At 58.7% G+C, this 230686-nt stretch carries 221 protein-coding genes, 5 tRNA genes and 1 other RNA gene (2 of these 227 only partly in view); 120 read left to right on the top strand and 107 right to left on the bottom strand.

Going from position 1 to position 230686, the window contains the following annotated elements:
* The 18 genes from H567_RS26895 to gmd all read right to left on the bottom strand — a co-directional run.
* Positions 1–567, bottom strand: the 5' portion of a protein-coding gene (locus tag H567_RS26895; protein WP_028320436.1) for a glycosyltransferase family 2 protein. Its footprint begins 237 nt before the window's first position; 567 of the gene's 804 nt are visible here — the first part of the coding sequence; its start codon is at positions 565–567; the stop codon falls past the left edge of the window.
* A gap of 16 nt (positions 568–583) precedes the next feature.
* The gene (locus H567_RS0104175) at positions 584–1723 is read right to left on the bottom strand and encodes a CgeB family protein (protein WP_208598320.1); all 1140 of its coding nucleotides are present in this window, start codon (positions 1721–1723) and stop codon (positions 584–586) included.
* A 119-nt stretch (positions 1724–1842) separates the two neighbouring features.
* Complete coding sequence (locus H567_RS23065) at positions 1843–2595, bottom strand: DUF268 domain-containing protein (protein ID WP_084516861.1); 753 nt, start codon at positions 2593–2595, stop codon at positions 1843–1845.
* A gap of 34 nt (positions 2596–2629) precedes the next feature.
* The gene (locus H567_RS0104185) at positions 2630–3970 is read right to left on the bottom strand and encodes a lipopolysaccharide biosynthesis protein (RefSeq protein ID WP_028320439.1); all 1341 of its coding nucleotides are present in this window, start codon (positions 3968–3970) and stop codon (positions 2630–2632) included.
* A 34-nt stretch (positions 3971–4004) separates the two neighbouring features.
* Positions 4005–4994 (bottom strand): glycosyltransferase family 2 protein, encoded by a 990-nt coding sequence (locus H567_RS23070; RefSeq protein WP_161626560.1) that lies wholly within the window; start codon positions 4992–4994, stop codon positions 4005–4007.
* Positions 4987–5889 carry a glycosyltransferase gene (locus tag H567_RS0104195; RefSeq protein ID WP_028320440.1) on the bottom strand — a complete coding sequence of 301 codons (903 nt, stop codon included), beginning with the start codon at positions 5887–5889 and terminating at the stop codon, positions 4987–4989. Before H567_RS0104195 ends, H567_RS23070 begins: the two co-directional genes overlap by 8 nt.
* Positions 5890–5915: 26 nt before the next feature.
* A complete protein-coding gene (locus tag H567_RS23075; protein ID WP_084516865.1) occupies positions 5916–7220 on the bottom strand; it encodes a glycosyltransferase WbsX family protein in 1305 nt (434 codons plus the stop codon).
* A gap of 30 nt (positions 7221–7250) precedes the next feature.
* Positions 7251–8795: an alginate O-acetyltransferase AlgX-related protein gene (locus H567_RS26900; RefSeq protein ID WP_161626561.1), complete on the bottom strand. Its 1545-nt coding sequence runs from the start codon at positions 8793–8795 to the stop codon at positions 7251–7253.
* A 276-nt stretch (positions 8796–9071) separates the two neighbouring features.
* A complete protein-coding gene (locus tag H567_RS0104210) occupies positions 9072–10526 on the bottom strand; it encodes an MBOAT family O-acyltransferase (protein ID WP_028320441.1) in 1455 nt (484 codons plus the stop codon).
* A gap of 12 nt (positions 10527–10538) precedes the next feature.
* The gene (locus tag H567_RS0104215; RefSeq protein ID WP_028320442.1) at positions 10539–11462 is read right to left on the bottom strand and encodes a class I SAM-dependent methyltransferase; all 924 of its coding nucleotides are present in this window, start codon (positions 11460–11462) and stop codon (positions 10539–10541) included.
* Between the two features lie 38 nt (positions 11463–11500).
* Positions 11501–13957, bottom strand: a complete 2457-nt coding sequence (locus tag H567_RS0104220) for a rhamnosyltransferase WsaF family glycosyltransferase (protein WP_028320443.1) — start codon at positions 13955–13957, stop codon at positions 11501–11503.
* Positions 13958–14030: 73 nt separating this feature from the next.
* Complete coding sequence (locus tag H567_RS26905) at positions 14031–15503, bottom strand: glycosyltransferase (protein ID WP_051184476.1); 1473 nt, start codon at positions 15501–15503, stop codon at positions 14031–14033.
* A gap of 58 nt (positions 15504–15561) precedes the next feature.
* Positions 15562–17502: a sulfotransferase gene (locus tag H567_RS26910; protein ID WP_028320444.1), complete on the bottom strand. Its 1941-nt coding sequence runs from the start codon at positions 17500–17502 to the stop codon at positions 15562–15564.
* A gap of 388 nt (positions 17503–17890) precedes the next feature.
* On the bottom strand, positions 17891–19717 hold the full coding sequence (locus tag H567_RS0104235) for a PglD-related sugar-binding protein (protein ID WP_028320445.1): 1827 nt from the start codon (positions 19715–19717) through the stop codon (positions 17891–17893).
* A 39-nt stretch (positions 19718–19756) separates the two neighbouring features.
* Entirely contained in the window at positions 19757–20833 is a 1077-nt protein-coding gene (lptG, locus tag H567_RS0104240) for an LPS export ABC transporter permease LptG (RefSeq protein WP_028320446.1), read from the bottom strand.
* Between the two features lie 3 nt (positions 20834–20836).
* Positions 20837–21988 carry an LPS export ABC transporter permease LptF gene (lptF, locus tag H567_RS0104245; RefSeq protein WP_028320447.1) on the bottom strand — a complete coding sequence of 384 codons (1152 nt, stop codon included), beginning with the start codon at positions 21986–21988 and terminating at the stop codon, positions 20837–20839.
* A 206-nt stretch (positions 21989–22194) separates the two neighbouring features.
* On the bottom strand, positions 22195–24375 hold the full coding sequence (locus H567_RS0104250) for a glycosyltransferase (protein WP_084516869.1): 2181 nt from the start codon (positions 24373–24375) through the stop codon (positions 22195–22197).
* 344 nt (positions 24376–24719) lie between these two features.
* Positions 24720–25808 (bottom strand): GDP-mannose 4,6-dehydratase, encoded by a 1089-nt coding sequence (gene gmd / locus H567_RS0104255; RefSeq protein ID WP_028320449.1) that lies wholly within the window; start codon positions 25806–25808, stop codon positions 24720–24722.
* Between the two features lie 442 nt (positions 25809–26250).
* Between gmd and H567_RS0104260 the strand changes: the two genes are divergently transcribed.
* The 4 genes from H567_RS0104260 to H567_RS28385 all read left to right on the top strand — a co-directional run bounded on the left by H567_RS0104260 (position 26251) and on the right by H567_RS28385 (position 32461).
* On the top strand, positions 26251–27186 hold the full coding sequence (locus H567_RS0104260; RefSeq protein ID WP_028320450.1) for a glycosyltransferase family 2 protein: 936 nt from the start codon (positions 26251–26253) through the stop codon (positions 27184–27186).
* Between the two features lie 172 nt (positions 27187–27358).
* The gene (locus H567_RS27725) at positions 27359–27988 is read left to right on the top strand and encodes a class I SAM-dependent methyltransferase (RefSeq protein WP_084516870.1); all 630 of its coding nucleotides are present in this window, start codon (positions 27359–27361) and stop codon (positions 27986–27988) included.
* A complete protein-coding gene (locus H567_RS0104270) occupies positions 27985–28896 on the top strand; it encodes a lysylphosphatidylglycerol synthase domain-containing protein (protein WP_028320452.1) in 912 nt (303 codons plus the stop codon). Before H567_RS27725 ends, H567_RS0104270 begins: the two co-directional genes overlap by 4 nt.
* 1366 nt (positions 28897–30262) lie before the next feature.
* Positions 30263–32461 (top strand): hypothetical protein, encoded by a 2199-nt coding sequence (locus tag H567_RS28385; RefSeq protein ID WP_153306048.1) that lies wholly within the window; start codon positions 30263–30265, stop codon positions 32459–32461.
* 144 nt (positions 32462–32605) lie between these two features.
* Here H567_RS28385 and H567_RS0104285 read toward each other — a convergent pair whose 3' ends face one another.
* From H567_RS0104285 to H567_RS0104350, 13 genes are all read right to left on the bottom strand, one after another.
* Positions 32606–33307 carry a glycosyltransferase family 2 protein gene (locus H567_RS0104285; RefSeq protein ID WP_028320454.1) on the bottom strand — a complete coding sequence of 234 codons (702 nt, stop codon included), beginning with the start codon at positions 33305–33307 and terminating at the stop codon, positions 32606–32608.
* Between the two features lie 177 nt (positions 33308–33484).
* Positions 33485–34006: a hypothetical protein gene (locus H567_RS0104290; RefSeq protein WP_028320455.1), complete on the bottom strand. Its 522-nt coding sequence runs from the start codon at positions 34004–34006 to the stop codon at positions 33485–33487.
* A gap of 78 nt (positions 34007–34084) precedes the next feature.
* On the bottom strand, positions 34085–35053 hold the full coding sequence (locus H567_RS0104295) for a GDP-mannose 4,6-dehydratase (protein ID WP_028320456.1): 969 nt from the start codon (positions 35051–35053) through the stop codon (positions 34085–34087).
* Between the two features lies 1 nt (position 35054).
* Positions 35055–38315 (bottom strand): glycosyltransferase, encoded by a 3261-nt coding sequence (locus tag H567_RS26915; RefSeq protein WP_051184477.1) that lies wholly within the window; start codon positions 38313–38315, stop codon positions 35055–35057.
* A gap of 272 nt (positions 38316–38587) precedes the next feature.
* Positions 38588–41131 carry a glycosyltransferase gene (locus tag H567_RS23105; RefSeq protein WP_051184478.1) on the bottom strand — a complete coding sequence of 848 codons (2544 nt, stop codon included), beginning with the start codon at positions 41129–41131 and terminating at the stop codon, positions 38588–38590.
* A 198-nt stretch (positions 41132–41329) separates the two neighbouring features.
* Complete coding sequence (locus tag H567_RS0104315) at positions 41330–42511, bottom strand: glycosyltransferase family 2 protein (RefSeq protein WP_028320457.1); 1182 nt, start codon at positions 42509–42511, stop codon at positions 41330–41332.
* A 16-nt stretch (positions 42512–42527) separates the two neighbouring features.
* On the bottom strand, positions 42528–43463 hold the full coding sequence (locus H567_RS23110; protein ID WP_035253433.1) for a sulfotransferase family protein: 936 nt from the start codon (positions 43461–43463) through the stop codon (positions 42528–42530).
* 55 nt (positions 43464–43518) lie between these two features.
* Positions 43519–44877, bottom strand: coding sequence for an ABC transporter ATP-binding protein (locus H567_RS0104325; protein WP_028320458.1), 1359 nt, complete (start codon positions 44875–44877; stop codon positions 43519–43521).
* Positions 44878–44899: 22 nt separating this feature from the next.
* Positions 44900–45703, bottom strand: coding sequence for an ABC transporter permease (locus H567_RS0104330; protein ID WP_028320459.1), 804 nt, complete (start codon positions 45701–45703; stop codon positions 44900–44902).
* 19 nt (positions 45704–45722) lie between these two features.
* Positions 45723–47924, bottom strand: a complete 2202-nt coding sequence (locus tag H567_RS0104335; RefSeq protein WP_161626563.1) for a glycosyltransferase — start codon at positions 47922–47924, stop codon at positions 45723–45725.
* A 358-nt stretch (positions 47925–48282) separates the two neighbouring features.
* Positions 48283–50967: a glycosyltransferase gene (locus H567_RS0104340; RefSeq protein WP_028320461.1), complete on the bottom strand. Its 2685-nt coding sequence runs from the start codon at positions 50965–50967 to the stop codon at positions 48283–48285.
* The gene (locus tag H567_RS26920; RefSeq protein WP_051184479.1) at positions 50967–54386 is read right to left on the bottom strand and encodes a glycosyltransferase; all 3420 of its coding nucleotides are present in this window, start codon (positions 54384–54386) and stop codon (positions 50967–50969) included. The genes H567_RS0104340 and H567_RS26920 overlap by 1 nt, the downstream gene beginning before the upstream one ends.
* A 216-nt stretch (positions 54387–54602) precedes the next feature.
* Positions 54603–56219 carry a hypothetical protein gene (locus H567_RS0104350; RefSeq protein ID WP_153306050.1) on the bottom strand — a complete coding sequence of 539 codons (1617 nt, stop codon included), beginning with the start codon at positions 56217–56219 and terminating at the stop codon, positions 54603–54605.
* A 334-nt stretch (positions 56220–56553) separates the two neighbouring features.
* Between H567_RS0104350 and H567_RS0104355 the strand changes: the two genes are divergently transcribed.
* The 4 genes from H567_RS0104355 to H567_RS0104370 are packed head-to-tail and all read left to right on the top strand — an operon-like array spanning position 56554 to position 61894.
* Positions 56554–57585 carry a dTDP-glucose 4,6-dehydratase gene (locus H567_RS0104355; RefSeq protein ID WP_028320463.1) on the top strand — a complete coding sequence of 344 codons (1032 nt, stop codon included), beginning with the start codon at positions 56554–56556 and terminating at the stop codon, positions 57583–57585.
* Between the two features lie 36 nt (positions 57586–57621).
* A complete protein-coding gene (locus tag H567_RS0104360; RefSeq protein WP_028320464.1) occupies positions 57622–59019 on the top strand; it encodes a B12-binding domain-containing radical SAM protein in 1398 nt (465 codons plus the stop codon).
* Complete coding sequence (locus tag H567_RS0104365; RefSeq protein WP_028320465.1) at positions 59016–60767, top strand: hypothetical protein; 1752 nt, start codon at positions 59016–59018, stop codon at positions 60765–60767. The genes H567_RS0104360 and H567_RS0104365 overlap by 4 nt, the downstream gene beginning before the upstream one ends.
* Positions 60764–61894, top strand: a complete 1131-nt coding sequence (locus H567_RS0104370; protein ID WP_028320466.1) for a DegT/DnrJ/EryC1/StrS family aminotransferase — start codon at positions 60764–60766, stop codon at positions 61892–61894. Before H567_RS0104365 ends, H567_RS0104370 begins: the two co-directional genes overlap by 4 nt.
* Positions 61895–62113: 219 nt before the next feature.
* On the opposite strand, the gene H567_RS0104375 is transcribed toward H567_RS0104370, so the two are convergent.
* The gene (locus H567_RS0104375; protein ID WP_051184480.1) at positions 62114–63049 is read right to left on the bottom strand and encodes a glycosyltransferase; all 936 of its coding nucleotides are present in this window, start codon (positions 63047–63049) and stop codon (positions 62114–62116) included.
* 541 nt (positions 63050–63590) lie between these two features.
* Between H567_RS0104375 and H567_RS26925 the strand changes: the two genes are divergently transcribed.
* The 6 genes from H567_RS26925 (at position 63591) to H567_RS0104415 (ending at position 71434) form a co-directional block, all read left to right on the top strand.
* Positions 63591–64451 carry a class I SAM-dependent methyltransferase gene (locus H567_RS26925; RefSeq protein ID WP_051184481.1) on the top strand — a complete coding sequence of 287 codons (861 nt, stop codon included), beginning with the start codon at positions 63591–63593 and terminating at the stop codon, positions 64449–64451.
* Between the two features lie 149 nt (positions 64452–64600).
* The gene (locus H567_RS0104390; RefSeq protein ID WP_028320469.1) at positions 64601–66370 is read left to right on the top strand and encodes an asparagine synthetase B family protein; all 1770 of its coding nucleotides are present in this window, start codon (positions 64601–64603) and stop codon (positions 66368–66370) included.
* Entirely contained in the window at positions 66361–67086 is a 726-nt protein-coding gene (locus H567_RS23125; RefSeq protein ID WP_051184482.1) for a WbqC family protein, read from the top strand. Before H567_RS0104390 ends, H567_RS23125 begins: the two co-directional genes overlap by 10 nt.
* A 355-nt stretch (positions 67087–67441) precedes the next feature.
* Positions 67442–69421, top strand: a complete 1980-nt coding sequence (locus tag H567_RS0104400; RefSeq protein ID WP_028320470.1) for a hypothetical protein — start codon at positions 67442–67444, stop codon at positions 69419–69421.
* Between the two features lie 190 nt (positions 69422–69611).
* A complete protein-coding gene (locus H567_RS0104410) occupies positions 69612–70148 on the top strand; it encodes a hypothetical protein (RefSeq protein ID WP_028320471.1) in 537 nt (178 codons plus the stop codon).
* Between the two features lie 209 nt (positions 70149–70357).
* Positions 70358–71434 (top strand): radical SAM protein, encoded by a 1077-nt coding sequence (locus tag H567_RS0104415; RefSeq protein WP_084516885.1) that lies wholly within the window; start codon positions 70358–70360, stop codon positions 71432–71434.
* 19 nt (positions 71435–71453) lie between these two features.
* On the opposite strand, the gene H567_RS26930 is transcribed toward H567_RS0104415, so the two are convergent.
* The 13 genes from H567_RS26930 to nusG all read right to left on the bottom strand — a co-directional run bounded on the left by H567_RS26930 (position 71454) and on the right by nusG (position 85033).
* Complete coding sequence (locus tag H567_RS26930; protein ID WP_028320473.1) at positions 71454–73727, bottom strand: secretin GspD/PilQ domain-containing protein; 2274 nt, start codon at positions 73725–73727, stop codon at positions 71454–71456.
* The gene (locus H567_RS0104425) at positions 73727–74632 is read right to left on the bottom strand and encodes a hypothetical protein (protein WP_028320474.1); all 906 of its coding nucleotides are present in this window, start codon (positions 74630–74632) and stop codon (positions 73727–73729) included. Before H567_RS0104425 ends, H567_RS26930 begins: the two co-directional genes overlap by 1 nt.
* 213 nt (positions 74633–74845) lie before the next feature.
* Positions 74846–75406 (bottom strand): type II secretion system protein GspM, encoded by a 561-nt coding sequence (gspM, locus tag H567_RS0104430; RefSeq protein WP_028320475.1) that lies wholly within the window; start codon positions 75404–75406, stop codon positions 74846–74848.
* Positions 75407–75413: 7 nt separating this feature from the next.
* Positions 75414–76787, bottom strand: coding sequence for a PilN domain-containing protein (locus tag H567_RS0104435; RefSeq protein WP_028320476.1), 1374 nt, complete (start codon positions 76785–76787; stop codon positions 75414–75416).
* 15 nt (positions 76788–76802) lie between these two features.
* A complete protein-coding gene (locus H567_RS26935; RefSeq protein ID WP_153306051.1) occupies positions 76803–77840 on the bottom strand; it encodes a type II secretion system minor pseudopilin in 1038 nt (345 codons plus the stop codon).
* Entirely contained in the window at positions 77833–78483 is a 651-nt protein-coding gene (locus tag H567_RS0104445) for a PulJ/GspJ family protein (protein ID WP_028320477.1), read from the bottom strand. Before H567_RS0104445 ends, H567_RS26935 begins: the two co-directional genes overlap by 8 nt.
* Before the next feature lie 4 nt (positions 78484–78487).
* Positions 78488–78910, bottom strand: a complete 423-nt coding sequence (locus tag H567_RS0104450) for a type IV pilus modification PilV family protein (protein ID WP_161626564.1) — start codon at positions 78908–78910, stop codon at positions 78488–78490.
* Positions 78911–79064: 154 nt separating this feature from the next.
* On the bottom strand, positions 79065–79604 hold the full coding sequence (locus H567_RS26940) for a GspH/FimT family pseudopilin (RefSeq protein WP_161626569.1): 540 nt from the start codon (positions 79602–79604) through the stop codon (positions 79065–79067).
* A 214-nt stretch (positions 79605–79818) separates the two neighbouring features.
* A complete protein-coding gene (gene gspG, locus H567_RS0104460) occupies positions 79819–80250 on the bottom strand; it encodes a type II secretion system major pseudopilin GspG (protein WP_028320480.1) in 432 nt (143 codons plus the stop codon).
* 84 nt (positions 80251–80334) lie between these two features.
* Entirely contained in the window at positions 80335–81564 is a 1230-nt protein-coding gene (gspF, locus tag H567_RS0104465) for a type II secretion system inner membrane protein GspF (RefSeq protein ID WP_028320481.1), read from the bottom strand.
* A gap of 1 nt (position 81565) precedes the next feature.
* Complete coding sequence (gene gspE, locus H567_RS0104470; protein WP_028320482.1) at positions 81566–83080, bottom strand: type II secretion system ATPase GspE; 1515 nt, start codon at positions 83078–83080, stop codon at positions 81566–81568.
* Positions 83081–83517: 437 nt separating this feature from the next.
* Positions 83518–84477: a GDP-mannose 4,6-dehydratase gene (locus tag H567_RS0104475; RefSeq protein WP_028320483.1), complete on the bottom strand. Its 960-nt coding sequence runs from the start codon at positions 84475–84477 to the stop codon at positions 83518–83520.
* Between the two features lie 28 nt (positions 84478–84505).
* Complete coding sequence (nusG, locus tag H567_RS0104480) at positions 84506–85033, bottom strand: transcription termination/antitermination protein NusG (RefSeq protein WP_028320484.1); 528 nt, start codon at positions 85031–85033, stop codon at positions 84506–84508.
* A gap of 299 nt (positions 85034–85332) precedes the next feature.
* Between nusG and H567_RS0104485 the strand changes: the two genes are divergently transcribed.
* The gene (locus H567_RS0104485) at positions 85333–85536 is read left to right on the top strand and encodes a DUF6485 family protein (protein WP_028320485.1); all 204 of its coding nucleotides are present in this window, start codon (positions 85333–85335) and stop codon (positions 85534–85536) included.
* A gap of 47 nt (positions 85537–85583) precedes the next feature.
* On the opposite strand, the gene H567_RS0104490 is transcribed toward H567_RS0104485, so the two are convergent.
* The 6 genes from H567_RS0104490 to pyrG all read right to left on the bottom strand — a co-directional run bounded on the left by H567_RS0104490 (position 85584) and on the right by pyrG (position 89715).
* Positions 85584–85660, bottom strand: a tRNA-Pro gene (locus H567_RS0104490).
* 44 nt (positions 85661–85704) lie between these two features.
* Complete coding sequence (locus H567_RS29780) at positions 85705–85827, bottom strand: hypothetical protein (RefSeq protein WP_279614967.1); 123 nt, start codon at positions 85825–85827, stop codon at positions 85705–85707.
* A 93-nt stretch (positions 85828–85920) separates the two neighbouring features.
* Positions 85921–86598: an NUDIX hydrolase gene (locus tag H567_RS23145; RefSeq protein WP_084516891.1), complete on the bottom strand. Its 678-nt coding sequence runs from the start codon at positions 86596–86598 to the stop codon at positions 85921–85923.
* A complete protein-coding gene (locus H567_RS0104505) occupies positions 86595–87362 on the bottom strand; it encodes an orotate phosphoribosyltransferase (protein ID WP_161626565.1) in 768 nt (255 codons plus the stop codon). Before H567_RS0104505 ends, H567_RS23145 begins: the two co-directional genes overlap by 4 nt.
* Before the next feature lie 102 nt (positions 87363–87464).
* Positions 87465–87992 (bottom strand): hypothetical protein, encoded by a 528-nt coding sequence (locus tag H567_RS0104510; protein ID WP_028320487.1) that lies wholly within the window; start codon positions 87990–87992, stop codon positions 87465–87467.
* Positions 87993–88122: 130 nt separating this feature from the next.
* Positions 88123–89715, bottom strand: coding sequence for a glutamine hydrolyzing CTP synthase (gene pyrG, locus H567_RS0104515; protein WP_028320488.1), 1593 nt, complete (start codon positions 89713–89715; stop codon positions 88123–88125).
* 166 nt (positions 89716–89881) lie between these two features.
* On the opposite strand from pyrG, the gene H567_RS0104520 reads away from it, so the two are divergent.
* Positions 89882–90256: a hypothetical protein gene (locus tag H567_RS0104520; protein WP_153306052.1), complete on the top strand. Its 375-nt coding sequence runs from the start codon at positions 89882–89884 to the stop codon at positions 90254–90256.
* A 38-nt stretch (positions 90257–90294) separates the two neighbouring features.
* Positions 90295–91614 (top strand): ribosome biogenesis GTPase Der, encoded by a 1320-nt coding sequence (der, locus tag H567_RS0104525; RefSeq protein ID WP_028320490.1) that lies wholly within the window; start codon positions 90295–90297, stop codon positions 91612–91614.
* Positions 91615–91630: 16 nt separating this feature from the next.
* Here the strand turns inward: der and H567_RS0104530 are convergent, their stop codons facing one another.
* Together H567_RS0104530 and H567_RS0104535 are read right to left on the bottom strand one after the other, a co-directional pair.
* Positions 91631–91882: an anti-sigma factor family protein gene (locus tag H567_RS0104530; protein ID WP_028320491.1), complete on the bottom strand. Its 252-nt coding sequence runs from the start codon at positions 91880–91882 to the stop codon at positions 91631–91633.
* Positions 91879–92487, bottom strand: a complete 609-nt coding sequence (locus H567_RS0104535) for an RNA polymerase sigma factor (protein ID WP_028320492.1) — start codon at positions 92485–92487, stop codon at positions 91879–91881. Before H567_RS0104535 ends, H567_RS0104530 begins: the two co-directional genes overlap by 4 nt.
* Positions 92488–92732: 245 nt before the next feature.
* Here H567_RS0104535 and H567_RS23150 point away from each other — a divergent pair, with 245 nt between their 5' ends.
* The 3 genes from H567_RS23150 (at position 92733) to H567_RS29140 (ending at position 94826) form a co-directional block, all read left to right on the top strand.
* A complete protein-coding gene (locus H567_RS23150; protein ID WP_051184485.1) occupies positions 92733–93527 on the top strand; it encodes a class I SAM-dependent methyltransferase in 795 nt (264 codons plus the stop codon).
* Positions 93505–94518, top strand: a complete 1014-nt coding sequence (amrS, locus tag H567_RS0104545; RefSeq protein ID WP_028320493.1) for an AmmeMemoRadiSam system radical SAM enzyme — start codon at positions 93505–93507, stop codon at positions 94516–94518. Before H567_RS23150 ends, amrS begins: the two co-directional genes overlap by 23 nt.
* Positions 94519–94664: 146 nt before the next feature.
* On the top strand, positions 94665–94826 hold the full coding sequence (locus H567_RS29140; RefSeq protein WP_167330929.1) for a hypothetical protein: 162 nt from the start codon (positions 94665–94667) through the stop codon (positions 94824–94826).
* On the opposite strand, the gene truA is transcribed toward H567_RS29140, so the two are convergent.
* The 3 genes from truA to rplM all read right to left on the bottom strand — a co-directional run bounded on the left by truA (position 94820) and on the right by rplM (position 96496).
* Positions 94820–95563 carry a tRNA pseudouridine(38-40) synthase TruA gene (truA, locus tag H567_RS0104555; protein ID WP_035253488.1) on the bottom strand — a complete coding sequence of 248 codons (744 nt, stop codon included), beginning with the start codon at positions 95561–95563 and terminating at the stop codon, positions 94820–94822. The two genes, H567_RS29140 and truA, sit on opposite strands and share 7 nt — an antisense overlap.
* A gap of 111 nt (positions 95564–95674) precedes the next feature.
* A complete protein-coding gene (gene rpsI, locus H567_RS0104560; protein WP_028320495.1) occupies positions 95675–96067 on the bottom strand; it encodes a 30S ribosomal protein S9 in 393 nt (130 codons plus the stop codon).
* On the bottom strand, positions 96068–96496 hold the full coding sequence (rplM, locus tag H567_RS0104565) for a 50S ribosomal protein L13 (protein WP_028320496.1): 429 nt from the start codon (positions 96494–96496) through the stop codon (positions 96068–96070). It abuts the gene before it with no gap.
* A gap of 128 nt (positions 96497–96624) precedes the next feature.
* Here rplM and H567_RS0104570 point away from each other — a divergent pair.
* Both H567_RS0104570 and H567_RS0104575 read left to right on the top strand, forming a co-directional pair.
* Positions 96625–96701, top strand: a tRNA-Arg gene (locus H567_RS0104570).
* Between the two features lie 15 nt (positions 96702–96716).
* Positions 96717–96792, top strand: a tRNA-Lys gene (locus tag H567_RS0104575).
* Between the two features lie 136 nt (positions 96793–96928).
* On the opposite strand, the gene H567_RS0104580 is transcribed toward H567_RS0104575, so the two are convergent.
* Positions 96929–97348 (bottom strand): acyl-CoA thioesterase, encoded by a 420-nt coding sequence (locus H567_RS0104580; RefSeq protein ID WP_028320497.1) that lies wholly within the window; start codon positions 97346–97348, stop codon positions 96929–96931.
* 287 nt (positions 97349–97635) lie between these two features.
* On the opposite strand from H567_RS0104580, the gene tsaA reads away from it, so the two are divergent.
* A complete protein-coding gene (tsaA, locus tag H567_RS0104585) occupies positions 97636–98199 on the top strand; it encodes a tRNA (N6-threonylcarbamoyladenosine(37)-N6)-methyltransferase TrmO (RefSeq protein WP_028320498.1) in 564 nt (187 codons plus the stop codon).
* Positions 98200–98207: 8 nt separating this feature from the next.
* Here the strand turns inward: tsaA and H567_RS0104590 are convergent, their stop codons facing one another.
* The 3 genes from H567_RS0104590 to H567_RS0104605 form a co-directional block, all read right to left on the bottom strand.
* Positions 98208–98576, bottom strand: a complete 369-nt coding sequence (locus H567_RS0104590) for a hypothetical protein (protein WP_028320499.1) — start codon at positions 98574–98576, stop codon at positions 98208–98210.
* Between the two features lie 156 nt (positions 98577–98732).
* Entirely contained in the window at positions 98733–100049 is a 1317-nt protein-coding gene (locus H567_RS23155; protein WP_035253442.1) for a mechanosensitive ion channel family protein, read from the bottom strand.
* 142 nt (positions 100050–100191) lie between these two features.
* Complete coding sequence (locus H567_RS0104605) at positions 100192–100461, bottom strand: MoaD/ThiS family protein (RefSeq protein WP_028320500.1); 270 nt, start codon at positions 100459–100461, stop codon at positions 100192–100194.
* Between the two features lie 270 nt (positions 100462–100731).
* On the opposite strand from H567_RS0104605, the gene H567_RS0104610 reads away from it, so the two are divergent.
* A complete protein-coding gene (locus H567_RS0104610; RefSeq protein ID WP_051184488.1) occupies positions 100732–102351 on the top strand; it encodes a peptide chain release factor 3 in 1620 nt (539 codons plus the stop codon).
* Positions 102352–102365: 14 nt separating this feature from the next.
* On the opposite strand, the gene thiS is transcribed toward H567_RS0104610, so the two are convergent.
* The gene (gene thiS, locus H567_RS0104615; protein ID WP_028320502.1) at positions 102366–102566 is read right to left on the bottom strand and encodes a sulfur carrier protein ThiS; all 201 of its coding nucleotides are present in this window, start codon (positions 102564–102566) and stop codon (positions 102366–102368) included.
* A 397-nt stretch (positions 102567–102963) separates the two neighbouring features.
* Entirely contained in the window at positions 102964–103719 is a 756-nt protein-coding gene (locus H567_RS0104620) for a HesA/MoeB/ThiF family protein (protein ID WP_028320503.1), read from the bottom strand.
* 48 nt (positions 103720–103767) lie between these two features.
* Here H567_RS0104620 and H567_RS0104625 point away from each other — a divergent pair, with 48 nt between their 5' ends.
* Positions 103768–104055 (top strand): hypothetical protein, encoded by a 288-nt coding sequence (locus H567_RS0104625; protein WP_051184489.1) that lies wholly within the window; start codon positions 103768–103770, stop codon positions 104053–104055.
* Positions 104056–104247: 192 nt separating this feature from the next.
* Positions 104248–104862 carry a DUF3786 domain-containing protein gene (locus H567_RS0104630; protein WP_028320505.1) on the top strand — a complete coding sequence of 205 codons (615 nt, stop codon included), beginning with the start codon at positions 104248–104250 and terminating at the stop codon, positions 104860–104862.
* A 245-nt stretch (positions 104863–105107) separates the two neighbouring features.
* Here the strand turns inward: H567_RS0104630 and H567_RS0104635 are convergent.
* From H567_RS0104635 to kdsA, 13 genes are all read right to left on the bottom strand, one after another.
* Positions 105108–105194: transfer RNA gene (locus H567_RS0104635), tRNA-Leu, on the bottom strand.
* A 6-nt stretch (positions 105195–105200) separates the two neighbouring features.
* Positions 105201–105545 (bottom strand): preprotein translocase subunit SecG, encoded by a 345-nt coding sequence (gene secG, locus H567_RS0104640; protein WP_028320506.1) that lies wholly within the window; start codon positions 105543–105545, stop codon positions 105201–105203.
* Between the two features lie 172 nt (positions 105546–105717).
* Positions 105718–106491, bottom strand: a complete 774-nt coding sequence (tpiA, locus tag H567_RS0104645; protein ID WP_028320507.1) for a triose-phosphate isomerase — start codon at positions 106489–106491, stop codon at positions 105718–105720.
* 192 nt (positions 106492–106683) lie between these two features.
* Positions 106684–107682 (bottom strand): type I glyceraldehyde-3-phosphate dehydrogenase, encoded by a 999-nt coding sequence (gene gap / locus H567_RS0104650; RefSeq protein WP_028320508.1) that lies wholly within the window; start codon positions 107680–107682, stop codon positions 106684–106686.
* A 101-nt stretch (positions 107683–107783) separates the two neighbouring features.
* Positions 107784–108260 carry a ribosomal protein S18-alanine N-acetyltransferase gene (gene rimI / locus H567_RS23160; RefSeq protein WP_051184490.1) on the bottom strand — a complete coding sequence of 159 codons (477 nt, stop codon included), beginning with the start codon at positions 108258–108260 and terminating at the stop codon, positions 107784–107786.
* Positions 108257–108658 (bottom strand): PTS sugar transporter subunit IIA, encoded by a 402-nt coding sequence (locus H567_RS0104660; RefSeq protein WP_028320509.1) that lies wholly within the window; start codon positions 108656–108658, stop codon positions 108257–108259. The genes rimI and H567_RS0104660 overlap by 4 nt, the downstream gene beginning before the upstream one ends.
* Before the next feature lie 36 nt (positions 108659–108694).
* Positions 108695–109159, bottom strand: a complete 465-nt coding sequence (locus H567_RS0104665) for a PTS sugar transporter subunit IIA (protein ID WP_028320510.1) — start codon at positions 109157–109159, stop codon at positions 108695–108697.
* A gap of 20 nt (positions 109160–109179) precedes the next feature.
* Entirely contained in the window at positions 109180–109710 is a 531-nt protein-coding gene (hpf, locus tag H567_RS0104670; protein ID WP_028320511.1) for a ribosome hibernation-promoting factor, HPF/YfiA family, read from the bottom strand.
* A gap of 67 nt (positions 109711–109777) precedes the next feature.
* Positions 109778–111220, bottom strand: a complete 1443-nt coding sequence (gene rpoN, locus H567_RS0104675; RefSeq protein ID WP_028320512.1) for an RNA polymerase factor sigma-54 — start codon at positions 111218–111220, stop codon at positions 109778–109780.
* Positions 111221–111304: 84 nt separating this feature from the next.
* Positions 111305–111907, bottom strand: a complete 603-nt coding sequence (gene lptA / locus H567_RS0104680; RefSeq protein WP_153306053.1) for a lipopolysaccharide transport periplasmic protein LptA — start codon at positions 111905–111907, stop codon at positions 111305–111307.
* A 55-nt stretch (positions 111908–111962) separates the two neighbouring features.
* Entirely contained in the window at positions 111963–112487 is a 525-nt protein-coding gene (gene lptC, locus H567_RS0104685; RefSeq protein WP_028320514.1) for an LPS export ABC transporter periplasmic protein LptC, read from the bottom strand.
* 75 nt (positions 112488–112562) lie between these two features.
* A complete protein-coding gene (locus tag H567_RS0104690) occupies positions 112563–113090 on the bottom strand; it encodes a KdsC family phosphatase (RefSeq protein ID WP_035253443.1) in 528 nt (175 codons plus the stop codon).
* Positions 113091–113232: 142 nt separating this feature from the next.
* Positions 113233–114066, bottom strand: coding sequence for a 3-deoxy-8-phosphooctulonate synthase (gene kdsA / locus H567_RS0104695; protein WP_035253445.1), 834 nt, complete (start codon positions 114064–114066; stop codon positions 113233–113235).
* Positions 114067–114233: 167 nt separating this feature from the next.
* Between kdsA and H567_RS0104700 the strand changes: the two genes are divergently transcribed.
* Positions 114234–114310: transfer RNA gene (locus H567_RS0104700), tRNA-Arg, on the top strand.
* A 21-nt stretch (positions 114311–114331) separates the two neighbouring features.
* Here the strand turns inward: H567_RS0104700 and H567_RS0104705 are convergent.
* The 7 genes from H567_RS0104705 to H567_RS0104735 all read right to left on the bottom strand — a co-directional run bounded on the left by H567_RS0104705 (position 114332) and on the right by H567_RS0104735 (position 122261).
* Positions 114332–114886: a hypothetical protein gene (locus H567_RS0104705; protein WP_028320517.1), complete on the bottom strand. Its 555-nt coding sequence runs from the start codon at positions 114884–114886 to the stop codon at positions 114332–114334.
* Positions 114887–115101: 215 nt separating this feature from the next.
* Positions 115102–115533, bottom strand: coding sequence for a peptidoglycan-binding protein LysM (gene lysM, locus H567_RS0104710; RefSeq protein ID WP_028320518.1), 432 nt, complete (start codon positions 115531–115533; stop codon positions 115102–115104).
* 131 nt (positions 115534–115664) lie between these two features.
* Positions 115665–116426, bottom strand: coding sequence for a tellurite resistance TerB family protein (locus H567_RS0104715; protein WP_244155425.1), 762 nt, complete (start codon positions 116424–116426; stop codon positions 115665–115667).
* Between the two features lie 254 nt (positions 116427–116680).
* The gene (locus H567_RS0104720) at positions 116681–118093 is read right to left on the bottom strand and encodes a hypothetical protein (RefSeq protein WP_028320520.1); all 1413 of its coding nucleotides are present in this window, start codon (positions 118091–118093) and stop codon (positions 116681–116683) included.
* A 10-nt stretch (positions 118094–118103) separates the two neighbouring features.
* Positions 118104–119015 (bottom strand): DUF6384 family protein, encoded by a 912-nt coding sequence (locus tag H567_RS0104725; protein WP_028320521.1) that lies wholly within the window; start codon positions 119013–119015, stop codon positions 118104–118106.
* Entirely contained in the window at positions 119008–120186 is a 1179-nt protein-coding gene (locus H567_RS0104730) for a hypothetical protein (RefSeq protein WP_028320522.1), read from the bottom strand. The genes H567_RS0104725 and H567_RS0104730 overlap by 8 nt, the downstream gene beginning before the upstream one ends.
* Before the next feature lie 368 nt (positions 120187–120554).
* Positions 120555–122261, bottom strand: a complete 1707-nt coding sequence (locus tag H567_RS0104735) for an FAD-dependent oxidoreductase (protein ID WP_028320523.1) — start codon at positions 122259–122261, stop codon at positions 120555–120557.
* 663 nt (positions 122262–122924) lie between these two features.
* Between H567_RS0104735 and H567_RS0104740 the strand changes: the two genes are divergently transcribed.
* From H567_RS0104740 to H567_RS23170, 10 genes are all read left to right on the top strand, one after another.
* Positions 122925–123758: a formylglycine-generating enzyme family protein gene (locus tag H567_RS0104740; protein ID WP_161626566.1), complete on the top strand. Its 834-nt coding sequence runs from the start codon at positions 122925–122927 to the stop codon at positions 123756–123758.
* 116 nt (positions 123759–123874) lie between these two features.
* Positions 123875–125311: a 23S rRNA (uracil(1939)-C(5))-methyltransferase RlmD gene (gene rlmD, locus H567_RS23165; RefSeq protein ID WP_051184492.1), complete on the top strand. Its 1437-nt coding sequence runs from the start codon at positions 123875–123877 to the stop codon at positions 125309–125311.
* 222 nt (positions 125312–125533) lie between these two features.
* The gene (locus tag H567_RS28390; protein ID WP_153306054.1) at positions 125534–125686 is read left to right on the top strand and encodes a hypothetical protein; all 153 of its coding nucleotides are present in this window, start codon (positions 125534–125536) and stop codon (positions 125684–125686) included.
* 334 nt (positions 125687–126020) lie between these two features.
* Positions 126021–126206, top strand: a complete 186-nt coding sequence (gene rpsU, locus H567_RS0104755; protein WP_028320526.1) for a 30S ribosomal protein S21 — start codon at positions 126021–126023, stop codon at positions 126204–126206.
* 291 nt (positions 126207–126497) lie between these two features.
* Positions 126498–127097 (top strand): menaquinone reductase multiheme cytochrome c subunit QrcA, encoded by a 600-nt coding sequence (gene qrcA, locus H567_RS0104760; RefSeq protein WP_244155420.1) that lies wholly within the window; start codon positions 126498–126500, stop codon positions 127095–127097.
* Between the two features lie 13 nt (positions 127098–127110).
* On the top strand, positions 127111–129537 hold the full coding sequence (locus H567_RS0104765) for a molybdopterin-containing oxidoreductase family protein (protein WP_028320528.1): 2427 nt from the start codon (positions 127111–127113) through the stop codon (positions 129535–129537).
* Positions 129538–129587: 50 nt separating this feature from the next.
* Positions 129588–130340, top strand: a complete 753-nt coding sequence (gene qrcC / locus H567_RS0104770) for a menaquinone reductase iron-sulfur cluster-binding subunit QrcC (RefSeq protein WP_051184493.1) — start codon at positions 129588–129590, stop codon at positions 130338–130340.
* A 41-nt stretch (positions 130341–130381) separates the two neighbouring features.
* Entirely contained in the window at positions 130382–131620 is a 1239-nt protein-coding gene (qrcD, locus tag H567_RS0104775; RefSeq protein ID WP_028320530.1) for a menaquinone reductase integral membrane subunit QrcD, read from the top strand.
* Between the two features lie 27 nt (positions 131621–131647).
* On the top strand, positions 131648–131812 hold the full coding sequence (locus H567_RS29145; protein WP_167330930.1) for a hypothetical protein: 165 nt from the start codon (positions 131648–131650) through the stop codon (positions 131810–131812).
* A 250-nt stretch (positions 131813–132062) separates the two neighbouring features.
* On the top strand, positions 132063–132719 hold the full coding sequence (locus H567_RS23170) for an HAD family hydrolase (protein WP_051184494.1): 657 nt from the start codon (positions 132063–132065) through the stop codon (positions 132717–132719).
* A 40-nt stretch (positions 132720–132759) separates the two neighbouring features.
* Here the strand turns inward: H567_RS23170 and H567_RS0104790 are convergent, their stop codons facing one another.
* The 6 genes from H567_RS0104790 to pilM all read right to left on the bottom strand — a co-directional run bounded on the left by H567_RS0104790 (position 132760) and on the right by pilM (position 139086).
* Positions 132760–134304, bottom strand: a complete 1545-nt coding sequence (locus tag H567_RS0104790; RefSeq protein ID WP_028320531.1) for a secretin GspD/PilQ domain-containing protein — start codon at positions 134302–134304, stop codon at positions 132760–132762.
* Positions 134301–135677, bottom strand: coding sequence for a tetratricopeptide repeat protein (locus H567_RS0104795; protein ID WP_153306055.1), 1377 nt, complete (start codon positions 135675–135677; stop codon positions 134301–134303). The genes H567_RS0104790 and H567_RS0104795 overlap by 4 nt, the downstream gene beginning before the upstream one ends.
* A gap of 132 nt (positions 135678–135809) precedes the next feature.
* A complete protein-coding gene (locus H567_RS0104800) occupies positions 135810–136256 on the bottom strand; it encodes a hypothetical protein (RefSeq protein ID WP_153306056.1) in 447 nt (148 codons plus the stop codon).
* A gap of 163 nt (positions 136257–136419) precedes the next feature.
* Positions 136420–136983 carry a type IV pilus inner membrane component PilO gene (locus tag H567_RS0104805; protein ID WP_028320534.1) on the bottom strand — a complete coding sequence of 188 codons (564 nt, stop codon included), beginning with the start codon at positions 136981–136983 and terminating at the stop codon, positions 136420–136422.
* A 415-nt stretch (positions 136984–137398) separates the two neighbouring features.
* The gene (locus H567_RS0104810) at positions 137399–138004 is read right to left on the bottom strand and encodes a PilN domain-containing protein (protein ID WP_028320535.1); all 606 of its coding nucleotides are present in this window, start codon (positions 138002–138004) and stop codon (positions 137399–137401) included.
* Positions 138001–139086, bottom strand: a complete 1086-nt coding sequence (gene pilM, locus H567_RS0104815) for a type IV pilus biogenesis protein PilM (protein ID WP_028320536.1) — start codon at positions 139084–139086, stop codon at positions 138001–138003. Before pilM ends, H567_RS0104810 begins: the two co-directional genes overlap by 4 nt.
* Positions 139087–139704: 618 nt before the next feature.
* Between pilM and lepB the strand changes: the two genes are divergently transcribed.
* Positions 139705–140322: a signal peptidase I gene (lepB, locus tag H567_RS0104825; protein WP_028320538.1), complete on the top strand. Its 618-nt coding sequence runs from the start codon at positions 139705–139707 to the stop codon at positions 140320–140322.
* 142 nt (positions 140323–140464) lie between these two features.
* Here lepB and H567_RS23175 read toward each other — a convergent pair whose 3' ends face one another.
* Positions 140465–140950: an NUDIX hydrolase gene (locus tag H567_RS23175; protein WP_051184496.1), complete on the bottom strand. Its 486-nt coding sequence runs from the start codon at positions 140948–140950 to the stop codon at positions 140465–140467.
* A 163-nt stretch (positions 140951–141113) separates the two neighbouring features.
* Between H567_RS23175 and recN the strand changes: the two genes are divergently transcribed.
* Complete coding sequence (recN, locus tag H567_RS0104835) at positions 141114–142808, top strand: DNA repair protein RecN (RefSeq protein ID WP_028320540.1); 1695 nt, start codon at positions 141114–141116, stop codon at positions 142806–142808.
* 107 nt (positions 142809–142915) lie between these two features.
* Here the strand turns inward: recN and H567_RS0104840 are convergent, their stop codons facing one another.
* The 5 genes from H567_RS0104840 to H567_RS28970 all read right to left on the bottom strand — a co-directional run bounded on the left by H567_RS0104840 (position 142916) and on the right by H567_RS28970 (position 146130).
* Positions 142916–143797 carry a hypothetical protein gene (locus H567_RS0104840; protein ID WP_153306057.1) on the bottom strand — a complete coding sequence of 294 codons (882 nt, stop codon included), beginning with the start codon at positions 143795–143797 and terminating at the stop codon, positions 142916–142918.
* Positions 143798–143912: 115 nt separating this feature from the next.
* Positions 143913–144257, bottom strand: coding sequence for an acylphosphatase (locus H567_RS0104845; protein WP_244155421.1), 345 nt, complete (start codon positions 144255–144257; stop codon positions 143913–143915).
* Positions 144254–145084, bottom strand: coding sequence for a hypothetical protein (locus H567_RS0104850; RefSeq protein ID WP_028320543.1), 831 nt, complete (start codon positions 145082–145084; stop codon positions 144254–144256). Before H567_RS0104850 ends, H567_RS0104845 begins: the two co-directional genes overlap by 4 nt.
* A complete protein-coding gene (locus H567_RS26945; protein ID WP_051184497.1) occupies positions 145041–145865 on the bottom strand; it encodes a nucleoside phosphorylase in 825 nt (274 codons plus the stop codon). Before H567_RS26945 ends, H567_RS0104850 begins: the two co-directional genes overlap by 44 nt.
* Positions 145866–145929: 64 nt before the next feature.
* A complete protein-coding gene (locus H567_RS28970; RefSeq protein ID WP_028320544.1) occupies positions 145930–146130 on the bottom strand; it encodes a hypothetical protein in 201 nt (66 codons plus the stop codon).
* A 78-nt stretch (positions 146131–146208) separates the two neighbouring features.
* Here H567_RS28970 and ffh point away from each other — a divergent pair, with 78 nt between their 5' ends.
* The 14 genes from ffh to ssrA all read left to right on the top strand — a co-directional run bounded on the left by ffh (position 146209) and on the right by ssrA (position 155801).
* Positions 146209–147534, top strand: coding sequence for a signal recognition particle protein (gene ffh, locus H567_RS0104865; protein ID WP_028320545.1), 1326 nt, complete (start codon positions 146209–146211; stop codon positions 147532–147534).
* Between the two features lie 222 nt (positions 147535–147756).
* A complete protein-coding gene (rpsP, locus tag H567_RS0104870) occupies positions 147757–148020 on the top strand; it encodes a 30S ribosomal protein S16 (RefSeq protein WP_028320546.1) in 264 nt (87 codons plus the stop codon).
* A gap of 44 nt (positions 148021–148064) precedes the next feature.
* The gene (locus H567_RS0104875; protein WP_028320547.1) at positions 148065–148295 is read left to right on the top strand and encodes a KH domain-containing protein; all 231 of its coding nucleotides are present in this window, start codon (positions 148065–148067) and stop codon (positions 148293–148295) included.
* Entirely contained in the window at positions 148288–148833 is a 546-nt protein-coding gene (gene rimM, locus H567_RS0104880) for a ribosome maturation factor RimM (RefSeq protein ID WP_208598321.1), read from the top strand. Before H567_RS0104875 ends, rimM begins: the two co-directional genes overlap by 8 nt.
* Positions 148823–149587 carry a tRNA (guanosine(37)-N1)-methyltransferase TrmD gene (trmD, locus tag H567_RS23185; protein WP_084516904.1) on the top strand — a complete coding sequence of 255 codons (765 nt, stop codon included), beginning with the start codon at positions 148823–148825 and terminating at the stop codon, positions 149585–149587. The genes rimM and trmD overlap by 11 nt, the downstream gene beginning before the upstream one ends.
* Positions 149584–150186: an RNA methyltransferase gene (locus H567_RS23190; RefSeq protein WP_051184499.1), complete on the top strand. Its 603-nt coding sequence runs from the start codon at positions 149584–149586 to the stop codon at positions 150184–150186. Before trmD ends, H567_RS23190 begins: the two co-directional genes overlap by 4 nt.
* A gap of 44 nt (positions 150187–150230) precedes the next feature.
* Entirely contained in the window at positions 150231–150575 is a 345-nt protein-coding gene (gene rplS, locus H567_RS0104895) for a 50S ribosomal protein L19 (protein ID WP_028320549.1), read from the top strand.
* 55 nt (positions 150576–150630) lie between these two features.
* The gene (gene rnhB, locus H567_RS0104900) at positions 150631–151251 is read left to right on the top strand and encodes a ribonuclease HII (protein ID WP_028320550.1); all 621 of its coding nucleotides are present in this window, start codon (positions 150631–150633) and stop codon (positions 151249–151251) included.
* Positions 151248–151616, top strand: coding sequence for a YraN family protein (locus H567_RS0104905; RefSeq protein WP_051184513.1), 369 nt, complete (start codon positions 151248–151250; stop codon positions 151614–151616). The genes rnhB and H567_RS0104905 overlap by 4 nt, the downstream gene beginning before the upstream one ends.
* 338 nt (positions 151617–151954) lie before the next feature.
* Positions 151955–152902: a 16S rRNA (cytidine(1402)-2'-O)-methyltransferase gene (rsmI, locus tag H567_RS23195; RefSeq protein ID WP_051184500.1), complete on the top strand. Its 948-nt coding sequence runs from the start codon at positions 151955–151957 to the stop codon at positions 152900–152902.
* Complete coding sequence (locus H567_RS0104920) at positions 152895–153140, top strand: HPr family phosphocarrier protein (RefSeq protein WP_244155426.1); 246 nt, start codon at positions 152895–152897, stop codon at positions 153138–153140. Before rsmI ends, H567_RS0104920 begins: the two co-directional genes overlap by 8 nt.
* Complete coding sequence (gene ptsP / locus H567_RS0104925) at positions 153137–154921, top strand: phosphoenolpyruvate--protein phosphotransferase (RefSeq protein WP_028320554.1); 1785 nt, start codon at positions 153137–153139, stop codon at positions 154919–154921. The genes H567_RS0104920 and ptsP overlap by 4 nt, the downstream gene beginning before the upstream one ends.
* Entirely contained in the window at positions 154914–155402 is a 489-nt protein-coding gene (gene smpB / locus H567_RS0104930) for an SsrA-binding protein SmpB (RefSeq protein ID WP_051184501.1), read from the top strand. Before ptsP ends, smpB begins: the two co-directional genes overlap by 8 nt.
* A gap of 48 nt (positions 155403–155450) precedes the next feature.
* Positions 155451–155801, top strand: a transfer-messenger RNA (tmRNA) gene (ssrA, locus tag H567_RS27730).
* Between the two features lie 418 nt (positions 155802–156219).
* Here the strand turns inward: ssrA and H567_RS0104940 are convergent.
* Genes H567_RS0104940 through H567_RS0104955 form a run of 4 tightly spaced genes read right to left on the bottom strand, consistent with a single transcriptional unit; the run spans position 156220 to position 159019 of the window.
* Entirely contained in the window at positions 156220–156642 is a 423-nt protein-coding gene (locus H567_RS0104940) for a hypothetical protein (RefSeq protein WP_028320556.1), read from the bottom strand.
* Positions 156639–158225, bottom strand: a complete 1587-nt coding sequence (locus H567_RS0104945) for a recombinase family protein (RefSeq protein ID WP_028320557.1) — start codon at positions 158223–158225, stop codon at positions 156639–156641. Before H567_RS0104945 ends, H567_RS0104940 begins: the two co-directional genes overlap by 4 nt.
* The gene (locus tag H567_RS0104950) at positions 158218–158742 is read right to left on the bottom strand and encodes a DUF2924 domain-containing protein (protein ID WP_028320558.1); all 525 of its coding nucleotides are present in this window, start codon (positions 158740–158742) and stop codon (positions 158218–158220) included. Before H567_RS0104950 ends, H567_RS0104945 begins: the two co-directional genes overlap by 8 nt.
* 34 nt (positions 158743–158776) lie before the next feature.
* Entirely contained in the window at positions 158777–159019 is a 243-nt protein-coding gene (locus H567_RS0104955) for a hypothetical protein (protein ID WP_028320559.1), read from the bottom strand.
* A gap of 296 nt (positions 159020–159315) precedes the next feature.
* On the opposite strand from H567_RS0104955, the gene H567_RS0104960 reads away from it, so the two are divergent.
* The 16 genes from H567_RS0104960 (at position 159316) to H567_RS0105035 (ending at position 175648) form a co-directional block, all read left to right on the top strand.
* Positions 159316–159549 (top strand): LexA family protein, encoded by a 234-nt coding sequence (locus H567_RS0104960; RefSeq protein WP_009379056.1) that lies wholly within the window; start codon positions 159316–159318, stop codon positions 159547–159549.
* A gap of 33 nt (positions 159550–159582) precedes the next feature.
* Positions 159583–160371: a hypothetical protein gene (locus H567_RS0104965; RefSeq protein WP_013514522.1), complete on the top strand. Its 789-nt coding sequence runs from the start codon at positions 159583–159585 to the stop codon at positions 160369–160371.
* Complete coding sequence (locus H567_RS0104970) at positions 160361–162463, top strand: 7-cyano-7-deazaguanine synthase (RefSeq protein WP_028320560.1); 2103 nt, start codon at positions 160361–160363, stop codon at positions 162461–162463. The genes H567_RS0104965 and H567_RS0104970 overlap by 11 nt, the downstream gene beginning before the upstream one ends.
* Before the next feature lie 173 nt (positions 162464–162636).
* Complete coding sequence (locus H567_RS0104975; RefSeq protein ID WP_028320561.1) at positions 162637–162963, top strand: hypothetical protein; 327 nt, start codon at positions 162637–162639, stop codon at positions 162961–162963.
* Positions 162964–163158: 195 nt separating this feature from the next.
* A complete protein-coding gene (locus tag H567_RS0104980) occupies positions 163159–163743 on the top strand; it encodes a sigma-70 family RNA polymerase sigma factor (RefSeq protein WP_028320562.1) in 585 nt (194 codons plus the stop codon).
* Between the two features lie 104 nt (positions 163744–163847).
* Positions 163848–164186, top strand: a complete 339-nt coding sequence (locus H567_RS0104985; RefSeq protein WP_028320563.1) for a hypothetical protein — start codon at positions 163848–163850, stop codon at positions 164184–164186.
* Positions 164183–165199: a PD-(D/E)XK nuclease family protein gene (locus H567_RS0104990; protein ID WP_028320564.1), complete on the top strand. Its 1017-nt coding sequence runs from the start codon at positions 164183–164185 to the stop codon at positions 165197–165199. Before H567_RS0104985 ends, H567_RS0104990 begins: the two co-directional genes overlap by 4 nt.
* 26 nt (positions 165200–165225) lie before the next feature.
* On the top strand, positions 165226–165996 hold the full coding sequence (locus H567_RS0104995; RefSeq protein WP_022661692.1) for an ATP-binding protein: 771 nt from the start codon (positions 165226–165228) through the stop codon (positions 165994–165996).
* Positions 165997–166008: 12 nt separating this feature from the next.
* Positions 166009–166482 (top strand): DUF669 domain-containing protein, encoded by a 474-nt coding sequence (locus tag H567_RS0105000; RefSeq protein ID WP_011367844.1) that lies wholly within the window; start codon positions 166009–166011, stop codon positions 166480–166482.
* Positions 166482–166964, top strand: coding sequence for an ERCC4 domain-containing protein (locus H567_RS0105005; RefSeq protein WP_013258639.1), 483 nt, complete (start codon positions 166482–166484; stop codon positions 166962–166964). Before H567_RS0105000 ends, H567_RS0105005 begins: the two co-directional genes overlap by 1 nt.
* Positions 166916–169144, top strand: a complete 2229-nt coding sequence (gene recD2, locus H567_RS0105010) for an SF1B family DNA helicase RecD2 (RefSeq protein ID WP_028320565.1) — start codon at positions 166916–166918, stop codon at positions 169142–169144. The genes H567_RS0105005 and recD2 overlap by 49 nt, the downstream gene beginning before the upstream one ends.
* Positions 169141–172452 carry a CHC2 zinc finger domain-containing protein gene (locus H567_RS0105015; protein ID WP_028320566.1) on the top strand — a complete coding sequence of 1104 codons (3312 nt, stop codon included), beginning with the start codon at positions 169141–169143 and terminating at the stop codon, positions 172450–172452. The genes recD2 and H567_RS0105015 overlap by 4 nt, the downstream gene beginning before the upstream one ends.
* Positions 172453–172666: 214 nt before the next feature.
* Positions 172667–173500: a class I SAM-dependent methyltransferase gene (locus tag H567_RS0105020; protein ID WP_028320567.1), complete on the top strand. Its 834-nt coding sequence runs from the start codon at positions 172667–172669 to the stop codon at positions 173498–173500.
* Between the two features lie 503 nt (positions 173501–174003).
* On the top strand, positions 174004–174774 hold the full coding sequence (locus H567_RS0105025) for a hypothetical protein (protein ID WP_028320568.1): 771 nt from the start codon (positions 174004–174006) through the stop codon (positions 174772–174774).
* Between the two features lie 3 nt (positions 174775–174777).
* Positions 174778–175017 (top strand): hypothetical protein, encoded by a 240-nt coding sequence (locus H567_RS23200; RefSeq protein WP_051184503.1) that lies wholly within the window; start codon positions 174778–174780, stop codon positions 175015–175017.
* A gap of 130 nt (positions 175018–175147) precedes the next feature.
* On the top strand, positions 175148–175648 hold the full coding sequence (locus H567_RS0105035) for a hypothetical protein (RefSeq protein WP_013219077.1): 501 nt from the start codon (positions 175148–175150) through the stop codon (positions 175646–175648).
* A gap of 513 nt (positions 175649–176161) precedes the next feature.
* On the opposite strand, the gene H567_RS0105040 is transcribed toward H567_RS0105035, so the two are convergent.
* From H567_RS0105040 to H567_RS0105050, 3 genes are read right to left on the bottom strand one after another with little or no spacing between them, the layout of a single operon-like run.
* Entirely contained in the window at positions 176162–177076 is a 915-nt protein-coding gene (locus H567_RS0105040; protein ID WP_028320569.1) for a tyrosine-type recombinase/integrase, read from the bottom strand.
* Positions 177057–177431 carry a hypothetical protein gene (locus H567_RS0105045; protein WP_028320570.1) on the bottom strand — a complete coding sequence of 125 codons (375 nt, stop codon included), beginning with the start codon at positions 177429–177431 and terminating at the stop codon, positions 177057–177059. Before H567_RS0105045 ends, H567_RS0105040 begins: the two co-directional genes overlap by 20 nt.
* Positions 177432–177464: 33 nt before the next feature.
* On the bottom strand, positions 177465–177659 hold the full coding sequence (locus tag H567_RS0105050) for a hypothetical protein (RefSeq protein WP_011366959.1): 195 nt from the start codon (positions 177657–177659) through the stop codon (positions 177465–177467).
* Between the two features lie 140 nt (positions 177660–177799).
* Here H567_RS0105050 and H567_RS0105055 point away from each other — a divergent pair, with 140 nt between their 5' ends.
* From H567_RS0105055 to H567_RS0105120, 14 genes are all read left to right on the top strand, one after another.
* Positions 177800–178072, top strand: a complete 273-nt coding sequence (locus H567_RS0105055; protein WP_028320571.1) for a hypothetical protein — start codon at positions 177800–177802, stop codon at positions 178070–178072.
* Positions 178069–178347, top strand: a complete 279-nt coding sequence (locus tag H567_RS0105060) for a hypothetical protein (protein ID WP_028320572.1) — start codon at positions 178069–178071, stop codon at positions 178345–178347. The genes H567_RS0105055 and H567_RS0105060 overlap by 4 nt, the downstream gene beginning before the upstream one ends.
* Positions 178348–178397: 50 nt before the next feature.
* Entirely contained in the window at positions 178398–179870 is a 1473-nt protein-coding gene (locus H567_RS0105065) for a terminase large subunit domain-containing protein (protein ID WP_208598325.1), read from the top strand.
* Between the two features lie 114 nt (positions 179871–179984).
* Positions 179985–181493, top strand: a complete 1509-nt coding sequence (locus H567_RS0105070; RefSeq protein ID WP_028320574.1) for a phage portal protein family protein — start codon at positions 179985–179987, stop codon at positions 181491–181493.
* Positions 181493–186082 (top strand): minor capsid protein, encoded by a 4590-nt coding sequence (locus tag H567_RS0105075; RefSeq protein WP_028320575.1) that lies wholly within the window; start codon positions 181493–181495, stop codon positions 186080–186082. Before H567_RS0105070 ends, H567_RS0105075 begins: the two co-directional genes overlap by 1 nt.
* Entirely contained in the window at positions 186079–186591 is a 513-nt protein-coding gene (locus H567_RS0105080) for a hypothetical protein (protein WP_028320576.1), read from the top strand. The genes H567_RS0105075 and H567_RS0105080 overlap by 4 nt, the downstream gene beginning before the upstream one ends.
* On the top strand, positions 186588–186941 hold the full coding sequence (locus tag H567_RS0105085; protein ID WP_028320577.1) for a hypothetical protein: 354 nt from the start codon (positions 186588–186590) through the stop codon (positions 186939–186941). Before H567_RS0105080 ends, H567_RS0105085 begins: the two co-directional genes overlap by 4 nt.
* 102 nt (positions 186942–187043) lie before the next feature.
* A complete protein-coding gene (locus H567_RS0105090; RefSeq protein ID WP_028320578.1) occupies positions 187044–189440 on the top strand; it encodes a DNA adenine methylase in 2397 nt (798 codons plus the stop codon).
* Positions 189441–189452: 12 nt separating this feature from the next.
* A complete protein-coding gene (locus H567_RS0105095; RefSeq protein WP_027182227.1) occupies positions 189453–189815 on the top strand; it encodes a hypothetical protein in 363 nt (120 codons plus the stop codon).
* An 18-nt stretch (positions 189816–189833) separates the two neighbouring features.
* Positions 189834–190697, top strand: a complete 864-nt coding sequence (locus H567_RS0105100) for an HK97-fold major capsid protein (RefSeq protein ID WP_022992997.1) — start codon at positions 189834–189836, stop codon at positions 190695–190697.
* An 18-nt stretch (positions 190698–190715) separates the two neighbouring features.
* On the top strand, positions 190716–191075 hold the full coding sequence (locus H567_RS0105105; RefSeq protein WP_011366970.1) for a hypothetical protein: 360 nt from the start codon (positions 190716–190718) through the stop codon (positions 191073–191075).
* Positions 191062–191526, top strand: coding sequence for a hypothetical protein (locus H567_RS0105110; RefSeq protein ID WP_028320579.1), 465 nt, complete (start codon positions 191062–191064; stop codon positions 191524–191526). The genes H567_RS0105105 and H567_RS0105110 overlap by 14 nt, the downstream gene beginning before the upstream one ends.
* On the top strand, positions 191513–191872 hold the full coding sequence (locus H567_RS0105115; protein ID WP_028320580.1) for a hypothetical protein: 360 nt from the start codon (positions 191513–191515) through the stop codon (positions 191870–191872). Before H567_RS0105110 ends, H567_RS0105115 begins: the two co-directional genes overlap by 14 nt.
* The gene (locus H567_RS0105120) at positions 191862–192347 is read left to right on the top strand and encodes a phage virion morphogenesis protein (RefSeq protein ID WP_028320581.1); all 486 of its coding nucleotides are present in this window, start codon (positions 191862–191864) and stop codon (positions 192345–192347) included. Before H567_RS0105115 ends, H567_RS0105120 begins: the two co-directional genes overlap by 11 nt.
* On the opposite strand, the gene H567_RS0105125 is transcribed toward H567_RS0105120, so the two are convergent.
* Genes H567_RS0105125 through H567_RS0105150 form a run of 6 tightly spaced genes read right to left on the bottom strand, consistent with a single transcriptional unit; the run spans position 192317 to position 197980 of the window.
* Positions 192317–193834 carry an efflux transporter outer membrane subunit gene (locus H567_RS0105125; RefSeq protein ID WP_028320582.1) on the bottom strand — a complete coding sequence of 506 codons (1518 nt, stop codon included), beginning with the start codon at positions 193832–193834 and terminating at the stop codon, positions 192317–192319. The genes H567_RS0105120 and H567_RS0105125 overlap by 31 nt on opposite strands.
* Positions 193824–194285, bottom strand: a complete 462-nt coding sequence (locus H567_RS0105130; protein WP_028320583.1) for a cytochrome c — start codon at positions 194283–194285, stop codon at positions 193824–193826. Before H567_RS0105130 ends, H567_RS0105125 begins: the two co-directional genes overlap by 11 nt.
* Positions 194286–194309: 24 nt before the next feature.
* Entirely contained in the window at positions 194310–195020 is a 711-nt protein-coding gene (locus H567_RS0105135; RefSeq protein WP_005997848.1) for an ABC transporter ATP-binding protein, read from the bottom strand.
* A 1-nt stretch (position 195021) separates the two neighbouring features.
* Positions 195022–196227 carry an ABC transporter permease gene (locus H567_RS0105140; protein WP_013258619.1) on the bottom strand — a complete coding sequence of 402 codons (1206 nt, stop codon included), beginning with the start codon at positions 196225–196227 and terminating at the stop codon, positions 195022–195024.
* Entirely contained in the window at positions 196224–197375 is a 1152-nt protein-coding gene (locus tag H567_RS0105145) for an efflux RND transporter periplasmic adaptor subunit (RefSeq protein WP_028320584.1), read from the bottom strand. The genes H567_RS0105140 and H567_RS0105145 overlap by 4 nt, the downstream gene beginning before the upstream one ends.
* Positions 197372–197980, bottom strand: coding sequence for a TetR/AcrR family transcriptional regulator (locus H567_RS0105150; protein WP_028320585.1), 609 nt, complete (start codon positions 197978–197980; stop codon positions 197372–197374). Before H567_RS0105150 ends, H567_RS0105145 begins: the two co-directional genes overlap by 4 nt.
* Positions 197981–198165: 185 nt before the next feature.
* Between H567_RS0105150 and H567_RS0105155 the strand changes: the two genes are divergently transcribed.
* The 37 genes from H567_RS0105155 to H567_RS0105325 all read left to right on the top strand — a co-directional run.
* Complete coding sequence (locus H567_RS0105155; RefSeq protein ID WP_028320586.1) at positions 198166–198714, top strand: hypothetical protein; 549 nt, start codon at positions 198166–198168, stop codon at positions 198712–198714.
* Between the two features lie 12 nt (positions 198715–198726).
* Entirely contained in the window at positions 198727–198984 is a 258-nt protein-coding gene (locus tag H567_RS0105160) for a hypothetical protein (protein WP_028320587.1), read from the top strand.
* A gap of 2 nt (positions 198985–198986) precedes the next feature.
* Complete coding sequence (locus tag H567_RS0105165) at positions 198987–200516, top strand: phage tail sheath C-terminal domain-containing protein (protein WP_028320588.1); 1530 nt, start codon at positions 198987–198989, stop codon at positions 200514–200516.
* A 30-nt stretch (positions 200517–200546) separates the two neighbouring features.
* Positions 200547–200993 carry a phage tail protein gene (locus H567_RS0105170; protein WP_225940361.1) on the top strand — a complete coding sequence of 149 codons (447 nt, stop codon included), beginning with the start codon at positions 200547–200549 and terminating at the stop codon, positions 200991–200993.
* A 15-nt stretch (positions 200994–201008) separates the two neighbouring features.
* On the top strand, positions 201009–201686 hold the full coding sequence (locus tag H567_RS0105175; RefSeq protein WP_028320589.1) for a T4 family baseplate hub assembly chaperone: 678 nt from the start codon (positions 201009–201011) through the stop codon (positions 201684–201686).
* Between the two features lie 143 nt (positions 201687–201829).
* Positions 201830–203431 carry a phage tail tape measure protein gene (locus tag H567_RS29260; RefSeq protein ID WP_208598326.1) on the top strand — a complete coding sequence of 534 codons (1602 nt, stop codon included), beginning with the start codon at positions 201830–201832 and terminating at the stop codon, positions 203429–203431.
* A gap of 24 nt (positions 203432–203455) precedes the next feature.
* A complete protein-coding gene (locus tag H567_RS29265) occupies positions 203456–205465 on the top strand; it encodes a hypothetical protein (protein ID WP_208598327.1) in 2010 nt (669 codons plus the stop codon).
* 8 nt (positions 205466–205473) lie between these two features.
* Complete coding sequence (locus H567_RS0105185; RefSeq protein WP_028320590.1) at positions 205474–205785, top strand: DUF7768 domain-containing protein; 312 nt, start codon at positions 205474–205476, stop codon at positions 205783–205785.
* Between the two features lie 3 nt (positions 205786–205788).
* On the top strand, positions 205789–206259 hold the full coding sequence (locus H567_RS0105190; RefSeq protein WP_011366981.1) for a CIS tube protein: 471 nt from the start codon (positions 205789–205791) through the stop codon (positions 206257–206259).
* Positions 206256–206546, top strand: coding sequence for a LysM peptidoglycan-binding domain-containing protein (locus H567_RS0105195; RefSeq protein WP_028320591.1), 291 nt, complete (start codon positions 206256–206258; stop codon positions 206544–206546). Before H567_RS0105190 ends, H567_RS0105195 begins: the two co-directional genes overlap by 4 nt.
* Positions 206547–206612: 66 nt before the next feature.
* A complete protein-coding gene (locus H567_RS0105200) occupies positions 206613–207896 on the top strand; it encodes a phage late control D family protein (protein ID WP_028320592.1) in 1284 nt (427 codons plus the stop codon).
* Positions 207889–208263: a YcbK family protein gene (locus H567_RS0105205; protein WP_028320593.1), complete on the top strand. Its 375-nt coding sequence runs from the start codon at positions 207889–207891 to the stop codon at positions 208261–208263. Before H567_RS0105200 ends, H567_RS0105205 begins: the two co-directional genes overlap by 8 nt.
* On the top strand, positions 208260–208679 hold the full coding sequence (locus tag H567_RS0105210) for a DUF1353 domain-containing protein (RefSeq protein WP_028320594.1): 420 nt from the start codon (positions 208260–208262) through the stop codon (positions 208677–208679). The genes H567_RS0105205 and H567_RS0105210 overlap by 4 nt, the downstream gene beginning before the upstream one ends.
* Positions 208672–209721, top strand: coding sequence for a phage baseplate assembly protein V (locus tag H567_RS0105215; protein WP_028320595.1), 1050 nt, complete (start codon positions 208672–208674; stop codon positions 209719–209721). The genes H567_RS0105210 and H567_RS0105215 overlap by 8 nt, the downstream gene beginning before the upstream one ends.
* Before the next feature lie 12 nt (positions 209722–209733).
* Positions 209734–210108 carry a hypothetical protein gene (locus H567_RS0105220; protein ID WP_011366987.1) on the top strand — a complete coding sequence of 125 codons (375 nt, stop codon included), beginning with the start codon at positions 209734–209736 and terminating at the stop codon, positions 210106–210108.
* Positions 210105–210368: a PAAR domain-containing protein gene (locus H567_RS0105225; RefSeq protein ID WP_028320596.1), complete on the top strand. Its 264-nt coding sequence runs from the start codon at positions 210105–210107 to the stop codon at positions 210366–210368. The genes H567_RS0105220 and H567_RS0105225 overlap by 4 nt, the downstream gene beginning before the upstream one ends.
* A gap of 10 nt (positions 210369–210378) precedes the next feature.
* A complete protein-coding gene (locus H567_RS0105230; protein ID WP_020886740.1) occupies positions 210379–210687 on the top strand; it encodes a hypothetical protein in 309 nt (102 codons plus the stop codon).
* Positions 210684–211694, top strand: coding sequence for a YfaP family protein (locus H567_RS29525; protein ID WP_028320597.1), 1011 nt, complete (start codon positions 210684–210686; stop codon positions 211692–211694). Before H567_RS0105230 ends, H567_RS29525 begins: the two co-directional genes overlap by 4 nt.
* A 12-nt stretch (positions 211695–211706) precedes the next feature.
* Positions 211707–212597: a hypothetical protein gene (locus H567_RS0105240; RefSeq protein ID WP_028320598.1), complete on the top strand. Its 891-nt coding sequence runs from the start codon at positions 211707–211709 to the stop codon at positions 212595–212597.
* Entirely contained in the window at positions 212597–213514 is a 918-nt protein-coding gene (locus H567_RS0105245) for a GPW/gp25 family protein (protein WP_028320599.1), read from the top strand. Before H567_RS0105240 ends, H567_RS0105245 begins: the two co-directional genes overlap by 1 nt.
* Before the next feature lie 99 nt (positions 213515–213613).
* The gene (locus H567_RS0105250) at positions 213614–215023 is read left to right on the top strand and encodes a baseplate J/gp47 family protein (RefSeq protein ID WP_028320600.1); all 1410 of its coding nucleotides are present in this window, start codon (positions 213614–213616) and stop codon (positions 215021–215023) included.
* On the top strand, positions 215023–216597 hold the full coding sequence (locus H567_RS0105255; RefSeq protein WP_028320601.1) for a phage tail protein: 1575 nt from the start codon (positions 215023–215025) through the stop codon (positions 216595–216597). The genes H567_RS0105250 and H567_RS0105255 overlap by 1 nt, the downstream gene beginning before the upstream one ends.
* Before the next feature lie 10 nt (positions 216598–216607).
* Positions 216608–217201 carry a hypothetical protein gene (locus H567_RS0105260; RefSeq protein ID WP_028320602.1) on the top strand — a complete coding sequence of 198 codons (594 nt, stop codon included), beginning with the start codon at positions 216608–216610 and terminating at the stop codon, positions 217199–217201.
* A 10-nt stretch (positions 217202–217211) separates the two neighbouring features.
* Positions 217212–218201: a hypothetical protein gene (locus H567_RS0105265; RefSeq protein ID WP_028320603.1), complete on the top strand. Its 990-nt coding sequence runs from the start codon at positions 217212–217214 to the stop codon at positions 218199–218201.
* A 4-nt stretch (positions 218202–218205) separates the two neighbouring features.
* Positions 218206–218337, top strand: coding sequence for a hypothetical protein (locus tag H567_RS29785; protein ID WP_279614968.1), 132 nt, complete (start codon positions 218206–218208; stop codon positions 218335–218337).
* Entirely contained in the window at positions 218324–218785 is a 462-nt protein-coding gene (locus H567_RS0105270) for a hypothetical protein (RefSeq protein WP_028320604.1), read from the top strand. The genes H567_RS29785 and H567_RS0105270 overlap by 14 nt, the downstream gene beginning before the upstream one ends.
* 12 nt (positions 218786–218797) lie before the next feature.
* The gene (locus tag H567_RS0105275; RefSeq protein ID WP_011367791.1) at positions 218798–219331 is read left to right on the top strand and encodes a BW3TFN family phage tail fiber component; all 534 of its coding nucleotides are present in this window, start codon (positions 218798–218800) and stop codon (positions 219329–219331) included.
* Between the two features lie 15 nt (positions 219332–219346).
* Positions 219347–222895, top strand: coding sequence for a DUF4815 domain-containing protein (locus tag H567_RS0105280; RefSeq protein ID WP_028320605.1), 3549 nt, complete (start codon positions 219347–219349; stop codon positions 222893–222895).
* Positions 222896–222907: 12 nt separating this feature from the next.
* Entirely contained in the window at positions 222908–223165 is a 258-nt protein-coding gene (locus H567_RS0105285) for a hypothetical protein (RefSeq protein WP_028320606.1), read from the top strand.
* Between the two features lie 249 nt (positions 223166–223414).
* A complete protein-coding gene (locus tag H567_RS0105290; protein WP_028320607.1) occupies positions 223415–224377 on the top strand; it encodes an amidoligase family protein in 963 nt (320 codons plus the stop codon).
* An 11-nt stretch (positions 224378–224388) separates the two neighbouring features.
* A complete protein-coding gene (locus H567_RS0105295) occupies positions 224389–224910 on the top strand; it encodes a DUF5049 domain-containing protein (protein WP_028320608.1) in 522 nt (173 codons plus the stop codon).
* Complete coding sequence (locus H567_RS0105300) at positions 224895–225692, top strand: glucosamine 6-phosphate synthetase (protein ID WP_028320609.1); 798 nt, start codon at positions 224895–224897, stop codon at positions 225690–225692. Before H567_RS0105295 ends, H567_RS0105300 begins: the two co-directional genes overlap by 16 nt.
* On the top strand, positions 225689–226213 hold the full coding sequence (locus tag H567_RS0105305; protein ID WP_028320610.1) for a gamma-glutamylcyclotransferase family protein: 525 nt from the start codon (positions 225689–225691) through the stop codon (positions 226211–226213). The genes H567_RS0105300 and H567_RS0105305 overlap by 4 nt, the downstream gene beginning before the upstream one ends.
* 160 nt (positions 226214–226373) lie before the next feature.
* On the top strand, positions 226374–226589 hold the full coding sequence (locus H567_RS0105310; protein ID WP_028320611.1) for a helix-turn-helix domain-containing protein: 216 nt from the start codon (positions 226374–226376) through the stop codon (positions 226587–226589).
* A gap of 9 nt (positions 226590–226598) precedes the next feature.
* Entirely contained in the window at positions 226599–228731 is a 2133-nt protein-coding gene (locus H567_RS0105315) for a type I restriction-modification system subunit M (protein WP_028320612.1), read from the top strand.
* Positions 228731–230152 (top strand): restriction endonuclease subunit S domain-containing protein, encoded by a 1422-nt coding sequence (locus tag H567_RS0105320; RefSeq protein WP_035253455.1) that lies wholly within the window; start codon positions 228731–228733, stop codon positions 230150–230152. Before H567_RS0105315 ends, H567_RS0105320 begins: the two co-directional genes overlap by 1 nt.
* Positions 230139–230686 carry the 5' portion of a PDDEXK nuclease domain-containing protein gene (locus H567_RS0105325; RefSeq protein WP_028320614.1) on the top strand. It continues 496 nt past the right edge of the window, so the window shows 548 of its 1044 coding nt (coding positions 1–548); it begins with the start codon at positions 230139–230141; its stop codon lies off the right edge, out of view. The genes H567_RS0105320 and H567_RS0105325 overlap by 14 nt, the downstream gene beginning before the upstream one ends.

Here is a 230686-nt window from a genome sequence, read left to right on the forward strand (position 1 = left end):
CCAAAGCAAATAGTCCTCGCCCTTACGCATCCGAGGATCGAAGCGATGCGGAATCCCTCGGAGCACCATGGCCGACCGCATGTGAATACGGTTCGACAGAAGCATCTTCAAAGGACGAAGCCGAAAAGACATCCATTTCCCGGGCAGCGGCTCTTCAGAAGCGGCATCGCTGATGCCGGTCCGAACCCTGACAGTACGGTGCCCCGTGACGGCGACCGAAGGCCGGGCGGCCATCCACTCATATTGAATCTCGAGTTTGCGGGCATGCCAGGCATCATCGGCATCCAGAAAGGCGACATATCTTCCGCCGGCGGCATCCCAGCCGACATTGCGTGCTACCGACTGGCCCTGATTCGATGCCAGATGAAGGACGCGCAGCATGCCAGTCATTCCGGGGGCTGCAGCCAACCGGTCGAGGACCGTTCCCGTGCCGTCCGTGCTCCCGTCGTCGACCAGAATGATCTCGGCCGGGGGCGCACTCTGCCTGAGAACCGACTCGACAGCCCGCACAATGGTGCCACCGCAGTTATAACAGGGAATGACCACCGATACCGGCAAGCGCTTCACAAACCTGCCCCCCTCCTCAAACCGTTGGGAACATCTTTCCAGGCCAACCGGAAGCCGTATAGGTTTTCTTCTTCATAAACCGCCAACTGAATTCATATACGATCCTTCTGGCCGCCCTGATCCCCCGCTTCGGTCCCCAGATCATCCTGCAAGTGCTTTCTAATAAACGCGCAAACCACATGTGATACGCGTTGGCAGAGTACGCCGCAACAGCCTGTCCAAAATCCCGTTCCGCCATGACCGGAAGCACTGAATTCTCACCTTTTTCCGCGGCCTCGAGGGCATGGGCGAGAACCTCTTCCAAGCGCCTTTCGTAGGTATGATCCAGCCTGGTCCGCTGGAACCCGGCCTCCGCTACAGCATCTCGTTCCTTGGGGTGTTGAAGGTAATGGCGGATCTTTGCAACGAGATCTTTCGTATCTCTAAAAACGACCGCCTCCCGCCCGGGTTGGTAGAACCTTTCCAAACCGGGTGCCAGTTCGGTCAAGAGGAATCCGCCGGCGCCCGGGATCTCGAAGGTCCTGGCCTTGATCTGTTTCCCGCCTTTCGAATTACAGAAATTCAGGCTTATCAAGGACTTGTTTATGATACGGGGAATATCCCGGGCCGCCACCGGCCCCCGCGGCCATCCGTAGCCGAAACACTGAATGTCGATCCCTGCGCCGCGCAGCTTCGCTACGACCTTGGGCCGATTCCCATGGGCTGTACCGACAAACGAGACGCCATAAAGGCACTTGCCGGCCTCCACCGGCGCCTGCAGGCATCCGCTGTCGGCAGCCCACTGGGTCAGCACGACATTCCGGATCCCATCTGCATGGTATCGGGGAACCATATTCGGGTAGGTCGTCGTCATCACATCGTAGGCCTTCCCTACAAAGCGGGAAACCTCTCGATATTTCCATGAATCGTCTGTCGTCCAACAGACCGTAACAACCTTTCCCTTGCCTCGAACGCGGTAGAGCGTCTCGTTCCAGATCTCATAATGGAGCGGAATTGCGAGCAATATGTCGGGTTGCACTGCATCGACCGCATCGAGAAGTGCTAGGTTCAAGGCCCTGAAGTCTTGATAAGCTCCCCTGTCCCACAACTCGAAATGCGTCACATCGTGACCGAGGTTTCTGAGCACCCGAGTGAAAGCCGTATATTCCGTCCCCAAACCTCGGGAAGCATCTCCATATTGATACTTCCCGCATGCCAATAAAACGTGCATTACAGAACCTCAGAAACCTGCCGAAAGCATCATCCAGGCCTTTCAAGCGCAGAGAATCGAGCGCTTCAGACACGCCTGAAATCAAACATCCCCAAAGCGTATGACATATCCGCCGCCTGCGCCAGTGAGGCGTTCTCGACATAAGTCCCATCATCTCGAACTAAGGAAAATTCGCGCAACTGCAGCCCTTTCATTGCCGTCACAATATCCTCTGCTGCAAAAACGATGTTGGCATTGAAATAAACAGCAGGCTTTCCAACAGGAACAGTCATCAAAAACCTTCCACCCGAAATGACGACACGCTCCAATTCGCGCATTGCATTCCAGCATGCATCGACATCCAGGCAGTCACCATAGCGGCCCAGTCCTACATGCTCAATAACATGAAGACAGCTTAAGGATTCAACGCTTCCGGACTTGAATGGAAGATGGCCGATATCCCCTCTGATCCCTTTATAAGACGAAAGCATGACAGAAGGAGGTCTGTACTCAAGATGTACGACAGGCAATATTCCACATAGCTGCGTTATAAATGTAACACTGGATGAAATATCCAAATGCATTTTCGGTAATCTTTCAGAAACTATGCGCTTCGTTGCCCAATATGCCTGATAAGCGTAGTGAGGATCAAAACGACTTTTATTTGTTCTCTCATAGAATATGGGCGATAGACGCAATGGATAAAAGGCATGGTACCTTTTCCTGTATTTAAAATAATCACCCATAAACCGGAATATCTCAAATACACAGTAAGGTAAATTGCGTGGATCTGCTGTTTCTTTGACGTTTGTCAGAATATTTCTTAATAAAATCTTCATCTATATTAATTTACCGCACAGTTTCCTTGAAAAATCAACCCTTTTTCACAAAAGACAGCGTATGCTTCGTCAAATAAAAAGCGATCGACAAGCACCATAGGCTATAAACAAATCCCGATGCAACAAGGGCCAAAACGATACCGAATGGACCAAATATACTTGGCAGGATAAGACACAATGATACTGCTATAATTGATGTTGTAATCTTTGGAAGGATATAAACCCTTGGACGGTTTGCGAGCATGCCATAACCCGTAAGTGTTTGACCAAAATAATAAAGAGTCCATGCGGCTGTCAAGTAAGGCAACATCCAGGAAAGGCCTGCGTATGAACTGTTGCTTATAAGCACTACAACATATTCATGAAAAATACAGTAAATAAGGATTAAACAGAATGCAAAAAGGATATAAATCGATTCCATGATAAAAAGCAGCCGATTCGCGTTTCTCATGCCATTCGGGGAAACCAGCGACCCCGCCCGCTCATATGCGATCGGCGAAAACAGCATCCCCAAAAAACCCGAGATCAAGATCAATGGATACACGGACAACTGACTCACGACGGAAAAAGCCCCGACAACCTCTTCGCCGAAATAACCTTGAAGCGCCCAACGATCGCAGGATTCGTTGATCCAGCCGAACACCCCCCAGATGAAAAACGGCAAAGCATAGGAAATAATATCTTTCCCGAGACCTCGTCCTTTCGAGGAAGCACTTCCGGTGCCCGCCGTTTCGACAACCCCGATCCGCTTTCGATAGATCTTCTCGATCACCAGCAGCATAACGCCTGTTGCGATCAGATATCCAAACAACACCCAGCTTGCTTCAGGATAAAACAGAAGGACCAATCCCATCCCTGCGAGCGGCTTGAAAAAAGCGGCGGCCGTCAGTGCCAGCGCAACCGTCTTTCTGTCTCTGGCCGCCATCAGCACGGCCAGCCTTGTCCCGGTCCAACCGGTGCACACTCCCGCCATCAACGCCAGAATCGCGGGCACCCCCCATTTCACACCAAAAACAAGGCACACAACGCCGCACGCGGGCACGCCGATGGCGAGGATGCAGGAAGTCAAGAGCACATTATATTTATGGCAGTGAACCAGAAACACATCCTGGATACCCTGATCCCTGGAAACGGACCAGAAACGCATCACCCCCTGTGCCAAAGGGCCGAATACCTGCGCCGAAACGGCCAAAATCAGTGTATTGGCGAGCATCAGGCGACCGAACTCCGCTGGACCAAGGAAAGCGGTCAAAATCTTGACGGTGAAAATCGCCCCAGCCGCCATCCCGGCCTGTCCAAAAAGGACCCAGCCGGTCTCCGCCCCAATACTGAGGATGCGGGAAAGGGAAGGAAAAGACGTGTCGTTTGCCGCCACCGGAAGACCGCCTAAGATTTCCAGACCGGGGTTTTCATAACGCGCCCATGCGTCGTTTCAGCCTCGGGAGAAAGGTTTCTTCGTCGAAGAGTCCCCAAAGATCGCCATTTGCGATGCCTGTTCTCCGGTGAATCTCTTTGCGCGCCCTGAATGCCCTGCCCATGCCTTTGAGCGCGGCCTTCTTGGACCGTAAAAAGACCCCGCCCCGTCCCCGCATCAGGTAAAATCCCAGGCAGCCGATCCCATAAGCCAAATGCCGGCCGAATGTCCGCGCCAGAAGAACGGAGGGCATGTTGCGGACCCAGACCCACTCGAGATTACGGTGCCCGTAATAGACGGATGTCGGAGAATCGTGGACGATGCTGCTGCTCATCTTGTGGGCAACCACGGCGCCAGGCACGAACAGGCACCGCCAGCCCCTCAGTTGAGCCCTGAAGCTCAAATCCACATCCTCGTAAAGCAGGAAGAAATGCTCCGGGAACAACCCGATTTCACGCAGCATATCGGTTCGGTAAAGCGCCGCCCCGGCGCAGGCGCCAAAGATCCACGCCTCCCTGTTGAAATCCGACGCCGGGCGGCCGCGGCCGCGGATGACGCCGGCCCCCGCCTTCGAATATCCGGCGCCGGCGCAGTCTATCACCGTCGGGTTCCAATAGGAGACCATCTTCGACGCCGCAGACCCGGCCTCCGGGTTCCGCTCGAGGGCCGCCACCAGGTTTTCGAGCCAGTTGGGGGTAGGCACCGCGTCGTTGTTCAAAAGCGCCACATAAGGCGTTTTCGCTTGAGCCATGGCGAGATTATTGGCCTTGCAGAAGCCGGTATTTTCGGAGAGCGCGATAAGCCTCACCCACGGACACCGGGTCTCCAGAAACGGAACCGATCCATCCGTCGACCCGTTGTCCACCACCACCGTCTCGAATTCACGGAACGTCTGCTGTCTCAGTCCATCCAGGCATTCCGGCAAAAGCGTCCTGCCGTTCCAGTTGACAATAATGACCGCCACCCGGCTAGGAGAGCTAACCATGAACCGCTCCATGGAGCGAGCGCCTGCATAGGGCCCACAAGGATCGCAGCCGCGGGAATCGCCCCCAATAGGGTTGGTACCCCCTCTCCCGCACAAATTCCTCGAAATATCCAGGCCATCGCCGGGGGCTTGGCGCATCGGCATTCGAAAGCCGACCGCCCCGGACGTTTCCGAAGTACTTCCGCAGGGTCCCGGTGGTCTCCGCCTTTGCGCGATGGGCGAGTTTTCGGAAGGTGTTCCCTCCATGAAGCCTGTAATAATACATTGGCGTGTCGATATAGAGCGGCTCGGTCAAGCAGAGCGCCCGCAGCAGAAAATCCCAGTCATGGCAGTAAAGATACGGTCTGAAGCCGTGAAGGGTCGCATAGATTTCCTTCGCCGCAAAAATATTCCCGGATGAAATGGCCACGTTCGAATCGAGCAGAGCGAATCCGACCGAGGGATACCGGGCCATCTCAGCCTGTTTGCGATAAAAATATGCGGCGGTCTCGTTCGACGCATCCACTTCTGCCCCGTTTTCATCGATGCAGCGAATGCCCGAAAAGGCCAGTTTCGCACCCGATTTCTCCAACCGCTCGACGAAATAAGCGACCCTCTCCGGCGCGAACAGATCATCGCTGTTCAGGATATTGATATACTTGCCGCCGGCGAGCTTCAGTCCACGGTTGATCGCCGCCGCCGCACCGCGATTGCGTTGCCTGACAACGCGCAAGCCGCGACGGATTCGCCCAGCGGCCCTCTCGATGGCGGCTAAACTTCCGTCGCTGGAACCGTCATCGACCAAGATGATTTCGAGATTTTCATAGGTTTGGTCTTCTACCGAAAGGAGGGCGGCTTCTATGAACCGAGCGTGGTTATAGGAGGGAATGACAATCGATACTTTCGGGTAAAACATCGCCGCACATCAGGAGATTCTATAGATCAGGTCCATCGCCGCAGCACCTGCTTAAAGAGGCTGTGCCATCCATCCGCTCCGCCATTCCCCCGCATCCGCTTCAGCCGCATGATCCATCTCTCACTGAGCGTCGGAGGCGAGGCGGCAAAAGAAATCATCCGATAATCCACCAGAAAGATCTTTTCCGGCTGGGAAGCCAAAAACCGCGTCACTTCAGAAGCAGACGGGTCATTCATACCATCATCCCACTCAATAGGCAAACGAAGACCGCAACACGCGCCTGTCAGCACCGCATTCCGCTTGGCCCGTTCGGTGGCGGCCAGGAATTGGTGTCCATAACGCATATCGGGTTCGAGATGGCACCCTTCACCCCACTCGTTCCAGGCATTGATAAAGACCAGTTGCAGGTCCCCATCAAACCTCGAACGGGTTCTGGCGATGGCCGACGCCAGCCAGAACTCGTATTTTTCGGGGGAAATATTGACAAAGCAATTGCTGCCGTTCTGACGCCGGGCTGTGTTGTCCCACGCAGGCATCACCGCCCTGAACAGGCAATAATCCGGGTCCTTCGACCGGATGCTGTTCAGAATCACCTCACGATAGTCATAAATGCTGCCTTCGTAGCGGCGGTTGACGACCCGCAGCCAAGGATTCATCCTGCGGCTGAAAACGCCGTGGGGCGGAAATTCGAGCGCCGAATCGAATCCATACGGCCTGGGATCGGTGATGCCGAAACTCTGCGCCGCGCACAGATGAACCCCCGGAAATCCTCGCCGATGGCACTCCTCGCGCCAGATCTCGGCGGTTGCCTTGGGGTCCGGCAACAAGTTGACGCGATAGACGACCAGCAACGGCCGGCCGTCTATACAGATGTAGCGCCGGTCCTCGAACGCGGGAAAGAGGCTCTGTATGAAGGCCCTGTCATCGTAAGCCGAATGGGTTTGCGCAATCAGGATCTCCTGCTCGTCACCGTCCCACCGGCGGGTCCAGTTCTCGTTCGCCCAGCACAGACAAAAGGGCATATCCGGCCGGCCGGTTCTCAAGACCTCCTCGAACGGCCGCTCCAGAAGACGCCTGCCGTTGAACCAGTAATGATGATAGCAGAACCCGTCGATCCCGTAGGCACGGGCGAGTTCGGCCTGCACTTCACGGGTCTCCGGAACCCTCAAGTCATAAAACCCCAAATCGGAAGGGATGTGCGGCTGGTAATGCCCGACGAAATTGGGCCTGGCCTTCGCGACATTGCGCCAATCCGTAAATCCTTTGCCCCACCAGAGATCGTTTTCCGGCACAGGGTGAAACTGGGGGAGATAAAAGGCGATGACTCTCATAATCGACCGGGATGCTCCATAGTCTTCTGTTCACATTCGATGGCTGTCGGAGCGGGTGCGCCAATCGAATCCATGCAACGTATAGGTTCCGGGAACCGCGCCGGGATCCAGACGCACACCCGCGGCGCATGCAGCCCTGGGGATCTCGATGTACATTTCGTTCAGGCCCCTCCGGACCGGCCTCCTGATGCTCTGCTCTTCACAGTGGTAAGGCCTGCCAGCCGTGTGGTAAAAGACCTGGAAGACCGTATCGGCCGGCGCCGTGAGGATGATGCGCATAATCGAGGAGCGGCCTTCATCCAGACTCGCAGGCGGCAGCCACAGCTGCGGATCACCGCCCCGGGAGACCACATCGAGGCCTTCCGGCCGGCCGGCGATCAGGACGTCTCCGAAGGTCCTGAGCCCGGGCAGGACTCCACCCTCGTATTTCAACACGGGCCAATCCGACAGCGAAAACCGCTCGGAGAGAAGGGCCTCCACATCCAGATCCGGCGTTGCCAGTACTTCCATGAAGGACCGTTCGACGACTTCTTCAAAAATGACATCCGGCTTTGCCACCGCGATATACTTTTCGACGAGGCTGCGGTCGAAGTGCGTCCAAACGAAATCGATCTGGGCGAAATGCTCCGCCAAGAAATCCTCCAGGGAAACCAGGAAGGAGTCGCGAAAGGCCACGGCGCGCAGGCGGGACCGTTCGCAGCCCCTCGCAAAACCTGCCGATTCTCCGGGCACGATCGGTATGGACCGCCGGGCCGCCTCCAAGTCGACGGCCTCCGTTTTCTTCACGGCACAAGGCTTTTGAGGCCTCAAAAAAGGATAGGCCTCCCCGAATAGACCCCGAAGATCCAGCATCTGCGCCAGATCGCCGCCCGGCACATCAGCCGAGGTTTCGATCAGCCGGCTCCGCTCGAGCGGCTCCGCCTCGGGAAACCATTGATTAAATACGCGCATGATCTCCGTGTAGGCCCAGTACGCGCCCCTCGGGTTCCAGTGCGTGTCCGACAAAAGGTACAGCCGCTCATCCCCCTTTTTCGACCGGAGGATCTGCCGCAGGTCGAGCACCTGAAAATCGGACTCCCGGCCCATGTACGCCAGAAACTGGTCAAAGCGGGTCCGGCCTCTCTGCCGCCCAAGAAAGTCCGGAAGGAATTCCGGGTAGATCGAGTGCTTGCTCGGAGCGACGACAAAGAGATACCGGATGCCTTGATCAGCAAGCCAGTCGCGGCGGTTTTCAAGGACCAGCCTGGCCTTCGTCAACTCCTCCGGTGTCAGGGAGATGAGCCCTCGATGGTCCTCGATGCTGCGACAGCCTGTGTAGAAAAGCCACCCGTCCCTGCCGAGGACAACCTGTTCCTCCGGCGACCTCCGCAGCCATCTGACCTGCAGATAATTGAAGGCCTGGATGCACTCCCGCCGGAATCCAAAATGATCGTTCAGATAGGCCTCGAACCGGGCCGGGAATGACAGCACCGATCGAGTCGTCAACTCGAGGCGGGGGAGCTCCGCCAACGTGCGCTTCTCGCTGTCTGAAAGGGCCGCCTTCGGTGTCAGCGCAGTCCGTATCAGAGGCGTCAAAAGGACCGCCAGGAAACAAATTATCCGCAGCGTCGCGAAAACTCTCCCCCGCCGCCCCCGGCCGCCCGCACCATGATTCACGATCCCTGAATCCAAAAACACCTGTAAGCGTCATGCGCGGCGATGCTACGCCGCCGGAAAAAGCTGTGAAAGCGCTCGACACCCTTCCGCTTCAATGAAATGGTCGAACGTCCGTTTTCAGCACACATTGCGAATCGAAAAAATCCGCCGTTCAAAAGAGCGCGGGGACGAAAGCCGGGGAACTCTTCTGCTGCCCTAAAACCGAAAATAAATAAAGGGGTTGTAAGACCCAGCCGCGAGATAGAGGATCGAACCCGCGAGCAGCAGCACGAAGGCCGCGTTTTCCAAAACCGCGGCAGCGCAACGGGGCATCACCCCGGCCACTCCCCCCGCGTTCTCACCAAGCCTCTGCATCCAACCACGGACTGCAGGAAATACAGGCGTGGCAAATACAGCCCCGCAGAGCACCACTCCCCATGCCTGCCGATCCAGGTAGGCCTCCAGGGGATAGCGGAGTGCATCCCCGGCCGTCAGGCCCATCATCGCCTCGAGATAGCCCAGCGCTCCGGACAGCGTCTCGGCCCTGAAAAACACCCAGCCGCTCATAACGACCGCCAAAACATACCCATGTCGGATCGGCCGCCAGCAGCGCTCGAGCACGGAGCCGAAACCCAGGCGCTCCAACACCAGGAATGTCCCGTGAAAGAGCCCCCACACCACGAAATTCCAGCTCGCGCCGTGCCAGAGGCCCACCAGGAAAAAGACCGTCGCCAGATTCGCATAGGTGCGGAGAGGCCCTTTCCGGCTGCCTCCAAGAGGAATGTAGAGATAATCACGAAACCAGGTCGAAAGCGAGATGTGCCAACGTCTCCAGAACCCCCTCATGGATCGGGAGACATAGGGGTAGTTGAAGTTTTCGAGAAAACGGAAGCCGAACATCCGCCCGAGTCCGATCGCCATATCGCTGTATCCGGAAAAATCGAAGTAGATCTGGATCGTGTAACAAACGATCCCGAGCCACGCCACCGGCGCGGTCAAATCTCCGGTGGAAACAGCGAAGATAGGGTCCGCTATGGCACCCGCATTGTTGGCAATCAACACCTTTTTGCCCAGACCGAATACGAAGCGCTCCACTCCAGCGGCGAAATCAGCGAGACGCACGCGCCTTGACACGATCTGCCTGGCCAGATCGTGATAGCGGACGATCGGTCCGGCAATCAACTGAGGAAACAACGCAATATACAAGCCGATGTTCATGGGATTGCGTTGAGCCGGCGCAGCCCCACGGTAGACATCGATGATGTAGGACATGGACTGAAAGGTGAAAAAGGAGATGCCGAGGGGCAGATGGCCGGGATCTATACCAGCCGCCGTCCGCCCGAGGATGGGGGACATGAGGAAGGAGAGGTTCTCGGCCAGGAACGCGCTGTACTTGAAAAAGACCAAAATCGCCAGATCGGCGGCGATGCCGATCCCCAGAATGAGACGCGCCCAACGACCGCCGCGGAAAGCGGCGATCAGGACTCCGACGGCGTAGTTGGCGGCGATGGATGCCAGCATGACGGCGACATAGAACACCTCGCCCCACGCATAGAAAACCAGGCTCGCCAACAGAAGCCAGGCATTCTGCCCTCTTCTTCCCAGCAGGAAATAGATGCCGAGCGTAACCGGCAGGAAGCAGAAGAGGAATATGATGGAACTGAATACCATAAGGACGGCGCTCTACTTCATCGTTTTTCCTGCAAGGCAAAAGACATAATCGCTGGGAAGGACCTTTTCTCCGATCAGAATCCTCTCCAGCAGAATCAGCCCCTCGATGAGGCCCGCTCCGGCTTCATTGCGGTCGAAATTGAAGGCGATGTCGCTCAACAAGGGATGGAGGATCGTCCCGCCTGTCTCGGCAACCTCGATCAGGTCGAGATGCTTGGCTGCAAAATGCATGATCTCATCCGATCTGATCGATTCAGAAGGATCATGGGCCTTGATCGCCTCGATATCATATCGTTCGAGATGATGCTTGATGCGGCCGTCAGCCGTTTTTTTATAGGGTTCCGGCAAAATGCGCAGAATCTCGTTCACGATGCGCAGCTGCCTGTCCGTAAATTGGAGGCGGCGCGGACCGATGTATTCCCGCATCATGAAAAGGCCCCCGGAACGCAGACCTTTGTTGATCTGATCAAACAGGTGATCGAGCCGTTCGACATGGTGAACCGTTCCGACGGCCCAGATGAAATCATAGACGTCCGGTTCGATCTCGATGGCATTCAGGTTCCGGCAAAGATAGTCAATGCCCTCGATCCCCCTCGAGCGCGCAATCCCCTGCTGCCTTTCAAGCAGACCCTCCGCAATGTCCACCACTTCGATCCGCTCGAAAAGCCCCCGTTCGAACAGGATCATTTCGCAGGCCGGATCCCCTTCATTGCAGCCTATGGACAGGCCCCGCAACCCCGTATTCCCGGTGCGGGCCTCCAATTCTCGGAGCGTCCAATCAAAATACCCGGTTTCGGCATCTCCGGTCATCATCTCGTTCTGGTAGCGCTGAACCGCCGGCAGGAGTTCCCAATAAAGCACCCGATCATCCCGCCGGTATTGTTCCTGCGAATGGTCCCAGAGCTCGGCCACCCTGTCCCGCTCATCGATATCCATGACAGTCCTTCGTCCCGCGCACCCGGGCACATCCCCCGTCAGAAACCCATTCCGTTCAGATAGCCGGTCTCGCCGCCCCAGCCGGTAACCTTAACGATGATCCCTTCGCGCAGGGAGATCCCCTGGCTGTTCAGCACGGGCGGCCGCCCCTCGAACTCCCAGCCCGACATGACGAATTCATCCCTTTGGAAGTAATCCCTGACATCTGTCCGGGCATAACCCAGGGCCGCCTCGCCCACCTCACTCCCATCGCAATAGATCATGACCTGCTTGACAGGCGCACCTGTCTGACGGTCAGCCGCCCAGCCCCGCATATAAAAGGTTTGATCATCGGTAATCGTGATCGTGTCGATACTCCCGACCGGCCTGAAGGTGGGGACAAGCGTGCTCAGCGTGGGGATATAACGTTTCGAAAGGACATAGATGTCCTGTTGTTCGCACAACTCCTCCGCCATGCAGGTAAGATTGGTCATACCCAGCCGGGAAGCGAGACGCTCGAACCAGTCCTTCCGCACATAAGTGCTGCCATACTCCTCCTTCGAAAGGCTTCGGCTTTCACTGAAGGGGATAAAGGTAAAACCGTCCTCCGCGAGCGGCACTCCTGGCGGAACGGCCTTCTCGCTGTGGGTCGAAAGGATCAGGACACCCTCATCCTCGAGCAGACCGTACAGCCGGATCAGCCATTCTTCGAACCGGGCGGCGGGCAGATGGGAAAAGAGCGAACCGACGTAAACAATCTCGAACCTCTCTGGAAACCGAACCTCTGAAGGCTCTGTCTTCGAAAAAAAACCGTTCACCCCGAAAAAGCGCTCCTGAAATCTGACGGCATTCTGATAGATATCGCTCACCCAGATTTTTTGAGGATCCATCACCTGAACCAGAAACCGCGAGACCCGGCCATAGCCGCAAGCGAAATCAAGGAAGCTTCCGACATCCTCAAACCTCCGTTGGGACGCCGTCACAATCTTCTGAATGGTTTCAAACGACATAAGACCCGATTTGAAATACCACCACAGCGCCTCATCCTCCCCCACATGGCCGAGGCTGTCGAGGTACATCTCATCCTCGCGGCTGACCCGGTAAACGAAGGCATCCGGATGTCTTGCAATCAGCTTGACAAGCGAGCGAACGACGGCTGGAGGCTCGAGGTCCGGATCACCCGCCGAAGCCGCGGACGACTTCTGCCTCGCCGCCCCCACCGGGGGCTCCCATCCGATGAAAGCTTTCATCTTCTCCAGAAATGCCCCATCGAACGACACATCCCAATCCTGAGGCCACTTCACGCGTGATCCCCGGATGCGCCCGTCCCAATCCTCCACGCCTGCGGCCGCTTCGATAAGCGCATCACGAATGCCCTCAACCGTGGGGTCGGCCGGGATGAGATTCGTAGAAATGCCTTGCAGCACATCGACCGTTTTGTTCTCAAAGGTATTGGTCACCACCCGAATCCCGGCAGCGGCCATCTCGAGGGGAACAAGGCTCGGGTGCGGGCTCAGCATCAGGCTCAAGCCGACGTCGAAATGCGGCAGGAGATCACGGTACTCGTTCAGACTCATCTTCGGCAGAAGATTGAGGCGGGTCCCCGCCTCGTCGATCAGGATACAGTTGGGAGAGGACTGAAGCGATCCGATGCCGAAAAACTCCCACTTTCCCTGAAAGGCACCCTCGGCGATCGCCCCGGAAAGTGCGAGCATGCCGAGTTCGAAGCAGTTTCTCGCCGCATGGGTCTCAGGCCTTGCATAGAATACCAGACGCCTCACGGGCCGTTCCCTGAGCATCTCCTCGCTGACATCGAACCGGAGGATCGCGTTCTCGAAGGCGACGGAGTTCTTCTCACCTTCCTCAGGCGATTCCCGGAACAGCCCGATCCGATTGCTGCGATGATAATCCATCAGGATCTTCGTCGAAAAAATACCATAGTGGGGGAGGTCATAGCTCATCCGGGACAGGACATGGAGGGAGCCCAGTTCATAAAAGATCGGTTCGTACTCCTGGCTCAGATAGATGAAGCGATCACCCGCCAGGGCACGCATGGTCAAATGAGCGATATGGGCACTCCAGCAGCTCGTCGCCACGATGGCATCCTGCGGATGGCATGGAATCGGATCTTTTCTGTCCGGCGCATACACCACTTCGACGCAATCGAAGAAGTCTTCGAGCCCTTCATAGTCCCGGATCTTCCTGCACCATTCCATGGGCTCGAAATAGCATTCCTCGGTCACGATGATCCTTACCGGATACCCGGTGAGGGCCAGGCGCTTCGCCAGACTGAAGACACTGATATACCCGCCGAAAAAATACTTGAAGTCGATGATGCCGATGAGCACGTTTACACGAGGGACAAAAGAATCGCGTACATCCAGATTCAGAGGACTGATCTTACGGCGGATGAACCGCACAGCCGGATGCTCTTCGGCTGCACGGTCCTCCATCACATTCAATAGGAGATCCTCTACCTGAACTTGCTTCTGCTCATCCGCTTTCCCATTTTCCATTCCCATCACCTTCCAAAAAAACCTGAATCGTGCCCATCCGAAACGGAGCAGACATCAAAGCAGTGCGCCCAGGCTAACCGGAAACAGGACCAGTCGGGATGAACCATCTGCGAACCCTGTAGTAGTATTTGAGTAATTTGACGGACAGGACACTCTTCAACAAAATGCCATCCAAATGCATCGTAATCGGACCGCGCCGCATCAACCGATTTCGGACAACCTGATAAACGAGATACCAACAGGACGATTCCGTCGAGATAAAACCATCGAGAATGCGTTTATTTTTATTATCTATATCAACACATCGCTCTTTTATAATAATGCTAAAAATGATTCTTCTTATGAAGTTATTATAATATTGAGATTGATAATAGAAAAAAACCCCCTTCAAAGCTGCAGGCAGCGCACACAAGGTCTGCTTGATGGACTTTATCTTATCAATCAGTGAGATACGAACGTACGGTGATTTTTTACCCGTTTTCACATAATGACCTATGACGTTTTCACCATGCTGGAAATAATCATAAAGCGGTTCGTCCACATAACGTATGCAGCCACAGCTCAAAGCGACACAGGCGATAAAATGGTCGTGATAGATATCGTCGATCTTTTCAGGAAAGGGCAGCAGGCAAGGGATCAGATCCCGCCGGAACATCGATGCCGCCCCCGTCACTGTATTGGCCAGAAGCAGCAAATCGAGCCGGGAAAAATTGTTTTTTCTCGTCGTCCAATAGGTGTCCGAAATCAGATTACCCCGGCCGTCGACGATATTCATATCGGAATATACAAGGGTCGTCGAATCGTCGAATTCATCCAGCAGCCTCTCGATCTTGGATTCGTGCCACCGGTCGTCCTGATCCGCAAGGGCGACATAAGCGGCCTCCTGCGGGACCCGCGTCAAAATCCGCTCGAAATTATGGTAATAACCAAGATTCCATTCATTGGAAAAAAGGAGGAACCTCGGATCATCGCCGATGCAGTCTGCTATCGAGGAAAGACATTCCGGACTGGAGCAATCGTCGTTCACGATACACACCCAGTTCCGGTAGGTCTGTCTTTTAATGGACTCGATCTGCCGCCTCAAAAAGCCGACCGGCGGGTTGTAGGTCGCCATACAGATGGCCACCAGGGGCTCGGCGGCATCTGCCCGCACCGCTACAGGCTCCATTGTCAAGTCCGGCTCGAGGCGAACCTGCCCCCCATCCACCTCGCAGACCGTTCCATCCGCCAGCACTGCGCTCAGCTTCAGCCCAGCGGTTCTCCGGGCGACCTCCGCCTGCAGGGGTATCATCACCCAAAACCCGCTGTTCAGGCTGTGCCCCCGCATGTCGGCAATGCCGAATTGCGCACGGAAGACATCCAACCTGGCTAGACCGAAGTTCCTGACCGGATGCGCCGCGCCGTCGAAGATCACCGTCAGACTGCGGATGTGTTCCTCCGTGTGATAGCACCAGCCCTGGACATAGAGCACATTGCCCTTGCCGACATGCAGGGGTTTCGAAAGGTCCGTATAAACATTAAAGAGGAATTCCCGTCCAAGCGGCATACTCAACCCTGCGCATCACCTCTGTCCGCCCCGATTAAGACGGTATCTTCCGGGAACCTCAGGAAAGGAAAAACCCCTTGATTTTTCCATAGAAGCGAACCGCCTTCCACGACTGGGAGTCGAAAATATTCCGCAGTGTTTCGGCGTGCTCAGTCAAAAGGGTTTCGAGTTCGGTTATTTTTCGGCTTTTCTCATCGACATCCGCTTCCATGAGGCGGATCAATCGATTCAGATTTTCTATTTGCGTTTCAAAAGACCGTTCTTTTACCCTGGACTCGGCGATTTCCCGTCCCGCAGACACTAACCTGTCGTTATCATCAAAGTGTTGTGTCTCTTTTTCCTGAATCACATTTTCAAGGTTTCTAATAACCTCTATCTTTACGCGGATTTCCTTTTCGATGTTCCTACAGTACTGATCTTTTATCCTCAAAACCGTTTCCTGATTTCTTGTTCTTTCGGATAATGCAAAAATCGCTTTATTCTGCTTGACCAGCAACTGGGTTTTCAAGGAAATCGCCTGTTCTGCTTCTTTTATTTCATTTTCTCTCTCCAGAACGCTGTTTTCGAGTTCTGAAACACGCAGAAAATGATTTTTTGATTCCTCCATGAGACTTTTGATAACTTGTTCCTTATTTTCTATTTGCTTAATTAAATTATCGATTTCAACCTTCAAGTTTTCTTCGTTCTTATATGAATCGTTCAGGGCGGCGGTCTTATCCCGAATCTCGGCATCTTTCTTCAAGATCAGATCCCGGGATTCTTTCTCAAACGCGTTAAACCGAGCTTCCTTTTCCTTCAAGACCTCCCGCGATTCGGACAATTGCCTGTCTCTATCCGCAAAAATATCTTCATATTCCTTTTTGATTCGCGCCAACTGCTGCTCATTTTCACTCAAAATGCGGTTGTGCCTCGAGGCCAGTTCTTCCAATTCGATCTGCTTTCGCGACAACGCATCATTGGCCGCAATAACCTGCCGCTCCTTATCCTCCAGGAGTTTCCCGTTTAATTTTTTGATGTCATCTGTAAACATATCTTTCTGAGAGATTATCTCCTCAAGGGCAGAAACCTTGGAAACGGATCCCGCCAAGGCGCGCTCATTCTCTGCCAGGGCCGTCATCATCTCACCCAGCCGTCGCTCAGTGCGCAGTAGCGCGTTTTCTTCACCCATCTGCCGCACAAAGTCAACGAGTGCGGACAATCGGCCCGTTTTCACATCATCCTCGCCGGCATCCCCCGCTGCATAGCCGTCTCTGCAGACGGCCCGCGTCATCAGATAGATGATCTTGACCCTCGCAGGCAGGTCATCCTCTTCGAAAAACTCCTGCAGTCCAACCTGCTGGTGATGCAAATCCGAACGGATGGTCTTCTCGACCCATTTGGCATCCTCCGGCCACGCGAGACGGCAGAACTCGACTATCCGCCTGGCAGCGGAGGTTGGGATCTTGAAGAATTCATCGAAATAGACGATGCAACGCGGCGCGCCTTCCGTGCCACGGAGGGCCGCCGTGACATAATGCTCCCACAGCCATGCACCGCGCTGCACCGGAATATCATCGCGTTGAAGCAGGGATCTCCCCACTTCCAGGGGGTCGCGCATGCAGACGACAAACCGCAGACCTGGAATGAGACGGCGCCAAAAAGGCACAAGGATCGTCGTCCTGGGATCCTTGAAACCCCACAATGCATTCACCGGGAAGGAGGCGATGAGGGCTCGCGCCTCTTCAGCCAGAGAAGCCAGAGCCGGATCCGCATACCACCGCCCTTCGAGAGGCGGCGGTGCATGCCAGGAACCACCGAAATGAGCCAGGATCCGTTCGTTGATATTCACGAAATCCTCATGCTCGAAAAAGCCCATCCGGTTCGTTTCATGCGGCGGCAACAGCCTGTCTTCGGGGCCGAGGAACAGGCCGCACGCATGCAGCAACCCTGCGATCATCGAGGTGCCGCTGCGATGCATCCCAATGACGGCAATCACACCATTTTCCAAAGGGTCTTTCAAATTCCCGCCTCTCCTTGTCACCACCGGCAGACGATCCGATCTCCATATCAGAAAGGAGAGCAGACCGCTTGACGTCCCGAAGGCAAGCCACCGGCCATGAACTCACGTATCGCCGACGCGGCGAAGCCGGGCCCACCGGGACCAAGCGACACCCCGCACGCAAAAAACAGGATCTAATTGTTCAGGAGAATAGGATTGTGTTGAATCTTGGGACGAATCAGAAACGGGACCTCACCGGGTCATTTTCCCCTGCCGAAGCCTGCTCTCGAGATTGGCCTCAAACCCGTTGCCGATAGCGGGAATATAGCGAAATATAAAGCATATGTCAAGGAAGCACACGGTTCCGGCATGCAAATAAAGACATCGAGGGCCTCTGAAGAATCGGCATTCAATCTATGATCAACTTCATCTGCCGTATATTGACATTTGATTTCAACCTTTCACAAGTATCGCCGATTGCTTTCCGTTTCTCCGAATCGATGTCTTTAAAAGCAATGATCATTTCTTTAATATTATGTTTCGCTAAAATAGACTCAAAATCTTCTATGGTTCCAATTACTTTATACCCTTTGATACGTTTGCCTTTCAAAACTTTATTATCATCGATGAATCCAACGATCGACAGATTCATTTCGGAATTGGATTCAATCTCTTTTATAACCATCTGTCCACCGACACCCGCACCATATATTAAAACAGGATCACCGTTCTTTTTGCTTTTCTTTACCACTTCATCCAAAATACGGGATGATAGCCGTGAAAGAGAAATCATAATAAATATTATAACCCAATAGATCACAAAAACAGCTCGTGAAACACTTTCGAATCGATAGACAAACAATAGGAAAAGCATGGTCGCGACGCATCCGAGCGTAATTGCTTTAATAAGAACGATCAGATCGCTAAGCCCCACAGTCTCCCAGACGGATTGATATACACCGAACAGAAAAAAGGATGCTACCTGGGCAGACAGGAGGATCGGAAGCGACTTCAGAAAAATATCGAAATTCGCCCCGACTTGCCCTTCGAAACGCAACAGATAGGCGCTGTAATAAGCGATGGTAATCATCCCCGCATCCAGCAGCACTGCCAGGATACCCTTACGGTAGGTAAAATTCACCAATATCGGAGTGAGCCTCGTTGATTCGACGTCCGCCAGGATCGACCGCTCGGGATATACCTTGACCTTCCCAAGGTAGATCCAAAAAAATACGACCAGAAGCAGGTACAAACCGATCAGCAGGATCCCCGGCCCCAACCCCACATAGTGGATGGCCAGGGCAAGCCCTCCGGAAACCGCGGCGAATGCGTAAAGCACCAGCACGGCTTTCCGCTCGCTCAGACCGATAGCCACCATGCGGTGGGAGGAATGATCCTTTCCCCCCTGGGAGATCCTGCGGTGGAACAGCTTCCGCATCAGGCTCACAAAGGCCGTATCCAGGATCGGCACGAACAGGATCATCACCGGCACGCCGATCACGGACACCAAATGAACAAATCCGTGTTCCGCAGCCCTCGCCGAACCGCCTGAAACCGTCAAACATGCCAGCAGGAAGCCGATATAGAGGCTCCCGGCATCGCCCATAAAGATCTTGGCGGGATTGAAGTTGTAGATCAGGAAACCGAGGACGGCGCCGGCGTAACAAAGGCTCAGAAGCAGCGTCTGCTCCCTCAGGACAAAAGGCTGCGCCAGAAAGAGCCAAAGAGCCAGAAACGCCGCCCCCAGAAAGGCAATGCCGGCGGCCAGGCCATCCATGTTGTCGAGGAGGTTGAATGCATTCGTAATCCCTACCACCCAGAGAATCGTCAGAAAGAGGTTCAGCGTGTCGAATTGCGTCCAGCCCAGTCGAAATCCGAAGTAAACCAGCGCGGAGGTGATGATCAACTGTCCGGCCAGTTTGTGCTGCGGGGCCATTGCTCGAAGGTCGTCAGCGAGCCCAAGCCCGAACATGGCCGCCCCGCAAATCACCACCGGCAGAATCGGCGCCCCGAATTCCCGCCACCCAAGCTGGCAGACCATCATCGACCATGCGCCATTCAAGGCCACAAAAATCGCACATCCCCCGAGGAGCGCCGTCTTCCGGCGATGCCAGCGATTCTCCCGTGGAATCGCCACGTATCCATGCCTGACGGCGAACCATCTGACGAGCGGAGTCAGGAAAACGGCCAAACCAAACGCAAGACCGAGCGACAGGGGATACTCGAGCGATATCATGCCTTCCCTGATAAACGCTATCACTCTATGAAACCTCGATCATGTGCGAACCCTCATAAGCACATAGCACCCACCGAAGCCGAAGCCGATATTGGCCGACCAGACGGCAAGCCACGGTGGCAGCAGACCGGTCAGACCGAGCGATCGCATGACGCCGAGGGCGACGATGTAGATAAAACAGACCCCTATCCCCACCGAAACGGCAGCGGGCGCCCCGCCTTTGGGAAGACTGAGTGCAATCGGGATCCCCCACAGGATCATCAGGAAATTGATAAAAGGAAAGGCAACCTTGAGATAAAGATTGACCAGGTACTCGTTGGCGTCATAACCATCCGCTTCGATCTGCTCGGCAAATCGTTTGAGCTGACCATAGGTCATTTCCTCCGGCTCTTTCACTGGAACCAGAAACGCTTCAGGCAACTGTTCTATGGGCATATTGATTGCTTTGAAACGAACCATATCGTAAGATCCGTTTTCATTTCTTGTCAGTTCTATGCCCTTCAGGCCAACCCATTCGCCATTTTTCCACATGGCCTTTTCAGCATGAATTTCCTTGGTAATCACAAACGATTCATCAAATATATACAATATGGGTTGATCCATTTCGTTTTTTTTGCCATCAAATCGATGGATATAACATATCCTGTCTGTCCCACGATGCCACACATGATTTCTGTAAAGTGAACGCTCACTATCAACTCTTTTCACAACAGTATTCCATATCGCTTCGCTTTTACTGCTTGTAATAGGTATCACCGTTTCGGAGAAAGCCAAAACGCAGCAGGATAGGATCAAGGCGGCTATCAGAAGAGGAAAACTGCTTTGAAAAACACTTATTCCACTGGCCTTCAAAGCAGTCATTTCATTATTCTTTCTCAAAATAGAAAACAAAATGACTACGGAAATAAGCGTTGCAGCCGGCGTCATCTGTACAGCGAGAAACGGTAGCTTATACAGGAAATACTTCACAACATCTGAAAATCCTGCATGCACCTCAAGAAAATTATCGATTTTTCCGATGAAATCAATGATCAAAAAAATACTTGTGAAACCGATCAGGCACAAGCAAAAGATGTAAGCGAACTCTTTAATGATATATCGCTGTAGGATGCTCATCGATTATTTCTTTTGAAGATCCCTGAAAAAACGATGCAGATTCAGGTGCAAATGCTTCTCTCTTGACACTCTTCTAAAAAGATAAATAAAGGATGCGAGAAGAAAGGTATTGGGGATCCAGACGGCAAACATCGGCGGCACGGTCGCGCTTTCCGAAAGGCTCCGGACACCGGCAAGACATAAATAGTAAACCATGAAAACCACCAGACCCACTCCGATGCCCATAGATCTTCCTCTGCTCTGAAGTTGCGCGCCCAAAGGAAAACCGACCAATCCCATAAGAAACACAGCTATAGGCACTGTAATTTTTTCCATCAATTCAACGACCATCTCGTTGTGCCTTACACCCTCTTTGGTTTCCTCGATCTGCATTGCCAACTCTTGAACCGAAAGCTCTTTGGGTGCTTTTTCTCTCATCCTCCACGCCCTTATCATGTCCTGCAATCCGACACTCAGGTCATACGCCTCGAACTTGATCGTCCTTGCAGTGCTCATGTCTTTTTCGACAACCAGGATGGACCCTTTAGAAAAATGGATCATGACCATCTGCTTCTCGCGAAGATAGCTGATTTTTCCCTCATTGGCCACAATGGTGTTGATGGACCTCGGATCTCTGCGATCGACGACGAAGACCTCCTCCATCACCCCTGTAGCCCTGGAAAACCGGTTCACGTAAAAGGTGACGTTTGGAAAAGGCTCTGAAAAGACGTTCGATCTGATCGCCGTAGCCGCCTTCGTCTGAGCCAACTCGAAAAGGGTGTCTTTGAAAGAGCTGTTCCCCCAGGGGACAGCGAACACCGTTATCAACAGGGTGGCAAGCATCCCGGCCGAACAGAGAAAAAGCACGGGCGGCAACATCTGCTTCAGGCCGATCCCAGAAGCCCGCATGGCAATGATTTCACTGTCGGAAGACAGCCTCAGAAACGCGACGATCGTGGACATGAGGGCAGCCGCCGGCATCGAGAACGTCAGGATATCCGGCAGCAGGTAGGCGATCATCCAGAGGACCAGGCTGAGTTTCACCCCCTGCCCGACGATCAGATCCGTTATGGGGAGAAGTTCGGTCGCAATGATGATGAATACCGCCACGACCAGGCTGGAAAAAAAGGGCGGCCACATTTCGTTGGCCAGATAGCGGTCGAGTATCTTGTTCATGCACCTTTGCCGATTTGGAGGATTGACTGTGCATCAACTCGAGTGCCGCCGCTGCACCCGTTCTCGATCTGCATCCCTTAGGCGGAAAATCCCCGTCATCACCGAACGCCTCGCCCCTCTCGAAAGAGCCCCGGCGCCGAGGCGGAACGCCTCCTGCGGTTCGAGAACACGGAACCCGAATCCCTTTCAGAAACCAGCCGGCGGCATCAATGGGACGGACGCTCCACCAGGCCCTGATAAAGCTCTTCCATATCGCGCAAGAGCCTTTCCTCTGAAAACCGGCGTATTACAAAGGATCTGGCCGCGCGGGCGAATGCTTCCCGCGTATGGTCCTCATTGTGAAGCAAATACGTCAAGCCGTTGCTGAAACCCCTCGAGTCCCCTTTCGCACACAGAACCCCCCGCTCACACAAGGTAAATCCGCGGTTTGGGATGCTCCTGACAGGCTTTCCCAGCAAATCGACGACACCGCCGGCATCCGTGGCGATGACAGGGACCGATGCAGCCATGGCTTCGATCATGGAAACCGGGGTGCCCTCATTATCCGAGGTCAGCGCCAGAACGTCAAGATCGGCATAGACCTCGGTCAAGTCCCTGAGCCATCCCGTAAAACGGACATAGGGGGTGATTCCCAGTTCTCTGCAATAGGTTTCGAGACCGATGCGCATCTCGCCATCGCCGATGACAGCGAATCTCAGATGATCCATCCCTTTTTCTTTGATGCAGCGATTGGCCGCCTCCAGAAACAGGCGGTGATTCTTGATCGGCACCAAGCGTCCAATGATGCCGACAAGGGCTGTGTCCTCTGAAAATCCGAGGCCGCGCTTGAACCGGCCTTTCCGTTCGCCGCTCCGGAGAAATGGCGTCAGGTCGAAACCGAGGGGGACGCTCTTGATCTTTTCAGCGGACGCTATGCGGAACTTATACGCCAGATCCTTCTTCTGTGAGGGGCTGATCGCTATGATGACATCCGTTCGCAGAGCGAGCAACCGCTCGATCCAGACATACAAACCGGAAAGCACCCTGCTGAAGTACCCTTCGAAAACATGGCCGTGGAAGGTATGAACCATCCGGATTTTTCTCCGGCTGAATAGGTTGTAAAAAATCGCTGCGAGTCGCGCCGTGGTCCCTGCCTTGGCGGTGTGGGTGTCGACGATGTGCGGTTTTCTCAGGTGCAGGACCTTCAGCACGCTGCGGAAAGCAAGAATGTCCATGAGAGGGCTGATTTCGCGCTGCAGTTCAGGAATGAAAACCACCTTTTCGGGCAAATCCACAAAAAGGTACCCCATGTCCCCTTCTTGACGCGATATCTTCCCGGTGATCAGCGTTGTCGCAAAACGTGCCCGATCGAGGTCGCGGGTCAACAGGTGGACATGGATCGCCGGGCCGCCGATATTCAGACGCGCGATAAACCGCACGATTCGGATCTTTCCATCCTGCAGCCCGCCACCCCGTTTCGATCCCCATGCGTTTCCTTTTCTCCTGAGAAGCCGCCCTCCTCTGCTCAACGCCTGAAAAGTGCAGACAAACAGACATCGTATGATGATGCCGATAAACACGAGCGGTTTGAAGAATGCCTGCGAAGGGCTCAAGTACTTCGCAAAGAGTTTGTAGCTGCTTTGATGAAAGGCGAGCACCGAACCGAAAACATTCCTTTCGCTGCTCCCCCCCACAAAATGGGTGATGGAGGCCGATGGCAGATAAACGACCCTCCACCCGTTCGCCCACATCCGCCTGCACCAGTCGGTATCCTCCCAGTACATAAAAAAACGCTCATCGAGATACCCGACTGTCTTGAAGGCCGACCGTCTCACGACCATGCAGGCACCGGAGACCCAGTCCACCTCCATGGGCGTTTGACCGTCGCAATCCATCGTCCGAACATTTTCGCGTGTAATCCGATTGTTGGGAAAAAGCCTTGAAAAAACGGAGCGGCGCCCGAAAAACGCCGTCAACGGGGTAGGAAAACCGCGTGCCGAGCCCTGAACGGATCCATCATGATCGAGGATCCTCGGGCCCAGGATCCCAATGTCGGGATGCCTCTCCATATAATGCAGCATCGTTTCAAAAAAACCCGGATGCACAACCGTATCCGGGTTCAAAACCAGGACGTAGGGCGCCGTGCACAAGGCCAACCCTTTGTTGACCCCCTTCGCAAACCCGATGTTTCTTCTGTTTTTTTCAATGCTGGCTGCCGGAAATTTCTCGGCGATTCGATCGATGTCATCGTCTTCGCTGTTGTCTTCCACAAATACCTTGCATCTCAGATCTCCACTTACCGTCTGGATAGAATCCAGGCACTGACTCAGGAGATCGGTGCTCTTGTAGTTGACGATCACCACATCAACGGCAGCCTTCTCTAAGGTATCAGGGGAAGATAAACTCATGTTTCATCAAGCATCCGCTTCTTCTGGTTCAGTCAACGTTCTCAGCAAAATCTCTCACATATGAAACCCACAGCATCATCCCGCAGCCGCAAAACCGTTATGGGGGAACCATGCCACGCGGCAAGCCTGCTCCATAAAGCATGAACTCCACGACCCCAAGGCCTCCGGGAAAGGCCTGTACTCTCCGGAACGACCAGGCCCCCAATCCACACAGGATGATTTTCAGCCGGTATAGAGGAGATCAGGCGCTTGTGTGGCGGCGACCTCCGGGTCGCAGCCACACAGGGAAAAACGCAGATTGACGTCGGGATTGGCAAAAAAGACCATTTCCTGATGGAGACGGCTTATTCGAAACGATTGTAGGTTCGGAATCCTGCGCTTCCGCACAGTTGATCCCTCTGGGCCTCCTTGAGATCTTCCCGCACCATGACCTTCACAAGTTCGTCAAAGGGCATCCTGGGCGCCCACCCCAGTTCTTCGCGCGCCTTGGCTGCATTGCCGAGCAGCGTATCGACTTCGGTAGGCCTGAAATAACGGGCATCGATCCTCACCCGGACCTTGCCGGTCGCTTTTTCGATGCCGACCTCGTCTATACCGCTTCCTTCCCACACCAGATCCATGCCGACCTCTCGGAAGGCGCACTCGACGAACTCCCTCACCGAGTGGTTTTCACCCGTCGCGATCACGTAGTCATCCGGCTTTTCCTGCTGCAGGATCAGCCACATGGCCCGGACGTAGTCGCCCGCGTAGCCCCAATCCCTCCGGGCATCGAGATTGCCCAGGTAAAACTGCTCCTGGAGCCCGAGCTTGATCCGCGCCACCGCACGGGTGATCTTCCGCGTCACGAAGGTTTCGCCCCGCACAGGAGACTCGTGATTGAAAAGGATGCCGTTGCAGGCGAACATGCCATAGGCCTCCCTGTAGTTCACGGTAATCCAGTACGCGTAAAGCTTCGCCACGGCATAAGGGCTGCGGGGATAGAAAGGTGTCTTTTCGCTTTGAGGAGTCTCCTGCACCTTGCCATACAGCTCGCTGGTGGACGCCTGATAGAAGCGCGTTTTCTCACACAGATCGAGGATTCGGATGGCCTCCAGCAGCCTCAGCGTCCCGAGCGCGTCCCCGTTGGCCGTATACTCGGGGGTCTCGAATGAAACCTGGACATGGCTCTGGGCCGCAAGGTTGTATATCTCGTCGGGCTGAACCTCCTGGATGATGCGGATGAGGTTCGTCGCATCCGTCAGATCGCCGTGATGCATAAAAAAGCGGACCCCCTCTTCATGCAGGTCACGGTAAAGATGGTCTATCCTGCGCGTGTTGAAAGAAGACGAACGTCTTTTCAATCCATGGACCGTATACCCCTTCTGCAGCAGAAACTCCGCCAGGTACATCCCATCCTGTCCGGTAATCCCTGTGATCATCGCTGTTTTCATCATCCCTCGCCCACCTGGTCAACATGCAATTTCCACCAAAAAACAAGGCTCAACCTCACGGCAAGCCACAAAGCGATCCTTTCGCGACATTCGCCCTATTTATAGGGGGAAAATCTCGGCTTGGCAACGACTAAGATCCATCTTGCAGGCATTTCGCCGGAGAGAAGCACCGGTCCCGCAATGCGACGGGCCCGCGCAATCCCCTCTCGGAAACAGCTTCCCATGCCCCCTCGGCGGAAGCTGTTGCGAAAACCTGGGAAACGTGCTAGAAAGCGCTATTTTGAAGCAGTGAAGTCTCAACCGCCCGTGAACCGTGCCCGGGCATGTGTCGCGTTTTCCTCTCACCGGTGCCCTTTAAATGCGCCGGCATTCCGTTTTCGAAACCTGCATCCGAAGGCTGAGTCAGCCTGTGGGTGCCTTTGGCTGGGTGCCCCGAAACCTTCCCATGATGATTTCATTTGTCATCCCCGTTTTCAACGAGGAAAAGAGCCTCCGTGAACTATACACCCGTATCTCTGAACATATTTCGGAAACGGGCCATGAGTGGGAAATTGTTTTCATAGACGACGGCAGCAACGACCGCTCTTTTTCGATTATCCAATCCCTTTGCGAAGAGAATCCAAGGGTCAAAGGGATTAAATTCCGGCGCAATTTCGGCAAATCCACCGCTCTGCACGAAGGCTTCAGGATTGCGGGGGGTGAAGTGGTCTTCACGATGGATGCCGACCTGCAGGACGATCCGAAAGAGATCCCGCGATTTCTGGTCAAGCTCGACGAAGGCTATGACCTCGTCTCAGGATGGAAGGAACAACGCAAGGACCCGGTTCTATCCAAAAACCTGCCGTCCAAACTGTTTAATTTCATGATCTCGAAATTTTCGGGTCTTGCCCTCCACGATTACAATTGCGGGTTCAAGGCATACCGCTCCGTCCTGGTGAAGCGGCTTACACTCTACGGTGATTTGCACCGGTATATCCCGGCCATCGCTCACGCCATGGGCTTCAGAGTGGCCGAAATCCCCGTAGAACATCACGCACGGCCCTACGGCCGCTCGAAGTACGGCCTCGAGCGTTTTTTTCACGGCCTCTTCGATTTCATCACCATCGTATTTCTGACCCGTTTTCTGAGCCGCCCCATGCATTTCTTCGGTGCCCTTGGTCTAACACTTTTCATGTCAGGCATGTTTATCTGCCTCTATCTGACGCTCCTTTGGGCAGCCGGAGAACCCATAGGCGGAAGGCCTCTTTTGAACCTTGGCGTTCTGTTGCTTATTCTTGGCGTGCAAAGCATCTCCATCGGCTTGATTGGTGAAATGATCACGTTCGGCCATCAATCGCACTCTTCATCAGACGTAGTAGAACGTATTCTCAATGCTTCCTAGGGCGTATCTGCGATTCTCGCAATACCTCTCTCCTTATATATGCTTTTACAACAGATTTATATATTGATACCCTGTAGTTCCAAATTGATATCTTTTCCCGGCGGACAAATTCGATCAGAAAGCATACTCAGTATGTAATCAGAGGTAATCCAATCCATCTCCAATCAGGACAATGAACGTAAAACGAAATAATCTGCAAAAATATACCAATAAAAATCCTATTCAAAAGTTTCTTTTGGACAGGTTTTTTGATCGAATTACCTTTGAACTATCGCTTATTTCGTTCGATCGCGTTTTGGAATTCGGTTGCGGGGAGGGATATTTCCTTGCTGAAATGCGCAAACGATCCGCGTATTTTCAGCCCCAATCCTTTCTGGGCGTGGATATACGCAAAGAAGCCATAACCTACGCCTCCGAACTCAATCCGGGATATAGGTTCCTGCACCGCAATATCCTTGTTCATCCCCTAACAAGTTTTCGTCCCGATTTAGTCATTGCTTCTGAGGTCCTGGAACACATTCCGTCACCTGCCTTCTGTCTTACGCAGCTGAAACAACTTGAGAGCCGCTATTTCCTTCTCACCGTACCCTGGGAACCATGGTTTCGCCTGCTCAATTTCTTACGCGGCAGAGACGTTTCGAGGTTGGGCAACCACCCAGAACATGTCAACACATGGACACATAAAGGATTTATCCGTTTCATCAGCAGGCATCTCAAGATTCTTCACGCAACTACAAGCTTTCCGTTCACGATTGTCATCGCATCGCAAAATTACCCTGTATCCCGTCCTTCGCATACATGAACAAAAAACTCCTCAATCTCTTAGGTTATATCGCCACCGTTGCCCTCTTATCCTGGATCCTCTATCGCTTTCATGATCAAACAGACTGGTCTCTTGTCCTCAAACTATTCCAGCATCCATTTCTAACGTCCGTCCATTTTCTGCTCCTTTTGGGAACATTTGCCTTTTTTGTCCTTGGATGGCATTTCCTCCTCACCACGCGACGGCTGCAATGCACCTTTTGGAAAGCCGCAGCCATATGGCTCATCCCCAACCTGGGCAAATACATCCCCGGCAGAGTGTTTCTCCCGATGGCCCGAACTGAACTCCTCTTTCGAAATGGAGTCACCAGAGGGCATGCGCTCGCTTATTTCATGCTTGAGCAGTCTTTCACCGTCATGGGGGCCTTGCCCTTTGCCCTCATGCCAGCCGTCTTCTTCCTCAAGCGGGAAAGTCCGGTCGTCCTTCTCTTATGCGTATCGGCGACTCTCCTCTTCCTCTTTCTGGCGGCCCGTCCCAATTTAATCATTTACTCACTAAACATGGCGCTACGCCTTCTCAAGCGTCCTCCTCTGGACCCGGACTTTGCTCGAATCCCTACCCTACGCCTCACCCTCCTGTATTCCCTTGGTTGGTTCAGCTACGGCCTCTCAGGCCTCGTCCTCGCCTCCAGCCTCGAATTGCAATTCGACACCTCGGCCTTTGCACTTCCCTGCGCCCTCATCGCAGCCTGGCTCATAGGCTTCCTTTCCATCTTTACCCCAGGAGGCTTGGGTATCCGTGAAACCGCCACGGTCGCCCTCCTCGCCCCCTTCTTACCCGGACCCGAGGCCCTCATCCTGGCTTTGGTCCTACGCTTTTCATGGACACTCATGGAGGTCTTAGGAGTAGCCTTGGGGATTCTTCTTTACCGCAAAATCCACACATGAAACCCTTTCCAGACTCCATAATTTTCCATCCCCGCGCCCGCCTTCTTTCCTTTTACGTTTTGTTTAGCCTCAAGGGATCTCCCCTTTTACTAACAACATGCTCCGAAGAATTCCTTTCAGTGATCTTGAGACAAATATAATATTTTATTGGCAACTTCCGCATCTATCATCCAATTCCTACATTTATATATAAAAATATGCCTCTCTTTGCTTACGATTTTCTTAACAGTCCCCATCAAATCCCTCTTCCTCCTCATCTACCCTTAAAAACCAAACAGTATAAACAGAAACAAATCAAATCTTGATTTAAACATAAAATTAATGCAAACGTACCCATCCAAACGCCACCGACACCATAAATGATTTAACTCACCATTCGCTTACTTTCCACAACATACAAACTCGCAGCGAGTCATCCAATAGACTTATTATCATAAAACCTAAAAATAAAAAAACTTATCGATTAAATCGCATAAATCAATATCGCAATACCAACCTTTCAAAAACATAAATTAGCAATTAGCTAATAGGTGTCTCTCTTATAAGACATTCTATTAGAAGTAAGCATCCCCAGCAGAAACTCCCTGCACGCAATTTTATGCAGCGAAAATTGCCGCATTCCTGATACCTCTAATCATTTTTCTACTTACACATAGATATTTCGAAAATATTTAAAAAACAAATATAAACTACTTTTCACTTCTCAAACTTTATGTTATATTCTACACATTTTCAATACCAACACGACAAGGCACATATGCTAAACAGTATGTAGTTATGCATTCAATATATATAATTGCATGAAATATTCCATTTTGTTCAACAAACTAATTTTCCCGCTGGTGAGACAATGTATCTACTTAGCCTACATTATGCTATTGCAATATACATTTTATGGTATTTTATGGGAATTGGCCTGTCCATATCACTACAAAAAAAATTCCCACATATACATCACTTTCCTTTTATTTTCTCACCCGTACTCGGTGCAGCATTAATTATAATAGTTACAGAAAATCTTTCCTACTTTGGGATAGGGTGCAAGGTTTCATCTTGGGCATGCCTAGCACTCTCAATCGCAATTTTCATATATGTAATTTTATTCAAGAATTATAAGTTGACTTTCTCTCTGTCGAAACATAAAGCCGTAATATTCCTACTTGCAACAACCTTCACACTAGTAATATTTCATAACATTCTCTTCCTAGGGGCTGGAGACTTCGTATACCCCCATAGCGTTGACAACTTCTACCATGTCTCTAACGCGTCCTATGCTGCTGACTTAACGACATACCAAGAAAATCAAAATGCATTCATTAACGGCTACCATAACGCAATAAATGTTTACAAATACTATGGAACACGAATGGGTTTAGAATTTCTTCTTGCCTTTAATTCCACTCTTCTTTTTTCAGATCCTTTTTATGTGTTTCATGGAACAGCATTCGCAATTTATTTTATCATATTTTTGATCGCTATGACTATTCCAATCTCAATGGGTTCAACCGCTCCAATAACAACTATCATTAAAGGAATTCTATTAAGTACTGCAGCATGTTACACGTCGGTATTTCTTGGTGGATACTATCCTAATAGCGCGGGGCTTCTCTTCGCAATACCAATGATTTATTTAGTTTGCAATTTCCATCATCAGTTTAATTATGTGATACTTTTTGCCAGCAGTTCATTGTTTACATTGATAGTCAGTTGCTATCCCGAATATTTACCACTAATTTCTTACATTATCGTCAGTTATATAATAATAATTTTTTTCAAATTGTCACTTTATAAACAATGCTATTTTAAAAATATTATTTTTATACTTACTACAGTCGTTATAGCTGTAGCAATAGACTTACCTGCATACGGCCGCCTTTTTAAGGTATTTTACAATAGGCTTGGCATACTTAGCGGAAGCATCTCTCATGGTGGCGATGTGGTCATTGGCAAAAATGTCTTTGCTGATCTTGCCACTTTACTTACTGGATGGAACCTTACTAATCCCATTTTGATTTATTCTCTACTCTTTGTTTTCATCCTTTTACTATATATTAATGCGAAATTTGCTGCAAGCGATCACGATTACCATTACGGAATATTGATGCTTGTGTCTGTCATCTGCTTCACATTTTTAAGTATGCAATATTTTCGTTACATAGGATATTCTTATGGAATTAAGAAGACATTACTTCTGTCATGTCCTTTTATATTTATGTTTTTTCCAATTTCTCTAAATTTTTCACATAAATTCAATTTATTTTTTCAATTTATCAACATCGTCTTGGCTGTTATTTTGATTATCAATAATGGGTTTTTCATACGCAGACAAAACCAGAAGATTTTTAATACCACAACTATTAATGATATCGCTCTTTCAGGCGACATTGGCGGACTATCTGAAGTTCTGGAGGGAAATGCGACTACCCCTAAGAGGACCATTGGGGCTTGTATTCCATTTGATATTCCAGCTATGTGGGCTTCATATTGGCTCTCACGCGAGAAAATAAACATTGAACATTTAGTTATGCCTCGCTATTTTAAGCTCTGGGGTGTGCACTCAGCAGACAATTTACGCGAATACAATATCGTTCCTAGATATGGATGCGATATTATTAATCATTGCACATCCGGATCCGTTGTCTGGGGCAACGAAAATTATAAACTTATTAAATCAGCACCTTTTCTCGTGACACTTGGAAATGGTTGGTCTTGGCTACACCTCGAGAGAAAAGACACACCATATCGGTGGACTGAAAACGAATTCAGCATAATAGTAGCGTCCACTGTTCATGATAAAATTCAATTAAAATTTGACTGTCTTGTTCCAATTCGTGGAACTCTAACTGCCACTTTTTGTGGCAAAAAAATTTATGAAAAATCATTTGCTAATGAATCAAAAGAATCGATTAGCATATCCGATTTTAATTTGACTCCTGGCGTTCATGAAATTGCATTTTCTTACAAATCCCTTTCTGGCAGCAAAAATGGCCGTCCCAAATATAGAAGCGGAATATGTGTTCAAACGGTCAATTACTTCGGACGTACTAAGAGATGTGATTTTTCTGAAGCCCTACCGCCAAATTCGCTGCGGGTGATGCCCATTCAATCCAAGAAAATTAATGATATTGTTATAAATTATAATCAACTTGCTGAGAAATGCTATTTTGATGACAGTATTCTTGTGAAGAATGGCTCTTCATACGTTACTTTAGCTGATGGCTGGTATAAAACTGAAATATTAGATACTAACGATGTTGTACGTTGGATGAAGCCTAAGGGAAATTTAATTGTTGAAGCTTTTCAAGATGTCGATTTAGTTTTCGAAATTTCTATTCTATATGGAGTGAAGGGCAAACTTAATCTTTTTATTGGAGAACAATTTGTCGAGCAGAAAGACCTTGATGGTACGAATCAGAAAATCGTGTTTAATCCTATACCATTTAAAGAAGGGCGTCACAAAATCAGTTTTATAATTCATGATAAAGGCGTAATGCCATATGTTACCGATAATAGATCTCTGAGTATTCTCGTTACAGAGATTGCAGTTAGTGAGATATTGCCTTAGAAATGATTATTTTTTAAAGACTTATACCACTACAGATCAATAGCATTGAGCCTATTGTATGTATTGGCTTGGAGGTTCAGTCGAACATTGCGATGAATGAGGAAAACGGTTTTTTAATCGCATATGAATCTCGGCGGTTTGAGCCTATTGCCAGAGATTGTACTTCAGGATGCAGTAGACCGTGCGCACCCCGTCGCGCCAATTGATCTTCTTGCCTTCCCGGTAGCTGCGCCCGGAGTAGGATATTCCCACCTCGTAAATCCGCAACCCCTCGCGCTTCCATTTTCTGGACAGTTTGGCCGTAATCTCCGGTTCGAAGCCGAAGCGGTCCTCCTCGATGCGGATGCCCTGAATCACTTCCCTGCGAAAAACCTTGTAGCAGGTCTCCATGTCGGTCAGAGCCATACCCGTAAACATGTTCGAAAGGAGGGTCAGGAGACCATTGCCCAGGCGATGCCAGAAATGGACCACCCTGTGGGGGCCGTCCGAGAGAAAGCGGGAGCCATAGACCACATCGGCGCGTTGATCCAGAATGGGTTGAAGCAGTCTCGGGTATTCCTGCGGGTCGTACTCCAGATCGGCATCTTGAATGATGATCACATCTCCGGTCGCGGCGGCGATGCCGGTCCGGATAGCCGCTCCTTTGCCTGAATTTCGGTCATGATAGATGACCTTGTCGACCCGCGCTGCAATGCCGCGCTGGAGCTTTTCGCGCGTCCCGTCGGTCGAAAAATCATCCACGACGATCACTTCTTTGTCGTGAACGGGTGAATGATCGACAGCGCTGAGGATCTCTTCAATGGTGGAGGACTCGTTGTAGCAGGGAACGATAATGGACACCTTCATCATGCCGCCCCTTTTCGTCGGAGTGCCGCCTTCATTTGCCCCCAAGGCGGCAAAAGGATGCATACGGCCGCCGCGAAAAGCGTCCGCCTCTGACTTTTATACGGATAGAATAGGCCCGGGATACTTAAAAATAGGCCATCCGGAAAGGAGGTTCCGGATGGCCGACTTTGCCGTTGGTTATTCGATCATCATCGGGATATCCAGACCTTCAGCACCCTTGGCGGAAAACCAGGCCACCGCCTCCTGCAGCATCGAGACGTGAAGCACATGCACACCTCTCGCATCGGGGGCCTTGATCTCGAGCGCGAGTTCCGCCGATTCGCCAGGCCTCAGATCCTCCGTCAAGAGAGCGTACCCTTCCTCGGGGAGCTGCTTCCCTTGGGCTGACACCCAATAAGCGCCCAGACGGATGCGGTTTCCGACATCCTCCGGCGAGACGCCCTTTGCGGGCCAAACCTGCTCTGAAGCATTTTTTACGCGGACGATCAGGGGGACAACCGCCCCCGCGGCCGCCTTTTTGGGGGCCTCCCCGACCACGGCAAGCTCCTGCGCGAAGGTTGTCATGACATGGGGAAGCACCGCTGCCGGAGCAGTTTGCCGGGTTTTCGATGCGGGCTCCTCTTTCCCATCGCTGCAGCCCGTCATGGAAGCACCGATCGACAGCAAGAAAACGACAAAAATGACACTGGCACGGGACATGGTTACTCCTAGCGAACAACGTGGTACAATCCGTTGAAAACATTTTTCGCCGATTCGAATGAACCTTTTCTTGGTCATCTATTCTTCTTCCGAGGCCTCTCGTTCAAGATCCGCCTCAACCATCATGCGGATCAACTCCTCAAAGGACACCTCTCTTTCCCAGGCCAACTCCCTGCGGGCCTTCGATGGGTCAGCCAAGAGGGGCCGCGTTTCGAGCGGCCGGTAAATGCTCTGATCCGAGCGCACATGTCTGCGCCAATCCAGTCCGACCGCCTCAAAGGCGATTTCGAGCACATCGGTGATGCTCTTGAGCGTGCCGGATCCGATGACATAGTCCGCCGGGCTCTCGGCCTGAAGCATCAACCACATGGCCCTGACCGTGTCTCCGGCGTAGCTCCAGTCCCTTCGGGCATGAATATTGCCCAGTACGAGATCTTTGCACCTTCCGCGTGAAATGCAGGCTGCGGCCTGGGTGATCTTGCGGGTCACAAACCGGGGGTCTCTGCGCGGCGACTCGTGGTTGTAAAGGATGCCCGTGCAGGCGAACAACCCGAAGTGTTCGCGGTAGTTGCGTACGAGGTGCGCGGCGAACACCTTCGCAGAGGCATAGGGGTTGTCGGGGCGGAACGGCGTCTTCTCGTTCTGAGGGGAGCCGAAAGGATCATGGCCGAACATTTCACTGCTTCCAGCCTGGAAAAACCGGGCCGTGGGCAGATTGGTCCGGATCAGCTCCAGGATCTGCCCTGGAGCGGCGCCATTCACACGGCCGACAAGGCCGGGCTGTTCCCAGGAAAGCGGAATGAAGCTGATCCCGGCCAGGTTGTAGATCTCCGCCGGCCGCACCTCCTCCAGGACGCGCGCCATGAAGACTTCGTCGGAGATGTCCCCCTGCATCAACACCACGTCATCGCGCAGCGATTCGAGGGCCGTCTGCGTCAAATCCTGAGGCAGAAGCACCCCCCAAATATCGTACTCCTTCTCTCTCAGGAGGCGGGTCAGATAATACCCGTCCTGTCCACCTATCCCCAGGATGAGTGCTCGTTTCAATTCAAATCCGCCTCGTCCCGCCAGACGCTTCCACCAGACGAGGCATAGCGGCAAGCGCATCGAGCCACCCATCCAAACGGGGCAGCACGGCCTCCCAGGCGTAGCGTTTCTCCACCCATTGCCTCGCGTTTCGTGCCATGGCGAGGGCGATCTCGTGGTTACGAATCAACTTCACGATGGCCTCAGCCAAGTCCTCGTCACTCTCCCTGATCAGCAGATGGACCCCGTTCTCCACCTCCAGCGCCTCGGCGGCGATGGGGGAGCAGACGAGGGGCATCCCCGCGCTCATGGCCTCGAGCACCTTGTACTTCGTGCCGGACCCTGAAAGAAGAGGAACGCATCCGACCGCCGCGGCCGTCAAATAAGGGCGCACATCCTCCACCCTGCCCGTGACCAGAACCCGCCTCCCGTCGCCGGCTTCCATCAGATCCGGGCCGGGTGACTGCCCCACGACCCAAAGGCGGGCTTCCGGAAGTTCCTTCCAAACAAGGGGCATGATCCGCCTGATCAACCGCCAGGCGGCCTCTCGATTGGGCGGATAGGTGAAACTGCCGGTGTAGACGATCTCAGGGTGTTCCAGCAAAGCCGTTCGTTCATGATACCGGAAATAGGAAGGGTCCACCCCGTTGTCCACCACAAGGACCCGCTCTTCGGGGAATTCATACTCTTCGATGAAGATCTTTTTGTCAAGGTCGCTCACCGCAATGATGCCGTCATACAGGCCCAGGTTCTCCTGCTCGAAGCGCTTCGCGCGCTGCGCCTCCCAAGCGGCGGCCAAGCGCCTGATCCCCCGCTGGGATTCTGCCAGCCGGCGCATTCGGACGCCCTCTACATCATAGGAACCCATAATAAGTCTGGTCTTCAAAGGCTTCACATCGAGGGCCATCGCCACAGGGTTGCTCTGAGGGCTCACGAAAAGGAAATCAGGCTGGTTTTCGGAGAGGGCGGCCTGCAGCACAGGGGCGATCTGCGTATGGACCCGCGGAAAGCGCTCATGGACATCGTAGTGGTAGCGCATAGCACAGACGGGAATCTGCCTGCCCCGGAGAAAGCTGGCTGTGGAGCCCCAAAGGGTGCGCTGATCTTCAACCGCATGGCTCCCGACGAACAACCGCTCCACAAAAGGCTCCAAAGCAGGCGTACGCCCGTCATCGCCTCCTTCGTAGAGAGCGAAAAACGCGACCGTGCTGAAGCCCAACAGGTGCCTCAGAATGTGGAAGTCCCTTATTTCACCGCCGGAGTGACCCGGGTAGCGCGGAAACTGAAATGAGCAGAAAAAGGATCGGTATCGCATGGCGCCCCGTTCAGGCAGGGGCCAGGCGTCGTCGCTGCGCCCTGGCAGCGAAAGCTCCATTGCGCCGGGGCAGGGCGGCGCAACACTGCACCCCGAACCCGCGCCGCTGCCAGTGCCCGTTGCCCCCGACCCATTCAGCGCCTGCGGCTTCGGCCTCAGGAAACGCCATTTCTCAGGGTTCCCGATGTGCATACTGATCGAGAGCCCCGCCCAAAACTTCACCCAGGAGTATCTGAAACCCTGGGGCAACCCAGCGTACTTGCGCTGCATGAAATGAGCCAGGAAGTCCTGAAGGGTGGCACGGTACTCAGGCGTTCCGATGGACGGCCACCATGGGCGGCTGAACCGGTACAGCTCGATCTCGAAATTCCCCCAGTCACTGGTCTTCGCCTTTGAATGGATGCGATAGAAGGCCAGGACCTTTTCGATCTTCCGGATCTTCGCAACCTGCATAAAACGCCAAAAAAGCTCGAAGTCGAAAATGAAATGATAGCTCTCGTCCAGCGATCCGCAACGCTCCAACAGATGCCGTCGAAAGAACACCGTCGGCTGAGGGACGGCGTGAACATACTTCCAGTAGGCGGGAACCAGTTCACGCGGCTGCATCCGGCCGTAGTACACCCCCGTCTTCTGGTGCCCGTGATCGGCAAGAAAGATCTGATCGTGTTCGTCGATATAGAGCGCATTCGCGTAGATCAGGTCTAGTTCCGGATCCTCCGCGAAGGCCTTTCCAACCTCCCACAAGGCCCCGGCAGACAGGCAATCGTCTGAATTCAGCCAGCCGACAATCTCTCCGGTGACGTGGGCGAACCCCTTGTTGATAGCCTGGGCAGGCCCGGCGTCCGGCTCCGATACCCAGTGGGAAAGGCGGTCTTCATAGGACCGGATGATCTCCTGGCTCCCATCGGTTGAATCGCCGTCGATGACGATCATTTCCAGCTGGGGATACCCTTGCCCGCAGAGGCTGTCGAGGGTACGACCCAGGAATTCCGCCTGATTGTAGGAAGGTGTCACGACGCTGATGGCAGGCAGACGGTCTTCGGACAATCCGACGGGAGAAGATGGGACGCCGGCCCCTGGGAAAGGAAGGTAGCAGATGTCCCCTGGGTCTCCCTTTTCAGGAAAGCCGTCCCGGTTGCCGTAACAGGCTGCAAAATGGTCGCCGATGGCCCCCATCATCTCGAAGCATCGGGGGCGAAGGCGCTCGAGGCAGGCATCGTTCCCTGCATCGAGCAGGGTCTCGAGGAAATAGAACAGGGCGCCCGGCGTCACGTCCTTTCGGCTGTGCACCCGGGCGAGATCGAGGATCTCGATCGCACGCCGCATCTTTCCGCTGGCCGTCTTGGTCTCGCCGTATTCCCGGCTGACCGAGAGGAATTCGTTGATCGCAACAGCCGGGCGATCGCGGGCGATCCTGACGATGATATCCCAATCCATACAATACTGGAGGCTCTCGTCGAGCCCACCGGCCTCCTCCCAGGCCCTGCGCAGGAAGAAAGTAGACGGCTGCAGGATGTAATCGAGGCCCTCGATGAGCGCCTGCCGATTCAGGGCCACGTGGCGGGGACAGAAAGGGGTGTAACGGTCTTCGCTCTGGCTGTAGCGCAAGCCGTTCCCGACATACAAACCGTAGCCCGGATGTTTCAGGTATACGCGCGCTACCGTCCACAACGCATCCATCCAGTAGCAGTCATCCGAATTCAACCAGGCGATCAGCTCCCCGCTGCAGTATCGGGCACCGATGTTTATCGCCTCTGTTTGGCCGTTATCCGGCTCGCTTCGCCAAAAGGTCAATCGGGGCGCGAAGCGCTGAATGATTTCCACGCTGTCATCGGAAGACCCCCCGTCCATGACCACGACCTCCAATGCGGGATAGCCCTGGTTGAAAATGCTTTCCAGGGTTTGCCCGAGAAACCGCCCTTGATTGAACGAGGGGACCACGATGCTGATTTTAGGCAGGTTGAACATTTTCGTCCTTAACCGTCGGCACAATTTTCTCCACAAGCCCAACCAGGTTCGTGCATGAGCCCCGGCTCGACTCGTGCTCATCCGGAAATGATGATCTGTTCACACCCCTCGGGTGCTCAGTCCCATCCATGCGGGGCGGGCCCCGGTTTTTCCAGTGTCAAGGCGCTCAAGCGTTTGCGCGAAGGCGGCCTTGTAGGTCGCCGCACAAGCAAACGGGCAAATTGACGCCGAGACCGGCAACAAAGACCCTTTCCGGATGGAAATCAACGCGATCACGGCAATAACCTGAGTGCACGCAGGATCCTGACAAGGCGGCGGCCCAACACCTTCTTCTGCGCCTCCAGCTTCGCACTCATCAGCTCCCGTTCCCGTTCAGCCAGTCGAATCCTGGCCTCCATTTCAACGACGCGGTTTTCGCACTTCGCGAGGCTTTCCTGCAACCTCTGTTTGTCAGTCTCTTCCCTCAATGACGATTTTTCGCTCAAGCTGATCCTTTCCTCTTCCCGGCTCAGCGCTTCCCGGCACTGCTGCAGATCCTTCTCCAATCCTTTCAACTTCTTACCGAGAGAGGCAATCAGCCGGTCCTTGGCTGTGATCCGCGCAGCACTGTCAGGATCCTTTTTCGCCAGCTCTTTCGTCAAACGATCGATTTGCTCGATGCACCCTCTCCGGTCCTTCTCCAAATGCGTAATCTCGGCCTGGAAAATCTCTTCCGCCTTCGTCTTTCCATCGAGCGCGGCCTCCACTTTCTCCAGCCTATCGTAGAGCGCACTGATCTGCCGCAGTTGAGCGGCGCATTTCTCTTCCAGATCCTTCACCCTTTTCCCTGTCAGGGTAAGCTGTCTGCCGCGTTCGATTCGATCCGCGTCCAGCCGTCTCACCTCGGCCAGAAGCTGCTCTTCCGTTTCATTCTTCTCCCTCAGCGCCTGATTCAGCTGGACCGTGTACCCGTCCAGACGGTGGATCTGTTCGAGCCGCTTCGCGTTATCTTCCTCGAGACCCGCCAGTTTCTCCAGCAATCTTTCAATCTGCCCGCCCCGTTCGAGCCGGTCCGCATCGAGCCGCCTCACCTCGGCCACGAGCCGCCCTTCCGTCTCATTTTTATCCTTCAGGGCCTGATTCAACTGGACCGTCTGTTCGTCCAGGCGGCGGATCTGCTGAAGACGCTCCCCGCTCTCCTTTTCGACCTCTGCCAGCTTTTGCCGCAGACTCTCGATCTGTCCGCCCCGAGCTATCCGATCCTTTTGGAGGCGATCCATCTCGGAGAAGAGATTATTCATCTCGGTCTGCTTTCGGGCCAAGTCTTCGGTTAGTGAAAAGATCTGATGCAAACGCGCTTCGGACTCGGCCTTCAGAGCGTCGTTCTCCTCCTCGAGAAATCGCGTCATACGCTCTGAGCTTTCCAGCCTCAAAGGGACGCGCAGCCTCTCGACATCCCCGCCGAAGTCCACGTTCCAAACCGCATCCCCCTGCAGCGGACCGCCCCCAGTTGCGCCAGGCGCCGCCGGCGCGCCTTTTGTCTCACGCTTCCGCCTGGTGCGATCCCTCAGAACAGACTCGTAGAGCTTCAGGTATCTTCCTGCCTGGTGACGCAGGGAGAAATGGTCAACGATGCCGCGTCTGGCATTTCGGCCCAGGCAGGCCCTCTTCTCCTCGTCCGACAGCGTCTCGATCACAGCGATCGCCATCCCGTTGATATCCCCCGGAGCGACCAGGAAGCCGTTTTCCCCGCTCCGAATGACATCCGGCATGCCGCCGACGGCAAACGCGACCACCGGTGTGCCGCAGCTCATGGCCTCGAGCATCGTGTTCGGCAGATTGTCTTCGAGGGAGGACTGCACAAAGACATCGGCGGCTACATAAGCGTTGCGGACCGCCTCCTGCGAAGACAAATACCCGAGCGACATCACTCTCAAACCGGCCTGTTCCCACTCGGCGGGGGGATACCCGAAGCACAGGAGGCAGATACGGTCCTCCTCGATCCACGCCTCGAAAGACGGATCCCTGCGGCAATTCGACAGCACGCGCACCAGTTCGGCAAACCCCTTCCGCTTTTCGGTGCCGTATTCGGCCCCGAAAAGGATCGTGCGGGTATCCGGGTCCAACCCGAGCCGCTCCTTGGCCTTCGGCCGATAGGAAGGCTTGAAAACGTTCGTTTCGAGGCCGTTAGGGATGACCTCGATCCGGCGCCCTCTGAACAAAAGGCTCCGCCGCGCGCACTCGGCCATCCAGCGGCTGGGGGTCGCAATCGTCAGATCAGCCCCCTCGAACAATCCCTGCTTGTCCTTCAGCACGGCGGCGGGCAATCCCAGGGGGTCATCCTGCAGTTGGGGACAATCTCGGCAACCCTCTTCGTAACCCCTGCAGCCGGCGCTGTAATGGCAGCCGCCGCTGAAGGCCTCCTGATCGTGAAGGGTCCACACGACCGGTTTCCCGGAACGGAAAAGCCGGCACAAGGTGACAGGCGACAAAAAATCGGTGACCCAATGCAGATTCACGATATCCGCCCCCTGGATCTCCGGGAGCGCGCCGATATCGACCCCTGGGAAGGGGAAGGAGAAGAGCGTATTGCTGACGGACGTTCTGGATCTTCGGATATAGTGCTCCTGCACGGCCTCGATCAGCCGGAAATCCTTTTCAAGGCGCGGGGGTCTTTCTCCGGGGTCGGCGCAATGAATAGTCCCTTCCCGGGAATGCTTCCAGCGGACCAGCATGCGGCTTTCCACACGGATCCCCAGCAACCCCAGATGCAGCCGATAGGCCGCTCTCGCCGCCCCCCCCATCTGATCGTATGTATTGATATGGGAAACCTTCACCGCATTCCTACGCCTCTGTCTGAATCTCCCCCTGCAAAACCGCCCCGCGCCGTCAATCGCCCGCCCCGCAGGCATCAACGCGATGCGCACCCTGTCTCTCTATGTGCGACTCATCTTTCAGAGGGAACAAACCTGTTACCCGCATCCGCAGAAAGAATTTCTCGAAGGAAAGCGCCCTTCCGTCATCCTCAGACGGCCTCATATCCCTGAAAGGTAAGGCCTGGTAAACCGCTGCAGATCCGTCTTCAACACCCCTCGTGCCGCCTGGGCCGCATACGTGTCCCCATACCATTTTCCAAGGACGCCGGCCGCCAGCTTTTGCAGGGCATCCCAAGCCTCCGCTTCCCTCAGCGGCGGCAGCGATTCCCGCATGGACCGCCAGTGATAGTCCACCTCAGCCAACGCTTTACCCAAAATCTCCCCTCTTGAAAAGCCGCTCCCGCCCCTCAGCCTCCGCAACCCCCGGAGCAGAAACCTCCGGCAGGTGTTCCGAAAGGAAAACCGGGCATAGAGATAGGGAAACAGGCCGCCGCTTTCGAGGTGTTTCCCCTGCGACCGGAAATCCCCGCCCATCAACCCCTTCACCCGGGATTCGACGCCATGGGACACATCGATCAAATCGCTCACCGACAACCCTGAGAAATCGTTGCGCAACTTTCCCAGAATCCTCCCGCAGAACACGCTGTCCACCACATGCCGTCTGAAGACATAGTCCGCCGGCCGGTCGTGCGAATGCCTCACCACAACATCGGGGTCATAACAGATCCGCTCGCCTGCAAAGAGGATTTCCTTCGCCCAGGCCATATCCTCGGCATAGGGAACCTCCGGGAACGGGTGGAGCAGAAGGAGTTTTTTCCGGTAGAGCGCGCAGACGTTGTCAAGCCTGGTCACCCGGTAGGCCTCGTCGAAGGTCATCTCCGCGTAGGCGTCGGGGGAGGCGAGAGACTGAAGCCGCCGATCCGGCCCGAGAAAGCGGTTCAATCCCTCCGTGGTCCAGCGGGCATAGGGCCCCGCCGAGGCGTGGGCGATCTGCCGCCCATACACTGCCGCAGCCCCTGTTTCCCGCAAGACGCTGCGCAGATGATTGAGCCACAGGTTCCCCACCGGGATGGCATCCTGGACCATAAAGACAACGTCTTCATAGATCGTGTGCTTCAGAGCCAAGTTGCGCGTCCTCGCATGGTGAAAGGACCGGTTCGGTATACGGATGACCCGCGCCCCAGCCCGCTCCGCAGCTGCCGGCGTTCCATCCGTGGATCCCGAGTCGACCACCAGGAGATCTACAGGCCCCTCGAAGTCCTGAGCCCTTATTCCCAGCAGGCTTTCCTCGAAGATCCGCCCCCCGTTCAGGATGGGTATCACGATGCTGATGCCCTGCATGTCCAATGGCCCTGGATCAAGTCTCTTCCCGGAAGCGGACCGGATCCGCCTGCTCTCCATCCTCATGAAACGCCCGCTCGACCCCGCGCCGGAGATGCACCCGGATCCCGGGGGTAATAAACGCATCCCTCACGGCGGTGAAATCCGCCCTCAGATCGTCGAGCCGATCCAGGTCTGAATCCGTCAGCCCTCCCTCCCCGGCCGCCTTCTGAAGCAAGCGATAGCACTCGACCAGCCGGCTCCCGGGATAATCCTGCCCGGCATCGCCCTCGTCCACGCTGTGGTGTCGCATGCCGGGATCGATGAACGCCTCGATCCGCTCGCTCACCTCCTCGTAAGAGCAAGGCCAGTCGATCCGCAGGGCGCTCGTGAGATCTTCGATGGCTGCAGGCGTATCCCTCAGCAGGCTGTCGAACAGCATAAAATGCCTTTGGGCATGCCGGCTGTAAAACTCGGCGTACAGCATATGCTGCAGGCAAAGCAGCTGCGCCTGCCGCTCTCCGACGCCCTCCCGCCTGCACAAGGATCGCACCGCTTCGAACGGGTTCCTCAAAGGGAGGGCAACCACCAGCCGATCCGCCCTCTCTTCGAGGGGCCTGCGCCAGAAGGGGTAAAGGACGCACATCCGTGGATCCTTGATGCCAAAGACGCCCTCCCCGGTGAACTCTTCATCGAGAATACGCTCCGCCTCCCTCTTGATCCCGTTCAACGCGGCGTCCTCCCACCATCCGTCCTGCAGCAGGAAGGCGTCGGCCCAGGTGGCACCGAAGGCATGGAAGATCTTTTCGTTCAGGGCACAGATCCGGTAGTTCTCGAAATAGCCTTTGGGATTGCCCTCTGTCGGGGCCATCATGATCTTCCCCAGTTCAAGGCCGAGATGATGAAGGATACCCATCAGCGCCGATGTCCCGCTCCGATGCATACCCAGCACCACAATGCACGCTCCAGCCATGTGCCCCGTTTCCTTTCCCGATACGACCGATCCAGATGCAAGCGGCTCCGGCCGGTCATCCCTTTGCCGTCTCAAAACACAGATCCGGCTCGATGCAGAAGTCAACGATCCCCGTGGTCAACATCCCCTCCTCCTGCTGCACCCTGATCATCTCGACGTCGACTATCCGATGCAGAAAGACCTCGTCTCCTCCCAACACAGCCGTGACACCGGCATTCATGAAATAGACGCCCGGGTGAAGAAGACACCGGAACCGCATCTTCACAAGCACCACTTTGCCGGCCTCCACACAGGGGCAGGCGTCGAAAAGCGTCGAAGAAGCGGCACCCCCCAGTTCGAGGCCGCTCACGGTCTTGATCATCGAACCGAACCGCACATTGAATGCATCCGCATGAAAGGTCACCCGGTAGGTATAGACATATTCCTGTCTGGGCGCCAGTACATTGACGCGTTCGCCGTCCAGGGTGGTGATGTGCACATCGGCGATCTCCGCGCCCCTGGATTCATAGTAAAGGGTGCTTTTCGGAATCAGATTCGGGTCGTAAAAGGCCTTCATCCCGTCCGAATCACCTGCCGCTGCTCCGCCGGTTCGTTCCGGAGGAACGGCCTTCGAGAAGACGCCTTCGGCTCCGATCCTGATTTCGTTTCTCACCGCTTCCACCCTGTCGGGCGGCGCAAAGATGAGTTTGTGATACTTCGAAACCACGTGCTTGGGCGTCCCCTCGAGAATGAGTTCGCCCTGGTCGAGCAAAAGCGCCCGGTTGCATATTTCCACCACGGTCTGGGCCGAGTGGGACACGAAAACAATCGTCTTCCCGGCCTTCCTGAACTCCTGCAAGCGCGCGTGGCACTTCCTCTGAAAGATCTCGTCCCCCACCGACAGGGCTTCGTCGACGATCAAGATCTGAGGGTCCACGTTGATCGCGACGGAGAAGGCCAGGCGGATGAACATACCGCTCGAATAGGTTCGCACAGGCTGGTCGAGGAAGTCACCGATATCGGCGAACGCGGCGATGTCATCCAATCGCCGCGTCATCTCGTCACTGCGCAGCCCCAGGATAGCGCCATTCAGATAGACGTTCTGCCGCCCCGTGAAATCCGGGTTGAAACCGGCGCCAAGTTCGAGCAGCGCCGACACCCGGCCCGATACGGACACAACCCCGCTCGATGGCTCGAGGATCCCGCAGATGAGTTGGAGCAGCGTCGATTTACCGCTGCCGTTGCGGCCGACGATCCCGACGGTTTCACCGGCGTAGACGGTGAAAGAGACATCGCGCAGGGCGTCGAACGGTCGATGATACCGTTTGCGTCGAGGGTGAAAGACCTCCTTTACACGGTCGAGGGGGCTGTTGTAAAGCCTGTAGGTCTTGGTCAACCCCCTGACGTCGATCACCGGTTGCTTATCCTTGTTCATCGGTCGCAGCCCCGCATTGCTTCTAAAGGACATCGGCAAAATGGGGTTTCAGCCGTTTGAACACCAGCGCTCCGAAGACGAAGAGCGATCCGGCAACAGCCCAAAAATAAAGCGTTTCATAAGGCCGCTCCCAAAAAGGGACAAAATAGATAAAGGAGTCACGATAGCCCTGAACGATATAGAACATCGGATTCAGTTCAAGATATATATGGATCTCGGGGGGCATCATTTCCAAATTCCAGAAGATCGGTGTCGCCCAGAAACCCACCTGGATGAAAACATTGACCACATGGGATATGTCTCGGATAAAGACATTCAGAGAGGCGCCGATCCACCCGATGCCAAGCGCCAGCGTCGTCATGGCGAAAAGGTAGTACAGAAACTGCAGGTAATAAAGATTGACAGGCATCCGATGAAACAGAATCAGGAGGATCAGCACACTGAGGAAAATGGAATGGGTAATCAGGGATGCCACCACCTTGACGATGGGGAGGATCTGCGAGTGCAGGAGGGTCTTCTTGATCAGGTTGGCATTGGATACAACGACCCCGACCGAGCCATTCACCATGTCGGCAAACACGAACCACGCGGCCATGCCGCATGTCAGCCATACGACGAACGGGACATTTTCAGCCGGCTGGACCCTGAAACCCAAACTGAAAATCACCCAAAAAACCACGACGAGGATCACAGGATTGACGAAGGTCCAGATAAAACCCAGCAAGGATCCCATATACTGCCGCGCGATCTCACGCTTCGCCATCGACCAGATCATGTTCCGCTGAAGGACTAACAGCCGGATGAAATAGTAAAAACTCTTAAACATGTATCCCTGTAACCAGAGGTTATCGACAAAAGGCCTTTTTACGGCCGGGCACCGAATCAGTGCCTCCCTCTAAATGATCTCCGTCGGCAGGATGCCCCATTTCTTCAAGAATACTGCCCTCCGTTGCACACCTCCCGTTCAACTCCCGTTCGAGTTCCTTCACACGGGCATTCAACACGGTGATCTGCTCCAACCGGGCCTCGCTCTCCTCTGCCACCGACGTCAGGCGATCCCGAAGAAGAGCGATCTGATCCCCCCGTGCTATCCGGTCCGCCTCCAGACGCCCGACCTCATCGAGAAGACTGCCCTCCGTTTCGCACTTCCCGTTCAACTCCCGTTCGAGTTCCTTCACACGGGCATTCAACACGGTGATCTGCTCCAACCGGGCCTCGCTCTCCTCTGCCACCGACGTCAGGCGATCCCGAAGAAGCGCGATCTGATCCCCCCGTGCTATCCGGTCCGCCTCCAGACGGGACAATTGCAGCGCCAGAGAATCGAGCTCGGCCTGCTTGCTACGGAAGGTTTCCTCCAAACCCCATATCTGCTCTTTCGAGAAGCCCATCTGGGTCGGTCTGAGATAGGACTCGATGCCGTGTCCCTCGATAGGCAGCCGCTCCGACTCCCGATCAATCTTACACGCCTGCTGATCGTGATCCGAAGGGTGGAACAGATTCCACCGAATCTGGTTAAGCTCCAAACCCAGCCTCTCGATCTCTGAATCTTTGCATCTGATTTCCTCCCTCAGAGATCTGTTCTGATTCGAAAGGATCGAGCGCTGCTGATCGACTGCGGCAAACCGTTGCGCCAACTCCTCGACAAGTTCGATCCTTATGGACCGATCGGATGAAAGATGCGACACCTTTTCTTCGAGAAGCATTAATTTTTTACGCAGATCCGCTTTCTCAGATTCCGCAGTCGACGCTGCCTTCAGAAGTCCGGGGCATGTCTTTCTGAGGGACCAAGAAAGCAGGTCGTCATAGATTCGAGCCGTAAACGGGCCCATCTGCCCGGACGCTGTCTCAGCCTCGCAGCGGGGGCTGTGCCACAAGGTCTCCAAAACTCCGGAGTCTCTTGGCCCCATAACCGCCGAGCCTGTCCTCGTTGCGCGATTCTCCATCAAACTGCCGTAAAGCGCCAAATACTGCCCGACCATCCGCTCAGAGCCGCATTTCACCTCCACCGCCGCGCGGGCCGCATTCCCGGCCTCCCGGATCTTGACGCGGTCCGCCGCCAACCTTGAAAGCGCATTGGCCATTTGCGAAAAATCCCCCGGTTCGACCAGCCAGCCTTCCTCGCCGGACTCCAAGAGATCCCGCGTATCCGATCGATCCAGGGTCATGACAGGTACGGCGCAACACATGGCCTCCAAAAGGCCGGCAGGCAAACCCGAAGTCAGGACCGGCGCGAAATAGAGGTCGACGGACTCATACAACGCGTTCCAGGCATCCGTCGATTCGGGATATGGCACACGGATGAACGGCAGCCCCGTTTCGCCTTCGGATCGGTTCCCAATCCCCGGCGCAATGAATTGGAGGGTCCCGTCCTGCACCAGCTTTCGAATCTCCGTAGCATCCAGAAGCGAGCGGAACGCATCCCAGGCCCCCCTCGCATCGCGGCCCTCGGCCCGCATGCACGGACCAGCTATGAACACCTTCAGAATACCTTTCCAGGCCCTGCCATTTCCTCTCGCTTCTCTTTGCGTCGGCACCTTGAATGCAGACGCATCGATCCCTTTTCGTATCAACCGGATCTGCCTGCCGCGAAAGACCTTGCTTTTTTCTGCACACTCAAGGATCCAGACATCCGCTGCGACGGCAGTGAAAGAGCTCGCTCGATACAATGCTGTTTTGTCCTCGAGCAAAACCGACGGCAGGCCATAGGGATCGTCAATCAGCTGCGGACAGCCGACGCAGCCATCACAATATTTCTCGCAGCGGCCCGCGTAATGGCAGCCCCCGGTCATCGGCTCCTGCCCATACAGGGTCCATACGACCGGCCTGCCCGAAGCAAACACCCGCTGAAGCCCCACGGGAGACAGGAACCCCGCGACATCATGAACGTGGATCAGGTCTGCGCCTCGGATCCACTCGGAGGAGGAGACATCCCATCCGGGATAGGGGAACCTGAAAGGGTCTGAACGGAAAGTGGTCCGATTCTGGTCTATGTAGGCCCTCTGGACAATCGAACCGAAGCTGGCAGCATTCCCTTCCGGTGATTTCACCCTGATGACGGTTTCATCATCCTCATTTTTATTGAGAACAATGCAGCGAGACATATGCCCGGAACGCAGCAAAGACCGGTGAAGTTCCAGAAGCTGCCGGTTGTCGTTCGAAACCGGATCATGTGTGGATATGTGCGCTATAAACATCACTTTTTGCTTTCGCCCGTGGCCATGGATCAGCATGGGCAAGATTTCCCAGCCCACCGCAGGCAACTTTGCCTAATCTTCGACCAACATCGAAATGGGACAGACGAGTAAAAGAGGGCTTCCCCTGCCGGAATGCAGGGTCTCCTTCACGGTCCCGCCTGCCCCCTCCTACCCCTGCATAAATCCCTGCATCCCGAGATTTAGCAGCCTGTCACGGCATGGAGCATATTTCCGCAAGAGGGACCGCTTCGCACGCGATCATCAGCAGCCAGAGATCAGGGGTCTCGATGGCTGCATCTTCCAAAGTCAGCTTCAACGTCAAGCGATTCACCCCCTCATGGAGCGATGCCCTCAAGAGCACCAGGCAATCACGTTCATGCCCGGTATACGGAACCACGAAGGGTGTAACTTCACAATCCTCATGAACAAGAACCCCGTGCACATTCTGATGAAAGCTGCGGCAGCGGAAACCAAGCAGATATTCTTCGGCCTTCGGACAATCGATGCTCAGGCATGCCTCCGGGTTGATGATCCAGCGGATTCCAGCAGGTAGGCTCAAGTGCGGATAAGCCACCTCTTTGGCCCTGAATCCGGACAGGAACGTCATCCCGGTCGCGAGCTTGGTACAGTTCGGCGTAACGATTATAGATTGGTCTGTTTCTCTACAATCATATGCCTCGTTTCGCAAACCCCATTTTCGGGTCGCAAAGTTGAACCGGATGACTTTGCCTGCATAGCCAAAGACCTCCATCGCATCCAGCGAACGTACCACCCGCTGGTGGCGTTCCCATTCCGCATCGCGCACCTCCCTGTCGACGATCCTTTCAACCTCCTCATAGTAGTCGTCCAAGAATTCGGAGAGCTGCCCTCGCCGCCTTCGGTGCGAGGCAAAGTGGAAATCAGCCACCACGTATTCGGCATATTCGGCAAACCGCCTCCATAAATCGAAATCTCCAGCAAGCCGCAGATCAGGCCTCAAACCGCCGACCCTCTGCCATAGGGCCGCCCGCCAGAAAGTCCCTTCCTGCATGACGAACCCCAGACGCCGGCCGTCAAAGATACCTGCTCTCAAGGACCTTCTCGGATAAGGGGTAAGCTCGAAAACGCCAGTCATTGCGCCTTCCTGATCGATGAGCGCCGCACGGCCCCCTACCCAATCCACACTCTTGAACGTTCCCAACAGGTGTCCCGCCGCTGCAAACGCTCCCTGCAGCAGCCGGTCATCCGCATTGAGCCAGGTCATGTAATCCGTTTCCTCGAGACCGATATGCTCAAAGCCGCGATTCACGGCATCGTACATGCCTTTGTCTGCGCCGGTTGCAAAACTGAATTCAATGCCCTTGCAAAAAAGCGGCAGGGATCCACCACTGAGGCGTTTCTCCCATTGCTCGATTTTCTCCAGGGTTCCGTCGCTCGAGCCTCCGTCCTGGATATGGTATCGTATCCGAAAAGGACCAGCCTGCGTCAGAATGCCGGCGATGGCTTCATCGATAAACGCCTCCGCGTTCAGACAGGGCGTTACGATGCAGAACCGGGGAACTCTGTCCACGGAAATCTCGGGTGTCAGATCCTTGCCGTGTTCAGAGAGGGCCGGAGGACTTCTGATTCCACGCTCGGACTCGGCCTTTTCGACCCGATCAGGAAGAGAGACCTGGTTCAGGATATACTCGTTCCAACGCAGCCCCTGTCCCAGCAGGCTGAAGCGATCCTTTGCCAGCTTGCGGCCTGCCTCGCCATACTCACGGCATGTGTCGGGACACGACATAAAAAAACGCAACGCATCCACCAGAGATGCAACGCCGACCTCTTCCACCAAGCGCGCGTTCAGCCCGTGCCGCGCGATTTCGGGGACGCCGCCGACGGCAAATGCCGCGACAGGCACTCCGCAGGCCGCGGCCTCCATGATCGTCTGACCAAATGCCTCTTCCGTGGAGGTCGCCATGAAAAGATCCGCAGCACCGTAGAGAAGCGGCATTTTGCAATGCTCGTCCACAAACCCCACCGTGTGGGCACGCTCGAACCGCGTGGAGTTGTCGCCGAAGAGCAGGAAACAGGCCTCATTTTGAAGGATCGCCAACACTTCATCGAAAAAGCGGCCCCCTTTGCGGTGATCCTGCACGTTTACGGCGCCGCCCAGAATGACGAAGGCGTCCAAGGGGATGCCGAGCAATCGCCGGCACAGATCGCGGGGCATGGGTTTGAAGACATCCGTGTCGAGGCCGAGATAAACCACCTCTGCGTTGATGGAATCCCCCAGGGCAGACCGGGCGAAGCCCAGGGTCCACAGGCTGTTGGTCGCAAGCGGGATCCCTGAAGTCCCGCTGAAGATCGTCCGGCGGAGCCTCCACGCCTCGGCAATATCTCCGGCATGCAGGGGCGGGTAACTATCACAGGTCAAACAGCTTTCATCGCAGCCGGTCAGATACAGACGGCACTCGCCGGGATAGGCGCACCGGCCGGTGAAAAGATAGCAGTCATGGGCGTAGGCGACCGTCAAGACGTCGAGATCCCTCAACCCCAGGAAGATCTCCAGAGGCCATCCAGCGGCATGCAGATTACCGACGATCACCACGTCAGGCGCCTCGGCTGCGATCTCAACGGTCAGTGCCTCGACGATCGCCCCTGCGCTCCGGCCGCACTCCAGATGCAGGTGCTTTCTGGAATGCAGCCCTTGCCAGGCCTCGGAGGCACCCGCCAGGATCATCTCCAAAGGCTCTTTTTCGCCGGCATCCCAGCACAGCGCCTTGACCTCGTGCCCCATCATCAGAAACGACTTGATTTGGCGCAACTCCGCCAACCCGGCCCCATAGCGGAAACCGATGTCATTCAGGAAAAGAACCTTCAGGGCCGCTCCGCTCTCGAGCTTCCCCCGAATACGCTCCCGGGCATTCGTCATCAACCCCGTTCCCCGCGATGCTTCCGGCTCACTTGCTGCAGCTCCGCCAAAAAGGGTAGATCCCCATGGGTCTTCTGCTCCCCGTGCACCCTGAAAAGCGCCAGAACATCGGGGACATGTACGATTCCGGCCCCTGCAAGGGCCATCCTCACCCAGAGGTCATAATCCATGCTGTAATACAGGGACCCGTCGATCTCTCCGCCGCTCCTGCGCCAGATCTCTTGAGTCCAGAAGACTTCGGGCTGAAAGAAAAAACCCCCCTTTTGCCAGGAGCCGTCAATGTCCAGGAGCCGATCCAACGGCAAAGGAACCACCTCCCCTACAGGCATCGCATTATGATGCCTATGGAAAGGCTTCTTTTCGAAGCCGTGCACCAGTTCGCATCCGCCGGCCACCATATCCGGCCCGTACTGGTCGAAGGCCATCGCCACACGAACCAGGGTCCAGGGCAGATAGCGATCATCGCTGTTCAGCCAGGCAAGAATCTCGCCTGTCGCCTGTCTGAACCCCTTGTTCAAGGCGTCGGACTGCCCTTTGTCTTTTTCACTGACGCAAAAGGCGAACCTGTGCCGATAGCGCTCCAAAATGGAGGAGGTGCCGTCCGTCGAACCTCCATCTATCAGGATATATTCCAGATTCGGATACCCCTGCATCAAGACAGAGCGGATGGTCTCCTCCAGAAAGATCCCCTGATTGAGCGTCACCGTCACAACGGAAATCTTTGGCCAAGGATTCCCCGAAGGCATCTTTTGAGGCAGTTCGAACACCGGGGTCCGCCGCGGCCACTCCTCCGACGAATAGACCAATTTATCATTGGCGGCCGGATCCAGCCAGGCAGCGGGGGGGCCTTCGAGAATCCTCACACCATGGAACGTACGCGCTTTCATGGGTTCTGCCAAAACGGGATCTTCGCCCGCCGGCGCGCCGCCCGTCTGAACGATGAGACTGTCCCGCCCCAATCGTCCTTTTATAAGGCGCACGTCTCGACGGGCCGCCTCATTGTCCCACACAAGGCCGTCATAGCGTGCCAAGGCGTCAGCCGCCTCCAGACCGAGCCACTCTGCCAGAGGCTCCTCCTGGACCTCGAATCGAAAAGCCTTTTCCCTTTCCTTCACCCAACTCGGAACCCCCAGGACCATCACCTCCGCCCCGGCCCCGGCCATGATGCAGGCCGCCTGGAGATTCCGCCGGGTGGCATTGACGACCAATACCCTTTTCAGACGAACGGCCAATTCGAAAAGAAACGCCATGGCACGGTCGTCGAAATCCCCCCCGAGCGTCCTCGCGAAGCTGAGCGCCTCGATGACAGGTGCGTCTATAGAAGCCGCCGCAACGCCGCTCTCGGCAGGTTCGGCAAAGTCGAATGTCTTCAGCAAGCGCAGACTGGCGAGATAGAGTTCATCGAGCAAGCGAAAATAGTGGTTGAACGTGTCCTCCCCCTCGCATAGATCCATCCGGAAATTCTCATCCATCAGAAATTCATGCAGTTCGGCAAAGGGTTTGTGCGATGCAAGAAACCTTCTTACCGGGAGGCTCGTCCCGGATTTTAAATCTGGGGATTTTCTAACTATATCATCCATCTCTTTGATCATCGAATGATTCGACCTTATGTGATCAGCCCATCGACGCTTGTTCTCATCGGCTTCAGTCTCAAACGAAGAAATTTTCATTCTAAGGGATTCATTTTCATCCTGCAGGCATCCCGTTCTAGAATAGATTACATCCAGTTCATCACGCAATTCGACAGCGGTTTGCTCATAGTGGACAAGCGCGTCGAGATGCCCGTCGCGCTGCGCCAGAACAGCATCAAGGGATTTCCTCAGATCCTCGATTGCCCCTTCGAGCGCTCCGATTAGATTTGCTGTCTCGTCGCTGTCCTTTTCGATATCACTCCTCAGCCGCTTCAGTTCTCCAATCCTTGCCGGAGGGAATTTGCCGGCCTCGACAAACCGGTCAGCTTCAGCCGCCATGCCAGGAGCGTTCTTTTCTCCGGAAAGCAGGGTTTCCTTCAACAATTCCATCAGAATGCCGGCATAAACCGAAGCGAATCGGGGGCCTGTCTCACGCAGAAAGACCGGCTCTCCCGGCCCCGTGGCGAAGGACTTCCTCCCCTGCGCGTCCTGCCTGCCGCGGCCATTTTTGACGGAGAGTTCCTCGAAGAGAGCGAGGTAGGCGGCCGCCTGATGCCCCAGAGCGAATCGCTCGAGCGCAACCCGGCGGCAACGTTCTCCCATGGCCAACCGCTTTGCCGAGTCCCCGGCAAGATCCAGGATCGCCCGCGTCAAGGCCTCCAGATCCCCCGCAGCCGCCAGCCTCCCGGTCTTACCATCCTCGATCATTTCGGGGACGCCGCCCACCTCGAACGCCGCCACCGGGGTGCCGCAGGCCATGGCCTCCATAACCGTATTCGGGAGGTTGTCTTCGAGACTCGACAAGACGAACACGTCCGCCGCGCCATAGGCATCCCGAATCCATTCCAAGTCGGAGAGGCGGCCCAGTCCGCTCACCGGCAAACCGATCCGCCCTTGAACTTCCTCGGAGCCGCTCCCGAATGCCAACACCCGGGTCTTTCCCTTTCGCGCGCGATCCGCAAACGTAAGATCCTCCAGGCACGCATTGAGGCAGGTGCAGAGCGAAGCGATATTCTTCCGCTTTTCCATTAAGTTGTCTGCGGAAAAAAGAACGACGAAGGCATCCGGTTCGATGCCGAGCCGTTTTCTCACCTCCTCACGGTTGCCGGGTTTGAACTCTTCCGTGTCGATCCCGTTTGGAATGACCTCGATGCGGAGCCCCTTGAACAGGGCGCTCGCGGACGCGCACCCGGCCATCCAGAGGCTGGGTGTGACAATCACCGGTTGGGCTCCCCTCCACAGCTCCGCCTTGTCCTTCAATACCATAGCCGGCAGGTCGAAAGGACCCGGCTCGATCTGGGGGCACCCCGAGCACTCCAGGCGATACCCCTCACAGCCGGCGGAGTAGTGGCATCCGCCGCTGAACGGATGCTGATCGTGCAAAGTCCAGACCACGGGTTTTCCCAGCGAAAAGAGCCTTTGCAGACTGACAGGCGACAAAAATCGGGCAACCCAGTGCAGGTTGATCACCTCCGCACCTCTCAACTCGGGCAGCCCCGAAATGTCCCACCCTGGATAGGGGAGCGAGAAATAGGTATTGCTGATGCCAGTGCGCCTCTTGTCAAGGTAGCTTTCCAGGGTGCCTTCCACCCAAAAGGGCTCTCGAAGGTCGGCAGGAGATTCCATCCCTTCGAAAAGCGGAATGACCGATGCATCGTCATGAAAATCGCTTTGGCGCACGATCATGAGACTCTCGGCCCCTGCGGCGGCCAGCCCCTTGTGCAGCCTGCGAGCGGCTATAGCAGCGCCGCCCAGCCTGTCATAGGTGTTGATCAGGACGGTTCGCAATACCCTTAAACCTTTCCTATTCTCACGAAAAAAGCTCTTTTTTCCAATGGCTTTACCCACGGGAAAACGGAATTCTTCGACCCTATAGGTACAGATCTACCAGGCGCAGCCTGCAAAGAAGGCAGAGCCCGGCACGAAGGGTTGGGGCGCAGACCTCTGTATAAGGCCCTCAAAAACTGCACTCCCTTTTCTCATGCACTTGTTTCTGGAACCCTACTATAGACCCCCGGCCAAAGGCAATGGTACCCTTTTCATGAGCATCCAGCCGAAGACCCCCCCCTTCCCCTGACTCACCGCGGTAAAATGGTTCTCGATATATTCCCATAACAAAGGATGCGTGTCCCTGAAGGAGAGCCCGTCGGCGCGCAGAACCACCTCCTCTCCCATGAACACCCATCCAACCTTCTTCTCCTCGAGCGCAGCGATCTTTTCCAGCTGTCTTTCTTCCGAATCAGGAAAGAGAAAGTAGAGTTCCCAGAGCGGAGACGTCTTTTCGAGAATCGGGTAGAACCCCGGCCAGTACGGCACCACAAGGATTCGATCCTCCCGGTCGAGATGACGGGCGACCGCATCCTTGACCCCGTCGATCGTGAGCGCCTCCGCACCGTACACCACCAGTGCATCCCCCCCGATCTCCGTTTTCACCAACGCTCCGGGCGGAGCGGAGAACCTCTTGTAAGCGGGGTTCGCAAGGCCCGCGGAAAAGCAGGAGGCGCAGACCAACCCGGCTCCGGCCGCGAAGGCCGCAACCCCATGCCAGGCCCTCCCTCCTCGAGCCAGCCACCGGACGGCAAACACCGCCAGCAGCAAGAATGCCGGGATTCCCTGCGCCAGATGGGGAAGATCCGCGCGCCCGAAGACATGGTGCAGGTAGGGCAGACCCACCACGGCACAGGCAACCGCTAAATCAGGGAGCGTCCGCGGGCGCTTCCTGATCGCGCCGACCGCGGCGCCGATCAGGACCGCTGCATAAGAAAGAGGCAGCAGCACGAAGAAAAGGCCCGTGCAAAGCTCGTGCAAGAACCGGATTCCGTCCATTCCCGGGCCGCCGGCCCTCCACGGCCAGGGCACCTCCAGATAAAGATTGGCTCCGCCAGAGGCAATGAACTCAAACCGTCTCAGGCAGCCTTCCAGAAAACCGTCCACGCCGACAAGCATGCCGGCGAGGGGCAGCAAACCCGTCAGGACCCCCGCCGTGAAGGCGCCGAACCGATGAAGCACCGCACGGAATTCAGCCCCGATCCCTGCCAGAAACATCACCGTCAGGTAGCTCAGCCCAATGTAGGCGCCGTGGTTCTGACCAAAAAAGGCCGCTAGGCCGGCAAAGCACCCGCCCCAGAAAAAGCGGGCACCGGAGGGCCGCTCCAGCAGAAGGCACGCACCGTAAACAGCCATGAGCACGATGCTTTGTTCAAAGGTCTTGTACCAGGGGATCATCCAGATCATGATCAGGCAGGCGGCGCCCGCCTGGGCCAGACGGCTCGAAAGCATCGGCTTCAAGACCAGCATCCCGCACGACAAGCCCAGCCACTGAAAAACGCCTGCGGCCCAGCGGAGCCCCATCGGGCCGTCGCCGAAAAGGCCGGTGAGTGCGGCGCAGAAATAGTACCGGCCCGGATCGTAGGAGAGAAAATCCTTTATGGGAACCTCCCCCGCGCCCGTCCGCCAAACCCCGTACCATAAAGAGCCCTCATCGAGCAGATTGAAAAACAGGTCGTGCTGCGCCCAAACGAAACACGCCACGATGACCGCGGAGATTCCGCACAGGACCAGGCCCTCGCGGACCGTCCGCGTAGCATCCTTTACAGGGGAACGCCCCAAATCAAACCCCACCGGCTGCACACGGCCTCCTGCCTGATCCCCAGGCAAACGCATTCATCCATACCCTGAAAACCCCCTGCCCGGCTCCTACGTATCGGACCTCTCAAATCCCCCAATCCAGCGACCATTTTTAAACCTTGCCCCGCAGTCTCCGGTGTTGTTATAGTTTTTGGCGTGTTCGAGCAATCCCCTATCCATGCTCAACCGGGGATCCTTGTCGGGCACCCGCAGGCCTGAAACGATTTTTTTCGGCGCCGCACACACCAGGGACAAAGCGAGGCCTATCCCTGCCCTTACAAACCCTTTTCGGACGGGAGCGCCATCCCGGCCGTTATTGGACCGAACATTGAGACTCAGGATACTTGTGACCGGCGGGGCTGGTTTCATCGGCACCAATTTTGTTTACTACCTGATGAAACGGTACCCTCAATACCGCATCCTCGTTCTCGACGCCCTGACCTACGCTGGCAACCTGGAGAATTTCTCGAGCGAAATCAAGGAAAATCCGAACTTCAGATTCATCCGGGGCGATGTCTGCGACGCGGCGCTCGTCCTCGATCTGGTCAGGGAGGTCGACTGCGTCGTGCATTTCGCGGCCGAAACGCACGTCGCACGCTCCATCTTCGACGACCGAAAGTTCTTCAAGACCGACGTCCTGGGCACCCAGTCGGTCGCCAACGCGGTCCTGCGCAACAAGGATCATATCCGGCGCTTCATCCATGTGTCCACATCGGAGGTTTACGGCACCGCCCTGTATCAGCCCATGGATGAAGACCATCCCCTGAACCCGATGACGCCTTACGCCGCCGCGAAGGCCGGCGCCGATCGCTTGGTTTACAGCTACTGGCGGACCTACGATCTCCCGATCGTCATCGTCAGGCCTTTCAATCAGTACGGCCCCTATCAGCATCTCGAAAAGGTCATTCCCCGGTTCATCAGCAGCGCGCTGCTGGGCGAACCCCTCACCATCCACGGAGACGGGACGGCCAAGAGGGACTGGCTTTTCGTCCAAGAGACCTGCGAACGGCTGGATCTCGTGCTCCATGCCGATGACGCGGATGTCATAGGGGAGGTCTTCAACCTCGGTTCCGGGTTCGACCTGGACATCCTGGGCATCGCCCGGATGATCCTGAAGCTCCTCGGGCTTTCGGAAAACCTGATCACCTTCACGCCCGACCGACCCGGGCAGGTCCAGCACCACATCTCCAGCACCGCCAAGGCCGAAGCCGTCTTGAAGGTTCGCCCCTGCGCCCGTTTCCAGGAGGGACTCGAGAAGACCATCGAGTGGTACGCCGCCAACCGCAGGTGGTGGGAAAGAATGCTGAGCATGCGGCGCGTCGAAATCGTCGACAAGGACGGGACCGTTCAATTTTATTGACACGAGGCATCCTTCCGTGATGAATGACCCTCCGTTATGAAGATCCTATTCGTCATACCCATTTCAGACGAGCGATTCAACAGCACGCCCGACATCGGCCAGGGGTACCTCGCCGCCCTGGCCCGGCAATCGGGGCACAGCGTCGCCTATCTGGATTGTCTGGTGGAGCCATGCTCCTATCTGGATTTCAGGCGCCGCCTCGAGGCATTCCGCCCCGACATCGTCGGCATCAAGGTCTTCAGCTGCGATGTCCCGAGTGCCGCAGAGATGCTGCGCATCGTCCAGGAGACCCTGCCCGGGGCGGTGACCGTGATCGGCGGTCCACACCCCTCCTGCGAGTCCCCGGAAAACCTTTTCGAGCAGTTCCCCGGCCTCGATTATGCCTTCGCCGGAGAGGCGGAGCCCGGGTTCCAGGCCTTTCTGAGCCAGCTGGAGCAAACAGGGCGGGCCGGACCCGGCATTCCGGGGCTCCTCTATCGCGCAGATGATCGGATCACGGCCAACCACAGGGCCTTTGCGGACGATCTCGATGCGCTGCCCATGCCCGCCTGGGAGATCCTGAGGCCGGACCGTTACCGTTGCGGCTACTCCTTCATGACCACGAAGCTCCCGGCGGCCCCCATGGCCGTCACGCGCGGATGCCCTTTCCACTGCACCTTCTGCGGCTCCCACCTCATCACCGGAAGGCGCGTGCGCCGAAGGAACGTCGATCACGTCATCGATGAAATCCGCTATCTTCAGAAGCGCTTCCATGTCCGCACCATCGACATCGTCGACGAGAATTTCGCGCTCGATGCCTCTTTTGTCGGCCGGTTCTGCGAATCATTGCTCAGCCACGGCATCCGTATCGACTGGGACTGCCCCTATGGCATCCGCATAGAAAGGCTCAGCCCGGACCTTGTCCGCCTCATGGAGCGCTCCGGCTGCTTCGGCTTTTCCATCGGCATCGAAAGCGGCTCCCAGCGGATCCTCGACTCCGTCAAAAAACAGCTGAGCCTCGAAACGGTTCGTGAAAAGGTCCACATGATCAAAGCCGTGAGCGGCATCACGCTCCAGGGATATTTCATGCTGGGCTTTCCCAGCGAGACCCGGGCCGACATCGAGGCGACCATCCGCCTGGCCTGCAGCCTTCCGCTCGATTTCGTCGTCTTCTCGCCTCTGCGGGTGACCGAAGGGACGGAGATCTACCAGGAGATCACGGAACGATTCAAGGCGCCGCCGGATCTCTACTACCAGGGATTCGGGCGCCGTCATTGCCTGAAAGGCTATGCCGACCCGTCCGAAAGGGAGATGGCCGGACTTTATCGAAAGGCCTATCTGAAGTTTTACGGCCGCACGCGCGTCGCCCTGAACGTTCTGAGACGCGTCAGGACACCGGCCCAGCTGAAAACGATCTTCAACGGGATCCTGCGATCCATCGCCGTGAAGCGATGACGACCTCCAAAACATCGGAAACCCATGGCCGACGGGAGGACACCCCTGTCGAAAAGCGCGGAAATCCCCGGGCAAACGACCTCGGATTTCTCGCCCTCCTGGCCTTCCTCTGCCTTGCCCTCAGCTGGGCGCCCTACCTCTACGGCTATGCCACGGCACCGCGCGATGCCTGCTTCACGGGGCTTGTCGGCAGAGATGTTCCGGGCGCCTATATGTATCTCATGTGGGAACGGCAAGCCCTGGACGGGGCGCACCTCTTCGAAAACCGTCTGACGCCCGAACAGCACGCGCCTTTTTACTTCAATCCCGAGTGGTGGCTCCTCGGCAAGGCGCTCAGGCTGTCGTCGCTCTCCCTGACCGCCGGCTTTCACGTGGAAAGGACCGTGACGGTCATCCTCCTCGTTTTCGGCCTGTACTATCTCGCCGCGCGCTTTTTCACAGACCCCCGGGAGCGCCGCTGGGCGCTCATCGTCATGCTTTTCGCCACCGGGCTCGGCTGGGTCCCCTATGCACTCGACCACTCGGGCCTTTCCGTCCCGGACTTGAGGCTCTGGGACATACAGGGGATCAACCTCTTCGGATACCTGATCAACAAACCCCATTTCGTGCGCGCGATCCTGGGGACCTGCATCGCCATGGCCTTTCTCCTCCGGGGGGAACAAACCGGGCGGCGCCGCTTTTTTCTGTTCTCAGGCCTCACGGCCTCGCTCACCGCGGCCGTCCGACCCTACGACCTTCCGCTGCTCCTGATGGTCTACGCCTTCTTTCCCGCGCTTCTCTCCCTTCAGGAAAGAACCGTTTCCCCGCGCCGGGCGGGGCATTATCTGACCGCCCTGGCCGGAACCCTTCCGGCCGTCGCCTACTACCTCTATCTCCGATACGGAACGATCATGGACCGGGTCTGGAAAGGGGTCGAACTCGAACCGCTGTCGCCGCTCGAACTGGTGCTCTGGCTGGGGATCCCCTTTCTGACAGGATGTTTCTGCTTCGGAGGGTTCAGGCATCTGCACCGGAACACGCGGGAGGTGATCCTCCTCTCCCTCTGGGGGGCCGCCCTGCTCGTCCTGATCTACGCCTACCCTCTCATCCCCTGGGGGATGGAAAGCGCAGGGACTTTCTATGTCCTCTCCGCCCTCGCCTGCTGCGTCTGCGTGTTTCGACACGCAACACCGGCGCTGCAGGCGCGTTTGGCCCGTTGGAGGAAAGGCGGGTTCACCGCGCGCGGGCTCATGATCGGGGTCCTGCTCCTGTCCCTGCCCAGCAATATCATCCTGTATGCCAATCTCTTCGAAGACCTGTCGCGGCACGCGCGGCCCTATTACCTGCCGCGCGCGCTGATGGAAGGCTTCGATTGGCTCGACCGTCATTCCCAACCGTCGGACATCGTCCTGGCGGCGGCAGAAAACGGCGGCTGCCTGCCGGTTTACGGAGGGGTCAAGGCATTCACCGGCCACTACCATTTCACGATCGATTTTTCCGGAAAAAACGCCCTCGTCAAACGGTTCTTCGATGAGCGCGAGCACGACGAATTCCGCCGGGATCTCCTCGAACGCCACGCCGTCCGTTATGTCCTCTACAGTGACACGGAAAAACACCTGGGCGGTTTCGACCCGGGCAGGGCCGATTATCTTCAGGCCGTTTACCGCAACGAGCAGCTCACCCTGTACGAGGTCTCCGAAGACATCCGCGTTCGGGGCGGTGAAGCAGGCGTGCGGCCCGGCAACCACCCCCTGGAGGATTGTTCATGAAGGTGGAATTCTACCGGCACTCCCTCGGGGAAGAAGAAGAACGATCCCTGATCAACGCGCTGCGGGGCGTTTTTCTCACCTCGGGGCCCGTCACCCGCGACTTCGAAAAGGCCTTCGGGGAATACCTCGATTGCCGGCACGTCGTCGGCACCTACAGCTGCACGACGGCGCTGTTCCTGTGCCTCAAGGCGCTCGGCATCGGCGCCGGGGACGAGGTCATCACGACGCCCATGACCTTCATCGCCACGGCCAACGCCATCCTGGAGGCCGGTGCACACCCGGTTTTCGTGGACGTCGAGCGCTCGACCGGCAACCTGGACGTTCAGCAGCTCTCCGGGGCGGTCACCGAGCGGACGAAGGCCATTGTCCCGGTGCACCTCTACGGGCACATGTGCGACATGCGCCGGCTTTCGGACGTGGCACGCGCCCGGGGTCTTCATCTCATCGAAGATGCGGCCCACTGCGTCGAAGGGTCGCGGGACGGCGTCCGGCCCGGGCAGTTGAGCGATGCGGCCTGTTTCAGCTTCTATGCGACCAAGAACATGACCGCGGGGGAGGGAGGGGCCGTCGCAACCAACCAGCCCGAGCTGGCCGAAAGGCTTTTCATCCTGCGGTCCCACGGCATGGACAAGGCTGCGGCCGATCGGTACTCAGGCGCCTACCGGCACTGGGACATGCCCCTTCTGGGATACAAAGGCAACATGTTCGACCTCCAGGCGGCGCTGCTCCTGCCGCAGATCGGCAAACTCGCGCAGAAGCTGCAGGAAAGGGACCGCATCCGGCGGCGCTACGACGAGGCCTTTTCGCACCACCCCCTGCTCGGCCTGCCGCAAACCCTCGAGGGCGCCACACACGCGCGGCACCTGTACACGGTTTGGGCGCCGGCCGGAAAAAGGGACGCCTTCCTGGCAGGGCTCAACCGGGAAGGCATCGGTGTGGCGGTGAACTACCGCCCCGTCCATCTCATGCAATATTACCGCGGGCAGCTCGGCTTCAGACCCGGCATGTACCCGGTCGCGGAGGAAATCGGGGAGCGCACGGTCTCTCTTCCGTTCTATCCCGGCTTGAAGGACGAAGAGGTCGAAGCGGTGATCGCGGCGGTCGAAAAAACACTTTCGGCCCTTTGACGGCGCACCCCTGCCCCCCCTCGGCCATCCGCGCAACAAAATGGTCTCGATCCGGTGCCGGGCCTTGCACGGGAAAAGCCCCCGCCTGCAGTCCGCGAAGGCTGCCGCGCCGGATCCGGCGGCAGCACGGAAATTTCTTCGGTCTTCTGCACCCGCGGCGCCTTCACGTCCACCGCGGCTGCCGCCCGGGACAGCCCCCTTGCCGCTTCTCCGCTCGAGTCAATCGAAGATGCGCTCCACCCGGTAAATCGGCTTTGATTCGACCTTCTGGTAGACGCGTACGACAAAGTCTCCGAGCACACCCAGCACCAGGAACTCGATGCCGGCAATCAGAAGCAGGAGTGCGACGAGTCCTGCACCGACGGGGCTGACCCCTTCAGACCCGAAGGCCAGAGAGGCCACCAGGCAGACAAACCCCAAAACCAGGCTCACGAAGGTCAGGAGGCAGCCGGCGATCGCCACCCGCTGGAAGACACGCCGTGAGAAATTGGTCAGAAAATCGAAGAAGAGATCGATCAGGTCCAGCATCGTGTAGCGCGAGGCTCCCCTCACGCGGGGATAATGGGCGACCGGCATCTCGGCGATCCTCGGAGCTAGACGGGTGGCCAGCGGCTTCAAGTAGCGTTGCATGTCGCCGTATTCGCGCATTTGAACAGCGATTTCCGACCGCAGGGCATTCAGCGGACAGCCGTAGTCCTTCAGCTTCTTTTTGGTGACGATATTGAGCAGGCGGGTAAACAGATAGGAGGGCAGTTGACGGAGCCAGACGGAATCCGTTCTAAAGCCCCGGATGCCGCTCACGAAGTCATATCCTTCTTCGATCTTCTCGACGAGTTTCAGGATGTCCGCCGGCTCGTTCTGCAGGTCCGCATCGAAGGTCACCAGAATCCGTCCGGACGCGGCCGCGAACCCGGCGATCGTCGCCGGGTGCTGGCCGAAATTGCGGGCGAGCTTGACGATCTTGATGGGTATGCCGCCGGTGGACGATGCCTTGAAGGTCTTCAAGATCTCCAGGCTCCGGTCCCGGCTCCCGTCATCCACAAACACCATCTCGCACTGGTACCGCGTCCCGCTGAGGACGGCCGTCATCCGATCCAGAAGGTGGGGTAGGCTTTCCTCTTCATTCAACACCGGGATCACCACTGAAATATCCATAAGGCTGTTCTCCCTTGATATCGAGCCTGGGCGGCCGGCCGCGGCATGCCCTCTGTCACCCCACCCGGGCGGTCTGCCTGGCTGCTTCATCGCCGGGGACTTTCGGCTCATGCGCCCTCACGGCCTGAAGCCCCGGGACCAGGACCGCCGAACCGCCCTCGATCGTTCCAGACACGCCGCTACGCCTGCTTGTAGCAAAATGCCCCTCCACCCGCCAGGGAAAAATGCCCGATGGAGGGCAAACCGGGCATAACGGCGCATGCGCAAGGCGGGGGCGTTGAACCTGCCGCGCAGGAGATCCTTTTCTTTTCGCTGAGCTCCGCTGACAGGATCCCCACCCGATACCATTTGTATTCGTGGATCTTCAATGCTATGGTTCAGTCGAACCGCTCCTGGCCGGGTCGGCATGGCCTCTGCGCGGAAAACTCCCTGTGCCCCGCAGGCCTGTCCGGAAAACAGGAACGACCCTCTCGCAGACCTCCAGTTCGACGCGCCGGTTGCCGGCAAGGATCGAAGGAATCCCGGATCACCATCGAGGATCATGGAAAAGACCCGCCGCCCCGTTCAACCGAAAAAGCCGTTTCTCCACCGGAAGGCTCTCACAGCCTCCGAGCGGGGCAAAGGATCTTCCTTCCTCTCCCTGCCGGATTGGGACCGCGTGGCCGCGGCGATCGGCGAGAGCCTCGGTAAACCCGACTTCGATTATTTCCGGAACGACAAGCTCGATTGTTACGATACCTTTTATTTCGCCGACAGGGTCCCTGCCCCCATGGTCCTCGATGTGGGCTGCGGCCCCGGGCACTTCATGCTCTTCGCCGCCCGGAACGGAGCCAAGGTGACAGGCCTGGACGCCTCGGCCGGCATGCTCCGGCTCACCCGTCAGCGCCTCGAGTCAGCCGGTTTCGACGGGCTCCTGCTTCAGACGGATCTCGATACGAGACTCCCTTTCCAAGAAGCGACCTTCGACCTGGTGGTCTGCGAGTCGGTGCTGAACCACATCAGGCGCCCGGCGGACGTTCTCGAAGAGATCTTCCGCGTCTTGAAAAAGGACGGCACGTTCGTGCTGGACGTCTCCAACGCCTGGGGCCTTCCCTGGCGCACGGCCATCCGGCTGGCGCAGTGGACGGGCAGCTACCCCGAAGGCCGCATCCATTGGTTGACCCCGCGCCGCGCCGAGCGGCTGGTCGAGAACGCCGGTTTCAGGGTCCACGAAACCCGCGGCCTGCACCTGATCCCCCCGCCGCGCTTCACCTCGATCGGTTTCCGCTCGAGGCCGCTCCTGCCGCCCGCCGCAGGACTACGCCTGGAGCGCCTTTTCTACCGCCTGAACCAGACGCTCGAGCGGACGGCCCCCTTCAAACACGTCTGCTTCAAATACCTGATCAAATCACGGAAACCCTGAGCGCCTAACGGTCTTCCGTATCGTGGATAGAAGCCCCGGGGTACCCCTGTCGCTCGACCGACCCTTGAGCGCAGGAAACCGCTTGCGGTTTTCGACTCCGGACATTAGACTTTTCGGATCATTTAAGAACGGGAGGAAAAACAGCATCTGTGGATCAAATCTGCGGCCTGATCGACCGAACCGGCCGGGGACCGGACGGCCGGGTCCTCGAGGCGCTGAAACGCCCCATCGCGGAGAACCGCCCCTCACAGGATTTTTTCGGCGGCCGCTGGGGGATATCCCTTGTCGAACGTCGGCCCAACCGCGCGCAGCCGCTTGATCCAGGGGAATGCTTTTCGGAGCAGGGCCCACTCGCCTGTGTTTTTTTCGGCGACCTCCACAATTCCCGGAATCTCTGCAGTGCCGTGGGCGCTGCACACACGGCCCCTTCCCCGGCCCAAGCGGTCCTCGAGGCCTATCGCCGATTCGGCCCGAGCGCCTGCGCGCTCTTGGAAGGGGCCTTTGTCCTGCTTCTCGAAGACCGCACCCAGGGCCTTTGCATGTTGGCACGCGACAAACTGGGGGCTTTCCCGCTCTACGTCCATTCCTCGGACAACCGGCTCCTGTTTGCGTCCGGCCTCGGACCACTGGTCGATTCGGGCCTCATCGCGTTAGCGCCTGACACCCGGTCCCTGGCCGACTACCTCACCTTCCAGTTCCCGCTGGAGCACCGGACCTTCTTCTCCGGGATCCGGGCCTTGCCCCCTGGAACCCTCTGCATAATTGAAAACGGCGTGCTGCGCCTCGAGGAGGCCTGGAACTTCGAATGGCAGCCCTTGGACGAACCCGCCGAGCGGTATCGAGACCGCCTGCGCCAGGCCCTCCAAGACGCGGTGACCGCCGCCGACACCCTGCCGCATCCGGTCTCCCACCTGAGCGGCGGGCTCGACAGCAGCCTCCTCGCGCTTCTTCTCTCGAAGCGCCACCCCGCGCTCGAGACCTTTTCAGGCGTCTACCCGTACGGTCCGGCCTACGACGAAAGCCTTTTCGCCTCCAAGGTCGCCGAGCACTGCAGCCTCCGGCACACGGAGGTGCACCCCGGCCCGGAAGACGTCATCCGGCTCCTGCCGGACATGGTCGCACAACTCCATGAACCGGTGAGCGACGTCGCTTTTTCCCGCTACGCCGTCGCAAAGGCCATCCGGGACCATGCACCGGAGGCCTGCACCGCCTTCTGCGGCCAGGGCGCCGACGAACTGTTCGGCGGCTACACCTTCTATCAGGACTTCATGGATCAGCGCTTCCCGGGCGGCCTTCCGGAGCAGGCCTATCAGCGCCGGCGCCTCTTTTCCCCCGAGCAGATCCGCGGCATCCTGCAGCCCGAAGCCTACGGAGGGCTTTTCGGGGCCTACGACCCTTTAGCCGTCTACGGGCTGTCCTTCGGCCGCACCGGCCCGATCCTCGACCGAGCCGCCATGGCCGACATCAGGGGCTTCCTCCCCTACTGGCTCCAGATCGAGAGCCGGATCGACGCCGCCGTCGATCTTCAGCCCCGATTCCCTTTCCTGCACCATGACGTGCGGGACCTCGCGGCACGCATCCCCGCCCACCAGAAGATCCGCGACGGCGCCGGCAAATGGATCCTGCGCCAGGCCTTCCACGAAGACCTCCCGAAGGACGTCCTGGACCATGTCAAGATCGGTTTTCGAACACCCTCGGGGATCTGGTTCAAAGACGCGCTCTTCGACTTCGCCTCCGAAGCCCTTTTGGCGGCACATTCCGGCCTTTCCAGCTTCCCCGATCTTTTCGCGCCCGCCGCCGTCAAAGACATGCTGGAGGCCAACCGCCAGGGGCGGGCAAACCTCGGGTGGCAGATCTGGACCATGCTGCTCTTCACGCTCTGGCTGGATCGGTATTTCGGGGGCAAGCCGTGCGCGTAGCCATCCTCCAACCCGGGTATCTGCCGTGGATGGGCTACTTCGACCAAATGAACCAGGTCGATGTCTTCGTGCACGCCACGGATCTCCAGTACACTCGTCAGGACTGGCGCAGCCGGAACCGCATCAAGACCCGCACCGGCTGGCAGTGGCTCACGGTCCCCGTGCACTCCAAAGGAAATTTCTTCGCCCCCATCCACAGCATCCGGGTCAACAATTCCACCCCCTGGGCCCGCAAGCACTTGAACCTCATCCGTGAACATTACCGGACCGCTCCCTTTTTCGACCTGTACTTTCCCCTCTTCGAGGAAGCGCTCAATCGTGAATGGGAGTACCTTCTCGATCTCGACCTTTATTTTATCCATCTCTTTAAAGACATCCTCCACATTACCACGCGCTGCATCGACATCCGCGACCTGCAGCTCCCTCAACCGCTCGACCGCGTCCAGCGAATCATCCAAACCTGCCTTTATCTTCATGCAACGCTTTACCTTTCAGGAGACGCGGCCAGAAATTATCTCGATGAATCCTTTTTCGCCCCCCACGGAATCGTCCTGCAATTTCACGACATGTCCCACCCCGTCTACCCTCAACTCCACGGACCCTTCATCTCCTACCTCTCCCTGATAGACCTTCTCTTCAACTGCGGCCCGGCGAGCGCCTCCTATCTCTCCTCGGCCGCCGGCCAATCACCCGTACTCACCAAACAATCCCTATAAGACGGCCATTTCGCCGCCTAGGCCACGCGCCTCTACGCATCGCGTCCCAACTCTACGTCACACCGACCTTTCTCCTGCTCAGACCAGCTAAAAACCTCTTGACAAAAAACCTTCTCCTGAATTATGCTTTCACGAGTCTTTTTACGTTCTATAGATAGTGGTTTTTGACGCGCCGGGCGCAAAAATGCTTGACATCTATGCGCTCCGTGCGATAATTCCCCAAAATGCCCATCAGCTGTAGTTATTTCAAACCTAGACGCAGAAGGGAGGTGATGAAGCCAACGGTTCTGAAAGGAAGACCCGCTTGTCCGCTTATTGTTTTTCGTTCGTTGAAATCTTCTAAGGAGGTAAAGAGATGAAAAAGGTTATTTTCAGTTTCCTCGTGTTGCTGTTAGGCATCGGCCTCGCGGCTGGGAACGTCACCGCGACATCGTACGATCCCAGCAACCAGGGTGGCTGGACCCTCAATGATGGTCCGCAGACCATGATTCCCCCGGTGACGCCCATGCTTTGGAACCACGGCAACTTGGGTGACGCCCTCTACGGCGAGATCTACCGCGCCGTCAGCAGCGATGAAGCACCGGCTTACAACTTCGTGACGTATTTCAGCGTCCAGAACACTTCCGACTACTGGGTGGCCGCCCACATCAGGCTCCGCGCGGGACGTTACAGCATAGAAGTCTACGACTTCCCCATCCTGCTGTCCCCCCGGGATGTCTTCTGGATGCAGTTCGAAGCTGTGGAGACCCCGTCAGGTGCTTTTGGGATCAAACTCTTCAGCAATGACGCAAACACGCTTGGCCACAGCGGCCTGCCTTCTCCTTGGAGTGCGGACCTCAAGACCATCCTGATCGACCAGTTCACCTATCTGATCGACTCGATGGGCTGGGACGAAGATGACATTCTGATGGAGACCACGCAGGGTCACATCGAAGTGTTCGGCCTTTTCGCGTTCAAGTGGCCCAGCAGCAATCTTCCCCCGGGTCAGAGTTTCAAGACTATCATGCCCAAATTCTACGCTAAAACTGCAGGCCTTGCCGCCCAAAACTGCACCGATTTTTACAACGAGAAGGGCGTACAGGTCGAGCCCACGGTATCCATTTTGGAGGATTACGGGTTTATCACCGCAGTCGACGTCGGCAACTACCTGACGGGGCAGGTCCACGTCGGTGATTTCGCCACGGGCCACTACATGGGATACACCATGCGTGCCATCCAGAACTTCCGCGCCGCCTGCGGTACGCTGGACATTAAGGAACCCGGCAATAATGATGAGTGCGGTCTAGTAGAGACTCGCTGCGACATCCTTGATGCCCACTTTCCTTACCATCGGGATGACATTCTCCGCGGCTGGCTCTCGCCCCCGGGCGTAATCGTTTACAACGCCTATGGCAACGACTACCCCTACACGGAACCCGACTGGGCCACCAGCTGGGGGCCGACATGGAATGACGGCGACGACTATGTCAACAAGGGACATATGCCCCGTTGCGAAAAGGATCTCAACCCCATTTTCGAAGACGAACGGCGGCTTCTCGCCAGCCAGTCCTGGAGCCTTGACGAAGTGGACGATGCCATTGTCAAGCAGCAGGTCTGGGGCCCCTTCTTCAACGGTGGTTTTTCTGGACAAACCTACACGCTGGCCGCTGTGAGCTTCCCGACCAAGTACCTCCACTTTTTCTTCAACGCCCAGAGCGGCCTCAAGGATTGGCTTGGGAACGGCCTCGTCGGTCCGGACCTTGATACCACCAATGCCTGGCCCATTTCTTCCAATCAGGCGAAGAATGTGCGGGCCTACATGGATGTAAAGTTCTTCCAGGATTTCCGTCCGGTCGATATCGGCTTCGGCCTCTGGGACCTCAAGGAAGTCCCCTGTAACGTTGGCCAATCTCCGTACCCCATCATCTCGCTGCCCTGGGAAGTCACCCTGGTTCCTATCGGTCGTGCCTCCCAGATCGCGCTTGCTGAATTCTGTTTCCTCATTCACGCTCCGACGACTCTAGGCAACTGCCTTGCCGCCGATCCGGCGTTGTTCCCGGCTGGCCAGTTCACCATGCAGGGTTTCGAGATCTCCGGTGGCGATCCCAGGAACCAGAATTACTGCCATGCTGGCGGACCCTTCTCCCAGTACTTCCCGATGAGGCAAGGAGTAGAACTGGGCTCTATGCTGAGCACCTTGTATAACTTGCCCGTCGGCGCGCTTGCGGATATCATCCCCGCCTCCGTCCAGTTGATGGATTTCGAGTTCACGGGTGGTCCGCACTCGCGTATGTTTGAGCCCGCTTGGAACAACCCGCGGATCAACTACTGGTTCGAATGTGAGAACGGCGATTAAGGGCGTGTCTGTTGCCTGCCTTGGTTAAGGATGTCCCGGGCAGGCAGTGGAAAATGTAGCTGAGAACCTTTATTGGGCGGCAAACCTTCCTTTGGAAGTCTTTGCCGCCCTCTTCTTTTCTTCGATTTTCCGCGAACCCAGCGGCGCGATCGCCTCGTAGCCGCGTTCTCATCAGAAAGGCCGGTTTTTCATGATCCAGATTTTGCCCGCCCATCCTGTAGCTATCTACCGCGTTTTCATTCTGTTCCTCTGTCTGCCTTTGGCACTTGCGCTCGCTTCCTGCAAAGAGTCCGCCAAACCAACTGTCTCGCTGTCCCCGCAGGAGGCGGTCGCCAGCCGCGCCCTCGAATACTGGGCGCACAGGATTAATGGCGACATGGAGAAAGCCTACGCCATGGAGGATCCCGAATCATTGAAAGGCCTGAAGCTCGGCAAGTACATCCAGAGTGTCGGAAGTTCAGTCCATTGGAAAAGTGCGGATGTCTCCCATGTGAAGCTTTTGGAGGATCAAAAAAGCGCCATTGCCTACATGAAAATCCGCTACGTCTATTCGTTCGCCAAGGAGGATCCAGATTCTTCCGAGCTTGAAAGCACGCTTGCGGAAAGGTGGCTATTGCGGGAAAATCAATGGCTACACCAATATCGCTTTCCGTTTGGCATTCAACCCGATAATGGCCCTGAAAAGCCCCCTGGTAAACAGTCTGAAGCCCCTCAGGACAACAACTAGGCGTTAGAGCCCCGCGGCGGCGCCCCCCTGCTTTGGGGGGGGGCTGGAAGGGGATTTTCCTGGCTTCTTCACGAAGCCCTAAACTGTTCTGATAGTCACTCCCGGCGACGCCTGACCTGACCGCCTTGTTTTGGCAACCGCCGCCATTCAGAACCGTCGCTCTTCACCCTTGCCCGCCCTTCGGCCCCGGCTGTCGGCACTCTTCTAGAATGGACTATTCCGGAATATACCAGCTGCTATCCAGGTTCTCCGGTGCTCTTTGCCGTAGCCTGCCAGGAAACTTTGCGCCTGCGCCTTTACAGATCTATGTCGAACTGACCTATCGCTGCAACCTCGCCTGCAGCTTTTGCCAATTTCGGGAAGTCTCCGCTCAATCCCCTGGAGCCAAGCTGGAACTCACTTCCAAAGAATTCGAGCGGGTGCTCAGCAACCTTACCAGAGGTGCTATCGTCTCGTTTTCCGGCGGTGAACCGACCCTCAAACCCGGCTTCCTCGATCTGCTTACAGCCGTTTCCAAGAGAAACCGCACACACATTTTCACCAACGGCACTGGCATCGATCGCGTGACCGCAAGGCGTTTCGTGGATCTTGGCGCCCCTACGCCAATCCACAACGGGCTGGTTTTGGTGGGAATATCATTCGAGGGACTGGAAAAGACCCACAACAGCATCGTCCAGCGTTCCTGGGCCTTCGACCGGACGCTGTCGGGGATTCAGACTCTGTTGGAGGAACGTAGGCGGCGCGGGAAGCGCTTCCCCCTGGTCGAGATCAAGGCCGTGCTCACCCGTGAGAACCTGGGTGAGATCGAGAAGCTGTTTCAACTTGCCAAAGACCTCGGGGCGGACCTCTTCAACCCGATGGCCATGAACATGATGCCCCACCTCGGGCGCATCGGGGGGTTCAGCCCCTCACCCTGGGACCCCCCCCCGCCGGTCGAGCCTCTGCCGCGAGCGGAGCTGCAGACAACCCTCGAATCCATCTTTCGGCAGGCCGGGCCGATCCAGGTCCGAACCACCCCCCAGGGGATCGGGCCGAAGGACTTCGCCGATTACTACAACGGCGCCTTTCGCCTGCAGGATTACACCTGTTCCTTCCCGTGGCACGGCATGACCCTGACGGCGCACGGCGACATCTACATCTGTCCTTATCTCAAGGTGGGAAATATTCAGGAAGACAACTGGAAGGAGGCGCGCAACCACCAAAGCGCCAGGGCTTTCAGAAAGGCTCTCGGCAGCCGGGGGGTCTTCCCCGGCTGCCTCGGCTGCTGTTCGCTGGTGCGTCGCTGAACGCGGCGGGCCTCGGCGCTCAATGCTGAAAGCGCTCGGTCACATGCCGGACCTTGTCCTTGAACTCCGTGGTCACGATGTCCACATCTTCGTCATTGACGATGACGCGGGGGGTGATGAGGATGATGAGTTCGGTCTTCTCGAGGCTCTCCGAGCCTGTCCCCGTCAGGTAGCGGAGCACCGGCGCGTTGATCAGGCAGGGCACCCCTCCGAAGGATGAACTCTCCTTGTCCTTGATCAACCCTCCTATAACGAGGGTTTGGCCGTCCCTCACCGTCAGGGTCGTGTTGACCGTCCGCTTGAAGAAGGATGGATATTTCTGGCCGGCCACCTGCACGTCCTCACTCTGGTCGCTCACCTCCTGGCTGATCTCCATCGTCACCAGGCCTCGCTCGTTGATGTGCGGCGTCACGGTCAGGATGACACCGGTGTCCCGGTACTGGATGCTCGTTTCGGTCACGGGATCCGTGCTGGAGCTGTAACGGTAGGAGGCACTCGCCACCGGGATTTCACGGGAGACGTCCATGCGCGCCTCCTTGTTGTCCGACGCGAGCACGTGCGGACTGGAAAGGACGTTGACCTTGTTTTTGGATGCCAGGGCATTCAACTCGGCGTACCACTTCTCCGTCACTCCCAGCGAGTATTTCAGGCCTGAAGCGCCGAGCGTGGCGGCGAACGAGGTCGGTTTGCCGATGACCGCGCTCCCGAACGACCACTCCACCCCGAGCTGGTCGCTCTTGTCGAGGGTGATCTCGGCGATCGTCGCCTCGATCAGCACCTGACGCGGCAGGATATCCAGTTTTTTCAGGATCTCCGCGATGACCCGGTAGTCCGACGGCACCGCGTCGATGATCAGGGCGTTGCGGATCTCGTCGGCCGTGATGGTCACATCGTCCTTCAGGGTGCCTCCGTTGCTTTTCTCTCCCTTGCTCAACGTGGCGCTCGTGGTTCCTTTGGCGGTGGTCGAGGTCGTACTCCCCGTCTCTCTCGTGCTGCCGAGCGAACTGGTGCGCTCGTCTTCGTCGCGGTCGCGCATGGAGCTTTCGCCGAACGGGTTCCGCGAGTAGGAGCTGCCGGTCGTCTTCTTGCTCGTCCCGGCTGACTGGCCGCCGACGCTCCCCCCTTCGCCGCTGAAGACGTTCTGGAGGATCTCCGCCAGGTTGGAGGACTCGCCGTTCTTTACATAGTAGACATAGATCTTGTGGACGACCTCCTCGGATGCGACATCCAGCTCCGCAATGAAGCTATCGATCCGAGGGAAGACATCCGGTGTGGAGCTCACGACCATCAGGAGATTGAGGCTCGAGATGGCGATGAACTTCATCGGCAGATTTTCACGCGCCCCGTAGGCTGTAAAGATATCCTCCAGGATGCCGCCCATGTCCTCCGGCACCATGTGCTTCAGGGGATAGATACGATAGTGGACATTGTCGAAGATGTTGACGTCGAAGACATCCACCAGCCGAAGGATCTTGTTGATGTTGAGGCTCTTGTCCACGACGACGAGGGTGTTGCTCCCGGGGTGGGACAGGATCACCCCGTTGGCCGATACAAAGGGCGTCAAGAGCTTCGTCATCTCGTCCGGCGATATGAACTGCAGCGGGATGAGCTGGATGATGATGCGCTCTCCAGCTGCACCGATCTCCCCTTCCCGTCCGAAACGGGATACCACCGGCAGGCGCGAGGCGTCCTTCAATGGAATGATCTTGTAAAAGTCCCCTTCCTTCACCGCCGCGAGGCCGTTGATGTCCAGGATCTGATTGAAGATGGGGAACAGATCCGCCTTGCTGAGCCCTTTGGCCGTATGGATGGTGACCTTTCCGCGCACCTCCGGGCCGACGATGTAGCTGATGTCGAGCAGATCGCCGACCGTCTTGATCACCTCATAGATGTCGGCATCATCAAAATTGAAGACCACCTCGCTGCCGTCGCCTTTCTTTACAGGTGCAGCCGGCTCAAAGATGGTCCCTTCCTCCAGCCGTTTCGTCTTCGCGGCGGCAGACGAGCCCCCGCCGCCCCTGACGGTGCGGGACAGAGTGTCGGGGCCTTCCGGTACTACCGCCCCATCGATCTCCGCCACGGATGTGGAATAACTCCTGCGGGATCGCGCTTCGGTCGCCTCCGCGCCGGACGCTTCAAGCGAGGTGGCGGGAGGCGTCTTTTCGGCCATGTCCGCCTCTCCGCCACGTTCCGTAACCTTCCCTAACGGGGGAACGGCGCAGCCCCCGGCAAAAAGAAGGAGTGACAGGGCCAAAGCAACGATGGTGGTTGCAAACAGCAGCCTTTTTTTCATTAATTAACCCTCAAAAGTTTCTCTCTTATGTTGGCAGGAAGTTTTCGCACGGGTGCGTCCGGCGGGCTTTCAACCGCCCCGGGCGGGGCCGCCGGCTCAGGTGCGCTCGGAGGCGAGGGACTCGCGCCTTGGGCGGGGGCCGCTCCCGGGGCCGCCTCGCTTCCAGGCGGGGTACGCGGGGCGGGCAGGGGCGGGGCCGCCGGCTCAGGAGGAGAAGCGGCCTGCGCCGGTTCGCCGGGCTTCACCTCGACGACGATCGGCTTGCTCTCCGTTGCCTTCACTTTCTCGCGCTCTTTTGGGTTTCGGGTATCATAGAGAAAGACCTCATAACGACCCTCCGACGCGTCGGTCAGGACAACACGGTCCGCCAGGATCTCAGACAGCACAAACATGTCTACACTCTCGCCGACCTTCACCCAGCTCCGTTCCAATTGCTGCGCCCCGCGCCGCGCCCGCTTGTAGCGCAGCATCCGGAGTTGCTGCGGATCGAGGCCCGCCTCATCGAGCACAGCCGGGTGCTGGAGCAGGGCGGCCCTGTAGTCGTCCACAATTACCACCCCGTAAAGGCTGATCTCTTTCAGGACATCCTCGGCACTTCGCTGCATGCGGGGGTCAACCCGCGCCTCGGGCTCCTTTTTCTCCTCCGGCTCCTCTTCCTTCGGCTCGGCCCGATCGGCCGCAAACAGGTTCTTCACGGCCACAAGCTCGTATTCCGCTTCGGAAGGAACCTCTTTCTGAAAGGCCTTCGGCAGGGGGGCCGCCGGTTGACCGGAAGAAGATTCCCCTTCACTCACCTCGACAACCTCCTGGCGGTCGCTCACCCAAACCGCATATGTCTTGATCCCCAGGAAGATCAAGGCGAGCATCAGGAGCAGATTGACTATCCATATCCTTTTCAGCATCATGCAAGGCCACTCTCAGTGGGTCCCAAAGAGTTCACCCCAAAAACCGCAACGGCAGGCTGACCTGAAAACCTGCGCTGAATCTACAGGGTCCGAAACCAGCGATTACGACTTGTGCAAAGGCCTTCATCCTGCCCGAAAAGCCGTGCTCACCCGGAAGGCAACGTGCGGATCGACACCCAGATTGGCAAAAAACACCCCTTCCGGATTGAGAATTCATGAACTTTTCCTCATCAGGCCGACAACGGTCACATCTCCCTGAATTTGCTCCACTCTACCCCGCCGGACCACGTTAATCCGCACTTTTTGCACTGTCAAGTATTTCGGCGAGCTTTCGATTTGATACAGGATCTCCTTCAACTGCCGGATGCCGCAGTTCACCGTGAACTCGACCGGAACACTCATGTAAGGCAGGCCTTCGACCGGTTCGGCCTTGAGGACCCTGACCGTTTTGGTCTGCACTTTGCTGCGGTCAGCAATGCCGTTCAGGATACTCTGGATATCGGCGGCCGCAAGAGACGGCGTCGCACCCTTCAGAAGCCCCGCCTCCATCCGCCCGAGCATCTTTCGCAGGCTGTCGATGCGGGCATTCACGTCCTCCCCGGACTCCACCACCTTCCGGTGCTTCCTCAAAGTCAGCTCCCGTGAGGCGATCTCGTCGCTCCAATCGAACATGCCGCTCAGGGCGGGATAGAAGCGGAAAAGCACCCCCCCAAGAAGCGCCAGAAGGCCGCATATCACGATGATCCGGGTTCTCTTGTTCCATTCAATCTGCATGCCCGCCCTACCCGATCTTCAAGCCGATCCGGAACGTTTCCTTTCCTTCACGCGACTTCGTAATCCCCGAGAGAAACGACACATCTTTAAATATCGGCGAGTCTTCCAGGAGCGTGATAAGCTCGGAGGCCGTGTCCGCGTAACCTTCGATCTCGACACTCCTCTCCGAATAGCTGAACCGCCTCAGCCAGGCCGTTTCCGGGATGAGCCGCGTCAGCTCCCTCAGGATGTCCAGGACCTGCGTGTCTCCCTGTTCCAGGCTGTTCAGGTATTTGATCCGCGCCTCGAGCGCCTCGCTTTCGGCGGTGATCTCCCGGATGCGGCCCACGTCGGCCTCGAGCTGTGTCTGCGCCTCTTCCAACTGTGCGAGGTAGTCCTTTTCCTGGTGGTACGATCCAGCTCCCCACGCAAAGGCCAGAACGACAACCAGCACCGCCAGGACCGAGAACACGTACAAACCGGTCCGGCTCGCTTTCTTGCGGTAGCGGGGAGGCAGAAGATTGAGCTTGACGAACCCCTCCCCAAGGCCTCGCAATGCCATCCCATAGGCCAGGATAAAATGGCGCGACGGCAAACCGAGCCCATCCGGGTCCACCGGCCTCGGCTCGAAGCCGCTTAGACCATCATCCGCCGAAAGGACCGGAAAGGCGGTCTCCTCCGCGCTGATATAGGCTGGGATGAGCCCTCCTCCATCCGGACCCTCGACCTCTTTTTTGAGCCTTCGGAACCCTTCCACCCAGGCCTGGACCTGACCCGGCCGGCCGGCTCCGGCTGGAAACGCCCGCGAATAGACGAGTCTTCGCCCTTCGACCACGTTCAGTTCGGCGTCGCCATCCCCGGAGAAGAGCAAGGCGGCAGAGCCCCGCCCCACGGATCCGATCCCCAAAAGGCAGAAATTGGCCAGTGCAGAGGCGCTCGGCTCTATTCCGGAGAGCAGCAGGGAAGAGGATGCGCCGTCCCCGAAAAGCGGCTCGATGCTCCGAAGCCTCGCCACCGCCAGCAGCACCTTCATCTGCCCCGCTTTCCGGTCCTCAGCCACCACCTCGAAATCGAAACAAACCTCCTCCGCGGGAAAGGGGACATACTTTTCGATCTCGTACCCGATCGTTTCCCGGAGGTTTTCCTTGACCGCAAGCGGCAGATCGATGAACCGGACAAAGGCCCGGTCACGGCCGACGCCCGCGTAGATGTCGGTGCCGGCGATCCGATTCGCCCGCATAAATTCGCTCAGCAGTTCATGCAGACCGCCCGGCTTTATTTCCTCCCCGATCGGAAAGACCGCATGGGCGGCGACTTGCACCTTCTTGCCGCTCTGGGTCAGATAGATCATCCTGACCTTTTCACGGCCGATATCGACGCCGATGCAGGTTCTCAATGCCAAGATCCACCTCCTTTATCACACCCCATCGATCCACCGCACAACCCGGTACTGCTTGGGATACCGGCTGTCGATCTCGACGAGCATCTCCACCGTCTGCCTGACATGGCTGTCGGGCAGCAGACCCGTCGCCGTCAGCGTATAGTATGGATTCAGCTGCAACGTCACGAAGGGCTGCATCATTCGAAAGACGTCCGGGCCGACGACACCGACGACGTCGCTCTCGGCCAGAAAATCCTGCGATTCCCGGTATTCGAGAAGCGCCCGTACGAGATCTTCGGTCATCCCCGGCAGCGCCAGCAGCACCTGCGGAGAGGCTGCATTGATGTTGATCCGATGGGGATCCCCCCCCGCCCCCCTCCGGCGCATGCTGAACCCAGGCTCATTAGGCGACGGATAGACCGTGACCAGATCCTTGAGCCCGCGGTAGAAGAGTTCGGGCGTGACGCCCTTCACCAGAAGCAGTTCCTCGACGGAATCGAAGGGCCCGTTCTTCGCCTCGTAGGGGGGGCGCAGGCCCTTGTAATAGTCCGTCTCGGCCCCGTTCACCCGGTGCAAATCGTCTTCATCGCGCCAATCCTGGATGGAGTCCACAATGACCTCCCGGTCGCCCTCATCCATCTCGAAGCCGTTCAGCATCATCATCAGAAGCTCCGGGCCGGCCTGATTCAGGTTGACCTTCCCGCTCTCGTTCCCGATCATCAACTCATAGCCGGCGCGCCCGAAAGGCGCCGGTGGCAGCTTGACGTTGATCCGCACCTGGTCGCGCCCTTCGCCGTCCATTTCATCACCGGTCTGTACCTCCTCTTCGATGCGCATGATCTCCTGCGGGCGCAGCTCGTTTTCAATGACCATCTTCAGCCCCTGGCACAGCCCGGCCCTCGCCGCATAGTAGGCCTGGGTCGCCTCTTTGAAATTCCGGGCGATATTGAGCTCTGTCCGCATGGCATAGCAGAACTCCCCCACGATCACGGAAAGAAACATGAGGACCCACAGCACCAGGAAAAGGGCGAACCCTTCCTCTTGGGGTCTTTGAGCGCGGCGCTGACTAGTCAAAGAAGACCTCCGGCAGGATAGGGGCGACAACCTCGATCACGGCCTCGTCCTCCGCCCTCTGAAACGAAATGCCGACCGCCTTCGGGTAGCCTCGATACTCCAGCGCGTCCCAGGCATCGACCCATTCGCCCGGCGAGCCGTCGGTTTCCGGCGTGAGGTAGGCGAACCGGACCGCCTCCGCCCCCTCGAGGAGCCAGACCGTATCCTTGTCCTTGATCCGGCCAAGGTCGGCATAGGGCCCCATAAAGACCGTGTTCTCCTCGAAAAGCCGGATGCCGGTGCCGCCCTCCCCATCCCGCATGACATCGTATCGGACATAAACCATCCCGAACTTGTGCCCCGGAGCCAGCGCCTTGTGAGAGATGAACGACATCGACCGTTCATCCCCGTTGAACAGCAGAACCTGCTCATCTTCATTCAGGCTTGGAGGCGGCACCCGGACCCACATCGAGGCGATCTGGCGCTTCATCAGATCCAAAACAATGCGCTGCCGCTCGGTGGAGCCGATATCCTTCTCGCCCTTTTCCCAGGCCCGGACACCCAACTGGAAGGCCCCGAGGATGAGCACGACCACCACCGCCATGATGGTCATCGAAAGCATCAATTCCAGGAGCGTAAACCCCCCTGCAGCCGGCCGATTCATCCCACTAACCCCCGTCCGGCATCAAAACAGGCTCGATCGGTTTGGCTGTCTCGAGTTCGAACTGCCTCTCTTTGTCGCCCGCGCCCCAAAAAACCACGACCCGGACGTACAGGATATCGAACGGCAAATCAATGACAGGCATCGCATCGTCCGCGACCGCCTCCTCCACCTCCGGAATCACCAGGACCGTCTCGGCCCACCAGCGGAAGCCGTCGCCGAAATCCCCTTGCTCAACGCTTTCCCCCAGGTTCTCGACGGCGAGGATCTGCTCCATTTTTTCGCGAGCGTGAAAGACCGCCCGGTTGTAATCCGCTGCGATCACGCTCGAACGGAGCCCTCCCGCAAAAAGCTGCATGATCGTCACCAGGCAGATCGCCAGCACAGCGACCGCCACCAGGATCTCCATCAGCGTGAAGCCCGCCTCCACCCTCGGGCGCTCCGAGCCCGGCGACGGCAGAAAACGGACGCAACCCTCCCCCCACCGGCATCCGTTCCCCGGCCGCGCGGAAATCCGCAGCGCCCGCCGGACATGCCCCCGGAACCACTGCGGTCGAAGGCGTCTTGTTCGAGGAGGAGCCATTTCAATCCACGACCTGAGTCAATTGCACACCGCCGGTGATAAAATCCACAGCTACGCGGTAGCGTGCCTCGCGCTCGTTGATGAAGACCAGTTCACCCCCGGTGCAGCCCCCGCTGGGGGAAAACACGATCTCGAAAAGCCCGCTCGCCCTCTCATCTTCGTCCCAAACCGCCTTTTCGAGGCGCACACCTTCGGGCAGCGTATAGGTCTTCAGGATAACGCGCCCAAGCTCGTCGCGCCGGACCTCGCGCCTGTCCGCCTCCGGCTCCTCCCGATCCCCCGTTTCGGGGCGGGCGGCCAGAAGCGCCAGGGCATTGTCTTCGAACGAAAACAGGACCACGTAAGGGACTCCCTCCCAACTGGCCTGGCTGCGGGCATAGCGAAGCGTCGCCGCCGTCTTCTTGGCGGCGTCCCGGAGCGCCGCCCCGCTCAATCCACCGCCGGCCCGCACCCCTACAACCGCCGCCACAACACTTATCAAGACGAGCACCACCAGCAATTCCATGAGGGTGAAGCCGGGGCATCCTGTCCTTCGAGGCATTCGCCCCGTACCCCTCAACCCTTCCAATGGCTTCCCCCCTGGAGCATGCATGACGGCTCCCGTGCTTCACCTGTTGCGATCATCCCGGCTGCCACGGGCCGATCGGGCCGACAGCCCCGGGCGGCTCTTTACCCACGGGGCCGCATTCATCCGGTCTCCGCCGGCAACCCCACGCCTCCGGCAAGACCGGTCTCCTTGCAGACCACCGCCGGTGCTAGCCGATGTCCTTCCAGTTCACGATGTCCATATCCGAACCTTCACCCCCCGGACTGCCGTCGGCCCCATACGACGTGAGGTCGTAATCGCCATGCTCGCCGGGCGACTGATAAACGTACTCGTTGCCCCAGGGGTCTTTCGGGACCTCTTTGTTCAGATACGGACCATCCCAACGCTCGACCCCGGACGGCTTCGTCCGCAGGGCCTCGAGCCCTTCATCCGTGGTCGGATATTTTCCCGTGTCGAGGCGGTAGGTGTCCAGGGCCGTCTCGAAAAGCGAGATCTGCGCCTTGGCCGACCGCTGCCTGGACTCGTCCACCTTCCCGAACATGCGCGGCCCCACCAGGGCCGCCAGGAGGCCGATGATCACCATGACGATCAGAAGTTCGATCAGTGTGAAACCCTGTTGCCGTCTGCATCGATCTCTCATTGTTTTTCCTCCGCGCTTTCCCAAGTATTCTCCAACAACACACATCAAATGGGGCGCCCTCCAGCCGACCGGTGCCCGGCGCCCCTAAAACGGCATATCGTTCATGCTGAAAATGGCCATCAGCATCGAGATCACGATGAACCCCACCACGACGCCCATCAGGAGGATCATGGCCGGCTCGAGGAAGCTGACCAGCCGCTTGATCAGGTTCTTGACCACCTTCTCATAGTTCTCCGCCACCCGCAGAAGCATGTCGTCCATCCGGCCGGTCTCCTCTCCGACCATGATCATCTGGATCGCCAAAGGCGGAAAGACTGCGATGTCTCCGAGGGGCTTCGACAAACGCTCCCCCTCCTTGACCCGCTCGTAGACCTCCGACAGCGACTCGCGGACGATGACATTCCCCATGATATCCGTCGCCAGCTGCAGGGCCTGCAAGATTGGAACCCCGCTTCGCGTCAGCGTCCCGAGCGTGCGGGTGAAACGGGCCACCTCGACCTTGCTCACCAGGTCCCCGGTGAAGGGAAGGGTCAATTTGAGCCGGTCCAGCCTGCGCCGGCCCTTCGGGGAGCGGGCCACCCGCCTCGAGACGAAGACCGCCGCCGCGAGCAAAGCCAGCAGGATCGGCCAATAACTCCGAAGCCCCTCACTTACGGCCAGCAGCATCTGGGTCGGCCAAGGGATCGCACCACCCATTTCGGCGAAGATCAGGGAAAATTTCGGGATGACGTAGGTCATCAGGATGATCAGCGATGCTCCGCCGACCAGGATGAGGAAGATCGGGTAGATCATGGCCGATTTGATGAAATCGCGCAGGTCCTGGGAGCTTTCGAGGAAAATGGCCAGCCGCTCCAGCACGGCCTCCAGGACGCCGCCGGCCTCCCCCGCCCGCACCATATTGATGTAGAATCTGGAAAAGACCCGCGGATACTTCGCAAGGGCATCGGAGAGATAGCTTCCACCCTGAACCGTCTTGAGGATATCCGTGACGATTTCCCGGAACCGGTCTTTCTCGACCGCCTCGATCAGGATGGACAGGGCGCGGTCCACGGGCAGCCCGCCGGAGAGCAGCGCCGACAGGTCCTGCGTGAACACCATGACGTCCTTGTTGGTGATGCGCTTGAAGACAGCGGACGCGGAGCCGGACAGATCCAGTCCGAACCGCCGGCCTTTCCCCCCCGCCTGGGAGACCCGGATGGGGATGTACCCCATTTCCTGCAGCCGTCCCACCGCCCCTTTCTGGTCGTCCGCCTCCAGGCTCCCCTGCACGATCTTGCCCGACGGGTCAGTGGCTTTATATGAATAGGCCGTCATATCATTTTTCCAGCGTCACCCTCAGGACCTCGGCGATCGTCGTCAGCCCATCCTTCACCTTCACCCAGCCGTCCTGGCGCAGCGTCCGCATCCCCCGCTCCATGGCGACATCCTTGATCCGTTCCGTGCTCGCATGGGCGTTGACCTCCCGCCGGATCGCATCATTGACAGGCAGATACTCGAAAATGGCGGTCCTTCCCTTGAAGCCCGTTCCGCGGCAGTGTTCGCATCCTTTTCCGGCCATAAAGGTGATGCCTTCGATGTCTTCCGGGCCGACCCCCATCGTGCGGAGAAGCTTTTCATCGGGCTGGGCCTCCGTCTTGCACTCCGGACAGATGATCCGGACCAGCCGCTGGGCCAGGACACCGAGGAGTGTGGAGCTCAGGAGAAAGCTCTCGACCCCCATGTCCAGGAGCCGCGTGACCGCCCCTGCGGCATCGTTCGTGTGAAGGGTGCTGAACAGAAGGTGCCCTGTCAGGGCCGACTGGATGGCGATATCCGCCGTCTCCTTGTCCCGGATCTCGCCCACGAGGATGATGTCGGGGTCCTGGCGTACGATGGAGCGCAGGCCCCTGGCAAACGTCATCCCGATCTTGGAATTCACCTGGATCTGGTTTACACCCGCAAGCTGATACTCGACCGGCTCTTCGAGCGTGATGATCTTGTTCTCCGGCGAGTTGATCTTCGCGAGGGTCGTGTAAAGGGTGGAGGTCTTGCCGCTTCCGGTCGGCCCGGTCACGAGGATCATGCCGTAGGGCTGCGAGATGAGGTCCTCCCACTGCTCCAGGATATCGTTCGGGAAGCCGATTTTCCGCAGATCCAGGATCAGGGTGTCCCGGTCGAGGATCCGCATCACCAGGCTCTCGCCGAAAAGGGTCGGGATCGTGGAGACGCGGAAATCGATTTCCTTGTCCCCGATCTTGAGCTTGATCCGGCCGTCCTGGGGCAGGCGCCTCTCGGCGATGTCGAGCTTCGCCATCAGCTTGACGCGCGATATGACGGCGGCCTGGAGCCGACGGGGAGGCGATTCCACGTCGTGCAGCACCCCGTCGATCCGGTACCTTACCTTGAACTCCTTTTCGAAGGGCTCGAAGTGGATATCGCTCGCCTTCAACTCCACGGCATTCAGGATGAGGCGGTTGACCAGGCGGATGATCGGGGCCTCGGCGGCGAGATCGCGGAGGTGGTCCACATCCTCTTCCGCACCCGCCGACAACTCGTAGATATCCTTGCCCGCCTCTTCGATGATCGTCCCGATCGACTGGCTTCCGGCCCCGTAAAGACGTTCGATGACATCGTTGATATCCTCGTCGCGGCCCTGCACCACCTCGATCTCCAGACCGGAGGCCAGACGCAGGGCGTCGACGGTGTAGAAGTCATCCGGGTCCGCCATGGCCACGTGGAGCGTACCGTCGTTTATGGCCAGCGGAACGAATCGGCTCTGCCGCATAAATTTTACGGAAAGGTTTTCGAGAACGATCGGTTCTTTTGGATAGTCCTGGTAGGATATCAGCATGTCAACGCTTTCCTTGGATCGCGGCCTCCATCGCAAAAGCCGCTCTCTTATCGGCGGCCCTGCGCCGGCCGGCGGATCCAGACCGGTACAGTGCCCAGATCTCGACGAACAATTCTACTTGAAAGATTCTCGGACATGCAAGCCTTACCATGAAGAAAAAACATTACCTTTTTGAAAGGTTTACAGCCCGTGAACGGAAGGAGCCTCCTGCCCGGCGATCGATGCCAGTCCTCGAGCGAGCCGGCACCCGCCGCCGGGAGGCTGCCCGCTGCCCTTGCTGCCTCTTCGAAATCACCAGCGATAATGCCAAGCAGCGGGAGTTGGGGGCCAGGCGCCCCGGCGCTGTTGGACAAGAAGGTTCAGAGTGCGCCAAGCTTCGTGGCCGTCAGGAAAAGAGCAGACTCGCTCGGCGCGGGGAAACCGGTTCCAGGCGGCTCTCAGGCCTTGAAGTAATCGATCACCCCCTGGATGATGGCATCCAGATCGCGGGCCGGCTCGAAGCCGATCAGATCGCGGATCTTGCTGATGTTCGGACAGCGCCGCTCCATGTCCTCGAACCCCGGGCCGTAGGCCTTCTCATAGGAGAGGTGCTCGATCTCGGAGGGGCTGCCGGTCATCTCCTTCACCCGTGCGGCAAGCTCATTGATGCTGACTTCGTGGTCATTCCCGACATTGAAGATATCCCCCTCCGCCCGGGGCTCGGACATGAGGCGCGTGATCGCATGGACCACATCCTTCACGTCCGTGAAGCTGCGGGTCTGTTCACCGGTGCCGTAGACGGTGATCGGCTTGCCGAGGAGGGCGCTTTGCACGAAATTCGGCAGCACCATCCCGTACTGCCCGGTCTGCCGGGGGCCGACGGTGTTGAACAGCCTTCCGATGACCACCGGCAGTTTCTTTTCATCGAAGTAGGCGAGCGCCAGGAACTCGTCCAGGGTTTTGGAGCAGGCATAGGCCCACCGGCGTTTTTTCACCGACCCCATCACCCGGTTGTTTTCCTCGGAAAGATCGTGCTCCACATGCTTCCCGTAGATCTCCGAGGTCGAGGCGATGAAGACCTTTTTCTTGAAGCGGTTGGCCAGCCGCAGAACCGCTTCGGTCCCTTTGACATTCGTGTCGAGGGTTTCGACCGGATGGTCCATGATGTTCCGGACCCCCACCGCCGCCGCCAGATGGTAGATGTGGTCCACCTTGAAGACGAGCTCGTTCATGACCGACTCGTTCAGGATGGTCTCCACCACGAGGTGGCAACGCTTGTCCCCCTGAGCCGCCTTCAGGTTGGATAGACGCCCGGTCCACAGGTTGTCGATGATGAAAACCTCATCTCCCTGGGCCAGCAGGTGTTCCGCCAGGTGTGACCCGATGAAACCGGCGCCGCCGGTGATCAATACTTTCATATCCGTATTCCCTTTCTTGGTGCCTCCATTAATCGATCAAACCATGCTCGGGGACCTTTTCGAGGGCCCAGTCATCGATCTCTATCGCAAGGGACCGCTTCAGGAGTTCGATCGAAACGACCACTTTGCCTTTGCCCCGCGGGCGGATGTAGAAACCCACCAGCCCCTTGAACGGACCCTCCATGATCATCACCCGGTCGCCCTTGCGCATGTAGGCCCGGTTCTGAACCGTCCGGTCGGTCCCATCCAGGATCATCAACGAAGCGATTTCCTCTTCTCTGGCAGGCACCGCCTTGCCTTTGAAACCGATCATGCGGACCACGCCGATGGTTCTGAGAATATGATGATACTCCTCCGGTTCGAGGCCGGTCCGGACAAAGACATAGCCGGGGAGAAGCGGCACCAGGAGTTTCCTGCGCCGGTCTCTGCGCCGGCTCATGACCTGTATCTGCGGAAGAAACGCCTCGTGCCCTTTTCCGGTCAAACCATCGAAGACCTTCTTCTCGAAGCGGCTGCGGGTGTGCAGCGCGTACCATTGCTTTTCGGCTTCTTCCATTCCTCGGATCCTGAAGGTCGGGCCCTTGAAGTTTCAGATTTCGGGTTTAAAATGAAGTCGTTTTTTTGATCCGCCGATTCCGGCGAATCAGGTACAGGGGACCTATCCGCAAAAAAGTCTCAAGGACAGGAACAGAACGTCTCGTCTGTAGAATAGACAATAGAATTCAATATGAAAGCCTTCATGTTCCAAAAAATCATCGTTTGAAGCGCATCGCCGTCCGCTTTTCGAGGACTCCGGCCTTCCCATCGATCGAGGTCCAATCGAAAAAATCAAAGGGAAAAGGAGACAAGGGAACGATGGAATGTCAACAGGAAAAAAACCTCGCGCGCTGCAACTGCACCTACGATCCCTGTTCACGCAAAGGCATCTGCTGCCAGTGCATCGCCTACCACCTCAAGATGCGGCAGCTTCCAGGCTGCTGTTTTCCGAAGGACGCCGAGGCCACGTATGACCGCTCGTTCGAGCACTTCGCGCGTCTGGTCCAGAAGGGCGCGATCTGAAAAAAAGCCGTCCCCTTTCGAAGACGGCTTCCGTGCATTTTGATAACTGGTCGGGACGACTGGATTTGAACCAGCGACTCCCGCGTCCCGAACGCGGTGCTCTACCAGACTGAGCCACGTCCCGACACATCTTATGATTTATACGCTATCTGTTTTCGAGAGGCAAGTCTAATTTGTTTCCATCCGGAAATGGTCTTTTTGGCCAATCTCGGCGCCAATCTGCACGTTTGCTTGTGCGGCGATCTGCAGGTCGCCTCCGCGCAACCGCTTAATTTCCTTGATATTGGCCAAACCGGGACCCGCCCCGCAGGGGTGGGACTGAGCACACGCAGCGTGTAAAAAAAATCCTCATTTCAGGATTGGAAACGGGGTTCTACCGCGAAATCATTTCCGGATGGGATCTAATTTGCGTGCGACGATCCGCATGAAATTATCCATGATCCTGGCGGTGGCCCCCCAGACGACATCTCCCTCATAGGTATAGGCCCGTGTGCGATAGACTTCCCCCTCATACTCGACCGAATCGCAGCGGTAGCCGGTCTGGGCTGGATGAAAAACCTCGAGAGGCACCTTGACCAGGGCCGCCACCTCCTGGGGGTTCAGGCGGAAGGGATAGGACGGAGGCACCAGCCCGACAAACGGATGCACCACGAATCTGGAGACCAGCGTGAGGGTGTCGTCCATCCGGCCAAGCGGCACCACGTCCTCGGGGCAAAGTCCGATCTCCTCGTACGCCTCGCGAAGGGCGGTCCGCCAGGCATTTCCGTCCCGGGCCTCGAACTTCCCGCCGGGAAACGAGATCTGCCCTTTGTGATGGGGCACGAGATGCGTCCTCCGGGTCAAAATCACCGCGAAGCCGCTCTGCTCCTCCACAAGGGGAATCAGCACCCCGGCCCTCCGGTGCGTTTCGCGGGCATCGCGGAGCCGCAGGGGCTGTCTCGCGTTGAGAAGCGACCGGATCGTTTCCGAAAACCCGCTCAGGAGTTCACCAGGCGCCAACCCTTCCAAAGAGGGAGAGACGCTCGGATTACATATTTTTTCCGCGGCCCCCGGCTCGCTCATGGTCTCTGCGTCACCCCGTAAATTGCCACGTAGCGGTCGAACTCCGCTTTCGTGGCGGCGTCCATCGGACGGCTCTCTCCGTTGATTCTCAAGGGGATCCTCTTTTCATGGAGATACGCGACGATCTCGCGAATCCCCGCGACAGCATAAACCGGCACTCCGGTCCGGGCTTCGAATTCGGCGATGGCGTCAGCGCCCCGGCGCCCCTCGACGACCCGGCCCGCAGCATCGTAAACCGCCGTCGTCTGCTCGCGGTCGACCGCGATGCCCACCCCGGTCACCTGGCAGGCGATGCCCCGCGCCCCGGCCTCGTCGGCGATCTTCTCGAGCAGTTCGATCTTCGTCCCCATGGAGGTCGCAACATCGTCCACGACAAAGATGCGGCACCCGTCGAAAAGCGTCTGGTTGACCAGAAGACTCTTTATCTTGGAGGCCTCCCCGTGGGTCTTGGCCTCCTTGCGGTCGTATTCGAAGGGCAGATCGCGGCCGTACTCCTCCCAGAGGGCGATGCTGGTGGCCAATGCGATGGCGCTCCCTTTGTAGGACGGTCCGAGGATGACATCCACCTGGCTGCTCAGCCCTTTCGCCGTCATCATCTGCGCGAAAAAACGACCCATCCCGAGCACCAGCCGGCCGGTGTTGAAGCGTGCCATGTTTACGAAATAAGGCGTCGGCCGTCCATCCTTCAGAACCAGGCCCTGCTCAAAAAAAATAGCCCCGGTCTCCGCAAGGGACCGGGCCAGTTCTTCCTTGTAGGTTTCCATCGGCATATCATAAGCAATCTTCGCGCCTACTTCAACAGTTTCCGATCCGGAAATGGTCTTTTTGACCAATCGGCGCGTCTCGCGAAGCGGCATCGATGGGAATCAGAGGTCCTGGATGGCTTTGAGGGCTTTAGGGATCAGCTTGCGGACGAAGGCCTCGCGGTCAAAGGTGCTCAGCCCTCTGTACTCATCGTAGCCGGGATGGCCCGAGCTGAGGCGGGGGATCTCGGCCTGCAGACCCGGTGCCACCTGCTCGAACTGCAGGACGATTTCGACCAGCGTGTAATCCTCTCCCGGGTAGGACTCGATCCAGCCGAGGCGCTTCATGCACTCGAACCGGATCCGATCGAGGATGAAGAGGTACTGGTCGATGACGTCCATCTTGTTCTTGGCCGACAGGTCGGCGAACTCGAAACCCGACCCCATCCCCCGCAGGGTCATGATCAGATCATAAATGTAGAAGGTCCCTTTCTCCCTCCCCTGGGCAAGGAAGGTCAGGGTCTGAAGGGATAGGCCGGACAGGCACGTCTCCGCACCGAAATCCTCGCCGAAGCGGGCCCCCCAGTTGCGGTAGGCCCGCTTGACGAGAAGATCCTGCCGCCTTGCAGACAGATCGATAACTACCGTCATAGCCTTCTTCGTCTTCCGCCACGCCGCGCCGAAACCTCCGATCCCAGGCCGCCCCCCCGGCGGCCGCCGGTCCTCTTTAGGACCGGCTCATCCTCGCCCGTCCCGCCCCAAGCCATAATCGGGGCCCGTGCTACCGGTTCAGACATGCCCTGACAAACCCGTAGAACAGGGGCGCTGGCCGCTCCATGCGGGAGGTCAGCTCGGGATGCGCCTGGGTCGCCGCAAAGAACCGGAGCTGCGGGAGTTCGATGAATTCCACCAGCCTCCCGTCCCGCGACAGGCCCGAAAAGGTCATCCCGTTGTCGGCGATCCGCTGGTGGTAGTCCGGGTTGACCTCGTAGCGGTGGCGATGGCGCTCCGATACCTCGGCGGCACCGTAGAGTTCGCGCACCAGGGTCTCCTCCTTCAGAACCGCCGGATAGGCGCCGAGCCGCATCGTCCCCCCCTTGTCCTTCACCGTGCGCTGCTCGGGCAGGATGTCGATCACCGGGTGAGGGGTGTCGGGGTCCATCTCGGTCGAGTTGGCGCCCTCGAGCCCGCAGACATGGCGGGCGAACTCGATCACGGCCAGCTGCAGGCCGAGGCACAGCCCCAAAAAAGGGATATCCCGCTCCCGCGCCATGCGGATGATCTCGATCTTGCCTTCGGTCCCCCTCACCCCGAATCCGCCCGGCACAACAATGCCGTCCACTCCTTCCAGCACATCCGATTCATCGAGGTTCTCGAGTCCGGTCGTCTCCACCCATTTCAGATTGACCTTGCACCGAAGATGGGCCGAACAGTGGTTGAAAGCCTCGATGATCGACGCGTAGGAATCCTCGAGCTTCGTATATTTACCGCACATGGCGACCGTCACGGCATATTCGGGGTTGCGGATGTTCTCGATGTACTGCCGCCACTTGCGCAGGTCCGGGGGGCTGTAGATGTGGAGCTTCTTGTGGATGATCTCCGGCAGGCCCTCCTGCTCGAAGATCAGGGGGATCTCGTAGATGTCCTCGACGTCGAGCCCGGTGATCACCGCATTAGGATGCACATCGCAGAAGCTCGCGATCTTGGACTTGATCTCCCGGGTGAGGAACTCCGAACAGCGGCCGATGATGATATCCGGGAAGATGCCGCGCTGCTTCAGCAGGTTCACGCTCTGCTGCGTCGGCTTGGATTTCTGCTCGTTGACCCCGTAGGGGATGGGCACGTAGGTCAGGTGAACGTACAGGATGTTTTCGCGGCCCACATCCTCTTTCATCTGCCGCATCGCTTCCAGGAAGAGTTCGTTTTCGATATCCCCGACCGTTCCCCCGATCTCGACGATCACGAGGTCCGGCTGCTCTTCCTGGGAAATTTCGAAGATGTGGTGCTTGATGATATCGGTCACATGCGGGATGTACTGGACGGTCTTTCCGAGGTAGTCCCCGCGCCGTTCCTTCTGGCGGACCATGTCGAAGACCTTGCCCATGGTGAGGTTCCACTTGGACTTGCAGTTGACGCCCAGGAACCGCTCATAGTGCCCGAAATCCATGTCCACCTCGCCCCCGTCCTCCAGCACGAAGACCTCGCCGTGCTCGAACGGGTTCATGGTGCCCGGATCCACGTTCAGGTACCCGTCGCACTTGATGGGGATGATCTTGAGCCTCGAAGATAGGAGGTGGCCGATGGAGGCCGCGGCGATCCCTTTTCCCAGACCGGAAAGGACACCGCCCGTGACGATGATGTATTTCGTGGGCATCATGAAGAAAACCTTATCGGCGGGGGAACCGTGCTCCCGGCAGGACGCCGAAGGGCCTGCCGCCTCATCCCCTCGGGACCCGGGATCGAGCCGCCTTTTTCGGCGGCGTGTCCTGCATTTCTGGAATCCACCGCCTAGAGGCTCTCATATTCAGGCGATCACCGCCTTGCCGGGAATCATCACTCTGCGTAAAACGCACGTGCCTGGACTGCCGCTCCCGCAGCAGAGCGCGAAGCCGAAACAACCCTTACCCATTAAAAAGGAAACCAAGCATGGGTACGGAGGAGACCTGCAGGCCGCCGCACAAGCAAACGTACAGATGGACACCGAGATTGCCAAAAAGGCCCTTTCCGAACAGGAAAACAACCCCATCGGCACGTGCGGATCAGATCCGTTCGCAGTCAACCTCGTAGGTTTCTCAGAGAGGAAACTAACCGCCCCCAACCCAATAGTCAAGCCCAATTCCTGGTGCCGCCGTGGCCCCCGAAACAGCCGGCCGCAGGGATTGCCCTTGACCGCCTCGACAAAAGGGGTACAATGAAAAACTTTTTTATTTTACGGGGAAATCAGGAACAATCCATGCCCGAACCGATCATCGCCATCGTGGGCCGCCCGAATGTCGGCAAGTCCACCCTTTTCAACCGCATCTCGCGCTCGCGCGACGCCCTGGTCGACAACCGCCCGGGCGTGACCCGCGACCGCATCCATGCCTCGGTCCTGTACGAAGGGGTGCGTTTCACCCTGGTCGACACCGGCGGGTATGACGATCTCGGCCAGGATCCCCTCCTCGGCCAAGTCCGCCGTCAGGTGGACCGGGCCATGCAGGAGGCCGACCGCGTCATCCTCGTGGTGGACGGCCGCCAGGGTGTACTTCCCGGCGACGCCGAGATGGCCCAGACGCTCCGCCGGAGCCGGAAACCGTTCTTCGTCGCGGTCAACAAGATCGACGGCCCTGAGCACGAGCATCTGTCGAACGAATTCTTCGGCCTCGGGGTGGAGCAGGTGCACCCGGTCTCGGCCGCGCACGGCTATGGCGTGCGCGCGCTCATGGAGGCCGTCACGGCCGATTGGCCGTTCGAAGAGACGCCCCTGCAGGAACAGCAGGAAGGCGGCCCCATCCGCGTGGCCGTCCTGGGGAAACCCAACGTCGGGAAATCCTCCTTCATCAACCGCATCCTCGGCGCCGAGCGCCTGGTGGTCAGCGATCTTCCCGGCACCACCCGCGATGCGGTCGACACCCCGTTCTCCTTCAAAGGGCGGAACTATGTCCTGATCGACACGGCGGGCATCCGCAGGAAGGCCCGCGTCAAGGAGAAGATCGAAAAATTTTCCGTGATCAAGGCCTTGAAGCGCCTCGAACAATGCCACATTGCGGTGCTGATGCTGGATGCCTTCGAAGGGGTCGCCGAGCAGGACGCCCGGATCTGCGGGTACGCCCTCGAAAAGGGCAGGGGCCTCGTTCTGGTGATCAACAAGTGGGACCTCGTGAAAGGAGACCGGTCGAAGCAGGCGGACCTGAAGCGGACCCTGGACCGCGAGCTGTCCTTCGTCTCTTTCGCGCCCCGGATCCATGTCTCGGCCCTGACCGGGGAGCGCGTCATGAAGGTCTTCCGTGAAATCGACCTCGTCTACAGCCAGTTCGCGAGTTCTTTCACCACCGGGGTGGTCAACGCAGCCCTTCAGGAGGTGGCCGGACAGCATCCCCCGCCGCGCATCGGACACGGGCGGGTGCGGTTGTTCTACGCGACGCAGGTCGGAAGCCGCCCCCCGGCCTTTGTGGTCTTCGCAAACCGCCCCGACAAGATCACCCCGGCCTATGAGCGCTTTCTCCTGAACGGCATCCGTCAACGGCTCGGCCTGGAGAAGACACCCATCCGGCTCTTTTTCAGGCGGAAGTGACAGCCGGCGATCCGGCTCATCCGGCAGGCTCATTCCGCCCGATGCAATCGAGAAGGGTCTTCCTGAGACGCTCCCTCACATCATCCGGCATGGACTCGCAGGGGACCCTGCGGCAGAGGGCGATGGTCTTTTTCAGAGACTCGACGCAGGCCTTGCAGGGCGGGCACTCTTCGAGATGGGCCTCGATCTCCAGGCAGGTCTCCGCAGTCAACTCGCCGTCCAGATATTCCGAGACCCGTTCGAAGTATTTCCGGCACTCTTCGCTCATCGGGCGCCCTCCTCCCAGCCGTCCTCGGCTATGGCCTGGCGCAGGAACAGCCGCGCGCGGTGCAGCCGGGTCTTGACCAGTTGCGTCGAGATCCCCATGATTTCAGCCGTTTCCTCCGTACTGAACCCCTCGATATCACGCAGATTGAACACCATCCGGTATTTCGGCGGAAGCGCGGCGATGGCCTGTTCGATCCGTTCCTTCAACTCGGCGCGGATCAGATGATCGGATGGATTTTCGGACCAGTCGGGGATCTCATAGGCAACCGGACCATCCTCACCCGGTATCAGGGCGTCGAGCGACAACTCCCGGTCGGGCTCGCATTTCTTTTTCCGCCGCTTCTTCAGACACGCCCTGGCGGCTATCTTGAAAAGCCAGTTCCGGAGTTTGGTCTCCCCCCGAAAACCGTCCAGATAGCGGAAGGCACTGAGAAAAGTCTCCTGAGTGACATCCTCCGCATCCTCGGACTGACGGCACATCTTCAGGCCAAAATTGAATAGACGGTCTCCATAGCGGCGGACGATCTCGTCCATGGCCTCCGGCGCCCCTTCTTTGAACCGCCCGACCAGATCGCTGTCCGAAGCATCCCGGAGTTGATTTTCCATGCCAGCCCACCATATTAATCTTGCATCATCGCGGGGATTTTCTTACCCTGAAATAAACTCTTAACAAAAAGACCCGGGCATTTCAAACGAAATGAGGCTTGGACGGGCGTCGGGCGGCAATCGGACGTTCGGGGCGAACGTCCTGAAACGCTCTGCATTCCCCAGCGCAAGAGCCCGATTCTTCAAAGCGGTGCGGGTCTTGCACAACAGTCCCGGACCCGGAGCCAAACGGCAAGGTTGGATAGATGGGACTCATCTTCGGCCAAGAGACCTCCGAACTTTACGAATCCTGGTACCTGTCCCCTCACGGGCGTGCAGTCGATCAATCCATCGAACGCCTCCTCCGCTCTCAAATCCGCCCCAAATCAGGCGATCGGGTCCTGGACGTCGGGTGCGGGACGGGGCATCATATCCTGAACCTCGCGCGGCTGGGACTCGATGCCTCCGGTGTGGATGCCTCCCCTTATGTCATCCGGCGCGCACGTGAAAGGCTCGGCCCAGGCGTTGAACTCCTGACGGGCTACGCCGAAGACCTCCCTTTCGATGACAATGCCTTCGATGTCGTTGTGCTGATCAACACTTTGGAATTCCTGGACAACCCCTTGGCGGCGCTTCGCGAGGCAGGACGGGTCGCCCATCGCAGGGTGTTCGTCGGCGTCCTGAACAGCCTTTCCTGGGTGGGCCTCATCAAGCGGATCCAAGGGTACATGGGCGATCCGGTTTTCCGCCGGGCAAAGTTCTATCACCTCTGGCAGATCAAGTCCCTGATGCAGGCGGCCTTCGGAGACGTCCCCATTTCGTGGGGCTGCATCAACATCGGGCCGGCCTTTTTCGGCCGCAGTGAATCCCAGGGGGATCAGAGCCCTTTCGGTTCGTTCCTCGGAGTCAGCGCCACCATGACCTATCGCTTGCGCACCGAAAACGTCCCGCTCACGGTGCGGATCAAGAACGGACAGCGCAGTCTGGTCTCTGTCCGGACTGCCGGTGAAATCAACCGCAAGACAGGAGACTGGGTCGATGAAAGAAGCCTACCTTTATAACGGCCTGGAGGATGAGCGGGTCCGTTGCGCCCTTTGCAACCACCGCTGTGTGATCAAACCGGGAAAACGCGGCATCTGCGGCGTCCGTGAAAACCGAGGGGGGACCCTCTACAGCCTCGTTTACGGAAAGGTCATCGCCGCGCACACGGACCCCATCGAGAAAAAACCCCTTTTTCATTTCCTTCCCGGGAGCCTTTCCTATTCGATCGCCACGGTCGGCTGCAATTTCAGATGCCGTTTCTGTCAGAACGCCGATATCTCGCAGATGCCCGCCGAGACCGGCCGTATCGAGGGAAAGGACACCACCCCGGAGGCCGTCGTCGAGGCCGCGCTCGCAAGCGGTTGCGAATCCATCGCCTACACCTACACCGAACCGACGATCTTCTTTGAAATGGCCCACGACACCGCCCTGCTGGCGGACAGCAAAGGCCTCAAGAACGTCTTCGTCTCGAACGGGTACATGACCCCTGAATGCCTTGAATTCATCCACCCGCATCTCCACGCCGCAAACGTGGACCTCAAGGCCTTCACCGACCGTTTTTACAAAGAGCAGTGCGGTGCCAAGCTCGCCCCGGTCCTGAAAACCCTCGAGACCATGAAACGTTTGAACGTCTGGCTCGAGGTGACGACCCTCCTGATCCCGGGTCACAACGACGATCCGGGCGAACTACGGGAGCTGGCCGATTTCCTCGTAAACCTCGATCCCTACATCCCATGGCACATCAGTCGCTTCTACCCGACCTACAAACTCCTGGACGCCCCTCCGACCCCGCCCGAAACCGTGCGGCGGGCCCGTGACATCGGCTACGAAGCCGGTCTGAAGTACGTTTACACCGGCAACCTGCCGGGTGATATGGGGGAGAAAACCTACTGCCCCGACTGCGGCGAACTCCTGATCGACCGCGTTGGGTTCCGGGTCGGTGGCATGCGGATCAAAGACGGGAAATGCGCCCAATGCGGCGGCAGACTCGCCGGCGTGTGGACGCATTGATATTCGCAGGGTTTTGTGATAGCGTTCTGGTCGTGGGGAGGGCTCTCAAAGGGTTCTTCTCAAACCGCCCCCGCTGAATCCGTTTTTCGGCCTTCTTCCATTCAGCGGGGGATTCCCCTTATCAGGGCGCCAAAGGAGTCCGGTCCATGCAGCCAAAAGACGAGCTATCGCTCAAGATCACCAAGGAAATCGTCGTCAAATTCATCGAGGTAGGCCGCCTGTCCGTAAGTTCCTTCGAGATGGTCTGGAATCAGGTCTACAACACCGTGCGTAAATCGGTGGAGAAGAACACGCCTTCCAATCAATAAGTCACATCCACCAGGAAAAGGCCATGGGCGGGCGCTGTAGCCCCCGCCGCCCGCCGATCCCGGGCCTCCAGAACGCCCTCGAACTCCCCTGACGTCAATTTACCCCTCCCGGCGGACACCAGGGTGCCGACGATGTTGCGGACCATGTGGCGCAGAAATCCGTCGGCCTCGAGTTCGATCGTCCAGAGCCGATTCGCCTCAATCAGTAGATCCGCCTTGAAGATCGTTCTCACCGGGTTGCGGTTGGAACTCCCGGCCGCTCGGAAGGATGAAAAGTCGCGGGTCCCCACGATCAAGGCCAGACAGCCCCTCATTCTTTCCGCGTCGAGCGGTTGCGGAATGTGCCAGGCCGTTCGCCGCAGGAAGACATCGTGCACCTCGCCGTTGAAGATGCAGTAACGATACCGCTTCTTCCGAGCGCTGTAGCGCGCATTGAATGAAAAGGGCACATCTTCGGCGCCCAGAACGCGGATGTCCTTTGGCAGGAGCGCGTTCAGCCCCTTGCGGACAATCCAGGCATCCAGGGTGGTGCCGGTCTTGAAATTGCAGACCTGATTCATCGCGTGGACACCGGCATCGGTGCGCCCCGAGGCGATGACGGCCACGGGTTCCCCCAGCATCCGGGCGAGTTTCTCCTCCACCACCTCCTGGATGGTCACGCCGTTTTTCTGACGCTGCCACCCGTGGTAGTTCATGCCGTCATAGGCCAGGATCAGTTTGATGTTTCGCTCGGGCACCTTGAACAAAAAGGGGAGCCAAAAGCTCCCCTTCCAAATGCATCTCTCCCCGTCGAACCGCTGCGGTTTCCAGCGGCGCCACGGGGATGAATGATCATCTCGATGAACCGTTTACCGCTTGGAATACTGATAACGGGCACGCGCACCGGGCTGACCGTATTTTTTCCGCTCTTTCATACGCGAATCACGGGTCAGGAAGCCCCGCTTCTTGAGGACTTCCCTCAACTCAGGATCGCCGGAAACCAAGGCGCGGCTGATGCCGTGCCGGATGGCACCCGCCTGGCCGGCGACGCCGCCGCCCCTCACATTCACATACAGATCGAAGCGATCCATGAGCTCAGCGGCCTTCAACGGCTCCAGGACCGTGCTGCGGTCGGACTCCTGCACCAGGTATTCCTGCACCGGCTTCTTGTTGATGATGATCTGGCCGGTTCCCGGGCGCATAAACACGCGCGCGACGGCCGTTTTCCGTTTACCTGTGGCGTACCATGTTCCTTCTGCCATTTAGATCTCCCACTGATCGGGTTGTTGAGCCTGATGCGGGTGTTCCGGGCCGGCGTAGACCTTCAGCTTCTTGAGCTGACGGCGCCCCAGGGGGCCCTTGGGAAGCATCCCTTTGACCGCAAAACGCACGAGATCCTCCGGTCTTTTTTCACGGAGTTTCCCGGCGGAAATGGCTTTCAGCCCGCCGATATATCCGCTGTAACGGTAGTAAAATTTTTGGTCCCACTTGTGACCGGTCATCAGCACCTTGTCGGCGTTGACCACAATCACGAAATCGCCCGTGTCCGCGTGCGGGGTGAAAATAGGCTTGTCCTTGCCCCTGAGCCGCATGGCGATCTGGGTCGCAAGCCGCCCCAGCACATGATCGGCGGCGTCCACGACGACCCACTTCTTATTGACCTCGTGTTCCTTCGCGACAAACGTCTTCATCATGACATTCCCATCCTTCAGAGTTGAAAAGAGCTTTTTAAACGAAAAACCCGCCGGTGTCAAGCCATTTCTTCGAAAAATAGGGTTGACAAACAAAATCGATGCTGGTATCTAATTCACTCACATGGGCGCCCGTAGCTCAGTTGGATAGAGCGCCGGGCTTCGAACCCGTAGGTCGCAGGTTCGAGTCCTGCCGGGCGCGCCAGGGTACTATCACGATGGGCCAGTAGCTCAGCTGGTAGAGCAGTTGACTCTTAATCAATTGGTCGAGGGTTCGACTCCTTCCTGGCCCACCAGGAAAATCAAGGGGTTGCGGTGATGAACCGCAGCCCCTTTTTTCTTGCACTCTGCGGTTTTCCTCCACTGCTTTCCCCTGCCTTTTCCAAGAATCCTTCGGTTTCACGGAAGATCGCGAAACAGTTCGACGCGCGTTTACAGTTCCTCGCAGTATGCCTGCACTCTTTCGAGAAAGGCTGGACTGATGGGAACCGTCCTGTTTTCCTTGTAGTCGAAAAGGACCATGGTCGATTCACCCGCCGCGTAGATCGTATCGGGGTCACCCCGTTTCACAATCCGGTATTTGAAGACGAAGCTCTTTTTCCCGACCCGCCCGATCCAGACCTGGATGGCGATCCGGTCCCCCAGCTTCAAGGGCGTGATGTAGTCGCAACTGATGCGCGCCAGGATGAAGGGATACTCGGACGGATCCACGATCTCCAGCACACGGGCAAGGAAAGCGCTTCGCCCCTCCTCGAAATAGGTCAAGAAAACGGCATTGTTCACGTGGCCCATAGCATCGACGTCCCGGAAACGCACCGTGAGATCGTCTACGATTATCTGATGATTTTCCATCGTTTTCACCCGTCGCAGTTCCTTCCTTCCAGTTCCCGACCCTACAGCATGCTGCCGGGCCGGTTTAAACCGCCGGTCTGACGTCCCTATGCGGATTCATTAAAACCGTTGCCATTTACCCGATCATTGTGAAAGAAGACGGTTGAGGGATCTAGCCACAAGATCTAGAATAGATGCACACAAGGCAGTCGAATCATGCCGCACCCTTGTTGGATCAAGGGTCGAATACTATTTTTATATCCAATTATTACAGCACTTTTTTCGAACAAATCGCAAGGAGAAGATCCATGAATCATACACCGGATGCCCATTGGCCGGACATGCACCTCCACCCCGTCGGCATCGTACGCAGCGACATCACGTCGCCTGTGCTTGCAGCCGGCGACGGGGACCTCGAATTGCAGGAGAAAAAGGAAGCGATCCGCCAGCACCACGAACAGGTGGAGGGCGGCGTCTGCGAACTCGTCATCTTTCCCGACTTCGCCGAGTTGCTGGAAGGCATCGAGGATTTTTCGCACGTCATGGTGCTTTACTGGCCGCACCTGATCGACCCATCGAAGCGGCAGCTGAGAAAAGTCCACCCCATGGGCCGCAAGGACCTGCCCCTGAGGGGCATCTTTTCCACCTGCAGCCCCGCAAGGCCGAACCCGATCCTGGTGTCCGTGGTCCCGCTGCTCGAGCGGGACGGCAACATCCTGCGAGTCAAGGGGCTGGAGGCCGTCGACGGCAGCCCGATCATCGACCTCAAACCGTTTGTCGAACCTTCCCACGGAGCAAAAAACCCCAAGGTCCCCGAGTGGATGAGCCGCATCCACCGGGACCTCGGCCTCGAGACCAAAGAGAAGGCCTGAAGAGTCTTTTACCGGATGAATGGCTGTATAGGCATCTGTCCCATCGCACCTTTTGTTAAAATCAAATGGGGCGAGGCGCCAAAAAAGGAAAGAAACCCCGTCACCAACCCGACAGAAAGGAGCCCCCGGAAATGGAAGGCGATCACAAGCATCAGCACGAGCACGGACACGAACACACTCACGTTCACGAACATCCCCACGAACACGGCGGCAAGGCGCACTCCCATCCGCACGAACACGCCCATAGCCACGAACATACGCACGAGCATGCTCATCCGCACCACCATGAGCAGGACAGCCGCGGGCACGATCACGATCATGCCGGCAATCATGACCCCCACGATCACGACCATCCCAACCATTTGAAAGAGCCGCATGAGCACGCTCATGACGCAGGGGAGTGAACCCGAGGTCAGCCGCATCCACGACCGTAAGACCGTGCTGCGCCGCCCGGTGATCCGGGCGGCGTAGCACGGTTCCGTCGCAAGGCACTGGCAAACCCGATCCGGACAACGCCCGGCGGCTACCCAGCCTTATGCAGAGGAAAGGGTATGTGCATGGAGCGGCGCTTCCTTGATGTGCACATCGCGCTGGGGGAAGGGGATCTCGATGTTGTGGGCCTTGAAGGTGTCCCAGATCGCCAGGCGCAGGTCACTGCTGACATTGGCCACGCCATTGGCGGGGTCAGTAATCCAGGCACGGAGTTCCAGATCCACCGAATTGTCACCGAACCCCGTGAGCCGGCAGGAAGGCCCGGGCTTTGCAAGGACGCGGGGGATGCCTGTGGCGGCCGCCACCATCAGATCCATGGCTCGATGGATGTCCGTGTCATAGGAGACGCCCACGCCGATCTTCAGCCTGACCAGGTTGTTCGAAAAGGACCAGTTGATGACCTGGTGGGTGATGAGATCCTCATTGGGTATCAGGTATTCGAAGCCGTCCCGGGTAAGCACCGATACATAGCGCGCCCCGAGGGATTTGATGCGGCCATAGCTGTTTCCCACTTCGATGACGTCGCCCGGTTTGATCGATTTGTCCATCAGGAGGATGATCCCGCTGATCAGGTTGCTGACCACTTTCTGAAGACCGAACCCGATTCCGACACCCACAGCCCCGCCGATGAAGGCGAAAGCCGAAAGATTGATGCCCAGGCTGCCGAAGGCAACCGCCACTGCGATCACGAGCAACGTGACCTTCAGCGCCTTGCTGAGCAGGACCTGGACCGACGGCGTCAGATCCTGAAGGGTGTGAATCCTCTTTTCGAACAGCCCCGCAGCTCCAAGGGCCAATCGCAGCAGGACCGTGAGGACGATCATTCCCTTGATCACCAGCAGGACCGAGATTCGGATGCCGCCGAGATCGACGCCGATCCGGTCGAGCAGAACCATGGCAGGTCCAAGCAGATTGAGGATATGCAGGGCCGCCAGGGTCCAGGCGCCGGCGGCGATCAAGCGGCCCCACCGCGCCCCTCCCAGAATGGAGGCGGTGAAACGGATCATGACCCAGGCTGTAAGGAGGCGAGCCACAAGGCTCAAAAGGGGTCCCGTCAGGTCGTAGGCGAGAAAGACCGCACGCACGGCGTAAAGGATGAAGATGGCCGCGAGAAAAGGGACGACATGGGCGAACGCCGACAGAAACCGCTCAAAGAAGCCCCCCTGTCCCTCCGGAACAGCCGCCCGGAGTTCGAGGCGCTTCTTGACCGGCCTGACAAGGAGGAACGCTGTCGGAATCAGGACCACGATCACGGCCGCCTCCATCAGCGTCTGCGCCGTAAACACCTGGTCCACGACCCACGCCCACCCGTTCGAGGCGAGCGATGACCAGTAGCCTATTTCGAGATATTTGTCCAAATGCGTCTACATCCCTGCAATTATGTGGTGATCCGGTGCAAATGTCATGGCATGGACGACCATACTGGATTTAGCAGCCTCTGACAACCTTCTTCCCCTTTCAGCTGCATTCTGAAGCACTCGTGACCATCCGGTCCTGGTTCTATCCCCCCGAAACCGGGATGTGTATATCCAATACCTCCCCGGGCTGGATCACATGATCGAAGCCGTGCACCCGCCCATCGATAAAGACATGGAGCATCATGTCTTCGAATTCTTCAGGGTCCCCGATGCCGGGGATAGATTGGAGCAGATCGGCTATGGTGCTGCCGGGTGCCACCTCCAAAACCAGTTCGTCGCCACCGCCGAGGGCTGCCTGAAGTTTTTCGGTGGATCCGACCGCATAAAACGATTTGATTCTGACCTTGATCATCCTTCTCCCCTTTTACATTGATTAGTGCTTGACTATGATTATAAATTGCGTTATGCTTTTTTGTTATGTAATTTTGCGACCCTACCACGATCAGGATAACTTGCATGAGTTTCGCGCGATTGCTCTCCTTATTGACGCCGCCTTGATTTCTTTTCAAAGGCGTCCGTCCGCCAAGATTCCCAAAAGACGACGATCCGCCCGGGCGGGCCTTCCCGCCTCGAAAAAATCCTGCTCCACCTATCCGAACATGACGTATCAAGGGACCGTGCCATGAATCCAGCCACTGCTGCTTACCGGGTGTCGAAAAACACCCTTTTGCATACGGAAATCCAACGCAGGCGCACCTTCGGCATCATCAGCCACCCCGATGCCGGCAAGACCACCTTGACCGAGAAACTGCTGCTCTTTGGCGGCGCAATCAACATGGCCGGAGCGGTAAAGGCCCGTAAGGCCAGCCGGCACGCCACCAGCGACTGGATGGCCATCGAGCAGCAGCGCGGCATCTCGGTGACGACTTCGGTCATGAAATTCAATTACCGCGATTACGAGATCAACCTGCTCGATACGCCCGGGCACCAGGACTTTTCAGAGGACACTTACCGGGTGCTCACCGCAGTGGACAGCGCCGTCATGGTCATCGACGGCGCCAAAGGGGTTGAAACGCAAACGCGTAAACTGATGGAGGTTTGCCGCATGCGCAACACCCCGATCCTCACCTTCATCAACAAGCTCGATCGCCAAGGCATGGCGCCGCTCGACATCCTGGCCGACATCGAGGAAAACCTGCAGATAGAGTGCGTCCCGCTTTCATGGCCGATCGGCATGGGCAAGCGTTTCAAAGGAACCTACAATCTTTACCGCAAGGAACTGAACCTCTTCAAGCCCGGCGAGGAAAGGATCTCCGAAGATATCCTCACCATCCGCGATCTGGACGACCCGCTTCTCGATGAGGTCCTTGGCACACAGGCCGAAGAACTCCGTGAGGACGTGGCCCTTCTGGAAGGGGCGGCCGACCCCTTCGATCTGCAGGAATATCTCAAGGGCAGCCAGACACCTGTCTTTTTCGGCAGCGCCATCAACAATTTCGGCGTCCGTGAAATGCTCGACGCCTTCGTTGAAATCGCCCCGGCGCCCCAGCCGCGCCCGACAACCACCCGCACCGTCCACCCTGAAGAAGAGTTGTTCTCCGGATTCGTCTTCAAGATCCAGGCGAACATGGACCCGGCCCACCGGGACCGGCTGGCCTTCCTGCGTGTCTGCTCGGGCCGCTTCGAGCGCGGGATGCGCGCACGCCATCACCGGATCGGGAAAGACATCCAGATCGCCAACCCGATCATCTTCATGGCCCAGGACCGGGCCCTGGTCGAGGAAGCCTGGCCGGGGGACATCATCGGCATCCACAATCACGGAACCATCAAGATCGGCGACACCTTCTCCGAAAAGGAACCCCTTCAGTACACGGGGATCCCCAATTTCGCCCCTGAGCACTTCCGGCGGGTGCGCCTGAAGTCCCCTCTCAAGGCCAAACAACTTCAGAAGGGGCTGACCCAGCTGGCCGAAGAAGGCGCCGTGCAGGTGTTTCGCCCCCTGAACCGAAACGATTTTATCCTCGGTGCGGTCGGAGCGCTCCAGTTCGAGGTGACGGTCGCCCGCCTCAAGGCCGAGTACGGCGTGGACGCCGCCTACGAGCCCATCGGCTACAACACCGCCCGATGGATCGATTGCCCTGACAAGGTCCGGCTCAAGGCCTTTGAAACGGCGAACCGGGCGCAATTGGCACGGGATACGGGAGACAACCTGACATTTCTGGCCGAGGGCGAGTGGGAAATCAAGTTCGTGGCCGAGCGCTGGCCGGAGGTGACCTTCCTGAAGACCCGGGAGCACCTCTGATCCGCGGTCCTTTTTCAGCCGCCGAAATTGGGGTTGATGAACTCGATCCGGTCTCCGTCCTCCACCCGTACATGCTCATAATCCTGCGGGTAGACGAACCGGCCGTTGTGTTCCACGATGAGGTGCTTGTCCCCTTCCTTGAAGTATTCGATCAGCTGCACAATATCGAGAGCGTCGGGGAGCTGCTCCATCATCCCGTTCACGGTGATCTTCATGCCTGAACCCTCTCCTTTCGAAATTCGGACGGCTCGGGCACCGCAGACGCAATCCCTGAACTTCCATCCGGAAATGGTCTTTTTGGCGGATATAGGCCATCGTACCACGCGATTTCGTCAGCCTTGCATCCGCCCATTTTTCGACGACGCGTGCCCGGGACATTTTTCGACAAGCTCTTCACCTATATTCCAATATTCTAATCTTTCAATATAGATTTTCAAACCTGAAAATCATTCAAAAAGCCGTTTTACCCTTTCCAAAGCAGCAGATTTAAGGGACGGGTTTGAAATGCATGCGGCGCAACCCGCAACCTGACGTCAAAACACCGAATTTATGAGCCGAACTGGGGCAGATCCTACGCCACGAAATCCGGCTACGTCTCGAAGCGGATTGTTCCTAATGGTTCGAACACCCTCCGCACACAGCGCAGGCCGGATTCCGCTTCACCTTGATCTCCCGAAACGAGAGATTCCTGCCGTCGAAGATCAAAAGCCTTTCCTTCAAAATCCCGTCGAGCCCCAGCAGGATCTTGACCGCCTCGATGCTCTGGAGCGAGCCGATCACCCCGGGGACCGCTCCCAGCACACCGATCGTTCGTCCACTCGGGCGGTCTTCCATGGGAAAGAGACACTCGAGGCAGGGTCCCTCTCCTGGAATGAAACTCGATAGCATGCCGCCGAAGCCCTCCACCCCGCCGTAGATGAAAGGAATCCCCGCCTGCACGGCGGCCCGGTTCAACGCCTTGCGGGCCGCGAGGTTGTCCGTGCCGTCCAAGAGGAGGTCGCAGCCGTCGGCAAACCTGGCAGCGCTTCCGACATGGATCTCCGCCTGGACCGCTTCGATTCGGCAGTGGGGATTGAGCGCCCGGAGTTTCTCTTCAGCCGAGAGCACCTTGGGCCTGTCTATGTCAGCCGTCGTGTGGATCAACTGCCGGTTCAGGTTGCTCATTTCCACGCAGTCGCGATCCACGATCCGCAGCGAACCGACTCCGCACGCCGCCATCTGATAGGCGAGGATCGAACCCAACCCCCCGACCCCGCCGATCAACACGCGGCAGCGTGAAAGACGATCCTGGCCTTTGCGGCCGATCTCCGGCATGATCAACTGCCGCCCATAGCGGGCAACCTCTGTCTCAGCAAAATCTTTGACCACCCTATTCCTCCCCGCTGACCTGCCTTGCAGGAAAACAGTGTTCAGCCCATGATTTCAATAGACACGATTTTCGTGCTGCACTATTATTTTTTTATGAAGAACGTCACGATCACGCTTGATGAAGAGGTCGCCCGTTGGGCTCGTATCCGTGCAGCGGAGAAAGACATGAGCCTTTTCCGACTCGTGGGTGACTTGCTCCGAGAGAAAATGCTCGACAAAAGCAACTATGATCTTTCAATGCAGAATTACCTCGCCCACCCCGCCCGTGCGCTGAAGGAAAAAGATCACGCCTACACCAACCGTGAGGCGCTTCATCACCGAGAAGGTCTTCGTTGACACCCATGTTCTCGTTTACAGCAGGGGCACATCCAAGCCTGCGAGGCAAATCCTCAACGTTGGACACCTTCTGAAGAACACTTATCGCCTGATAAGGTTTAGATGGAATCAACCCCGGCCTTGGGTATTGCGGACCGTCAGATGACAGGGACCACAGGAATTCACTCCCGCATGTAGAAAAGAAGAGCAACCGTGGAAAAATCCGATATTTTTGACGAGATCTATCGCACCTACCTGGCCGGTGTCTCGTCCATCGATCTCAAAGAGGCCCAAAAGAGGCTTGGCATCGAAGCTGCGGAAGGCGTTATCCGCATTCCCTTTTTCGGAGGCGTTTACCGCGTCTCATCCGAAGGCATCACCGACCCCTCCGGTCATCGACCACGCCACCTCGTCAGCGTGATCCTCTGCCAATATCTCCTGCTTTGCCCACAGGAAGAACCGACGGATTCGGAATGGGTCACCTATAAGGATTTCAAGGATGCCGCCCCGTTTGTGGGTGGTTTCAGGACCAATGCCGAAAACCCGATCGCCGCCCTGTTCGCCGGCCGCCTCCCGGAGCTCGAAGGCGCAGCGAGAAGTCTCACCGGACGCCCTGTCGACATCGGAATAGCGAGCGATATCGCCCTGAGATTCGACGCACTCCCCAAGATCCCCCTCCTGATGCTTTTCAACGACCGTGACGAGGATTTCGCCGCTCAGTGCACGCTCCTCTTCGAAAGGCGGGCCGAAAGCTATCTCGACATGGAATGTCTTGCCATGATCGGCTGGGCGCTCGCAGACGGACTGAACCAAATCGCGAAGCAATGACACAAGTTGGACCCTTGAAAAGCTGGGAACCGGCCTGACAACCCGTTCAGGATGCGACCAAACGCAACCCCCCGCCCAACCGGCCAAAATCGGGTAGGAGGCGGGGTTGCTCCCGCCCTCCTCCCACACCACCGGGGATGCGGTTCGGTACCACGGAGGACCTTCACCTCCAAGTCAGTGCGCCCTGCCGGGCGCACAAAAGCAAGAGGCGCAACCTATTGAGATTGCGCCTCATTTCACACCCATGGTGCCGAAGGCGGGATTTGAACCCGCACGGCCGTCGGCCACTACCCCCTCAAGATAGCGTGTCTACCAAATTCCACCACTTCGGCACTGATCTACTGGTTTTCAGCCGGGGGCGCGGGGGCTTCCGGCTGCGCTTCCCCCCCGGGTGTCGCCTGGTCTGTCACAGGAGGATTGGTACTCTTCACCCCTTCCATGATGGACGAGGTAGTCCCTTTCCCGAAGAAGAAGGAGAGAGTCAGGGACGTCACCATGAAGAGGATCGCGACGAGCGTAGTGACCTTGTGCAGAAAAGACGTAGCCCCTGTGCTTCCGAATACGGTCTGGCTCGATCCTCCGAAAGCCGCCCCCATCCCGGCCCCTTTGCCGCGTTGAAGGAGGACGATGATAATCAGGGCGATGCACGCCGCGATATGCAGGATAATAAAAATGGGCTTCATTTAAAAAACCAATCCCCTAAAAAGTTACCTGAAATCTCGAAACGTTGATTGTACCTTCCCGATTTATTTTTGCAAGAAAAAATTTGCAACCGTCTTCATCGAGTGAAGAAGGGCAGGAAAAAACGGACCCTCCTCAACGAAAAAACTCCAAACTGCCGGCAAAACAAGGAGGTCATCCCTTTTTCCTGAATTGGACGATGCCGAGAAAGCTCTCCGCTTTCAGGCTCGCGCCGCCGACCAGGGCGCCATCGATGTCTTGTTCGCTCATGAGGGCCGAGATGTTGTCCGGCTTGACACTGCCGCCGTAAAGGATCCGCGTGTGCTCCGAAATCTTCTCGCCGAACCTTTCTCCGAGCCACCGCCTTATGGATCGATGGACTTCCTGCGCCTGCGCCGGCGTGGCGGTGCGACCCGTTCCAATCGCCCAGACGGGTTCGTAAGCGACGATCGTTTCCGCCGGCAGGTCCCTTTCGGCCGTATAAGCGGCGAGCGAACCGGCCAGCTGGCCCGCAATGACCTCGAAAGTACGCCCGGCTTCGCGCTCCTCGAGCGTTTCACCGATGCATAAGATCGGGATCAATCCGCTTTTTGCCGCCGCCTCGACCTTCCGATTCACATCTGCGTCGCTTTCGCCGAAGATATGCCGGCGCTCCGAGTGCCCAAGGATCACGTGCGTACAGCCGGCCGCCCGCAGCATCGACCCTGAGACCTCTCCTGTAAACGCACCGCTCCCCTCCCAGTGCATGTTCTGGGCACCGAGCAGGATTCGGGCATTCTCCGCAAACGGCTTCACGACCGACAAGTTCGTGAACGGCGGCGCCACCAGGACATCGGCCTCCTCGTCACCACGGAGCCCGGCGCTGACCGCCTTGACCAGATTGACGGATTCGAAGATATCTGTGTACATCTTCCAGTTGCCGGCTATCATCGGCCTTCGTTCAATCATCAGGCAATTCCCCTCCTTCTCCAAGGCGGCACCAAAGCTGCCGCCGGGAAAATCCTCGGATGAGTCCACCCGCAAAAGCGGCCAGGCGGCCCACCCGCTGCGGCTAGAAGCCTCTTGCGCTCGAGCACGGCTTTACAGCAGGCCCTGGGCTGCGCTCCACGCGGAGCAGCAGCCCGCGGACCAGGGGGTCTCTCAGTGCCCGGCCATATAAACAGCCAGTTCGACCATCCGGTTGGAATAACCGAATTCGTTGTCATACCAGGCCAGAACCTTGGCCATGTCACCCACCACCATCGTCGACAGACCGTCCACCGTACTCGACACCCGCGTCCCGTTGAAGTCGGTTGAGACTAGAGGCAGGTCGGTATAGCCCAGGATGCCCTTAAGAGGCCCTTCCGCCGCCTCTTTGAGGGCGCCGTTGATCTCTTCGACGGTCGCTGCGCGGCCGAGCTGCACGACCAGATCGACGACCGAGACATTGGGTGTGGGCACACGAATGGCCATTCCGTTCAATTTTCCCTGCAGCTGAGGTAGAACCAGCGCCACGGCCTTCGCAGCGCCGGTCGTCGTTGGAATCATCGAAAGCGCTGCTGCGCGCGCACGGCGCAGGTCCTTGTGCGGAAAATCCAGGAGCCTCTGATCACCGGTGTAAGAATGCGTGGTCGTCATCAGGCCTTTTTCTATCCCGAACGAATCCAGAAGCACCTTGCAGACCGGCGCCAGGCAGTTCGTCGTACAGGAGGCATTGGAAATCACATGATGTCTCTGGGGATCGTAATCCGTGTGGTTGACGCCCATGACGAGCGTGGTGTCAGGCCCCTTGGCCGGGGCGGAAATGATCACCTTTTTGGCGCCGGCTTCGAGGTGAGCCGCCGCCTTCTCCCGGTCGCGGAAAAGACCCGTACACTCGAAAATGGTATCGATCCCGAGTTTTCCCCAAGGCAGACGGCCCGGATCCCTCTCCGAAAAAATCTGGATCTCTTTCCCATCCACGATCAAGGAATGGTCCGTATGACCGACTTCCACCCCCAGCGTGCCGTGCACCGAATCATACTTGACCAGATGGGCCAGGGTCGCCGGATCGGTCAGATCGTTTACCGCCACGAACTCTATATCCTCGCGCCCGAATCCAGCCCGGAAGACCATACGTCCAATCCGCCCAAATCCGTTTACAGCCACCTTCAATGACATCGTGACCTCCTGAATTCTTGATGTTTATGCTTTGAGTATCGTCCGCTGCGTATTCGGACCGCGGGGCTGCAGAGCCTCCCGGCTCGCCTGCGCTGAAAGGGCTAAAGCTTTCCGGCGGCGCCGCGCTGAAGGATCGGCCGGCTCATGAGCACGGCATCTTCCCCGGAATCACTGTAATACGATCGCCTTCGGCCGATCTCCTCGAAACCCTGCCGCACATAGAGCCGAAGCGCCGCGGCATTGGAAGGCCGAACCTCCAACCAGGCCGAGCGGGCGCCTGCCGCACCGCCTTCAGCAACAATCCTCTCCATGAGCTTCGAGGCCAGACCGCGCCCACGCATCGGCGCGATAAGGGCGATCTTCATGATATGCAGTTCCTGGGCGAAAATCCAGAAACAGGCATACCCGGCAAAGCTTCCGCCCTCTAAGAGGACCCAAAGCCTCGATACGGGGTTATCCAGTTCCTGCCGGTAGGCCGCTTCGCTCCACGGGGTCCTGAAAGCGGTCTTTTCAAGGCGGCAGATTTCGCTGCCGTACCTTTCGAAATTCGCCGCTGTCACCTCGACACAAGCGATCATTCCATCCTGAGCAGTTTGCCGGCCAGCGCGATGCTTCGTCGACCGGCTTCCTGTGCCTTTTCACCAAGTTCGCTCAGCGACAGACGATCCCGGTCCCCTGCGACCGCAATGACCATCGGGAGATTGACGCCCGTCAAGACCTCGACACGGTTCTCTTCCAGGAAGGAGAGGCTGAGGTTCGAAGGCGTTCCCCCGAACATATCGGTCAGCACCAGGACCCCTTTGCCGCGGTCCAGGCGTTTGATCTTCTCGGCGATAGTTTTCAGCAGCGGTTCGCTCTCCGTAATTTGGGTGATTGGAATCGAATCCGCCGCATCCAGCCGGCCAACGATCAACTCTGCCGCACGCAGCAATTCCCTGCCCAAGTCACAATGGGAAATGATCAGGATCCCTATCATAACGCCACCCCAAAACCCTCCCCTTCGCGAACAGGATCAAGATGATTCTTCGTCTGTCTGAACAATCGCGCTATAGATCTCCTGCTGATTATGGGCCTGCATCAATCGTTTTCTGAAGGCGCTCGTCTTGAGGATCTTAGCCAGCCGCGCCAAAACCTGCAAATGAATGCTGGATGAGTCTTCCGGGGCAAGCAGAAGGAAAAAAAGATGGGCGGGTTGCCCGTCCATGGCGTCAAAATCAACACCCTCGAGACTGCGTCCGCAGGAGATCATCGGCTGACTGACTCCGCCGAGCTTGCCGTGAGGGATGGCTACGCCGTCGCCTATCCCCGTGCTCCCAAGCTTTTCCCGCTCGAGCAATACCCTGACCAGAGTGTCCTTGTCAATAACAGGGTCCCGGGCACAAACCCGCTCGGCCAATTCGCTCAGAACAGCTTTTTTGTCTTTCGCCTTCAGTTCAGGAACGATGCTGTCTTCATGAAGTATTTCAGATAGTTTCATTTGCCGCAACCAGATGACAATCAGCTCGCCGGCTCGATCAGGCCTAGGCTGCCGTCTTTCTTCCTGTAAAGGACATTGACCTCCAGGCTCTTGGCGTTCCGGAACACCAGGAATTCCTGCTTCGACAGATTCAGTTGCATGACCGCTTCTTCAGTATCCATCGGCTTGGCGATCATCTGCTCGACCGCGATCACGGACTCGGTATCCGCTGCGGCCGACGCCTCTTCTCCTTCACCCTCTTCCTCCGGTCTCGCACCTTCCGGACGGCGTTCTCTGATCTTTTGCAGATGGCGCTTCACCTGCTTCTCGATCTTGTCCATCACCTGATCGATGGCTGAATACATGTCGCCGGTCTCTTCCATGGCCTTGATACGCGTCCCGTTGACGATCAGGGTAACATCCGCCTGGTGCCTGAACTTTTCGACGCTCAGAACGACATGGGCCTCGACCGGAACATCGAGATACTTCCTGACCTTGGAAACCTTCTCCTCCGCATACACTTTCAACGCTTCGCTCGGTTCGGTGCGTCTGAAGGTCACAGTGATATCCATAAAAGACTACCTCCACATTTTCGGAATAAGGTGATTCAGCGGCACAAGAGCCAAAAACCGCAGGTCTTCAAAAAGGGTCCTTTCTTTTTTTGGAAGGCAGGATACCGGCGGCCTCTCGATATTTGGCGACCGTCCGCCTGGCTACTTTGATGTTTTTCCCCCGCAGCATGTCCGAGATCTCCTGATCGCTGTATGGCTTCTTCTTTTCCTCCGATTTAACGATGTTGCGTATGAATTCCTTCACGGTTTCGGAAGCCAGATCATCTCCATCAACACTCTTGATGGCGCTGTTGAAGAAAAATTTGAGTTCGAAAATACCTTGGGGCGTATGGACATATTTATTGGTGGTTACCCGGCTGACCGTCGATTCGTGCATCTCGATATCCTCGGCTACCTCACGGAGCACAAGGGGCTTCAGATGAGCAATCCCTTTATCGAAAAACTCCCGCTGAAACCGGACGATGCTCTCGGTCACGCGGTAGATCGTCCGCTGCCGCTGGTGAATGCTCTTGATCAACCAGGCCGCCGATCGCAGTTTTTCCTTGATATAGCCCTTGGCGGTTTCGCCGATCTCGATCTGCCCTGAAAGGACCTCCCTGTAGTAACTGTTGACCTTCAGGCGGGGCAGGCCGTCTTCGTTGAGCAGGATCTCGTACTTGTCGCCCACCTTGATGACATAGATATCCGGCGTGATATAGATCGTCTCTTCGCTGGAGTGGACCCGGCCGGGTTTTGGATCCAGTCCCTGGATGACGGTTACGGCCTCGCAGATCTCCCCCACCGTAACACCGAGTTTGCGTGAAATCTCCTCATAGCGCCTATTCTCGAGGTCGTGCAGGTGATCCTGTATCAGGGTCTCCACGAGGCTCCCTCCGAGCCCGTGAAACCGGGCCTGGATCAGAAGCGACTCCCGCATATCACGGGCGGCGACCCCCACCGGATCGAAGTTCTGGACCTGACTGAGCGTCTCCTCCACTTTTTCGAGCGGATACCCTGCGACCTCCGCGATCTCTTCAAGCCCGACATCGAGATAGCCGTCCTCATCGAGGTTGCCGATGATGTGAGAAGCGATCGTGCGGGCGTCATCGTCCATGCGGCTCATATTGAGCTGCCAGGTCAAATGATCACTCAGGTCCGTCTTCGTAGCCGTCATGCTCTCGTATGACGGGGCGTCCCTCTCCTCATAAGGGGCTTCAGCCCAACCCGTGTTGTACTCCGAGACGTAGCTTTCCCAATCCACGTCCTCTCGGGCGCGCTCCTCGACACGCACCTCCGTTACGGCTGGAACCGCCTCGACGACAGGAGCTTCGGCATCCTCTCGTGGACTCATCTCCTCTTCCGGGTCAATCCCGAGTTGTTCTTCGAGGATCGGATTCACTTCGAGTTCCTGATAAATGGCATCCAGAAGTTCGAGGCGCGAGAGCTGCAGGAGCTTGATCGCCTGCTGCAACTGCGGCGTCATCACCAGTTGCTGCGAAAGCCCCAGAGATTGTTTGAGTTCCAATGCCATCAGACGATTACAACCACCCCTCCATCGATTACCAGCACCCGGTCCGGCAGACGCCCAATCCCCTGCCCACTTCCAGAACAGGGTCTATTCACGCCCACTTTCAGACTGCGCCACCCCAGGCTCAGCGCCGGGCTGCTTATCCTTGTTGTCGGATTTCGGAAACACGACGGCCTTGACCCTCTTTTTTTCGGATCCTTCCACAACCACCCGGTCATCTTCGATAAAAAAGATGACCCTTTCCCCCTGAACCGTATCGTTCTCCTGCTTCAGGACGGGGTTGCCCGACAAAACCACCTTGCTCTCATTCTCGTAGTAAACGGCCTCTTCGGCAGTCGCCGTGCCGCCCTCCGTGCGATCCACCCGCACATTCCCTCTGGCGACGATCTTTTCGATGCTGCTGCCCTCTGTTGCATCTCCAGGCGCACCGGCATTTTCCGAACGGGTATAGTGGACCACCATCCGTTCGCAATGAATGATAAAATCCTCTCTTTCAGCCTTGACCTTTCCGGAAAAGGTGACAGTCCGCTGAAGATTGTCCGCTTCGAGTGTGTCCGAATGGATTACCATGGGGCCGCCCCGCGACGCCTTGGCCGCGATGCCCTGCGCTTGCGCCGCGGGCTGCGCCGCAGACAGCACAAAAATCAGCAGGCTAGCCCACCCAAGTATCTTCAAAGCCTGGGGCTTCATCTCGCTCACCTTGACAATGCTGATCAATGGAAATGGCGGATCCTACCGGCAGGCGTCATCGGATATGCGTTGTGACCTCCGATAAGATCTGGACCCTCTCTTGGTTCAAATCAAAGAAGAGACCTTTCCCCTCAACAGAGAAAAAGGGGCCTTCCAACTGAACAGGGACGTCCGTCCGTACGGTCTTCTTCCCTTCGTCGATCAGAAGATGCTCGGTCAGGAGCCGATAGCCGTCCCCCGTCTCTCCTTCTATCGCACCACGGATTTCGATCTCACCGGTATCCCGGGAATAATCTCCCTCGTCCCCTTTAAGCTTCACCCAGGCGCCTTCTTCCGGTTCCACGGTGAGCAAGAAACGCGAAAAGTGAACGAACCGCTGATCCCCGGAGAAGCGGACAGATTCGGCATCGAGAATCCATCTCAGACCCCGCTCGGGATCATCCTGCGTATAATGGATCTCATTCAGTTGAATGCCTTCCCTACTGACTACATCGTCCAGCAGGGCGGCACCGCGACCCACCCATTTCGCCCCGATCAGATAGGCCGCCACAACGGCAAGAAGGAGCCCTAGACCTACCATGGGCCAATGTTTCAGTAGAAAGCGCCCCATGCAGTCCTTATTCAGTATATCAACCCGAAAAATCCATTGTAAAGACTATTTTCCGGCATACGCCGCAACGACTTCAAGCCATTTTCCCTGGCATTTGAGCAGCCACTCACTCACCTCCCGCACCGCACCCTGCCCGCCGTTCCGGCGGGTGATGAAATCGGCCATTTCACGGACCTCTTCGGCGGCATCGTTCACCGTCATGCGCAACCCGGCCTCCAACATCATCCCGAGATCCGGCAGGTCGTCCCCCATCGACGCAACATTCTCCACCTTCAAGCCACGCTCGGCGATCAATCGCCGGCAAAGGGCCCGCTTGTCGCCGACCCCCTGGTAAACGGCCTCGATCCCCAGTTCGCGTGCCCTGTAGGCCAAGGCATTCGAGGACCTGCCCGTGATGATGACGACTTCGATGCCGGAGGCGACAAGCATCTTGAGCCCCTGCCCGTCCTTGGAGTGGAAGGACTTGATTTCGACTCCGCGGTCGTCCAGCGTCACCCTGCCATCCGTCAGGACACCGTCCACATCCAGAAAAAGGGTTTTGATCTGCTTCGCCTTCTCCTCCATCGGTTCCATCCGGGTTCCTCCATCAGCGGGATAGCTTCAATTCGTGCCTCGTGCGGGTCCTCCACCAACACAGGTCCGAGGCGGGCGAACGCGGCTTTTTCAAGGCATGTGCTTCGTGTGCTAAAGCCTTGCCGGCAGGTCTTTTCAGGTTTCAGGATCTGACGAGGGCGTGGATGTCTTTCAGCAGCCGGAGAAGGGGCCGCACATCCTGGATGGGCAAGGAGTTGGGCCCGTCGCAAAGGGCCTGATCCGGGTCCGGATGGACTTCCATGAAGACGCCGTCAGCCCCGGCGGCAACCGCCGCCCGCGCCAGGTGGCCGACAAATTCACGCTGCCCTCCCGAACACGTCCCCTCCCCGCCCGGGAGTTGAACGCTGTGGGTGGCATCGAACACGACGGGAAAGCCGAGTCCGCGCATGACGGCTATCGCGCGCATATCGACGACAAGGTTATTGTATCCGAAGGATGCTCCGCGCTCGGTCAAAAGAATCTGCTCGTTGCCCGCAGCCAAGATCTTTCCCGATGCCGGCCCCATCTCCCAGGGCGAGAGGAACTGCCCCTTTTTGAGATTGACCGGAAGGCCTGTCCGGGCGGCGGCTACGACCAGGTCCGTCTGCCGGCACAAAAACGCCGGGATCTGGATCACATCGAGGACCTCGGCGGCGGCGGCCATGTCCTCCGGTCGATGGACATCGGAGAGAACCGCCAGCCCCGTCGATTCCTTCACCTTCCAAAGGATTTCCAACCCTTTTTCCAGACCCGGGCCCCGGTATGAGCCGAGGGAGGTCCGGTTGGCCTTGTCGTAAGAACTTTTGTAAATCACGGGGATATCCAGATCATCCCCCAGCTCGCGCAAGCGATCCGCCACATGGAGTGCGACCGCCTCATCTTCTATCACGCAAGGACCTGCAATAAGAAAAAATGGGCCTTCAATGCCCAGCAGCTTCGAACCGATTCTGATCGATCTGACTTCGCGTTCCCCCAAACCTGTTCCATCCCCCTCTTCTGACGGCAAAACACCACCAAACCCTGCAACCGCTTTTCCAATCATCATTAGCCCAACCCCATCGGGAAGTCAAGGAACCTCACCCGTGGGAGCGGCAAACAGATGCTTGACCCGCCCTTAAAGAAGTGTTATTTTATTTTTGTTAAGGGCGGTTAGCTCAGGTGGATAGAGCGTTGGTCTCCGGAACCAAAGGTCGCGCGTTCGAGTCGCGCATCGCCCACCATAGGAAAATCAAGGGGTTACATTAGTTCGTAACCCCTTCTTTTTTGGGCTGGGGGCCGCACCCTGATCCGTTTCGCGACCTTGCGCTTTTCCAGAACCGTTTCTCGACATCCCACATTTCCTTGCTGCAACCTTCAGGGTTCATATGGGATGCGAGCGTTTCGAATTCAGCGCAGGCGAGTTGGGCTGCCTGGAGCGTCTTTGTCTGCGCCGAAAAGCGAGGCCGGATGTGGTCTTCTTGGAAGGCGGCAAGCAGCTTCAGGGAATCTTGAGCATCGGCGAAGGCCTTCAGGTGTTCTTCCCAGCCGAAGCCATCCCCGCTTCGGTCCCATGATGCCTTCGCCAATCTGCGTTGCTCATCCCAGAATGCATCCAACCGCTCGGGTGCGGCATTCTCCCCTTCGCTCAAGTACTCGCGCAGAACGGACAAGCGCCAGATGCAACGCGCCCAGAGGCGGACAAGCCTTGATTGAGGCGGGAAGGCCTTGACAACCTGGTGGTGGAAATGCTTTGCGAAGGGCTCCGCGATCGCATCGAGAACACTTATCGCCAGAGACGCTTCCTTGGCTTCCGTCATTTTGTTTTTATCCCCGATCCCGCTTTTCTCCCGCCTAATTATCCCCACCCCTCGCAGAATGCGTCATACCCGGCAAGCCCGCGCTCCTGCCGATGAAGACCCAACGGCGCAGGTTCGGGTTTGACGCCATGGGCCGGGGGTTCCCCGGCGCAGGGCTTCCGGGTGGGGCTTCATTGAAAGGGGTGAGACAGGACCGAATGAAGCCCCATGGCATTTTACTGAAGCGGAATGCGGATTTTCTGACCGGGATAAATCAGGTCAGGATCCTTGATGACCTCCCGGTTGGCTTCGAAGATCCTTGGATAATCACTTGCTTTGCCATAGAACTGCTTTGCGATCGCCGACAAGGTGTCGCCTTTCTTGATGACGTAATATTCCACCTTCTCCGTGACGGTCGGTGCCTGCAGGCTATCGGCCCGTACATCCGAAACGCCCTGGACGTTGCCGGCCATCAGCACCGCCTTTTCCATGGCCTCTGCGCTGGCCGCTTTGCCCGAGAGGGAAACCACCCCGTCGGTGTAGTCGACCCCTAGATCGGTGATCCCGGGGTTCGCTTTCTCGATGTGCTCCTTGATCTTTTCAGCCGCTTCGGCATCGCGGTTGAACAGCCTCTGGCCTATCTCCTTGACAAAATCAAATAATCCCATGGTCTCCTCCGTCTGAATGGACTGATTTTCATCTCTCAGTCGGTTAGCGTCATCCCGGAAACGGTTCTCCGGGCAGCCCCAGCCAGATGTCGGCATTGAGCCTGCGAAAAGTCGGGTGATGCCGCAAAAAACTATCGGTTCAGGCCGACGGCAGCCTCAAGGTGTTTCATGACTTCCGGCTGCAGCCCGAGTCCTTCACCAAGGTTCCTGACGTAGGCTTCCTCCGCCGGCGTGTCGACCTTGATGGCCAGGAGCGAGGCGATGTAAAGCTGCGCCGCCAGTTCGGGCCGTCCTGCGCCTGCCCGGATCAGGGTTTCCGTGTCCATGGGTTTATGCATCTCAACGTTCAGAAAAGCCTTGGCCTCCTCTGCGATCCCCATCTCACTGAGCTTGCCCACGATCCGCTGCACTTCGCCCTGGTCGATCTCGCCATCGGCCTTTGCAGCGTTAATCATCGCCTGCAACACGAGCCCGGCATTCTCCTCCAGCCTCTTCTCCTCCTGCGGCTCAGCCGGCGCCCGCAACCCGAGCGGGACCTCCGCCTGCGGCTGCCCGGCCTTTTTCAAGGCTGAAAAGGCCAGCGCGCCGAGGAGCGCCATCAAGCCGCCCCCCACGGCCCCACCCATGGAGCTTTTGCCTCCACCGAGCAATGCGCCCGCAAGGGCGCCGATTCCCCCGACGGCGAGGTTCTTCTTCCCCCCGACAGCCTGCCCCGCCTCCTGCAGGATATCACCGAGCATACCTCCTATGCCGCCGCCCGAGCCGCCCCCTCCAAACAGGGAAGAAAGCAGCCCCTCCGAAGACCCCGAGCCACGTGAGCCGAGCGTGTGCTGCAAGCGCTGGCCGGCTGCAGAATTCACTCCCGGCTGCATCATTGCCCCAAGCAGTTCCATGATATTCACGATGTCGTCCCTCCCATTGCGGATGTTTAGAAACTCCGCCGCTAAAGCAGCCGATCAGGTTGTGTGACTTTAAAAGAACGCTTAAAAAAACCGTTATTCATATTAAATTCAATCATGTCCCTAGGTCGGGTTCGTGGCATCCCTTGGCATGAACTGTCCATGCCGTTGCCTCGCCATGACGGAGGCGTGCAAAACGCATCCGATGATCGCTGATCAACGTCCGTCCATGGGGACCCACCGTTTCTTCACATCCGGCCCCCCGTCCGGAAACCGCCGCCGCCAAACCCGCCGCGGCCGCTCGAACCCCCTCCCGGCCCCGCCCCTCTCCGGAAACCTCCCCGAAACAACCCTCCTCCAAAGTTTTCCGGCGTTCGTGGTTTCCGGAACTGCTGTTCTCGCTGGATGCGATCCCACACATCCCCGCCCGATGCGGCACCCCGCAGCAGCATGCCTAGCAAGGCCCCAAGGTCAAACCCGCCGGGGAAATAGGAATGACCTGAATCATACCGGTTCTGCCTGAACCTCCGCCTCAGTTCCTCCAATTCCTGGAAGGCCCCCTGGCTCCTCCTCGCCTCCGCCTGGACCCGCTCGATCTCGGCGGTGATCTTCGCTTCCTCCTCCTGAAGATCGCGGATCCGGTTGACGATCATGTCATCATCCGGCCTCGGGGTCATCTTGGCCGCCAGGTAGAGGTCCGCAATCGACCCCTTCGTGATCTCCGCAACCTGAAGTTGCACAGCCTCTTGAAACAAGGCGTCGGCCCCGGCTGCGAAGGCCTGTTGTTCCTGCAGCAGGGCCTCGTATTTCTTTTCCTCTTCCTCGATTTCGTTCTCGATCTTGTCCAGGGCCGCCTCGCCCGCTTCCAGCGCCGCCCTGCGTTGAGAGAAGCCGGCGCCTTCGAGGGCCCTGGCTTCCATCTCCCGAAGTTTCCGCTCCTCCTCGGCCGCGATGGCCTCCTGCCGCTCGGCATGGGCCTCGAGGTGCACGGGCAGCTTCGTCAGCATGTAATAATTTCTGCGGGCCTCGTCGAAGCGGATCATCTTCGCCACCCAGCCATCGAGGGTCCTGGTCAGCGGACCCGCTTTGTATTCGGGTGTGAGGAACCGGCACTGCCAGAGATACATGAACAGAGGGTCCTCCTCATAAGGTCTTCCCTTCTCGGCACGGTCGGCATTGGCCTGCTCCGCCTTATCCCTCGCCCGCACGATCCTGGCAGCCGCCTCCGCCGCGCGCTTTTCCTGCGCCAGGTACGCTTCCTGCGTGCTCAGTTCCGTCTTGACCCCTGCCGCTGCATCATCGAGCGCCTTCAGCAGATCGTCCCTCAGCCGCACACTTTCCGCCCGCGACCCAGCCAGTTCAGCCTGCCTTTTCAAGGAGCCGGAGATGGATTTTTCCATGTCCTGCAAGGCGCCGGCACGCCGGTCGAGCAGTTCGACCACCGTCCGGCCGGTTCGATCCAGGTGCGCGATGACCTGATTCGCAGCCAGTTCGTCCAGACGGAACTTCGCCAGACGGCGGGCTTCTTCGGCCATCCCCGTACGCGTGGCCGCCAGACGCCGGTTCAAGGCCTCCAACCGCCCGCTGATCTCGTCCGCCCCGGCCTGTGCACCCGACAGGTGCTGCTCGATGACACCAAGCGTGTCCCTGCCATATCTCATCGCATCCCCATTACCATTGCGTGATCGCGCCGCCCCTGGTCGGCACGACGTATTCCGGCGTGATGAAACCGCGCTTCTTGATCCCCACCTTTCGCCGGTCTACGATCCCGTCCTCCGCCTTGTCCCGCCTGACCTCTTCATAGATGTCGGCGGGGACGCGGAGCCCCCACTCTTTCACGACCGTGACCTTGCCGTCCTCCTCGGAGGTGACCGGCAGCGCCAGCCGTCTCCCGTCGACCGTGACCGCCTCTACGATGAGGTAATAGTTCCGGCCGGCAGGGTTATCGACCGGGTGCCGCCAGACGCCGCTCGGGGTCCCGGGGCGGGAAACGACCTGCAGGGTGTATTCCATCAGGATCAGGCTGTGGATGCCTTTCAAGGCCTCGAGGGCGTCACGGGCGGCATCGGAATCCCCTCTGCGGAGAGCCGAAAGAGCCTGCGTGTACAAGGCTTCCGCCTTTTGCCGCGCGCCTGGTTCGAGCGCGTCCTTCACGGCAGCGGGCCCCAGCTCACCGACCTCCCTGGCAATGCGGACCTTTTCCCGCTCCGAGGGCCCGGCGTAGAGAAAGTGATATCCGCCCCAAAGCGTCAAGATCACCAGCAAGAGGATCCCGATCCGTTTGACCCAGCGGCCCCTGCGGACGTACAGACGGGCAAGCGCGGTTTTGAGTCCCGGTTCGGGCGGGCGATACGTGAAGCGCTCTTCCCGCAAGGCCCGCACCCCTTCGAGCAAAGTCTCGTCCGAAACCTCGATGCCCTGCCCGGCATAGATCCTTCTGAGCTTCTCGATCAGCGCCTTTTCGCTGTCCTCTGACTGCAGTTCCCGCTCGACCAGCGACCGCTCATGGCGCAGCGTGTCCACCACGTCCATGGCCAGCAGGACTTCGGAAAAATCAGGCTTCGGCTCATTGTGTTCAGGCATGGCTGAGCGCCGGCCCCGCTTGCATGAGTTCGACCATACGGCGTTTGCCCTCTTCGACGGCCTCCGCGATCTCTTTTTCGTTGCGTGTGGCCAACTGGCGCATCTCGTTGATGAGGCTGTGGGATTTCTCCTGGAAGCTGATCACGGCGGCGACAAGCGCTTTGACGGACTCGGCCTTGAGCGTCGGGCCGTAGCCCGCGCGCAGCGCCTCTTCCTGGACTTTCCCGCCCACTTCCGCGATGGTCTCCAGGCCCTTGTTGATGCCCTCTTTCATGGCTTCCAGCGTGCGGGTGCTCTCGTGCAGGCCCTGCATGCTCGTAAAAGAGGCGTTCAGGGCCGTGAAGACGGTTTCATTCGTGCCGAAAAAGGACACCGCCTGGGAGTAGACACGCTCCTTTACAGAGGTCGACTGGACCAGCCGGGCCATCACGACCTCCGTCGTATTGTAGCTCACCGACAGGTTCTCCGCGAGGTCCTTGGCAATCTGGTAGCGCTTGTCCTTTTCCTGGAGTTCACGCAGACGCTCGTCACGTCCGAGCTCCAGCCGGGCGATCTGCTCGCGGTCTCCCTCCGTGTAGGCCTCGAGCGAACGGGATGCCTCTTCGAGCCCGGCCTTGCTGCCGGCCACGGCCTCCTCCGCCTTTTTCAGGATCTGAAAAGCCATGACCTGGGACTCTTTCAAGGCCCCGCGAAAATCCTGGTAGGCCTCGAGGATCCGGTGCTCGCGTTCGATCTGATCCTTGGTGTCGGCGGTCACCTCGAGATAGGTTTCCTTGATGTCCTCGAACCGGCTCGGGATGCTGCCCCGGGTCACCTTCATCCAGGCATTCTGGATCCTCTCCATGGTGGAAATCCGTCCGTCTTCCAGCTGGTCCACCATCGCTTTTGCATCATCCCGAATGCTGTCGAAGGCCGAGGTGATCTTTTCGTAACGCTCACCCACCTTCATCAGGGTGATTTGTTCGCGGACCACCTGGTTGAAGACCGAACTGTGGCTCAAGGTCCGCGCGACAGCCACGGCCTTTTCTTCGTCCAGGTCGCTGATCTGACTGATCAGCGCAACGATCGGCGCCTCGTTCGGCTTCTCCGGCAGAAGCCCCATTTCCCGCAATCCGCCTAATGCCTTGTCGAGATACTTCAGAGGAGTGTTGATCAGTTCCGTGGCAGTCATGGAGGTCTCCTTTCAGGCCATTATAGTCATGGTGGCGCGTCTCACACAGAAAATCCGCTGACTATCATACGCCAGAAACCCTTTTTAATGTACCGGATTTTTTCGTTGTCACGCCGGATGAGTCCGAAGCGGTTATCCCCATGCGACCCTCACTCGCATCCGACCTTAGCCGTGAAGAGGGTGCTTCTCTCATGGAAAAGCCTACACTCGGGGAAAGGACTCCTTCCGCAAAAAACCCCGCAAGCCTCATTCAGCCTGCGGGGTCCACGGAAGGGGTAAAACGAAGGGTTTCAACAATCTTGCCGGCGTCTGCGCGCTCTTCGGGAACAAGGCTCCACCCGGTGTCCCAGTCCAGGAGCCGCTGCGGCCTACAGATCCCCCGGCCATTTCTTGACGGCGGCCATCCCCCCCTGCAGGTTGAAGGTGTCGTGGAACCCCATTTCATCCAGGAAGACCTGCGCCTCGTACGAGCGTACGCCCGTATTGCAGATCAGGACGATCCGTTTGTCTTTGGGCACCTCGGAGAGCCTGCTGCGAAGCTCGTCCTGCGGGATGCTCTTCCAGTGATCCGGATACTTCTTGACATAGGCCTCGGCGTTGCCCCAGTTCCGGCAATCCATGAAAAAGGTCTCCCCCTTTTCACGCTGATCCCACCACTCGGCAAACTGATCGGTGTCCATGACACGGTTTTTCCCATCGAGCATGTTTTCCGCCGCGTTCCCCAGGGCGTTCAACACGTCCATCGCCGACGAGAAAGGCGGCGAGTAGGGCAGTTCCAGATTGCTGATGTCCTCCGTCGTCGGCCTGTGCTTGAGGATGGCCGCCACGGCGCTGATGCGGGCCAGAAGGCCGTCCCCCTTGTTGCCGATCCCCTGGATCCCCAGGACCCGCCGGGAGCCTCTTTCCACCACCAGTTCGAGGTAGAGGAGGTCCTTTTCCGGGTAGAAATGGGCCCTGTCGAACTGCACCACGAAGGTGGCGGCGGCATCGAACCCTTCCCGTTCGGCCACGCTCGGGCACAGGCCGCTGCTGGAGACCGACACGTCGAAGAGCTTGACCACGAAACTGCCGACGGCCCCTTCGAATTCGGCCCGCCCCCCGGCAAGATTGGTCCCGATCACGCGACCCTGGCGATTCGCGAGAGAACCGAGCGGCCAATAACCCGGTTTGCCCGTGATGAGATTCGGGATCTCCACGCAATCGCCTCCGGCGTAGATCAGCGGATCGGAGGTCTGCATGCGCTTGTTGACCATGATGGCTCCCCGCTCCGAGACCGCCAGTCCGGCCTCCCTCGCCAGGTCCACGTTGGGCGTTACACCCACGGCCATCACCACCAGGTCGGCCTCCAGAGTGCCTCGTCCAGTCAGCACCCCCGCGACATGCCCTTCACCCTCGATCCGGCGCACCTCCTCACCCATCTGGAATGCCACGCCGTTCTCCTCCATGTGCCGCTGGGCCATCCGAGCCAAGGTGGGGCTGACGATGTTCGGGAGGATCTGGTCTTGAATCTCCACCACAGTGGTTTCGATCCCCCAGAGATCGCTCATGGCCTCAGCCATCTCGAGCCCTATCGCACCCGCTCCGATCACGACGGCCCTGCCGACCTGCCCCTCGGCGATCCGCGCCTTGATCTGGACCGCTTCATCGAGGCTGGAAACCGTGAAGACCCCCTCGAGTTCAGCGCCGGGGATCGGCAGGCGCCTGGGCCTGCTGCCGGTGGCCAGCACCAGCTGATCGTAGGCGATCTCGCTCTCCCTGCCCGTCTTCCGATCGACGATGCGGAGCTTCCTGCCCTCCCGATCGATCGCTGTGGCACGGGTCTCCGTCATCACCTCGATCCCTTTGGCGTCCTTGAAAAACCGCTCATCGCGCAGCATATGAAAACTGGTCGACTGCAGCTGGTCCGGGTCGCTGACATCCCCCGACACATAATAAGGAATCCCGCAACCGCCGTAAGAGATCATACTGCCCTGATCGACCATGATGACACGGGATCCAGGTTCGAGCCGCTTGAAACGGCAGGCCGCCTTGGGACCCAAGGCGACGGCTCCAACAATGACAATCGTCTGAGACATGGCACTCACTCCCTGGATAATCCTTCCCAGGCTCTTGCCGCGCCCTGGGAAGTCAAAGGGTTTCCACCCGTAAACGCAATTGCACCGACTGGTTGTCCTTCCAACTCCTGCCGCACACATCCCGAGTTTTTGAGACGTACGGACACCGGCAGCATCGAGCCGCGGCAACCGCCACGGCCCTCCGCCGCACAACACAACGGCCGCCTGATCAGCCGATAGGGTTCTTTTCGGGTCGAAAACCGTTTTGAGACATGGCGCGCCTGACTCCTTCGCCCGCACGCACCGCAGGCGGATCGAATCGGGGTTATCCTAGAGCATCGGCTCGGAAAGGTTAAACTTTTTTTGTCTTTCGCCGCATTTCCTTTGGTGATATCGTAGGATTGAAGAACGCTAGGAGCGATCATGCGGAGATGATTTCCCGGCACAACCCCGTTTCCGATCCGGAAAGGAGAGTTTTTCTTCACACCCTTCGCATGTTCGATCCCACCCGTTCGGGGCGGGTCGCGGTTCTGCCAATACCAAGAAAATCAAACGTTTGGGCGGAGGCAGTCTGCAGGCCAACACACAACCAAACCTGCAGATCGACGCCGAGATTGGCCAAAAAGACCCTTTCCGGATGAGGACTTCTCGAATCACATGACCCCCACCGCAGGAGGAAAGATCATGCGTTTTTCCCTGAAGCCGGCCTGCCGCCAAGCCCTGGTTTTCCTGCTCGCCGTCACAGCGGCCGCGGTTTTCCCTTATCTGAGCCGGGCCGCCGATGCAACCTTTGAAAACAGTCTGGGAATGACGTTCGCTCTGATCCCGGCCGGATCTTTCATGATGGGAAGCCCGGAAAACGAAGCAGGACGAGATGCCGATGAAGCCCTGCACGAAGTCCATATCTCGAAGCCGTTCTACCTCCAGACAACCGAAGTCACGGTGGGGCAGTGGCGCAGCGTGATGGGGTCCAGATGGTGGAAACGCGACCGCGAGAGCATGAAGCCCATGACCAAGGTCTCCTGGTTCGATTGCGAGGACTTCGTCAAAAGGTTGAACGCCATGGGCGAGGGTACCTACCGCCTGCCAACAGAGGCCGAGTGGGAATATGCCTGTCGCGCCGGAAGCCGGACCGCCTACGCCTGGGGAGACACCTTGACGTGCCGGCAGGCGCTCTTCGGGAACAACAGCATCAAGTCTCCCGAATGCATTCCCGCCGTGAAAGAGGCCGGGCTCGAGCCGGACGGGCCGGCACCGGTGGGCAGCTACCCCCCCAACGCCTGGGGCCTATACGATATGCACGGGAACGTCTGGGAGTGGTGTCTCGGGTGGTACGGGAAATACCCTGCCGGACCGGTAACGGATCCTGCCGGCGTGGCGGATGACTCCATGAAGGTCCGGCGAGGCGGCAGTTGGTTCAAAGGTCCACTGACATGCCGCTCCGCCAACCGTAACTTTGCGCACCCCGCCAGCCGATACCGGACACTGGGCTTCCGGGTTCTGCGGGTGGCCGATTGAGCGGGTAGCCCGATCAGGGCCGAACCACCGCAGACCGCATTCCCTGTCGAGGACCATCCCCGGGCAGCAAACCCCGGCGACACCCTTTCCATGCAGGCGCAAACCGATAAATATCCATGGGATTACGCAAAGGCCAACACATCCGGATCGAAATCGTCAAGGCCGCTTTCGGAGGTCGCGGGATCGGCCACTTCGAGGGCCGCGTTGTATTCGTCCAGCATGCCGTCCCCGGCGATATCCTGCAGGCACAGGTTGTCAAGAAAAAGCAGAACTGGGCGGAGGCCCGCTTCGTGGGGCTGATCCGGCCGTCCAGCGACCGTATCGTCCCTCCCTGCCCATTCAGCGGGTATTGCGGCGGCTGTCAATGGCAGCATCTGACGTATGCAAGGCAGTTGGCGTACAAGCAATCTTTCGTATCGGAAAGCCTGGCCCACATCGGAGGACTTAACCATGTCACCGTGCACGAAGTCCTCCCATCCCCCGCCCGCTTCGGCTACCGCAACAAAATGGAATTTTCCTTTTCCGACAGACCGTGGCTCCTTCCTCATCAACTTGGCTCTGGCCTAGCCCCACCCCCTTTTGCGCTCGGTCTGCATGTTCCCGGGACCTTTTTCAAGATCATCGATCTGGATTCGTGCCTTCTGCAGAATGAAGAAGGCAACGTCATTCTCTCGGTGGTCAAAGACTTCGCCCGGCAATCGGGGCTTCCTGCATACGGGCTGAAGAGCCACGCGGGCTTCTGGCGTTTCCTGACCGTCCGTCGTTCGGACGCATCCGGGCAATGGCTGGTCAATCTCGTAACGGCCCAAAGCAGGCCGGACACCATGCGCGCCCTCGCGGCGATGCTGGTCGAACGGATCGAAGGGGTCGCCACCGTGGTCAACAACATCCATTCAGGGAAGGCCTCCGTGGCCATCGGCAGCCGTGAAGACCTGATCTTCGGCGAGGGATTCCTCGAGGATCGGATCGGCCCTTACCGCTTCCGCATCTCAGCGAACTCCTTTTTCCAAACCAATACGGCCGCAGCCGAACTCCTTTACCGAACCGCCGGTCGATACGCCGGACTCACGGGGAAGGAAACCATCCTGGATCTCTACAGCGGGACCGGGACCATCCCGATTTTCCTTTCCGATCAGGCTGCACAGGTCACGGGGATCGAGATCAACCCCTCTGCAATCGAGGACGCCCGCAGGAATTGTGAAGTGAACCACATCCGAAACTGCCGCTTCCTATGCGGCGATACCCGAGAAATCCTCAAAACGATCGGGCAGGCCCCGGATGTGCTCATCGTCGACCCGCCCCGCGCCGGACTGCACCAGGCCGTTCTTCAGCAAATCATCGACCTGAGGCCCGAAAAGGTCGTTTATGTCTCCTGCAACCCGTCCACTCTCGCGCGGGATCTGGCCCTTCTCGCACCGGGATTCGAAACACTGGAGATCCAGCCTGTCGACATGTTCCCCCACACATACCACGTCGAATCGGTGGCGCGCCTCGTCCGCCGCAGACCTTTCAGCGCTTTGGGCTCAACCCTCCCGGAGCATTCGACAGCCTGAAACCAAACCCATCCTGATTCGTTTTCTTGGGCGGTCGGAACCTTAAAAAGTATCCATCCGGAAATGATTTCCAAGTAGAACCCGGTTTCCAATCCTGAAATGAGGCTTTTTCTTCAAACGCTGCGCGTGCTCAGGCCCACTTCTCTAATTGCACGGCTGCTGGCACCACATCAGCCACACGCTGCACGCGCTCAGTCCCAGTGCTTCGCGGCGGGTCCCGGCTTGGCCAATTTAAAGGAAATCAAGCGCTTCCGCAGAGGCGGCCTGCAGGTCGCCGCACAAGCAAACGTGCAGATTGACGCCGAGATTGGCCAAAAAGGCCTTTTCCGGATGGAACCCAAAAAAAAGTTGACAGAGTTTGCGAAACTTGTATGATGGTTGGTCTAGAGTTTATCCGACGGAGAATCCCTGTCAGGGCGGGAGCCTTTCAGCCCCGGGTTCGAAGAAGGTTAAAGGGGGTGATTATTATATGAACAGATCCTTTCTTAGACACCATCCGGTGATGGATCCTTTCGGCATAGGCAAGCTGGAAGCTCTTCTTTCCCGACGTGGGTGCCCCTTTCCTTCACGGCAGGTCGAAACCTCTCATCAGGTGGGCTGATGTGAAAACCGCACTGTAATGGGCTGTTAAGGCCCCGGAAGGTTAGGCAAGCACCTTCAGCTGTGCGCTGAGGTGCTTTTTTTATTTTTTGCATCGAGGTACGTCATTATGAAGGTGATCGTTCACAACAACCAGATCGAGAAAGCCATCAAGGATCTGAAACGGAAACTGACCAAGGAAGGATTCTTCTCAGAGATCAAGGAGAGACGCTTTTACGACAAACCGAGCGTCCAGAAGAAGAAAAAGCAGGCCAAAGCTGCCAAGCGCCGACGTAAAAGGATGAAACGCATCTAACCCCCGAAACCGTCTTCGGCAAGGCCTTGCCTGAGATACCGCTCTGGCTTCCTGGCAGAGCCTTGCCGCAGAACCCTGCACCAACCCCTGCCCCCCCCTCGTCCAGCCCAGAATGCCCTTCCCAAGTGGTTTTTCCGCTTGACAAAAATCAGCCTAATAGGTAAATACGCAAAAATTGTCAGTCAGGTGCCGGAGCAGATTGTAAACCCTTTCCGTAAGAGGCCTTACCACATGAAAAATCCAGCAGATTCCTCCGAAAAACCTTCGAAGGGTGGGTGGATCTTTTTCCTTATGGGTTTCATTGGATCACTGATCGTGGGGTGGGTGATCTTCCCCATGGTGCTTTACTCCAAACAGGCCCAGCCGATGAATTTCGACCATGCCTTGCACATGGATCCGGAGCGGGTGTTCGGCATCGACGGCGACACCGAGACGGAGCGTTGCCTGTTTTGCCACGCATTCCGGGACGACGGCACCTTTGCCGGGATTCCGAAACTGGAGAACTGCACCCAGTGCCATGACGACCCTGACATGCCCCTGGGTGAAAGCGAAGAAGAGCAGGCCTTCTTGAACGAATATGTCGCTGATGAAAAGGAAATCCCCTGGCTGTCCTATTATCGCCAGCCCGATTGTGTCTATTTTTCCCATATCGCTCACGTCAACATGGGGCAGATGGAATGCGGCGTATGCCACGGAGATCACGGCCAGAGTGAAATCCTCCCGCCCTATGAGGAAAACCGGCTCACAGGTTACAGCCGCATGATTTGGGGCAAGCGGATCTCCGGATTCAAGGAGAACACCTGGGACCGGATGAAGATGGACGACTGTGCCGAATGCCACACCGAAAAGGGGCAGGAACAGAACAACGCTTGCTTCGTCTGCCACAAGTAAGGGGATGATTGCGATGAAACTAGACAGAAGGAATTTCATCAAACTGATGGTCGGGGGCGCCGTAGGTCTTCAGGTGACGCCGTTGCCCTGGAAAATCACCGACGATATAGCCATCTGGACCCAGAATTGGCCTTGGGTGCCCGTCCCTGCCGAAGGGGCCTACGATCATGAGGCCTCAGTATGCTCCCTGTGTCCGGGGGGCTGCGGCATAGAGGTCCGCAAGGTCGATGAACGTGCCGTCAAAGTCGAGGGCCGTGAAGATTACCCCATCAACCCTGGCGGACTCTGCCCTTTGGGTATGGGCAGCCTTCAGCTCCTGTACAACGAAGACATCCGCTTCACTGGTCCGATGAAGCGTGTCGGCCCCCGAGGGGCAGGCGTATTTCAAAACATCTCGTGGGATGAAGCTCTAGAGATATTGTCGGGTCGCGTGAACGTCCTGCGCAGAGACAGCCGTCCCGAGGCCGTTGCCGCCATCGACGGAAACCCGGTCGAATCGACGGCCTCCCTGTTGATCCAGCGTCTGATGCAAACCATCGGCAGCCCGAACTATCTCCGCGTCCCCTCCTTCGAAGACACGGACCGGATGGTCAACCTCTTGATGCAAGGCGTAGACGGGCCGGTTGCCTATGATCTGGAGAATGCCGATTTCATCCTCAGCTTCGGCTGTGGACTTCTCGAAGGCTGGGGCGCCCCGGGCCGCATTTTAGGGCTTTGGGGAAAATGGCACGACCGTGAGAACAAACGCAAGCCGACCGTGGTTCAAGTGGAATCCCGGGCATCCAACACGGCCTCCAAGGCGGATCAATGGGTTGCAGCCGCTCCTGGAACGGAGGCCGCTCTGGCCCTCGGCATCGCCCATGTGATCATCAAGGACGGACTGTACGACAGGGAATTCATCGAGCAGAAGACCTTCGGCTTCCATCCATGGAATGCCGCCGACTGGAAGGAGCATCAGGGCTTCCAGGGCCTGGTCCTCTCCGAATATTCGCCCCGGAAGGTCCAGGACATCACCGGGGTCCCCGCTGAGCGCATCGTCTCTCTGGCGCGCTCTTTCGCCAAAGCCAAGGCCCCCATCGCCATCTGGGGAAAGGGCAAAGGGGATCTGAATGGAAGCCTTTACGAATCCATGTGCGTCCACAGCCTCAATGCCTTGGTGGGCAACATCAACAAGCCTGGGGGAGTGCTGGTCCTCGATCGTCTCCCTCTGAAGCAGTTGCCTGAAACACCCCTCGATCCGATCGCCGAAGCCGGACTCAAAAAGACCCCTGTCGGAGCGGCGGCTGGCGAAGACAGCCCCTTTGCCGCCAATCTGTTGACCCGTTTCAATGAAGCCCTGTCGGCGGGCGGCCCTTCCCCTGTCGAACTCCTGATGGTTTTCGGGGCCAACCCGGCATTTACCATGCCCGACGGCGGTTCTATGCGCCGGGCGCTCAAGGCCGTTCCTTTCATCGTGAGCTTCTCTCCATTCCGTGACGAGACAGCCTTCATGGCCGACCTCGTTCTGCCTGATCACATGGCCTTCGAAAAGTGGAGCGAGATCATTCAGCCGCGAGGAGTGCAGTACCCTCTCTACGGCCTTGGTAAACCGGTGGTCAAACCCCTGTATCAGACACAGGACGCGGGTGAAACCATCCTGAAACTTGCCCGTAGACTGGACAAAGCGGCCCCAGAGGCCTTCCCTTGGAAAACCTTCGAAGACATCATGGCCTATCGTGCGGAAGGCCTCTTTGAGGCCGGCGCGGGCCTTGTGCGATACAAACCCGCGCAACCTCCGTGGAGTTGGAAACCCTTTGCCGAGCCTGCGGCCGGTTTTAAATCCTCCAAGGACATGTGGCAGAAAATCAAGGCATCCGGGTTGTGGTACCAGCCGCTCGATCATCAGCGGGCCGCCATGACAACCTTCAAAACCCCATCCGGCCAGTTCGAATTTTACTCCACCCGGCTGGAAATGAAGCTGAAAGATCTGAACAAGGCCCCATCCTCGGATCTCGTCTGCATGCCGCATTATGCACCGTCCTCGCCGCCGTCGGATTCTTCGCGGTACCCGCTGGCAATGGTGCCTTACGACATGGTGAACCTCGTCAGCTCCTGGCTGCCCAACCCGCCGTTTTTGAACAAGACCCTGCTCCCGGAACAGCTGCTGAAAGACGCATCCTACGCCGAGATCCATCCCGATACAGCCAAGGCGTACGGGTTGAAGCAAGACGACCTGGTTCAGGTGGAATCGGTGGCCGGAGAAGTCCGGGTGCGCGTGTGTCTTTTCGAAGGCGCCATGCCGGGTGTTGTCTATCTGCCCTTTGGATTGGGGCATACCGCTTACGACGAATTTTCACGCAACAAGGGCGTCAACCCCAATGACATCATCGCAGCCGGGGCCGATCCCCTGAGCGGTCTGCCGGTCTGGTGGAAGACCCCTGTCCAACTAAACAAAGTCTAGCAGCGAGGTAGATCGTGAAAGAGAAACCTGCCAACGGCCACAGCTACGGCATGGTCATCGATCTGGACAAGTGCACGGGATGTGGCACTTGTATGGTGGCATGCAGTGCCGAAAACAACGTGTCGGTCCGCCCCGATGAATCGGATCCTCAGCGTCGGCTCACGTGGATGCGCCTTTACAAGGTCACCAACGGCAAACCCTTCCCCGAGACCGAAGTCAGCTATTTTCCGCGGCCTTGTATGCAGTGCGACCACCATACCCCATGCGTATCCGTCTGCCCTGCCACAGCCACAGAAATGGATTACGAAACCGGGATCGTGAGCCAGATCTACACCCGCTGCATCGGCTGCCGGTACTGTATGGCCGCCTGCCCGTACCATGCCCGCGTCTTCAACTGGTGGGACGGCTATTTTCCGAAGAGCAAAGGGATGACCCGCTACCTGTCACCCGAGGTCTCCCCCCGGATGCGGGGCGTCGTCGAAAAGTGCACCTTCTGTCATCATCGCCTGATGCGCGCCAGGACAAAGGCTTATGCCGAAGACCGGCGCGAGTTGGAAGAAGGCGAATACATCACCGCCTGCACCGAGGCTTGCCCCGCACAGGCGATCACGTTCGGGGATCTCAACAATCCCGATCACCAAGTGGCGAACTTGATCAAGAGCCCTTACGCCTTCCGCCTGCTGGAGAAGCTCGGCACCGAACCCAAAGTGTATTACCTCTCGAGCAAGGATTGGGTGCGGAAGCTCGGAGACAACTTTCTGCCCGGCCAGTTTGAACCCGTTACAAAGGTGAAAATGGGCTGACCCGCCCATTTTGTCGTATACCTCAATAGGAGGATCGATTCATGGATTCCGCATTGATTCCAGAAGGCGTCAAAAGATGTTCGCCCAAGGCATTCTTCTTTTGGACCCTGCCTTGGCTCGCACTGCTGCTCTGGGGAGGCGTTTCAGCCGCTCTTTGTCTCTTGAAGGGCCTCAACCAGACCAACATGTCCGACTACTTTGCCTTCGCCCTGTGGATCGTGTTCGACTTGGCGATTATCGCCCTCGGCGCCGGGGCCTTCTTCACCGGGTTTCTGACTTACATCATCGGACGAAAGGAACTCAAGGACATCATCAACGCCGCCGTCATCATCGGATTCATCTGCTATTCCGGCGCCGTTGCAATGCTTGGGATCGACATCGGCCAACCGATCCGCGGCTGGTTCATCTTCTGGCATGTCAATGTCCATTCCATGCTGGCCGAGGTGTCCTTCTGCATCACCTGTTATCTCGGCGTTCTGCTCATTGAATACATCCCCTTGATCCTTGAAAATCCGCAGATCGAAAAAGTGAAGCCCCTGCGCCTTTTCGGGCAGAACCTGCATGGGATCATGGCCATCTTCGCCGCCACGGGCACGTTCCTTTCCTTCTTCCATCAAGGCTCCCTCGGCGGTCTTTACGGGGTGATGTATGCACGCCCCTTCGCCTTTCGTGAAGGATTCTATGTCTGGCCCTGGACCTTTTTCCTCTTCATTCTTTCCGCAATCGCGGCCGGGCCTTCTTTCACCATCCTTTGCACCAAACTGGCCCAGGCCATCACCCGCAAACGCCTGGTGCCCGACAAGGCCTTTCAAACCTTGGCAAAGATCTCGGGTTCTCTGCTGGGTGTATACATAATCCTCAAGATCGCCGACACCTTGGGCTGGATTTACGGTATCACCCCCGCGGCCGGACTTGCCTTCATGGATTACTTCAAGGAAGGGCCTTACGGGGTCTGGCTGCTGGTTCTCGAAATCGGGGTCTTCGGCATCATCCCGGCCATCATTCTCCTCACGCCAAGTGCGCGCAAGAGCGAAGGCTGGCTCATTACAGGCTGCCTGATGAACTGCACCGGCATTGTTTTGAACCGATTCACTTTCACCATCGTAACCCTTGCCATACCCGTCATGCCGTTCGACGAATTCATGAGCTATCTGCCCACCTGGCAGGAGTGGGGTATTTCCCTCGCCGTGATTGGCTACGGTTTCTTGCTTTTCTCTCTTTCTTATCGCTATCTGCCTGTTTTCCCGAAAGAAAGAGAACTTAACCCGGTCGTCGAATAGGCGGGCCGTTCCTGAAGGGAGAAAGATATGTTTCCGTTTATTTTCGAATGGCAGTGGAATGCGGACCATTACATATTTCTGGGGCTGCTTTACCTTGTGCTGATCATTATCGGCACGGGCCTCACGATTGCCGGCATCAAAACCGTCCTTCAGATGATGGGCTTCATGCGGGAGAGGCACTTTCACCACTGAGCTTTGATCGCTGTACCGACTGAACACCCTTTCCAGCGAACCGGCGACTCCGTGAATGTGCCGGTTCGCTGTTGTCTTCCGGGATTATTATTTCACTTTTCCGGGTCACCTTCAGCTGAATCTTCAAAACTGGGCGGTATCGATCTTCGCCGAATTGCCACGAGGTTTCCTGCGCCCCAGATAAGCGTTTTATTCGTCACAGGCACCCCTATCCAAGAAAGCGCTCTATGAAACAAGATGGGAAAGCGGCATGACGCTGAAACCCGCCATCATCTTCGACTGCGACGGCGTGCTCTTCGACTCGCGTGAGGCGAATATCGCCTACTACAATCACCTCCTGGCGCATTTCGAACTGCCTCCCCTGTCGCCCGAAGATGTTCCCTATGTGCACATGCACACCACTGAGCGGTCCATTCGGAGGATCTTTCGAAATTCGCCTTACCTCGAAGCCGCCCTGGCCTACCGGCGGGAAGTCGATTCCAGGCCGTTTATCGAAAAGATGGCGATGGAACGCGATCTCAAGGAGATTCTCCAAACACTCCGGTTGAATTTCCGACTGGCCGTCGCTACCAACCGTACAGGGAGCATTCACGATGTGCTGGACGCATTCGATTTGCGTGAATTCTTCTCCCTCGTTGTTTCATCCCTCGATGTCATAAACCCCAAACCGCATCCCGAGCCCTTGCTGAAGATCCTGCAAGCCTTCGATCTGGAGCCGGGTATGGCAGCATATGTGGGCGATTCCACAGTGGATTCCGAAACGGCCGCAGCGGCCGGCGTGCCCTTCGTCGCTTACCGAAACCCTTCCATCACAACGCCCTGGCATGCTGAACGTCTACGGGTCCTCCCCTCGCTTATCCAGGACCTTTTGCCATTTTCCCGGACGAATCCCAAAAACGCTCCATAGCGGAATGCATCCGGAAGCGGCTCATGGTGGAAGACCGCCGTCAATCCCAGATGCTCTCGACAATCGTCGGTCGAAGCAAGATCACCAGTTCGCGGGTGATATCCTGCTCTTTTCTCCACTTGAAGAGCCTGCCGAGGTAAGGAATGTCCCCCAAAAATGGGGTCTTTTTCTCTTTGGTGGATTTAAACCGGTCGATCAGGCCCCCAATGAGCAGTCCTTCGCCGTCTTTCACCTGAGCGAAGGTCGCCATTTCTTTCAGACGGACCCGCGGCAAACCTACTTCCGCCCCCTCACCCGATGAACCGAATTTCCTGTATTCGATCGGCTCCTGCAGCTCCGATGTTATCGGCACGATATAGAGGATAACCCCCTCATCGATGATGTTCGCCATCACGGCGAGCCCGACCCCGGAGAGGACCGATGCCGTCGTCACCGTATACGTGACGGTCATGGTCTCCGAATCGACAGTAGTCTCCACTTTGTCTATGTAGGTAATATTCTCCCCCACGGTGATGGTGGCCCCTCGACCGTTCAAAAGGCTGATCTTCGGGTTGGAGACGATCTGGGTCTCGCCGTATTGCTTCAACGCAGAAAGCACGAGGTCGAACTTGTAGGGCTCGAGGCTTATCTTGCTGATAAATTTGACCCCGTCGGCGGGATAAATTGCGCCACCTTCTCCAAATTCGATAGCCCCGGAAAGCGAATGGTTGAAAAGTCCATCCCAATCGATTCCCACCTCGGAGCCACGGTCGAGAATGACCTCCAGGATTTTGGCCTCGATGACCACCTGCCGGCAGACCTGCCGTTTCAAATTTTCGAGATAGGTCTTGATCCTCTTGTGCGTAGCCCGGGATGCCGTGACAGCCATGGTTCCCACGGGCCGGTCCGCTACGAAATAACCGCTTCCGCTCTCCTCAATCATTTTGGAGAGATTCTCCTCCAGCATCTTCCAGAAATCCATCGGTTCGCGCAGAGAATTGCTGACCAGCACCTCTCCTCTCATCTTCCCCTTGACCTCTCCTCCTCCCAGCAGATTCCCCCCGACAGACGTGTTGAATTCCTCGTTCAGGAACGGGATCGGCAGCCGATATTCCCTGGTTTCTTTATATCTTACGATAATGGTCCGTTCTTGGAGGGTATAGAAACAATCAACCTGGCATAAGAGATTGTCCAAAGCATCCCAGTAATTCTCCTCAGGCCGTATATCGACGTCGACGAGCCGGTCTTGATCGACATCCTCCGCCCAGCATATGGAATACCCCTTGAGGCCCGCCACCTCCTTCAACACCTTGTGGAGAGGAACCTTGCCGCCACTGGAGAGGATCTGTGCACCAGTCGGCAGATACGAGGGGCCTTCATCGATTTGACAATCGGGAGGCGGCAGCCGATATCCGCCGTAGCCCGCCGACCGCGCCTGATTCAATCGTTCGCGGTTCTCGTCATCGGCCGGCAAATCGACAAGAGTTCCTTTGCAGCCCTCCTCGACGGGTCCTCTGGCCGCAAACCACGCTTCGGGTATCGCACAGCCGGGAATAAACGGCAGCAAAAACACGAGCCCGATGCAACAACGGGATAAGGCCCTCATTTCAATCCCCTCTGGTGGCGGCACAAGGTCTCCAATTTACCCCGTACGAAGTCGGACTCGCGCTTGTCCGCCGGACCTTCGCCCTGGCTGATCTCCCTGTACTTTTGGCATGCTTCCGACACGTTTCCCAACGCCTCACACGACCGCGCAATGGCGAGGCTGCTTTCTGTCGAAGGACCGAAGAGATCTTCGTATTTCTGAAACCAGGCGAGCGCAGCGGTCAGTTTTCCTGCTTCCTCCAGAAACACGCCGTAATCGTAAAAGGCTTCCGGAACAAGAAGATGACCGTTCCCGGTTGCAATATCGAAAAACAATCGGGCCTCTTCGCTATTCCCAAGCTTCGCCGAAGCAACTGCCGCATAAAGGGCCATCCTGGCGTCTTCCGGATCCAGCTTCAGGGCTTCTGCCGCAAAATAACGCCCCTTCGCCGCGTTTCCGAGGGTAGAATAAAGATAGGCCATTCTCTTCAAAACATGGATGTTTTCCTTGAGGATGGTTGAATTCTCTTTCATCAGGAGGAACGCCCGCTGATAAGAGAGCAGCGCTTGATCGATTCTCTCGTTCCGCTCCGCATCGCGGGCCTCCACAACCAGGCTGACCACATCCCGGCGGCGATCCCTTTCCTTCTTCAAGCGATGGAATGCGTCTAACGATCCGTCCGCCACCCCGCGCACAACAAGGATTCCCTCACCGTCCTCTTTCTCTTCGGGTTTAGGGCGGATGATAAAAATGCTTTCCATCTCCTCCTTTATGAGATCATTGGCCTCGAGGATGATCTCCATCGCCATATCCCAAGGAACCTCTTTCAAAGACAACGATAGTTCGCCTTTCACCCCTTCATCGACAATGATGTTTTTTCCACTGATCTCCGAAAAGAGTCTGAAAACGTTATGCAGATCCGTTTTGAAGAAATCGAGGGTCACTTTTTCTTTATTGCAGGAGTCCGCCCGGCCGGGGGCTAGATCCCGTTCAGGAGGCTGTCTAAGAGACGGTGTCCGCTTTGCCGACGCCGTTTCAGCCCCCACGCCGCCGGATCCGGTGCAGACGACTTTCAACCGGCTTCTCTCCTCCATGATTTCGAACTTGAAAAGCCGGTCCGGGTGCGCAGAAAAGAGCAGCACACGCAAACCTTTTTCCACATGGGTGGCCTTGATGTTCGATACCGGACATTCGTCCAGAGAAATGGCTTCCGGCAGCGCCCTGCCCGCTCGAGCCGCTTCGAAATCGATGACCAGACGCGCCGGCTCGGTGCTTCCGAACACCCGATACGAACGGCAATCCCCTTCGATCCCGATCACCGCCTTTTCGGCTGTTCTCTCCTCCACCTGAATCCACGAGATCTCCCCGCCAAACACCGTGGTCTTCCAAAGCATCAAACAGAACAACATCGGCAACCATGCGCTGCGCATTAAATTCTCCCCTTCTTGCAGCCCCTCGAGGCCTTCCGGACCTTCCCTCACGCAAGGTTCATGTTGAGAGGAATGATCCCCCGCAGTGTCTCCCGCCTACCGGAGGGACACTGTCCATCTCCCGGCGTCAGCGGATGGCAGACTCCATTCGATCGCCGTATTTTCAGCGCCATCCTCACGGATGGCATTTTCTTCCTCGACAACGACCTTTCGAATCGATGTAACGCCCAGGGGGGTCTCACGGTCCTCGCTCACAATCTCTTTGACAAAACCGCCCCGAATGCCGGTGCCTTCGCGAACGATAAATCCGCGTCCGCCCGGGGATTGAACGAGGGCGATGATCCGTTCCCCCTTCTTGATGATCGCGCTCAACGTCAGCTCATAAACGGCCATAGACTGCAATTCACTTCCCCGGCCACCCTCCCCCCTAGAGACGCCCTCCCCTTCCAATGATCCGTCAGCCACCGGATCCCCCTTGTCTTGCTGTGTAGCGAGAAACGGCGAAAAAGGATCCAGGGTTGGCCCGAGATCGCCTGCTTCCATGGAAGCACTCCGAACCATAACGGACTGACTGCAGGGGGCGTCCCTTTCCAAGGCGGAGTCCTCGTCTGCAGCCGAAGCCAAGCTCTCTCCTAATGGGTACGCGGCGGCAAGCGCAACCAAAAGCAGGCGAACCATCCTGACGCCTCTGCACCTCCAATCTTTTCTATTCACCGACCTCCCCCTTGAACCGATAGGTCACCAGCGTGCATCGGGTAATCAACATGGATGAAAGCGGTTTTTCCGGTCTCATGGATACATTCAGGACATGGACTATCCGCTCCATCGAACTGATCGTGGTGAGAAAAGCAACCACATTGCGATACCGCCCTCTGACCTCGATCGAGACAGGAATCTCGACGAAGAAATCCTTCTCGACTTCTTTCTGCGGACTGAACAACAAAAATTCCAAACACGACTCTTCACCCTTCGCCGTGATGTTCCTTAGAAGCGTGGGGATCTCCCTCGAATCGGGCAGAATGCTCAACGCCTGCTCCAGTTGCGCCTCCGCGGCCTTCCGCTCTTCCTGCAATCGCGCCAGGTTGCGGACGCGAATGCGAGACTGGGTGCTCCGCTCGGACAGCCCCGCGAGTTCCATCTCCAAATCCGCTATGCCCCGGATCGATGGCCGGTAGACAAAGCAAAGGAACAAAGCTCCCAGGAACATGACCGTACCGGCAAGCACGGCGTACCTCCGTCCCTGTCCCATCCCTCCTATCCACTCGAACATCCGTGGACCCCTCATCGCGCCGTCTGATGCCCACCCGCAATAACGACCCTCAATGCGCCGGATTGCAGCCTGTTCGCTAGCCATGCCTGCCTTTCAGCGGGGAAATGGTCCGCAGGCCTGCTCAACAGAAGATCCGATATGTTTCGATCCATTCCCCTTATCCATCCAAAAAGATCGTCCAGCACAACCCCTTCTCCAATCCGGAAGGAATATCCCGCTTTACGCCCTGCGAGGGTTCAATCCCACCTCTTTGCAGTGGGTCCCCGTTTCTTCAACCTTTTTGATGCAGGCCCTGTTTTGCCCACATCGAGGGAACCCAGCGCTTGCGCAGAGGCAGCCGGTAAGCCGCCGCACCAGCAAACATGCCGATTGACCCGACCTTGGCGATAAAAACCCTTTACCGACAGAAAACCCTTTACCTTGGCGAAATCGACGTCATTTTCGAGACCTGTCCATGGGAAGAAATCTGCTTGAACGCCGATGTTCTACATCCAACCGTAAAATCCACGAGATCCGCCTGATAGAGCGAAAAATTCTTCAAGTGTGCACTTTCCAGATCCACAGAGACGATCGTATTCGTTTTTTCCAAATTGGTCATAAATGCAGCAACGCTTTCATGGTCCCTTGCGGTCCCCCTCAATGTCAAAAAACCACCGTTTTCCTGCAGTAGATCGAGCCACAATCGTTGTGCCGGCACGGATCTGGCAATATCGTTCAACCATTGGACCGGTTTCACCTGCTGCAACTCAAGTTGCTCTATAACAGCCAAACGGTTCTTGACGATTTCAAGACTTCGCCTAAGTTCCTGGAGTCGTCTGTTCACCTCACTGGTTTTTTGGACTTCAGCAGTCTTACGGTTTTTTTCATCCTTTAACCGATCCAGGCGATTAACAAGATCGCAATAAATGCTGCCCATCAAAGAAATAACAAGCATGATCAAAAGCACGAAGATGCTGATTTGCCGTCTGACATCTTCTCTTTTTCTGGCATCTCTGAACGGAAGCAGATTGATTCGAATCATTTATCTCCGATTGCTCTCAAGGCGAGGCCCACCGCGACGACCGCTTGCCGACCCACCGATGATAGATAAACAGGGTCGATTCTTTTTTCATCAAAGGCGAGGGACTTGAAAGGATCGATCTCCACCACCTTTAGACCCGTTTTTTTCTCGAGGAATGGCTGAAAACCCGGTAGGCGGCAAGAACCCCCACAGACGTAGATTCCTTCGACGTCTACCCCGGGATGGGCATTTCCTGCAAAATCGAGGGCGCGGATAATTTCCCCCGTCCAGTTTTCGACCACGCCCTGCAGGATCCCATCCAGTTTCTCCTTATCCCGGAGCAGGCGGTGCCCCAATTTGATCCGCTCGCCCTCCCCCAGATCGACCCCGAAATGAAGCACGATCTCCCTGGTAACCTCCGAACCTGCAGATGAGGAATCGCTGTTGAAAATGGGTATCCCATCCTCGACAATGTTGATGCAGAGTTCCCGGGCGCCAAGATTCACCAGGGCGTAGCACCCGTTTTTTCGTCCCGATGAGATTTCGAAGGCATTCTGCATCGCGAAGGCATCGACGTCCAAGACCGCGGGATTGAGGCCGGCCTGTTCAAGGACCTGGACGCGGTCCTCGACAATCCTTTTCTTCGCCGCGACAAGCATCACATCCAGAAGCTCCGCCTCCGCCGCTCCGATCACGCCGGCGCCAATGGCCCTTCCGCTCCCCTCAAGGGTGTCGAAGTCGAGATTGACCTGATGCACATCAAACGGAATATATTGTTCGGCTTCTTCACCAATCAGTTCTTCCAGGGGAAGGCCTTCCGATTTCCTGACGGTGATCTTCTTGACCATTACAGAATAGCCGGATAAAGACGTCGCAACATTGCGGTTCCGTATCTTCAGTTTAGCGAACAGGCCCCGCAGGAGTTCCACGACGGGGGAGGATTGCCGAATCACGCCTTCTTCGACGGCCCCGTCAGGCAAAACCGCCATGCCGATGCTCCTGAGAACCCGCCCTCGCCGCGTCTCCGCCAATTCCACAACCTTGATCGCGTGCGAGCCGATGTCCACGCCAACAAGCTGATTTCGCGCGCCTCCCAACATCATCGCCCCCCTTCGGAGACGGCCGATGACCGTCTCGTATGCACCCGGAAGCGGGAACTCGGGGGGCAGAAGTTCCCCATCCGATTTCCTGTATCTTCACCGGTCAGCAGGTCCGTCAGTGTCGAAAACACCCGGATTTCAACGGAGAAACCATGAATTTCCTGGTCCTGAGGGGGCAACCCGCCGCTGTTTCCAGAACCTACGGACAGGCGGTGAATGGAGGTTCACGATGCGTTGCGTGCCAGTTTCGGGGGGATAAACAGAGGCAAACAAGGAAAGCTGTTTCTTGAAAAATCGGCCGGGAGCATCCTCCCGGGTAAGACGCCGGCAGCCGCGCCGGCCAGGCACCGGCGATCTGAAACGGCCGGCTTTGCGCAGCCGCGTTCCAGCCGTTCGGCCCCTCGGAGGGGCCGATCAAGGGGGAAAATCTTCCAAAATTCCTTCTTTGTCAAGTAAAAAATACTTCTGAGGACTCATCACCCACACCGGCAAGAGTGCACACATCCGTTACGCCTTCGGGCAGCTGAAGGAGCCTCGATCCAACCGCTCAACAGCAAAAATCCCTTTACTTTCAAGACCCCGAAGGATTAGATTTTGCAATCACCCTACCGGAGGCAGCATTTGGATACCGATCAAAGAAAAAACACACGGAAAAAAAAGGGCCTCATCCGCGAATATGCCGAAGCCGCCGTCATTGCCATCCTGCTGGCGCTCTTCATTCGGACCTTTATCGTGCAAGCCTTCAAAATCCCCTCAGGATCCATGGAGCCGACCCTGCTTGTCGGTGACCATATTCTGGTCAACAAGTTCATCTATGGGATCAAGATCCCTTTCATCAACAAGACCATCATCCCCGTGGGCACCCCGGAGAGAAATGATGTGGTCGTTTTCATCTATCCACTCGACAAGAGTAAGGATTTCATCAAGAGGGTCATCGGTCTGCCCGGGGATACGATTGAAATCAAGGGACAGGAGATCTACATCGACGGCGAATTGTTCGAGGACCCCCACGGCTATTACGGCCGGGAAGGCGACGACGGGGTGCCGGACTTGGAAAGGGATCACGCCGGCCCCTTCAAGGTCCCGGACAACCACCTCTTCGTCATGGGGGACAACCGCGACCATAGTTACGACAGCCGGTTCTGGGGTTTTGTACCCGTCGACTCCCTGAGGGGCGAGGCGTTTATCATTTACTGGTCCTGGCCGAACTGGAAGCGGTTTCTCCACTTGATCGAGTGACGGTCAAGCCGGAGAAGGCAGTCGATGACCCGCGTGGCAGCCGTGAGGGTGGTTTTCTGCAACGAGGCGTGTTCAGATCAAGCCCTGACTATTTTATAGAAAGCATTTTCCAGGCGGAAGATTGGCACCACAGGGCATCGACCTAGAAGAGCGGAGCCGGCGGAAGAGGTGCGCTACGGCCGTATTCCCGAAGTGTCACGGCCCGGGCGACTGCCTTCCCGAGGGGGCCGTCGAGTCCCATCGAGTCCCCGCAATCATACGCCCGGATGCGGCGAAGGGCATCGATGTCGGAGCCGGGTACAGGCACCCCGCCCCGCACTTCGGCCCAGAAATCGACCAATACATAGTGATAAATGATCCTGCCGGCGTCATCGGGGAAGACCTTGTCAAACACACCGACCAGCCCGCCGATCTCGACCGTGATGGACAGCTCCTCCAATATCTCCCGCTTCAGAGCTCCAACAAGGGTTTCGCCCAGTTCCACCGCCCCGCCCGGCAAGCTCCACTCGCCTTTTCCCGGCGGTTTGCCACGCCGGACCAGAATGACCTCGTCGCGGTCAAAGAGCACGGCTGCAACCCCTACGATCGGGCGGGAAGGATAGGCCCGTTCGTCTCCCTTTTCCATCATGAGCGTCTCTCTGTCTCTTCCGGATTTTCGATCTCGATTCGGCCTGCAGCCGCAGGGGAAAAATAGCTCTTCAAATTCACGACTGAAGCTGCTATAGGTCCTTTCTGGGACCCTGGGGGCCTTGCAGGATCATGCTCCATCCATCAACCGGAGTCAACAACCCATGCTGGTTCATCTCGGCATTTCCAATTTCGCCCTCATCGAACATGTGGAGATCACCCCCGGACAAGACCTGAGCATCTTCTCCGGGGAGACAGGCGCCGGGAAGTCGATCATCATCAACGCCATCAATCTCATCCTGGGGGCGCGCGCCTCCACGGATTTGATCCGCACGGGAGCCGATGAGGCGACCGTGGAGGCCCTTTTCAGCCTGCCGGAAAGCGCTGCAGTCCAAGCATCGCTGGAAGACATGGGCTTTCCTTTTGACGGTGAACTCCTCATCCGCCGATCCATCTTCAGGGAGGGGCGCAACAAGATCTTCGTCAACGGCCTCATGGCCACTCTCGGTATGCTGGCGAAGCTCGGCCCCGTGCTGGTGAGCATTTCAGGCCAACACGAACACCAGCAACTGCTCAGGCCCGACAACCATCTCTATCTGCTGGACGATTTTGCCGGGCTCACACCCGAGAGAGAACGGTACAACGCAAACCTCCAGTCCTGCCGCAGCCTGCGAAGGCAGGCGGATGAGGCCCGCTCAGCGGTCCTCGAGATGGAGAAGCGGGACGAACTGAACCGTTATCAACTCGAAGAGATCGAAGCGGCCTCGCTCGCGGAGGTTGAGGAAGAAGAGCTGATTCGAGAGCGGAGGCGCTTGCAGCATGCCGGAGAACTCCTGAAGATTTCGGCTGAGGCCTACCATCGTCTCTACGAACATTCGGAGTCCATTCTTGCCCAATTGGCCCATTGCCGCAAACAACTGGAACGTGGCGCCGATCTGGATCCCACATTGGCCCCGCTCCTCGACACCCTGCTGGAGGTCGACGCGAAGCTGGAAGACGCCGCTTTCGCCCTGCGGGATTTTCAGAACACCATCCCCCTCGATCCCGTAAGGCTTTCGCAGGTAACTGACCGACTGGAACAGATCCATCAGCTGAAACGCAAATACGGTTGTTCAATCAGGGATATCCTGCTTCTCAGGGACACGCTGGCGGAGGTTTCCGAAGATCTGGAGAGAAAGCGAAAGGAAGCCGCATTCCTCTCGGAGAAGGCCGACGCATGCATGGATGAGCTTTCTGTGGAGGCGGCCAGGCTGTCCGAACTGCGGCGGGAAAGCGCGCGGGAGATGGAGTCTCGGATGGAACAGGAACTCCGGATGCTTCACATGGAAGGCACTCGGTTCAAGGTGGCCTTTCAGGCCAAAACCCCAGGCGAGGCCATCCCTGGAAAGGGCGCCGCACTGAACCGTCATCTCCCTCTGGACGGGCCGGATCAGGTTGAATTTCTCCTCGCCCCCAATGCCGGGGAAGGGTTCAGGCCCCTGGCCAAAATCGCCTCGGGCGGAGAGCTCTCGCGCATCATGCTGGCCCTCAAGACCTTGCTCGCACAGAGCGCCTCTGTCGAAACAGTCATTTTTGACGAAGTGGATGCCGGCATCAGCGGAGCAACCGCCCAGATCGTGGGTGAAAAGATCAAGGCCCTCTCCCGGTATCACCAGATCATATGCATCACTCATCTGCCGCAGATCGCGAGCCAGGGGTCATCTCATTTTCTGGTCCGCAAGGATCTGATCGGGACCCGGACGCAGACCAGCATCCTGCCACTCGATCCGGAAAGCCGGGTAAAGGAGATCGCGAGGCTCCTGGCCGGCCGGGAGGTCACGCCCCACGCCCTGGCACAGGCCAGAGAGATGCTCCGATAAACTCTCCAGGAAAAGGGGCTTTTGCCGGTCTCTGCAACCGGCTCGTTCCTTCGAGCTGCAGGGAACCATTCCCTTTCGAATTGAACCCCCAACGCGGGCGTTTTCGATCAGGAACGATGCTGAACGATCATCCCCGCCTCCAGATTCATCTGGGACAACGTTCTGAAGGTGGCCTGACGGTCTGTGACCCCCGTCACTTCGATCTTTCCGATCCGCCTCCCCACCAGATCATAGCGCTTCCCACCGGCAGCAGTCACCGGCTCGCCTCTAGTGAACACATCGAATCTATCCCCTACCTTGATACCCGTATCGTGCCCGGCGGGGATTACGAGGCCCTCCCCCTCGATAGACACAAGGGTGGCACGCCAGGGAGCCTCCTTCAACGACTCGATCGTGTTGTCAACCTGCCTCTTGAGGAGATCGGGCAGATTCGCATCCCAGATCTCATTCACCAACTCTGACGCGATCGGGTCGTCTACACCCGCGGGTGCGGCCTCGTCTTCCGGAATGGAAAACTCCCGGCTCTCCGTATGGGTAGCGATAATAGCCCCTTGGGAAACATCGACCACATTCAAGATGACCGTCGTCGCATAGAACCGGCGTGTTTCCCGAAACGGCCAGATGCCCTCCCTCCTCACATCGACGTCTATCGGCGCGAGGCTCCAGGTCACGACCGCATGCATCCGTTCCCTCTCAGCCGCGTCGATAATCTCTCGAGGTGCTCCGGGACCGAAAGGGGGTTTGTTGGCCAACGCAGCCTCCAGCGGATTCTCATAGGAAAAAACCAGCACATCGTTCGATTTGCCCAATCTCACCGTGAAATCCTGCTTGACAGCCGCTATCCGCTGCGGACCCAGAGATGCCAGGTCAAGCGGCGTTGTCACCATGGCCCGTTTCTTGAGTTCCGACCCTCCCGGCATCACCTTCCCCGCCAGCTTGCGGCTGACGCCGCATCCCGCTGAAAGGACCAGCCCAATAACCAGGATCAAAGACAGGCACGCTCTCCGATGCATCATCACCATAAGGGATTCCTTCCTCTCTGCTTGCCGCCTCTTCTTTCAGTCCGCCCCGACGGGCCTTGTCATCTCCACACCCTAAAGGGCTTCATCCGTAGCGGACGGCAAAAGTGCCCAAGTCTCCCCGCCACGGCTCATCGTCCCTGACAACCTTCGAAACCCGGGCCGCCGGAGGACCCTGACGGCACCAGGCCGCCAGCCTTTCGACCTTGTCGGCCGCACCCTCCGCCAAGACCTCGACACGGCCGTCCGGCAGGTTTCGGACCCAACCGTTCACTCCGAGTTCCACAGCCTGCCTTCGTGTCGAGTCCCTGAACCACACCCCCTGAACACGACCTTCCACAATGAGATGTACGCGCAGGTTCTGCATCTCCACACGTCCTCCAACCCTTTCTCTCAGCCCGTCCCCGCTCAACGCGCACAAACCCGTCAAGCCGGACGGGCACTCCCCGGCTCGGGGCCGAGTGCATAGATCAACACCGGCCCCGTATCCCCGGATCCTTCCTCTTTCCATCCATCCGAAGCCACAACGTCCGGTTGAATGAGGACTCCCGTGATATCATAAGGCAGCTCAGAGCGCTTTTCACAGATCTCGGCGCACGCGCCCAGGACCTCTTCGATCGATCGGCACAGCCGCATGCATGGCCGATTGACGCGGAAACCCCACCCCTGCAGTTGCAGCAACCGGTCGTACAAGGATGACGGCAGGGAGGCGCCATCGTCAGGCACCCGGATCAAACTGAAAAAAACGTTGAAAGGAACCCGGGCGCTGTGCCTTGCCTCTCCGGCCAGAAACAGGTCTGCGCCGGCACTGCTCGCATCGGGATAAAGAGAATCTCCCCGCCGCTCCCTATCTGCATTGAGCACTCTCAAGGCCTTTCGTTCAAGATAGACTACCCCCCCCACCACCATCTTCTCGGGTGCTTTACCGTAAAGGCTTTCTCTTTCGACCTTCAACGGCACAGTGAGGATGGTCTTCAGGGACCCCAGCACGTTCCGGCGCCCCAAACGGCTGGACAATGCCGAGGCCTCGGTCAAAACGCCATCCCGGTAGACCGCCTCGAATGGAACCCCTTCAATCGCAGGTTGCACACAGTAGACACCAGGACCCGAACTCCCCTCGGCTGCGAGCCGCCGGTGAAATAGGAGCACGTCAGATTCCTCCCACACGACCGCTGCATCGAAAACGCCTTGGACTAATCCCTTTCCATTTCCTTCATTCACAATCCACCGCCTCGCCTGATAAATGCTCCAGGCCATCACCGGGCCTTGACCCTCGAGGTCTCCGACCCTGGTCTTTCGCCACACTGATCACAAAATCGAGGAGAGCCTCGGCGGCGGCCCGGGAGCGCTTTTTCAGCAGGGGATCCCTGAAGCCGGGCCTCCACCTGCACTCGAACAGTTCATCCGACACCACGAACAGTGCGCACATCCGGACGCCACGAAAGAGCGAAACCGCCATGAGCGCCGAGGCCTCCATCTCCACCGCGAGCGCGCCCTGCTCCTGCCAATACCTCACCTTTACGGGTGTTTCCCGGTATGGCGCATCCGTCGTCCACACCGCGCCTCTCCGATAGGGCAAACCCGCGCTCTCCAGCCCCTTTTGGAGACCCGCCGTCAAACCGGCATCCGGGACCAGGTCCAACCCATCCAGGGGATAATGACGGCTCGTCCCTTCCTCAGGATAGGCCCGTGTCGGTATCAGCAGGTCACCGATCCTTGCAGCCGCACTCAACGACCCGCACCAGCCGAAGGCCCAGATCCTTTGAGCACCCAATGCAATCAGCTTTTCCAGCCCCATGACGGCATGGGGTGCGCCCAGAAACGGCCCTGACAAGGCACAAGCGCCGAGAGGCCCTTCTTTTGGAAGGTAGAGGCGAAAAAGGTCGCTGTCAGCAAAGGCCACCGGCTCGGCAGAGATCCGGCGCGCCAGGTGCCGGAGTTCGAACGGCGGCATCACCATCAGCACATCCGCCGGGATTGAGGGTTCCCCCCGCCCACGATGAGGGCGTATGATGCCTTCCTGAAGGCTTTGCTCCAACTGGGTTCGCTCCTGTATGGGCTGACTGGAAACACACGAGAAAAATCCGGAGAGTTTTTTGATATTAAAATTTCGCTCGGGACCTGGCAACCACAAAATCCTTTTCTTCTGCCTCCGACCCCGCCGTATCATCTTCCGGGATGCCGCTCATTTCGGGGAGGATCCAGCGATCCAGCCAAATAAAAATATGAGTGAAAGAGAAGGGCAAAAATGCTAAGGTTTGAATGCGCCCGGCCTTTTGGAAAGTACGATCGCTTCGAATCATTTACCACCTTTTAAGTTGACAGGAATGAACTCTTGCCGATAGAATGACCGTTTATCAAAAGGCCCGCAGGAAGGGACGATGTTCGAAAATCTGACCGAGAAGCTGAACCACGTCTTCAAGAAGGTGACCGGCCGCGGACGTCTGACCGAAAGCAACATCCAGGATGCCCTCAAAGAAGTGCGCCTGGCCTTGCTGGAGGCGGATGTCCATTACAAGGTGGTCAAAAACCTGATCGAAGATATCCGCAGGCGTGCCTTGGGGCAGGAGGTGCTTGAAAGCCTGACACCCGGTCAGCAGTTGGTCAAGATCGTCAACGAAGAATTGATCCGCCTGATGGACGGCGGCCGGCAGGACCTGAACCTGAGCGGCAAAACACCGCATGTTCTCATGCTCGTGGGACTTCAGGGCTCCGGTAAGACCACCACGGCCGCGAAGCTGGCCGTGTACCTGAGGAAACAGGGGCGGCATCCCTATCTGGTCCCGGCCGACATTTACCGCCCTGCAGCGGTTGACCAGCTGAAAAAGCTCGCGGCGCAGATCAATGTCCCGGTCTATCCCACGGCAGAGGGTCAAGAGCCGGTGAGCATCTGCCGCGACGCCTTCGTCAAGTCGAGCGGCGCGGGCTCCGATCTGGTCATCTTCGACACGGCCGGCCGTCTGCATGTGGATGAAGGTTTGATGGATGAACTCGTCCGGATCAAGACCGCCGTCCCTCCGAACGAAATCCTGCTCGTTGCGGATGCAATGACCGGTCAGGATGCCGTCACGGTTGCCAAACGATTCGACGAAACCTTGGATCTGAGCGGAATCGTCCTTTCCAAAATGGAGGGCGATGCTCGCGGCGGGGCGGCCCTCTCGATCAAGGCCGTTACCGGGAAGCCCATCAAGTTTATCGGTACAGGGGAAAAGCTGGACGCCCTCAGCGCTTTTCATCCGGACCGCGTCGCCTCGCAGATCCTCGGAAAGGGAGATGTCCTCTCCTTGATCGAAAAGGCCCAGTCCCAGTTCGATGAGAAGGAGGCCATCAGGCTCCAGAACAAACTGAAGAAAAACAAGTTCGATCTCGAGGACTTCCAGTCGCAGCTCAAACAGATGAAAAAGATTGGATCGCTCGAACAAATTCTCGGCATGCTCCCGGGGATGGGGCAGCTCAAGAAGCTCAAGCAGCTCAAACCCGACGAAAAGGAGCTTGCCAGAGTAGAAGCCATCATCAATTCCATGACGCGGGAAGAGCGGCGCAACTACAAGCTCATCAACGGCAGCCGCAAACGGCGGATCGCACGCGGCAGCGGGACTCAGGTGCAGGATGTGAACCGCCTGCTCAAAAACTTCTCCGACACCAAAAAAATGATGGAGAGGATCACCAAGAAGGGGTTTGCCGGCATGCCCTCTCTTTTCAGTTGAGGCGCGCCGGTTTAAAACCGCCCTGGAGCAGGGGCCAGCGTCAGGCCCAGCCCGCCGGGAAGCAGAGCGGGCTCGAGGCGGGAAGTTTTTTGAGGCAGTGGGAACACGTACAACAAAGCCGGCAGCGAGGCGCGGATCCTTTGAGATGTGCCGGGCCCATTGGCAGCTGCAGGCGTTTGATGGATAGCAGCAAATTATCAATCTTTTAGGGAGCACGAAAAAATGGCAGTCAAAATCAGGTTGGCTAGGCTGGGTGCGAAGAAAAAGCCTTTTTACCGCATCGTTGCGGCTGATTCAGAAGCACCTCGAGACGGCAGGTTCCTGGAGATCCTGGGTTATTACGACCCGATGAAGGAGCCGGCGGTCGTCAAACTCCACGAAGACAAAGTGAAAACCTGGTTGGGCCGGGGGGCACGGATGTCTGAATCAGCCCGGGCCCTCTTGAAAAAAGAGGGGCTGTTGGGTGCGGACTCGTCTGCGAACTGAGGCTTGGCAGTGGAGGCGACTTCAAACGACGGAGGTGATTTGAGATGAAGGACTTGATCACATTCATAGCTAGAGCGCTCGTGGACAAGCCGGAAGACGTTGTTGTCACCGAAATCGAAGGCGAACAGACTTCAGTGATTGAGCTCAAAGTCGCGAAAGAGGATCTGGGAAAAGTCATCGGCAAGCAGGGCAGAACCGCGCGGGCGATGAGGACGATTCTCAGTGCAGCCTCCACAAAAATCAACAAACGTTCTGTTTTGGAGATTATTGAGTAAATCCAGACATATAAACGTGAACGACCTGATCGCCATCGGGAAAATCGTGCGACCTCATGGTGTCAGTGGGAGGTTGAAAGCCATTTCCTACTCGGGCAGAGGGGACGCATTCGCCGGGGCCGGAACCGTTTACATCAGAGGCGCCTCTGGTGCAGTGCAAGCCTATGAACTCCTGGAATTCAGCCCGCACAAAAATTCCTTCCTGTTGCTTCTCGAGGGGATAACCTCTCTGGAGCAAAGCGAAGAAGTCAGAGACGCCGAGATCCTGATAAGAAAAGACGAACTCGTGCGGGCGCCCGACGAATTTTTCTGGTTCGAACTGATCGGCCTCGGTGTATACCTCGAAGGCGGGGTACGGCTGGGGTCGATCACGGAGATCATCCCAACGGGGAGCAACGATATCTACGTGGTCAGGCACGAAAACGGCGAGAAAACCCTTGTGCCCGCTATCCACGATGTCGTCCGCGAAGTAGACCTCGAGGGCGGGAGGATGGTTGTAGCGCCCCTTGAAGGAATGATCGAGCCCGATGCGGTTTGACGTACTCACCTTGTTTCCCGAGATGGTCCTTTCCGCCGTCCGCTATGGAATCATGGGAAGAGCTCTCGACAGGGGCATCGCAGACATAAGAGCGGTAAACATCCGGGATTTCGCGCGGGGGCCTCACAGGACCACAGATGACCGGCCATACGGCGGCGGCTACGGGATGGTCATGAAGCCGGGGCCCATCTTTCGGGCATTGGAAAGCGTCGAAAGGATCGGCAAAGGCCATCCGGTGATCTTGCTGAGCCCGCAGGGAGAGGTTTTCAACCAGCGCCTGGCCTGGGAACTGGCCGAGTTGGATCAGCTGATTTTCGTTTGCGGCCGATACGAGGGGGTGGATGAGCGGATCAGAGATCTGTGCATCGATCGGGAGATCTCCATCGGCGATTATGTGCTGAGCGGGGGAGAGTTGGGGGCCCTGGTGGTGATGGACGCCGTCACCCGCCTCCTGCCGGACGCCCTTGGCGGAGAGGGTTCCAGCACCGAGGACAGTTTTGCAGGCGGCCTCCTCGAATACCCGCATTACACAAGGCCGAGCGTCTTTCAGGGGCTTTCTGTGCCCGAGGTGTTGCTCTCCGGAAACCATGAAAAGATCCGGATCTGGCGGAGAAAGGAATCCATCAGGCGGACGCGGGAAAGGCGCCCGGACCTTATGGAGACAGCTGAAATCGAGCCCGGTGAGAGGCCCTCTCCCGCGCCGGCAGGCCGCCCCAGAAAAGATGAAGAGTCCGGCAGCGGGCCCGGGCGATGAGTGGCCGGCTGCGGAACCTCTACATCGGCCTCATTCATTATCCGGTGTATGACAAACGCCGGCGGCGGATCTGCTCCGCCGTGACCACGGTGGACCTGCACGATCTGGCACGATTGTGCGCCACTTACGGTCTTCAGGGCCTCTTCATCGTGACGCCCCTTCAAGACCAGAAGGCCCTCGTCGAAAGGGTGAAACGCCACTGGACCGAAGGATACGGCGCTGTATACAATCCGCACCGGAGGCTCGCGCTCGAGCACCTGCGGGTGGCATCGTCGCTCGAGGACGCCGCGGAGGACATCCGCACCTTTGAAGGGACTCCGCCGCTTCGCATGGCAACGGATGCATCGCAGCCGGCGGAAGGCTGCATCGGCTATCCGCAGGCAAGGAGGATATTGGCCACTCCGGGACGCCCCGTTTTTCTGCTCCTCGGTACGGCCTGGGGGCTGACCGAAGAGGTTTTCACCGTCAGCGACCATTTGCTGGAACCTATATACGGGCCGACAGGCTACAATCATCTTTCGGTGCGGACCGCCGCCGCTATCATCCTGGATCGGTTGGCCGGACCTGACCCGGAGGAATCGTCATCGGCGCCGGCTTGACCATAGCGGGCCAAGGAGGCCCGATTGTGATAAGGAGAGGACACATGAACATCATCGAGATGATCGAAAAGGAACAGATGCGCTTCGATATTCCGGCCTTCAAACCCGGAGATACCGTAAAGGTCCATGCGCGCATCAAAGAAGGCGAGAAGGAGCGGATCCAGGTCTTCCAGGGCGTCGTGATCCGCAAGCGCGGAAGCAAGCTGGGGGCGACCTTCACGGTCCGCAAGGTCTCCTACGGAATCGGCGTGGAGCGCATCTTCCCGCTCCACGCTCCGTTTATCGACAAGGTGGAGATCCTGACAAGGGGACGTGTGAGAAGGAGCCGGCTCTACTACCTGCGCAGCTTGAGAGGCAAGGCGGCCCGCATCAAGGAAAAACGATTCTAGCCGCTGCAGGTCTCCCGGGTTGTCAAAGAGACAGCGAAATCTTAGGCTGTTCGATATGCCGGGCACGGAAGAACCGGTGGAACCCCTCGGGTACGAAAACGAGGCGCGCAACAACGGATTTCATCATGTGGCCGGCGTGGACGAGGCCGGTCGAGGTTGTCTTGCCGGGCCCGTCGTCGCTGCTGCGGTGATCCTCCCGGAAGGGATCGATCTGCCGGGTGTGCGCGACTCCAAGTGTATGACCGCCGCGGCGCGTGAGAAGGCCTTTCAGATGATCCAGCTCCATGCCCTTGCAACGGCGATCGGGGTTGTATCACCGGCTGCCATAGACCGTATCAACATCCTCAGGGCTTCTCTGGAAGCGATGCGGAGGGCTGTTGCCGCTCTGGATCCCGTTGCCGATTTCCTGCTCGTGGACGGAATCCACCTTGTACCTGTCGCAACGCCCCAAAAAGCGCTGAAAAAAGGAGATCGGCTCTGCCGCAGCATCTCGGCCGCCTCGATCCTGGCCAAGGTCTACCGGGACCGGCTCATGGGCGCTTATCACCGGCAATACCCTGCCTACGCATTCGATTGCAACAAAGGCTACGGCACCCGGGACCATCTCTCCGTGCTGAGAAAAATCGGCTGGTGCCCTATCCATCGCACGACCTTCAAAGGGGTATGCCGGCCTTGACACGGAAACGGATGCAGCTCGGCCAAAGAGGCGAACAATTGGCTTTGGAAGCCGTCAAACAAATCGGCTATCGGCCCGTTCACCTCAACTACCGCTGCCCCCTCGGGGAATTGGATCTGATCGCAAAAGACGGGGACACCCTGGTTTTCATCGAAATCAAAACGCGCTCAGCTGGCGATACCGGCCCCGCAAAAGAGGCCGTCGACCGGCGGAAACAACGCCGCCTCTCGCGGTTGGCATTGAATTACCTGAAAACGCACGGGGGTCTTGACACGAGGTCGCGTTTCGACGTCGTAGCAGTCGGCCTCTCCGAAGACCAACCGAAGATAGAGATCGTCAAGAATGCCTTCGAACTGCTCTATTAAATTCCACCCGGCAAGGGGCTTTTTTGCCGATCTCTGCGTCAGCCGCACGTTTGCTTGCACGGCGGCCTACAGGTCGCCCCCGGGCAAACGCTTGATATCCTTAGTACCGGCAAAAGATTTTCTTTTCCGGATGAGAAACCGGGTTGTACCGGGAAGTCATTTCCGGATGGGTACTCTCGGCATCGCCAGGGAAAGGATGCCCCGGCAGCGCTCGGCCGCCTTTTCGATCGAATGCGTCGAAATTCTGTATTCAGGTCCTGGCAGGGAGAAAGGCCTCTTGCAGCGGACGGGTGCCTCCATTAATCCACGGCCGGACCGGCGCTCCGCCGGATCGACGAATGGCTGATTCAAAGAAAAGCAGCGCAGTCTCTCCGATCGTCGACGATATTGAGCATGAAGGCACCCTTTATGTCGTCGGCACACCCATCGGCAATCTGGAAGATATCACCCTTCGGGCGTTGCGGGTGCTCAAAGCCGTCGATCTCATTGCCGCCGAAAGCGTCGAGAGGACCAAAGGGCTCTGCCGCCATTACGGAGTCGCGACTAAGGTTGTCCGTTACAACCAGCACAATTTCCGATTGAAAGGCCCGGAGTTCGTCAAGCGTCTGAAATGCGGCCACCATATCGCCCTCGTGACGGATGCCGGCACACCCGGCATATCCGACCCTGGAGGCAGGCTGGTTGCCCTCGCCCGCAATGAAGGGTTGCCAGTCACGGCCATCCCTGGGCCGTCAGCCGTAACAGCCGCATTGTCGATCTGCGGTCTGCCTGCCGACCGGTTCCTTTTCCAAGGGTTTCTTCCGACCCGCGCCGGCAAGAAGCGCAGGGAACTGGAACAGCTGCAGGCCGAAAGCCGCACCATGATTTTCTTCGAGGCCCCCCACCGCATCCTGGAGACCCTGAGGGAGATGCTGCAGATCCTCGGCGACAGGGAAGTCGCCATCACCCGGGAGCTCACCAAGGTCTTCGAACAGGTCGAGACGGGGCGGTTGAGCGCTGTTCTGAAGCGGCTGGAAGAAAAACCGCCTCTCGGAGAATTCACGCTTATCGTCGAAGGAAGCGGCAACGGGCGGAGCGAGGCGCCGGCGGCCTCCCCTGAAGAGCTCGGAGTGGAAATCGATCGCCTTCTGAAAGAAATGAAAGGCGCCAAGGCGGTAGCCAAGGTTCTCTCGTCGAGATCAGATGTGCCTTATCGAAAGATATACAGGGAATGCCTTGCCAGGCTGCAGCATTTCCAAAAGGTCGGTCAAAATGGATGTGGTTCAGAATTTGAAGATCATGAATAAACTAGGGCTGCACGCAAGGGCTGCCGCCAAGATCGTCGAATTGGCCAACAGCCATCGTTCCAAGCTGTACCTGAAAAAAGACGGGCATGAGGTCGACGGAGACAGCATCCTGTCGATCCTCACGCTTGCCTGCCCGAAAGGGAGTGAAGTCCAGGCACGCATCGTCGGCGAAGATTCCGAACAGTTTATGCTGGCGTTACAAGACCTGTTCGAGAGGAGATTCGGGGAACATCAATGAATGTGCGTCACCCCTCAAAAAGGAAGCTTCTGAAGGGGATTGCGGTATCCCCCGGCATCATTATCGGGAAATCTCACCTGGTTGACCGTTCCAGCGTCAAGATCCTTTATCAATACCTGATCAACGACAAACAGCTGCACCGGGAGGTCGAGCGGTTCGAAGGCGCAGTCGAAAGGACGGAGCGGCAGCTCAATTCCCTGAAACACCAATTGCCGAATCACGTTCGTGAGCATGCTTACATCCTTGACAGCCACACCATGATCCTCAAGGACAGCATGCTGAAGGATTCGACCATCAAGCGCATCTTGAGTGAAAAGATCAACGCCGAATGGGCCCTCAAGAAATCGCTCGAGGAAATCCGCCGCGTCTTCGAAGAGATCCAGGATGTCTATATCCGTACACGGATAGACGACGTTGAAAACGTCTGCGAACGGATCCTCAGGAATCTGGCCGGAGGAAACCAGCCCAGCCTGGCCGACATCAACGGACGGGTTATCATCGTCGCCCACGACCTGTCTCCTGCCGATACGACCGAACTGAACATCAGCCGGGTGATGGGATTCATCACGAATGTAGGGGGCCGCACGTCGCATACGGCCATTATGGCCCAAGCGCTGGAGATCCCCGCGGTCGTGGGGCTCGAATCCGTCACTGCTCAAGTCGAGGAAGGCGATCTCCTCGCGGTGGACGGCAACACCGGCGAGGTGATCATCAACCCGGATGACAGTGACATCATCCTTTACCAGGAGCGGCAGCTCCAGTACGAGAAATACAAATCGAGCATCGCCAAAGCCGGCCTCCTGCCCGCTGAAACCCTCGACGGGCACCTCATCACCGTCAACGCCAACATCGAGTTTTTGGAAGAGGTAGCGGCTGTCCGGGATCACGGGGGCGAGGGCATTGGTCTGTATCGAACGGAATTCCTATACCTCCGCAGCAGGGGCCTGCCCACGGAGGAAGAACTCTTCGAGGACTACCGGGAAGTAGCCGAAATCATGTCCCCTGCACCGGTCACCATACGCACGCTCGACCTTGGCGGTGACAAGTTCGCGTCGGCCCTCGAAATATCGAAGGAAATGAACCCCGCCCTCGGCCTGCGTGCCATCCGTTTCTGCCTTAGAGAAAAGGAAATCTTCAAGACGCAGCTCCGGGCCATCTACCGAGCGAGTGCCTACGGGCATGTGCACCTGATGTTCCCTATGATCTCAGGCCTGCAGGAAGTCCTCGACGCCAAGCGCATTCTGGAGGAGGTGAAGGAAGATCTCGACCGGGAGAATATCCCCTACGATCCCCAGATGCAGGTCGGAATCATGATCGAGGTCCCGTCCGCCGTCGCGCTGGCGGAGCTTCTGGCTCGGCATGTGGACTTTTTCAGCATCGGAACCAATGACCTGATCCAATATGCCCTGGCCATAGACCGCGTCAATGAACACGTAGCAGGAATGTACCAGCCCTTTCACCCTGCCATCCTGCGGATGATCCAACAGGTGGTCGATGCCGCCGGGAAAACCGGGATCGGCGTTTCCCTGTGCGGTGAAATGGCCGGCGATCCCTTGTGCGTCCCCATCCTGCTCGGCCTCGGCATCACTGAACTCAGCATGAACTCCCGTTCGATCCCCGCCATCAAACGCGTTATCCGAGCGATTTCCATGGAGGAAGCGAAAAGGGATTTCCAAACTGCCAGCATGCTTTCCACAACGCAGGAAGTCAAAGACTTCATCTCAGGGCGGATGAGGGATCTTCTGCCTGATCTGGACATGCAGAAACACCTCGATGCCTGAACATGTCTCCGGCCTGGATGGAACATACGACATGAAGATCGTCTGTCAAAACCGAAAAGCCGCCCACGAGTACTTTTTCGACGAACTGATCGAAGCCGGTATGGTGCTTCTGGGCCCGGAGGTCAAATCCCTCCGGGAGGGCCGCGCCAGCCTCGTGGACAGTTACGGCAAGATCAAGGACAGCGAAATCTACCTTTACAACATGCACATTACGCCATACCCCTATGCGCATCACATGGACCTCGATCCTTTGCGCCCGCGGAAGCTCCTGCTCAAGAGGCGCGAGATCAAGCGCCTGATCGGGAAAACGGAAGAAAAAGGGTACACCCTGGTCCCGACCAAGGTCTATTTCTCGAAGGGCCGCGCCAAGGTGGAACTGGCCCTCGCCCGCGGAAAACGCAAATACGACAAACGCCAGGTTCTCAAAGAAAAGGAACTCCAGCGTGAAATCGAGCAGGCCAAGAAACGCGAGGGTTATTGACATTTCATCTTCGCATTCTTAATATGATTACAACAACAAAATGAAAGGGGGGGCGAACCGGTTTCGACGGGGATAGTTGAAGCTTGGGTTGCATGCCGAGGTTCTGGCTGCTCGTTAAACGGCTGGATAAACACAAACGCAGACGATTATTCGTATGCTCTAGCCGCTTAAGGCTAGCGTCCTACCGGTCTTTGCCTGCGTGATCGGATAGGGCGTCGACTAGCGGGCTAGCTGATCCGGTGCACCTGTGGGCCGGTGAGGCGAAATTTACACGGGTTAGTCTCGGAGTTAGCCTGCATGGTAGCGACCCCCGGGGCGAAATCTCTATACCATGCTATGCATGTAGAAGCCTAAGTGGAATATTTTCGGACGGGGGTTCGACTCCCCCCGCCTCCACCATTTGAAAAAAGACAACCCGTCTCTCTGGGGTCATTCTCCGGGGTGACGGGTTTTCTTTTTCCCCTTGTTTCTAAAGGGTTTGCGCCCGTTTCACATCTTCCAAAGCACCTCTCCGCACCATCGATTCTCCCCATCTTCCAGCCTTTCTTTCTCTGTTTGGCCCCTGATTCTCTGTTTTCTCCGGACCAAGTCCGAAGCTCGTCCGGAAAGCTACATCCTTGATTGATATGGGTTTGCGGCTGATTGCCATTTTGGGCGGTTGTCTTAGGTCATCGTTCGATGCCGCAACCGGACGTTTTTTTCGAAATCGCCCGCCTCGGCCATGAAAAGAAGCGCGGTCAACTCCGGCTTCCTGCCCCCTAAAGAAGAAAAGCCGACGCTGATGGTCGGCTCTCTGGGGCGGTCTCCGGTCCGGTCGTCAGTCGGTGGCAAAGCCGAACTGGCGGCGCTGCTCGGCCCAGTCCTCCGGGAAGGTCTGGGTCAGTTTGGCCAGCGAGAGCCCGTTGGGTTCCTCGCCGTTGATCAGGGCTTCGACGATGTCGGGGGCCAGGGTCGTCAGCGTGAGAATGCGGGCCACATACGAGCCATCGACGTCGAGGGTACGGGCAAGCTCGCTGATGGACCTGATCTGGCCGGATTCGAGGATGTAGGCCCAGGAAAAGGCCCTGCCCAGCGCCTGGAGGACGGCGGACTGCACCGGTTCCTGCGCTCCGGTGATTTCTCCATCCAGGGCCTGGGGAGCGATGACCGTCTTGCGGCCGCGCATGCGCCGGATCAGCATCGGGATGTGGATCTGCAGGTTGCCGTTGTCGGCAACGGTAATGGTCGGCTTCATTTTCATCGGCTTGTCCTCCGTTCAGTGACTTCGCATGCCAGACCGGCCAGCTCGGCGATGAGCGTTGTCAGTCCGTTGGTGCGCAGCTCCATGTCGATTCCGGTCTCGCGGATCTCGACCTTATCCACCAGGAGGCGGATGAGGCGATTCCGCTCCACCGGAAAAAGGTCTTCCCAGAAGCCCTCCACATTCTGGAAGGCCTCCGACACATCCTGTTCCGTGATGCTGTTCCCCTGGTAGGCTCTGCATCGCTCGCTCACATGTGTCAGTTGTTTCGAGAGCTCGACCGCGTGGCGGTTGACGGTCGTCAGCATCTCGGCCTTGCCCGGCTGATCGTTGCCGGGCCTCATCAGTTCAAGTGCCTGCTCTCGCGCCTGCGACAGCTCAATCTCGAGCTGGGCTTTCTGCTTGAACAGACGCTCCCTCTCTGCCTGCTCGATGTCCCGGGCGGCGAAGTAGGTCTTGGCCACCAGCGTCGGTGTGCGGAACACCGCGCTCAACTGCTCGACTACGGCCTGCTCGATGTCCCCGGCGGGAATACGTTTGAGCGGGCACCGGCTCACGGTCCGCTTGCTGTCCTTCTGGCAGATGTAATAGGTGTAGTGGCGGCCGTTCTTGCGGGCGTAGGTCGGTCCCATCGAGCATCCGCAGTGGCCGCAGCGGATGACGCCTTTCAGCGGGGCGACCATTTTGGTTCTGGCCATGGATACCTTGACCGGTTTGTTGTCCTCCAGGATGGCTTGCACCTTGTCCCAGGTCGCCCGGTCGATGATCCCCTCGTGCTCGCCGGGGTAACTGCGGTCCTTGTGGGCGATCTCGCCGATATAGATCCGGTTGTTGAGCAGCCGGTAGATATGGGCGGTGTTCCATTCGGAGCCCTCACGGACTTTGCCTTTCTTGGTGGTCCAGGCCTTGGTGCGGTAACCCTGTTCGTTCAGCTCCTGGCCCAGTTTCTTGGCCGAGCCGATCTGGATAAAGCGGCGGAAGATGTACTGCACCGTCTTGGCTTCATCAGGGTTGACCAGCAGCTTCTTGTTCTCCCGGTCGACGTCGTATCCGAGGATGGGCACGCCGCCGCAGTATTTCCCCCGGCGCTTGGCAGCCGCCACCTTGTCTCGGATACGCTCGGCGATGACCTCCCGCTCGTACTGGGCGAAGGTGATCAGGATGCCGAGAAACATTCGGCCGGTGGGGTCGGTGGTGCTGAAGTGCTGGGTAACCGAGACGAAGCTGACGCCCTTTTCGTTGAAGAGGTCGATCATCTTCATGAAGTCCAGCAGCGAGCGGGACAGTCGGTCGACCTTGTAGACCACGATCACATCAATCTTCCCGGCGTCGATGTCCGCCAGCAGTCGGCGCAGCCCCGGGCGCTCCATGTTCCCACCCGAGAAACCACCATCGTCGTAGCGATCCGGCAGGGCCGTCCAGCCCCGCATCCGTTGGCTCTCGATATAGTGTTCCGCCGACTCCCGTTGGGCATCCAACGAGTTGAACTCCTGTTCGAGCCCTTCCTCGTGGCTCTTGCGGGTGTAGATGGCACAGCGCAGGGTCTTGTTCTTGCCCGGCGCGACATTGCTGTTATCAAGCATCCGAACCTCCCTCGGCTTTTCTGCCATAAACCTTCTTCAGCCCGAAAAAGACCTTGCCGTTCCAGCGCGTTCCGGTGATCTCCCTGGCCACCGCGCTGAGCGACCGGAAGGTGCGGCCTTCGAATTCATAGCCATCGGCAAGGACGGTCACTTCATATCGTCGGTCGTTCCAGACCCGCACCAGTCTGGTTCCGGGCAGGATCGCCTCGTTCGATTTCCGTTCTTCTGGGATGCGTCGATTGACAGTGGCTACCGGGTCCTCCTTGGCGGCCTGCTGGAGATGGACCTTGGCCTGGTCGGACAGCCCGCCGTAGAAAAGCTCCTGGATGCGATAGGCCAGCCTCTTGATGAGGAATTGCTTCTTGTACTGGGGCGGCTCTTCGCCGTAGAGGTCGAGCCATTTTTCCCGGAGCTGCTCCAGGGACATGGATTGCAGCAGGGCCATCTGCCGAAGGACCGAGTTTCGGGTTCGGTCCTGGTTCTTGCCGCCGGTGGCGGCGTTCTGTAACTCATTCATTTTCAACTCCTTAGTTTGGTTTCCGGACGAGTTGTCATGAATGAATGCTCTGTTCCGGCAATGAATCAAGTCCTTCTCCGAGCACAGGGGAAGAATCTTTGAAAACATCTAACTCATTGCCCACACATGCTTTTTTGGCCTTTCGGCGCAGGACCGCCGTGGCCAGAATCGAGGCGGCTGACTGGAGCCTCGCCTCACCCGACAGGCGGCCGGGTTTGCCGTTTTCGCCAAGGTCATCCAACCCCGGTACATCATTCATTTCCTGTACATCCAACATCGAACACCTCCGGTGGGACCGGGGGACTGGATGGTGTGGATGCCAGAAAACGGTGGCGGTCGGGATGCGCGTTCGATGGCACCCACAACCACCTCAGCTCCGCCTCTGGTCGGTTATCTGGTTACATCCGGCTTGAACCGGACTTGCGTTCGTTACCTACCGGAGGGATGTGCAAGATGACGGAATCAGACGAGAAGTCCTGTTTTTTTGATTGACCTGATGTTCATCAGGTCGTATATTTTGTGGTCATAAATTGGGCTTAATCCGCTCAGTGGCTACGACACGGAGCAATCGCCATGGGAAAGAAAAAGGTATCGGAAATAACCGACCCACAAGCAAACACGCTGAGGGTCATTTGCCAAATCATCGATGAAAAGGGGTTGCCGCCAACGGTGAAAGAATTGTCGGAAGTCCTTGGTATCAGCCACGCGAGCGCCCACGAGCAGATCGCTCAACTGGTACGGAAAGGCTATCTGAAGAAAGAAGCTCGTAAGGCCCGAAGCATCGTCGTCATCAGGAGGCCCGAATAACGATGCTGGGTCGCGAAAAATAAGGAGATCGACATGGGGCACGTCAGACTTGGAAGCCTTCCGAGGTCGAGGGCATGGAAAGAGGTGGTCGGCCTGATCACGGCCGGTGCCGACGTGTCCCAAATCGCAAACGCAACAATCCGGGCAGCCGATAAAGCATTCACCTTCGTGCTCAACGATGAGGGGTTCACCGAGGCGGTCTGGTTGATGACGCAGCTCGCCATTGCCGCAAAAAAGGAGAACCTCGGCGAGCATCTCCAATCCCTCGGCGTCAACCTGCCGCAGGATACATCCCTTCCCGATCTTGCCGCCGCAGTCTCCGAGGCCCTGGATAACAAATTGGAGTCCAACGGTGGCCGATCCGACCTCGGTGAAATGTCTCAGCGTGCATTGGTCGGAGCCCTGGTAGAGCACATCTCACCGAAACTGCCGTCTCTCTTCGCCCCCGGGCCAGATGATGTTCGGGCCGCACTGGCAGCGCTCGGGAAAAAGCGGGAGTTCGGAGAGCTGTCGCGGACTTTCTTCGCCAAGCTGACCAACGAGAGCATGAACTACTTCCTCTCAAAAACGCTGGCTACCCATCTGGGTGAGGGCCAGCGCTTTGCCACCATGAATGAAATGGGACAATTCGAGAAGGCTCTGAACACGCACTGTAAAGAGGCGTCCCTGATCGTCGAGCAGTTTTCAGCAGATTGGTTTTCGAAGCACAGGTACGAAGAAGGTGGTGACATCTCCAGGGAGTCTTCCAATGGCTTCGCCTCTTACGCGCTGAAAAAGATGAAGGACGAGCTAAAAGAAGGAGCGCGAGCCGATGCAAGATAAACGATATATCATCTGTGGGAACGCACCGACTGATGGGATTGAAGAAAATCCTGACCGTGATCTGCGCCTGCGTCTTTGGGGTAAGGATGGGCCGGACAAGATCACCCTACGCATTGAAGACATCCACAAAAAGATGAGCAAGGACGTGCCTGATTCTTTCCAGGATCTGCTCGAAATCGCCACCTACGTTTACAGTGCCGATCAGGCCATCCCACGAGGGGCCGACGACGTCGATTCTTTTGGCCATGGCTGGCGCAGGGATCTGCACTTCATCATCCCGGTGCGGAAGCCAGATTTTTGGAACGGAGACGATATCCACCAGGCGCTGCGCTCCACGCTTGGTTTCTTGTCTGATGACAACTATCACTTCGAGTTCGTCAAACTGAAAGAGGCTCAGGCATTCCAGGGATATCTGAAATTTGATGATGACGGACGGCTCTTCGGCTATCCGGAACAGGTAGTGATGTTTTCAGGTGGGCTGGACTCGCTGGCGGGAGCCATCGATGAAGTTCTGAATGAAAAACACAAGGTCGTCCTTGTTACCCACAAGTCGACACCGAAGCTCAACACGCGCCACCGGCGACTGGAAAAGATGATTGCCGACAAGGCTGGGGAAAACGCCCCGCTACACATCGGCGTCCGGGTCAACAAGAACAAGGGGCTGAACTACGAGTACACCCAGCGCAGCCGATCCTTCCTCTATGTGTCTATCGGGGCGACCATCGCAAAAATGCTCAATCTGAAAAGCGTCCGTTTTTACGAAAACGGGGTCATCAGTTTGAATCTGCCGGTCTGCGCTCAGGTAGTCGGAGGCCGGGCAACACGCACCACCCACCCCAGGGTGATCCGAGGCTTTCAGGAAATCATCAGCCTGGTGGCTGGCGAACCGTTCACGATTGAGAATCCCTACATCTGGAAAACCAAGGCCGGTGTTATCGAGGTGATCACCAAGGCCGGATGCCAGGACATGATCGCGGCATCGACCACCTGCACCCATACCTGGGAGATGACCAATCACCATACGCATTGCGGAACGTGTTCGCAGTGCATCGACAGGCGTTTTGCCATGATTGCGGCAAAAGCGGATCAGCATGACCCCGTGGAAGCCTATAAGGCCGATATCTTCACCCAAAGCAGAAGCAAGGACGAGGACAAGATCATGGCTGCCGCGTACCTGGAGCGAGCCAACCAGGTCCGTGATCAGGATGACATCACCCAGTTTATCGCTCGATTCAGCGAGGTCAGTCGGGTCTTCCGCTACTTGAATGGGAACCCCGGAAGCGTGGCCCAGAAGGTCTATGACCTTTACAAACGCCACGCCAAGGAGGTCTGCGAAGCGATGGACACCATGGTCGCCCGCAACATCACGGCCATCCGTCAGCGCACCTTGCCGGGAGACTGCTTGCTTCGGACGGTCTATGAATCGGGATCGGTGATCTCTGTCCCAGCTATTCCGGTCGAGCAGAAGCAGCCGGACAACTACTTCAGGAAGCGCGGGGGTGTCTGGGCCGCACGCTTTAACGGCAATGCCGAGGTGCTCGTGACGGGTGTCGACAAAGGAGCCGAGTACATCAACTTCCTTCTGGCGAGGCCCAACAAGGAAACCTCGGTCTACGAGATCGTCTGCGGGTTCGCCATCAATACCTGCAACACGTTTCTGAACTCTGATGAAACCGAAGACGGTTTTCAGGTCACCCAGGGGGTTCCGTTGGGCGATACCGGCTTCGTCGCCGACCGCAAGGCTATCGAGCAGTACCGGGAGGCGGCTCACGATCTTCTTCGAGAAATTGAAGACGCACGAGCAGAAAACAACGATGCCGAGATTCAGCGGCTTGAAGAAGAAATGGCAAAGGTGACCACAGCGATCAACGAGGCTGTTGGCTTGGGTGGCAAACTCCGGAAATCCAACGACAAGCGAAAGAACGTCCGTGACGCCTTCCGGAACGCCGTAAACCGGGCCATCAAGTATCTTGAGAAGTACGACAAGCCGCTGGCTGCCCACCTGAAGGAATCCATCAAGTGCGGCAACGAACCGGTCTACCGGACCGAAGAGGAGATCGTTTGGGAGGTCCGTCCGATAGTCAACGAATGACCCGGGACCACCCAGGAAGAAAAAACTAAAAAAAATTTCCGCTACGCCAAATGTAGCCATTGCGACGCCGGATGTAGCGCCTTCCCCAATGAAGGCGCGATCCGGCGTTTTTTATTGGTCAGCACAGGGTTGGCCACCGGGCGTGCCAGAACTTCCGAACAAGGAGACTGGCAGTGGCACAAGTCAACAAAGCACATCTCACCCCACCGAAGCGGCGACTCATCGAGTTGATGCAGGACATCAACTTCGGCCGCATCTCCAACATTCCGGTCCGCGACGGCGAGCCGGAACTCACCCCTGACACGGTCATCGAGCGCGAGATCAAGCTGGGCGGACAGAGCGGTCCCCGGCCCGAGCGCGACCAGGATGACTTCATCCTCAAGCAAGAGGTCGTGGCGCTGCTGGAGCACCTCGCGCAGATGGGCAGCGGAAAAGTCTGCCTGCTCGAGATCAAGCACGGTCTCCCGTTCCTGATGCGCATCGAGGAACGGGCAGCCTGAACACGTAACGACCTGAACCCTTAGACACTGGACAACAAGCTGGACGCATGGCGGAGGCTGTTGTGGGTGTCGCCGAGCCGAATACGGCAATTGGCGGCGTACCTGCGACCCCTTCGCCCACGCGACAGCTTTGTCCTGTGATCTGGCCCGTGCCGACACCCACGCGGACCTCCTCCTCGCTCCGAGGAGGCCCCGATGGTTTCACAGAATTCTTACGACGGCATCGACAAGTATGCCGCCGACCTGATTCGGCACAAAGCACGTCAACTCGTAGGCAAGGCCGGATTCACCGAGGACGACAGACCCGACCTCGAACAGGAACTGATGATCGATCTGCTGCAGCGGATGCGGCATTTCAATCCAGCCAAGGCCAAGAAGACCACCTTCATGGCCCGAATCGTCGAACGTCACATCTCCACCATCCTGGAGGCCCGTTTCGCCCAATGCCGGGACTGGCGGCTCTGCCAAACCTCACTCAACGAACCCCTCGACAACTGCGAAGGCGACACCACCGAACGGATCGACTTCCTGGACAGCGAGGGCTCCCTGGGAAGCGGCACCCGCGAGACAAGGGAGCGTCTCGCCCATGAGATCCGCATGGATCTCGACCGGGCCATCGCCTCGCTACCGGAGGAGCTCCGGGATCTGTGCGTGCGCCTACACGACAGCACCATGGCCGAAATCGCCCGGGAAATGGGCATTCCCAGAACCACCCTCTACGACCGGCTGAGCAAGCTGCGGGAGGCGTTCATCGAGGCTGGCCTGACGGACTACCTGTGATCTCCGACGCATCGACTCCGGCTCCGGTAAGTAAGCACCGTGCCGCATGGTGCGGCTATCCGGGGCCTCGGAAATCAGAACCTGAACAAAAGAGGAGTTCAACCATGACTCACGACACCTACAAGTACCGTTTTGACGAGTCGGTCCCGGCCCAGGAACTGGAAGACACTTTCATGCTGGCGATGCTGGCTGTCGAAAGCCTGCATGGCCGTTCCCGTGTGCGGATGGAGAGCCGGTTCAATCTGGACAAGGCCCGACGCACCTGCGTGATCGACGCCTCCACCGATGTCGGCAGCGACCTCGCCCGCATCTTCACCGGCTTCGCCACCAAGGAATACGGCGAACGCTCGGTCCTGATCGAACGTACCCAGCCGTCGGGTTGCGCCTGTGCCTCAAAGCATCGCGCAGCGCCCGCCGCTGCCGAAGCGGGGGTGGCGGTATGAGCGAGCTGATGACCACCACCTATTCCATGTGGCGGCTGTTCCGCAACTGCCGCATGGCCTGCAAGTGGCGCTATATCGACGAGCTGGTACCACTCGAGCGCGACCCCAATCTGGCCTTCGGCTCGGTCATTCACGACTGCCTGGAGTGCTGGCACGGCGAGCGGGATCTGGCCAAGGTCCTCGACCACATCGACCGGACATATCCGAACCGGGCGCAGGACGATCATCAACAGGCCGACTGGCATCTCGCCCGAGCCATGATGAGCGCCTATGCGGAACACTACCCGGCCGAAGAATTCGAGGTCGTCGCGCTCGAAAAGACCTTCGAAGGTCCCATCGTCAACCCGGCGACAGGCGCGACCTCGCGCAGTTTCATTCTCGCCGGAAAGGTGGACGGCATCGTCCGTCAAGATGGTCAGTATTTCCTGCTGGAACACAAAACCGCTTCACAGATCGACGCCAGCTACCTGGAGCGGCTGTGGACCGATTTCCAGATCATCCTCTACGCCTGGTACCTGGAGCAGACCCTCGGCATCACGGTCAGCGGCATCATCTACAACGTTCTGGTCAAGGCCAAGCTGCGCCAGGGCAAGGGTGAGACCGAGGCCGAATTCGAGGCCCGCCGGGCGGAGCTGATCGCCAAGTCGAAAACCGGCAAGAGCAGCGCCAAGCGCAAGCTGCCGGAGGACGACGACACCTTCCAGCAGCGGCTCCAGGAGAAGTACCTCGAGCCGGGCATGTTCCATCGCGAGGTGCTCTACATCTCCCGCGACCAGTTCGAGGAACTGCGGGCGGAGCTGTGGGAGCTCTCCAAGGCCATGCTCGACGCCCGTCGGCGCAACATCTTCTACCGCAACACCAGCTACTGCTTCCAGTACGGAAGGCCCTGCGCCTACTTCCAGCTCTGCCGCTCGGGCGGCAACCCCAACGTCATTGAAAACCATTTCCAACGGATCGCCCCGCACGAAGAGCTGCGGGACGGAGCCGGTGAAGACGCCGCTCCGGTGTTTTGAAATCCCAACCATAAGGAGACGAAGCCATGCTTCCCAAGACCAAAAGCAAACCCAAACACACGCTCTCGGACCTCACCGCCCTGGTGTACGGCCCGAGCAAGATCGGCAAGAGCACCTGGTGCTCCAAGGCCGATGACGCACTGTTCCTGGCGACCGAGCCGGGCCTGAACGCCCTGGAGGTGTTCCAGACCCCGATCACCTGCTGGGACGACCTTCTGCAGGCCTGCGCGGAAATCGCCGAGGGCAAGCACGAGTTCAAGACCATCGTCGTCGACACGGTGGATAACGCCTACAAGATGTGCTCGGACTATGTCTGCAAGAAATTCAAGATCGAGCACGAGTCCGACCTGGGCTACGGCAAAGGCTACGCGCTGATCAACAACGAGTTCCAGCGCGTCATCAACAAGCTCGCCTTCCTGCCCTATGGGCTGATCCTGATCTCCCACTCCCAGGAGCGGGACATCGAGACCCGGACCGGCAAACACACCCGCATCGTGCCGACGCTTCCGGAGAAGGCGCGGAAGCTGGTCACCGGTCTGGTGGACCTGATCCTGTTCTGCGACCTGGACATGAAAACCGGCGAGGACGGCAAGCCGGTATGGCAGCGCGTGATGCGCACCAAGCCCAGTCCCAACTACGACGCCGGTGACCGCACCGGTCGCCTCCCCGAAGTCATCCCCCTCGATTTTTCGAGCTTCATGAAAGCCTTCAACAACACGGCAGCCGGAGCTGCGGCGAGTGCCGCCCGGCCGAAGCCGGAGCCGACCGCGAGTGCGGCGGCGAAACCTCAACAGTAAGGAGATCCGACCATGGAACACTACGAAAACCAGTCCAACAGCAACCTCGACCTGGCGCAGTTCGACGACGCCTTCGAAACCGCCGAAGTCGAGGAACGCGAGTTCGAGGCCGTCCCCGACGGCAAGTACCAGGTCAACGTCGACCGGGTCGAATTGACCCGCGCCCAGACCTCGGGAAACCCCATGCTCAAGTGGACCCTGCGCATTCTCGCGCCGACCCACAAGGGCCGTCTGCTTTGGCGCAACAACGTCATGGCCAGCAACGAGAACATCAAGTGGCTCAAGCAGGACCTCTACACCTGCGGGCTGCAGCTTCAGAAGCTCTCCGATCTGCCGGGCCACCTCGAGCAGCTTCTCAACATCAAGCTGGAGGTGACCAAGCGCACTCGCGGTGAAAACGAGAACATTTACTTCAACCGTCGCATTGTCATGGCCGACGATGCCGGGGCTCCCGGCGCGGCGATGGACGACATGATCCCGTTCTGATGATGGACCGGATCACCGTTGTCGTCGACACCCGCGAACAGGAGCCCTACAGCTTCGATAGCGACAAGGTTTCGGCGGTTCGCAAGGCGCTGCCCGCCGGTGATTACTCGCTGGTCGGCCTCGAGGAACGGGTGGCGGTGGAGCGCAAATCCCTGACGGATTTCGTCTCCACCGTCATCCGGGGGCGAAAGCGGTTTCACCGCGAGCTGGAAAAGCTCTCAGCCTACGAGTCCGCCTGCGTGGTTGTCGAATGCAACTTTCGCGATCTGGTCGATGGCCGCTACCGCAGCGATGCCCACCCGCATGCGCTGATCGGAACGGTCGCCTCCATCGTCGTCGACTTCGGTGTCCCCGTCTACTTCTGCTCGGACCGGCAGGCCGCCTGCCGTTTTGTCGAGGAGTACCTGACACGTTTTCACCGGAGGATCGCGAGATGCCAAAAAGAAATGAGAGTAACCCGGCGCGACTCCGGGGAAGAATAGAGCGCGTTTACTATGCCGGACCCAAGTTCTCCGCAGGCCGACTGCTCACCCCGACCGGTGAGGAAGTCCAGTTCGCGGGCAATTTGTTCGCCCGGGAAAATCAGCCTGTGGTCCTGCTCGGGTCGTGGGCCACCCATCCCAAATACGGCCGTCAGTTCAAGGTCGACGGGATGGAGCACGACCTCGAACTCGATCCGGAGGGGCTGATCCACTATCTGGCCAACCATCCGGAGATCAAGGGCATTGGTCCGGCTAAGGCCAGATTGATCGTCGAGAGTTTCGGCGACGCCTTTGAAGAAACCCTTCTGAATGACCCCGAGCGCATCGCGCTCAAAGCCCGGCTGCCCTTGAATGCTGCCCGGCGGCTGCGTGACGAATGGTTGAAGAACCGCAGCGTCAACGCCGTCATGGCATGGTTGTCGGCATTCGGACTGACCCATCATCAGGTCACCACTCTGGTCGAAAGACTGGGCGGCAACTGCCTCGATATTCTGAAGGAAGACCCGTATATCCTCATTCGGGAGATCCGGGGATTCGGCTTCAAGAAGGTCGACAAGATCGCCCGCAAGCTTGGCACCCCCAAGGACCACACCCCTCGTATCCGGGCCGGGTTGAATTTCTGCGTCCGTGAAGCCCTGGACAATGGTCACTGCTGGATCGAATACGAGGATCTGGTCGACCAGGCCAATCTGCTGCTGGTCATGGATGCCCTGGACAGCCGGGTCCGTATCGAGAGCGCCCTCGACGCGCTCATCGAAGAACAGGCGCTTTCCTGCGATTCCCACGGCGGACGTTTCGTGGTCGCTCTGCCGGAGATCGTCCGCATGGAGCGGGAGCTGGCCGCGCTGTTCGGCCAGGCCGAAACACCCAACCCGCATTTCCAGTCCGTCAAGAAACTCGATGCCCTGATTCGGCGCTGCGCATCAACGCTGAACGATAAGCAGCTCGAAGCGGTGCGCTCGGCCCTCCAGCACAGCATCAGCCTGATTTCGGGTGGAGCCGGTTCGGGCAAGAGCTACACCATTTCGGTCATCAACACCATCTGCGAGGAGAGCGATCTGGAGGTCGTGCTCGCCGCGCCGACCGGCAAGGCGGCCAAGCGCCTGGAGGAAGTCAGCGGTCGCAGCGGCACCACCATCCACCGTCTGCTCGGCTATGACGGCAAGGGTTTCTCGCGTAGCAAGGAGAACCCCATCGATGCCGATGTCCTGGTGGTCGACGAGTTTTCGATGGTCGATGTGCCGTTGGCTTGGCACCTGTTCGAGGCGGTCGATCTGTCGCGGACCACGGTGCTGCTGGTCGGGGACCACAACCAGCTTCCGCCGGTGGGACCAGGGAACATCCTGCGCGATCTGATCCAGACACGCGCCATCCCCACGGTCATCCTCGACAAGGTCGTGCGCCAGGCTGGCGTCCTCAAGGAGAACTGCACCGCCGTTCTCAAGGGCGAGATGCGCAAGACCAGCGAGGCGTCGGTGGGCGGATGTCGGGATTGGTATCTGGTGGATCAGTTCACCGACCCGATGGCGGCACGCTCGTTCCTGCTGGAGTTGTTTCAGGAGCGGCTCGATGCCTTGGGTTTCGACATCATCAAGGACGTGCAGGTGCTGACGCCGACCCACAAGGGGCCGCTCGGCACCAAGGAATTGAACGAGGAACTGCAGAGGCTCATCCAGCGCAAGCTCTGGAACACCGAGGTGCCGCCGGTCGCCATGGGCCGCCGCGCTCCGTTTCTCAAGCACGACAAGGTCATCCAGACCAGGAACAACTACGACCTGAACGTGATGAACGGTGCCATCGGCTATGTGGTCGATGTCCTCGCGAACGGCACTCTGGTCATCGACTTTGACGGCATGCCGGTGGAACTGGAGAAAGGGTCGCCCGACCTGCAGGACCTGCAACTCGCCTATGCGCTCACCATCCACAAAACTCAGGGTTCCGAGTTCCCCTGCGCCGTGGTGGTGGTTCACAAGGCGCATTCCTTCATGCACCACCGCAATCTGCTCTACACCGGGGTGACCCGCGCCCGGCGCACCGCCATTGTTCTGGGTGATCACTGGGGCATTCAAAACTGCGCCAAGCGATGCCAGGTGGACGACCGCCGGACCTTCCTGCCCCTGTTTCTGGACGCCGCCCAGCACGCGGATGCCGATTTCGCTCGTGTCGCGGAGGCCGAATGAGCATGGGCGGAACGGATAACGTCAGGGAGTATTACCGGCTCGTCACCGAGATGGACATCGGTGACGTGGCCCGGGAACTCCTGCCGGGACGGATCACCCAGGAGACCGGCCAGCGCTTGATGTGCGACTGCCCCAACCATCAGAGCCAGTCGCGCCTGTCTCTGCACGTGATGCTCGACAAGCAGGGCTGGTACTGCTTCGGCTGCGGGGTCGGCGGCGACGTCCTGCAGCTCGTGGAGTTCATTCAGACGGGCTCGGTAACCACCGGACAATCCGGTCCGATGCCGGACAGCCACCGTCAAGCCCGGGACTATCTCGCCAAGAAGGCGGGCTTGCCGCCGCTGTCGCGCTATGGCCTCAGCCAGGAGCGTCTGGCCCAGACGGAAGCCGACCGCGCCTTTGAGCTGCGGGTCAAGGACGCGCTGACGGCGCTGGCCAAGCTTTACCACGCCAAGCTCAAGGATTCGCCGGAGGTCCTCGACTGGCTGAAATCCAAATATGCCCTGAGCGAGGAGACCATCGACGATCTCCTGATCGGCTACGCGGACAATGCGTCCGGCGCGGTCGCCCAACTGACCGGGGGTGAAGACGGCTTCTCCAAGCGAGAGCTCGCCGCCACCGGCGCTTTCAGGCCCACCAGCCAGGACGGCCTGACGCCATTCTTCGAGCGCCGGATCGTCTTTCCCTACTGGAGCCGTGGCCGGGTGGTATTCATGATCGGCCGCAAGACGCCGTGGACCCCGGACGTTGGCTGGGAGCAAGGGAAATACAAGAAACTGCCGGTTCACGACGAGCACCAGCGGCCCTACGTCGCCGACTTCATCAACAACGCGCTGCTGTTCAACGAGGACTGTCTGCTGGCCAGGCCCGGCAAGGTAATCATCACCGAGGGGGTGACCGATTGCCTGGCGCTGATGCAACTGGGCCTGCCCACTGTATCTCCGGTCACCGTCCGCATCCGGTCCGCCGATTGGGAGCGCCTGATCCCCAAGCTGCGCGGCGTCGAAACCGTCTACATCTGCCAGGACAACGAACTCTCCCAGGCCGGTCTCAAAGGGGCGCTGCAAACCGCCCGCACCCTGGCCGAACACAAAATCGACACGCGCCTGGTGACGCTGCCCTTGTCAGAGACACAGATCTCGGCCCGGCAGGAGCTGACCGAACGCTTCGGCCTGACGGCGAGCGTGGGGCCGAAGGAGCTGGCCAAGCTGCTGACAGGACGTCCCGCCGAGGAAGTCCGGGCGGCCGAGGCGCTTCTCGCCACCGCCAAGATCGACGTCAACGATTACATTGCCGCTGGGCATACCCTGGAGGATTTCGAGCGCCTGCTCGCCGAGGCCAGCACGCCCATCGAGTTCGGTGTTCGCTCACTGCCCGAGGACGCTGAAGAGGAGGAACGCAACCGCCTGCTCGAACCGATCCTTGGGGAAATTTCCGAGCAGTCTCCGCTGGAACAGGCCCGTCTGCTGAAGCTGGTGCAGGAGCGCATCGGCGGTGGTGTTTCCATGGCCACCCTGAAGGAGCAGATCCGCGCCATCCAGAAGGATCGCAAGGTCGAGTTCCGTAACGAAAAGAAAAAGGCCAAGCGGATGTCCGGCGCGATGCCCGGATCATGTCGCGCCCGGGTCGACGAGGTGCTGATCGACACGGAACTGGAGAACGGCGCTCCCGACTACACCCTGGCCGCCGAGGCCGCTTACGACTGGTTCAACGCCAACGGTGCCCAGTTCTTTCACACACTGCAGGGCGAGCCATTCATGTATTTCGACAACGCCATCTACTGGATGGATTCACCGGACCGGGGCCGCAAGCGCCATTACGCGGCCATGCTCTATAAGCACACGGGCATGGTGCCGACCACGGGCGGCGGACGGACATTTTTCGAGGTGCTGCCCAGCCTGGCCATGATCCGTGGCCAGGTGCGCGACCATTTCTCCTGGCTGCACACCGATGTGGCCTCCTACACCGTCTATTTCAATCTGAACAATCCGGAGCACGAGATCGCCAAGATCACCCCGGACGAGATCCGGATCATGAAGAACGGCGGTAACGACGACGGCATCATCCTGGACGGCTCGCGCAAGATGAAGCCGCTGAAATTTCTGCCCGACGCCGATCTCGAAGAGGCGGACCGGCTCCTGGTCGATCTGCTGGTGGGCAACATGACCTGCCCGCAGGGGGATCGCTTTCTCATCCTTTCCTGGCTCTCCTGTTTCCTGTTGATCGACTTCGCCGGGACGCGGCCCATGACCCGTTTCGAGGGCTCGGCCGGATCGGGCAAGACCACCGCCAGCAAGATCACGTCGACGCTGCTTTACGGCGAGCCCCAGCATAAGAAGGCCACCGACGCGGCGAACTACACCGATGGCTCGCAGAACCCGCTCATCGTCCTCGACAACATCGAGGTCAAGCAGATGACCGAGGATCTGACCACCTTCATGCTGACCAGCATCACCGGCATCGCCAAGGAAAAACGCAAGAGCGGCACCGACAGCGAGACCATCACCGAGCGGACCAAATGCCTGCTGAACACCACCGGCATCGAACCGCTGTGCGGGGAGCTTTCGGAGATCCTGTCGAGGTCCTTCGTCATCAACTTCGACCTCGCCAACCAGGCCAGCGACTGCTTTCTGGAATCGGAGGTCATCTCCGCCATCCAGCAGAACCGGGATCTGATCATCTCGGCCATCATGAAGCGGACCAGCCATGTGCTGGCGATGATCCGGGACGGAGCCCAGAAACAGGTCATGCGCCTGCTGCACCGAACCATGCCGACTCATGGCAAGCGCCGGTGCAACGACTATCTGAGCCTGATGTATCTGATGATGCTGGCCGGGTCCGAGGATCACGAAGTGACTACCGGGCTCGAGGATCTGAGCCCGCTGTTCATCGAGCAGATCCATTCCATCAACGACACCAGCCAGGAGATGGCGCGGGAGTCGAACCCCATAGCAACGGCGTTGGCGTCGCTCTTCCACGCCTACCGAAACGCGGTGGAACTGGACGAGAAGGCCCGCTACGGCGAGGACGACAGGGCAAACCACGTGGTGGGGTTCATCGAACGCTATCAGGTGAGGTTCGAGAACGAGAACACCATGGAGCCGGTGTCGGCGGGACGGCTGCTCGCGGCGCTGCGCAGGGTCGGCCGGGAATTCAACCTCGAGTTCGAATACAAGAAGCCCGCCCAGCTCGGTCGGCGCATCAGCAACGACCTGGACGTCATCCGGGACGCAGGGTTCGACATCGACCGGCAGCGCAACGCCCACACCAAGAACTTCGAGTATCGAGTCAGCCGCAGAGGTATTTAAAGAACATTCTGGAAAAAATGTCTCTTGATTTGAGAGGTTACGGAGCGTATATTATACCCGTTATGAAATAACCATCCCTCATTTTCATCCAGTCGAAGCCGCTTAATGGCGGGTTCGACACTCTTGTGTCGCAGAGGCCCGTCCGCGTGATGTTGACGTTTGCTCAAAATCAACACCTCACAAGTTTAAGAGCCAAAGGCTCTGAGGGATTGTTATGTATAAAACATTGCACGAGTTCACCCAACGCCCCGCTCCGCATTCGCGGTTCACAGCTAAAGAACTCTGGACCCGACCTCACCTTGCCCGCCAGATGCTTCAGTTTCATTTGGATCAAAGCACAGAGCTCGCGTCGAGACCGCTAACGGCCATCGATTCGATTATCGAATGGCTTGATCGCAAAATTTCACTTGAAGGCAAAAATCTATGCGATCTTGGCTGCGGTCCCGGGCTATACGCCACACGTTTTGCTGAGCGAGGAGCGAATGTAACCGGTGTCGATTTTTCATGCCATACATTGGATTACGCTGTCGCAGAGGCAACCCGTACCGGCAAGCTAATTCGTTACCTTCACGCAGACTACCTTGCGGACAGTCTCCCCACCGGTTTTGATGTTGTCACTCTGATTTACTATGACTACTGTGCCCTTTCTTCAGACCACCGAAAGAGTCTATTAGCAAAAATACACGACATGCTGAAGCCGGGCGGGAAGGTTGTCCTCGATGTCGTAGGGATGGGAAGTTTTGCCGCTAAACACGAGGGGACGATTGTCGAAAGCAATCTGATGGGAGGCTTCTGGGCCGAGGGAGACTACGTCGGGATACAGCGGACAATACTGTATCCCGATGAGGCATTGTCCTTGGACCGTATACTGATTATTGAACCAACTGAAAGTTGGCAAATATTCAACTGGTTTCAGTATTACACCCCGGAGCGTCTATCAGAGGAATTAGGCGAAGCAGGGTTCAAAATCGACACCTTAATGGGGTCATTGGCTGGAGTTCCTTTGACTGATGACAGTGAATTCATGGGAGTCATAGCAACCAAATAGACAGACAAAGAGTCCCCAGCCGTGTCCGTTGAGGCGCGGTGGGGTTTAATAGCAACTCTTTGAAATTGCTCTCGTCAGTTATTGACCCAACACCATCCAGGACGCTCTCGGGCGTCCTTTTCTTTTGCGGTGGTGCGGTGAACACCGCTGTCCCTTGCGGTGGATGCGGTGGTAAACCCAGAGGTCTCACCCCCTATGGGCTGAAATATTTTTTCTACCTACCAACCCGACATTCCACGCCACGGAAATTCCGGCCCAGTGTGAGAGACATTTCCCAAATACCACCGCAACCACCGCACTCTATCTTCTCTTTCTTCATAACTATCTAAAAACAAATAACAAACAAAGAACCACCCCCTGCGGTGGGACGAGAAAACCTTCCACCTTACGACCACCGCAGCCACCGCACGTATCCACCGCAGCAGATGGTCTCCGACGGTTTCAGGGCAGCTCCGGTAAGTAACGGGAAAAGCGATTAACCCGTATTTCTGGAGCGTGAAGCCATGAGCCTTCTGAAAACCATGATCAAGCACACCGCCGGAGGGCAGGAAGCCTCGGCCGGAGGTGAAACCCCATCATTACCACCGCAACCACCGCAGCCCGCCATCTATGTCTCCACCGGGCTCATCGTTCACGAGATCGAGGACGCCCGCGACTGGCCTGAAGACCGGGAGATCGACGGCACGCTGTGTCGCCGTCTGTCGCCTGAATACTTTGCCTGGCTACGCTCCCGCATGGTCACCGCCCAAGCCGCGCACAAGGCCGGAAAGCTCCCCGAGGATACCTGGAACACGCTACGGCAGCGATTCAACGCCCTGCAGGAGCTGGCCATCCGGGAGTTCGGCAAGGATAGCCTGCAGGAGGTCCTGCACTCCTTTTCCCCAAAGAACTACCGGCCACCCGCGCTTCGTTCCGAGCCCCAGGATAAACCCGTCGACGTTCCCAGAAAGGACTGGATTTATCCCGGGAACCAAGCTTGGAAATGTAAGCAGCCGGTGACTTCCCAGGCTGTCGCCAAGGTCGACACCATCCGTGAGGAGGCCATGGCCAAGGGCTGGTCCGAGGCACGCCTCTATCAGAACCAGGGTCGGTTTAGGTTTCCCTGCGGCGAGGACTACGGCCTGGTCTGTTTCGTCGATGGCGAACAGGAGATTGGCGAGGTCACCGAGCGTTTTATCGAAATTGTCCACGGGCCGAAGTCCGGGCGTCCCAGCACGCTACGGTTCTACAACCCGGACGTGCCGCAGCCGTGGATGAAGAAAGTGGAGGATTGAGCCGTGAAGAAAAAGAAACGCTACGCCAACGCCAAGGATGTCCTGCCCGAGGAACTCTTCGCGCAGATCCAGAAGCACTACACCGGAATTCTCTGGGTCCCGGCACCGAGCCGCTTCTACCAGGAGCGCCGCGACCTGGTGCTTGCCCTTCATCTGCAGGGGATCAGCAGCCAGGAGATCTCCAACCTCGCTGGAGTGACCACCCGCCGGGTCAACCAGATCATCGCCGCCGAACGAAAATAGGACCGGGACCGACAGTTGGCCGCCGCTTCCGGTAAGTAACCCCTGAACCGGCGGGAGCGCGTTTGGAGGCTAAATCGGCCTCCCGCCCCGCATCCCGGCTTGGGAAAACAATATTCGGCAGGATTTCCACGTGGCACTGAACAAACCGGACAAAGAGACGCTGGACCGCTGGCACCGCAACGAGGGCAAGACCGAACCGCCCCGGCGCGGGCCTGGTGCGCCCGAGGGCAACCAGAACCGGCTGCGTCACGGCATCTTCGCCGACCGCTGTCTGACGCCGGAAGAAAAGGTCATGTTCGACGCGATCATCGACCGCCTCAACCAGGACTTCGAGTTCAACAAATCCAGCGACTTCCTGCAAGTGGAGCTGGTGGGCGTCTACTCGGTCAAGCTGGTCCGCGCCCAGATCGAGGGGAACACCGACGCCGCCGAAAAGCTCGACCGGATGATCCGCTGCCACATGAAGGATCTCAAGACCACCAAGATTGCTCGCGAGGGTGAGGAGCCGAAAGGCCCGCAGACCTCTCCGGCGGAATGGGCGGCGGCACTGCTTGAGAAGGTGGCCGAGGCTGCCAACACCCCGGGCGCGAAACCCTCCGGCCGCAAGAAACACGGAAAGAATTGCGGATAACACCATGGAGGGCTTTTCCGATGACCCCGGCACACGGCGACTTGCGGCAGACAGCTTCACCAGGAATTGCGGATAAGACGTGTTCCTTGCACTTTCGGAATCGGCATTCTCCGGCCGCCGATCATCATTTTCACTCCTCGATTTCCTCCTGCAGTTCTCGATATCCACTTGGCATGTGTGCGCATAAACCGAGCCGCATAAGCCAAGCAGATATTGGCATGTTCACGCCGGAGCTCTCTCACATAACCCAAGTAGATATTGCCATGTGTGTTCTGCGACTGGAGCGCATAAGCCAAGCAGATATTGCCATGTGCGGCCGACAGACAGAGAAGGAGAAATTCCGATCAATCGATATTTCCCGCTCCACCCAGGCGGCTGAGAACCATCGTCATAATCATTCATCATCGGCGGATGTGTTCTTCTGCGGGCACTGTCATTCACTGTCTTCGACACTGTCTAAGCCAACGAAAACAGGAGCAGCCGAGGCCGCTCCCATCGTCGGGTCAGGAAGGATCAGAGGCGTTCGAGGGCTTCCTCGAGCTGGCCGTCCACGAGGTGGGTGTAGATCTGGGTGGTGGACACGTCGCGATGCCCCAATGCCCGCTGCACCACGAGCAGGTCGTTGGTCGCGCCGTAGAGGTGGGTGGCGAATGTATGCCGCAGCCCGTGCGGCGTCAGTTCCTTTTCGATCCCGGCCTTCCGCAGCCAGTGGGCGAGCCGGTTGGCTATCTGCCGCTGGCAGAGTCTGCCGTCCCGGTTCGACAGGAACAGGGCTTCCATTTCTGGGCGGCCGTGTCGACGACGCTCGGCCAGGTAACGGCGCAGCAATGTGCGGAGGTCGGTCTTGATGAACTTGACCTGCGGCACATTCCCCTTGGCCCGCACCCGCAGATGCTTGGCGTCGAGGTCGATGTCATCCATGTCGAGCGCGGCCAGCTCGCCAAGCCTGATCCCGGTGCCCAGCAGCACCTCGATCATGGCGCGGTCGCGCAGCGCGGAGAACTCGGTCCGCCCCTTGAGCTCCTTGAGCAGACGTTTCTTTTCGGCGGCGGTCAGGAAAACCGGCAGCTTTCTCGGCAACCGATGCATGCGGATGGACCGGGCCGGATTGTCATCGACCACGCCAGCCTCGACAGCCCAGGCGAAAAAGGCCCGCACCGCCGCCTTCATCCGATGGAGCGAGGCCGCCGAGCGTGGGCCTCGCTCACTCTCGGTGACCGCATCAGCGGAGAACACCTGGTCGAGGAGCCCGGCCGTGACTTCCCGGCAGACGATGCCCGGGGCCAACTCCCCGGCCACGCGGGCCACCAGGGCGAGATCCCGGCGGTATGCGGCTATGGTCGCCGGGGAGCGTCCTTCGGCCGACAGGCGGGCACAGAACGCCTCCGTTGCGCCCGTCAGGTCGAGGTCAGCCGTTCGGTTGCTCATCGCTGGACTCCTTCACCCGGCTGTGGCCCATGGGCGTGCTCTTGGGCAGCGGCAGTTCCTCGATGCGCCCCGATTCTCTGGCCCAGACCATCATCATGCGGAACACCCGAACGGTCTTGGCGACGGTGCGCTCGGCCCGCTCCTTGCTGTCGGGGAGTTTGAGCAGCAGATCGGATTTGTAGAACTTGCCGACCTGGGGAAGCCGGATCTCGGCGAGCTGGCGATCCGCGCCGAAGAAGGCCTCAACCACGTCGAGGTCCTTCCGGTAGGTGTAGAGGGTCCGCTCTTTCTTTCCGGATTCCCGCAGGTAGCCGATGAAAGCCTCGGCGGCTTGATGCACGGTGCATTCGGTCATGTCGATGTCTCCTTTGTCGGTGGCCCGGTGTGTTCAGGACAGGAACTCGTCCAGCTCCCGCAGCAGTTCCTCGACGTGGCCGAGGGAGCCGACGCTCGCCCAGGTGATGTCCGGCTGCTTCGCGTCCGCTTCGAGCTTGCCGCGAATGCCCTCGATCAGCCGGGCGATGTTCTCCTGCTTTTCTCGGTACGCCTTGAGTGCCTGCTGGCGGTTTCTGTCGTAGGTCATGGCCTGCCTCCGGTTCCGGTTTTCTTTGATGCGGGACCATCCCGCGTCACATCCAATGACGCTTCTATCTCGTTGGAAATCAAGTGTTTGCAGAGATCTTTCTGCATGTACCCCAAACCCATAAACCAAAGGAGATCAACATGTTGAAGAAGACACTCGAATGGACCATCCCGCTGGTCCTGGCCGGGATCATGACCGGCTGCGCCACCTACCGGCCTCCGGCCCAGATCCAGTCGGCAGTGGCCACCGTCAACCGCCACACACCCGAGTATGTGACCGAGGCCAACAAGGCGCTACGCGAGGTCGGCCACCCGGACGCCGAGCGCCTGACCGGTGTCGGCCTGCGCCTGCAGACCGCCGTGGACGCCCTTGACCAGTGGGCCAACGGCACGAACCAGGAGGCAGGCCAATGAAAGAGATTCTTCAGGAGAACAGCGATGCCGTTCGCCAGGCCGGTGAGGCCCTGGTCGAAATCGGCACCGAGCTGGCGGCGGGACGGATCGAGAACGCCCTCGGCCGTCTGGAAGCGGCCCAGCAGCAGTACCGGGCCTGGACGGAGTTGGACCAGGCCATCATCGACATTCAGGAAGCTGTCCACGACCGGAAGAACACCCTGGCCGTGCAGCAAATCCTGACGGAACTGGTGGGCACCATCCTCGGCAACGCCTTGAGGACGGGAATGCACTGATGGCGGTAACCGACAAGGAGCGCAAACTCGCGGCGACCCTGAGCGATCCCGTGTTGTGGGGGCAAGCCTACCTCTACAACCGGGATGGCTCAGGCCGCGACTACTGGCCGCACCAGGTGGAGGACCTGCGCTGCCCGGCCAAGAACATTATCCACCTCGACGGCCGGGACGTGGGCAAGTCCATCGTGCTCTCGACCGACGCGCTCCATTACGCCTTCACCACCCGAGGCGGCCAGGGCCTCATCGCGGCTCCGCACCAGGGGCACCTCGACACCATCATCGAGGAGATCGAGTTCCAGCTCGACAGCAACCCGGATCTGATGAACAGCATCGCCCTGACCAAGTACGGCAAGCCCAAGATCCACCGCAAACCCTATTTCCGACTGGAGTTCACCAACGGTTCGGTGCTCTATTTCCGCCCGGCCGGGGCCTATGGCGACGCCTTTCGTTCGTTGCATGTCGGCCGCGTCTGGGTCGATGAAGGAGCCTGGCTGACCGAACGGGCCTGGAAGGCGCTGCGTCAGTGCCTCAAGGCCGGGGGGACGCTACGCATCTACTCCACGCCCAACGGCCTGCGCGACACCACCTATTACCGGCTCACCTCATCGGAGCAGTTCCATGTATTCCGATGGCCGTCCTGGCTCAACCCCCTGTGGACCGAGGATCGCGAAGCCGAACTGCTGGAGTTCTACGGCGGCCGCGACAGCTCCGGCTGGCAACACGAGGTGGCCGGTGAACACGGCAAGCCTTCCTATGGGGCCTTCAATGTCGAGCAGTTCAACCTCTGTCGGCAGGATCTGCTGGAGTACCAGAAGATCGTCATCACCGATTCCGAGCTGCGCGATTGCGACACCGAGGAAGCGGCCCACGACCGGCTGGAGATGCTGCTCAACCTCACGCCCCGCAGCGGTCAGTTCTGGGTCGGCGGTGACCTGGGCTACACCAACGATCCCACCGAGATCGTCGTATTCCAGGAGATGGAGATCGGAGAGCGGACGCTGCTGAAGATGATCCTGCGCGTTCATCTCGAACACGTTTCCTATCCGCACATCGCCCAGATCATCGCGCTACTGGAGCGTTACTACACCCCGGCGGGCATCGGCGTGGACAACGGCGGCAACGGCTTGGCCGTGGTCCAGGAGCTGCTCACCCTGGACAAGTACAAGGGGCTGGAGCTGGAAGGCAGGCTCAAGGGATACGACTTCGGCGGCATGACCCGGCTGGCGGTCCGCGACGGCAAAGAAGTCAAGAAGCGCACCAAGGAGCTGATGACCAGCCTCATCAACGGAGCCCTACAGCGTAAGCAGGTCATTTTCCCCTCGGACGACCTGGAGGTGGAAGACCAATTCACCACCCACACCTACACCCTGCGGGACGGCAAGATCATCTATTCCAAGGGCAACGACCACATCATCGACGCAGTGCGCTGCGCCATGCTGATCCGGGAGGAAGGCAACCTCGACCCGGTCGGCGAAGAGGTGGTCTCGCTCAAGCCCGTGCTCACCAATCCGATCTTCATCTGATCGCATCCTCCGACGCTTTCCACCCCGCTCCGGTAAGTAACCGGCATCGAGCCGGGTTCGGTCCACACGGGCCGGATGTGCGGCTGTCATGGCCGAAACTACCGAGAGGATCACGTGGAAAGCACCGCCAATCAGGACGAACAACCCGAAAGCCTGGACACCACCGGCTTTGTCATCGCGCCGCTGGCCGCAGCGGCCGCGCTCGACTCGGCCGCTTTCAGCAAGGTCAACGCCACCGAAGCGATTCCGGCCACCTGGGAAGAACGCGCCCGCAAGGCCTGGGAATACTACGTCGAGGAGCCGCTGGTGAAGAACTGCGTCAACTCCTGGCGCACCTTCGCTGTGGGCGACGAGATCAAGATCACCAGCGACGACGAGACCCTCAAGGAGCAGGCTCTGGAGGCCGCCTGGCGGCTGAACGTCTCGCAGTTCATCAAGGACATGGTTCTTCAGCTCCTGGTGAAAGGTGACGCCATCGGATTCAAGCGCTTCACCAAGTCCGGCCAGGACATCGAGGAGCTGGTCTGCGTCAACCCGGTTTCGGTCAAGGTCAAATACGCCCAGGGAGAACTGATCGAGGCCCGGCAATTTCCCGAGGACACCCCCGGCGGCGGGGAATCCATCCCGCTGCCCGTCGAGCAGGTGGTCCACCTCAAATGGGATGCTCCGGCCTTTTCGCCCCGGGGCAACTCCCTCGTGCTTCCAGCCTTTCAAGCCATCGAACTGCTGCGCGACTACCGCCGGGCCGAACAGGCCATCGCCAAGCGCTGGGCCACGCCGTTCCGCCTGCTCAAGGTGGGTGGCGCGTTCGGCCAGAAGATGGTGATGCCGGACCAGCGGATGCTCGAACAGGTCCGCGACATGGTCAACAAGATGGACATGAAAAGCGGCCTGGTGGTCCCGTTCTACGTCAACGTCGAAACCCACGGCACCGACGGCCAGGTCCTCAACGTCGAGGACAAGGTCAAGGAGGTGAAGGAAGACATCGTGGTGGCCCTGGGTCTGTCACGCTCGCTGGTGACCGGCGACGGTCCGAACTTCGCCACCGCCTCGGTGAGCATGCAGAAGATGATGGTCATGATCCGCGAGATCAAACAGGCCGCTCGCAAGCTCCTCGACTGGGTGTTCGACGACTGGATGGAACTTAACGGCCACGGCGACAAGAGCATCCAGTTCATCTTCAACGACCTCGACCCCAGCGACGCGGTCGATTTCAAGAAGCTCCTCATCGAACTCTACGACCGCAAACTCATCAGTCGCTCCAGCCTCCAGCTCAAGATGGACCTGGACCCGGATATCGAGGCCGCCAACCGCGAGACCGAACGCAAACAGATCGACCTGATGGACGAGAAACAGGTGAAGCCGGTGGTGGATATGGTCGTCTCCGGCATCCTCAGCGTGCCTCGTGCTCGGAAGATGCTCGGGATTCCGGCCGAGGACGATGAACCCACGGCGGAGGCGGCATTAGTCTGGTCGGGCGACCTGGAGTCCACCGGCATTGCTGCCGTGTGCGACGAGTGCAGCCACTTCATTGCTGACACCAACCACTGCCGGGTCCACAACAGCGAGCGCACCTTCGACGCCCCGGCCTGTCGTTTCATCGACCGCCGGGAGCCCCGCTGATGCCGTCGGACCTCAAGCAGCGCATCCAAGCGGCCACACTGAAGAGTCTGACGGCCCGCAACCGCTACAACGACCAGGTCACGGCCCAGCTCACCCAGGCGCTCAAACAGGCCGAAGACGAGGTCGCCCGCGCCATCCTCCAGTACCGCTCCCTCGGCTCCCTGCCGGACAACAAGCTCGCCGCCCTCAAAGGGCTGGAAAAGCTCCAGCTCGAACTCGACGACACCATGAAACGGCTCAAGCGGGAGCAGACCCTGGTCTTTCGCAAGACAACCAAGGACTCCTTCAAGCTCGGCATCCAGCAGGGAATCGGCGAACTCGCCGACGCGGCGCTGCCGTTCTACGCCGACCTCAAACCCGAAGGCATCGACAAGCTGGCCACTAAGGTGTTCACCATCGTCGACACCAATGCCCTCGACTTCATGGCGCAGTACAACCTCACACTCGCCGGTGACGTTCACCGCGAACTCGCAGACGGCATCAAGCGCACCATCCTGAACGGCGTCGCCACGGGCAAGGGAGCCGACGACATCGTCCGGGATATGGGCAAGGTGATCATCGACAAGGACTCCTTTCGCCAGGCCGGAAGCCGGGTGTTCAGCAAGGCTCAGTACCGCATGGAGATGATCGCCCGCACCGAGGTCCTCCGCGCCCACAACATGGGCAGGCTCAAATTCCACGAGCGGGTCGGCATCCAGAAACTGGAATGGCTGGCCATGGAGGATGAGCGCATGTGCCCGGTCTGCGGCGGCCTGGACGGCAAGACCTTTCCCATCGACAAGTTCCCCCAGCAACCCGCGCATCCGCACTGCCGCTGTACCAACATCGTGGCCTGGCCGATGACCGTCTGCGGTAGCGAGATGGCAACCAAGGCCGCCGCCCAGGCATCGCAGGGGGACGCCTGCATTCTACCGCCCCATGTGCTGGAAGGCATGGCCGACGCCCAGGCCAAGGAGAACGCCAAGCTCAAGAGCGCCTTTGAAACCGGCGACATCGCCGACCTCGGTTCGCTGACGGTCAAACAGCTCCAGACCCTGGCGAAACAGAACGGCGTGGCCATTGCCCGGACCAAGGCCGATTTCATCAAGCTGCTCGATCTGGCCGAACCGGGGATCGATCACGGTGACCTGGCCGGAGCGGCGCTCAGCGCCAAGCTCAAGGAACACAAGATCGGTCTGCTGCGGACCAAGGAAGAACTGGTCGAGCTGCTGGGACTGAAGCAGGCGGAACTCAAACAGGCCAAGCTGCTCGCCGCCCAGATGGCGAAGATCCCGCCCGCCGAGGGGCTGGAAGGCATGACCGCCCAGCAGCTCAAGGAGATGGCGAAGGAGAACGGCATCTCCCTCAACATGACCAAACAGGAGACCATCGAGCTACTGGACAAGCTGGAACCCGGCGTGGACCACAGCGGCCTGATGGGCAAGGAACTCGCGGCGGCCAAACAGAAGCACGGCATTGGCATCCTCAAGAACAAGCAGCAGCTCGTCGAGGCGCTGCAGAAGAAGGCCGGTGCCGACATGGCCGAGTCGGTCAAGAAAAAGGCGGTCGACGAGGCCAAGCAGAAGCTGATCCTGAAACAGAAAACGGCCCTCGAAGACGCCGCCAAGGCCGTCGTCGTTCCCGACACACCGACCGGCTACAAGGATTTTCTCGACGCGATTGCCAAGGCGGAACAGGCGGTTTCCGGCGGCACCGATCTGCCCCAGGAACTGCTTGTGGCCCACAGCAAGGAAATCGCCCTCAAAAAACAGCTCTTCCAAGATCAGGTCGGCAAACTGAAATCGGCGGAGCTCAAGACGCTCGCCAAGGAGACCAAGGTCCAGTATTGGCAGTGGGCCAACAAAGACGAGCTAACCACGCTCTTCACCGAGACCGATCCCGCGAAAATCAAAGCGGTTCAGGCCAGCATCGACACCAAGCACGCAGCCTGGGCCGAAAAACATGGCGGCAAGAAGAAAACCGCACCGGCCAAGCCCGCCACGCCGAAGAAAGAGCCACCGAAACCGGCTCCACAACCGAGCCCGGTCAAGCCACCCGAGCCCAAGATCGGCAAGAAAGGCGCGGAGTTCGCCACCGTCGATACCGCGTGGAAGCAGAAGGGTCTGCCTTCGAAGTTCAAAAAAACCGGCAAGGCCGCTGTCGGCGGCGCGCACGAAAAGGAGTTCTGGACCGATGAAAACGGTGACAAATGGCTGTTCAAGCCCATTGGCCGCAAGGACGATGAGTTCATCGCCTTCGGAGAGGAAGCCGCCTACAAGATCGGTCGTCTGATCGACCCCCATTCCATCGAGGTGCGCACCATCCAATTGAACGGCCGCACCGGCTCCATCCAGAAATGGCGCACCGATCTGCGGGACGACTTCGATTTTCGCAACATCCTGCCCCAGGATCTGACCACCATCGAACTGGAGCAGATCCAGCGCGAGCATGTGGTCGACTGGCTGATCGCCAATCACGACGGACATTCCAAGCAGTTCATCCGTGCCCGGGACGGTCGCGTCTACGGCATCGACAAAGGCCAGGCATTCAAGTTTCTGGGCCAGGACAAGCTCTCGCTCGATTATCACCCCAACGGCGTCTGCGGCGAGGAAGAGCCGTTTTACAACAAGGTCTTCCGGGCGGCCAAGGAAGGGAAGGTGCGGGTCGATCCGAACGCGACCCTTCGCTACATCCAGGAGGTCGAAAAGATCGCCGACGAGGATTACCTCGATCTGTTGCGACCCTACGCCGAGGGACGGTTCGCCAAGGACCCGGCCAGGCTGCGGCATTTCTACGATCAGGCCCTGGAGCGGAAACACAATCTCCGGCGGGACTTCGAGGGTTATTACGCCGATGTGCTGGGGGATCGGGGCTTCCGTTTTGACAAGCTGAGTACCGCCACCGGCAAGAAAAAGCTGCTCTCCTCAACAGAGGAAGCCCTGGTCGAGGAGGCCCGCAAGCTCGGCTGGCAGGGCAAGACGCTGCCCTTCGACAGCGGCGACGTGGAAGACCAGAACGCGCTGATCTTCACCGAGAGCTTCAAGGGGAAGAAGCGCACCGTGGTCAAGATGAAGATCCGGCCGGACACCGACCGCCGCATCGACGAGGTGCTGCGCAGGTATGTGCAGACGGCGGCCGGGGAAAAGGGACAACCGCTGGTCGAAGACAGCTTCTTTCCGACGATTCTGGACGCCGTCAAAAACGTCAACTTCCACGTGGGCGACGGCAAGTACAACCGGACCAAGATCGACAAGGCCCTGCGCCTGCGCAAGAAACTGGAGACCCTGCAAAAGAGCGCCGACCCCAAGGTCAAGGAGATGGCGGACCACTATCTGAAATGGGTCAAGGAGATCGAAGAGTCCGTCGACTGGGACCGGGCCACCAACGGCGTTTTCGAGCAGTATCTGCCCAAGCTCGACGCGCAGAAACCCAAGGAAAAACCGCCGTTCAAGGTGGAACGTGGCAAGGTGACCCACACCAAGCGCAGGATCGGTTCCGGCACCATCACTGTAGAGGCCGACGACATCGACAATCGGGCGCTGTTCAATCACAACTCCCGCATGCAGGACGGACACCAGTACACCGTCACCTTCGAGGACGGCACCCGGGTCCGCTATCGCCCCTGGTCGGACACCAACCTCTATGCCCAGCGCGGCGAGCTGGAAATGATCCTGGATGGCGACGCCACTCCCGGACGGGTCGAGGCGATGCTGGAAAAGCTCGAACAGCTTGGGATCGACACCCGGGTGGCCACGGCGGAAAACGCGGAGCAGATGTACCTCGAAAAGCTTGCCTACATCCGCAAGACCGACAAGAGCGCCGATTACAAACGGCTGCAGAAATCCCTCGATGACCGCAACGCCACCACCACCGAGCGGGTCCAGGCCCTGCGCGGCTATTGGCAAAAGGAACTGGGTGTCCAGGACATCACCCAGCTTTCCGGATACAACCCGCTGGGCGAATACCAGGCGGGCTTTCTGGACCGCGACGCCAAGGGCGGATACCGGCACCAGTTCCGGTTCGACATCACCGAGGAGGACCTGGAAAAACAGATGAAGGGCTATTCGCTGGTCCACGATCTGACCAACGGTGAGAGCATGTCCGGCTTCATCGACTTGATCATGGAGAACAACGGAGCCATGGTCAGCACGGTCGAGAAGATGCGCATGGGCGTGGCTCCGGGCGGAATGTCCCCGGTGGCCGACATGCAGACCGGCGGCGCGAGCTATTTCTTCACCCGAATCAAGAAGCAACCGGCCAGCGACGCCTCACCGGCCCTTTACTTCAAGAAACAGATGCTGCGGCGCATGGACGCCATCAGCTATGACCATGACGCCTACGGCAAGGTGATCGACGACTACGTGCAGCGCAACCGGGGAGCCAGCATCGATGATTGGAAGCGGTTCTCGCAGCGCCATGGCAACGAGACCATCTTCAAATACTCGGTGACGCTGCTGGACAACATCGAATTCATCGTCGCCAGAAGCGACAACGAACGCCGGGAGATCATCCAGAGTTTCACCCGGCGCGGCATCAAGAAACTGCCCGACGGGCGCAAGGTGGAGGACATCGTCCATACCCCGCAAAGATGGAGCAAACGCAAACAATGACCATGAAGGACTTTATCGAACAGGAAAAACGGCGGCTGCAGGAATCGCTGCACTGGTTCAACAGCCGGGGCAGCCGCATGACCGTCAGAGAATCCGGGGATCTCTTTCTGGATACCCTGGTGGACAGCTTCACCGTCACCCGGATCGCACCCCATTTCGACGCTGCTGGCAACCATCTGCGCACCGATTTCTGGCTGTTGTGGAAGGCGCTCGGTTACGACGAGGGCTTCCAGCACGCCCACACCATCAAGGTGGTGGATGTCCGGGTCGAAGACACCCTGACAGCCGAACATGACGGTAAGAAGGCCGAAGGGTGGCTGATTGTCGATCTGACCGACGACCTGGGCCGCATTCACCATGTCGAAATGATCGAGCCGGTCTCGGAGCCCGAACTCGCGGCGGACTGGCAACGCTGGATCTCCTACAGGAAGAAAAACGCCGAGAGATTCCGCCGGATCGACGACCAGCTTCTGGCAGAGCATCTCCGGATCGCGGAGGACTGGTCATGAAACTGCGCTATATGATCGACTCGATACTCGCCGACCGGCAAGCCACCGTCCCGGAATACGTGCCCGTGGGCGTCTGGGTTCAGGGGCCGGGACCCGGCCTGGATGTGGAGATGTATTACCTCGACCGGGGGCCGAACGGGCTTGCCGACCGCAAGGACGAAGCCGCCTGGGTCGTCAACCGTCTGGTCGAGGCCGGGGCCACCTCGCTTCCGGCAGATTTTCTCGAATACCACCGGCTGTCCCGATCCCCCTATGACGGGGTCTTTTCCGAGATCACCGAGACCGACGAATACCCCTCCATCGACGCCTGCGGCAAGGCCGTTCTGGCCCGGCTGAACCCCGACAGCTGAAATTCGCCTCACCTTCCGACACATCGCCGACGCTTCCGGTAAGTAACCGCTGAACGCTCCCCGCAGGTCGCGGAGAGCACAGCAAACTGACCGGAGACGTTGATGGAACTGTTCGCCACAGACCTGGAAAGGCTGGCGTTTCTACTGGAGGCCGATGCGGCGCTGACTCTCGATCCCGACACGCTCGGGTCCGAGGCCGCCGAACAGTCCGCTCCTGAAGAGCTCCCTCCCGAGAAACGCCCCAAGTACATCACCAACTACATCGGCAGTAAGCAGAAGCTCGTCGACTGGATCTGGAAGCATACTCCGGAAGGCGTTGGCACCGTGCTGGATGCCTTTTCGGGGTCTGCGGTCGTGGCCTACATGTACAAGACCAAGGGCCTCCAGGTCATCGCCAACGACCGGCTCCGCTACTGCCACCACGCCGCCAAGGCGATCATCGAGAACAACTCGGTTCGCCTGAGCGAGGACGAGATCGAAGCGCTTCTGGCCGACACCGCCAAAGCGGGCAGCTTCGTTCAGGACAACTTCAAGGGCATCTTCTTCGCCAAGGGTGTCCATGCACTGATCGACACTATCCGCGCCAACTGCGACAAGCTCTCCGGCTTCAAGAAAGACATCGCCCTGTTCGGCCTCGGCAAGACCTGCATGAGCGGCAAGGGTGGCTTCGGCCACTTCTCGTCGTCCACCGATTATGGCCGCCGCCAGGATACCCCCGACGAGTTCAAGGATCGTCTGCGCAAGAACCTGCAGCGCATCAACGCCCTGGTCTTCGACAACGACAAGGAGAACAAGGCGTACCGGCAGGACATCAACGACCTGCTGCCGAAAGCCAAGGCGGATCTGGCCTACTTCGATCCGCCCTACGCCACCGAGTTCTCGACCACCAACTACGAGCGGGCCTACCACTTCGTGGAGGGGCTCATGACCTATTGGGAAGGGCTCGAAATCAAGGCCGACACCAAGGTCAAGTATTACGAGACCGACCACAAGACCGTCACCAAGGCCAACGCCAGCGAGTTCTTCCAGACCTTTCTCGGCAACGCCAAGCACATTCCGCACTGGCTGATCTCCTACCGCGATCACGCCTATCCCAACGAGCAGGAGATGAAGCGGATCATCGGCTCCTTCGGCAAACAGAGCCGGATGAAGTCCAAGGATCACCACTACGCCATCACCTCCAAGCACGGCGAGGCTTCCAACGCCAAGGAGCGTCTGTTCGTCTGCGCTCCCGGGGCCAAGGCCAGCGCCGAGCGGGAGGAGAAACCCGTTCCGATGGCCGCCGCCGCGAACTTCCACACAAGCATCCCCGTGGACATCCGACTGGGCGATGGTGAACGCCTCGCGACCGAGGCCATGGATGTCGGCTCGGCGGGCGACCCCCAGTTCAGTTTCGTGCTCTGCCGCACCGGCACCAACAAGAACGGCGACCACTTCACCGCCGAGGAGTTGTCCGGTCGGCACATGACGGCCGTGAACAAGAAGGTCGATCTGCAGCATTCGCAGGAGTTCAACGACATCGTGGGCGGCATCGTCGCCGCCGACTACCTGGAGGACGACAACGGCGGCCGCGTGGAATGCGTCGGCGAGCTGTACGTCCACGACACCCCGGCCGCCCGGCTGGCCTACAAACTGATGAAGCGCGGGATCATCTCCCAGGTCTCCATGGAGTGCGACTACCAGGAGGGCGAATGCTCGGTCTGCCACAAGCGCTTCCAGAACAAGGCCGACTACTGCACCCACCTGCGCAAATTCAAAGGCCGTGATTTCAACGGCCAACCCGTTTTCGAGATTCTGCACGGCGTCACTTTCACCGGACTGGGACTGCTCGACCGCAAAGGCGCGGACGAGAACGCCAGGATTCTGCAGGTGGCGTCCCTTCAGAGCCAGCCCGACCAATCCCAACCCGAAGGAGATTCCACGATGGAAGACAAAACCAAACCCACCGATGACCAGGCCGTCGAAGCGGCCAAGAAGAAACCGGCCCAGCAGGAAGGCGATCCTGCCCGCGTTACCGACCTGGAAAAGGAAAACCGGCAGCTCAAGGCCCAGGTCGCCGAGCTGCAGAAACGCGTCCAGGAACTGGAAGCCGAACAAAAGGCGGCCGCCTGCCGCTCCCGGGCCAAGAAGCTGCTCACCCGGCTGGAGAAGCAGGGACTCTCCTTCGCGTCCGAGGAGGACCGGGAAGCCGAACTGAAACGCCTGGCCGAACTGTCCGACGAAGCCTTCGCCGCCACCGAGGCTGCTTACGAGCGCCTGCCCAAATCGGCAAAAGCGGACAAGGACAAGGAAGAGAAACCCGCCGACAGCGACCAGGGCGGCAAGCCCGCCGCCAAGGCATCGACGGAAACCCCGCTGCGCAGCGACGCCGGTGTCCGGCCCCACGATGTGGACGACCGCAAGGTGTCGCTCGAGGACCGTCTGCGCGACGGGTTCATGGCCGCTTACCGCAACCGTGTCGGCGAGGACTCTCCCGAACACTCGCAAATCAACGCATAAGGAGGAAACACCATGTCATTCATCAATCCGTGTCACCGCAGCCTCGCCTATGGCGACGGCCACATCCAGGGCGACGGCCAGCTCGGCCAGGTGGTCCGCGTGGTCGGCGACGACCTGTTCGCCGTCAACACCGATCCCACCAAACGCTCCTTCGGCATCCTGATCAAGGACTACGCCGGTGGCGAAATGCCCGGCATCTACTGCGACGGCGGCGTCTACGAGACCGACGCCTTCGAAGGGACCGTCGTCGCCGGAGACGACCTGAAAGTTTCGGCGAGCGGTCGCCTGACCAACGGTGTCGCGGCCGGAGAGCATGTGGTCGCCCACGCCATTTCCGTACAGAGCGGCGTTCTCAAATTTCGCCTGCTCGTCTAACCCAAGGAGCCAACGCACATGAAAACCAATCAGTTGAAGATCCACTCCCAGGAGTACATGGAAACCATGGCGCGGCTCATGAGCGAGGCTCTCGAGTCGCCCGAAGGCATGCGGGCGCTTGCCGCCGCCATCGCCGCGCCCATCGAACAGGAGATCAAGCGCAAGGAGATCTCCTCGCTGCTGCTCACCAAGCACACGTTGCCCAAGGGCGAACGTCCGGTCTACCAGAAGAAACCGACCGTCAAAGCCCACTGGATCAGCAAGGACGGCGACGCCCAGGAGCAGGAGGTGGGCAAGGACGAGGTCGAGTTCCCCACCAACCGCATCCACTCCAACCCGATGGTGGACGTTTCCGTCCTAAAAAACGGCAACATCGGCACGCTGATGGACATTCAGACCAGCGCCGCCGACGCCATCCGCAAGGAGATGGACCGCCGCACCATCTCGGTGCTCTCCTCGGCCATCCCGGCGGCCAACACCATCGAGGTCACCGGCGACCTGCTCACCGAGGATGCACTGAACGAGGCCATCTCGATCATCGAGGATCTGGAGCTGTCGGTGAAGTACATCGTCATGCGCGGCCGCCGTTTCAACGACATGCGCGGCTGGAACCTCGATCCCCAGACCAAGCTCGAGCTGCGCCAGAAAGGTGTCATCAAAAACTACGGCACCGGCGGCATTCTGCTGACCGCCTCCATGCCGCTGGACGAGATCATCATCGTCCCGGATGAAGAGGTCGGGAAGATGCCGGTGCGCGAAAACCTGAAGACGGAGTCCATCGACCAGAAGACCCGGTTCAAAACCGGCTGGCTGGTGTGGTCCGAGATCGGTCAGGGCATTACCCGCCCCGACATCATGGCCAAGGTCAAACTGGTTCCGTAATCCGGGAGGTGACGTGAGATGAATCGAATCAAGAACATCCGTCCCGGCGTTCTGGTGATCCCCGACGCCGGGCTGAAACTCAAGCCCGGCCAAGTAGTCGAGGTGGAACGCCTCACCAAGCAGATCCAGGCGGCGCTCAAGAACGGCCGCCTGGCCATGGCCGACAAACCGAAGCAGGAACCGCTCGCCCCTCCAGAGCCAGACCAGGACGCGGAACCGGTGGACCTGAGCAAGCTCTCCGCCACCGACGCGATTTCCAAGGTCAACGAGGAGGCCAATCCGGAGACCCTCAAGGGCTACATGGAAACCGAAAAACGCCGCACGGTGATCGACGCGCTCAAGAGCCGTCTGGAGGGCCTGCAAGGTGCTGCTGAGTGACCTGATCGCCGACCTGCGGCTCGACCTGTCCGATCCGGGCGCATCTCTCTTCGAGGACCAGACTCTGGAGAGATGCGTCCGGAAAGCCGTTTTCCGGGTCGGCCGTGACCTCGACCAATCGCTGACGATCACGGTCGGAGAGATCACCCCCGATCCCACCGGCGAGGTCCGCGAGCTCCTGGTGATCATGGCGCAGATCCACGCCTGCCAGGTCATGCGTTCGGCCACCGCCAACGCCTTCTCCTTTTCCAGCGGCGACAAGAGAGTGGACAAAACTGGACAGCCCGGCCACTGGGCCAAGCTCGAGGCCGATCTGCTCGCCGACTACCGGCAGCGGCTCACCGAGCTGCGTCCGGCCACCCAGCTCGATCAGGAAGCCTACATCCTGACCCCGAGCGGCCTTACGCCGGTCATCTACGAACAAGGGATCGATCTCGATGTTGTTGAATGACCGGGAACGCGCCGAAGCCGTGGCCGATGTCGCCCGGCTGATCCTCTCCTCGGGCCAGACCGCACGCATCCTGCGCGTGGTTCCCGGCGAGCGGCTCTACGGCACCGACGATGCCGAATACACGGAAATCTCCGTCATCCCCCTCGAACTGAACGAAACCCCGCCGGAGGAGCTGAGCGGCAAGATCGACGCGCTCGCCTGTGTCCTTCCGGATGCCGATGTCCGGGGTGAAGACCGCCTGGCCTCAGACAGGGAAACCTATCGCATACAGAGTGTGGAAGAAGAACACTTCTTCGGCACCGTCACTCACAAGAACCTGCAACTGGTGAAGCTCAATGGGCGTTAGGCGGACCGGTGACTGGGACAAGGCCCGCGCCAAGCTGACCACCGGCATGGGGCCGCGCCTGGCCACGGCCCTGCGTCAGGCCACGATCCGCAACGCCCTTTTTCTGGTGCGCGAGATCCAGCGGGGGATTCGCTCCCAGGCCCCGGGCGGACAGGCCTTCGTGAAACTCGCCGAGAGCACCATCGAGCGCAAAGGCTCAAGCAAGGCGCTCATCGACACCGGCTTTCTCGTCAACTCCATCACCCAAAAAATCATGGCCGACAAGGCGTTCGTCGGCCTGCTGCGCGGCACCGTCAACAAGGACGGGGAAGACATGGTGAACATCGGTGCCGTCATGGAGTACGGGGCCACCATCAAACATCCGAACGGCGCGACCATCATCATCCCCGCCAGACCCTTTCTGCATCCGGTGATGGATAAGTACCGCGAGCAGATCCTCCAGAACTATCGCGAGGCGATCCGCTCCGCGCTTTGAGCCTCCGACACATCGCCAGCGCTTCCGGTAATGCCATTTAATCCGCCGCCCATCGCCTGGTAAAACGCGGCAGTGTTGACCAGGCGTTTTGCCTGGCCTTCTGTCAGATCGAGTTCGGTTTGAAGCCGTTGCTGCTGTGCGATAAGCAGATCGTAATAGCTTACAGTTCCAAGCTTATACCGGCGCTGTGTCGACTCTAGGGACTTCCCTGAAGTGGAATCAGCGGCAGAAAGAGCCTCCAGCCTTTTTGAATCATTCTCCAATGCCCTCAGTACATCAGCTACGTTGCGAAGAGCTTCCAGAACAACGGACTGGTAGTTTGCCGCAGCCGCATCGAAAGCGGCGAGAGCTGCTCTCTTTTCAGCGGGCAAGCCTGGATTGAACAGGGGTTGTGTCAGCTGCCCCACCAGACTCCAAACAGCAGAACCACCGCCGAACAACGCACCGGTCGTCAGTGCCTGCGATCCAAGATCGGCACTAAGGTTGAGTTGGGGATATAGTTTCGATATTGCGACCCCGTATTCTGCATTAGAGGCGTGCAGCAACGCTTCAGCACCGAGAATATCCGGCCTTGCACGCACCAGTTCAGAGGGGATTAACAATGGCAACTCCGGCGGCAAGGTGAAATCCTCCAAGGTAAACGACGGCAACAAACTCTCTCCTGGAGCTTTACCCACAAGAACGGCCAAAAAATGTTCGTTTTGTTGAAGTTGATAACGTAACGGCGGCAGTTTGGCGCGCGTTTGCTCCAACTGTGTCTGCAGGGCTAACGCATCGTCCGGTTCTCCATGACCAAGACGAATGCGTTCCCGGGTTAGTTCGAGTTGGTTTTCCTGCGACTTCAAGATGTTTTCTATAATTTCAGTCTGCCTTTTCAGGCTTGCCTGAGTGATGGCCGTTGTGACGATATTTGCCACCAATGTCAAACGAGCACCTTCCAATTGAAACTGCTGATAATCGCTCCGGGCAGCCAGAGCTTCCAACGCCCTACGATTGCCCCCGGCCAGATCAAATGTATAGCGAACACCCACGCCAGCGTTGTAGAGACTGAATTCCCGTGCTTCTCCGGTTTGTCCTAATGTTCCAGGATTGAAGCGTTGGCGCTGGCCACCCAAGTTGCCCTCTAATTGTGGATAAAGCGTCGAACCAGCCCTCGCCGCGTAAAGTTCCTGAGCCTGACGCAAAGTAGCCTCTGCCGCCATCAGGGTTGGATTACGTTCCAGGGCCTCGCTGATGAGCATGTCTAGTTTGTCGGCACCCATCGCTCGCCACCAATGTTTTGTTAGTCGTTCTGCCTTAATAATGTTTTGTGGATCACCCAGCGTGGTGGGGGAGGAATTCAAACTTGTAGCCAGCGGGGTGGGAGTATAACCAATCACATCAGGGGGTGCCGGGCGCTGGAAGTCAGGCCCAACAGCACATCCTGTCAACGTCAGAAGACACATTCCTATCAGAGCATAATGAACAACCATATTATTATTTCCCATAAAAATGCTCCTTGAAGGTTTTTCTAAAACTCTGGTGACAAGCGAGACAACTTTTTTGGAGTGTTGCGAACTGTGCTATCACCCCTTTACCGTCTTTTCTCATGGCGATTTCTTCTAATTCCTTTGCGGCTTGATGTGTCTGCTTGTCAAAACTTTTGAAGTTGCTCACATTGGAACCTGCAAAACCTAAAATGCGCATCTTCTCTGCTATCGGCGGCTGTGGATGATTGGCAATCTGCGGCGCAGTTCCCGCCACCTGTTCCCAGTCCTCTCTGGAAATGGCATCAGTCACTATCTGCATGTTATTGCTCAATTCCTGCATGATATTTCTCAGCGAGAGCGCTTTGACTGCACTATCGTTCTCTTCGGCCCACGTTGCAGAACTGATTGCGGTTAAAATAGTCATGAGCACAACCAATGCGACTCGTTTAAGCCAGACGTCTTTTGTCATTTTGAATACCTTTCTGTATTGATCTCATTCGAAACCACGTCCTTCGCCTTCTTCTTCATAGGTTACCCCGTCACGGATGTGATATATGCGTTTGAAGGTGGGAATGATTTTTTCATCGTGGGTGACGACAATAATGGCGGTCTCGAATTTTTTGGCCATATCGTTCAAGATCCGGATTACGGCCAGGGCGCGCTCACTATCAAGCGGAGCGGTCGGTTCATCGGCCAGTATTACCGGGGGACGATTCACCAAGCCACGTGCAATAGCCACTCGTTGCTGTTCTCCACCAGAGAGTTGAGATGGCATGGCCTTGGCGCGATGCTCCACATCAAGCGCTTTAAACAATCCTATTGCCCGTTTACGCGCCTCGGCATTTGGCATTCCCGCCAGCATGGGCAGAAGGGCTACGTTGTCGGTGACATCGAGGAAAGGAATCAGATAAGGTGCTTGGAATACAAAGCCTATCCGGTCCCGCCGCAAGGCACGAAGATCTTTGACCTTCCAGCCATCATCATAAATGACGTCATCTCCGAGTATCATTTTTCCGGCGGTCGGCTCGATCACCGCTCCCAAACATTTAAGGAGCGTGGTTTTGCCAGATCCAGAAGGACCTATCAGTCCAACGACCTCGCCCGGCGCAACGTGCATGTCGACGGTCTTTAGGGCATCAACGGCGGTATCGCCACTTCCATAACGTTTTTTTAACCCCTGGATACGAATACCTTTAGCAGTCATGTCAGCCCCCTATGGCTTCGGCCGGATCGACTCTGAGCGCGGCACGAATGGCGATAATGCTCGACAGTACGCAGATCATAACCACGGCGATAAAACCCATAACGGAGTCGAGTGGTTGCAGCAGCACATATTTGGGAAAGATTGGCGCCATCAATAACGTTGCCGAAATCTTACCCACCACAAAGCCGATCAAACCTAAAGCGATGGACTGTTGCATGATCAAACCGACAATGGTGCGATTTTTAGTGCCGATCAGTTTCAAGACAGCAATCTCACGAATTTTCCCGAGTGTCAGGGTGTAGATGATGAAGGCCACAATGGCGGAGCTGACAATCGAAAGGATCACCAGAAACATGAAGATCTGTCTGGCGGAGGTAGCGATCAGCTTACCAACCAAAATCTCCTCCATCTGGCTGCGGGTATAGACGGTTAAGCGCTTCCAGCGGCGGATCGACTCAGCGACTTCTTCCGGGGCATGGCCCGGTTCAACCCGCACCAAAACCGCATTGACGTAGGGGTTGGTGCTTTGCGAGGCAATAACCGCATCGAGCAGGCCTGGCACTCCGGGTCTGTTGAAAGCAGGGTTCTCGGCCGTGCGTCGACGCTGCTCTCGGATGGCGTCATTATCCTTGAGAAACTGTGCTTCCTGGGCGTCTTTAAGAGGAATGAACACCATCGGGTCGCCATTGGAAGAGACCATCCTTCTGGTCAGGCCGACTATGGTGTAGTGATTGCGGCGGATCTGGATTCGGTCGCCAAGTTTAAATCCGGAAGCTATGTCGGCGACGGCCTCGTAATGACTCCGAGTAATCTGGCGACCCGCGACTAGATATGGCGGCCACCCGGGTGTCCCAGGTTCTCCAGGAGTGACGCCAGTAACCATGGCACGTACGTCACCATCTTGTTTTCCCACCTGCATGGTGAGATAAGTGATGTTTGCCGCCCGCTCCACCCCCGGCATGCCTCGAATCCCGCGCCAGATATCATCGTAGAGACTTGATGACTCAGCGTAGGGACCAAGAGTGTCCTTCTGTACCACCCAGAGATCAGCACCGCTATTGTCGAGCAACACTTTGGCATCATCCACCATGCCACGATAAATCCCTGCCATAGACAGTGTGATGCCGATGAGTAGCCCAAGACCCATACCGGTGAAGACGAACTTACCCCAGGAGTGCATGATGTCGCGTCCTGCCAAGCTGATCATTGCGTCACCCCCGGAATATGGTCAACGACGTGAATCCGGCTATGCTCATTCAGGGCGTTTTCGCTGTAGGCCACTACTTGGTCACCAACCTTGAGCCCTTCTCGTATTTGAACACGACCCTCCAAATCGGCAATCCCCAGTGAAACTGCTGTAAAGCGAAGATCGCCATTAGTGACCTGCCACACGCCCAGTCTGCTATCCTTATGATGGATAGCGGCATTTGGGACAACCGGTGTTGCCGCAAGTGTCGGTAAGGTAATAGTGATTTCGGCCAGTTCGCCGATAGGTGGCAGCGGATCAGGAATTTGATCGAAGACAACCTTGGCCAGTGTTTCTTCCGTTACCGCGTCTGCCAGGGGTTCGACTCTCAGTACACGTCCAGCCTGCAGCTCACCTGCCTGAGAACGTAATGTGATCTGGGCTGATAAGCCTGCGGCGAGACCTCGCGCACGAATTTGATCGAAGCGGACATTGACCCACAGTGTGCTCGGGTCGATCAGCTCTACGACAGCCTGACCTGCAACCACGGTGGTTCCCGGGTCGGCATCACGCGAAACGACCAAGCCGTCAACTGGCGCAACCAGAGACAAATTGCTGCGCTGCGCCTCTAATGCCTCTCGTTCTGCACGTACACGAGATAGTTCCTCTCGCGCCGCAGTCAGCCCTGCTTTCGCAACCAAGAGGTCTTGTTGTTTAGTGGCTACCACTTCCTCACTGGTGGACCGCGCTTTAAGTAACTGCTCGTAACGTAAAGCCTGTGTCTGCGCATAATCCTTACGCGCCTGCGCTTCGTTTAACTGAGCGTTTGCACGTTTCAGCGTGGCATCTTGAGCCCTGATACGTTCATCAAGGTCGACCGGGTCCATTTCGCCAAGCACTTGCCCGGCCTTGACACGCTCACCTACGTGTACGTCCAAGCGTTTGACTCGCCCCGCAAACGTTGGGCCAATTTTGTAGGTGTAACGAGCCTCAATGGTTCCGATGCCGAATAGTTTCGGTGAGATGCTCTTGTTCTCGACGGTGGCTAATACAACTGATACCGGAGCAAGCGGCCCCGAACGCAAGGCCACATAGACAAAAAGCACAAGCAGAGGAAAAAGCACAGCTATCAGCGCCAAGGTACGTTTTTGGAAGGGCAATTTTTTCATGATGCACTCCTGATGCCCTGTTGATAGATGGCAAAAACTTTCGGTGCATTGCGACGCATATGGCTGACATCTCCAGCTATCAACGATTGCATGACCAATCCTTGAATAGTGCCGATGAAGAGCGTGGCCGCAGCCTCGTTATCAAGTTTCCCATCAAGCTCACCGCAGGCCTTTCCTTGTTCAAACAAACGATTGAGGCGCTCCCCATAACGGCGGATGAGCGTTTGCGCCATCCGCTTGGGCGCGGTTTCCTCAGATCGTTGCAATTCACCAAACAACATACGGGGAATACCGGGGTGCTCTGTTATAAAGTCCACATGCGCCATAAACATGCTTTCGAGTGCGGCAAGAGGAGAGGGCTCTGCATGAACTGCTTTTTCAATGCGGGACATTAATCGTTCGGCCACCCATTCCATAACAGCTTGTAAGATGGCATCCTTGTTTGGGAAATGACGAAAAAGAGCGCCCTGGGTCAGTCCCATGCGTTTGGCTATGGCAGCCGTGGTAATCTCGCTCGGGTTCTGTTCACCAGCCAACTCGACCACCGCCTCTACCGTCACTGCCCGTCGTTCCTCAGCCGGAAGATGTTTGTTTGATGAGTTCATATAAGCCTCCATGAAAGTGAGTAATTGATTACTATCTTTATTCCTTGTACGGGATTTGTCAACCAGTTTTTTTGAAAAACTGTTGATGCTGAAGAAAGAGCCCCTCCGCAGTACCCTCCGCTCTGAGCCTCCGACACATCGCCAGCGCTTCCGGTAAGTAACCAGGCAGAAAACGGAGGCGTCCCTTGAGCACGATACAGACCGTCACAGAAACCCTGATCCGCTTGGCCAAGCAGGCCATCCATCCGGACACCGTGCTGGTGTTTCCGGATGACCTGTTCGAGGTCCAGCGCACCCCCAGTGTCATCCTCCAGGGGCCGAAGCTGGCGGAAGACCGCTTTCGCCGCAGCCAGAGCCGCCTGTTCGAGAAGAATGTCGCGGAGCTGAGTTTCGAGGAGTGCCGGTTTCCCCGGCTCTATCACCTCGATTTCGACCTGGTGGTGACCGTGGATCGGGAGGCCGAACTGCTCGGTTTTCACGAGTCGGTGTCGCGGTTCCTCCAGCTTCACCCGGAGATCGCCATCACCGACGAGGGCAGCCTGAACCTTACCGAACTGGTTCCTCTGGGCGGCCTGGCCCGGGTGAACCTCTCCAATCTTCGGCAGAGCTCCGGACGCATCCGCATCGAATCCTGCCCGGTGTACGACGGCGACCTGCGCGACGGTCGGCTGATCCGGGACCGGACCTTCCAGTTTCACGGCGACGTGACAGAGCAACGAACCATTCAACCGTAAAGGAGAACAACCGTGATCGAGATCAGAAACCTGCAGTTCCAACCCCTGACGTTCAACCTCTCCGGCCAGGGAACCCTCCACCTCGGGCCGCGAGAGCGCAAGAGCATCGCCCGCAAGGACCTCTCCGCCGAGATCAAGACCGCCGGGAAACGCGGCCTGGTGCGCATTACCGACCTGACCGGCGGCGCGGAACCGGAGCCGGAAAAGCCCACGACGACCGAGGACGCCGGAACCGATGAGGCCAAGACCACCAGCAAGCGGAGGAAATAACCATGCCGACCTATCTATCGCCCGGGATTTACACCCGGGAAACGGACTTCAGTTTCTATGTGAAGCAGATCTCGACCTCGTCGGCCGCCATGGTCGGGGTGGCCGAAAAAGGCCCGATCAACAAGCCCGTGCTGGTGACGAGCTGGGAGCAGTTCATCAACCGTTTCGGCTCCTACATCAACGAGAGCTATCTGGCCTACGCCGCCCGGGCGTTTTTCGACAACGGCGGCTCGGTCCTCTATGTCACCCGCATCGCCCATCTCACCGATCCCACCGACCGGGACACTCTGACGGCGCTCAAGTCTTCCATCGTGCTGCAGAACCGGGAGGCGACGCCCGCCGACGCCCTGCGGATCGAGGCCGTGAACGAAGGCGTCTGGGGCGACCGACTCTCAGTCTCCATCGAGGACGGCTCCCTTGACCCGGCCAACCATTTCAACCTGGTGGTCCGGCACAAAGGCGATGTGGTCGAGGTGTTCAAGGATCTGAGCATGGACGAGACGCTGCCGAACCATGTGGAGCTGGCGATCAACGACCGCTCGGATTTCATCCTGGTCCAGGATCTGGCCGCAGCAACGGGGACTCCCGGCGACCGTCCGGCATTGGGCGTGTTCACGCTCAGCGGCGGCGACAACGGGCTGACCGATCTGGCCGATGCCGATTTCATCGGCGATCCCTCGCAGCATACCGGCCTCTATGGCTTTGACGAGATCGACGCCCTGAACCTGCTGATGGTTCCCGGCGTCACCACGGTGCCGGTGATCAACGCCGGAATCGCCTATGCCGAGGGGCGCAAGGATCTGCTGTTCATCGCCGACACGCCCATGCATCTGGAGCCGCTCGAAGCGGTCGACTTCCGCAAGGGACAAGGGATGTACAGCCACGCGGCATTCAACTCCTCCTACGCGGCGCTCTACTACCCCTGGCTGGAGATCAGCGATCCGGTCAACTCGCGCAAGAAGCTGGTGCCGCCCTGCGGCGCGGTGGCGGGCTGCATCGCCCGCAGCGACCAGAAGACCAACGTCTGGAACGCGCCCGCCGGTATCGACCGTGGCCGCATCTTCAACACGCTCTCCCTAGCCTACAAGACCAGCCGTGGCGAGCGCGATGTGCTCTATCCGGAAGGGGTCAACGTCATCGCCGTGTTCCCCGACACCGGCATCAACATCTGGGGCCAGAAGACGCTGCAGAGCCAGCCCTCGGCCGTGGACCGTATCAACGTCCGCCGCCTGATGATGTTCATGGAGGAAGCTATCTCGGAATCCTCCCGCTTCGTGGTGTTCGAGCCGAACCATCCCCAGACCTGGCGTGCCCTCGGCCGCCTGATCAACCCCTTCCTGCAGGACATCAAGGACAAGGGCGGCCTCTACGACTTCGCTTTCCAGTGCGACGAGGAGACCAACACCCCGGCGGTCATCGACCGCAACGAAATGGTGGCCCGCGTGTTCGTCAAGCCGACCAAGACGGCGGAGTTCATCGAGCTGAACTTCATCCTGACCAGCACCGGCGCGGACTTCAAAGAAATCATCTAACGGGAGAACACGGCTATGAGAAGCGGAAACATGCCCAAGAGCCTTTACCAGAACTGGCAGTTCGCCATCGAGGTAAACGGCTTCGACGTGGCCCTGTTCCACAAGGGACAGGAGCCCAAAACCGAATTCGAGGAAGTGGCCTTTGCCCCGGCCGGGTCCATGTTCGACCAGAAGGTGGCGGGCCGGGTCAAGTTCGAGGACATCACCCTCGAGAAAGGCAACCTGCAGGACGGCTCCGACGAGGCGGCCCGCGAATGGATCAAGAAACAGGTGGACGTGAATGCCGTCACCGGAGGTCTTCCGGCCGACTACATGCGCGACATCGACGTTGTCCGCTACGACCGCACCGGCAACGAGACCCGTCGCTGGACTCTGCATGGGGCCTGGGTGAAGGCGCTCGAATACGACGAGCTCGAGGGCGGCAACACCGAGAACACCATCGAGAAACTCACCATCTGCTTCCAATACTGGACCTAAACCGGAGGATCGACCATGTACAGCTTTGAACTGCCAAGCGGCACTGAACTCGAGCTCCGGGAAATGACCGGGGCCGAGGAAGAACTGCTCACCAATCAGCGTCTGATCCGCTCCGGAGAGGCGATCAACCAGGTGCTCCGCAATTGTTTCGTCCGGCTGGGCGAGAAGACCGATCCCGATCTTTCCGAGGTGATGAATCTGCTCTCGGGTGACCGGCTGTTCGCCCTGGTCCGCCTACGCCAGATTTCCCTCGGCGACGAGGTGGAGCTGGAGCTGAGCTGCCCGAACAGCGCCTGCCGCATGACCAACTTCGTGACCGTCAATCTCGAGGATCTCAAGATCACCCCTTACGGCGAAGAGCGGGAGTTCGCCTTCAAACTGCCCGGCTCGAAGAAAACCGTCCGCTTCGGATATCTCGACGGCCATAAGGAGAAGCGCCTGGCCAGCCTGCGCGAGCCCAACATCAGCTCGGCCATGCTCATCCGCATCCTCGACATCGACGGCAAGGCTCCCACCAAGAAGAGCCTGGCGGAAATGTCGATGCGCGACCGCAACGCGCTGCGGCAGGAGATGTCGCGGGTCGACGCGGGAATCGACACCTCGGTCGAGACCGAATGCGATGGCTGCGGCACCAAGATCCGCACCCGCCTGGAGGCCGAACCGGCTTTTTTGTTCCCCGGAGTTCGCTTGTAAGCGACGCATTCTTTCTCGCTTACGGCGGACTACATTGGGGCTGGTCGGAAACCCGCTCGCTGCCGCTCAGGGTCAGGCGTCAGTTCGTCGAGGCCCTCGAGCGGCAACTTGATTTTGAACGTGAGCAAACGGAACGGCGATAGATGAACAGCGATCTCGGACTGGGCATAGTGGTATCGATGAAGGATGCGTTCTCGCAGAACGCGCAGCGCATCCGTGGCTCCATGATGGACCTCGATTCCACCGTGGCGGACGCCAGTGAGCGGATGACCCGCAACCTGGACCGCATCCAGCAAGGCACCATGATGCTGGGGGCGGGACTGGCCCTGATGGCAGTACCCGCCGCCCTGGTCGCCTCCACCGCTGCGACCCAGAAAGCCCTGGGAGAGCTAGCGTCCCTCGGCGTGCAGGACCTCCGGGCCATCGAGGACGCCGCAGAATCCTTCACCAACCAATGGTCCGGTGCCGACAAGGCCGCCTTCATCACCGCCACCTACGACGTGAAATCGGCCCTGTCCAACCTCAGCGACGAGGCCGTGGGCGTCTTCACCTCCATGGCCGCCATGACCGCCAAGGCGACCAAGGCCACCACCCAGGAAATGGTCGGCACCTTCACCACGGCCTACGGGATCTTCAAGCCCATCATGGCCGACATGAACGACATGGAATGGGCGACCGCCTTTTCCGGAGCCATGGCACAGACCGTGGCCTCGTTCAAAACCAACGGCACCCAGATGGCCGACGCCATCAAGAACATCGGCGCGGTAGCGGCCGCGAGCAACATTCCGCTGAACGAGCAGCTCGCCGTGCTCGGCCAGCTCCAGACCACCATGCCCGGGTCCGAGGCAGGCACGCTGTACAAGGCGTTCATCATGAAGGCAGCCGAGGCCGGTGACGAGCTTGGCCTGTCCTTCACCGACACCAGCGGCCGTCTCAAGGGCGTGGTTCCCATCCTGCAGGAGATCAAACGCCAGTTCCCCGATCTCTCCAACGCCGCCGCCCAGGTGAAGCTGAAGAAGGCCTTCGGTTCCGACGAGGCGGTCAAGTTCCTGCTGCAGATGTCGGCGGGCATGGAGAGCCTCGAAGGCAATATCCAGTCGGTGGGCCGAGCCATGAAAACCGGCACGGCGGTCACCGAACAGATGGCCGACGCCATGAACCAGGACATCGGAGCCCGATTCCTGCTCCTGCGCCAGCAGGTGGCCAACCTCAGCGAAATCCTGGGACGCACTCTGCTGCCGGTGGTCACGCCGGTGATCAACGGAGTCTCCCGCTTCATTCTGTTCCTGCAGCGCATGGCCAAATCGATGCCGGGCGTGACCCGGGTGGTCCTGGGGTTGTCCATGGCCCTCGGCACCATTCTGGTCGTGGCCGGAGCCGTCACCGCCGCCGTAGGCATGGTGGGACTCATGCTGCCCGCCATCAAGGCCGGGTTCGTGGCCATCAGCGCCGCGCTGGCCGGGGTGGGTTCGGCGGTCGCGACCTATTTTCTGCCTGTTACCGCGATCATCGCGGGCGTGATCCTCTCGGTGTATCTGCTCAAACGCGCCTGGGAAACCAACTTCGGCGGCATTCAGGAGATCATCACCGGGGCCTGGAACAAGGTCACGCTGGTCTTCCAGGGGATCAGAGAGCTGGTTGGATCGCTCAGCGGCGGCGTCGGGCAGATGTCGGCCGAACTGGCCCAGAAGCTCGAATCCGCCGGACTGCTGGGTTTCGTGGTCACCGTCTTCAAAGCCTATTAGCGCGTTCGCGAGGCGCTGGCCGGATTGTGGGGCGCTTTTTCTCATGCCTTTGTCCGCATCCGCGCCATCCTCGAACCGACCGTTCGCACCCTGATGAGCGCTTACGCGGCACTGGCCAGCGCGGTCTTTTCAGTGGTGGAGATCTTCGGCGTGGCCGCCAGCGCCACCGACGGGTCGTCCTGGCGCACCTTCGGCACGGTTATCGGCACCGTCGCCGGTGTGCTTCTGCAAGGTTTGGCATTCGCGCTGAAGATCGTGGCCTGGAACCTGTCGCTCATCGTCCGAGCCCTGGTGGTGGTGGTGCGCAGCGTGGTCTGGGTCGGCAAGGCCATCGTCGGGTCCCTGGTCGGAGCGGCCAAGTTCATCTACAAGTTCCTGTTGCCCGTGCGCATGATCGGCGAGGCCTTCGTGGCCGCCGGGAAGATCGTCTATTCCGTCTGGCAGGTGCTGACCGGCGACATCTCCCTGCTGGATGGGCTCAAGGCCATTGGCGGCGCGGTCTACGATTTTCTTGCCACCCCGTTCCGCTGGGCGCGGGATGTGGTGGTCGGCGTCTGGAATTTCATTTCCGGCATCTTCACCTCCATCGGTCGCCTGGTGGCCGACGCCGCCGGGCAGATCGGCCAGGCGATTTTGAATCTTCCGATCATCAGCACCCTGCGGGATCTGTTTGCCACCGTGCGCTCCTTCTTCGCCGGGGACACCACTTTCTTCGAGGCGGGCAAGAAGCTACTGATCACCCTGGGAGAAGGGATCTGGTCGGCGGTGACCTATCCATTCACCATGCTCAAGAACGCCCTCGGCAAGCTGCGCAATCTGCTGCCGTTCTCCGATGCCCGCGAGGGACCACTCGCCAGCCTGACCGCCTCCGGTTCCGCGCTGCTCAAGACCCTCGCCGACGGCATGAGCCTTACCCAGACACTGCCCGCGAAAGTGTTCGGTTTCGCCGCTCGCGGGATTCTCTCGGCCGCTGCGGGAGCGTGGCAGCAGGTCAAAACGGCGGGCGGAAACCTCATGGACGCCGCCTCGGCTCCCTTCCGGATGGCCGGGAAACTCTGGGATGGGTTGACCTCCGGCGCACAAACCGTCGCTGCCAAGGCCGGTGCCATCTTCGGCGGTCTCAAACAATCCCTGTTTGGCAACACGCCCGAACTGGCGATCAAGCCGCCCCAGGTCAATGCCTGGGACGCGCTGGCCACGGGAGCCGTCAATCTCCGCGACCGGATCGTTGCCACGCTGTCCGCCGTCCCCGGGGCTGTGGGCCGAATCTTTGCCAGTGCCGGTACCGAGGGGCAATCTCTCTGGCAGAGGCTTTCCAGCGGCGCAAGCGCGGGCATTCAGGCGATCAAGGATAGAAGCGCCGGGATCGCCAACGGTTTGCTCTCCTCCGCTCGCGCCATGCTGGGAGTCCAGACCCCGATTCCGCAGGTGGCCGAGCAGAAGCAACCGCTCAAGACCGCGCAGCCCGCCGAATCGATTGGGCAACGCATCATCGAAAGCGTGCTCAGTCTCGTGCCGCGTCTGGACGAGCGCCTGGTGCCCAAGGTCCTGAGCGCCATGCTGATGCTCCAGCCGGTCATGGCCACGGCCGCGCCGCATCCGCAACAGATGAACGGCACCGTGCAGACCGTCGCGGCAGCCGTTGAGCCGGTAAGTAAGAGCTATATCAAGCCGTTCGCGGTGGAACCGGCACCGGAAATCGGAAGTGCCTCTCTGGCTCCGGCCGGGATTGAACGGCCCAAGACGGCCGCGCCGACTCCGATAGCGAAGCCCCTGCAATCGGGACTGGCCGAGACGGTGCCTTCCGAACGGTTGATTACTCCGGCCCGCACCGCTCCCGCGACACCCCTGCGTGCAGAGGAAAGCGGTCCGGGGCTGCGCGAACTACTGGAATCGCTGCTCTCGCGCCTCGATGGCCTGGCCGACCGTCCGGTAGAACTGAGCGTGACCACCAACATCGATGGACGGAAGGTGGCCGAGGCGGTCTACAAGGACCTTCGCGAGCGGAAGATCAGAAACTACGAAACTCTTTGAGAGGACCGATGAAACGCATCTTTGTCTGCAGCCCGTTCGCGGGTGACATAGCCCGAAACGTCAAGGTAGCCGAGGCGCTTTGCCGACGGGTCATGAGAAACGGTCACGCGCCGTTCGCGCCGCACCTGTTGTATCCAACCTTTACCGATGACAGCGTTCCCGAGCAGCGGGAGACGGGCATCGCCTGCGGTCTGGCCTACATGGAATGTTGCGACGAGGTGTGGGCGTTCACCGGCAACGGTATTTCCAGCGGCATGCGGCGGGAACTCGACCGGGCCGGACAACTGGGCAAGCCGATCCTCGAGATCGCCGAGGTGTAAGCAATGGCCTGGGATCAACAGCCCATCAAGGGATATCTGGTGGACGCCGACACGGGGGAGCGGCTCGAATTCCAGTACAACCCCAACTCCATCAGCGACGAGAAGTCGACCGACTACGCGACGATCAAGATCCCCGGCATGAGCCACCCGCGCTACCAGTATGTCGCCGGGGAACCGCGCCGGATCGCCTTCAAGGTCGAGCTGTTCAAGGGGCCGGTGAAGCAGAAGGTCGACTGGCTCCGCTCGCTGCAATATCCGGAACACGCCGGAACCATGCTCAAGAACGCGCCGCACCGCGTGCTGCTTATCTTCGGCGATCTCTACCCGGGCGTGACCTGCATCGTCCGGCAGGTGAAGGCGCGGTTCTTCGGCCTGTTCGACCGGGACAACCTGCTACCGCAACGGGCCGAGGTGGACATCGTCCTCGAAGAATACGTGGACCGTTCCATTAACTGGTCGGAGGTACGTTCATGATCGGCCGTGATTCCCGCTACGCCCGCTGCCTTCTCTACCGGGACAGTGATGGCACCTCCCTCGGCATGCGCCAGCGCATCGACACTACTCCGAGATATGACGACCGCCTGCACACCGTAGTCGAGGGCGACCGTCTGGATCTGCTCGCGCACCGCTATATGGGTGACGCCCGGCTCTGGTGGATCATCTGCGACTACAACGACCTCTTTTTCCCGTTGGCGCTCGAGCCAGGTTTGGCGCTGCGCATTCCCTCCCGCGAACACGTCCAGATGCGCCTGCTCGACTGAAGCGTCCGACACCTCGCCATGCCTTCCGGTAAGTAAGCAGGGAACTGCGAACCGCCGGAGAAACGCATGGATCTGGATACCTTCAAGCCGACATTTCTGATTCAGATCGAGGGACAAGACCTCTCGAAGGACATTACCCAGGAGATCACCTCGTTCGTCTTCACCGACAACGAGGAGGAGTTGGATGTCCTCGAACTGTCGGTAACCGACCGCAACCTGCAGTTCGTCGACGATCCGCTGTTCCAGGAAGGCAACGAGATCGTGGCCCGCTTCGGCTACGTGGGGAACCTCTCTCCGCGCAAGAAGGCGGTCATCAAGGACATCGATTACGACTTCCCGGAAAACGGCGATCCGACCATCCGCATCAAGGCCTACGACAAGGGCTTCAAACTCGCGGGCAAGGAGAACCAGAAGGTCTGGCAGAAACCCGCTCCCGGCATTCTCTATTCGGAAATCGCCGAACAGATCGCCGCCGCCAACGGCCTCACCCCGGTGGTCACGGCCACCAAGGGGACCCATCTCCGCGTCACCCAGAGCAACATCTCGGACGCCCAGTTCCTCAAGGAGCTGGCGGAAAAGGCCCGCGACCGCGATGGCGACGGTGTGAGCGGCTATGTCTTCTACATCCAGGACGACGAACTCCATTTCCATCCCCGCGAGCTCGATCAGACGCCGCTTCTGACCCTCGAATTTTTCACCGACACCAAGGGCCTGCTGCGCTCGTTCCGCCCTAGCACCCAATCCCAGGGAGCCAAGGGCGCGGGTGTCGAGACCAAGACGGTCGGCGTCGACCCGCGCAAGAAGGACGTGGTCGAGCACAAGGCCAACAACGCCACCACCCCCGAGCGGACGGCCCTGGGCAAGCAGACCTATCTGGTCGACGGCAACACCGGCGAAGGCAGCTTCAAGGAACAGGAGACGGGGCAGATCGTGCCCAGCTTCGACCGATCCGAAGGCTTTCACGAAGAGCCGCGCCAGGAGCCCGCCCAGGACAGCGCCGAAGGCAAGTTCCGCGAGGCCGAGCTGCGGCAGGTCGAGGCGGATGCGGCCACCATCGGCATTCCCCAGCTACGCGCCAAGAAGAACGTCGAGATCAAGGGCGTGGGCCGGAAGTTTTCCGGCATCTACTACTGCCACTCGGTGCGCCACAGCATCAGCGGCGCTGGCTATCTCTGTGAACTCAAACTCAAGAAGAACGCCCTCGGCAAGGGCGCGGGCGACAAGTCCGCCGAGTCCCAGGGCAAACCCAACGATAAGGAGGCCCCGCCCACGCCGCAAAACGAGCCGCCAGCCATGGTGACCATCGACGCGGACTCCGGCGCGGTCACACAAGGAGGCGGCAATGGGTGATCTCAGTAAGAATTTCAACCGTTCGGAATTCGCCTGCAAGGGCACGAACTGCTGCGGCCATTCGGCTGCAGTCCATCCCGACCTGGTCGACGCCCTGCAGACGCTGCGCGACCGCATCGGCAAACCGCTGTCCATCACCAGCGGCTTCCGCTGCAACCGGCACAACAAGGCGGTGGGCGGCGCGGAGCAGAGTTTCCACACGCTGGGCATGGCGGCCGACGTGAGCTGTCCCGCAGGTGTTTCGCCCGAGGAACTGGCGGTCATCGCCGAGGAGATTCAACTCTTCCGCGAAGGCGGCATCGGCGTCTACGCCTCCTGGGTCCATGTCGATGTGCGCCAGTCGGGCAAGGCGAGGTGGCGGTCATGAGCGCCGAAACCAAGACCCTGTTTTCCGGCACCGCGCTGGGTCTCTCCGGACCGCTCCGGGTGGAGATCCTGCCCAATGGAATGACCGCGAGGCTGACCCAGCCGTTCCGTGTCCGCACCGGCGCTGGCCGCATCATCGAAGTGCCCGCTGGGTTCGAGACCGACTTCGCCTCGGTGCCGCGCCTGTTCTGGCGCGTGGTGCCGCCCTGGGGCCGATATTCCCCGGCGGCCGTCGTTCACGACTACCTCTACCACACCGGCAAGGTCTCGCGGATTGCTGCCGACCGCGTCTTTCTCGAACTGATGGCTGCCCTGGGTGTGCCTCTGTGGAAAAGGCAGGTCATGTATTGGGCGGTTCGCCTGGGCGGCTGGCTGGCCTGGGACGCCAGTCGAAAACGGGAGGCGGAGCATGCTTGAAACCCGCGACCGTCAATCCGAGGAGCGCTACCGCAACCGCTGGTACGGCAAGTACCGGGCCTTCGTGCGCGACAACAACGATCCCGAACGCCTTGGCCGGGTCCGCCTGGAAATCCCCGCCGTGCTCGGCAGCGGGCGGGAGAACTGGTCCGAATGGGCCGCGCCCTGTTTTCCCTACGGCGGCAACGACGACACCGGCATGTTCCTGATCCCAGAAGAAGGAGCCTCGGTCTGGGCCGAGTTCGAGGGCGGCGTCGTCCAGCATCCGATCTGGACCGGGGTCTGGCTGGCCAAGAGCAATCCCGGTGAGCAGCCCGAAGAATCCAAGCGCACCTGCGCGAACGCCTTCTGTCATGACTGCGAGGACAAGGTCGAGCATCAGGCCAACCGGCACGACGATCTCGAACACAAGAAGTACCACGGCCATCCGCCGTATTACTGCCCACGCCTGAAGGTCCTGCTCAAGACCGAAACCGGCCACACCATCCTGGCCGATGACCGCGACGGCGACGAACTGCTGCGGATCATCGACCGCGCCGGACAGATCCTCACCATGGAAGGGAAGGTGAAGCCGGAAATGCAGAGCGGCAACGCTCTGCGCCGAGGCACGAAGGACGCCGAGAAAGGCGACCAGCTCGACATCGCCTCGCAGATCGTCGGCTCCCGCGCCCGCATCCAGCTCACCGACCTCTCCCGCCAGCAGGTGATCCTCGAAGCCTGGCAGGACAAGGAGAAGGTCCACATCCTCTCGTGCGACAAGGGCCGCTCCCGCTGGCAGAAGATTCTCATCGATACCACCAAGGGTCGGGAGAAGGTTCACATCTGGGGACTCAACGGCACCCAGGAAATCCTCGTCGATTCCACCGCCGCCGCCGAACAGATCCGGCTCACCGACAAGGCCGGTCAGGTGGTGCGCATGAACGCCGCGCCCGGCCAGGAGAGCATCAGCGCCACCGACAAGTCCGGCAGCCTCGTGTTTATGGATGGGGTGGCTGGAAACATCATCATTCGCTCGACGAACACCGTCTTGATCAACACCTGAAGGAAGCATCGCATGGGAGAAAGAACAACAACGCCCTCCGGACTCTCGGCCAGCGAGGAATTGCTGGCCAGGACCTTCGAGCATTGGCGGGAGGAATTCCGCAGCATCCTCGAAAACCACCGCCGGGAAATCCAGGACCGCCTCGAGAAGATCGAGCGCGAAATCGAGAAGAAATCGGACAAGGAAAACGTCGAGGTGCTGGTCCGCTCGATCTATTCCGATCTGCACCGGCACGCCGAGGAGATCGACCGGCTGCACGCCAGGGTCGGCTCCAAGATGGGGACCGAGACCATGTGGAAGATCGTCGGCCTGGTGTTGACCATCGGCAGCACCATCGGCGGACTCGTCGGCTTTCTGATCCATCTGTTGCTGAAGGTGAACCCATGAGCTCCCAGGCGCGACTCGGCGACATCAGCAGTCACGGCGGCGTCATCATCACCGGGGCGAGCCGGACGCTGGACAACGGCATGCCGGTGGCCCGTATGGGGGATCTGCACGTCTGTCTCATACCAGGGCATGGCGTGACGCCCATCGTGACCGGCAGCTTCGACACCATCACTGAAGGATTGCCCAACGCCCGCATCGGCGACATCACCGCCTGCGGAGCCATCATCGTCACCGGCAGTCCCGACACCATCGACAATTGAGGGGGACGCCATGAACAATCTCGAACAGCCGCAGGAACCGCACTACTGGGATGTTTTCCCGAAGCTGATCCGGGTCTCGCGATCCCCATTCGTTCAGCGCATTCCGCTCTCGATCCGTGGCCTACCCGAAGCGCCAGTGTTCGAATCGTCCAATCCCGACGTGGCCAGTGTCGATGAAGACGGCAATGTCGAATGCGGCTTCGTTCCCGGAGCGGCCATGATTCTGGTCTGGGATTCGCCCGAGCGGCTCAGCCTGCGGCACGTTCAGGTCGAGGTTTATGGCGGCGGCGTCTCCGCACCGGTGGAGGTTCCTTCATGACGGATACCCCGCCAACCTTTAGCCACTGGGAGGTTCAGCCTCGCTCCATTCGCCTCTCCGCTGGCGAGTTCGAGCAACGGGTTCCGCTCTCCCTACGCGGCGACGTGGACGCCCCGGTCTTTGCCTCCAGCAACACGGAGGTCGCGGAGATCGGGCCGGACGGTGTCGTTCGCTGCGGCTGGACCATCGGCAACGCCGTGCTCATGGTCTGGCGATCCTCGGTCCGGGACAGCCTCCGACATGTACTGGTGGAGGTCCGCGATCCGTCCTGGTTCGCCGACCACCCGGACTTTGCCAGCGGAGCATCGGTCTTCCTCAGCGGCATGGTGGTCAACGCCCTCAACACCAGCGGCGTCGGCAACGCGCTGATCGAATTCCGCCGCTCGGAAACCGGCCCGGCGGCGTTCCAGACCTTTGCCAACGCCTATGGCGGGTTCGAGCTGACCGTGTCCGAGGGGTTTTATTACGTGGAGGTCACCGCGCCGGGATACATCGCCTGGCATGGCTGGGTGAACGCCGACCCCAACACCTCCGGCGACATCCAGATCGTTCTCTCGCCCGAACTCGACGGCCAGGTCGCCCGCATCGTGTTGCAGTGGGGGCTCAACCCCCGGGATCTCGATTCCCATCTCACCGGACCGACGCCATCGGGCGGTCGTTTCCATGTGTTCTATTCCCACACCATCGAAAACGAGGCGGCGGAATTGGACGTGGACGACACCAGTTCCTACGGGCCGGAGACCATCACCATCCATCGGCTCATTCCCGGCGTCTACCGCTACGCGGTCCACGACTACACCAACCGCAACGCCAATCCGAGCACCGGCCTGGCGCAGTCCGGAGCATCGGTGAAAGTGTTCCTGAGCGATGGCCGTGAGCAGACCTTCACCGTTCCCAATGCCCCGGGCACGGTCTGGACCGTGTTCGAAATAGACGGTGCGACCGGGACTGTGACGCCGGTCAACGCCATGAGCTATCAATCCCAACCCGCCAATGTCGGCATGTAATGGAGGTTGTCGATGATTTCCGAAGAACCCGCCGACTTGCAGGCCACCATCGAACAAACCGATTCCGGCGAACAGCAGTATGTACTGCGGGCGCTCTGCGATCACCTGTCCGGCATCCGTGAGGAGCTTTCCGGCATCCGCACGTTGCTGGAGGCCGGTCACGCCGCCTCGGAGGCGATGCGCGGGCAGGCCCAGGCCTATCTGGAGGCCCAGCAGGCCAGGACCCAGGAGTACCTGGAGCAGGTACCGATCGAGCCGGAGCCCGATTTCTATCCCTTCGTCGAACTGCCTGCGGGCACCGAACCCCGGGATCTGCCGGACGGCAACCGGCTCTTCACCTTGCCTGACGGCATGATCCTGCGGACCACGGACGACCAGCGAATCTGCGTTATCGACGCCGGGGAACAGCAGGTCATCACCCCCGGACCCGGCACGGCCATCGAGGTCGCCCCGGGACGCCTTTACACCCTGGTCGAGTCCTATCTGCGTTCGACCCAGGAGGCAGCCGGTATCAGCGGACTGCCTGCCGGGATCGAGCCGACCGCCATGGGCGCGGAACGCTTCGCGGTGGTTCTGCCCGAGGGCATCCGCCTCGACGTCGATCACCGGGAGAGGTTCATCACCCTGATCAACCCGGCCGGACCTATCGACATCATCGGCATCGGCCGCATCGATGGCATCGGCGAAACCATCGCTGCCCGTCTGCTCTCCGGCGGAGCCAAGGGATTCCAGTGCGGCCAGTCCGGCCACGGCGGGCTGATCGAGGCGGACGGAACCATCCATCTGGGACTCAAGAGCGGCCTGGATCTGGTGGTCCGGTTCCAGGGGGAAGCCATCGACGACGGCGCACCGGAAAATGGCTGCTCAGGTCAATGCGGCATCGACTGCGAGGAGCGTACCTGATGAGCTACGATTTCCTCGGCAAGGGGCTGCGGTATCCGTTCCGGTTTCAGTCTGTATCCGGCGGCACCCAGATTTCGACCGCCACCTCGCGGGAGCACGAGCATATCCGCGAAAGCATCCTGCAGATCCTCGGCACCCGGATCGGCGAACGGTTCATGAATCCGGAGTTCGGCTCCAGGCTGAAGGATCTGGTGTTCGAACAGAACGACGAGGTGCTCAAGGGCCTGCTGCGCCATTACGTGATCGACGCCATCAAGCGCTGGGAAAAGCGGGTGATCATCACGGAGGTGCGCTTCGACGACCGGCCGCTGAACATCGACGGCAACCTGCTGCTGGTACATATCGCCTACCGGGTGATCCAGAGCCAGGTGGACGGCAACCTGGTCTATCCCTTCTACAGAGAAGACCCGAACAATCCCGCGCCCAGCTATCCCCAGCCGGAACCCGAGCCGGAACCACCGCCGGTGCGCAGCGTGCGCCTGTCGCCAGACGTGCGCTCGCTGTTCAATCTGCTCTGGTTTGACGCGGCCGAGATGAGCCCCGACCCGAACGATTTTTTGGTCTGGCCAGCGGGGGAATACGAAGTCGCCTACATCGAGGGAGCCTTTCAGGACCGCAACGGCAAGTGGATCGTCAGCGATCCGGGTGACAACCACGGCCATTACCTGACGTTCGAGGGAGCGCCCGAAACGGAAACGCCCCAGGCCGAGCACGCCCTCTATCTGGCCGCGAGCGGTCTGGGCTTCGACACCCAGAGTCAGGCGGAAGACAACGCCGCTGGCACCGTTCACCGGATCAGCACGTCGGAGCCGGGCCGCATCGGTCTGTTCTATTTCGAGGGCAAGAAGGAATCCCACTACCTCAACAACACCTCCGGGCAGCCCAATCCCGTCTGGCAACTGCGCGGCCCGCTCTGAGGCATCCCGCCTCCGACACATCCAGGCCCCTTCCGGTAAGTAACCGGCGTGGCGAGAGCATCAGGCGCTCTCGCATAACCGCCGAAAACCGGAGAGACCATGGGCCGCGCAAGCATCGGATACATCAACAAGGATTACGAATCGATCCGCCAGGAGCTGTTGGCGAAAATCCCGCAGCTCACCGACCGTTGGACCGATTTCAACCACTCCGATCTCGGCGTCGTCCTGCTCGATCTGTTCTGCGGCGTGGGCGACATGCTGGCCTACTACCTGGATGCCCAGGCGGCGGAGGCTTTCCTGCCCACGGCCCGCCAGCGGCAGAACGTCATCAACCTCTGCAAGCTCATCGGCTATCGGCTGGATTCACCGGTGGCCTCCACCACCACGCTGCGTTTTCGGCTCTCCGCCCCGCTTGGCAAGGACCTGACCATTCCGGCGGGAACGGCCTGCCGCGCCTTGTTGAATGACGGCGAGGCTGATTTCGAGACGGTCGAGGACGGCCTGCTACCGCGAGGCGTGCTCTCGGTGGATATTCCGGCCCGGCAAGGCGTGCGCCGCACCGAGACCTTCACTTCGACGGGGCTGCCATTCCAGCGCATCCGCCTGACCGGCGACGTCATCGCCCAGGGCACCATCACCGTTACGGTGGGGGACGACGCCTGGAGCGAGGTCGATCACTTCCAGGACAGCCTGGCCGACAGCCGCCATTTCATGGCCGACCTGGACACCCTCGACATCTCCCCCCTGATTTTCGGCGACGGGCAAAGCGGCGCTGTACCCGCTCAGGGAAGCGCCATCGCCGTCAGCTATCTGCAGACCATCGGAGACCGGGGCAATCTCGGCCCGAACCGGATCACCCAACTGCTGAGCCCGATCTACCTCGACGGAGGCCAGGTTTCCCTGACCGTCACCAATCCTGTGCCCGCCACCGGCGGCGCTTCGCGGGAAGCCCTCGAACACGCCCGCCGACAGGCACCGGCGGAGCTGCGCAGTCTCTGGAAAGCCGTCACCCTGGAGGATTACCAGGCGCTCGCCGAAGGTTACCCCGGCGTCGCCAAGGCCAAGGTGCTCGACACCAATGCCTGCCAAAACATCCGCTATTACAACGTCCAACTGGCCATCGCCCCCAACGGCGGCGGAATGCCCTCGGCGCTGCTCAAGCGGGACCTCGCGGAGTTTCTCGAACACCGCAAGGTCATCACGGTCGAGATCAACCTGTTCGACCCGATCTACCGCCCCGTTTCCATCGACGCCGAGGTCTACGTCTGGCCCGGTGAACCGCTGGAAAACGTGCGCAGCCGCATCGAAGCCGCGCTCACCGATTTCTTTTCTTTCGACCGGGTCTCCTTCGGCCAGACCATCCACTTCTCCGACCTGGTGGCCCTGATCGATGGCGTGCGCGGCGTCAGCCACATGCATCTCTACGCGCCCCAGCAGGACATCGAGCTGCGCCACGGCGAAATCCCGGTTCTCGGCAGCGTCAACCTCGATCTGCGGAGGGCCGGTTGATGTCGGATTGGTTCAAGGACAATCTGCTCGGCCTGCTGCCGCCGCTTTACGAGCACAACGACGAGGCCGGTGACCTGCGCACCTTTCTGAGCCTTCCCGCCGGAACGTTCGACGAACTCAAGCAGGCCATCGACGACTTCCCGACCATTTTTGACGTCGACCACTGCGACGAACGCTTCCTGCCGCTGCTGGCGAGACTCGTCGGCCTCGAAGTGGACGGCACCTGTTCGCCGGACTGCCAGCGCCGCCGTGTGCGGGAGGCGGTCGAGATCTATCGCCGCAAGGGCACCATTCCGGCCATCGAACGCGACTTCGACTCGCTCGGTTGGCAGGGGGAACTGCAGGAGACCTTCCGCTCGGCTCTGCGTCTCAATGCTCGCTCCCGACTCAGCAACGCCAAACTGCCCGGGCTGGTGTTCAGCCTCGGCGTGTTTCGCGTGCTGTGTCTCAACCAGACCGAAGGGCTGCGGGACGCCCTGGTGTTTCACCATCCGGCGGGCACGCGCTGTTTCTGGCTCCAGTTTCTCCTGGAATGGATCGAAGGCGGCGCGATGCTCGACTTCGGGCACGCCAATGCCGTGCGCCGGATCGTATTGGCGTTTCTCGACGAGACCTTCGTCCTTGGCCGCTCCTCGCTCGGTTCCTGCCGTCACCTGACCAACAAGCAAAGGGCCTGGGAGCTGCTGCAGCTCACCAGTACAACGGAGATGGTCCCGGAAATCGACCGGGCCGCCGTGAAGGTCTCCCGTTTTCACGGCCGCCAGAACCGGATGCGCCTGAACCACAAGGCCCTCAACGACTGGCGGCTGCCCTACACCCGTGTCGGCGAGGATCGGGTTTCCTTCTGTACGCCCGTCTACACCGGCCGCGACTTCGAAGGGGATGTGCTGGAAAGCGGCTTCGGGCTGGGCGAGAGCCATCTCAACCGCAAATCGCTGACCCATGGCGAGACCGAGCTGCGCTACTGCTTTCGGCAGAAGGACTTCTTTTTCGACACGCAGGCGGAACCGGTCGAGCGTGCGGAGGCCAAGTACGATCTGCGCCTGCCCCTGGAATCCCGGCACCGCCTCTGCTTTCAGCTTGGCCGCGCCAGGCTCAACGCCGGTCTCGACCTCACCGCCAACCAGGGCGGCATCAGCAATCTGCTGCTCGCCTCCACCGCTGGCTGCGACGCGGACGTCACCCTGGCCGTGGACCGGATCGACCGATGGCGGCGGAGAGGGCCTGTGTTCCGGCTCAACGCGAACACCCTGAACACCCGGTATCTGAGCAATGCGAATCTGACCGGCGAACGGGCCTCGCTTGAAGTCTACGTGGACACGGGCTCTCTCCAGCGCCATCGGGTCGAGACCATGAAGCTGGGCGCGAGCCCGCTCAACACCACCGGCCTGCGCCTTTCCGTGGATCGGACCCGACCCATGCGCGTCAGCCGCATGCGCCTCAACCAGGCCGGATTCCGCTGGTCGCGTCCTTCCTTCCGCTGGCTGTTCCGTCAGCAGGATCTGCACGCGCCGACGCAGGCCGGGTTCGAGTCCGCCACCAACAACTATCGCGCCACCCAGTGGCCCATCTGAAGGAGAACCCATGGCGATTCACCTCTATCTTGACGAAGCGCTGACCCAGCAGATTTCTGAGGGGGATTTCAGCCACCCCGAGGCCGAGAGCTACAACGGCACCGACGGCGATATCAAGGATCGGCAACTCTACGTCGCCAACGAGCAGACGAGCCTCGCCTCGGCCATCGACGCGGCGCAGACCGCCATCGCCCTGGCCGAACCGCGCTTTTCCGACGGCGAACTCATCATCATCGACGGCGAGCAGATGCTCGTCGAAAGCGGCGGCGGCACCGCCAATCTCACCGTGCAGCGGGGCGTGGCCAACACCGCTGCGGCCGCGCACGACGCAGGGACGAATGTCTATTCCGGCTACGACTACACCGGGCTGGTGCTCGATCCCATCGACGAAACCGGCACCGACGAATCGGTCTGGTACCGACTGGCCCTGACCCAGGCCGAACTCGACACCGCCACCCAGGGGGCACCGCTCAACCTCAACGATAAGACCTTCCAGCAGACGCTCTCTTTCTGGCGGCGCTGCACCGTGCTCCCGGGCACCCCGGTGCAAAACAAACTCGACATCAAACTGCGCCTGACCGGCACGGAAAACCCGATTCTCTAAGGAGGCCGCCATGGCATACCACAGCATTCAAGGACTCGCCCACGGTCGGCTCGACCTGCTCAATCAACTGCGGACCTTTCTGGTGACCACCACCGGATGGACCCTGCACGACGACCAGTCGGCCGACCCGCAGCCGTATTTCGTCTTCAAGTCCCACGGGGAATCCGGGGCCGAGGACGTCTATCTGCAGTTCCGTATCAGCACCACCTCCGGGCGGATTCACGTCGCTGCATTCCAGTATTGGGACGCGGCCACCCACACCGGCGTCAACGAGGCTTCGCACACCAGTTACACCTACCTGCGGGTGGAGGACAGCGCCGACTTCATCTTCTGGCTGTTCGCCGACCTGGATCACGTCTTCGTGGTGACCAAGCTCGTCTCCACTTACTACGGCCATTACAGCGGATTGCTGAAACGGTTCTGGTCCGGGGCCGTCGCGCTCACGCAGGCAGCGGTCACTGCCGGAAGCGGCGTGGTGATTCAGGTCAACGACGCCACCGTGGTCACGCCCGGACAGGACTATGTGATCAAGGACGACGCGGGCATCGAACGCGTGCGGGTGAGCGCCATCGACACCGCTGCCACGCCGAACACCATCACCGTCGAGACCCTCGTTCGGGATTACGCCTCGGGAGCCAAGATCGGCGAGGACCCGCAGCCGGTCGTCAACAGCTACTACAACGCGCCGGGCACCTTCTACGCCGTGAACAAATTCGACGGCTGGACCTCGGCGTCCGGGCAGCAGGGCCGCTGCGGCGCGGCAAATGGCGGGCTCCAGGGCGAAACCGATCCGGAGATGCGCTATGGCACCACCATCCTCTTTCCCTGGCTCGCCTCGATGTCCGGCTCCGCCGCCTACCAGGAACTGCGCGGCGAACTCATCGAAATCTTCGCCGTGGGCGGCGGCAATGTCGCCTCGGAAGACACCATTCAAATCGGAACGGACAGCTACCGCGTGTTCAACCTGACCACCGGCGGCTGGTGCGCGGTGAAGGAGTAACGCCATGGCAACTCAAAACGGAAAGCTCAAAACCGTCACCACGATCACCGGCCAGCGTCGCCCGGAAACGCTCCTGTCCATGAACCGTGGCCGGGCGCTCAAGCTCAGCGGGAGGATTCGCCGTGGCCGTGCATAAGGGACAACTGGCATCCATCACCACCCGCCGAGGTATCCGGCGGCCAGAACTGCTCGCCATCGGCGCGGCGCAACCCGGAGCGCTCTTCGAGCTGTTTTCCGGGGCACCGGCCAGGCGCACGGTGATGGTCCGGGCCGACAGCGCGGTGCGGGTCGCCCATCGGCTCGAACGTCGATCCGACCTCGCGCTTCGCGTGAACAACCGCCTGAACCGGAGCGCTGACCTGTGGCTCGTCGTCCATGGTCGACTGGGCGTCGATGCCGACGCGGCGGTGCGGGTGACGCGCCCCTGGCTGCGGAGCATCGATACCAGCGTCCGGACATCCGGTACACACATCAGCCGATCCGACACCGTTCAGCGCATCGCGATCCCGGCCGGGCTGCTGGCCGACACGCGCCAGATCCTGTTCGCGGTGCTAGTCGATCAAGACCACGAAATTCAGACCTAAAGGAGAACAGCAATGGCACTGGGACTCATCGTCAAAACCGGCCGGATACTGACGGCCAAACTCCTCCTCGGCCAGGCCGTGGACGGCATCACCCACTGCGCCATCGGCGACGGGGATGCCAGCTTCACCGACCCGCAGAATCCGCCCGCGCCGGACATCGGCCAGACCGGACTCAGAAACGAACGCGCCCGCAAGCGCTACTACAAGCGGACCTTCCTCAAGGAGGACGCCGAAGGGGCGCTCCTGGTCAACGGCGTGCGCTACCTGGAAACCGGCGAGGAGACCAACACCATCGGCATCTTCTTTCGCTTCGACGAGGCCGAGGCCAACGGCATCACCATCCGCGAATACGGCTTCTTCGGCGGCGACGTGCAGTACGTGGAAAGCGTCACCGGGGATCTCGCCATGGGCGGCGTGTTCCATCAGGACACCAACCCGACCGGCGAGGTGCTGCACCCGGGCTACCTGTACGAGGTGAAGAACATTCCCGACTTCAACAAGATTTCCGACACCCGCGTGGAGCTGGTCGGGATCATCAAGATCTAACTGGAGGATTCAAACATGAGCATCTCACGCGAGACATTCGACCCGACCAAGAACTACAAGCGCATCCGCTACCATCAGGATCGCGACCTGCTGGATTCCGAACTCAACGAGCAGCAGGACATCATCAACCTGGAGCGGCGCAAGATCGCCGACATCCTGTTCAAGGAAGGCTCCATCATCATGGGTCTGGAGGTCAGCGCGGCCGCCAACGTCCTGACCCTGGCCCCGGGCGTGGTCTACATCGACGGCCATCTGGAACAGGTGAGCGGAGCGACCCTGACCTATGATCCGGCCACCACCAGCGGGGCCGATTACGTTTATGTGGAGCTGCTGAAGTACAACTACGGCTACACCCAGGACCCGGCCCTGATCAATCCGGCCACCGGCGAGCCTACCGCCGAGCGGGAAAAATGGGTTCTCTCTCTCAAGGCGACGGATACCAGCGGCCAGACGCTGCCCAACAACGTGGCCGAGCGCCGGGTGATCCCGATCTACAAGTTCGACCGCGAGAGCGGCGACGTCACGCCCACGGTGCAGGAGAAGTCCAACCTATACCTGCGGGATCTGCTGGGCACGCTGCCGGGCAGCCGGATTACCGTCTCCTCGATCACCGAGGATCAGCTCTCCTTCGCCGCCGCCGAGGGGCTCAACTCCCTGATTCAGAACCTGGCCGAGCGCACCTTCGACCAGGCCGGAAGCTATCTGGTGCGGGGCTTCGACACCTTCATCGGCGGCGTCGACGACGACAGCGTGGAGGCGATCACCAACGCCGGACGCGCCTACATCCAGGGCTTCCGCCATCAACGCGATCTGCCCACCTCGACCCTGGTGCCCAAATCCATCGCCACCAAGTCGGTACGCGGCGAGCAGAAGACCTTCGACATCAACAAGCGCCGCTATCCGGTCAACTCCACGCCGCTCAAGGAGACGACCCAGGTGGAAGCCATCGTCGAGATCACCCGCAACGTCACTCGCGGATCGGTGGGCGGCGGCGAAGACCTGCTCGACCCCAATCCGGTGGTGGACATCCTCGAGGTCAGCCAGGGAGCGACCATCTTCCAGGAGGGCGTGGACTGGCAGCAGTCGGGCAACCATGTCGACTGGCTCGGCTCCGGCAACGAACCGGCCATCGGCACCACCTACACGGTGCGCTGGACCTACACCAAGCAGATGGTCAAGGGCACCGACTATGTGGACAGCGGCTGGTTCGGACAGGCCAACCATCCGGCGGCCGGGAACTATTTCTATCTGGTGACCGCCTACAACGCGAGCGGAGAGACGGCCTTCAACGCCGCTGCGGTCATTGCCCGAGCCACCGCAGCCGGGGAGATGAACAAGCTCTCCTGGCTGCCGGTCAGCGGCGCGACCGGCTATCGCGTCTACCGGGCCGCCACCAACGGCGCACGCACCGATTACAAGCGCCTGATGGAACTGGGCAGCGAGGCGCTCTCCTACGTCGACGACGGTGTCGAGGAGATCGGCACCGCTTCGCCTTCCGCCACCAACACGGCCGGACTCAACATGTCGCCGGTGCAGCTCGAGCTGGGCAATCTCAATGTGATCAACTTCGGGCGCGGCAGCCTCGGCGACCAGCCGGTGAACGGTTCCAACTGCAGCCTGGACTACGACTATTACCTCGGCCGTCGCGACATCGTTTACGCCACCACCACCGAGATCAAGCGGCTGGAAGGGGCTCCGGCCGATTTCCCGAAGCTGCCCATCGTGCCGGAAAACGCCCTGGGGCTGGGCAGCATCGACTGCCCGCCCAACTCCACCGACATGGAGATCCGCAACTTCGGTCTGACCCGCATCACCATGGACCAGATCCACGACATCATTCAGGACGTCGAGGATCTGAAGTACAACGATGCCCAGTACCAGATGAACAACGAACTGCAGAACCGGGACGCCCAGACCAAGAAAGGCATCTACTCGGACGACTTCTCGAACACCGCCCAGTCGGACATCTACCACGCCGAATGGGACGCCCGGGTCAACGAGATCGCCCGCTTCGTCGCGCCGGACCGCATTCCGCACTCCACCGTGCTCTCGGTCGATCAGGCGGGCAGCAACGCGAGCTTCTTCGGCAGCCTGGCGCTTTTGCCGGGCAACGAGACCGTGCTGGTGGAGCAGAACGACTGGTCCGAGGAGCGCAACATCAACCCCTACGCGGTGTTCGACAAGCCCCCGGCCATGCTGCAGATCACGCCCAACCTCGGGCGGCGCGGCCAGACCGGCATTGCCGTCACCGGTATCAACTTCACCCCGAGCAAGTCCGGCATCGTGCTGCGCTGCGACGGCCAGGTGATGGCCAGCAACCTGATCAGCGACGAGGCCGGTCGGGTCAGCGCCTCCTTCACCATTCCGACCAACGCCCGCAACGGAAACCGCATCGTGGAGATGGCCGACGGCGTCTACTCGGCTCGGGCCAGCCTGCAGATCAACGATCCGCTGGTCATCACCCGCATCGAGCGCATCATAGAGAATCGCATCATCCGCGTGCCCGTGGTGCAGGTGGTCTGGCGCACCCAGACCATCTTCGTACCCCGCGATCCGCTGGCCCAGACCTTCAGCTTCACCCAAAACCAGGTGATCTCCAGCATCGGACTGCAGTTCACCGCCAGGGACCCGAGCATTCCGGTCACGGTGCAGATTCGCGGCGTTACCACCGGTCTGCCCAACGGCGTGGTGTTCGCCGAGAAGGTGCTGGCCCCGAACGAGATCAGCCTGAGCGGCGAGACCCGCATTCGCTTCGACGACCCGTTCTACGCCGAGGCCAATACCAGCTATGCCGTGGTGCTGCTGACCAACAGCACCAATTACAAGGTTCGCACCGCCACCCTTGGCAAGATGGGCCGCTGGGGCATCATCACCCGGCAGACCTACATGGAGGGCGTGCTGCTGGAGAGCTCCAACGCCGAGACCTGGACGCCGCTCAACGGCTCCGACCTGGCGATGAAGATCTACGGCTACAACTTCCAGTCCGAGGGGATGATCCGCTTCCAGCCGATCACCGGCGTGCAGTTCTCCGATATCAACCTCGACGAATACTCGGCCATCCCCCAGGGCACCGGCCTCGACTGGGAATACTCCACCGACGGCGGCGTGACCTGGGACGCCATGGTTCCCGCCGAGGAGGAACGGCTGCCTAACCTCGCCACCCGGGTTCAGGTCCGCGTGCGTCTGAGCAGCTCGCTCTCCAACGACACTCCGGCCATCAACTTCCGCGACGTCAACCTGGTGGGCTACCTCAACAAAACCACCGGGGCCTACCTGACCCGCGAGAACGAGCTGACCCAGGGGGTGGAATCGACCAAGGCCTACGTGCAGATGCAAATCCCCAGCGGCACAACCCTGCAATGGTTCGCCAGTAACGACGGCGGCCTGACCTGGGAGGCGATGACCATCCAGGACACCCGGCCCATCGACGAGAACTGGACCGAATACACCCTGGTGCGCACCTTCACCGACAACACCGGCAACAAGGTCCGCTACAAGGCCGAGATGACCGGCACGCCGCTGATCTACCCGCGCATCCATTCGCTGGGCGCGACCCTGAGCTAAGGAGGCACGGCCATGATCGTTCGACGCAAAGGCGGCCTGACCGAGTTCATCCCGTCGCCGCAGGAGAAGCGCGACGGCCTGATCCGCGACCACGCCCTGGGCCTACTGGAGAATCTGCACCAGCGCCTGGCGCGGCTGGAACGGGCGTCAAAGCTGCCGACCGACGAAGCGGAGGCCTTCACGGCGCTGCTGGCGCGGATGCGGGCCGACGAGTCGCGCAACCTCGAGCTGCACGCCAGCCTGATCACCGGCGAAACTGCTTCCGGCTGACCGGCTCGCTGCCACCGCCAACCCAGAAACCCCGGATACGGCCTGCCCGTTCCGGGGTTTCTGCCGCCTGTGCCCCGCCCAATCCGGCCAAGTTCGCAAGTGATTGAAAATAAACGTGTTAAATGTCGGCTTCGGCTGTTCTTCTACTTGATTTGTGTCCGGAAAGAAGCATTCATTCATGGTGTAAGCAGAGGCTGAAAAGCCTTGCCAGACAACGACTTAGAAGCGCCATGAACGACGGAGGCACGCATGAACCTGAAAGAGATCCACTACGGGATCGAGATCGAGACCGTAAAACGCACCCGGGAACAGATCGCCTGGGCCATCCACTCGGTGGTGGGCGGCACGGTCCGCCATGTCGGTATCCCCAGCAGCTATGACCCCTGGGAAGTCGAGGACCTGCGCGGCCGGGTCTGGAAGGTGGTGGGGGACGCCTCCCTGACCAGCGTCCCGGCCCATCTGCGGGCCGAGGTGGTCAGCCCGGTGCTCGGCTACGACGACATCCCGCAACTACAGGAGGCGGTCCGGGCCATCCGCCGCGCTGGGGGCAAGATCAACAGCCAGTGCGGCATCCACATCCATATCGATGCCGCGCCCTTCGATGGCAGGCACCTGGGTAACCTGGCCAAGATCATCTACAAGCAGGAGCCGCTGATCCTCCACGCCCTCGGCATCAGCCGCGACCGCCTCAACCGCTACACACGGCCAGTCAGCGACGAGCTGATCCAACGCATCGAACAGCATCGCCCCCGCACCAAGGATCAGCTCAACCGCATCTGGTACGGCTACCACAACCGCCAGCCCCAGCACTACGACAGCAGCCGCTACCACGGGGTCAACCTGCACAACGTCTGGTACCGGGGAACGGTGGAGTTCCGCTGGTTCGAGGCGACCCTCCACGCGGGGCGAATCAAGGCCTACCTGCAATTCTGCCTCGCCGTCGCCGCCAAGGCGCTCAACGGCCGGGCCGCTTCCAGCCGCAAGCGAGACTTCGATCCCCAGAGCGCCAAGTACGACTTCCGGGTCTTCCTGCTCCACCTCGGCCTGATCGGCGATGAGTTCAAGACCGCCCGCAAGCATCTGATGGCCAACATGCCCGGCGACGCCGCCTTCAAGAACGGACGGCCCAAACCGGAGGACGTCCTTCCGGATGAAACCGAAACCACCACTCTCACCAACGAGGCCGGGCAAGTTCCCGGCCTCACTGTTTAAGGAGGTGCCCCATGAAGATTCTGATCCGCTCCACCACGCTGGACGGCGAACCGATCCCCGGCAGCGGGGAAACCATCCAGGCCGCCGACTGCCTCGAAGTTGTCGAGCTGATGCGCGGCCAGACGCCGTTCACCGCCAACCGAGCGCCCCGCGACTACATGACCGAGGTGCTTTCCGGCATCGAAGGCGGACCGACCCAGCCTCTGCCGGAGGACACCGCCGCTGCGGCCGCCGAGTTTCTCACTCGTCTGGCTCGGCACGGACTGATCGAGTTTCTGCCCGACGACAAGGCCAGCGATCCCTGGCCGGAACGCTTCCTCGAAGCCCTGGAAACGGTGCGGCTCTCCGGGCGCACCAACATGCTCGACCACCCGGAGGTGACCCGGCTGACCGCCGAGATGGGCTACCCGGAGGTGGCCGAGTGGCTGGCGGGTCACCGGCGCGAATACTCGACCTTCGTCCTCGAAGGGACGAGACCGCTCGGTAAGAACTTCGGCGGCAAGGAGGACCCGGCTCCATGTGCGGACAAGTAGGCATCATCTTCGGCCGCAAGCGCAGGCGGCCCGACGAGCGGGATTACCTGCGCGAGGTCTTCATCCGCATGCTGCTGCACAGCGAGGAGCGCGGCCCGCATGCCTCCGGTCTGGCCTGGCTCAAGACCGACGGCAGCTACCGTATCTTCAAGCGGCCGATGCGGGCGCACGAACTGGTCTACGAGAAGCCGTTCCAGGAGCTGCTCGGGCAGGTCGACAACGAGACCACCATCCTCATGGGCCACACCCGCTGGCGCACCCGGGGCAACGAGTTCAACAGCCGCAACAACCATCCCATCCGGGCCGGGATCGTCATCGGCACCCACAACGGCACCATCTACAACGCCGATTATCTGTTCCGCCGTCTCGGGCTGCCGCGCTACGCCGAGGTGGACAGCGAGCTGATCTTCCGCCTGGCCGACCGTTTCGCGCCCGAAGGCCCCATCGACCAGGAGGGGCTAAAGAAGGCGCTTGCCCTCTGTCGCGGCCAGATGAGCGCCGTGCTGGCCTCGCGACTCGACCCCGGCACCATCACCGTGCTCAAGGGCAACAAGCCGCTCTGCCTGCGCATCCACCGCCAGCACCGGGTGGTGCTCTATGCCTCGGACGACGCCTTTATCGACTTTGCCGTGGACAACGAGAAGGTTTGGCGCGAGCTGGAGGTGCCGCCCATGACCATGCTCACCATCCGCCACGCGGATGTGCGGGCCATCGAGAACAGCGAATTCCGCTTCATACCCCAGGAGCGCAAAGGGACACTGCCCGAAGGAGCGAATGCATGAACATTGGAGACACCGCGAAGCTGAACACAAACCCGGAAGACACTCCCGAGATCTTCCTCCGGCTCTTCGTCTACGGCACCCTGAAACGGGGCTACTGGAACCATCAACGCTTCTGCGCCCAGGCCCGCAGCATCGAACCGGCCGTGGTTTGGGGCAGGCTCTACCACCTCCACGCCGGTTTCCCGGCCCTCGAAGTGCCGGAAGGTCTCATCCTGGCCCGGGGCAGCGTTGATCCACTGGCCGACGCCCGCAGACAGCACGAGATCGGCACGCCGCGCTTCGGACGCCCGACCGGCGACTGGGATCTGATCCATGGGGAACTGGTGACCTTCACCGACCCGCAACGCGACCTGCCGCCCATCGACCGGCTGGAAGGATTTTGGCCCGGTGGGCACAGCATGTACCAGCGGGTGATGGTGGCGGTGCTGTGCGGGCGTACCTCGATTCCTGCCTGGACCTACTGGATGCCCCGTGTTGAAAACGGCACCCGTCTTGACTCCGGCGTCTGGCATCGAGCGTGATAGAAAATAATCGGCTCAAATCGGTAAAGATCGTTTGACATAGCACATAGCGTCTTTGTATATTGATGGAGTTTTTTAACCTGGGAGAGGTGCGTCCAGTCTCTCCCGTTTCGCCTCTGGCGGACGTTGCAAACAACCAAAGCGCCCGTGGAGCAAGAGAATGAACGAGATGGAAGACCGCTGGTTATCAATAACCGAGATTTGCAAGTACCTCGGGGTCAGCAACGACACCGTTTACAAGTGGATCGACAAGCATGGTATGCCCGCCCACCGCATGGGTCGTCTTTGGAAGTTCAAGAAGGACGAAGTGGACGCGTGGGTCAAGGCTGGCGGCGCGGCCGAGCCTGCGGAAACCGACAAGAAGCGCAAGGAGTAATAACGGGCTATGAACCATGTGATCCACAACAGCATCGTGAATTTTATCTGGGGTATCGCCGACGACGTGTTGCGCGATGTCTACGTGCGCGGCAAATACCGCGACGTGATCCTGCCCATGACGGTCATCCGCCGCCTCGACGCGCTTTTGGAGCCGAGCAAGGAAAAAGTCCTCGGCATGAAGAAGCAGCTCGACGGGGCCGGGATTGCCAACCAGCACGCCGCGCTCTGCCAGGCTGCAGGCGAGGCCTTTTACAACGTCTCGCCCTTTACCCTGCGTGACCTGAAGAACCGCGCCAAGCAACAACAGCTCAAGGCCGATTTCGAAGCTTATCTGGACGGCTTTTCACCCAACGTCCAGGAGATTCTCGACAAGTTCAAGTTTCGCAACCAGATCCCCACGTTGATCGAGGCCGACATCCTCGGCCACCTGATCGAGAAGTTTCTCGACGGCCGCGTCAATCTGAGCCCCAAGCCGGTGCAGGACGTGGACGGAAACGAACTTCTCCCGGCGCTCGACAACCACTCCATGGGCACCATCTTCGAGGAGCTGATCCGCCGCTTCAACGAGGAGAACAACGAAGAGGCCGGAGAGCACTTCACGCCCCGCGACGTGGTCAAGCTCATGGCCGATCTGATCTTCCTGCCGGTGGCCGACGATATCGAGTCGGGCACCTACCTTGTCTATGACGGAGCCTGCGGCACCGGCGGAATGCTGACAGTGGCTGAAGAGCGCTTGGCCGAATTGGCCGAAAGCCACGGCAAGGACGTCTCCATTCACCTGTTCGGCCAGGAGGTGCAGCCGGAAACCTACGCCATCTCCAAGGCCGACCTGCTGCTCAAAGGCGAAGGGGCCGAGGCAGAGAATATGAAGTACGGCTCCACGCTCTCCAGCGATGCCTTCCCGTCGCAGGAATTCGATTTCATGCTCTCCAATCCGCCCTATGGCAAGAGCTGGAAGACCGACCTGGAGCGCCTGGGCGGCAAGGGCGATATCAAGGACCCGCGCTTTGTCACCCAGCACGGTGGCGACCCGGAATACAAGATGATCACCCGCTCCTCGGACGGGCAGCTCATGTTCCTGGTCAATAAGCTCTCCAAGATGAAGCACACTACCCGCCTCGGTAGCCGCATCGCCGAAGTCCACAACGGCTCGTCGCTCTTCACCGGCGACGCCGGTCAGGGCGAGAGCAATGTCCGCCGCTGGATCATCGAGAACGACTGGCTGGAGGCCATCATCGCCCTGCCGGAGAACACGTTCTACAACACCGGCATCGCCACCTACATCTGGGTGCTGACCAACCGCAAGTCTGATACGCGCCGGGACAAGGTTCAGCTCATCGACGCCACCGAATGGTACGTGCCGCTGCGGCGCAACCTCGGCAAGAAGAACTGCGAGTTCTCCGAGGAACACATCCGCGCCATCTGCGACCTGGTGGTCAATCCGGTCGAGACCGGGAAATCCAAGATCTTCCCCAACGAGGCCTTCGGCTACTGGAAGGTGACGGTGGATCGTCCGCTGCGTCTTGCCGTTGATCTGAGCCCGGCCCGGCTGGGTCGGTTCGAGCGGGCCTGCGCCAAGGCCAAGGAAGAGCCGCTGGCCAACCTGGCCCGCCGCGTGGCCAAGACGCTTGGAGCCGGTCCGCACCTGGATTTCAACGCCTTCGTGGATGCCTGCGACACCGATGCCGACAAGCACGGTGTCAAGCTCACCGCCAAGCGCAAGAAGCTGCTGCAGAGCGACCTCTGCGACACCAGCGAGGACGCCGCGCCGGTGCTGAAGAAGGTCCACAAGCCGGGCAAGACCACGCCCGACCCCATCCACGGCCTATTCGAGGCCGAGGTGGTCGGCAAACACTGCGTGGTTGAATACGAGCCGGATACCGCCCTGCGCGACACCGAACAGGTGCCGCTGCTGGAAGAAGGCGGCATCGAGGCGTTCTTCCAGCGCGAGGTGCTGCCCTACACCCCGGACGCCTGGATCGACCCGGGCAAGACACTGGTGGGCTACGAGATCTCCTTCACCCGCCATTTCTACCGGCCCGCGCCCATGCGCACCCTGGATGAAATCAAGGCCGATATCTACGCCCTGGAGCAGGAGACCGAAGGCCTTCTGGAACAGATTGTCGGGGAGGCTGAGTGATGAAGCTGGCCCCTTATCCAGAATACAAAGACGCGGGAGTGAGCTGGGTCGGGAGCATTCCAGCACATTGGCCTGAGATGCGGGCAAAGTATTACTTCAAAGAGATTGATGATCGCTCCCAAACAGGCGATGAAGAAATGCTCTCGGTGTCTCACATCACGGGAGTGACTCCCCGCAGCCAGAAGAACGTGACCATGTTCAAGGCCGAGTCGAATGTCGGTCAGAAACGTTGCCAACCCGGCGATCTGATCATCAATACGATGTGGGCCTGGATGTCTGCATTGGGCGTCTCGAACCATGCTGGAATTGTGAGTCCTGCCTATGGTGTTTACCGACCAAGAAGCAACCAGGATTACGACTACTACTATCTCGACAGCCTGTTGCGGATTGGAGGATATCGCTCGGAATACATTTGCCGGTCAACGGGCATTCGCTCTTCCCGGCTCAGGCTCTATCCCGATAAATTTCTGAGCATGCCGGTGGTCTGCCCTCCTCAGGAAGAGCAGCAAACCATCGCACGATTCCTGAAGGCACAAGACCGCTTGTTCCGAAAATTTATCCGCAACAAACGGCGGTTCATCGAACTGCTCAAGGAGCAGAAGCAGAACGTCATCAACCAGGCCGTGACCCGGGGGCTCAATCCCAACGTCAAACTCAAGCCCAGCGGCGTGGAATGGATCGGAGATATTCCGGAGCATTGGGATGCCAGACGGCTCCGCACGCTGGCGGCGGTCAGGGCAAGTGGCGTCGACAAGAACACGAACGAGGACGAAGTCCCGGTCCTGCTCTGCAACTACGTGGACGTTTACAAGAACGACCGCATCACCGCCGCTATCGATTTCATGAAGGCCACGGCCACGCCGGAAGAGATTCGCGCTTTTGAGCTGAAAGCGGGCGACGTAATCATCACCAAGGACTCCGAAAGTTGGGACGACATCGCCATTCCCACTTTCGTGCCCGAGGCTCTTCCCGGCATCGTTTGCGCCTATCACTTGGCCTTGATCCGACCGTTCTCAGGTGAAATCGAAGGCGAGTTTCTGTTCAGGGCATTCTCATCCGACCCAGTGGCAGACCAGTTCCGGATTGCCGCTACCGGCGTGACCCGCTTTGGCTTGGCGCAAGGTGCAATCAAGGGGGCGTTCTTCCCGCTCCCGCCGTTGGAGGAACAGCGGGCGATTATTGCTCACATCAATGAGAAGTGCGCCGAGATAAGCCAGGCGATTTCAAGGGCCGAGCGTGAGATCGAATTGATGCGCGAATACCGCACCCGACTGATTTCCGATGTGGTCACCGGTCAGGTGGATGTGCGCGGCATCGAGGTGCCAGAGATTGCCGACGAAGAGCTGCTGTCGCTGGATGAGGACACCGCCGATGCCGATGACGTGATTGATGACGAGGGGGACATGGATGAAACCGACTGACAAAACCCCAAAAAACAGCCTCGGCAAACCGCAGGACTACCCGGGCCTGCTGACCGAGATCAAGGAGCGCATCCGCTCCGCCCAGTATGAAGCCCTCAAGGCGGTCAACAAGGAGCTGGTCGGCCTGTACTGGGATATCGGCCGGATGATCGTGGAGCGGCAGGATGTTGAAGGCTGGGGCAAGGCGGTGGTGGAACAGCTCGCCGCCGATCTGCGGACGGAGTTTCCCGGCGTGGGCGGTTTCTCGTCCTCCAACCTCTGGCGGATGAAAGCCTTTTTCGAGGCGTACACCGGCCTGGAAAAACTCGCACCACTGGTGCGAGAAATCGGCTGGAGCCACAACCTGGCCATCCTGGAGCGCTGCAAGGACCCGCTGGAGCGGGAATTCTATCTGCGCATGACCCGCAAGTTCGGCTGGTCCAAGAATGTCCTCATTCACCAGATCGACAACCAGAGCTATGAAAAATCCCTGCTGGGCCAGACCAACTTCGACCAGGCGCTGACGCCGGAACTTCGCGCCCAGGCCAAGCTGGC

The organism is Desulfatiglans anilini DSM 4660 (assembly GCF_000422285.1).
In the GTDB taxonomy this organism is placed as follows: domain Bacteria; phylum Desulfobacterota; class DSM-4660; order Desulfatiglandales; family Desulfatiglandaceae; genus Desulfatiglans; species Desulfatiglans anilini.

What these genes read in the sequence shown, in the direction of transcription:
- H567_RS23065 (WP_084516861.1), bottom strand. Translation starts at nt 2,595, where the DNA reads ATGAAGATTTTATTAAGAAATATTCTGACAAACGTCAAAGAAACAGCA.
- H567_RS23070 (WP_161626560.1), bottom strand. Translation starts at nt 4,994, where the DNA reads ATGGTTAGCTCTCCTAGCCGGGTGGCGGTCATTATTGTCAACTGGAAC.
- H567_RS0104195 (WP_028320440.1), bottom strand. Translation starts at nt 5,889, where the DNA reads ATGTTTTACCCGAAAGTATCGATTGTCATTCCCTCCTATAACCACGCT.
- H567_RS23075 (WP_084516865.1), bottom strand. Translation starts at nt 7,220, where the DNA reads ATGAGAGTCATCGCCTTTTATCTCCCCCAGTTTCACCCTGTGCCGGAA.
- H567_RS0104210 (WP_028320441.1), bottom strand. Translation starts at nt 10,526, where the DNA reads ATGGTATTCAGTTCCATCATATTCCTCTTCTGCTTCCTGCCGGTTACG.
- H567_RS0104215 (WP_028320442.1), bottom strand. Translation starts at nt 11,462, where the DNA reads ATGGATATCGATGAGCGGGACAGGGTGGCCGAGCTCTGGGACCATTCG.
- H567_RS0104220 (WP_028320443.1), bottom strand. Translation starts at nt 13,957, where the DNA reads ATGGAAAATGGGAAAGCGGATGAGCAGAAGCAAGTTCAGGTAGAGGAT.
- H567_RS26905 (WP_051184476.1), bottom strand. Translation starts at nt 15,503, where the DNA reads ATGCCGCTTGGACGGGAATTCCTCTTTAATGTTTATACGGACCTTTCG.
- H567_RS0104235 (WP_028320445.1), bottom strand. Translation starts at nt 19,717, where the DNA reads ATGATATCGCTCGAGTATCCCCTGTCGCTCGGTCTTGCGTTTGGTTTG.
- lptG (WP_028320446.1), bottom strand. Translation starts at nt 20,833, where the DNA reads ATGAGCATCCTACAGCGATATATCATTAAAGAGTTCGCTTACATCTTT.
- lptF (WP_028320447.1), bottom strand. Translation starts at nt 21,988, where the DNA reads ATGAACAAGATACTCGACCGCTATCTGGCCAACGAAATGTGGCCGCCC.
- H567_RS0104250 (WP_084516869.1), bottom strand. Translation starts at nt 24,375, where the DNA reads ATGAGTTTATCTTCCCCTGATACCTTAGAGAAGGCTGCCGTTGATGTG.
- gmd (WP_028320449.1), bottom strand. Translation starts at nt 25,808, where the DNA reads ATGATGAAAACAGCGATGATCACAGGGATTACCGGACAGGATGGGATG.
- H567_RS0104260 (WP_028320450.1), top strand. Translation starts at nt 26,251, where the DNA reads ATGATGATTTCATTTGTCATCCCCGTTTTCAACGAGGAAAAGAGCCTC.
- H567_RS27725 (WP_084516870.1), top strand. Translation starts at nt 27,359, where the DNA reads ATGAACGTAAAACGAAATAATCTGCAAAAATATACCAATAAAAATCCT.
- H567_RS0104270 (WP_028320452.1), top strand. Translation starts at nt 27,985, where the DNA reads ATGAACAAAAAACTCCTCAATCTCTTAGGTTATATCGCCACCGTTGCC.
- H567_RS28385 (WP_153306048.1), top strand. Translation starts at nt 30,263, where the DNA reads ATGGGTTTAGAATTTCTTCTTGCCTTTAATTCCACTCTTCTTTTTTCA.
- H567_RS0104285 (WP_028320454.1), bottom strand. Translation starts at nt 33,307, where the DNA reads ATGAAGGTGTCCATTATCGTTCCCTGCTACAACGAGTCCTCCACCATT.
- H567_RS0104290 (WP_028320455.1), bottom strand. Translation starts at nt 34,006, where the DNA reads ATGTCCCGTGCCAGTGTCATTTTTGTCGTTTTCTTGCTGTCGATCGGT.
- H567_RS26915 (WP_051184477.1), bottom strand. Translation starts at nt 38,315, where the DNA reads ATGTTCAACCTGCCTAAAATCAGCATCGTGGTCCCCTCGTTCAATCAA.
- H567_RS0104315 (WP_028320457.1), bottom strand. Translation starts at nt 42,511, where the DNA reads ATGCAGGGCATCAGCATCGTGATACCCATCCTGAACGGGGGGCGGATC.
- H567_RS23110 (WP_035253433.1), bottom strand. Translation starts at nt 43,463, where the DNA reads ATGGCTGGAGCGTGCATTGTGGTGCTGGGTATGCATCGGAGCGGGACA.
- H567_RS0104325 (WP_028320458.1), bottom strand. Translation starts at nt 44,877, where the DNA reads ATGAACAAGGATAAGCAACCGGTGATCGACGTCAGGGGGTTGACCAAG.
- H567_RS0104330 (WP_028320459.1), bottom strand. Translation starts at nt 45,703, where the DNA reads ATGTTTAAGAGTTTTTACTATTTCATCCGGCTGTTAGTCCTTCAGCGG.
- H567_RS0104340 (WP_028320461.1), bottom strand. Translation starts at nt 50,967, where the DNA reads ATGACGAATGCCCGGGAGCGTATTCGGGGGAAGCTCGAGAGCGGAGCG.
- H567_RS0104360 (WP_028320464.1), top strand. Translation starts at nt 57,622, where the DNA reads ATGAAGATCCTATTCGTCATACCCATTTCAGACGAGCGATTCAACAGC.
- H567_RS0104365 (WP_028320465.1), top strand. Translation starts at nt 59,016, where the DNA reads ATGACGACCTCCAAAACATCGGAAACCCATGGCCGACGGGAGGACACC.
- H567_RS0104370 (WP_028320466.1), top strand. Translation starts at nt 60,764, where the DNA reads ATGAAGGTGGAATTCTACCGGCACTCCCTCGGGGAAGAAGAAGAACGA.
- H567_RS0104375 (WP_051184480.1), bottom strand. Translation starts at nt 63,049, where the DNA reads ATGGATATTTCAGTGGTGATCCCGGTGTTGAATGAAGAGGAAAGCCTA.
- H567_RS26925 (WP_051184481.1), top strand. Translation starts at nt 63,591, where the DNA reads ATGGAAAAGACCCGCCGCCCCGTTCAACCGAAAAAGCCGTTTCTCCAC.
- H567_RS0104400 (WP_028320470.1), top strand. Translation starts at nt 67,442, where the DNA reads ATGAAAAAGGTTATTTTCAGTTTCCTCGTGTTGCTGTTAGGCATCGGC.
- H567_RS0104410 (WP_028320471.1), top strand. Translation starts at nt 69,612, where the DNA reads ATGATCCAGATTTTGCCCGCCCATCCTGTAGCTATCTACCGCGTTTTC.
- H567_RS0104415 (WP_084516885.1), top strand. Translation starts at nt 70,358, where the DNA reads ATGGACTATTCCGGAATATACCAGCTGCTATCCAGGTTCTCCGGTGCT.
- H567_RS26930 (WP_028320473.1), bottom strand. Translation starts at nt 73,727, where the DNA reads ATGAAAAAAAGGCTGCTGTTTGCAACCACCATCGTTGCTTTGGCCCTG.
- H567_RS0104425 (WP_028320474.1), bottom strand. Translation starts at nt 74,632, where the DNA reads ATGATGCTGAAAAGGATATGGATAGTCAATCTGCTCCTGATGCTCGCC.
- gspM (WP_028320475.1), bottom strand. Translation starts at nt 75,406, where the DNA reads ATGCAGATTGAATGGAACAAGAGAACCCGGATCATCGTGATATGCGGC.
- H567_RS0104445 (WP_028320477.1), bottom strand. Translation starts at nt 78,483, where the DNA reads ATGAATCGGCCGGCTGCAGGGGGGTTTACGCTCCTGGAATTGATGCTT.
- H567_RS26940 (WP_161626569.1), bottom strand. Translation starts at nt 79,604, where the DNA reads ATGCCTCGAAGGACAGGATGCCCCGGCTTCACCCTCATGGAATTGCTG.
- gspG (WP_028320480.1), bottom strand. Translation starts at nt 80,250, where the DNA reads ATGAGAGATCGATGCAGACGGCAACAGGGTTTCACACTGATCGAACTT.
- gspF (WP_028320481.1), bottom strand. Translation starts at nt 81,564, where the DNA reads ATGACGGCCTATTCATATAAAGCCACTGACCCGTCGGGCAAGATCGTG.
- gspE (WP_028320482.1), bottom strand. Translation starts at nt 83,080, where the DNA reads ATGCTGATATCCTACCAGGACTATCCAAAAGAACCGATCGTTCTCGAA.
- H567_RS0104475 (WP_028320483.1), bottom strand. Translation starts at nt 84,477, where the DNA reads ATGAAAGTATTGATCACCGGCGGCGCCGGTTTCATCGGGTCACACCTG.
- nusG (WP_028320484.1), bottom strand. Translation starts at nt 85,033, where the DNA reads ATGGAAGAAGCCGAAAAGCAATGGTACGCGCTGCACACCCGCAGCCGC.
- H567_RS0104485 (WP_028320485.1), top strand. Translation starts at nt 85,333, where the DNA reads ATGGAATGTCAACAGGAAAAAAACCTCGCGCGCTGCAACTGCACCTAC.
- H567_RS23145 (WP_084516891.1), bottom strand. Translation starts at nt 86,598, where the DNA reads ATGAGCGAGCCGGGGGCCGCGGAAAAAATATGTAATCCGAGCGTCTCT.
- H567_RS0104505 (WP_161626565.1), bottom strand. Translation starts at nt 87,362, where the DNA reads ATGGAAACCTACAAGGAAGAACTGGCCCGGTCCCTTGCGGAGACCGGG.
- H567_RS0104510 (WP_028320487.1), bottom strand. Translation starts at nt 87,992, where the DNA reads ATGACGGTAGTTATCGATCTGTCTGCAAGGCGGCAGGATCTTCTCGTC.
- pyrG (WP_028320488.1), bottom strand. Translation starts at nt 89,715, where the DNA reads ATGCCCACGAAATACATCATCGTCACGGGCGGTGTCCTTTCCGGTCTG.
- der (WP_028320490.1), top strand. Translation starts at nt 90,295, where the DNA reads ATGCCCGAACCGATCATCGCCATCGTGGGCCGCCCGAATGTCGGCAAG.
- H567_RS0104530 (WP_028320491.1), bottom strand. Translation starts at nt 91,882, where the DNA reads ATGAGCGAAGAGTGCCGGAAATACTTCGAACGGGTCTCGGAATATCTG.
- H567_RS0104535 (WP_028320492.1), bottom strand. Translation starts at nt 92,487, where the DNA reads ATGGAAAATCAACTCCGGGATGCTTCGGACAGCGATCTGGTCGGGCGG.
- H567_RS23150 (WP_051184485.1), top strand. Translation starts at nt 92,733, where the DNA reads ATGGGACTCATCTTCGGCCAAGAGACCTCCGAACTTTACGAATCCTGG.
- amrS (WP_028320493.1), top strand. Translation starts at nt 93,505, where the DNA reads ATGAAAGAAGCCTACCTTTATAACGGCCTGGAGGATGAGCGGGTCCGT.
- H567_RS29140 (WP_167330929.1), top strand. Translation starts at nt 94,665, where the DNA reads ATGCAGCCAAAAGACGAGCTATCGCTCAAGATCACCAAGGAAATCGTC.
- rpsI (WP_028320495.1), bottom strand. Translation starts at nt 96,067, where the DNA reads ATGGCAGAAGGAACATGGTACGCCACAGGTAAACGGAAAACGGCCGTC.
- rplM (WP_028320496.1), bottom strand. Translation starts at nt 96,496, where the DNA reads ATGAAGACGTTTGTCGCGAAGGAACACGAGGTCAATAAGAAGTGGGTC.
- H567_RS0104580 (WP_028320497.1), bottom strand. Translation starts at nt 97,348, where the DNA reads ATGGAAAATCATCAGATAATCGTAGACGATCTCACGGTGCGTTTCCGG.
- tsaA (WP_028320498.1), top strand. Translation starts at nt 97,636, where the DNA reads ATGAATCATACACCGGATGCCCATTGGCCGGACATGCACCTCCACCCC.
- H567_RS0104590 (WP_028320499.1), bottom strand. Translation starts at nt 98,576, where the DNA reads ATGCGGCTCTTTCAAATGGTTGGGATGGTCGTGATCGTGGGGGTCATG.
- H567_RS0104605 (WP_028320500.1), bottom strand. Translation starts at nt 100,461, where the DNA reads ATGATCAAGGTCAGAATCAAATCGTTTTATGCGGTCGGATCCACCGAA.
- H567_RS0104610 (WP_051184488.1), top strand. Translation starts at nt 100,732, where the DNA reads ATGAATCCAGCCACTGCTGCTTACCGGGTGTCGAAAAACACCCTTTTG.
- thiS (WP_028320502.1), bottom strand. Translation starts at nt 102,566, where the DNA reads ATGAAGATCACCGTGAACGGGATGATGGAGCAGCTCCCCGACGCTCTC.
- H567_RS0104625 (WP_051184489.1), top strand. Translation starts at nt 103,768, where the DNA reads ATGATTTCAATAGACACGATTTTCGTGCTGCACTATTATTTTTTTATG.
- secG (WP_028320506.1), bottom strand. Translation starts at nt 105,545, where the DNA reads ATGAAGCCCATTTTTATTATCCTGCATATCGCGGCGTGCATCGCCCTG.
- tpiA (WP_028320507.1), bottom strand. Translation starts at nt 106,491, where the DNA reads ATGATTGAACGAAGGCCGATGATAGCCGGCAACTGGAAGATGTACACA.
- gap (WP_028320508.1), bottom strand. Translation starts at nt 107,682, where the DNA reads ATGTCATTGAAGGTGGCTGTAAACGGATTTGGGCGGATTGGACGTATG.
- rimI (WP_051184490.1), bottom strand. Translation starts at nt 108,260, where the DNA reads ATGATCGCTTGTGTCGAGGTGACAGCGGCGAATTTCGAAAGGTACGGC.
- H567_RS0104660 (WP_028320509.1), bottom strand. Translation starts at nt 108,658, where the DNA reads ATGATAGGGATCCTGATCATTTCCCATTGTGACTTGGGCAGGGAATTG.
- H567_RS0104665 (WP_028320510.1), bottom strand. Translation starts at nt 109,159, where the DNA reads ATGAAACTATCTGAAATACTTCATGAAGACAGCATCGTTCCTGAACTG.
- hpf (WP_028320511.1), bottom strand. Translation starts at nt 109,710, where the DNA reads ATGGATATCACTGTGACCTTCAGACGCACCGAACCGAGCGAAGCGTTG.
- rpoN (WP_028320512.1), bottom strand. Translation starts at nt 111,220, where the DNA reads ATGGCATTGGAACTCAAACAATCTCTGGGGCTTTCGCAGCAACTGGTG.
- lptA (WP_153306053.1), bottom strand. Translation starts at nt 111,907, where the DNA reads ATGAAGCCCCAGGCTTTGAAGATACTTGGGTGGGCTAGCCTGCTGATT.
- lptC (WP_028320514.1), bottom strand. Translation starts at nt 112,487, where the DNA reads ATGGTAGGTCTAGGGCTCCTTCTTGCCGTTGTGGCGGCCTATCTGATC.
- H567_RS0104690 (WP_035253443.1), bottom strand. Translation starts at nt 113,090, where the DNA reads ATGGAACCGATGGAGGAGAAGGCGAAGCAGATCAAAACCCTTTTTCTG.
- H567_RS0104705 (WP_028320517.1), bottom strand. Translation starts at nt 114,886, where the DNA reads ATGACGGAAGCCAAGGAAGCGTCTCTGGCGATAAGTGTTCTCGATGCG.
- lysM (WP_028320518.1), bottom strand. Translation starts at nt 115,533, where the DNA reads ATGGGATTATTTGATTTTGTCAAGGAGATAGGCCAGAGGCTGTTCAAC.
- H567_RS0104715 (WP_244155425.1), bottom strand. Translation starts at nt 116,426, where the DNA reads ATGGAACTGCTTGGGGCAATGATGCAGCCGGGAGTGAATTCTGCAGCC.
- H567_RS0104720 (WP_028320520.1), bottom strand. Translation starts at nt 118,093, where the DNA reads ATGAGATATGGCAGGGACACGCTTGGTGTCATCGAGCAGCACCTGTCG.
- H567_RS0104725 (WP_028320521.1), bottom strand. Translation starts at nt 119,015, where the DNA reads ATGCCTGAACACAATGAGCCGAAGCCTGATTTTTCCGAAGTCCTGCTG.
- H567_RS0104730 (WP_028320522.1), bottom strand. Translation starts at nt 120,186, where the DNA reads ATGACTGCCACGGAACTGATCAACACTCCTCTGAAGTATCTCGACAAG.
- H567_RS0104735 (WP_028320523.1), bottom strand. Translation starts at nt 122,261, where the DNA reads ATGTCTCAGACGATTGTCATTGTTGGAGCCGTCGCCTTGGGTCCCAAG.
- H567_RS0104740 (WP_161626566.1), top strand. Translation starts at nt 122,925, where the DNA reads ATGCGTTTTTCCCTGAAGCCGGCCTGCCGCCAAGCCCTGGTTTTCCTG.
- rlmD (WP_051184492.1), top strand. Translation starts at nt 123,875, where the DNA reads ATGGGATTACGCAAAGGCCAACACATCCGGATCGAAATCGTCAAGGCC.
- rpsU (WP_028320526.1), top strand. Translation starts at nt 126,021, where the DNA reads ATGAAGGTGATCGTTCACAACAACCAGATCGAGAAAGCCATCAAGGAT.
- qrcA (WP_244155420.1), top strand. Translation starts at nt 126,498, where the DNA reads ATGGGTTTCATTGGATCACTGATCGTGGGGTGGGTGATCTTCCCCATG.
- H567_RS0104765 (WP_028320528.1), top strand. Translation starts at nt 127,111, where the DNA reads ATGAAACTAGACAGAAGGAATTTCATCAAACTGATGGTCGGGGGCGCC.
- qrcC (WP_051184493.1), top strand. Translation starts at nt 129,588, where the DNA reads ATGGTCATCGATCTGGACAAGTGCACGGGATGTGGCACTTGTATGGTG.
- qrcD (WP_028320530.1), top strand. Translation starts at nt 130,382, where the DNA reads ATGGATTCCGCATTGATTCCAGAAGGCGTCAAAAGATGTTCGCCCAAG.
- H567_RS29145 (WP_167330930.1), top strand. Translation starts at nt 131,648, where the DNA reads ATGTTTCCGTTTATTTTCGAATGGCAGTGGAATGCGGACCATTACATA.
- H567_RS23170 (WP_051184494.1), top strand. Translation starts at nt 132,063, where the DNA reads ATGACGCTGAAACCCGCCATCATCTTCGACTGCGACGGCGTGCTCTTC.
- H567_RS0104790 (WP_028320531.1), bottom strand. Translation starts at nt 134,304, where the DNA reads ATGAGGGCCTTATCCCGTTGTTGCATCGGGCTCGTGTTTTTGCTGCCG.
- H567_RS0104795 (WP_153306055.1), bottom strand. Translation starts at nt 135,677, where the DNA reads ATGCTTTGGAAGACCACGGTGTTTGGCGGGGAGATCTCGTGGATTCAG.
- H567_RS0104800 (WP_153306056.1), bottom strand. Translation starts at nt 136,256, where the DNA reads ATGGAAGCAGGCGATCTCGGGCCAACCCTGGATCCTTTTTCGCCGTTT.
- H567_RS0104805 (WP_028320534.1), bottom strand. Translation starts at nt 136,983, where the DNA reads ATGTTCGAGTGGATAGGAGGGATGGGACAGGGACGGAGGTACGCCGTG.
- H567_RS0104810 (WP_028320535.1), bottom strand. Translation starts at nt 138,004, where the DNA reads ATGATTCGAATCAATCTGCTTCCGTTCAGAGATGCCAGAAAAAGAGAA.
- pilM (WP_028320536.1), bottom strand. Translation starts at nt 139,086, where the DNA reads ATGATGTTGGGAGGCGCGCGAAATCAGCTTGTTGGCGTGGACATCGGC.
- H567_RS23175 (WP_051184496.1), bottom strand. Translation starts at nt 140,950, where the DNA reads ATGATGGAAAAGGGAGACGAACGGGCCTATCCTTCCCGCCCGATCGTA.
- recN (WP_028320540.1), top strand. Translation starts at nt 141,114, where the DNA reads ATGCTGGTTCATCTCGGCATTTCCAATTTCGCCCTCATCGAACATGTG.
- H567_RS0104850 (WP_028320543.1), bottom strand. Translation starts at nt 145,084, where the DNA reads ATGGCCTGGAGCATTTATCAGGCGAGGCGGTGGATTGTGAATGAAGGA.
- H567_RS28970 (WP_028320544.1), bottom strand. Translation starts at nt 146,130, where the DNA reads ATGATTCGAAGCGATCGTACTTTCCAAAAGGCCGGGCGCATTCAAACC.
- ffh (WP_028320545.1), top strand. Translation starts at nt 146,209, where the DNA reads ATGTTCGAAAATCTGACCGAGAAGCTGAACCACGTCTTCAAGAAGGTG.
- rpsP (WP_028320546.1), top strand. Translation starts at nt 147,757, where the DNA reads ATGGCAGTCAAAATCAGGTTGGCTAGGCTGGGTGCGAAGAAAAAGCCT.
- H567_RS0104875 (WP_028320547.1), top strand. Translation starts at nt 148,065, where the DNA reads ATGAAGGACTTGATCACATTCATAGCTAGAGCGCTCGTGGACAAGCCG.
- trmD (WP_084516904.1), top strand. Translation starts at nt 148,823, where the DNA reads ATGCGGTTTGACGTACTCACCTTGTTTCCCGAGATGGTCCTTTCCGCC.
- H567_RS23190 (WP_051184499.1), top strand. Translation starts at nt 149,584, where the DNA reads ATGAGTGGCCGGCTGCGGAACCTCTACATCGGCCTCATTCATTATCCG.
- rplS (WP_028320549.1), top strand. Translation starts at nt 150,231, where the DNA reads ATGAACATCATCGAGATGATCGAAAAGGAACAGATGCGCTTCGATATT.
- rnhB (WP_028320550.1), top strand. Translation starts at nt 150,631, where the DNA reads ATGCCGGGCACGGAAGAACCGGTGGAACCCCTCGGGTACGAAAACGAG.
- rsmI (WP_051184500.1), top strand. Translation starts at nt 151,955, where the DNA reads ATGGCTGATTCAAAGAAAAGCAGCGCAGTCTCTCCGATCGTCGACGAT.
- H567_RS0104920 (WP_244155426.1), top strand. Translation starts at nt 152,895, where the DNA reads ATGAATAAACTAGGGCTGCACGCAAGGGCTGCCGCCAAGATCGTCGAA.
- ptsP (WP_028320554.1), top strand. Translation starts at nt 153,137, where the DNA reads ATGAATGTGCGTCACCCCTCAAAAAGGAAGCTTCTGAAGGGGATTGCG.
- smpB (WP_051184501.1), top strand. Translation starts at nt 154,914, where the DNA reads ATGCCTGAACATGTCTCCGGCCTGGATGGAACATACGACATGAAGATC.
- H567_RS0104940 (WP_028320556.1), bottom strand. Translation starts at nt 156,642, where the DNA reads ATGAAAATGAAGCCGACCATTACCGTTGCCGACAACGGCAACCTGCAG.
- H567_RS0104945 (WP_028320557.1), bottom strand. Translation starts at nt 158,225, where the DNA reads ATGCTTGATAACAGCAATGTCGCGCCGGGCAAGAACAAGACCCTGCGC.
- H567_RS0104950 (WP_028320558.1), bottom strand. Translation starts at nt 158,742, where the DNA reads ATGAATGAGTTACAGAACGCCGCCACCGGCGGCAAGAACCAGGACCGA.
- H567_RS0104955 (WP_028320559.1), bottom strand. Translation starts at nt 159,019, where the DNA reads ATGTTGGATGTACAGGAAATGAATGATGTACCGGGGTTGGATGACCTT.
- H567_RS0104960 (WP_009379056.1), top strand. Translation starts at nt 159,316, where the DNA reads ATGGGAAAGAAAAAGGTATCGGAAATAACCGACCCACAAGCAAACACG.
- H567_RS0104965 (WP_013514522.1), top strand. Translation starts at nt 159,583, where the DNA reads ATGGGGCACGTCAGACTTGGAAGCCTTCCGAGGTCGAGGGCATGGAAA.
- H567_RS0104970 (WP_028320560.1), top strand. Translation starts at nt 160,361, where the DNA reads ATGCAAGATAAACGATATATCATCTGTGGGAACGCACCGACTGATGGG.
- H567_RS0104980 (WP_028320562.1), top strand. Translation starts at nt 163,159, where the DNA reads ATGGTTTCACAGAATTCTTACGACGGCATCGACAAGTATGCCGCCGAC.
- H567_RS0104985 (WP_028320563.1), top strand. Translation starts at nt 163,848, where the DNA reads ATGACTCACGACACCTACAAGTACCGTTTTGACGAGTCGGTCCCGGCC.
- H567_RS0104990 (WP_028320564.1), top strand. Translation starts at nt 164,183, where the DNA reads ATGAGCGAGCTGATGACCACCACCTATTCCATGTGGCGGCTGTTCCGC.
- H567_RS0104995 (WP_022661692.1), top strand. Translation starts at nt 165,226, where the DNA reads ATGCTTCCCAAGACCAAAAGCAAACCCAAACACACGCTCTCGGACCTC.
- H567_RS0105000 (WP_011367844.1), top strand. Translation starts at nt 166,009, where the DNA reads ATGGAACACTACGAAAACCAGTCCAACAGCAACCTCGACCTGGCGCAG.
- H567_RS0105005 (WP_013258639.1), top strand. Translation starts at nt 166,482, where the DNA reads ATGATGGACCGGATCACCGTTGTCGTCGACACCCGCGAACAGGAGCCC.
- recD2 (WP_028320565.1), top strand. Translation starts at nt 166,916, where the DNA reads ATGCCAAAAAGAAATGAGAGTAACCCGGCGCGACTCCGGGGAAGAATA.
- H567_RS0105015 (WP_028320566.1), top strand. Translation starts at nt 169,141, where the DNA reads ATGAGCATGGGCGGAACGGATAACGTCAGGGAGTATTACCGGCTCGTC.
- H567_RS0105020 (WP_028320567.1), top strand. Translation starts at nt 172,667, where the DNA reads ATGTATAAAACATTGCACGAGTTCACCCAACGCCCCGCTCCGCATTCG.
- H567_RS0105025 (WP_028320568.1), top strand. Translation starts at nt 174,004, where the DNA reads ATGAGCCTTCTGAAAACCATGATCAAGCACACCGCCGGAGGGCAGGAA.
- H567_RS0105040 (WP_028320569.1), bottom strand. Translation starts at nt 177,076, where the DNA reads ATGAGCAACCGAACGGCTGACCTCGACCTGACGGGCGCAACGGAGGCG.
- H567_RS0105045 (WP_028320570.1), bottom strand. Translation starts at nt 177,431, where the DNA reads ATGACCGAATGCACCGTGCATCAAGCCGCCGAGGCTTTCATCGGCTAC.
- H567_RS0105050 (WP_011366959.1), bottom strand. Translation starts at nt 177,659, where the DNA reads ATGACCTACGACAGAAACCGCCAGCAGGCACTCAAGGCGTACCGAGAA.
- H567_RS0105055 (WP_028320571.1), top strand. Translation starts at nt 177,800, where the DNA reads ATGTTGAAGAAGACACTCGAATGGACCATCCCGCTGGTCCTGGCCGGG.
- H567_RS0105060 (WP_028320572.1), top strand. Translation starts at nt 178,069, where the DNA reads ATGAAAGAGATTCTTCAGGAGAACAGCGATGCCGTTCGCCAGGCCGGT.
- H567_RS0105075 (WP_028320575.1), top strand. Translation starts at nt 181,493, where the DNA reads ATGCCGTCGGACCTCAAGCAGCGCATCCAAGCGGCCACACTGAAGAGT.
- H567_RS0105080 (WP_028320576.1), top strand. Translation starts at nt 186,079, where the DNA reads ATGACCATGAAGGACTTTATCGAACAGGAAAAACGGCGGCTGCAGGAA.
- H567_RS0105085 (WP_028320577.1), top strand. Translation starts at nt 186,588, where the DNA reads ATGAAACTGCGCTATATGATCGACTCGATACTCGCCGACCGGCAAGCC.
- H567_RS0105090 (WP_028320578.1), top strand. Translation starts at nt 187,044, where the DNA reads ATGGAACTGTTCGCCACAGACCTGGAAAGGCTGGCGTTTCTACTGGAG.
- H567_RS0105095 (WP_027182227.1), top strand. Translation starts at nt 189,453, where the DNA reads ATGTCATTCATCAATCCGTGTCACCGCAGCCTCGCCTATGGCGACGGC.
- H567_RS0105100 (WP_022992997.1), top strand. Translation starts at nt 189,834, where the DNA reads ATGAAAACCAATCAGTTGAAGATCCACTCCCAGGAGTACATGGAAACC.
- H567_RS0105105 (WP_011366970.1), top strand. Translation starts at nt 190,716, where the DNA reads ATGAATCGAATCAAGAACATCCGTCCCGGCGTTCTGGTGATCCCCGAC.
- H567_RS0105115 (WP_028320580.1), top strand. Translation starts at nt 191,513, where the DNA reads ATGTTGTTGAATGACCGGGAACGCGCCGAAGCCGTGGCCGATGTCGCC.
- H567_RS0105120 (WP_028320581.1), top strand. Translation starts at nt 191,862, where the DNA reads ATGGGCGTTAGGCGGACCGGTGACTGGGACAAGGCCCGCGCCAAGCTG.
- H567_RS0105125 (WP_028320582.1), bottom strand. Translation starts at nt 193,834, where the DNA reads ATGGGAAATAATAATATGGTTGTTCATTATGCTCTGATAGGAATGTGT.
- H567_RS0105130 (WP_028320583.1), bottom strand. Translation starts at nt 194,285, where the DNA reads ATGACAAAAGACGTCTGGCTTAAACGAGTCGCATTGGTTGTGCTCATG.
- H567_RS0105135 (WP_005997848.1), bottom strand. Translation starts at nt 195,020, where the DNA reads ATGACTGCTAAAGGTATTCGTATCCAGGGGTTAAAAAAACGTTATGGA.
- H567_RS0105140 (WP_013258619.1), bottom strand. Translation starts at nt 196,227, where the DNA reads ATGATCAGCTTGGCAGGACGCGACATCATGCACTCCTGGGGTAAGTTC.
- H567_RS0105145 (WP_028320584.1), bottom strand. Translation starts at nt 197,375, where the DNA reads ATGAAAAAATTGCCCTTCCAAAAACGTACCTTGGCGCTGATAGCTGTG.
- H567_RS0105150 (WP_028320585.1), bottom strand. Translation starts at nt 197,980, where the DNA reads ATGAACTCATCAAACAAACATCTTCCGGCTGAGGAACGACGGGCAGTG.
- H567_RS0105165 (WP_028320588.1), top strand. Translation starts at nt 198,987, where the DNA reads ATGCCGACCTATCTATCGCCCGGGATTTACACCCGGGAAACGGACTTC.
- H567_RS0105170 (WP_225940361.1), top strand. Translation starts at nt 200,547, where the DNA reads ATGCCCAAGAGCCTTTACCAGAACTGGCAGTTCGCCATCGAGGTAAAC.
- H567_RS0105175 (WP_028320589.1), top strand. Translation starts at nt 201,009, where the DNA reads ATGTACAGCTTTGAACTGCCAAGCGGCACTGAACTCGAGCTCCGGGAA.
- H567_RS29260 (WP_208598326.1), top strand. Translation starts at nt 201,830, where the DNA reads ATGAACAGCGATCTCGGACTGGGCATAGTGGTATCGATGAAGGATGCG.
- H567_RS0105185 (WP_028320590.1), top strand. Translation starts at nt 205,474, where the DNA reads ATGAAACGCATCTTTGTCTGCAGCCCGTTCGCGGGTGACATAGCCCGA.
- H567_RS0105190 (WP_011366981.1), top strand. Translation starts at nt 205,789, where the DNA reads ATGGCCTGGGATCAACAGCCCATCAAGGGATATCTGGTGGACGCCGAC.
- H567_RS0105195 (WP_028320591.1), top strand. Translation starts at nt 206,256, where the DNA reads ATGATCGGCCGTGATTCCCGCTACGCCCGCTGCCTTCTCTACCGGGAC.
- H567_RS0105200 (WP_028320592.1), top strand. Translation starts at nt 206,613, where the DNA reads ATGGATCTGGATACCTTCAAGCCGACATTTCTGATTCAGATCGAGGGA.
- H567_RS0105205 (WP_028320593.1), top strand. Translation starts at nt 207,889, where the DNA reads ATGGGTGATCTCAGTAAGAATTTCAACCGTTCGGAATTCGCCTGCAAG.
- H567_RS0105210 (WP_028320594.1), top strand. Translation starts at nt 208,260, where the DNA reads ATGAGCGCCGAAACCAAGACCCTGTTTTCCGGCACCGCGCTGGGTCTC.
- H567_RS0105215 (WP_028320595.1), top strand. Translation starts at nt 208,672, where the DNA reads ATGCTTGAAACCCGCGACCGTCAATCCGAGGAGCGCTACCGCAACCGC.
- H567_RS0105220 (WP_011366987.1), top strand. Translation starts at nt 209,734, where the DNA reads ATGGGAGAAAGAACAACAACGCCCTCCGGACTCTCGGCCAGCGAGGAA.
- H567_RS0105225 (WP_028320596.1), top strand. Translation starts at nt 210,105, where the DNA reads ATGAGCTCCCAGGCGCGACTCGGCGACATCAGCAGTCACGGCGGCGTC.
- H567_RS0105230 (WP_020886740.1), top strand. Translation starts at nt 210,379, where the DNA reads ATGAACAATCTCGAACAGCCGCAGGAACCGCACTACTGGGATGTTTTC.
- H567_RS29525 (WP_028320597.1), top strand. Translation starts at nt 210,684, where the DNA reads ATGACGGATACCCCGCCAACCTTTAGCCACTGGGAGGTTCAGCCTCGC.
- H567_RS0105240 (WP_028320598.1), top strand. Translation starts at nt 211,707, where the DNA reads ATGATTTCCGAAGAACCCGCCGACTTGCAGGCCACCATCGAACAAACC.
- H567_RS0105245 (WP_028320599.1), top strand. Translation starts at nt 212,597, where the DNA reads ATGAGCTACGATTTCCTCGGCAAGGGGCTGCGGTATCCGTTCCGGTTT.
- H567_RS0105250 (WP_028320600.1), top strand. Translation starts at nt 213,614, where the DNA reads ATGGGCCGCGCAAGCATCGGATACATCAACAAGGATTACGAATCGATC.
- H567_RS0105255 (WP_028320601.1), top strand. Translation starts at nt 215,023, where the DNA reads ATGTCGGATTGGTTCAAGGACAATCTGCTCGGCCTGCTGCCGCCGCTT.
- H567_RS0105260 (WP_028320602.1), top strand. Translation starts at nt 216,608, where the DNA reads ATGGCGATTCACCTCTATCTTGACGAAGCGCTGACCCAGCAGATTTCT.
- H567_RS0105265 (WP_028320603.1), top strand. Translation starts at nt 217,212, where the DNA reads ATGGCATACCACAGCATTCAAGGACTCGCCCACGGTCGGCTCGACCTG.
- H567_RS29785 (WP_279614968.1), top strand. Translation starts at nt 218,206, where the DNA reads ATGGCAACTCAAAACGGAAAGCTCAAAACCGTCACCACGATCACCGGC.
- H567_RS0105275 (WP_011367791.1), top strand. Translation starts at nt 218,798, where the DNA reads ATGGCACTGGGACTCATCGTCAAAACCGGCCGGATACTGACGGCCAAA.
- H567_RS0105280 (WP_028320605.1), top strand. Translation starts at nt 219,347, where the DNA reads ATGAGCATCTCACGCGAGACATTCGACCCGACCAAGAACTACAAGCGC.
- H567_RS0105285 (WP_028320606.1), top strand. Translation starts at nt 222,908, where the DNA reads ATGATCGTTCGACGCAAAGGCGGCCTGACCGAGTTCATCCCGTCGCCG.
- H567_RS0105290 (WP_028320607.1), top strand. Translation starts at nt 223,415, where the DNA reads ATGAACCTGAAAGAGATCCACTACGGGATCGAGATCGAGACCGTAAAA.
- H567_RS0105295 (WP_028320608.1), top strand. Translation starts at nt 224,389, where the DNA reads ATGAAGATTCTGATCCGCTCCACCACGCTGGACGGCGAACCGATCCCC.
- H567_RS0105300 (WP_028320609.1), top strand. Translation starts at nt 224,895, where the DNA reads ATGTGCGGACAAGTAGGCATCATCTTCGGCCGCAAGCGCAGGCGGCCC.
- H567_RS0105305 (WP_028320610.1), top strand. Translation starts at nt 225,689, where the DNA reads ATGAACATTGGAGACACCGCGAAGCTGAACACAAACCCGGAAGACACT.
- H567_RS0105310 (WP_028320611.1), top strand. Translation starts at nt 226,374, where the DNA reads ATGAACGAGATGGAAGACCGCTGGTTATCAATAACCGAGATTTGCAAG.
- H567_RS0105315 (WP_028320612.1), top strand. Translation starts at nt 226,599, where the DNA reads ATGAACCATGTGATCCACAACAGCATCGTGAATTTTATCTGGGGTATC.
- H567_RS0105320 (WP_035253455.1), top strand. Translation starts at nt 228,731, where the DNA reads ATGAAGCTGGCCCCTTATCCAGAATACAAAGACGCGGGAGTGAGCTGG.